The sequence below is a fragment of the Methylobacterium dankookense genome (genome assembly GCF_902141855.1).
Taxonomy (GTDB): Bacteria; Pseudomonadota; Alphaproteobacteria; order Rhizobiales; family Beijerinckiaceae; genus Methylobacterium; species Methylobacterium dankookense.
In genome coordinates this window covers 1-221,773 of sequence record NZ_CABFVH010000004.1, presented here as the reverse complement: position 1 = coordinate 221,773, position 221,773 = coordinate 1, and the positions used below count along the sequence as shown (strand labels likewise).

At 71.4% G+C, this 221,773-nt stretch carries 209 protein-coding genes, 2 tRNA genes and 1 riboswitch (1 of these 212 cut by a window edge); of the genes, 113 read left to right on the top strand and 98 right to left on the bottom strand.

Annotation, left to right across the window (positions count from 1 at the left end):
• Nucleotides 1–1,372, top strand: partial view of a translation elongation factor 4 gene (gene lepA / locus MTDSW087_RS05750; RefSeq protein WP_144761356.1) — the 3' portion only. 434 nt of this gene lie to the left of the window's left edge; only the last 1,372 of its 1,806 coding nucleotides appear in the window; the start codon falls outside the window, past its left edge; the stop codon is at nt 1,370–1,372.
• Nucleotides 1,373–1,867: 495 nt separating this feature from the next.
• On the opposite strand, the gene panD is transcribed toward lepA, so the two are convergent.
• Nucleotides 1,868–2,329 carry an aspartate 1-decarboxylase gene (gene panD, locus MTDSW087_RS05745; protein ID WP_144761353.1) on the bottom strand — a complete coding sequence of 154 codons (462 nt, stop codon included), beginning with the start codon at nt 2,327–2,329 and terminating at the stop codon, nt 1,868–1,870.
• A 180-nt stretch (nt 2,330–2,509) separates the two neighbouring features.
• Here panD and MTDSW087_RS05740 point away from each other — a divergent pair, with 180 nt between their 5' ends.
• The gene (locus tag MTDSW087_RS05740; RefSeq protein WP_144761350.1) at nt 2,510–5,563 is read left to right on the top strand and encodes an N-6 DNA methylase; all 3,054 of its coding nucleotides are present in this window, start codon (nt 2,510–2,512) and stop codon (nt 5,561–5,563) included.
• A gap of 25 nt (nt 5,564–5,588) precedes the next feature.
• Here MTDSW087_RS05740 and MTDSW087_RS05735 read toward each other — a convergent pair whose 3' ends face one another.
• On the bottom strand, nt 5,589–5,822 hold the full coding sequence (locus MTDSW087_RS05735; protein ID WP_144761347.1) for a hypothetical protein: 234 nt from the start codon (nt 5,820–5,822) through the stop codon (nt 5,589–5,591).
• 161 nt (nt 5,823–5,983) lie between these two features.
• On the opposite strand from MTDSW087_RS05735, the gene MTDSW087_RS05730 reads away from it, so the two are divergent.
• Together MTDSW087_RS05730 and MTDSW087_RS05725 are read left to right on the top strand one after the other, a co-directional pair.
• Nucleotides 5,984–6,886, top strand: coding sequence for a methyltransferase domain-containing protein (locus MTDSW087_RS05730; RefSeq protein ID WP_144761344.1), 903 nt, complete (start codon nt 5,984–5,986; stop codon nt 6,884–6,886).
• Nucleotides 6,883–7,239, top strand: coding sequence for a DUF427 domain-containing protein (locus MTDSW087_RS05725; protein ID WP_144761341.1), 357 nt, complete (start codon nt 6,883–6,885; stop codon nt 7,237–7,239). The genes MTDSW087_RS05730 and MTDSW087_RS05725 overlap by 4 nt, the downstream gene beginning before the upstream one ends.
• Before the next feature lie 50 nt (nt 7,240–7,289).
• Here the strand turns inward: MTDSW087_RS05725 and MTDSW087_RS05720 are convergent, their stop codons facing one another.
• The 4 genes from MTDSW087_RS05720 to MTDSW087_RS05705 form a co-directional block, all read right to left on the bottom strand.
• Nucleotides 7,290–7,826 (bottom strand): DUF4142 domain-containing protein, encoded by a 537-nt coding sequence (locus tag MTDSW087_RS05720; RefSeq protein ID WP_144761338.1) that lies wholly within the window; start codon nt 7,824–7,826, stop codon nt 7,290–7,292.
• A 69-nt stretch (nt 7,827–7,895) separates the two neighbouring features.
• Complete coding sequence (locus MTDSW087_RS05715) at nt 7,896–9,452, bottom strand: DUF6880 family protein (RefSeq protein WP_238179231.1); 1,557 nt, start codon at nt 9,450–9,452, stop codon at nt 7,896–7,898.
• Nucleotides 9,453–9,555: 103 nt separating this feature from the next.
• A complete protein-coding gene (locus MTDSW087_RS05710) occupies nt 9,556–9,795 on the bottom strand; it encodes a DUF2188 domain-containing protein (RefSeq protein WP_144761335.1) in 240 nt (79 codons plus the stop codon).
• Nucleotides 9,796–9,867: 72 nt separating this feature from the next.
• Nucleotides 9,868–10,095 carry a hypothetical protein gene (locus MTDSW087_RS05705; RefSeq protein ID WP_144761332.1) on the bottom strand — a complete coding sequence of 76 codons (228 nt, stop codon included), beginning with the start codon at nt 10,093–10,095 and terminating at the stop codon, nt 9,868–9,870.
• A gap of 118 nt (nt 10,096–10,213) precedes the next feature.
• Here MTDSW087_RS05705 and MTDSW087_RS05700 point away from each other — a divergent pair, with 118 nt between their 5' ends.
• Nucleotides 10,214–10,459, top strand: a complete 246-nt coding sequence (locus MTDSW087_RS05700; protein ID WP_144761329.1) for a hypothetical protein — start codon at nt 10,214–10,216, stop codon at nt 10,457–10,459.
• Nucleotides 10,460–10,595: 136 nt separating this feature from the next.
• On the opposite strand, the gene fabI is transcribed toward MTDSW087_RS05700, so the two are convergent.
• The 3 genes from fabI to fabA form a co-directional block, all read right to left on the bottom strand.
• Nucleotides 10,596–11,426 carry an enoyl-ACP reductase FabI gene (gene fabI / locus MTDSW087_RS05695; RefSeq protein WP_144761326.1) on the bottom strand — a complete coding sequence of 277 codons (831 nt, stop codon included), beginning with the start codon at nt 11,424–11,426 and terminating at the stop codon, nt 10,596–10,598.
• 343 nt (nt 11,427–11,769) lie between these two features.
• A complete protein-coding gene (gene fabB, locus MTDSW087_RS05690) occupies nt 11,770–12,996 on the bottom strand; it encodes a beta-ketoacyl-ACP synthase I (RefSeq protein ID WP_144761323.1) in 1,227 nt (408 codons plus the stop codon).
• Nucleotides 12,997–13,131: 135 nt separating this feature from the next.
• The gene (gene fabA, locus MTDSW087_RS05685) at nt 13,132–13,668 is read right to left on the bottom strand and encodes a 3-hydroxyacyl-[acyl-carrier-protein] dehydratase FabA (protein ID WP_144761320.1); all 537 of its coding nucleotides are present in this window, start codon (nt 13,666–13,668) and stop codon (nt 13,132–13,134) included.
• 266 nt (nt 13,669–13,934) lie between these two features.
• Between fabA and irr the strand changes: the two genes are divergently transcribed.
• A complete protein-coding gene (gene irr / locus MTDSW087_RS05680; RefSeq protein ID WP_144761316.1) occupies nt 13,935–14,447 on the top strand; it encodes a Fur family transcriptional regulator Irr in 513 nt (170 codons plus the stop codon).
• A 74-nt stretch (nt 14,448–14,521) separates the two neighbouring features.
• On the opposite strand, the gene MTDSW087_RS05675 is transcribed toward irr, so the two are convergent.
• Nucleotides 14,522–15,088 carry an SH3 domain-containing protein gene (locus MTDSW087_RS05675; protein WP_144761313.1) on the bottom strand — a complete coding sequence of 189 codons (567 nt, stop codon included), beginning with the start codon at nt 15,086–15,088 and terminating at the stop codon, nt 14,522–14,524.
• Nucleotides 15,089–15,383: 295 nt separating this feature from the next.
• Between MTDSW087_RS05675 and MTDSW087_RS05670 the strand changes: the two genes are divergently transcribed.
• Nucleotides 15,384–16,382, top strand: a complete 999-nt coding sequence (locus MTDSW087_RS05670; RefSeq protein WP_144761310.1) for a 2-hydroxyacid dehydrogenase — start codon at nt 15,384–15,386, stop codon at nt 16,380–16,382.
• A gap of 82 nt (nt 16,383–16,464) precedes the next feature.
• Here the strand turns inward: MTDSW087_RS05670 and MTDSW087_RS05665 are convergent, their stop codons facing one another.
• The gene (locus MTDSW087_RS05665) at nt 16,465–18,081 is read right to left on the bottom strand and encodes a TMEM200 family protein (protein WP_144761307.1); all 1,617 of its coding nucleotides are present in this window, start codon (nt 18,079–18,081) and stop codon (nt 16,465–16,467) included.
• 134 nt (nt 18,082–18,215) lie between these two features.
• Complete coding sequence (locus MTDSW087_RS05660) at nt 18,216–19,508, bottom strand: adenylosuccinate synthase (RefSeq protein ID WP_144761305.1); 1,293 nt, start codon at nt 19,506–19,508, stop codon at nt 18,216–18,218.
• Nucleotides 19,509–19,791: 283 nt separating this feature from the next.
• Between MTDSW087_RS05660 and pepN the strand changes: the two genes are divergently transcribed.
• Together pepN and MTDSW087_RS05650 are read left to right on the top strand one after the other, a co-directional pair.
• Complete coding sequence (gene pepN / locus MTDSW087_RS05655; RefSeq protein ID WP_144761301.1) at nt 19,792–22,398, top strand: aminopeptidase N; 2,607 nt, start codon at nt 19,792–19,794, stop codon at nt 22,396–22,398.
• 170 nt (nt 22,399–22,568) lie between these two features.
• Entirely contained in the window at nt 22,569–24,917 is a 2,349-nt protein-coding gene (locus MTDSW087_RS05650; RefSeq protein WP_144761298.1) for a PAS domain-containing sensor histidine kinase, read from the top strand.
• 13 nt (nt 24,918–24,930) lie between these two features.
• On the opposite strand, the gene MTDSW087_RS05645 is transcribed toward MTDSW087_RS05650, so the two are convergent.
• Both MTDSW087_RS05645 and MTDSW087_RS05640 read right to left on the bottom strand, forming a co-directional pair.
• Nucleotides 24,931–26,082: a hypothetical protein gene (locus MTDSW087_RS05645; RefSeq protein ID WP_144761295.1), complete on the bottom strand. Its 1,152-nt coding sequence runs from the start codon at nt 26,080–26,082 to the stop codon at nt 24,931–24,933.
• A gap of 86 nt (nt 26,083–26,168) precedes the next feature.
• Nucleotides 26,169–26,531: a hypothetical protein gene (locus tag MTDSW087_RS05640; RefSeq protein ID WP_144761292.1), complete on the bottom strand. Its 363-nt coding sequence runs from the start codon at nt 26,529–26,531 to the stop codon at nt 26,169–26,171.
• Nucleotides 26,532–26,785: 254 nt separating this feature from the next.
• On the opposite strand from MTDSW087_RS05640, the gene MTDSW087_RS05635 reads away from it, so the two are divergent.
• The 3 genes from MTDSW087_RS05635 to MTDSW087_RS05625 all read left to right on the top strand — a co-directional run bounded on the left by MTDSW087_RS05635 (nt 26,786) and on the right by MTDSW087_RS05625 (nt 29,810).
• On the top strand, nt 26,786–28,705 hold the full coding sequence (locus tag MTDSW087_RS05635) for a sensor histidine kinase (protein ID WP_238178896.1): 1,920 nt from the start codon (nt 26,786–26,788) through the stop codon (nt 28,703–28,705).
• A gap of 11 nt (nt 28,706–28,716) precedes the next feature.
• Nucleotides 28,717–29,376, top strand: a complete 660-nt coding sequence (locus tag MTDSW087_RS05630; protein WP_144761289.1) for a peptidoglycan-binding domain-containing protein — start codon at nt 28,717–28,719, stop codon at nt 29,374–29,376.
• 92 nt (nt 29,377–29,468) lie between these two features.
• The gene (locus MTDSW087_RS05625) at nt 29,469–29,810 is read left to right on the top strand and encodes a DUF1491 family protein (RefSeq protein WP_144761286.1); all 342 of its coding nucleotides are present in this window, start codon (nt 29,469–29,471) and stop codon (nt 29,808–29,810) included.
• 13 nt (nt 29,811–29,823) lie between these two features.
• Here the strand turns inward: MTDSW087_RS05625 and MTDSW087_RS05620 are convergent, their stop codons facing one another.
• From MTDSW087_RS05620 to dgcN, 4 genes are all read right to left on the bottom strand, one after another.
• A complete protein-coding gene (locus MTDSW087_RS05620) occupies nt 29,824–30,129 on the bottom strand; it encodes a type II toxin-antitoxin system RelE/ParE family toxin (RefSeq protein ID WP_144761283.1) in 306 nt (101 codons plus the stop codon).
• Complete coding sequence (locus tag MTDSW087_RS05615) at nt 30,119–30,391, bottom strand: type II toxin-antitoxin system ParD family antitoxin (protein ID WP_144761281.1); 273 nt, start codon at nt 30,389–30,391, stop codon at nt 30,119–30,121. Before MTDSW087_RS05615 ends, MTDSW087_RS05620 begins: the two co-directional genes overlap by 11 nt.
• A gap of 135 nt (nt 30,392–30,526) precedes the next feature.
• Nucleotides 30,527–31,516 (bottom strand): N-acetyl-D-Glu racemase DgcA, encoded by a 990-nt coding sequence (gene dgcA / locus MTDSW087_RS05610; RefSeq protein ID WP_144761278.1) that lies wholly within the window; start codon nt 31,514–31,516, stop codon nt 30,527–30,529.
• Between the two features lie 10 nt (nt 31,517–31,526).
• Entirely contained in the window at nt 31,527–32,537 is a 1,011-nt protein-coding gene (gene dgcN, locus MTDSW087_RS05605) for an N-acetyltransferase DgcN (RefSeq protein WP_144761275.1), read from the bottom strand.
• Nucleotides 32,538–32,741: 204 nt separating this feature from the next.
• Here dgcN and maiA point away from each other — a divergent pair, with 204 nt between their 5' ends.
• The 3 genes from maiA (at nt 32,742) to MTDSW087_RS05590 (ending at nt 35,308) form a co-directional block, all read left to right on the top strand.
• Nucleotides 32,742–33,389: a maleylacetoacetate isomerase gene (maiA, locus tag MTDSW087_RS05600; protein WP_144761272.1), complete on the top strand. Its 648-nt coding sequence runs from the start codon at nt 32,742–32,744 to the stop codon at nt 33,387–33,389.
• A gap of 99 nt (nt 33,390–33,488) precedes the next feature.
• Nucleotides 33,489–34,820 carry an NAD(P)/FAD-dependent oxidoreductase gene (locus MTDSW087_RS05595; RefSeq protein ID WP_144761269.1) on the top strand — a complete coding sequence of 444 codons (1,332 nt, stop codon included), beginning with the start codon at nt 33,489–33,491 and terminating at the stop codon, nt 34,818–34,820.
• A 179-nt stretch (nt 34,821–34,999) separates the two neighbouring features.
• Complete coding sequence (locus MTDSW087_RS05590; RefSeq protein ID WP_144761267.1) at nt 35,000–35,308, top strand: EthD family reductase; 309 nt, start codon at nt 35,000–35,002, stop codon at nt 35,306–35,308.
• 186 nt (nt 35,309–35,494) lie between these two features.
• Here the strand turns inward: MTDSW087_RS05590 and MTDSW087_RS05580 are convergent, their stop codons facing one another.
• Both MTDSW087_RS05580 and MTDSW087_RS05575 read right to left on the bottom strand, forming a co-directional pair.
• Entirely contained in the window at nt 35,495–36,913 is a 1,419-nt protein-coding gene (locus tag MTDSW087_RS05580) for an O-antigen ligase family protein (RefSeq protein ID WP_144761264.1), read from the bottom strand.
• A 188-nt stretch (nt 36,914–37,101) separates the two neighbouring features.
• A complete protein-coding gene (locus MTDSW087_RS05575) occupies nt 37,102–38,532 on the bottom strand; it encodes a UdgX family uracil-DNA binding protein (RefSeq protein WP_144761436.1) in 1,431 nt (476 codons plus the stop codon).
• Between the two features lie 245 nt (nt 38,533–38,777).
• Here MTDSW087_RS05575 and rcdA point away from each other — a divergent pair, with 245 nt between their 5' ends.
• Entirely contained in the window at nt 38,778–39,299 is a 522-nt protein-coding gene (gene rcdA, locus MTDSW087_RS05570) for a protease adaptor protein RcdA (RefSeq protein WP_144761261.1), read from the top strand.
• Nucleotides 39,300–39,335: 36 nt separating this feature from the next.
• Here the strand turns inward: rcdA and MTDSW087_RS05565 are convergent, their stop codons facing one another.
• Both MTDSW087_RS05565 and hisC read right to left on the bottom strand, forming a co-directional pair.
• The gene (locus MTDSW087_RS05565; RefSeq protein WP_144761258.1) at nt 39,336–40,283 is read right to left on the bottom strand and encodes a prephenate/arogenate dehydrogenase family protein; all 948 of its coding nucleotides are present in this window, start codon (nt 40,281–40,283) and stop codon (nt 39,336–39,338) included.
• Nucleotides 40,276–41,403: a histidinol-phosphate transaminase gene (gene hisC / locus MTDSW087_RS05560; protein WP_144761255.1), complete on the bottom strand. Its 1,128-nt coding sequence runs from the start codon at nt 41,401–41,403 to the stop codon at nt 40,276–40,278. Before hisC ends, MTDSW087_RS05565 begins: the two co-directional genes overlap by 8 nt.
• Before the next feature lie 204 nt (nt 41,404–41,607).
• On the opposite strand from hisC, the gene MTDSW087_RS05555 reads away from it, so the two are divergent.
• Entirely contained in the window at nt 41,608–41,796 is a 189-nt protein-coding gene (locus MTDSW087_RS05555; RefSeq protein ID WP_144761252.1) for a hypothetical protein, read from the top strand.
• Nucleotides 41,797–41,818: 22 nt separating this feature from the next.
• On the opposite strand, the gene MTDSW087_RS05550 is transcribed toward MTDSW087_RS05555, so the two are convergent.
• A complete protein-coding gene (locus MTDSW087_RS05550) occupies nt 41,819–42,703 on the bottom strand; it encodes a chorismate mutase (RefSeq protein ID WP_144761249.1) in 885 nt (294 codons plus the stop codon).
• A 231-nt stretch (nt 42,704–42,934) separates the two neighbouring features.
• Here MTDSW087_RS05550 and metX point away from each other — a divergent pair, with 231 nt between their 5' ends.
• From metX to MTDSW087_RS05530, 4 genes are all read left to right on the top strand, one after another.
• The gene (gene metX / locus MTDSW087_RS05545) at nt 42,935–44,149 is read left to right on the top strand and encodes a homoserine O-acetyltransferase MetX (RefSeq protein WP_144761247.1); all 1,215 of its coding nucleotides are present in this window, start codon (nt 42,935–42,937) and stop codon (nt 44,147–44,149) included.
• Complete coding sequence (gene metW / locus MTDSW087_RS05540) at nt 44,146–44,835, top strand: methionine biosynthesis protein MetW (RefSeq protein ID WP_144761244.1); 690 nt, start codon at nt 44,146–44,148, stop codon at nt 44,833–44,835. The genes metX and metW overlap by 4 nt, the downstream gene beginning before the upstream one ends.
• A 110-nt stretch (nt 44,836–44,945) precedes the next feature.
• The gene (locus tag MTDSW087_RS05535; protein ID WP_144761241.1) at nt 44,946–45,398 is read left to right on the top strand and encodes a TY-Chap domain-containing protein; all 453 of its coding nucleotides are present in this window, start codon (nt 44,946–44,948) and stop codon (nt 45,396–45,398) included.
• Between the two features lie 433 nt (nt 45,399–45,831).
• Nucleotides 45,832–49,017, top strand: coding sequence for an autotransporter family protein (locus MTDSW087_RS05530; RefSeq protein WP_144761238.1), 3,186 nt, complete (start codon nt 45,832–45,834; stop codon nt 49,015–49,017).
• A gap of 99 nt (nt 49,018–49,116) precedes the next feature.
• On the opposite strand, the gene MTDSW087_RS05525 is transcribed toward MTDSW087_RS05530, so the two are convergent.
• Nucleotides 49,117–50,139, bottom strand: coding sequence for an alpha/beta fold hydrolase (locus tag MTDSW087_RS05525; RefSeq protein WP_144761235.1), 1,023 nt, complete (start codon nt 50,137–50,139; stop codon nt 49,117–49,119).
• A gap of 145 nt (nt 50,140–50,284) precedes the next feature.
• Between MTDSW087_RS05525 and MTDSW087_RS05520 the strand changes: the two genes are divergently transcribed.
• Both MTDSW087_RS05520 and MTDSW087_RS05515 read left to right on the top strand, forming a co-directional pair.
• Nucleotides 50,285–51,673, top strand: a complete 1,389-nt coding sequence (locus tag MTDSW087_RS05520) for an MFS transporter (protein WP_238178898.1) — start codon at nt 50,285–50,287, stop codon at nt 51,671–51,673.
• Nucleotides 51,674–51,755: 82 nt separating this feature from the next.
• The gene (locus MTDSW087_RS05515) at nt 51,756–52,565 is read left to right on the top strand and encodes an SDR family NAD(P)-dependent oxidoreductase (RefSeq protein ID WP_144761232.1); all 810 of its coding nucleotides are present in this window, start codon (nt 51,756–51,758) and stop codon (nt 52,563–52,565) included.
• Between the two features lie 63 nt (nt 52,566–52,628).
• Here the strand turns inward: MTDSW087_RS05515 and MTDSW087_RS05510 are convergent, their stop codons facing one another.
• Entirely contained in the window at nt 52,629–52,982 is a 354-nt protein-coding gene (locus tag MTDSW087_RS05510; protein WP_144761229.1) for an SWIB/MDM2 domain-containing protein, read from the bottom strand.
• 226 nt (nt 52,983–53,208) lie between these two features.
• Between MTDSW087_RS05510 and MTDSW087_RS31190 the strand changes: the two genes are divergently transcribed.
• Both MTDSW087_RS31190 and MTDSW087_RS05505 read left to right on the top strand, forming a co-directional pair.
• A complete protein-coding gene (locus tag MTDSW087_RS31190; protein WP_280525253.1) occupies nt 53,209–53,331 on the top strand; it encodes a hypothetical protein in 123 nt (40 codons plus the stop codon).
• Between the two features lie 107 nt (nt 53,332–53,438).
• Nucleotides 53,439–53,873, top strand: coding sequence for a PRC-barrel domain-containing protein (locus tag MTDSW087_RS05505; protein WP_144761227.1), 435 nt, complete (start codon nt 53,439–53,441; stop codon nt 53,871–53,873).
• A 2-nt stretch (nt 53,874–53,875) separates the two neighbouring features.
• Here the strand turns inward: MTDSW087_RS05505 and MTDSW087_RS05500 are convergent, their stop codons facing one another.
• Entirely contained in the window at nt 53,876–54,472 is a 597-nt protein-coding gene (locus tag MTDSW087_RS05500) for an MSMEG_1061 family FMN-dependent PPOX-type flavoprotein (RefSeq protein ID WP_144761430.1), read from the bottom strand.
• Between the two features lie 193 nt (nt 54,473–54,665).
• Complete coding sequence (locus MTDSW087_RS05495) at nt 54,666–55,148, bottom strand: hypothetical protein (RefSeq protein ID WP_144761222.1); 483 nt, start codon at nt 55,146–55,148, stop codon at nt 54,666–54,668.
• 117 nt (nt 55,149–55,265) lie between these two features.
• Here MTDSW087_RS05495 and MTDSW087_RS05490 point away from each other — a divergent pair, with 117 nt between their 5' ends.
• From MTDSW087_RS05490 to MTDSW087_RS05480, 3 genes are all read left to right on the top strand, one after another.
• The gene (locus MTDSW087_RS05490; protein ID WP_144761219.1) at nt 55,266–55,976 is read left to right on the top strand and encodes a Sir2 family NAD-dependent protein deacetylase; all 711 of its coding nucleotides are present in this window, start codon (nt 55,266–55,268) and stop codon (nt 55,974–55,976) included.
• A 336-nt stretch (nt 55,977–56,312) separates the two neighbouring features.
• Nucleotides 56,313–56,534, top strand: coding sequence for a hypothetical protein (locus tag MTDSW087_RS05485; RefSeq protein ID WP_144761216.1), 222 nt, complete (start codon nt 56,313–56,315; stop codon nt 56,532–56,534).
• 222 nt (nt 56,535–56,756) lie between these two features.
• Nucleotides 56,757–57,557, top strand: coding sequence for a DUF1194 domain-containing protein (locus MTDSW087_RS05480; RefSeq protein WP_144761213.1), 801 nt, complete (start codon nt 56,757–56,759; stop codon nt 57,555–57,557).
• A gap of 201 nt (nt 57,558–57,758) precedes the next feature.
• Here MTDSW087_RS05480 and MTDSW087_RS05475 read toward each other — a convergent pair whose 3' ends face one another.
• From MTDSW087_RS05475 to MTDSW087_RS05465, 3 genes are all read right to left on the bottom strand, one after another.
• Nucleotides 57,759–58,520 carry an anti-sigma factor family protein gene (locus MTDSW087_RS05475; protein WP_144761210.1) on the bottom strand — a complete coding sequence of 254 codons (762 nt, stop codon included), beginning with the start codon at nt 58,518–58,520 and terminating at the stop codon, nt 57,759–57,761.
• Nucleotides 58,521–58,569: 49 nt separating this feature from the next.
• Nucleotides 58,570–59,199 (bottom strand): sigma-70 family RNA polymerase sigma factor, encoded by a 630-nt coding sequence (locus tag MTDSW087_RS05470; RefSeq protein WP_210248269.1) that lies wholly within the window; start codon nt 59,197–59,199, stop codon nt 58,570–58,572.
• Nucleotides 59,200–59,343: 144 nt separating this feature from the next.
• Nucleotides 59,344–60,474: a patatin-like phospholipase family protein gene (locus tag MTDSW087_RS05465; protein ID WP_144761204.1), complete on the bottom strand. Its 1,131-nt coding sequence runs from the start codon at nt 60,472–60,474 to the stop codon at nt 59,344–59,346.
• Nucleotides 60,475–60,916: 442 nt separating this feature from the next.
• Between MTDSW087_RS05465 and ispG the strand changes: the two genes are divergently transcribed.
• The gene (gene ispG, locus MTDSW087_RS05460) at nt 60,917–62,230 is read left to right on the top strand and encodes a flavodoxin-dependent (E)-4-hydroxy-3-methylbut-2-enyl-diphosphate synthase (RefSeq protein ID WP_144761201.1); all 1,314 of its coding nucleotides are present in this window, start codon (nt 60,917–60,919) and stop codon (nt 62,228–62,230) included.
• 229 nt (nt 62,231–62,459) lie between these two features.
• The gene (locus MTDSW087_RS05455) at nt 62,460–64,424 is read left to right on the top strand and encodes a potassium transporter Kup (RefSeq protein WP_144761198.1); all 1,965 of its coding nucleotides are present in this window, start codon (nt 62,460–62,462) and stop codon (nt 64,422–64,424) included.
• 11 nt (nt 64,425–64,435) lie between these two features.
• Here the strand turns inward: MTDSW087_RS05455 and MTDSW087_RS05450 are convergent, their stop codons facing one another.
• The gene (locus tag MTDSW087_RS05450; protein ID WP_144761195.1) at nt 64,436–64,687 is read right to left on the bottom strand and encodes a hypothetical protein; all 252 of its coding nucleotides are present in this window, start codon (nt 64,685–64,687) and stop codon (nt 64,436–64,438) included.
• Nucleotides 64,688–65,161: 474 nt separating this feature from the next.
• Between MTDSW087_RS05450 and MTDSW087_RS05445 the strand changes: the two genes are divergently transcribed.
• The 7 genes from MTDSW087_RS05445 (at nt 65,162) to deoA (ending at nt 71,883) form a co-directional block, all read left to right on the top strand.
• The gene (locus MTDSW087_RS05445) at nt 65,162–65,638 is read left to right on the top strand and encodes a (2Fe-2S)-binding protein (protein WP_144761192.1); all 477 of its coding nucleotides are present in this window, start codon (nt 65,162–65,164) and stop codon (nt 65,636–65,638) included.
• A complete protein-coding gene (locus tag MTDSW087_RS05440) occupies nt 65,635–67,986 on the top strand; it encodes a xanthine dehydrogenase family protein molybdopterin-binding subunit (protein WP_144761190.1) in 2,352 nt (783 codons plus the stop codon). Before MTDSW087_RS05445 ends, MTDSW087_RS05440 begins: the two co-directional genes overlap by 4 nt.
• Before the next feature lie 144 nt (nt 67,987–68,130).
• Nucleotides 68,131–68,517 (top strand): hypothetical protein, encoded by a 387-nt coding sequence (locus MTDSW087_RS05435; protein WP_144761187.1) that lies wholly within the window; start codon nt 68,131–68,133, stop codon nt 68,515–68,517.
• Nucleotides 68,518–68,577: 60 nt separating this feature from the next.
• Nucleotides 68,578–69,003: a cytidine deaminase gene (locus MTDSW087_RS05430; protein WP_144761427.1), complete on the top strand. Its 426-nt coding sequence runs from the start codon at nt 68,578–68,580 to the stop codon at nt 69,001–69,003.
• Nucleotides 69,000–69,833 (top strand): purine-nucleoside phosphorylase, encoded by an 834-nt coding sequence (locus MTDSW087_RS05425; RefSeq protein WP_144761184.1) that lies wholly within the window; start codon nt 69,000–69,002, stop codon nt 69,831–69,833. The genes MTDSW087_RS05430 and MTDSW087_RS05425 overlap by 4 nt, the downstream gene beginning before the upstream one ends.
• Nucleotides 69,830–70,576: a deoxyribose-phosphate aldolase gene (gene deoC / locus MTDSW087_RS05420; protein WP_144761181.1), complete on the top strand. Its 747-nt coding sequence runs from the start codon at nt 69,830–69,832 to the stop codon at nt 70,574–70,576. The genes MTDSW087_RS05425 and deoC overlap by 4 nt, the downstream gene beginning before the upstream one ends.
• A complete protein-coding gene (gene deoA, locus MTDSW087_RS05415) occupies nt 70,573–71,883 on the top strand; it encodes a thymidine phosphorylase (RefSeq protein WP_144761179.1) in 1,311 nt (436 codons plus the stop codon). The genes deoC and deoA overlap by 4 nt, the downstream gene beginning before the upstream one ends.
• A gap of 12 nt (nt 71,884–71,895) precedes the next feature.
• On the opposite strand, the gene MTDSW087_RS31185 is transcribed toward deoA, so the two are convergent.
• The 8 genes from MTDSW087_RS31185 to chpT all read right to left on the bottom strand — a co-directional run bounded on the left by MTDSW087_RS31185 (nt 71,896) and on the right by chpT (nt 80,654).
• A complete protein-coding gene (locus MTDSW087_RS31185) occupies nt 71,896–72,216 on the bottom strand; it encodes a hypothetical protein (protein ID WP_144761176.1) in 321 nt (106 codons plus the stop codon).
• A gap of 157 nt (nt 72,217–72,373) precedes the next feature.
• Entirely contained in the window at nt 72,374–73,669 is a 1,296-nt protein-coding gene (locus MTDSW087_RS05405; RefSeq protein WP_144761173.1) for a hypothetical protein, read from the bottom strand.
• A gap of 45 nt (nt 73,670–73,714) precedes the next feature.
• On the bottom strand, nt 73,715–74,626 hold the full coding sequence (locus tag MTDSW087_RS05400; protein WP_144761170.1) for a CheR family methyltransferase: 912 nt from the start codon (nt 74,624–74,626) through the stop codon (nt 73,715–73,717).
• On the bottom strand, nt 74,623–75,828 hold the full coding sequence (locus MTDSW087_RS05395) for a protein-glutamate methylesterase/protein-glutamine glutaminase (protein WP_144761168.1): 1,206 nt from the start codon (nt 75,826–75,828) through the stop codon (nt 74,623–74,625). The genes MTDSW087_RS05400 and MTDSW087_RS05395 overlap by 4 nt, the downstream gene beginning before the upstream one ends.
• Before the next feature lie 102 nt (nt 75,829–75,930).
• Entirely contained in the window at nt 75,931–76,311 is a 381-nt protein-coding gene (locus MTDSW087_RS05390) for a response regulator (RefSeq protein WP_144761165.1), read from the bottom strand.
• A 16-nt stretch (nt 76,312–76,327) separates the two neighbouring features.
• The gene (locus MTDSW087_RS05385) at nt 76,328–76,861 is read right to left on the bottom strand and encodes a chemotaxis protein CheW (protein WP_144761163.1); all 534 of its coding nucleotides are present in this window, start codon (nt 76,859–76,861) and stop codon (nt 76,328–76,330) included.
• A 34-nt stretch (nt 76,862–76,895) separates the two neighbouring features.
• Complete coding sequence (locus MTDSW087_RS05380) at nt 76,896–79,631, bottom strand: hybrid sensor histidine kinase/response regulator (protein ID WP_144761160.1); 2,736 nt, start codon at nt 79,629–79,631, stop codon at nt 76,896–76,898.
• Between the two features lie 315 nt (nt 79,632–79,946).
• Entirely contained in the window at nt 79,947–80,654 is a 708-nt protein-coding gene (gene chpT, locus MTDSW087_RS05375) for a histidine phosphotransferase ChpT (protein WP_144761158.1), read from the bottom strand.
• A gap of 175 nt (nt 80,655–80,829) precedes the next feature.
• On the opposite strand from chpT, the gene MTDSW087_RS05370 reads away from it, so the two are divergent.
• Complete coding sequence (locus tag MTDSW087_RS05370; RefSeq protein WP_144761156.1) at nt 80,830–81,678, top strand: 3'(2'),5'-bisphosphate nucleotidase CysQ family protein; 849 nt, start codon at nt 80,830–80,832, stop codon at nt 81,676–81,678.
• Between the two features lie 28 nt (nt 81,679–81,706).
• On the opposite strand, the gene MTDSW087_RS05365 is transcribed toward MTDSW087_RS05370, so the two are convergent.
• On the bottom strand, nt 81,707–82,171 hold the full coding sequence (locus MTDSW087_RS05365; RefSeq protein ID WP_144761153.1) for a YHS domain-containing (seleno)protein: 465 nt from the start codon (nt 82,169–82,171) through the stop codon (nt 81,707–81,709).
• A gap of 150 nt (nt 82,172–82,321) precedes the next feature.
• On the opposite strand from MTDSW087_RS05365, the gene MTDSW087_RS05360 reads away from it, so the two are divergent.
• From MTDSW087_RS05360 to MTDSW087_RS05350, 3 genes are all read left to right on the top strand, one after another.
• Nucleotides 82,322–82,966 (top strand): DUF1134 domain-containing protein, encoded by a 645-nt coding sequence (locus MTDSW087_RS05360; RefSeq protein WP_144761150.1) that lies wholly within the window; start codon nt 82,322–82,324, stop codon nt 82,964–82,966.
• A gap of 235 nt (nt 82,967–83,201) precedes the next feature.
• The gene (locus tag MTDSW087_RS05355) at nt 83,202–83,909 is read left to right on the top strand and encodes a hypothetical protein (RefSeq protein WP_373321941.1); all 708 of its coding nucleotides are present in this window, start codon (nt 83,202–83,204) and stop codon (nt 83,907–83,909) included.
• A 118-nt stretch (nt 83,910–84,027) separates the two neighbouring features.
• Nucleotides 84,028–84,297: a 3',5'-cyclic-nucleotide phosphodiesterase gene (locus tag MTDSW087_RS05350; RefSeq protein ID WP_144761421.1), complete on the top strand. Its 270-nt coding sequence runs from the start codon at nt 84,028–84,030 to the stop codon at nt 84,295–84,297.
• Nucleotides 84,298–84,337: 40 nt separating this feature from the next.
• Here MTDSW087_RS05350 and MTDSW087_RS05345 read toward each other — a convergent pair whose 3' ends face one another.
• Together MTDSW087_RS05345 and MTDSW087_RS05340 are read right to left on the bottom strand one after the other, a co-directional pair.
• The gene (locus tag MTDSW087_RS05345; protein WP_144761147.1) at nt 84,338–85,123 is read right to left on the bottom strand and encodes a hypothetical protein; all 786 of its coding nucleotides are present in this window, start codon (nt 85,121–85,123) and stop codon (nt 84,338–84,340) included.
• Nucleotides 85,117–85,338: a hypothetical protein gene (locus MTDSW087_RS05340; RefSeq protein WP_144761144.1), complete on the bottom strand. Its 222-nt coding sequence runs from the start codon at nt 85,336–85,338 to the stop codon at nt 85,117–85,119. The genes MTDSW087_RS05345 and MTDSW087_RS05340 overlap by 7 nt, the downstream gene beginning before the upstream one ends.
• Before the next feature lie 401 nt (nt 85,339–85,739).
• Between MTDSW087_RS05340 and MTDSW087_RS05335 the strand changes: the two genes are divergently transcribed.
• Nucleotides 85,740–86,069: a hypothetical protein gene (locus tag MTDSW087_RS05335; protein ID WP_238178900.1), complete on the top strand. Its 330-nt coding sequence runs from the start codon at nt 85,740–85,742 to the stop codon at nt 86,067–86,069.
• A 139-nt stretch (nt 86,070–86,208) separates the two neighbouring features.
• Nucleotides 86,209–87,153 carry a glutathione synthase gene (gshB, locus tag MTDSW087_RS05330; protein WP_144761416.1) on the top strand — a complete coding sequence of 315 codons (945 nt, stop codon included), beginning with the start codon at nt 86,209–86,211 and terminating at the stop codon, nt 87,151–87,153.
• Nucleotides 87,154–87,175: 22 nt separating this feature from the next.
• Here the strand turns inward: gshB and MTDSW087_RS05325 are convergent, their stop codons facing one another.
• Complete coding sequence (locus MTDSW087_RS05325; protein WP_144761141.1) at nt 87,176–87,991, bottom strand: Crp/Fnr family transcriptional regulator; 816 nt, start codon at nt 87,989–87,991, stop codon at nt 87,176–87,178.
• Between the two features lie 465 nt (nt 87,992–88,456).
• Here MTDSW087_RS05325 and MTDSW087_RS05320 point away from each other — a divergent pair, with 465 nt between their 5' ends.
• Nucleotides 88,457–89,194, top strand: coding sequence for a Crp/Fnr family transcriptional regulator (locus tag MTDSW087_RS05320; RefSeq protein ID WP_144761138.1), 738 nt, complete (start codon nt 88,457–88,459; stop codon nt 89,192–89,194).
• Here MTDSW087_RS05320 and MTDSW087_RS05315 read toward each other — a convergent pair.
• Nucleotides 89,172–90,713 (bottom strand): cation:proton antiporter, encoded by a 1,542-nt coding sequence (locus tag MTDSW087_RS05315; RefSeq protein ID WP_144761135.1) that lies wholly within the window; start codon nt 90,711–90,713, stop codon nt 89,172–89,174. The genes MTDSW087_RS05320 and MTDSW087_RS05315 overlap by 23 nt on opposite strands.
• A 115-nt stretch (nt 90,714–90,828) precedes the next feature.
• On the opposite strand from MTDSW087_RS05315, the gene MTDSW087_RS05310 reads away from it, so the two are divergent.
• The 3 genes from MTDSW087_RS05310 (at nt 90,829) to MTDSW087_RS05300 (ending at nt 94,866) form a co-directional block, all read left to right on the top strand.
• Complete coding sequence (locus MTDSW087_RS05310) at nt 90,829–92,427, top strand: gamma-glutamyltransferase family protein (RefSeq protein WP_144761132.1); 1,599 nt, start codon at nt 90,829–90,831, stop codon at nt 92,425–92,427.
• A gap of 343 nt (nt 92,428–92,770) precedes the next feature.
• Nucleotides 92,771–94,294, top strand: coding sequence for an aldehyde dehydrogenase (gene adh, locus MTDSW087_RS05305; protein WP_144761129.1), 1,524 nt, complete (start codon nt 92,771–92,773; stop codon nt 94,292–94,294).
• Nucleotides 94,295–94,428: 134 nt separating this feature from the next.
• Nucleotides 94,429–94,866, top strand: coding sequence for a DUF779 domain-containing protein (locus tag MTDSW087_RS05300; RefSeq protein ID WP_144761126.1), 438 nt, complete (start codon nt 94,429–94,431; stop codon nt 94,864–94,866).
• A gap of 123 nt (nt 94,867–94,989) precedes the next feature.
• Here the strand turns inward: MTDSW087_RS05300 and MTDSW087_RS05295 are convergent, their stop codons facing one another.
• The 6 genes from MTDSW087_RS05295 to gap form a co-directional block, all read right to left on the bottom strand.
• Nucleotides 94,990–96,012, bottom strand: coding sequence for a tetratricopeptide repeat protein (locus MTDSW087_RS05295; RefSeq protein ID WP_373321943.1), 1,023 nt, complete (start codon nt 96,010–96,012; stop codon nt 94,990–94,992).
• 2 nt (nt 96,013–96,014) lie between these two features.
• The gene (locus MTDSW087_RS05290; protein ID WP_144761120.1) at nt 96,015–96,659 is read right to left on the bottom strand and encodes a thiamine phosphate synthase; all 645 of its coding nucleotides are present in this window, start codon (nt 96,657–96,659) and stop codon (nt 96,015–96,017) included.
• Nucleotides 96,660–96,664: 5 nt separating this feature from the next.
• Entirely contained in the window at nt 96,665–97,738 is a 1,074-nt protein-coding gene (fba, locus tag MTDSW087_RS05285) for a class II fructose-bisphosphate aldolase (RefSeq protein ID WP_144761117.1), read from the bottom strand.
• 212 nt (nt 97,739–97,950) lie between these two features.
• On the bottom strand, nt 97,951–99,153 hold the full coding sequence (locus MTDSW087_RS05280; protein ID WP_144761114.1) for a phosphoglycerate kinase: 1,203 nt from the start codon (nt 99,151–99,153) through the stop codon (nt 97,951–97,953).
• Between the two features lie 122 nt (nt 99,154–99,275).
• Nucleotides 99,276–99,746, bottom strand: coding sequence for a hypothetical protein (locus MTDSW087_RS05275; RefSeq protein ID WP_144761111.1), 471 nt, complete (start codon nt 99,744–99,746; stop codon nt 99,276–99,278).
• A 98-nt stretch (nt 99,747–99,844) separates the two neighbouring features.
• Nucleotides 99,845–100,852 (bottom strand): type I glyceraldehyde-3-phosphate dehydrogenase, encoded by a 1,008-nt coding sequence (gene gap, locus MTDSW087_RS05270; RefSeq protein ID WP_144761108.1) that lies wholly within the window; start codon nt 100,850–100,852, stop codon nt 99,845–99,847.
• Nucleotides 100,853–101,385: 533 nt separating this feature from the next.
• Between gap and MTDSW087_RS05265 the strand changes: the two genes are divergently transcribed.
• The 3 genes from MTDSW087_RS05265 (at nt 101,386) to MTDSW087_RS05255 (ending at nt 103,451) form a co-directional block, all read left to right on the top strand.
• The gene (locus tag MTDSW087_RS05265; RefSeq protein ID WP_144761105.1) at nt 101,386–101,673 is read left to right on the top strand and encodes a DUF4164 family protein; all 288 of its coding nucleotides are present in this window, start codon (nt 101,386–101,388) and stop codon (nt 101,671–101,673) included.
• An 80-nt stretch (nt 101,674–101,753) separates the two neighbouring features.
• Nucleotides 101,754–102,128 (top strand): cell division protein ZapA, encoded by a 375-nt coding sequence (locus tag MTDSW087_RS05260; RefSeq protein ID WP_144761102.1) that lies wholly within the window; start codon nt 101,754–101,756, stop codon nt 102,126–102,128.
• Between the two features lie 96 nt (nt 102,129–102,224).
• On the top strand, nt 102,225–103,451 hold the full coding sequence (locus MTDSW087_RS05255; protein WP_144761097.1) for an L-dopachrome tautomerase-related protein: 1,227 nt from the start codon (nt 102,225–102,227) through the stop codon (nt 103,449–103,451).
• 81 nt (nt 103,452–103,532) lie between these two features.
• On the opposite strand, the gene MTDSW087_RS05250 is transcribed toward MTDSW087_RS05255, so the two are convergent.
• The 7 genes from MTDSW087_RS05250 to MTDSW087_RS05220 all read right to left on the bottom strand — a co-directional run bounded on the left by MTDSW087_RS05250 (nt 103,533) and on the right by MTDSW087_RS05220 (nt 111,485).
• A complete protein-coding gene (locus tag MTDSW087_RS05250; protein WP_144761094.1) occupies nt 103,533–104,408 on the bottom strand; it encodes an RNA polymerase factor sigma-32 in 876 nt (291 codons plus the stop codon).
• Nucleotides 104,409–104,830: 422 nt separating this feature from the next.
• Nucleotides 104,831–105,421, bottom strand: a complete 591-nt coding sequence (locus MTDSW087_RS05245; RefSeq protein WP_144761091.1) for a CarD family transcriptional regulator — start codon at nt 105,419–105,421, stop codon at nt 104,831–104,833.
• A gap of 486 nt (nt 105,422–105,907) precedes the next feature.
• Entirely contained in the window at nt 105,908–106,246 is a 339-nt protein-coding gene (fdxA, locus tag MTDSW087_RS05240) for a ferredoxin FdxA (RefSeq protein ID WP_144761088.1), read from the bottom strand.
• Between the two features lie 234 nt (nt 106,247–106,480).
• Nucleotides 106,481–106,777, bottom strand: coding sequence for an RNA-binding S4 domain-containing protein (locus tag MTDSW087_RS05235; protein WP_144761085.1), 297 nt, complete (start codon nt 106,775–106,777; stop codon nt 106,481–106,483).
• A 16-nt stretch (nt 106,778–106,793) separates the two neighbouring features.
• On the bottom strand, nt 106,794–110,129 hold the full coding sequence (locus tag MTDSW087_RS05230) for a helicase-related protein (protein ID WP_144761082.1): 3,336 nt from the start codon (nt 110,127–110,129) through the stop codon (nt 106,794–106,796).
• Nucleotides 110,130–110,223: 94 nt separating this feature from the next.
• Entirely contained in the window at nt 110,224–110,547 is a 324-nt protein-coding gene (locus tag MTDSW087_RS05225) for a hypothetical protein (protein WP_144761079.1), read from the bottom strand.
• Nucleotides 110,548–110,549: 2 nt separating this feature from the next.
• The gene (locus MTDSW087_RS05220) at nt 110,550–111,485 is read right to left on the bottom strand and encodes a DUF3108 domain-containing protein (protein ID WP_144761076.1); all 936 of its coding nucleotides are present in this window, start codon (nt 111,483–111,485) and stop codon (nt 110,550–110,552) included.
• A 309-nt stretch (nt 111,486–111,794) separates the two neighbouring features.
• Between MTDSW087_RS05220 and rpmB the strand changes: the two genes are divergently transcribed.
• A complete protein-coding gene (rpmB, locus tag MTDSW087_RS05215) occupies nt 111,795–112,094 on the top strand; it encodes a 50S ribosomal protein L28 (protein WP_142582264.1) in 300 nt (99 codons plus the stop codon).
• 239 nt (nt 112,095–112,333) lie between these two features.
• On the opposite strand, the gene cobT is transcribed toward rpmB, so the two are convergent.
• From cobT to MTDSW087_RS05195, 4 genes are all read right to left on the bottom strand, one after another.
• On the bottom strand, nt 112,334–114,241 hold the full coding sequence (gene cobT / locus MTDSW087_RS05210) for a cobaltochelatase subunit CobT (protein ID WP_144761073.1): 1,908 nt from the start codon (nt 114,239–114,241) through the stop codon (nt 112,334–112,336).
• Between the two features lie 6 nt (nt 114,242–114,247).
• Nucleotides 114,248–114,757 carry a DUF29 domain-containing protein gene (locus MTDSW087_RS05205; RefSeq protein ID WP_144761070.1) on the bottom strand — a complete coding sequence of 170 codons (510 nt, stop codon included), beginning with the start codon at nt 114,755–114,757 and terminating at the stop codon, nt 114,248–114,250.
• A 5-nt stretch (nt 114,758–114,762) separates the two neighbouring features.
• Nucleotides 114,763–115,746: a cobaltochelatase subunit CobS gene (cobS, locus tag MTDSW087_RS05200; RefSeq protein WP_144761067.1), complete on the bottom strand. Its 984-nt coding sequence runs from the start codon at nt 115,744–115,746 to the stop codon at nt 114,763–114,765.
• Nucleotides 115,747–116,003: 257 nt separating this feature from the next.
• Nucleotides 116,004–116,624, bottom strand: a complete 621-nt coding sequence (locus MTDSW087_RS05195; protein ID WP_144761064.1) for a J domain-containing protein — start codon at nt 116,622–116,624, stop codon at nt 116,004–116,006.
• Between the two features lie 130 nt (nt 116,625–116,754).
• Here MTDSW087_RS05195 and MTDSW087_RS05190 point away from each other — a divergent pair, with 130 nt between their 5' ends.
• Both MTDSW087_RS05190 and arfB read left to right on the top strand, forming a co-directional pair.
• Nucleotides 116,755–117,030, top strand: a complete 276-nt coding sequence (locus MTDSW087_RS05190; protein ID WP_144761061.1) for a BolA family protein — start codon at nt 116,755–116,757, stop codon at nt 117,028–117,030.
• 27 nt (nt 117,031–117,057) lie between these two features.
• Nucleotides 117,058–117,489 (top strand): alternative ribosome rescue aminoacyl-tRNA hydrolase ArfB, encoded by a 432-nt coding sequence (gene arfB / locus MTDSW087_RS05185; RefSeq protein ID WP_144761058.1) that lies wholly within the window; start codon nt 117,058–117,060, stop codon nt 117,487–117,489.
• A 7-nt stretch (nt 117,490–117,496) separates the two neighbouring features.
• Here the strand turns inward: arfB and MTDSW087_RS05180 are convergent, their stop codons facing one another.
• On the bottom strand, nt 117,497–118,264 hold the full coding sequence (locus MTDSW087_RS05180; protein WP_144761055.1) for a YoaK family protein: 768 nt from the start codon (nt 118,262–118,264) through the stop codon (nt 117,497–117,499).
• 76 nt (nt 118,265–118,340) lie between these two features.
• Complete coding sequence (locus tag MTDSW087_RS05175; protein WP_144761052.1) at nt 118,341–119,297, bottom strand: class I SAM-dependent DNA methyltransferase; 957 nt, start codon at nt 119,295–119,297, stop codon at nt 118,341–118,343.
• 63 nt (nt 119,298–119,360) lie between these two features.
• On the opposite strand from MTDSW087_RS05175, the gene MTDSW087_RS05170 reads away from it, so the two are divergent.
• The 5 genes from MTDSW087_RS05170 to grpE all read left to right on the top strand — a co-directional run bounded on the left by MTDSW087_RS05170 (nt 119,361) and on the right by grpE (nt 124,126).
• Nucleotides 119,361–120,413, top strand: a complete 1,053-nt coding sequence (locus MTDSW087_RS05170; RefSeq protein WP_144761049.1) for a ligase-associated DNA damage response exonuclease — start codon at nt 119,361–119,363, stop codon at nt 120,411–120,413.
• Nucleotides 120,410–122,128 carry a cisplatin damage response ATP-dependent DNA ligase gene (locus tag MTDSW087_RS05165; RefSeq protein WP_144761046.1) on the top strand — a complete coding sequence of 573 codons (1,719 nt, stop codon included), beginning with the start codon at nt 120,410–120,412 and terminating at the stop codon, nt 122,126–122,128. Before MTDSW087_RS05170 ends, MTDSW087_RS05165 begins: the two co-directional genes overlap by 4 nt.
• Entirely contained in the window at nt 122,125–122,592 is a 468-nt protein-coding gene (locus MTDSW087_RS05160; protein ID WP_144761043.1) for a secondary thiamine-phosphate synthase enzyme YjbQ, read from the top strand. Before MTDSW087_RS05165 ends, MTDSW087_RS05160 begins: the two co-directional genes overlap by 4 nt.
• Nucleotides 122,593–122,675: 83 nt before the next feature.
• The gene (locus tag MTDSW087_RS05155; protein WP_144761040.1) at nt 122,676–123,419 is read left to right on the top strand and encodes an SHOCT domain-containing protein; all 744 of its coding nucleotides are present in this window, start codon (nt 122,676–122,678) and stop codon (nt 123,417–123,419) included.
• A gap of 86 nt (nt 123,420–123,505) precedes the next feature.
• Nucleotides 123,506–124,126 carry a nucleotide exchange factor GrpE gene (grpE, locus tag MTDSW087_RS05150; RefSeq protein ID WP_280525252.1) on the top strand — a complete coding sequence of 207 codons (621 nt, stop codon included), beginning with the start codon at nt 123,506–123,508 and terminating at the stop codon, nt 124,124–124,126.
• A 78-nt stretch (nt 124,127–124,204) separates the two neighbouring features.
• On the opposite strand, the gene MTDSW087_RS05145 is transcribed toward grpE, so the two are convergent.
• The 4 genes from MTDSW087_RS05145 to MTDSW087_RS05135 all read right to left on the bottom strand — a co-directional run bounded on the left by MTDSW087_RS05145 (nt 124,205) and on the right by MTDSW087_RS05135 (nt 126,167).
• Nucleotides 124,205–124,585: a phospholipase A2 family protein gene (locus tag MTDSW087_RS05145; RefSeq protein ID WP_144761038.1), complete on the bottom strand. Its 381-nt coding sequence runs from the start codon at nt 124,583–124,585 to the stop codon at nt 124,205–124,207.
• A gap of 308 nt (nt 124,586–124,893) precedes the next feature.
• Entirely contained in the window at nt 124,894–125,637 is a 744-nt protein-coding gene (locus MTDSW087_RS05140; protein WP_144761035.1) for an outer membrane protein, read from the bottom strand.
• Nucleotides 125,638–125,706: 69 nt separating this feature from the next.
• Entirely contained in the window at nt 125,707–125,844 is a 138-nt protein-coding gene (locus tag MTDSW087_RS29985) for a hypothetical protein (RefSeq protein WP_186383744.1), read from the bottom strand.
• The gene (locus MTDSW087_RS05135; RefSeq protein ID WP_144761032.1) at nt 125,841–126,167 is read right to left on the bottom strand and encodes a hypothetical protein; all 327 of its coding nucleotides are present in this window, start codon (nt 126,165–126,167) and stop codon (nt 125,841–125,843) included. Before MTDSW087_RS05135 ends, MTDSW087_RS29985 begins: the two co-directional genes overlap by 4 nt.
• Nucleotides 126,168–126,318: 151 nt before the next feature.
• Here MTDSW087_RS05135 and MTDSW087_RS05130 point away from each other — a divergent pair, with 151 nt between their 5' ends.
• Nucleotides 126,319–127,158 (top strand): DUF6502 family protein, encoded by an 840-nt coding sequence (locus MTDSW087_RS05130; protein WP_144761029.1) that lies wholly within the window; start codon nt 126,319–126,321, stop codon nt 127,156–127,158.
• A gap of 10 nt (nt 127,159–127,168) precedes the next feature.
• A complete protein-coding gene (locus tag MTDSW087_RS05125; protein WP_244948371.1) occupies nt 127,169–128,464 on the top strand; it encodes a DUF5666 domain-containing protein in 1,296 nt (431 codons plus the stop codon).
• Between the two features lie 9 nt (nt 128,465–128,473).
• Here MTDSW087_RS05125 and MTDSW087_RS05120 read toward each other — a convergent pair whose 3' ends face one another.
• Both MTDSW087_RS05120 and MTDSW087_RS05115 read right to left on the bottom strand, forming a co-directional pair.
• Nucleotides 128,474–129,847: a hybrid sensor histidine kinase/response regulator gene (locus MTDSW087_RS05120; protein WP_144761024.1), complete on the bottom strand. Its 1,374-nt coding sequence runs from the start codon at nt 129,845–129,847 to the stop codon at nt 128,474–128,476.
• Complete coding sequence (locus tag MTDSW087_RS05115; protein WP_186383737.1) at nt 129,844–131,004, bottom strand: FIST N-terminal domain-containing protein; 1,161 nt, start codon at nt 131,002–131,004, stop codon at nt 129,844–129,846. The genes MTDSW087_RS05120 and MTDSW087_RS05115 overlap by 4 nt, the downstream gene beginning before the upstream one ends.
• A gap of 281 nt (nt 131,005–131,285) precedes the next feature.
• On the opposite strand from MTDSW087_RS05115, the gene MTDSW087_RS05110 reads away from it, so the two are divergent.
• From MTDSW087_RS05110 to MTDSW087_RS05100, 3 genes are all read left to right on the top strand, one after another.
• Nucleotides 131,286–131,936, top strand: coding sequence for a response regulator (locus MTDSW087_RS05110; protein ID WP_144761018.1), 651 nt, complete (start codon nt 131,286–131,288; stop codon nt 131,934–131,936).
• Between the two features lie 343 nt (nt 131,937–132,279).
• Entirely contained in the window at nt 132,280–132,945 is a 666-nt protein-coding gene (locus MTDSW087_RS05105; protein ID WP_144761015.1) for a transglutaminase-like cysteine peptidase, read from the top strand.
• Between the two features lie 113 nt (nt 132,946–133,058).
• The gene (locus tag MTDSW087_RS05100; protein WP_144761012.1) at nt 133,059–133,376 is read left to right on the top strand and encodes a hypothetical protein; all 318 of its coding nucleotides are present in this window, start codon (nt 133,059–133,061) and stop codon (nt 133,374–133,376) included.
• A gap of 148 nt (nt 133,377–133,524) precedes the next feature.
• On the opposite strand, the gene MTDSW087_RS05095 is transcribed toward MTDSW087_RS05100, so the two are convergent.
• The 4 genes from MTDSW087_RS05095 to MTDSW087_RS05080 form a co-directional block, all read right to left on the bottom strand.
• The gene (locus MTDSW087_RS05095) at nt 133,525–134,055 is read right to left on the bottom strand and encodes a Ros/MucR family transcriptional regulator (protein WP_144761008.1); all 531 of its coding nucleotides are present in this window, start codon (nt 134,053–134,055) and stop codon (nt 133,525–133,527) included.
• A gap of 397 nt (nt 134,056–134,452) precedes the next feature.
• The gene (locus MTDSW087_RS05090; RefSeq protein ID WP_373321911.1) at nt 134,453–135,601 is read right to left on the bottom strand and encodes an ABC transporter permease; all 1,149 of its coding nucleotides are present in this window, start codon (nt 135,599–135,601) and stop codon (nt 134,453–134,455) included.
• A gap of 112 nt (nt 135,602–135,713) precedes the next feature.
• Nucleotides 135,714–136,187 (bottom strand): DUF4112 domain-containing protein, encoded by a 474-nt coding sequence (locus MTDSW087_RS05085; RefSeq protein WP_144761002.1) that lies wholly within the window; start codon nt 136,185–136,187, stop codon nt 135,714–135,716.
• Between the two features lie 69 nt (nt 136,188–136,256).
• Nucleotides 136,257–137,408 (bottom strand): aminotransferase, encoded by a 1,152-nt coding sequence (locus MTDSW087_RS05080; RefSeq protein ID WP_144760999.1) that lies wholly within the window; start codon nt 137,406–137,408, stop codon nt 136,257–136,259.
• Between the two features lie 372 nt (nt 137,409–137,780).
• Here MTDSW087_RS05080 and MTDSW087_RS29980 point away from each other — a divergent pair, with 372 nt between their 5' ends.
• From MTDSW087_RS29980 to zwf, 6 genes are all read left to right on the top strand, one after another.
• Nucleotides 137,781–137,948: a hypothetical protein gene (locus tag MTDSW087_RS29980; RefSeq protein ID WP_186383743.1), complete on the top strand. Its 168-nt coding sequence runs from the start codon at nt 137,781–137,783 to the stop codon at nt 137,946–137,948.
• A 137-nt stretch (nt 137,949–138,085) separates the two neighbouring features.
• Complete coding sequence (locus MTDSW087_RS05070; protein ID WP_144760993.1) at nt 138,086–139,456, top strand: MdtA/MuxA family multidrug efflux RND transporter periplasmic adaptor subunit; 1,371 nt, start codon at nt 138,086–138,088, stop codon at nt 139,454–139,456.
• Between the two features lie 109 nt (nt 139,457–139,565).
• Nucleotides 139,566–142,691: an MdtB/MuxB family multidrug efflux RND transporter permease subunit gene (locus MTDSW087_RS05065; protein WP_144760990.1), complete on the top strand. Its 3,126-nt coding sequence runs from the start codon at nt 139,566–139,568 to the stop codon at nt 142,689–142,691.
• A gap of 184 nt (nt 142,692–142,875) precedes the next feature.
• Entirely contained in the window at nt 142,876–146,217 is a 3,342-nt protein-coding gene (locus MTDSW087_RS05060) for an efflux RND transporter permease subunit (protein ID WP_144760987.1), read from the top strand.
• A gap of 98 nt (nt 146,218–146,315) precedes the next feature.
• On the top strand, nt 146,316–147,788 hold the full coding sequence (locus tag MTDSW087_RS05055; protein WP_373321909.1) for an efflux transporter outer membrane subunit: 1,473 nt from the start codon (nt 146,316–146,318) through the stop codon (nt 147,786–147,788).
• Nucleotides 147,789–147,891: 103 nt separating this feature from the next.
• Nucleotides 147,892–149,424 (top strand): glucose-6-phosphate dehydrogenase, encoded by a 1,533-nt coding sequence (gene zwf, locus MTDSW087_RS05050; RefSeq protein WP_144760981.1) that lies wholly within the window; start codon nt 147,892–147,894, stop codon nt 149,422–149,424.
• A gap of 122 nt (nt 149,425–149,546) precedes the next feature.
• Here zwf and MTDSW087_RS05045 read toward each other — a convergent pair whose 3' ends face one another.
• From MTDSW087_RS05045 to MTDSW087_RS05035, 3 genes are read right to left on the bottom strand one after another with little or no spacing between them, the layout of a single operon-like run.
• Nucleotides 149,547–150,227, bottom strand: a complete 681-nt coding sequence (locus MTDSW087_RS05045) for a glutathione S-transferase family protein (protein WP_144760978.1) — start codon at nt 150,225–150,227, stop codon at nt 149,547–149,549.
• A 31-nt stretch (nt 150,228–150,258) separates the two neighbouring features.
• Nucleotides 150,259–151,749: a M48 family metalloprotease gene (locus MTDSW087_RS05040; RefSeq protein ID WP_144760975.1), complete on the bottom strand. Its 1,491-nt coding sequence runs from the start codon at nt 151,747–151,749 to the stop codon at nt 150,259–150,261.
• Nucleotides 151,750–151,754: 5 nt separating this feature from the next.
• Nucleotides 151,755–152,549 carry a hypothetical protein gene (locus MTDSW087_RS05035; protein ID WP_186383736.1) on the bottom strand — a complete coding sequence of 265 codons (795 nt, stop codon included), beginning with the start codon at nt 152,547–152,549 and terminating at the stop codon, nt 151,755–151,757.
• A 534-nt stretch (nt 152,550–153,083) separates the two neighbouring features.
• Here MTDSW087_RS05035 and MTDSW087_RS29975 point away from each other — a divergent pair.
• The 3 genes from MTDSW087_RS29975 to MTDSW087_RS05025 all read left to right on the top strand — a co-directional run bounded on the left by MTDSW087_RS29975 (nt 153,084) and on the right by MTDSW087_RS05025 (nt 153,923).
• Nucleotides 153,084–153,221: a DUF6538 domain-containing protein gene (locus MTDSW087_RS29975; protein ID WP_186383735.1), complete on the top strand. Its 138-nt coding sequence runs from the start codon at nt 153,084–153,086 to the stop codon at nt 153,219–153,221.
• 81 nt (nt 153,222–153,302) lie between these two features.
• Complete coding sequence (locus tag MTDSW087_RS05030; protein ID WP_144760973.1) at nt 153,303–153,587, top strand: hypothetical protein; 285 nt, start codon at nt 153,303–153,305, stop codon at nt 153,585–153,587.
• Between the two features lie 78 nt (nt 153,588–153,665).
• Nucleotides 153,666–153,923 (top strand): hypothetical protein, encoded by a 258-nt coding sequence (locus tag MTDSW087_RS05025; RefSeq protein WP_144760970.1) that lies wholly within the window; start codon nt 153,666–153,668, stop codon nt 153,921–153,923.
• 236 nt (nt 153,924–154,159) lie between these two features.
• Here the strand turns inward: MTDSW087_RS05025 and MTDSW087_RS05020 are convergent, their stop codons facing one another.
• The gene (locus tag MTDSW087_RS05020) at nt 154,160–154,510 is read right to left on the bottom strand and encodes a hypothetical protein (protein ID WP_144760967.1); all 351 of its coding nucleotides are present in this window, start codon (nt 154,508–154,510) and stop codon (nt 154,160–154,162) included.
• Between the two features lie 253 nt (nt 154,511–154,763).
• Between MTDSW087_RS05020 and MTDSW087_RS05015 the strand changes: the two genes are divergently transcribed.
• The 11 genes from MTDSW087_RS05015 to MTDSW087_RS04960 all read left to right on the top strand — a co-directional run bounded on the left by MTDSW087_RS05015 (nt 154,764) and on the right by MTDSW087_RS04960 (nt 165,286).
• Complete coding sequence (locus MTDSW087_RS05015; protein WP_144760964.1) at nt 154,764–155,459, top strand: hemerythrin domain-containing protein; 696 nt, start codon at nt 154,764–154,766, stop codon at nt 155,457–155,459.
• A gap of 220 nt (nt 155,460–155,679) precedes the next feature.
• Nucleotides 155,680–156,066 carry a hypothetical protein gene (locus MTDSW087_RS05010; RefSeq protein WP_144760961.1) on the top strand — a complete coding sequence of 129 codons (387 nt, stop codon included), beginning with the start codon at nt 155,680–155,682 and terminating at the stop codon, nt 156,064–156,066.
• A 48-nt stretch (nt 156,067–156,114) separates the two neighbouring features.
• Complete coding sequence (locus tag MTDSW087_RS05005) at nt 156,115–156,783, top strand: hypothetical protein (RefSeq protein WP_238178729.1); 669 nt, start codon at nt 156,115–156,117, stop codon at nt 156,781–156,783.
• Between the two features lie 354 nt (nt 156,784–157,137).
• Nucleotides 157,138–157,344 (top strand): hypothetical protein, encoded by a 207-nt coding sequence (locus MTDSW087_RS05000; RefSeq protein WP_144760957.1) that lies wholly within the window; start codon nt 157,138–157,140, stop codon nt 157,342–157,344.
• Nucleotides 157,345–157,350: 6 nt separating this feature from the next.
• Nucleotides 157,351–157,623 (top strand): DUF6894 family protein, encoded by a 273-nt coding sequence (locus MTDSW087_RS04995; protein WP_144760954.1) that lies wholly within the window; start codon nt 157,351–157,353, stop codon nt 157,621–157,623.
• A 1,796-nt stretch (nt 157,624–159,419) separates the two neighbouring features.
• Complete coding sequence (locus MTDSW087_RS04985; protein WP_144760948.1) at nt 159,420–159,695, top strand: hypothetical protein; 276 nt, start codon at nt 159,420–159,422, stop codon at nt 159,693–159,695.
• A 445-nt stretch (nt 159,696–160,140) separates the two neighbouring features.
• Entirely contained in the window at nt 160,141–160,356 is a 216-nt protein-coding gene (locus MTDSW087_RS04980) for a hypothetical protein (RefSeq protein ID WP_144760945.1), read from the top strand.
• A gap of 587 nt (nt 160,357–160,943) precedes the next feature.
• Nucleotides 160,944–161,354: a helix-turn-helix domain-containing protein gene (locus MTDSW087_RS04975; protein WP_144760942.1), complete on the top strand. Its 411-nt coding sequence runs from the start codon at nt 160,944–160,946 to the stop codon at nt 161,352–161,354.
• A 159-nt stretch (nt 161,355–161,513) separates the two neighbouring features.
• On the top strand, nt 161,514–162,692 hold the full coding sequence (metK, locus tag MTDSW087_RS04970; RefSeq protein WP_144760939.1) for a methionine adenosyltransferase: 1,179 nt from the start codon (nt 161,514–161,516) through the stop codon (nt 162,690–162,692).
• A 7-nt stretch (nt 162,693–162,699) separates the two neighbouring features.
• The gene (gene trmB / locus MTDSW087_RS04965) at nt 162,700–163,446 is read left to right on the top strand and encodes a tRNA (guanine(46)-N(7))-methyltransferase TrmB (protein WP_144760936.1); all 747 of its coding nucleotides are present in this window, start codon (nt 162,700–162,702) and stop codon (nt 163,444–163,446) included.
• A gap of 115 nt (nt 163,447–163,561) precedes the next feature.
• Nucleotides 163,562–165,286 (top strand): sensor histidine kinase, encoded by a 1,725-nt coding sequence (locus MTDSW087_RS04960; RefSeq protein WP_144760933.1) that lies wholly within the window; start codon nt 163,562–163,564, stop codon nt 165,284–165,286.
• A gap of 247 nt (nt 165,287–165,533) precedes the next feature.
• Here MTDSW087_RS04960 and MTDSW087_RS04955 read toward each other — a convergent pair whose 3' ends face one another.
• Nucleotides 165,534–166,466: a hypothetical protein gene (locus MTDSW087_RS04955; RefSeq protein WP_144760930.1), complete on the bottom strand. Its 933-nt coding sequence runs from the start codon at nt 166,464–166,466 to the stop codon at nt 165,534–165,536.
• A gap of 314 nt (nt 166,467–166,780) precedes the next feature.
• On the opposite strand from MTDSW087_RS04955, the gene MTDSW087_RS04950 reads away from it, so the two are divergent.
• The 5 genes from MTDSW087_RS04950 (at nt 166,781) to MTDSW087_RS04930 (ending at nt 171,115) form a co-directional block, all read left to right on the top strand.
• Nucleotides 166,781–167,380, top strand: coding sequence for a superoxide dismutase (locus MTDSW087_RS04950; protein WP_144760927.1), 600 nt, complete (start codon nt 166,781–166,783; stop codon nt 167,378–167,380).
• Between the two features lie 221 nt (nt 167,381–167,601).
• Nucleotides 167,602–168,279 carry a sigma-70 family RNA polymerase sigma factor gene (locus tag MTDSW087_RS04945; RefSeq protein WP_144761410.1) on the top strand — a complete coding sequence of 226 codons (678 nt, stop codon included), beginning with the start codon at nt 167,602–167,604 and terminating at the stop codon, nt 168,277–168,279.
• Nucleotides 168,280–168,403: 124 nt separating this feature from the next.
• Nucleotides 168,404–169,933: a murein biosynthesis integral membrane protein MurJ gene (gene murJ / locus MTDSW087_RS04940; RefSeq protein ID WP_144760924.1), complete on the top strand. Its 1,530-nt coding sequence runs from the start codon at nt 168,404–168,406 to the stop codon at nt 169,931–169,933.
• Nucleotides 169,934–169,996: 63 nt separating this feature from the next.
• Entirely contained in the window at nt 169,997–170,671 is a 675-nt protein-coding gene (locus tag MTDSW087_RS04935) for a haloacid dehalogenase type II (protein ID WP_144760921.1), read from the top strand.
• 93 nt (nt 170,672–170,764) lie between these two features.
• Nucleotides 170,765–171,115: a hypothetical protein gene (locus MTDSW087_RS04930; RefSeq protein WP_144760918.1), complete on the top strand. Its 351-nt coding sequence runs from the start codon at nt 170,765–170,767 to the stop codon at nt 171,113–171,115.
• Nucleotides 171,116–171,163: 48 nt separating this feature from the next.
• Here MTDSW087_RS04930 and MTDSW087_RS04925 read toward each other — a convergent pair whose 3' ends face one another.
• On the bottom strand, nt 171,164–172,921 hold the full coding sequence (locus MTDSW087_RS04925; protein ID WP_144760915.1) for a carbamoyltransferase family protein: 1,758 nt from the start codon (nt 172,919–172,921) through the stop codon (nt 171,164–171,166).
• Nucleotides 172,922–173,099: 178 nt separating this feature from the next.
• Between MTDSW087_RS04925 and MTDSW087_RS04920 the strand changes: the two genes are divergently transcribed.
• Nucleotides 173,100–173,819, top strand: coding sequence for a cytochrome c biogenesis CcdA family protein (locus tag MTDSW087_RS04920; RefSeq protein ID WP_144760912.1), 720 nt, complete (start codon nt 173,100–173,102; stop codon nt 173,817–173,819).
• 109 nt (nt 173,820–173,928) lie between these two features.
• On the opposite strand, the gene MTDSW087_RS04915 is transcribed toward MTDSW087_RS04920, so the two are convergent.
• Complete coding sequence (locus tag MTDSW087_RS04915; RefSeq protein WP_144760910.1) at nt 173,929–174,450, bottom strand: Lrp/AsnC family transcriptional regulator; 522 nt, start codon at nt 174,448–174,450, stop codon at nt 173,929–173,931.
• 124 nt (nt 174,451–174,574) lie between these two features.
• On the opposite strand from MTDSW087_RS04915, the gene MTDSW087_RS04910 reads away from it, so the two are divergent.
• The 3 genes from MTDSW087_RS04910 to MTDSW087_RS04900 all read left to right on the top strand — a co-directional run bounded on the left by MTDSW087_RS04910 (nt 174,575) and on the right by MTDSW087_RS04900 (nt 177,042).
• Nucleotides 174,575–175,351: a hypothetical protein gene (locus MTDSW087_RS04910; protein ID WP_144760907.1), complete on the top strand. Its 777-nt coding sequence runs from the start codon at nt 174,575–174,577 to the stop codon at nt 175,349–175,351.
• Nucleotides 175,348–175,977, top strand: coding sequence for a LysE family translocator (locus tag MTDSW087_RS04905; RefSeq protein WP_144760904.1), 630 nt, complete (start codon nt 175,348–175,350; stop codon nt 175,975–175,977). Before MTDSW087_RS04910 ends, MTDSW087_RS04905 begins: the two co-directional genes overlap by 4 nt.
• Before the next feature lie 447 nt (nt 175,978–176,424).
• Entirely contained in the window at nt 176,425–177,042 is a 618-nt protein-coding gene (locus MTDSW087_RS04900; RefSeq protein ID WP_144760901.1) for a ParB-like protein, read from the top strand.
• Nucleotides 177,043–177,164: 122 nt separating this feature from the next.
• On the opposite strand, the gene MTDSW087_RS04895 is transcribed toward MTDSW087_RS04900, so the two are convergent.
• The gene (locus MTDSW087_RS04895; RefSeq protein WP_144760898.1) at nt 177,165–177,545 is read right to left on the bottom strand and encodes a PRC-barrel domain-containing protein; all 381 of its coding nucleotides are present in this window, start codon (nt 177,543–177,545) and stop codon (nt 177,165–177,167) included.
• Nucleotides 177,546–177,708: 163 nt separating this feature from the next.
• On the opposite strand from MTDSW087_RS04895, the gene mepA reads away from it, so the two are divergent.
• Both mepA and MTDSW087_RS04885 read left to right on the top strand, forming a co-directional pair.
• A complete protein-coding gene (mepA, locus tag MTDSW087_RS04890; protein ID WP_144760896.1) occupies nt 177,709–178,632 on the top strand; it encodes a penicillin-insensitive murein endopeptidase in 924 nt (307 codons plus the stop codon).
• Between the two features lie 70 nt (nt 178,633–178,702).
• The gene (locus tag MTDSW087_RS04885; protein WP_144760893.1) at nt 178,703–179,299 is read left to right on the top strand and encodes a nitroreductase family protein; all 597 of its coding nucleotides are present in this window, start codon (nt 178,703–178,705) and stop codon (nt 179,297–179,299) included.
• A gap of 156 nt (nt 179,300–179,455) precedes the next feature.
• Here the strand turns inward: MTDSW087_RS04885 and lon are convergent, their stop codons facing one another.
• From lon to MTDSW087_RS04860, 5 genes are all read right to left on the bottom strand, one after another.
• Complete coding sequence (gene lon, locus MTDSW087_RS04880; protein WP_144760890.1) at nt 179,456–181,876, bottom strand: endopeptidase La; 2,421 nt, start codon at nt 181,874–181,876, stop codon at nt 179,456–179,458.
• Nucleotides 181,877–182,161: 285 nt separating this feature from the next.
• On the bottom strand, nt 182,162–183,433 hold the full coding sequence (gene clpX, locus MTDSW087_RS04875; RefSeq protein WP_142582194.1) for an ATP-dependent Clp protease ATP-binding subunit ClpX: 1,272 nt from the start codon (nt 183,431–183,433) through the stop codon (nt 182,162–182,164).
• Between the two features lie 213 nt (nt 183,434–183,646).
• Nucleotides 183,647–184,273 (bottom strand): ATP-dependent Clp protease proteolytic subunit, encoded by a 627-nt coding sequence (locus tag MTDSW087_RS04870; RefSeq protein ID WP_142582193.1) that lies wholly within the window; start codon nt 184,271–184,273, stop codon nt 183,647–183,649.
• Between the two features lie 133 nt (nt 184,274–184,406).
• A complete protein-coding gene (tig, locus tag MTDSW087_RS04865; RefSeq protein ID WP_144760887.1) occupies nt 184,407–185,795 on the bottom strand; it encodes a trigger factor in 1,389 nt (462 codons plus the stop codon).
• Between the two features lie 164 nt (nt 185,796–185,959).
• Nucleotides 185,960–186,044: transfer RNA gene (locus MTDSW087_RS04860), tRNA-Leu, on the bottom strand.
• Between the two features lie 169 nt (nt 186,045–186,213).
• Here MTDSW087_RS04860 and MTDSW087_RS04855 point away from each other — a divergent pair.
• Nucleotides 186,214–187,773, top strand: a complete 1,560-nt coding sequence (locus MTDSW087_RS04855; protein ID WP_144760884.1) for a multicopper oxidase family protein — start codon at nt 186,214–186,216, stop codon at nt 187,771–187,773.
• 4 nt (nt 187,774–187,777) lie between these two features.
• Here MTDSW087_RS04855 and MTDSW087_RS04850 read toward each other — a convergent pair whose 3' ends face one another.
• The gene (locus MTDSW087_RS04850; protein ID WP_144760881.1) at nt 187,778–189,301 is read right to left on the bottom strand and encodes an NAD(P)H-hydrate dehydratase; all 1,524 of its coding nucleotides are present in this window, start codon (nt 189,299–189,301) and stop codon (nt 187,778–187,780) included.
• Between the two features lie 211 nt (nt 189,302–189,512).
• Between MTDSW087_RS04850 and MTDSW087_RS04845 the strand changes: the two genes are divergently transcribed.
• The 6 genes from MTDSW087_RS04845 (at nt 189,513) to rnr (ending at nt 195,814) form a co-directional block, all read left to right on the top strand.
• On the top strand, nt 189,513–189,851 hold the full coding sequence (locus MTDSW087_RS04845; protein ID WP_142584851.1) for a P-II family nitrogen regulator: 339 nt from the start codon (nt 189,513–189,515) through the stop codon (nt 189,849–189,851).
• A gap of 305 nt (nt 189,852–190,156) precedes the next feature.
• Nucleotides 190,157–191,569, top strand: a complete 1,413-nt coding sequence (gene glnA, locus MTDSW087_RS04840) for a type I glutamate--ammonia ligase (RefSeq protein ID WP_144760878.1) — start codon at nt 190,157–190,159, stop codon at nt 191,567–191,569.
• A gap of 173 nt (nt 191,570–191,742) precedes the next feature.
• On the top strand, nt 191,743–192,081 hold the full coding sequence (locus tag MTDSW087_RS04835; protein ID WP_144760875.1) for a hypothetical protein: 339 nt from the start codon (nt 191,743–191,745) through the stop codon (nt 192,079–192,081).
• Nucleotides 192,082–192,096: 15 nt separating this feature from the next.
• Entirely contained in the window at nt 192,097–192,735 is a 639-nt protein-coding gene (locus MTDSW087_RS04830) for a VOC family protein (RefSeq protein ID WP_144760871.1), read from the top strand.
• A 50-nt stretch (nt 192,736–192,785) separates the two neighbouring features.
• Nucleotides 192,786–193,364 (top strand): NADPH-dependent FMN reductase, encoded by a 579-nt coding sequence (locus MTDSW087_RS04825; RefSeq protein WP_144760868.1) that lies wholly within the window; start codon nt 192,786–192,788, stop codon nt 193,362–193,364.
• A gap of 134 nt (nt 193,365–193,498) precedes the next feature.
• A complete protein-coding gene (rnr, locus tag MTDSW087_RS04820; protein WP_144760865.1) occupies nt 193,499–195,814 on the top strand; it encodes a ribonuclease R in 2,316 nt (771 codons plus the stop codon).
• 6 nt (nt 195,815–195,820) lie between these two features.
• Here rnr and MTDSW087_RS04815 read toward each other — a convergent pair whose 3' ends face one another.
• Nucleotides 195,821–196,462: an NIPSNAP family protein gene (locus MTDSW087_RS04815; protein ID WP_306421695.1), complete on the bottom strand. Its 642-nt coding sequence runs from the start codon at nt 196,460–196,462 to the stop codon at nt 195,821–195,823.
• 110 nt (nt 196,463–196,572) lie between these two features.
• On the opposite strand from MTDSW087_RS04815, the gene MTDSW087_RS04810 reads away from it, so the two are divergent.
• From MTDSW087_RS04810 to MTDSW087_RS04795, 4 genes are all read left to right on the top strand, one after another.
• Nucleotides 196,573–197,046, top strand: a complete 474-nt coding sequence (locus MTDSW087_RS04810) for a DUF983 domain-containing protein (protein ID WP_144760862.1) — start codon at nt 196,573–196,575, stop codon at nt 197,044–197,046.
• On the top strand, nt 197,003–197,779 hold the full coding sequence (locus tag MTDSW087_RS04805; protein WP_373322011.1) for an NUDIX hydrolase: 777 nt from the start codon (nt 197,003–197,005) through the stop codon (nt 197,777–197,779). The genes MTDSW087_RS04810 and MTDSW087_RS04805 overlap by 44 nt, the downstream gene beginning before the upstream one ends.
• A 93-nt stretch (nt 197,780–197,872) precedes the next feature.
• A complete protein-coding gene (locus MTDSW087_RS04800; RefSeq protein WP_144760856.1) occupies nt 197,873–198,817 on the top strand; it encodes an alpha/beta fold hydrolase in 945 nt (314 codons plus the stop codon).
• Nucleotides 198,818–199,208: 391 nt separating this feature from the next.
• Nucleotides 199,209–199,871, top strand: coding sequence for an O-methyltransferase (locus MTDSW087_RS04795; RefSeq protein WP_144760853.1), 663 nt, complete (start codon nt 199,209–199,211; stop codon nt 199,869–199,871).
• A gap of 241 nt (nt 199,872–200,112) precedes the next feature.
• On the opposite strand, the gene MTDSW087_RS04790 is transcribed toward MTDSW087_RS04795, so the two are convergent.
• From MTDSW087_RS04790 to MTDSW087_RS04780, 3 genes are all read right to left on the bottom strand, one after another.
• The gene (locus tag MTDSW087_RS04790) at nt 200,113–201,663 is read right to left on the bottom strand and encodes an efflux transporter outer membrane subunit (protein WP_144760850.1); all 1,551 of its coding nucleotides are present in this window, start codon (nt 201,661–201,663) and stop codon (nt 200,113–200,115) included.
• 113 nt (nt 201,664–201,776) lie between these two features.
• Nucleotides 201,777–204,923 carry an efflux RND transporter permease subunit gene (locus MTDSW087_RS04785; protein ID WP_144760847.1) on the bottom strand — a complete coding sequence of 1,049 codons (3,147 nt, stop codon included), beginning with the start codon at nt 204,921–204,923 and terminating at the stop codon, nt 201,777–201,779.
• 23 nt (nt 204,924–204,946) lie between these two features.
• Complete coding sequence (locus MTDSW087_RS04780; protein WP_144760844.1) at nt 204,947–206,287, bottom strand: efflux RND transporter periplasmic adaptor subunit; 1,341 nt, start codon at nt 206,285–206,287, stop codon at nt 204,947–204,949.
• A gap of 481 nt (nt 206,288–206,768) precedes the next feature.
• A riboswitch (glycine riboswitch) is annotated at nt 206,769–206,872 on the top strand.
• A 55-nt stretch (nt 206,873–206,927) separates the two neighbouring features.
• On the opposite strand from MTDSW087_RS04780, the gene gcvT reads away from it, so the two are divergent.
• The 3 genes from gcvT to gcvP are packed head-to-tail and all read left to right on the top strand — an operon-like array spanning nt 206,928 to nt 211,355.
• Complete coding sequence (gene gcvT / locus MTDSW087_RS04775; RefSeq protein ID WP_144760841.1) at nt 206,928–208,070, top strand: glycine cleavage system aminomethyltransferase GcvT; 1,143 nt, start codon at nt 206,928–206,930, stop codon at nt 208,068–208,070.
• Nucleotides 208,071–208,099: 29 nt separating this feature from the next.
• Nucleotides 208,100–208,462 (top strand): glycine cleavage system protein GcvH, encoded by a 363-nt coding sequence (gene gcvH, locus MTDSW087_RS04770; RefSeq protein WP_144760838.1) that lies wholly within the window; start codon nt 208,100–208,102, stop codon nt 208,460–208,462.
• A gap of 52 nt (nt 208,463–208,514) precedes the next feature.
• Entirely contained in the window at nt 208,515–211,355 is a 2,841-nt protein-coding gene (gene gcvP, locus MTDSW087_RS04765) for an aminomethyl-transferring glycine dehydrogenase (RefSeq protein WP_144760836.1), read from the top strand.
• Between the two features lie 46 nt (nt 211,356–211,401).
• On the opposite strand, the gene MTDSW087_RS04760 is transcribed toward gcvP, so the two are convergent.
• From MTDSW087_RS04760 to MTDSW087_RS04750, 3 genes are all read right to left on the bottom strand, one after another.
• Nucleotides 211,402–211,911 (bottom strand): OsmC family protein, encoded by a 510-nt coding sequence (locus MTDSW087_RS04760; protein ID WP_144760833.1) that lies wholly within the window; start codon nt 211,909–211,911, stop codon nt 211,402–211,404.
• Nucleotides 211,912–211,997: 86 nt separating this feature from the next.
• The gene (locus tag MTDSW087_RS04755) at nt 211,998–213,098 is read right to left on the bottom strand and encodes a GGDEF domain-containing protein (RefSeq protein WP_144760830.1); all 1,101 of its coding nucleotides are present in this window, start codon (nt 213,096–213,098) and stop codon (nt 211,998–212,000) included.
• Nucleotides 213,099–213,181: 83 nt separating this feature from the next.
• A complete protein-coding gene (locus MTDSW087_RS04750) occupies nt 213,182–213,961 on the bottom strand; it encodes an ABC transporter ATP-binding protein (protein WP_144760827.1) in 780 nt (259 codons plus the stop codon).
• 125 nt (nt 213,962–214,086) lie between these two features.
• Between MTDSW087_RS04750 and MTDSW087_RS04745 the strand changes: the two genes are divergently transcribed.
• Both MTDSW087_RS04745 and MTDSW087_RS29970 read left to right on the top strand, forming a co-directional pair.
• A complete protein-coding gene (locus MTDSW087_RS04745) occupies nt 214,087–214,389 on the top strand; it encodes a hypothetical protein (RefSeq protein ID WP_238179369.1) in 303 nt (100 codons plus the stop codon).
• A gap of 222 nt (nt 214,390–214,611) precedes the next feature.
• Entirely contained in the window at nt 214,612–214,770 is a 159-nt protein-coding gene (locus tag MTDSW087_RS29970; RefSeq protein ID WP_186383734.1) for a hypothetical protein, read from the top strand.
• A 10-nt stretch (nt 214,771–214,780) separates the two neighbouring features.
• Here MTDSW087_RS29970 and MTDSW087_RS04740 read toward each other — a convergent pair whose 3' ends face one another.
• Both MTDSW087_RS04740 and MTDSW087_RS04735 read right to left on the bottom strand, forming a co-directional pair.
• Nucleotides 214,781–215,566: an ABC transporter permease gene (locus MTDSW087_RS04740; protein ID WP_144760824.1), complete on the bottom strand. Its 786-nt coding sequence runs from the start codon at nt 215,564–215,566 to the stop codon at nt 214,781–214,783.
• Nucleotides 215,567–215,571: 5 nt separating this feature from the next.
• Complete coding sequence (locus MTDSW087_RS04735; RefSeq protein ID WP_144760821.1) at nt 215,572–216,555, bottom strand: aliphatic sulfonate ABC transporter substrate-binding protein; 984 nt, start codon at nt 216,553–216,555, stop codon at nt 215,572–215,574.
• A gap of 299 nt (nt 216,556–216,854) precedes the next feature.
• On the opposite strand from MTDSW087_RS04735, the gene MTDSW087_RS04730 reads away from it, so the two are divergent.
• The 3 genes from MTDSW087_RS04730 (at nt 216,855) to MTDSW087_RS04720 (ending at nt 221,285) form a co-directional block, all read left to right on the top strand.
• Nucleotides 216,855–219,650, top strand: a complete 2,796-nt coding sequence (locus tag MTDSW087_RS04730) for a [protein-PII] uridylyltransferase (RefSeq protein WP_144761402.1) — start codon at nt 216,855–216,857, stop codon at nt 219,648–219,650.
• Between the two features lie 85 nt (nt 219,651–219,735).
• Nucleotides 219,736–220,803: a spore photoproduct lyase family protein gene (locus MTDSW087_RS04725; RefSeq protein ID WP_144760818.1), complete on the top strand. Its 1,068-nt coding sequence runs from the start codon at nt 219,736–219,738 to the stop codon at nt 220,801–220,803.
• A gap of 26 nt (nt 220,804–220,829) precedes the next feature.
• Entirely contained in the window at nt 220,830–221,285 is a 456-nt protein-coding gene (locus MTDSW087_RS04720) for a nucleoside deaminase (RefSeq protein ID WP_144760816.1), read from the top strand.
• 7 nt (nt 221,286–221,292) lie between these two features.
• Here the strand turns inward: MTDSW087_RS04720 and MTDSW087_RS04715 are convergent, their stop codons facing one another.
• Both MTDSW087_RS04715 and MTDSW087_RS04710 read right to left on the bottom strand, forming a co-directional pair.
• Entirely contained in the window at nt 221,293–221,604 is a 312-nt protein-coding gene (locus MTDSW087_RS04715) for an ETC complex I subunit (RefSeq protein WP_144760813.1), read from the bottom strand.
• Between the two features lie 32 nt (nt 221,605–221,636).
• Nucleotides 221,637–221,713 (bottom strand) — tRNA-Pro (locus MTDSW087_RS04710).
• Nucleotides 221,714–221,773: the final 60 nt, after the last annotated feature.

The following is a 221,773-nucleotide window of genomic DNA, read 5'->3' as shown; positions in this document are numbered from 1 at the left end:
CAACCGCGTCAAGGAGCAGATCGAGGAGGTGATCGGCCTCGACGCCTCGGACGCCGTGCCGATCTCGGCCAAGACCGGCCTCAACATCGACCTCGTGCTCGAAGCCATCGTGAAGCGCCTGCCGCCGCCGAAGGGCGACCGGGCCGCGCCGCTCAAGGCCCTCCTCGTCGACAGCTGGTACGACGTCTATCTCGGCGTCGTCGTGCTGGTGCGCATCGTGGACGGCGTGCTCAAGAAGGGCATGACCATCCGCATGATGGGCGCGGACGCGGTCTACGGCGTCGACAAGATCGGCGTGTTCCGCCCGAAGATGGCCGATATCGGCGAGCTCGGCCCCGGCGAGGTCGGCTTCCTCACCGCCTCGATCAAGGAGGTGGCCGATACCCGCGTCGGCGACACCATCACCGAGGACAAGCGCCAGACCGCGGAGATGATGACGGGCTTCAAGGAGGTCCAGGCGGTCGTCTTCTGCGGCCTCTTCCCCGTCGACGCGGCCGAGTTCGAGAACCTGCGCTCGGCCATGGGCAAGCTTCGGCTCAACGACGCCTCGTTCTCCTACGAGATGGAGACCTCGGCCGCCCTCGGCTTCGGCTTCCGCTGCGGCTTCCTCGGGCTCCTCCATCTCGAGATCATCCAGGAGCGCCTGGAGCGCGAGTTCAACCTCGACCTGATCTCGACGGCGCCCTCCGTGGTCTACCGCCTCGCCATGCGCGACGGCGAGACCAAGGAGCTGCACAACCCGGCCGACATGCCGGACATCATGAAGATCGAGCAGATCGAGGAGCCCTGGATCCGCGCCACGATCCTGACGCCCGACGAGTATCTCGGCGGCGTGCTGAAGCTGTGCCAGGACCGCCGCGGCGTCCAGATCGACCTGAACTACGTCGGCAAGCGCGCCATGGTCGTCTACGACCTGCCGCTGAACGAGGTGGTGTTCGACTTCTACGACCGCCTGAAGTCGATCTCGAAGGGCTACGCCTCGTTCGACTACCACGTCTCCGACTACCGCGAGGGCGACCTTGTGAAGATGTCGATCCTCGTCAACGCCGAGCCGGTCGACGCCCTCTCGATGCTGGTCCACCGCACCCGGGCCGAGTCCCGCGGCCGGGCCATGTGCGAGAAGCTGAAGGACCTGATCCCGCGCCACCTGTTCCAGATCCCGGTCCAGGCGGCGATCGGCGGCAAGATCATCGCCCGCGAGACGATCCGGGCGCTCTCCAAGGACGTGACCGCCAAGTGCTACGGCGGCGACATCTCGCGCAAGCGCAAGCTCCTCGACAAGCAGAAGGAGGGCAAGAAGAAGATGCGCCAGTTCGGGCGCGTCGAGATCCCGCAGGAGGCATTCATCGCCGCCTTGAAGATGGACGATTGAGGTTCGTCCACGTTTCGTCGAACTGATCCGGGTCGAGAGACGGCCCGGATGGAATCTCGGTCGCCCGTGCGAGACCAAGCGAAGTGATTCCGGCTCTCAAACCAGCAGACCCGCCGCAGCATGAGGCGCGGGTCCCCTCTCCCGTTCGGGAGAGGGACAGGGTGAGGGTCGAGAATTGTCAGGAAAATGCGGAGCCGAAGCCGCTTCGCGTTCTCTTACGATGTTAGAATGATCGGAACAGCTGCTCGCGGCGTCCCCTCCCCCTTGCGGGGAGGGGTCAGGGGTGGGGGTGGTTCAGGATGAGGCGCCGAGCGTTCTTCGGCACCACCCCCACCTCCGGCTCCTCCCCGCAAGGGGGAGGAGAGGCCCGTCGCGGACCGATGCGCCCCCTCCGGAAGCTTCTCGTCCCTCACCCCAGCCCTCTCCCGAACGGGAGAGGAGCCGCGTCGCGGCTCGGTGAGCTTCCGGCAGCGGGGAAAGACGGAGTGGCTCCCCTCACGCCACCCGGATCTGCGTCGCGATCCGCGGCGGCTCCTCGGCGCCGGTATCCGCCTCGATGATGCGCATGTCGAGGCGGCCCTGGTCGTCGCGGAACACATCGTAGATCACGCGGTCCACCACGGCGTTGCCCGCGCCGAAGATCAGCACGCGCGGCTTGTGCACGATCACGTCGTCCACGGCCCCGTAGCTCGCGGAGGCGATGATCACCTCGTCGCCGACCTGGCAGGTGCGGGCGGCGGCCCCGTTCAGGATGCAGCAGCGCGAGCCGGCGGGGCCGTAGAGCACGTAGGTGCTGATCCGCGCGCCCGACATCTTGTTCCAGATCTCGACGAATTCGAGCGGATCGAGCCCCGCCTCGCGGCAGAGGTCGGAATCGATGGTGATCGAGCCGTGATAGTTCAGGTCGGCCCCCGTCACCCGGATGCCGTGCAGCTTGGCCCGGACGAAGCTCTGCATCGCGTGTCCCTCGCCCCCTCGACCGCCCTGTCGCCGAGCGGATTCGCCGCCCTTCTAGAGGCTCGCGCGGCGGAGAGCCATGCCCCGGGCATCGTGTTTACTTCAGGTGTGATTTTTGGCCCCTGCTCGCTTGCATAAAGATCTCAGGTAACGATCTTTATGGGCCACCTGAGGTTGCCTATGCCGATCGACAACGCCGAGCTCGAAGCCGTCGTCACCGAACTCGCCCGCCGGCCGGGCCACGAGAAGGTGCGGGCCCTCCTCCACCGCATCCTCACCGGGGCCCTCGACGCGCGCAGCGAGCAGATCGCCTTCGAGCAGGCCCTGCCGGAGGTGCACGGCCGGGTCGACGCGCTGCTCGGCCGTACCCTCGTCGAGATCAAGGCCGACCTGCGCCGCGAGGGTGCGGCGGCCGAGGCGCAGCTCGCCCGCTACCTGCCCGAGCGCGAGGCGGCGACCGGACAGCGCTATGTCGGCCTCGCCACGGATGGGGCGCGCTTCGCGGCCTACGAGATGCGCGACGGCGACCTCGTCGCCCTCACCGCCCACGAGACGCGCCCCTCCGAGGCCCGGGCGCTGCTCGCTTGGCTCGAGGGCGTCATCGCCGTGCGGGACTGGCTGCCGGCGGACGCGGTCGGCATCACGAACGAGCTCGGCCGCCGCAGCGCCGCCTTCGCCCGCACCCACGGCCTGCTCCGCGACGCCTGGGCCGCGGTCGCCGCCGACCCGGAGGCGGCGCTCAAGCGCCAGCTCTGGGAGCGCCATCTGGGCTTCGTCTACGGCAAAGCGGTGGGCGGCGACGACCTCTGGCTGCAGCACACCTATCTCGTGATCCTGGCCAAGGCGATCGCGGCCGGCGCCATGCGCATCCACGGGCGCTCGCCCCAGGACCTCCTCGACGGACGCGCCTTCCGCGAGGCCGGCGTGCACGGGGCGGTGGAGGAGGATTTCTTCGGCTGGGTGCTGCAGGCCCCGAACGGCCCGGCCATCGTCGCGAGCCTCGCCGACCACGCCGCCCGGTTCGACCTCGGCAGCGTCGACGTGGACCTCCTGAAGGTGCTCTACGAATCCCTCATCGATCCGGAGCAGCGCCACGACCTCGGCGAGTACTACACGCCGGACTGGCTCGCCCGGAAGGTGGTGCGCCACGCCCTCGACAGGCCGGCGCAGCAGACCTGCCTCGACCCCGCCTGCGGCTCGGGCAGCTTCCTGTTCCACGCGGTGCGGCTGAAGCGGGAGGCGCTGTCGGGCGAGGGCGTGGCGGCCGAGGAGGTGGCGGCGCGCTGCTGCGCCGCGATCACGGGATTCGAAGTGCACCCGGTGGCGGTGATCTTCGCCCGCGTCACCCATCTCCTGGCTCTGGGCGAGGCGCTGCTGACCCGCGGCGGCGACATCTCGCTGCCGGTCTATCTCGGCGACGCGCTGCAATGGAACGTGCGGCGCGACGCGGCGGAGCAGGACCTCGTCATCGAGGTGCCGCCGCCGGGCGCCCGCCGGGCCGGCGGCTCGGTGCTGCGCTTCCCCCTCGCCCTCTGCGCCGATCCCGGCCTGTTCGACCGCGTGGTCACGGCCATGCACGACGCGAGCGAGGCGGGCCGCGACGCCGACGCCTTCCTGCGCGGCATCGCGGGCTGCCGGGTGCCGACGGCGCAGCACGGCACGCTGCGGGCCACCTACATCACCTATGACCGCCTGCGGCGCGCCGGCCGCGACCATGTCTGGGGCTTCATCGCGCGCAACCTCAGCCGGCCGGTGGCGCTCTCGGACGGGGCGCGGGTCGACGTGGTGCTCGGCAACCCGCCCTGGCTCTCCTACCGCTACATGTCGGCGGGCATGCAGGCCCGCTTCCGCGAGACCGCGCGGCGGCTCGGCGTCTGGGTCGGCCCCGACGAGGCCCGCCTCGTCACGCAGACGGACCTCGCCGGCCTGTTCTTCGTGCGCTGCGCCGAACTCTACGCCAGGCCGGTGCGCCACGGGCGCGCGGGCGGCGGCCGGCTCGCCATGGTGCTGCCGCTCGCCGCCCTCAGCCGGGGACAGTACCGCGCCTTCCGCACCGGCGCCTGGACCGGGATCAGCGTCGCCTTCACCGAGGCGTGGGTGCTCGACAACAAGGCGGTCGCCCCGCTCTTCCGGGTGCCGACCTGCGCGCTCTTCGCCACGGTCGCCGCCGCCCCGCGCCCGACGCCGGAGCGGGCGACGCTGTTTGCCGGCCGCCTGCCCTTCAAGGACGCCCCGGAGGAGCTGGCCGACCGCAACCTGCGGCTGGCCGAGGGGCCGGCGCCGCGCGCGGTGGGCTTCGCGGCGGAATCGCCCTACCGCAACCGCTTCCGACGGGGGGCGACGCTCGTCCCGCGCATGCTCTGCCTCGTGGAGCGCCGGGATGCCGGGCGCCTCGGCGCCAACCAGGCGGCGCCGGCCGTGCAGAGCCGGCGCTCGAACCTGGAAGATCCGCGCTACCGCGGCCTGCCCTCCCTCGACGGCTCGGTCGAGCGGGACTGCCTGCGCCCGGTCTATCTCGGCGAGTCGATCGCCCCGTTCCGCGTGCTGCGGCCCTTCGAGGGTGTCGTTCCCGTGGATGCGGAGGGCAACGTCCTCGACGCCCGGCAGGCGGGCAACCGCGGCCTCGCGCGCCTCGCGGCATGGATGGCGCGGGCCGAAGCGGTGTGGGACCGGACGAGCGCGCGCAAGATGGGGCTCGCGGCGCGCTGGAACTTCCACAACGGGCTCGAGAACCAGTTCCCGATCGCGGTTCTGCGCGTCGCGTTCGCCGCGTCGGGAACGCGTCCGGCCGCCGTGATCCTACGGGATGACCGCGGGATCGCGGAACATGCCCTCTACTGGTGCGCCGTCGAGAGCGAGGCAGAGGGATATTTCCTGCTCGCGATCCTGAACAGCGAGACCGCGCGCCTGCGCATGATGAACATCCAGGCGCGCGGCGAGCAGGGCGCCCGGCACTTCGACAAGCTGATGTTCACGCTGCCGATCCCGCTCTTCGACGCGCGGATCCGGCTGCACGCCGCGCTCGCCGCCGCCGCCGAGGCGGCTGAGGAGCTGGCGGCCACGGTGCCGGTCGCGGCGGACATGCCGTTCCAGCGGGCGCGCGGCGTCATCCGGACCGCCCTGCAGGACAGCGGCCTCGCGGAGCGGATCGACCTCCTCGTCGCCGAGCTGCTCGGGCCGGACCCATGGGGGAAGGACGAGGCCGCCGCCGTGCTGGAGGCGGCCGAGCCCTGATCCCGCGCGTGAAAGTCCCGTCGCCTCAGTGCGCGGCGGCCGGGGCCGGGGCGGTCTGGCTGTCCTGGCGGGCCTGCTTGTTGGCGCGGTGGCGGCCGATGGCGCAGCCCGCCGCGGCGCCGACCAGGCCGTGATGGCCGGCATAATGCCCGGCGATGCCGCCGACGACGGCGCCCTTCAGGCAGCCCTTGGCCTCGGCGGCGCCGGCCGCGGTCAGGGCGGCCAGCGCGATGACGGTCGCGGCGATGGTGCGGGTCATGGTGGATTCTCCTTCGATTCGGCTCTGGGAACGGAATCGCAGGCACCCCCGTTCCGGCCTCACGCAAGCGTGACGGAAGAGGCCGCGATGCCGGGCGCGGCGTCGAGGCATGAGCGGGCGGTGCTGGCGCCGGGGCTGGGGAGACGCCATCTTCGACCCGCATGGATGCTCCCCTGTTCGACACCGCCCTCGCCCGCCGCCGCCTCGCCCGCGCCCGCGCCGCCGGCTACGCCGACTTCCTGCTCGCCCGCGTCGCCGAGGATCTCGAGGATCGGCTCGGGGCGGTGCTGCGGCGCTTCACCGATGCCGTCGACCTCGGCACGCCGGCCCCGGCGGCGGCCCGCCTGCTGGCGCGGCGCCCGGAGGCCGCCACGACGTTGCGCCTCGCGCCGCTCCCCGAGCCGGCCGAGCCCGGCCTCGCCCTGGCGGTGGCAGATCCCGAGACGCTGCCGCTCGGGCCCGGCAGCGTCGATCTCGCGGTCTCCCTGCTGGCGCTCCAGGGCGTGAACGACCTGCCGGGCACCCTGATCCAGCTCCGCCGGGCCCTGCGCCCGGACGGGCTGTTCCTCGGCTGCCTGTTCGGCGGCGCGACCCTGACGGAGCTGCGCCAGAGCTTCGGCCAGGCCGAGAGCGAGGTGGAGGGCGGGGTGAGCCCCCGCGTCGCGCCCTTCGCGGCGGTGCGCGAGCTCGGCGCCCTGATGCAGCGGGCGGGCTTCGCCCTGCCGGTGGTCGATGCCGAGACCGTCACCGTGCGCTACGCCGACCCGTTCCGCCTATTGCGCGACCTGCGCGCCATGGGCCTCACCAACGCGCTCAGCGAACGCCGCCGGGCACCGCTGCGCCGCGAGACCCTGATGCGCGCGGCCGCGCTCTACCAGGAGCGCTTCGCCGACGTGGACGGACGCGTGCGCGCCACCTTCGAACTGCTCTGGGTCTCCGGCTGGGCGCCGCACGAGAGCCAGCAGAAGCCGCTACGCCCGGGCAGCGCGCAGGCCCGCCTCGCCGATGCCCTGGGCACCACCGAACTCAATGCGGGATCCAGCAAGGACAGGAGCGCGCCATGAAGCTGCCGGGCCCCGACCATCCGATCGCGATCCTGCCGCAGCCGGGCCTCGTCCGGGTGATCGTGGAGGGCACCGTCGCCGCCGAGACGCGCGCGGCGCTCAGCCTTCAGGAGGCGGGCTACCTGCCCGTCCTCTACATCCCGCGCGCGGACGTGCTGGGCGCGGTGCGCCGCTCGGCCCGGCGCAGCCATTGCCCCTACAAGGGCGACGCCAGCTATTTCGACCTCGTGGTCGGCGGGAGCGAGCGGGCGGACGCCGCCTGGAGCTACGAGGACCCGTTCCCGGCGGTCGCCGCCATCCGCGGCCACCTCGCCTTCTATCCGGGGCGGGTGGACGCGATCGAGCAGGGCTGATCGGAGCGCGCTCCCCCGAAGGATCCCGGTTCGGCGGACAATGCCCGCGCCTATTTCTGAAGGTCCTGGGCCATCTTCAGGTGCTCGGCCAGGGCCGGCTCGGTTTTGCGCGCGAAGGCCTTGAGCGCCGCATTGTCGCCGCCGCTGCCGTAGCGCTGGAACAGGTCGACGGCATCCTTGTGCGCCTTCACCTGATCCTCGCGGTACTGCTTGTTGAACTCCGCCCCCTGCAGGCCCTTCAGGGTGTCGAGCTTCTTCTGGTGGGTGCTGTCGAGGGCGGTGGGCAGGGTGGCCTGGACCTTCCCGTCCCGGACCACCTGCTTCATCTCGGCCGAGGTCTTCTCGTGGTCGGCGATCATGCGCTTGGCGAAGGCCTTGGCCGGATCGTCGCCGCGCTCGGCCGCGAGCTGGCTCGATTGCAGCTCGAACATGTCGCTGATCGCGGCCTCGGACACGAAGTCGGCGGTCGAGGGCGCGCGGCCGACCAGGGCATTCAGCCCGCTCTTCTCGCCGATCGATTCCGCGGAAGCCGGCGCGGCGGCGAGAAGGAGGGCGGCGGCGAGGGCGGTACGCGTGAACGGGGTCATGGGAAGGATCTCCGGGCTCTTTCCTGGCGAAGGCGGAAGGGCACCGGCCAAGTTCCCCCGAGCCGTCTCCTACAGGCCCGCGTCGTCGATCAGACCCCAGAAGGCATACTTGCGCCCGTACTTGCGGCGCAGGGCCGCCTTGTAGACGTCCGGCTCCGGCGCGACGGCGCCCGGCTCCAAGTGCTCGGCCAGGGTGTCGAGTTCGAGATAGTAGCGCGCCGCATGCGCGTAGGCGGAGCTCTGGCCCTTGTCGAGGATCGTCTCGAGGAGGCGGCGGAAGAGCAGCGTGGCCGCCTTCGGATGGCCGCTCACCGCCAGCGCATCCGCCGCGGGGGTGAGGACGGCGTAGCGCGTCCCGTCCCAGGCCTCGGGATGGGCGAGGACGAGGCGGGCGGCGCGCTCCAGGTTCGGCCAGCCGACGAGGAAGGCGAGCGCCCGGTGCCGGGTGGGGAAGGCCTCCGCATGGGCGAAGGCCCGTGCCAGCGCCTCGTCGTCCTCGAAATCCGGCAGCTTGGCGAGGTAGTCGCGCAGCATCGCGGCGTCGAGCAGGTCCGCGAAGCGCCCCCAGCGCATCTCCTGCGCCTCCTGCCCGCGGCCGAGGGCTTCAAGGGCCCGGATCTCGACCTCGATCCGGTCCCGGTCCGGATGGGGCTCCTCCACGAAGCCGGTGATCAGCTCGGCGCGGGTGGTGGTGCGGACGGCGGGCGCCGGCCGGCGCAGCCAGTCGAGGGCCTCGGCGGCCCGGCCTCCTTCGACCAGGCGCGAGGCGATGGCCACCCGGTCCGGCGCCTCCGGCATCAGCGCCTCCTCCAGGGCGATGAAGGCGTCCACGTCGCCGCGCCGGTCGGCGATGTCCTGGCGCACGCGCTGCATCAGCATGCGGCGGAACCGGTTCCCCCAGTCCGGCTGGGCCTTCGTACCGTCGTTGCCCAGTGCCCCCAGCGCCCCGGCGAGGCCCCGGTCGAGGTCGCCGAGCGCGCCCGGATCGAGCCGCGCCACGAGGTCCCGCAGCAGGCTGCCGAGGAACCCGTCCGGAGTGGCCACGATGCGAGGCACGAGGCCGAGCGCGAAACGCCCCGCCGCCTCCAGCGGCAGCGCCGCGGCGATCTCCACGGCGGCGTCCGTGGCGCGCTCGTAGAGCCCGCCGATCCGGCCGGTCCCGTCATCGACCCGGTTCAGCACCGAATCCGCGCCGCTCAGGAAGCGCACGATCCGGTCGAGGGCGGCCTCCGGGTCGAGGGGGCGCAGCTCGTTCAGGATCACCGTGACGGTGGCGTCGAGATCGGCCGCGAAGCTGCGGCGCTTCTGCCAGTCGATATAGCCGCGCGCGCCCTCCAGCGCAGCGAGCCGCCGGTCGACCATGGCGGCCACGGCATCCGGCCCCTGCCGGGCGGCGAGCGCTGCGCTGACGAGCTTCTTGAAGGCGGGGTTGCGGGCCGTCTCGTCGAGGATCAGGCCGATCAGGCGCTCGGGCCCGAGTTCGGCAAGCGTCTCCGGCGAGGGCGTGGTGCGGCGCGCGCCCTTCGGCCGATCGGGCTTCGCGCGCTCCGCCGTCGCGGGCCCAGTCTTGGCGGGCTCAATCTTGGGCCGCGCCGCCTTCACCTTCGGAGTCCGCGCGCCCGCCATGCCGACTCAATCTCCCGACCAAGCCCCCGCGTCGCGGGCTCTGGATCCTTACCGCGACGCGCTCTTCGTCGCCGAACCGGCGTCCACTTCGGCGGAGCGCGTCCTAATCCACGACCTTGGCGACGGGACGATCGTTACCCCTGGCCGTCTCGTCGTGCCAGGCTCCCGTCTTGTCCTGATAGCGGATGCCCTCGGTCGATCCGGGGACCTGCTGCTCGGCTGCGGCGGCCTGGGCGGCCTGCAGCGCCTCCTCCCGGCTCGGGAAGGTCTCGGAGAACACGTCGCCGACCTTGTAGGCGAAGCCGCCGTCGTGCTCGACGATGTGATAGATGATCTCGGACATGGACGCTCCTCGACGCTGTTGTGTCGCTGAGCGCGAACCGTCTGGGACGCGGACCGGTTCCGGCAATCCGGCTCAGTGCCGGGTCGGCGGCCGCTCCGAGAGGCGCTCGGCCGCCGCCTCGCAGCCCGCGATCAGGGAGCCGCGCACGTCGTCGGCGGCGTAGCCGACCCCGTCGGGGAAGGCGAGGGTCGCCGACGCGCCGTCCTCGACCCGGCGGATATGGGCGACCCAGGCCCCGTCCCCGCGCTCGAAGCGGACCTCGTAGGTCGCGCCGTCCTTCTCGAACCGATGCGGCTGCATGCGCCTGCCCTATCTCCACCTCAGGTCCGGCTTGCCCGGCACGCCCGGCCGGCGAAATCTGCCGGCGCCCGGCGCACCGCCCTCAACGGCAGGGCGCCCGGCCCACGAGGAGGCTCGCATGCGCCCGATCACGTGCTCGATCCCTGCTGCCGCGGCCGTCGCCGTGCTCTGGCTCGCCTCTCCCGCCGAGGCGCAGGGCGAGCGCGTGCCGCCGAACCCGTTCGCCTCGAACTTCCCGTCCGAGCCGCCCCCGCCCGTCGTGGCCGAGCGGCGCGACCCCCGCATCGTGCGCACCCGGCGCGTCCGCCGCCCCCCGCCGCCGCCCGAGATCGCACCCCTCCCCTCCGGCTTGGTGCCGGACTGAACGACGGAAATCCCGGGCTTCCAAAGGCCTCAGGCCTTTGGCGGGTCCAGGGCAGAGCCCTGGTCATCGAAGATCAGGGCTCTGCCCCGATACCCCGCCGAAGGGATGATCCCTTCGGAATCCCAGGACCGATCCCTCAATCGTCGCCGACGACGCCGGCCGCGTCCTGGGCCTGCAGCACGTCGGGCCGGGGCATCGAGATGATGTTGTAGCCCGAATCCACGAAATGGACCTCGCCGGTGACGCCGCCCGAGAGATCGGAGAGCAGGTAGAGGGCAGAGCCGCCGACATCGTCGAGGCTCACCGTGCGCCGGAGCGGCGCGTGCGCCTTCTGGTGGTTGAACATCAGCCGCGCATCCGCGATGCCGGCGCCGGCGAGCGTCCGCATCGGCCCGGCCGAGAGTGCGTTGACGCGGATGCCGGCCGGCCCGAGATCCGAGGCGAGGTAGCGCACGGAGGCCTCCAGCGCCGCCTTGGCCACGCCCATCACGTTGTAGTTCGGCATGACCCGCGTCGAGCCGCCATAGGTGAGCGTGAGAAGCGAGCCGCCCTCGCTCATGCGCTTGGCCGCGCGCTGGGCGATCTCGGTGAAGGAGAAGCACGAGATCGTCATGGTGCGCACGAAGTTGTCGCGCGTGGTCACCTCCACGTAGCGGCCCTTGAGCTGCGCCTTGTCCGAGAAGCCGATGGCGTGGACCACGAAGTCGATCCGGCCGTCGAAGGCCGCGTCGAGCCGGTCGAAGGCGGCATCCACCGAGGCGAGATCCTCCACGTCGCAGGGGATCACCACGTCGGAATCGAGCTTGGCCGCGAGCGGGCCGACCCGGCGGCCGAGCGCCTCGCCCTGGTAGGTGAAGGCGAGCTGCGCGCCGTGCCGGTGAAGCATCCGGGCGATGCCCCAGGCGATCGAGTGATCGTTGGCAACGCCCATGATCAGGCCGCGCTTGCCCGCCATCAATGCCGTCATTCGATCGTTCGTCCCACTCTCCGCGCGGTCCCGGCCGGGACCAGATCCAGGCTTCGAGCCATAGCCCGCCCGTCGCGAGCCTGTCCAATCCGGGCGCGGGACGGGCCGTGGAAACGCGAAAGCCCCGCCGGGGGCGGGGCTTGGCAGGCTCGCGTGGGGTGGCGGAGCTCAGAAGTATCCGCCGGTCCGGTCGCGGGCATCCTCGAGGAGCATCTGTTTGGCGAACACGGCCGCGCTTCCCGCGATGACCAGTCCGGCCAAGGTTCCGACGATGAACGGGACCACGACGACACTCCCCCCGACCTGCACGACAATGATCCGTGCAGGGTCGAAGTTCCGGTGTTCAGGCGTCGACGTGCTTCAGCACCAGCGTCGCGTTCGTGCCGCCGAAGCCGAAGGAGTTCGAGAGGACGTGGCCGAGCTTCGCCCCGTCCCGCCGCTCGCGCAGGATCGGCATGTCGGCGAAGGCCGGATCGAGCTCGTCGATATGCGCGCTCTCGCAGATGAAGCCGTTGTTCATCATCAGCAGCGCGTAGATCGCCTCCTGCACGCCGGTGGCGCCGAGCGAGTGGCCGGTGAGCGACTTGGTGGCCGCGATCGGCGGGCAGTTCTCGCCGCGGCCGAAGACCTCGCGGATCGCCTCGATCTCCTTGTCGTCGCCGACGGGCGTCGAGGTGGCGTGCGGGTTGATGTAGTCGATCCTGGCGCCCTTCAGGCCCTCGATGGCTTGGCGCATGCAGCGCACCGCGCCCTCGCCGGAGGGGGCCACCATGTCGTGGCCGTCCGAGGTCGCGCCGTAGCCCGCCACCTCGCCGTAGATGCGGGCGCCGCGCGCCTTGGCGTGCTCGTATTCCTCGAGGACCAGCACGCCCGCCCCGCCGGCGATGACGAAGCCGTCACGGCCCGCATCGTAGGCGCGGGAGGCCCGGGCCGGCGTCTCGTTGTACTTGGAGGACATGGCGCCCATGGCGTCGAACAGGACGGAGAGCGTCCAGTCCAGCTCCTCGCAGCCGCCCGCGAAGATGATGTCCTGGCGGCCCGCCTGGATGATCTCGGCGGCGTTGCCGATGCAGTGGTTCGAGGTCGCGCAGGCGGAGGAGATCGAATAGTTCACGCCGCGGATCTTGAACCAGGTCGCCAGCGTGGCCGAGGCCGTCGAGGACATGGCCTTGGGCACGGCGAAGGGCCCGACGCGCTTCGGCCCCTTGTCGGTGGCGATGGCGGCGGATTCCACGATGGTGCGGGTCGAGGGACCGCCCGAGCCCATGATGATGCCGGTGCGGTCGTTCGAGACGTCGCCGGATTCGAGGCCCGCATCGCGGATCGCCTGATCCATGGCGACGTGGTTCCAGGCGGTGCCGCCGCCGTGGAAGCGCATGGCGCGCCGGTCCACGACGCCTTCGGGATCGAGGGTCGGCGCGCCCGAGACCTGGCTGCGGAAGCCGTGGGCGGCCTGCGCCTCGTCGCGGGCGATTCCGGAGCGCGCCTCGCGTAGGGAGGCGAGCACTTCCTGCGTGTTGTTGCCGATGGACGAGACGATGCCCATCCCGGTGATGACGACACGGCGCATGAACGAACTTGTCTCCGCCGCGGCGGCAGGCCCGCTGCGCGCCGCGCTCCCGGTCAGCTAGGACGAAGCCGACACAATCTCAACTGCCGCGGGCACGGCACCGTTGCCCGGCGCCGCCGCGGCACGCGAAAAAAATCAGCTCTGGAACAGGGCGACCCGCAGATCCTGCGCCTCGTAGATGCGCTTGCCGTCGGCCTCCAGCCAGCCGTCGGCGATGCCGAGCACCAGCTTGCCCTGGCGCACGCGCTTGAGGTCGACCCCGTAGACCACCTGCTTGACGGTGGGCAGCACCTGGTCGGTGAACTTGACCTCGCCGACGCCGAGCGCCCGGCCGCGGCCCGGCGAGCCGAGCCAGCCGAGATAGAAGCCGACGAGCTGCCAGAGGGCGTCGAGGCCGAGACAGCCCGGCATCACGGGATCGCCCTTGAAGTGGCAGGGGAAGAACCAGAGGTCGGGGCGGATGTCGAACTCGGCCCGGACATGGCCCTTGCCATGCGCGCCGCCCTCGCTCGTGATCTGCACGATGCGGTCGAACATCAGCATCGGCGGCAGCGGGAGCTGGGCGTTGCCGGCTCCGAACAGCTCGCCGCGACCGCAGGCGAGAAGGTCCTCGTAGGAATAGCTCGACGCGCGGGGCGTGGTCTGCGCGGTGGTGTCGGCGTCTGAGGGCATGTGGGCGGTTCGATTCCCTGGATTCGCTTCGTCGCCGGAGGCTCGGCCGCGGGGCGGTGCCGAGCCGGAGCCGTCGGCGCGGCCGGGGGCAGCGCAGGGCGCGGCGCCAGCCTGTGTCGGCGCCTCGTTAGCACGGGGCCGGGCGCCTTCAAAGCTTTGCGCGGGATGCAGCGTATTGCAGGAGCGGAGTCGGGTTGCGACACTCACGCCTGTTTCGTATACTCCCGCATTAATCCCATGTCCGTACGAGAGCGTTCCGTCCGCCGATGTCCGAGCTGTTGCCCCTGCAGGCCGTCCTGAACGGCCGGACCGCCCCGCTCTCCGCGGAGGCGTCCGCCGCCGGCCGCCGCGGCTGCCCGCTCTCGGACCTGCGCGACCGCCTGCGCCGCGCCGGCCTGCGCCCGACCCGGCAGCGCCTGTCGCTCGGCTGGCTGCTCTTCGGCCGCGGCGACCGCCACCTCACGGCCGAGATGCTCTACGACGAGGCGATGCGCGCCAAGGTGCCGGTGTCGCTGGCCACCGTCTACAACACCCTGCACCAGTTCACCGAAGCCGGCCTGCTGCGCCAGCTCGCGCTCGACGGGTCGAAGGCCTATTTCGACACCAACCCGAGCGAGCACCACCACTTCTACCTCGAGGACGAGGGCCAGGTGATCGACATGCCCGATTGCGGCATCACCGTCGATTCGCTGCCCGACGCGCCCGAGGGCATGGAGATCGCCGGCGTCGAGGTGATCGTGCGCCTGCGCCGCCGGGGCAGCAACCGCCGCCAGAGCTGAGACGCGGCGCGATCGCGAGTCCGAAGAGAAAGGCCCGGGCGCTGCCCGGGCCTTTTCTCATTTCGAAGCTGCGCTCACTGCACCTTCTCGTTGGGATAGACGCCCCAGAGCCGGTCCTGGCGGATATAGCCGTCCACGTCGCCGCGGCGGGAGGGCAAAGCCACCACGAGGCGGCACCACGATCCGGTGCAGCTCTTCACGCTGCCGATCACCCCCGCCTCCAGCCGCGCCTCGTCCGGCGCGCCGTCGTCGGCGCTGGCGCGCAGCGGCACCGCCCCCTTGTCCGGCCCCTTCTGCGCGTTGACGATCGCCGTGCGCCGGCCCGACAGCAGCGAGTGCAGCACCCAGCCCTCCGTGCCCTCGGAATCGCGGATCCGGCGCCAGGTCTCGAACTCGGCGACGATCTCGACGGGCAGGCCGGCGCGCTGGAACACCCAGAGCGTGCGGTGGTCCTTCGACGGGCCCTCGCGCAGGTTCACCCGGTCGGTCTTCAGGCTGGCATAGCGCGGCAGCGGCAGCTTGGTGACCGGGCCGAGCCCGGCCTCGGGCATCGCGGCGGCCGGAGCCGGCGGAGCCGCGCCCGCGACCGTCGGGGACAAGCCCAGGGCGGCAACCGTCAGGGCAATCCGGGCCACGCGCATCCTCGCCATCCTTCCTCGTCTCGATCCTGCCTGGGGCGGATCCGAAAGCCCGGCCGGCGCAGGTGGCCGGCGCGGGGCCGGATTGTGTTCCGCCCTCGCTCTGGTAGAGAGGCCGGAGGCCCGAAACCTGCGTGTCGCCGGCTCCGGACCCGGCCCGATCCTGTCTGGCCGAGTTCGGTTAATGGAGGTTTGAGGCGCCCCCGTGCCGGAACCCGGCACGCGTCGCGCCGAGGCATGCGGCCACCGGGCCCGAGGCTGAAAACCTGCGTGAACGGCGCAGGGCGAGGGAGGAACGATGTCGAAGCGCAAGCCGCTCGTTGTGGTGACGCGGCGCCTGCCGGACGCCGTCGAGACGCGCATGCGCGAGCTCTTCGACGTGCGCCTCAACGCCGAGGACAAGCCGCTGTCGGCCGAGGCGCTCGCCGCGGCCCTGCGCGAGGCCGACGTGCTCGTCCCCACCGTCACCGACGAGATCGATTCCGGGATCCTCGCCCAGGCCGGCCCGAACCTGCGGCTGATCGCCAATTTCGGCAACGGCGTCGACCATATCGACGTGGCGGCCGCCCTGGAGCGCGGCATCACGGTCACCAACACGCCGGGCGTGCTGACCGAGGACACCGCCGACATGACCATGGCGCTGATCCTCGCCGTCGCCCGCCGGGTGGCGGAGGGCGCGCGCATCATCCCGGACGACGAGTGGAACACCGGCTGGTCGCCGACCTGGATGCTCGGGCGCCGCATCACCGGCAAGCGGCTCGGCATCGTCGGCATGGGCCGCATCGGCCAGGCGCTCGCCCGCCGCGCCCGGGCCTTCGGCCTGCAGATCCACTACCACAACCGCCGCCGCGTGCCGGCCGCCACCGAGAGCGCGCTGGACGCGACCTACTGGGAATCCCTCGACCAGATGCTGGCGCGGGTGGACATCGTCTCGGTCAACTGCCCGCACACGCCGGCCACCTACCACCTGCTCTCGGCCCGCCGCCTCAAGCTGCTCAAGCGCGAGGCCATCGTGGTGAACACCGCCCGCGGCGAGGTGATCGACGAGAACGCCCTCGCCCGCCTCATCGAGGCCGGCGACGTCTCGGCCGCCGGCCTCGACGTGTTCGAGCAGGAGCCGGCGGTGAGCCCGCGCCTCGTCAAGCTCGCCCGCACGGGCAAGGTGGTGCTGCTGCCGCATATGGGCTCGGCCACCCACGAGAGCCGCCTCGACATGGGCGAGAAGGTCATCATCAACATCAAGACCTTCATGGACGGCCACCGGCCGCCGGACCGCATCCTGCCGAGCATGCTCTGAGGGCACGCCCCCGGGACTTCCCGTCAGGGCTCTGCCCCGACACCCCGCCGAAGGGATGATCCCTTCGGCATCCCGGATCCTTCTATCGCCACTGCTCGAAGGCGCGCTGCATCACCTGGGCGCCGGCGCCGCCCTTCTCGAAGGTGATGACGGCGCGCTGGCCGCTGGCGTAGCGCAGGCCGAGATCGAACCAGTTGCGGTTGAGCAGCAGGTCGGTGTTGCGCTCCACGTCGCCGCGCAGCGACGAGAGGCCGATCAGGAACAGGTTCTCCCGCACGCGCACCGGCAGGCCCGCCACCGGCGCGCCGCGCCCCGCCTCGTCCTCCTTCGGCTGGAGCAGGCCGATCTCCTGCACCGAGCGCTTGGCGGCGTCGGGGCCGGTCGCGCTGAAGGCGAGGCTGATCGTGTGGGAGGCCGGCAGCGTCGCGTCGAGGTTACGCTGCAGGGTCATCACCAGGGTGAGGCCGGCATCGGGGATCGTCACCGTCGCGACCACGGCGGTCTGCAGGGGCTGGCCCTGCTCGCCGCTCACCGAATCGAGCCGCCAGAGCACGCGGCCCTGGCTCAGGACCGGCTGGGCGTCGCCCCCGCCCTGCGCCTCCTCGGCCAGGGTGGCGCGCTGCGCCACCGCGAGGTCGGGCTGGGCCGGGGCCGCGGCGCGGCTCGATCCGGATCCTTCGGGCGCGGGCTGCGGCGCCGGCGGACGCTCGGCCGGGGCCGGGTCGCCCCCGATCCGGTCTGAGAACTTGGCGTCGGCGTTCTCGGAGGTCTGCCCCTCGGACGCGGAAGGGCCGCCGGCCTGGATCTCGGCCGGCTTGTCGCGCAGCCAGTAGGCCGCCACCGCGATCAGCCCGATCACCACGGCGAGCACGGCGCCGACGAAGGCGTTGCGCAGGAGCCGCGAGCGGCCGCGCGGGGCGACCACGTCGATGCGCGGCCGCTGCCGCACGCCCGGGACCTCCCCGCGCGCCTGGCTCTCGGCCGCGGTGGCAGGCTCCGGCGCGGCGGCCTCGTCCGGCTCCGCGGGAGCGGGCTCGAACGCGGCCGTGCGCGGCGGGGCGATCGGGATCGCCGGCTCGCGCGGCGCCTTGGGCTCCGCCGCGGTGAAGCGCGGCGGCGGGGCCGGCGGCAGGAAGGGCTCGGGCTTCGTCTCGGGCTGCAGCGTCTCGGGCAGCGCGTGGGGCTCGGAGGCGGCCGGCTCGAGGCGCCGGGTCTGGAGGTCCTTCGGCTCGAACGGCCTCGGCTCGGGCGCCTCGGATTCGGCCGGCTCCGCCTCGGGTGGCGGCGGGACGGCGGCCGGCTCCGGCGGCCTCGAGGCCTCCAGCGGCGTCGAGGCCTCCGGCGGCGTCGAGGCCTCCGGCGGCTTGGCGGGGGGCTCCGGCTGCTTGACGGGCTCCGGCGGCTTGACGGCCTCTGGCGGCTTGACGGCCTCCGGCGGCTTGGGAGCAGCGGGGGGCGGCGAACTTGCGGCGTCGTTGGCCGGGGCCGGGACGTCGTAGCTCGTCTCAAGCCGGGCGATGGCCGCGTCGAGCGCCTTGCGCTCCACGTCGATGTCGCTCTCGGAGAGCGGCGGCTCGATCGAGCGGAGCTGCGTCACCAGGGCGTTGCGGGCCCGCTCGTAGACGGCGCGGCGCATGGCCGGCGTGCGATCGGGCAGAGCCTCCAGGGCACGCGCCAGCAGCGGGTAGTAGTCGGCCATCGTGCCCCGGTCCGGTCCCCTTCGAAGCCCCCGCATATGCGCGAGGGCCCCCTAAGTGCTCTTCACACGGCTCCCGATCGCCGGGAGCCCTCCCTCCGGCCGCGGCGGCGCAGCGGGCGTTGTGTGAGAGGCACTCAATCCTCGAAGGGGTTGTGCATCAGGATGGTGTCGTCGCGCTCGGGCGAGGTCGAGAGCAGCGCCACCGGCGCGCCGATCAATTCCTCGATCCGCCGGACGTACTTGATCGCCTGCGCCGGCAGCTCCGCGAAGGAGCGCGCCCCGGCCGTGGTCTCCGTCCAGCCCGGCATGGTCTCGTAGATCGGCTCGACGCGGGCCTGCGCGGCCTGGCTCGCCGGCAGGTGGTCGATGACCTGCCCGTCGAGGCGGTAGCCGGTGCAGATCTCGATCGTCTCGAACCCGTCGAGGATGTCGAGCTTGGTCAGCGCGATGCCGTGGATGCCGGAGGTCCGCACGGTCTGGCGCACCAGCACCGCGTCGAACCAGCCGCAGCGGCGCTTGCGGCCCGTGTTGACGCCGAACTCGCGGCCCTTCCGGCCGATCGTCTCGCCGATCTCGTCGAACAGCTCGGTCGGGAACGGGCCCTCGCCGACGCGGGTCGTGTAGGCCTTGGCGATGCCGAGCACGTAGCCGATGGCGCCCGGGCCGAGGCCGGAGCCCGTCGCCGCCTGCGCCGCCACGATGTTCGAGGAGGTGACGAAGGGATAGGTGCCGTGGTCCACGTCGAGGAGCGCGCCCTGGGCGCCCTCGAACAGGATGCGCTTGCCGTGGCGCCGCTCCTCGTCGAGCAGCGACCAGACCGGGGCGGCGTAGGGCAGGATGGTCGGCGCGATGGCCTTCAGCTCGCCGAGCAGGGCCTGCGCGTCGACCTCCTCGATGCCGAGGCCGCGGCGCAGGGCATTGTGGTGGGCGAGCAGCCGCTCGACCTTGGCCGGCAGCATCGCTTCGTCGGCGAGGTCCACCACGCGGATGGCGCGGCGGCCGACCTTGTCCTCGTAGGCCGGGCCGATGCCGCGCTTCGTCGTGCCGATCTTCAGGCCGACATTGGTGGTCTCGCGGAAATGGTCGAGCTCGCGGTGCAGCGGCAGGATCAGCGTCGCGTTGTCGGCGATGCGCAGGGATTGCGGGGAGACCTCGACGCCCTGCGCCTGGATCCGCGCGATCTCGTCCACGAGGTGCCAGGGATCGACCACGACGCCGTTGCCGATCACCGAGAGCTTGCCGCCGCGCACCACGCCCGAGGGCAGGAGCGCGAGCTTGTAGGTGACGCCGTCGATGACGAGAGTATGGCCCGCATTGTGGCCGCCCTGGAAGCGGACCACGATGTCGGCCTGCTCCGAGAGCCAGTCGACGATCTTGCCCTTGCCCTCGTCGCCCCACTGGGCGCCTACAACGACGACGTTCGCCATGCCTACCCTGATCCGTGCCTTCGATCCGTGAGCCGAGCCAGCGGACGCGTGAGCCGGCCGTGCGCGGGTAACCCGTTGCCGTGAGACCCTTTCCGCGATCCGGCCCGGGAAATCAAGCAAGCGGCCCGATCCGGCAGTGGGCGGCGGCCCCGCGCGACCGCCGGCACGGGGCGGATTGCGCGTTTCGCGGACGAGAGAGACATAGGGAAACGAGCGTCAGGCCGGGGCGCATGGCGTCCATGCAAGCCCCCCGCCCGCCGCTGGAACGGAGATCCTCGCGACGATGCGCACCGAGACGCCCCCGCTCATCCACCTCTCGGATTACCGGCCGAGCGACTTCCTGATCGACCGCGTCGATCTCGACGTGCGGCTCCATCCGAGCCGGACCCGGGTGACCGCGGTGCTGGCGCTGCGCCCGAATCCGGCGGGCGATCCGGACGCGCCGCTGCGCCTCGACGGCGACGAACTGTCCCTGGTCGCCCTCGACCTCGACGGGCGGCCCCTGCCCGAGGATGCCTATGCGGTGGGCCCGTCCGGCCTGGTGCTCGCAGCGCCGCCGCGGCGGCCCTTCACGCTGAGCATCGTCACGGAGCTCGACCCGGGCGCCAACACCAAGCTGATGGGCCTCTACCGCTCGAGCGGCGTCTACTGCACCCAGTGCGAGGCGGACGGGTTCCGCCGCATCACCTACTTCCTCGACCGGCCGGACGTGCTCTCGGTCTACACCACCCGCATCGAGGCGGACCGGGACGAGGCGCCGGTCCTGCTCGGCAACGGCAACCCCGTGGAGGCGGGCGCGCTCGACGGCGGCCGCCACTACGCGGTCTGGCACGATCCGCACCCGAAGCCCGCCTATCTCTTCGCCCTGGTCGGCGGCCGGCTCGGCAACGTCGCCACCCGCTTCACCACGATGGAGGGCCGGGCGGTCGCCGTCGCCGTCCATGTGGAACCCGGCAAGGAGGCACGCGCGGACTACGCCCTCGACGCGGTGGTCCGCTCGATGAAATGGGATGAGGAGGCCTTCGGCCGCCCTTACGACCTCGACGTGTTCAACGTCGTCGCCGTCTCCGACTTCAACATGGGCGCGATGGAGAACAAGGGCCTCAACATCTTCAACGACAAGTACGTTCTCGCCTCGCCTGAGACCGCCACCGACGCCGACTACGCGGCGATCGAGGCGATCATCGCGCACGAGTACTTCCACAACTGGTCGGGCAACCGCGTCACCTGCCGCGACTGGTTCCAGCTCTGCCTCAAGGAGGGACTCACCGTCTTCCGCGACCAGGAATTCTCCTCCGACATGCGCTCGCGGGCGGTCCACCGCATCGCGGAGGTGCGCCAGCTGCGCGCCCGACAGTTCCCGGAGGATGCCGGCCCGCTGCGCCACCCGGTGCGGCCGACGGCCTATGCCGAGATCAACAACTTCTACACGGCGACCGTCTACGAGAAGGGCGCCGAGATCGTGCGGATGCTCAAGACCCTGCTCGGGCCCGACGCCTTCCGCGCCGGCATGGACCGCTACTTCGCCGAGAATGACGGGCGCGCCGCCACCGTCGAGGATTTCCTCGACGCCTTCGCGGCCGTCAGCGGGCGCGACCTCGCGGCCTTCGCGCAATGGTATGCCCGGCCCGGCACCCCGCGCCTCGCCTTCCGGACCGCCTACGACGCGGCGGCGGGGACCTGCGACCTCACCCTCTGGCAGAGCCTCGACGGCGGCTCGGCCCTCGTGATGCCGGTGGCGCTCGGACTCGTCGGCACGGGCGGCGCGCTCGATGCGGATTGCCCGGACCTCGCGGACGGCGTCTACGTCCTGAAGGATGCGGAGGCGACGCTCCGCTTCCGCGGCGTGACGGAGCGGCCGGTGCCCTCGCTGCTGCGCGGCTTCTCGGCCCCGGTGCGCCTCGACGGCGCGCTCACCGAGGAGGACCACCTCGTCCTGCTCGGGCGCGACACCGACCCGTTCAACCGCTGGCAGGCCGGCCAGAGCCTCGCCCTGCGGCTGATCCGCGGGGGCGGCCCCGCCGACGCCTTCGCCGAGGCGCTCGGCCTGCTCCTCGACGCCGAGGCCCCGCGCGACCCGGCCTTCGCCGCCCTGATGCTCAGCCTGCCCGGCGAGGGCGAGGTCGCCAACGAGATCGAGGCGGAGGTCGATCCCGACGCGATCCACGGTGCGCGCAAGGGCCTCCGGGCCGCGCTCGGCCGCGCCCTGCGCGACCGGCTGGAGGGCATCGAGGCGCGGCTCGCCGAGCCCGCGGGCACGCCCTACAGCCCCGACGCCGCCGCGGCCGGGCGGCGGGCGCTCCGCAACGCCGCCCTCGACCTCCTCGCAGCGGGCGACCCCGAGACGGGCGCCGCCCGCGCCGCCGCGCGGCTGGAGGCGGCCACCAACATGACCGACCGGCTCGCGGCGCTCGGCACCCTGGCCCTGATCCCGGGCGACGCCCGCGAGGCGGCGCTCGCCGCCTTCGGCGCGCGCTACGCCGACGAGCCGCTGGTGCTCGACAAGTGGTTCGCCCTCCAGGCCACCATCCCCGAGCCCGGCACGCCGGAGCGGATCGAGGGCCTGAAGCGGCACCCGGCCTACGCGCTGACCAATCCCAACCGCGTCCGCGCCCTCGTCGGCAGCTTCGCCTTCGGCAACCCGACGCAGTTCGCGCGGGCGGACGGGGCCGGCTTCGCCCTCGTCGCCGACACCGTCGCGGCCCTCGACGGGACCAATCCGCAGGCCGCCGCGCGCCTGCTCACGGCCTTCGGATCCTGGCGGAAGTTGAAAAAATCGCGAGCGGCCAAGGCCGAGGAAATGCTCAACCGGATCAAGGCGATCCCGGGCCTGTCCCGCGATGTCGCGGACATCGTCACGCGGACGATTGCGCCGGTTAACCAATTGTAAACGTTCGACAATTGCGAATCGGGGCGATTCCGCAACACGCCGCCAGAGTCAACGCCGAATCCGAAAAACCCGTGGACAAGGGGTGTGGCGAACGCTCATATTGCATACAGATTCGGGGCGGCGCGGGGCGCCTCCCGGCAAGGCAATCTTCCCACGGTTGAGGTTCGCTCATGCCGGAGGCGGCTTCCGCTTCCTTCTCCGCGCGTGCGGGCACGATTCTCGGTGTCCACTGGCCCGCGCGGGCACGGAATGCCCGCCTGATCCGGGCCGAGGCGGCCCTCCGCTACGCGATCCCGGCGCTGCTCTCGACCTTCCTCGCCTGCCTCGTCGGCATCGCGGCGCTGCACATCCGCAGCCAGCGCGACGAGATCGTCGCCGCCGCCGCCACCGAGATCGAGGTCTTCACCCGCGCGGCCGCGGCGACGCGGCCCGGCGACCAGGGCGACCTCCGCAGCCTGACCACCGAGGCCGCCGCCCGCAACGGCCGCCGCCTGATCCTGATCTCCGCCGAGGAGCGCATCCTCGCCGCCCATCCGCCGCTCGACCGGGACACGACGAGCCTCGCCGGGCTGCTCGGGGATAGCGAGGCGCTGACCACCTTCGGCGAGCGCCTCGGCGCGACCGAGCTGGCGCCCACGGACGGCGAGCCGCTCATCGCCGCCATGCACCGTCTGCCGGACGGGCGGCGGATCGCGGTGGTGCAGACCCTGGAGCCGCTGCTCAGGGGCTGGCATACCCGCACCCGCGACCAGGTCGTGCTGATCGGCGCCTCCGCCCTCGTCATCATCGGCGTCGGCCTCGCCTACGGCCTGCAGAGCCGCCGCGCCGAGGGGGCGGACCGGGTCTGCGAGCAGATCCGCCAGCGCCTCGACATCGCGCTCGGCCGCGGCGGCTGCGGCCTGTGGGACTGGGACATCCCGCGCGGGCGGATCTACTGGTCGAACTCGATGTACGCCCTGCTCGGCTACCAGCGCGAGCACGAGTATCTCTCCTTCGGCGAGGTGAACGCCCTCGTCCATCCCGACGACGGCGACCTCTACAGCCTCGCGCGGGGGCTCGCCGCCAACCAGACCGTCGTCGACCACGCCTTCCGCATGCGCGGCGCCGACGGCGCCTATGTCTGGCTGCGCACCCGCGCCGAGGTGGTGCCGGATTCCGCCGATGGCGGCCACCATCTCGTCGGCATCGCCATCGACGTGAGCGAGCAGCACCACCTCGCCGAGAGCAGCGCCACCGCCGACATGCGCCTGCGCGACGCGATCGAGGCGATCTCGGAGGCCTTCGTCCTCTGGGACACCACCAACCGGCTGGTGCTGTGCAATTCGAAGTTCCGGCACCTGCACGCGCTCAACCCGGAAGACGCGCAGCCGGGCCGCCGCTACGGCGAGGTGATGGGCCGGGGCGTGCTGCCGCAGGTCCGCCGCGAGCTGCCCGAGACGGGCGCGGCCACCGCCCGCACCTTCGAGGCGGAACTCGCCGACGGCCGCTGGCTCCAGATCAGCGAGCGCCGCACCAAGGACGGAGGCTACGTCTCGGTCGGCACCGACATCACCAGCCTGAAGCGCCATCAGGAGCAGCTCGTCGCCTCCGAGCGCGAGCTGATCGAGACGGTGAAGGACCTCAAGCGCTCCCGCCGCACCCTGGAATTGCAGACCCAGCAGCTCGCCGACCTCGCCGAGCGCTATCTCGACCAAAAGGCCGCGGCCGAGAGCGCGAGCCAGGCGAAATCCGACTTCCTCGCCAATATGAGCCACGAGCTGCGCACGCCGCTCAACGCCGTCATCGGCTTCGCCGACGTGATGGCGAACGAGGTGTTCGGCCCCCTCGGCTCGCCGCGCTACGCCGAGTATTGCCGCGACATCGGCGAGAGCGGGCACTACCTGCTCTCGGTCATCGACGACATCCTGAACATGTCGCGCATCGAGGCGCACCGGGTCCGGCTGAACCCGCGCGAGATCGACGCCGAGGCGGCGCTCGGCGGCGCGCTCAAGCTCGTCGCCGAGGCGGCCCGCGCCAAGTCCCTGGAGATCAGCGTCGACCTCAGCCCCGGGATGCGGCTTCTCGCCGACGAGCGCGCCCTGCACCAAGTGCTGGTCAACCTGCTGCAGAACGCCGTGAAGTTCACGCCGCCCGAGGGGCGCGTCCTCGTCCGCGGCCGCACGGCCAGCGGCTTCACGCATCTCTTCGTCGAGGATACCGGCATCGGCATCCCGAAATCCGTGCTGCCCCGCCTCGGCCAGCCCTTCGTGCAGGTCGAGACCAACATGACCCGCAGCCACAAGGGCTCGGGTCTCGGGCTCGCCATCGCCCGCTCCATGGCCGAGCTGCATGGCGGCTCCCTCCGGCTCCGCTCGGAGGTCAATGTCGGCACCATCGTGCTGGTGCGCCTGCCCGCCCCGGCGCCGCAGCGCCTGCCCGCGATCGCCGAGAGCGGCGGCCGGCAGCAGGCCGTGTCGGCCCTGCGCGAGGCCTCCGGCGCGACGCCCCGGCTCCGGCGCGAGGCGCAGCCGGTCGCCTGACCCGCCCTGGAACTCAGCGCAGATAGATCACGCTGTAGAGCGTCGCCCGCAGCTCCGGTTCGGTGAGCCAGATCCGGCCGTTGTCGCAGCGCTCGCGGATGCCGGGGCGCAGGCGGGCGCAGTACTCGCCGGTATTGTCCTGCACCCGGTACTGGCAGCGCCCGCCCGCCTTGCGCCGCGCGATCACCGCGCTCGAATGGTCGGCGGCGAGGTCCGGATCCTTCGGGTCGCGCTCCTCCAGGATGTACCAGCTGTAGCCGATGGTCGGCGCCCGGCCGTGGTCGAGGGCGTAGTCGACCATGGCGAGCATGCGGTCGACCTGGGCCCGGGCCGGCGGCGTACCCGCCTCCAAGAGGTCCATGAATTCGAGTTGGGTTGCGGCGACCCGGTAGGAGACGGGCAGGAGCGGCACCGGCGCGGGGCGGCGCCGGCAGCGGCGGGCGACCTCGCGCAGCCACGCATCGTTGACGGCGTCGGCGCGGCGGCTGCGCAGCTTGCCCACGGTGGCACCCGTGCTGCGGAAGCACTGGGGCGCCGCCCGCACCACGGCCCCGTAGCGGGCGCGCAGGAAGAACGTGGTGAAATGCGCGTAGCCCTCGTGCGAGGGCAGGTCGCGCTCGTCGCAGAGGCCGTCGAGGTTGTAGAGGAGCGCGGCGGCATCCTCCTCGCCGCCCTCCAGCTTGTCGAAATAGGGCTCCAGGCCCGGATTGTGCTCCTTCGCGACATCGACCGCGTTGCGGCTCCAGGCGATGTCGGCGAGGTAATGGGGATGCGCCCGCAGATGCGCGGAGATGCGCGCGTCCGTGAGCGCGGAGAGGCGCGCGGGATCGGCGAAGTAGAACTTCGTCGCCACGTCGAGGGGCGAGACCGCGCGGCCGACCCGCTGCGAGATCATGTCGGCGGTGGCGTAGGCGAAGCAGATCGCGCTGTCCCCCTGCCCGACCGGGATATCGGCCGGCCGCGGCGAGATCTGGACGCCGCCGGGCAGCGCATGGGTCGCGGGCGGCATGACGATCCGCGCCGGCGCGCAGTCCCGGTTGCGCGCATAGGCCGGGGCCGCGGGCAGCAGGTGCGGGTCGGCCCCATCCGCGGCGGCGGGGCCGCCCAGCAGGATCGCGAGCAGCAAGAATCGGCCGAGACGGCGCGCGCGGGTCGTCGTTGGCAACGGGGATTGTCCTCGGAGCACGGCGGGATCGGCTCGGGCCCAGCCTATAGCACCGCTCGGGCTGGCGCGGCTGCGGCGCGGCTGCGTCAGCGCGGCGGCGCGTCCGCCCCGCGCCAGGGCGGCGCCCGGTCGGCGGCGAGCAGGGTGTCGCGCGACGAGGGCGGATCCTGCACCTCCGGCACCGTCTGGCCGGCGCGGCGCACGAGGCCCGCCAGGGCCTCGCGGGCGACGCGCGCGCTGGTCTCGGGCGGCAGCGCGGCGACCGACTGCGCCAGCGCCGCGCCCGCGGCCCCGGAGATGGCGCCCGTGACGGCACCGGTGACGGCATGGGACACCGCGCCCGCGGCCGCCTCGGCGGCGGCGCGCGGGTCCGCCCTGCCGCGCTCCAGGGCGAGGTAGGAGAGCGCGCCGATGACGAGGCTCGCGCGCAGCAGGAACGATAGGGCCATGGGAGGCGCTCCGCCTTCTTTCGCGCGCGAGCCTCCTGCGCCGGCCCTGAAGCCTCCGTCAACGCGCCCGGGAAACCTTCCGGAATGGTGAATCCGGAACGGCGCAGTGCCGGCCCGCCCGGTTACCTCGCGGAAAGCATCAGGACCGATCAACCCTGCACCGCAACACTCGTTTAAGCCGGGCTTGCGAGGTTCGACCCGTCTTCCGAAGTCGAGCGGGGGACGCGACGGCCTCTATCGGGCCCAGCGCTGCGGTGCCTGTCTTGCGTATCACCGATGTCCTGCCTTCACTGATCGACGCGCGCCTCGCGAGCCTCGTGCACGATTCGGCCCTGGCCGATCCGCGCATGCGCTTCCGGCACGAGCGCTTCCTGGTCTCGCGGCTCGCCACCGGCGCGGTGATGATGGCGGCCCTGCCGCCCTACCTGCTCTGGCGCGGGGTGCCGTCGGGCATCGAGGCCATGGCGGTGGCGAGCCTGCTGCTGCCGCTGCTCGGCGCGGCGCTCCTCTCGCGCACCGGCATCCTCTGGCTCGCCCACGCCGTCGCCTCGGCGGGACTCACCGGCCTCGTGGTCTGCCTTGCCGGCATGACCGGCGGGGCGGGCTCGGCCGCCGCGGTCTGGCTGGTGGCGATTCCCTTCGAGGCCGCCTTCTCCGGCTCGAGCCGGGCGACCGTGACGGCCGCGATCATCGCCGCCTTCGGCGCGCTCGTCGTCGCCTGCGCCGGGCCCTGGCTCGGCGTCCAGCCGATCGTCGACGTCTCGGCGGCATTGGCGATGCCGGTCTTCGTCATCACCGCGATCGGGCACGTCGCGGCGCAGATTCTCGAACACCTGCGCACCGAGCGGCAGTGGCATGCCCGGATGCGGGACAACGAGGCCCGCGACCGCCTGCTCCTGTCGGCGATCGACGACCTCGTGACCTGGCACGACGCCAACGGCCGCGTGCTGGAGGCGGCGAGCTCCGCCGCCCGCTTCGTCGGCGTCGCGGCGGACCGCCTGCGCGGCCACGGCCTCCTGGAGCGCATCCACGTCGCCGACCGGCCGGCCTTCCTGCAGGCGGTCAGCGACGTCGCCGCCCACGGCCAGCCGGCGACCCTGCAGTTCCGCCTCCACCTCGATCCCGGCGCGGAGCGTGCCGACGGCGCCCGGCTGATCCATGCCGAGATGCGGGCGCACCGGATCGAGAGCGGCCAGTTCGGCTCGGGGCCCGTCAGCGTGGTCGCCGTGACCCGCGACGTGAGCGAGCACCGCCGCTACGCCGAGGAGCTGGAGCGCGCCCGCGCCGAGGCCGAGCGCGCCGACGAGATCAAGAGCCGCTTCCTCGCCAACGTCACGCACGAGCTGCGCACGCCGCTCAACGCCATCATCGGCTTCTCCGAGGTGCTCGGCGGCGAAGGCGCCGTGACGCTCGGGCCGGAGCGGGCGCGCGAATATGCCGGCATCATCGGCGCCTCGGGCCGGCACCTGCTCGACGTGGTCAACTCGCTTCTCGACATGAGTCGGATCCAGAGCGGCAATTTCGACTACGCGCCCGAGGTGATCGACGCCGACGCGCTGGTGCGCACCTGCTGCGACCTGATGAAGCTGCGCGCCGACTCGGCCGGGATCAGCCTGGTGCAGATGCCGGCGCAGGGCGCGACCGAGATCACGGCGGATGCGCGCGCCTGCCGCCAGATCCTGATCAACCTGCTCTCGAACGCGGTGAAGTTCACGCCCCGCAACGGCCGCGTCGAGATCCGCCTGCGCCGGACGCGCACCGGCCTCGACATCACGGTGGCCGATACCGGCAGCGGCATCCGCGAGGCGGACCTGCCCCGTATCGGGACGCCGTTCTTCCAGGGCGGCAGCGGCGACTACAAGCGCATGCACGAGGGCACCGGCCTCGGTCTCTCGGTGGTGCAGGGCCTCGTCGGCCTGCATGGCGGCGCCATCGCCATCGAGAGCGCGCCGGAGGCCGGGACCAGCGTGACCGTGACCCTGCCGCTCGATTGCCGCCGGCCGGACGCGCCGATCGCGCTCGCGCCGGTCACCACGGCGGTGCGGCGGACTGCCCGCCCGGCCGCCGCCGCGCCGCTGCTGCGGCTGCCGCTGGGATTGTTCGAGGCCGGGCCGGTGGCCGGGCATGGCGAGGGCGAGACCGGGATCGCCGTCCCGCTGAAGCGGAGCGCCTGAGGGGATCGAGGATGGCCGATTATCGCGAGATCTCTGTGGCGGGCGACGACCGCCGCGCCCGCAAGGCCGCCCAGCGCCGGAGCGCCGCCCCGCGCCGGGCCGCCGCCGTCCCGGCCGTGGACTGGCGCGGCCTGGGCATCGGCCTCGTCCGCTACGGCCGCGCCCGCCCCGCGACCGTGCTCGGGGCTGTGGCCGCACTCGGCGCGGTGGCGATGGTCTGCCTGAACGCCCTCGGCTCGCAGACCGGCCGCCACCCGGCGCCGATCCTGCCGAAGGTCGCGATCCGCCAGGATGCGCCGCGCGAGGCGAAGGCGCTCCCTCCGGCCATGCCGGTGGAGGAGGCCCGCGCCGCCCCGCGCGCGCCCGAGCCCGCCGCCAAGCCCGCCCGCGACCCGATCGCCGCGCTGATCCGCCAGGAGGAGACCACCGCCTCGGTGACGCCGAAGGCGGACAGGCCCGAGAAGGGCGACAAGGCCGAGAAGGCGGACAAGTCCGTGCTGCAGGCGCAGCGCGCCCTGAACAAGCTCGGCTACGGTCCGCTCAAGGCCGACGGGCTGATCGGCCCGGGCACCCGCGCCGCGATCGAGAAGTTCGAGCGCGACCGCAAGCTGCCCGTGAAGGGTGAGGCCGCGGGCCGGACCCTGAAGGAGCTCGCCGCCCGCGCCGGCTGAGCGCGCGGGCCCGAGCGATCCCCGCGCGCCGAGCCTTGCCTCGGCCCGCGGATGCGCGCATGGGCCCGCGGAAAGCTCCCCCGGAGACACCGATGCCGCGCCTGCGCTCCGATTTCCTCGTCTCGGCCCATCTGCGCCGCCTGAACGACGCGAACATCCCGGCGGTGCTGCGCCGCCGCGGCGCGGCCGAGGCCGGCGCGATCTTCGTGAAGGTGGACCGCCTCGACGGCAGCGCCGACCTCTACGGGCCGGCCCCGCAATCCCTGTTCGAGGCGGAGGATTCCGGCGAGCGCCGCTTCAGCCCCATGTTGCAGGCCGCCACCCCGCTCGACGTGGAGGAGCGCCTCGCCAAGGAGATCCGCTTCGATTCGGACCTCTGGATCATCGAGATCGACGACCGCGCGGGCCGGCATTTCTTGGATCTGGCGGAGTAGCGGGCAGCGGCGGTCAGCCCGGCACGTCCTCGCTGCCGAAATCCCGTCCGGCGTAGAGGACGCGCAGGACGACCACGTCCTCCGCCTCGATCCGGTACGCGACCAGGACCCTCCGCTCCATCGCCGTCGTGCGCAGGCCCGGGGCGATGTCTTCGCGCGGGCTGCCGCGTTCGGGAAAATCCGCCAGCCCTCGGATCGACCGCTCGATGCGGGCGAGGTAGCCGTCGGCCCGCTCGAAGCCGGAATGCGCCGCGATGTAGTCGTAGAGGCCGAACAGGTCGGCGCGGGCGACCGGGTGCAGCCGGACCCTATGCGCCACGCGCAGCGGCCTTCCGCGCGGCGCGATGCCGGCTCAGGTCGTCGAAGACGTCATCCACGGAGAGGAGCGGCCGGGGATCGTCGAGGGCTTCCTGCACCTTCTGCCGGAGCACGAGGTCGAGGGCAGCCTCTTCCCGGTCGAGGGCGCGCAGGCCCGCGCGCACGACCTCGCTGACCGAGGCGTAGGCGCCCGACCGCACCCGGGCATCGACCCGCTCCTGCATCTCGCCGAGCGTCACGCTCACGGGCTTGCTCGTCCGCATCGAAGCCGGCCTCCTCATCCAGATCAGCGCCGCGCGGGCTGGGCTGATCCGATCCCTCCGCCCCGATCACGACGAAATCGCATCGGACCTGTATGACGATGTCATACAGGTCCCGGAGGATCAATCGGCGGCTTCTTAACCCCACAGGGCCGGCTCGGGCGGATGGATCGTGCTGCCCTCGAAATGCAGGGCCGGCTCGCGGTCGCGGGCGAGCAGGAGCGGGCCGTCGAGGTCGATATAGTCGGCGTGGTGGGCGAGCAGCATGGCCGGCGCCATGGCGAGCGAGGTGCCGACCATGCAGCCGATCATCAGCGAGAGGCCGCGCGCCCGCGCCTCGTGGGCGAGCATCACCGCCTCGGTGAGGCCGCCGGTCTTGTCGAGCTTGATGTTGATCGCGTCGTAGCGACCGCTGAGCGCGTCGAGGCCGGCCCGGTCGTGCAGGCTCTCGTCGGCGCAGATCGGGATGCTGCGCTCGATCTCCGCGAGCAGGGCGTCCTCGCCCGCGCGCAGCGGCTGCTCGATCAGGCCGACGCCGGCCGCCGCGCAGGCCGCGAGGTTGGCGGCGAGGGTCTCGGGACTCCAGGCCTCGTTGGCATCGACGATCAGGCGGGATTCGGGCGCGCCGCGGCGCACGGCGGCGATGCGCTCGGGGTCGCCCGCGCCGCCGAGCTTCACCTTGAGGAGCGGGCGGGCGGAGGCCGCGCGGGCGGCGGCCTCCATGCTCTCGGGCGTGCCGAGGCTCAGCGTATAGGCGGTGATGGCAGCCTGCGGCGGCGACAGGCCCAGGATCTCCCAGGCCGGCCGGCCGATCGTCTTGGCCTCCAGGTCGAGAAGCGCGCAGTCGAGGGCGTTGCGGGCCGCGCCCGCGGGCAGGCGGGCGATCAGCTCGGTCCGGGTCAGCCCCGCGGCCACCGCCTCTCCTTGCGCCTCGATGAGGGCGGCCACGCTCTCCACGCTCTCGCCGTAGCGAGCGTAGGGGACGCACTCGCCCTGGCCGGCCGCATGCAGCGTCTCGTCCACGACCCGCGCGACGACCACGGCGGCCTCGGTGCGGCTGCCGCGGGAGATGGTGAAGGCCCCCGCGATCGGGAAGCGCTCGACGGCGACGGTGAGGCGGCGGGTCATGGCGTCCCCCTCAGCCTGGGAACTCGGTGACGATCCGGTCGACCAGCCCCTCGACACCGAAGCGCACCGGATCGGTCGCCGGCAGGCCGTGCTCGGCGGCGAGGTCGTCGAGGAGCTTGCGGGCCTCCGCCTCCCCGAGGGCCTGCGTGTTCACGGCGATGCCGACCGGGCGGATGTCCGGATTCGTGAGGCGGCCGAGCTGCACCGTGAGGTCGATGACCTCCTGAATGGTCGGCAGCTTGTGCCCGACGCCGCGCATCGTCGTGCGGGTCGGCTCGTGGCAGACCACGAAGGCGTCGGCCTGCGCGCCGTGCAGGAGGCCGAGGCTCACGCCCGCGAAGGACGGGTGGTAGAGCGAGCCCTGGCCCTCGATCAGGTCCCAGTGCCTCGGGTCGGCGGCCGGCGCGATCCACTCGACGGCGCCGGAGATGAAGTCGGCCACCACGGCGTCGATGGCCGCGCCCCGGCCGGAGATGAACACCCCGGTCTGGCCGGTGGCGCGGAAATCGGCGTCGAGGCCGCGCGCGCGCATGCCCTTCTCCAACGCCAGCACCGTGTACTTCTTCCCCACCGAGCAGTCGGTGCCGACGGTGAGGAGCCGCAGGCCGGGCCGCTTGGTGCCCTTGCCGGTGGCGAAGGTCTCGTCGGTGTGGCGCACGTCGTGGAGCTGGCGCCCGTTGCGCTCCGCGGCCTCGGCGATCGCCGGAACGGCGCCGAGCCGGGCATGCAGCCCGCTCGCCACGTCGAGCCCGGCATCGAGCGCCGCGACGACCTCGGAGACCCAGTGCTCGGGGAGCACGCCGCCGGCATTGGCGACGCCGATCACCATCGTCTTGCAGCCCTTGGCGACGGCCTCGTCGAGCGTCAGGTCCGGAATGCCGAGATCGGCCTGGCAGCCGGGCAGGCGCAGCTGGCCGACGCACCATTCGGGGCGCCAATCGACGATGCCGTAGGCGGTCTTGGCGGCGAGCCTGTCCGGCACGTCGCCGAGGAACATCAGGTAGGGTGTGGCGATCTGCATGCGCTGCGCTCCCGGAAGCGCGCCGAGCCCCGCGCGCATCTCCCCGCTCCCCCGGTGTCTCGCAGGAACCGGCCCCCGGGGCAACGCAGGAGCGGCGGCGGACGAAGCCCGCAGGATGTGATGCGCCGCGGGCGTGCCGGCCCTTGCGGTCCCGCGCGATGTGCGCTGTCCTCCGGGCCAGGATTTGGGAGACTGGATTCCTCCATGAAGATGTACGGCAACTGGCGCTCGGCCGCCGCCTTCCGGGTGCGGATCGCCCTGAAGCTGAAGGGCATCGCCTACGAGGAGACCTTCATCGACCTCGATGCGGGCGACCAGCACAAGCCGGAGTTCCGGGCGATCAACCCGCAAGGGGCGGTCCCGGCGCTGTTCGACGGCGACGGGCCGCCGCTCACCCAGTCGCTCGCCATCCTCGACTATCTGGAGGAGACCAAGGGCGGCGTGCGGCTGCTGCCGGAGGATCCCCGTGCGCGGGCTCGCGCCCGCTCGCTGGCCCAGGTGGTGGCCTGCGACACCCACCCGCTCTACGTGCCGCGGGTGCGCACCTACCTGATGGAGGCCTACGGCCTGCCGAAGGAGCGCATGATGGAGTTCGTGCGCCACAGCTTCGAGACCGGCCTCAAGACCCTGGAGAAGCGCCTCGCGGACGAGCCCGGCACCGGCCGGTTCTGCCAGGGCGACGCGATCAGCCACGCCGATCTCTGCCTCGTCAGCCTCTGGGTCGGCACCAAGATCTTCGCGGTGCCGACCGAGCCCTACCCGACCGTGGCCCGGATCGCGGACGCGATCCTCGCCTTGCCGGAGGTGCAGTCGGCCCATCCGCTGCGCCAGCCCGGCGCGCCGGCCGCGTGAGGCCGGGCGGATCTGGCAATCGCGCCGGCATTCTGTAAGGAGGCGAGGGGCCGCCCGAGCCGCGGGGACGGACGGATCCCAAGTCCGAGGGGAGCATCGATGGTACCTGCCGAGAGCCAAGCCGGCCAGCATCGCATCGTCGTGGTCGGGGGTGGCGCAGCCGGGCTGCAACTCGCGACGCAGCTCGGGGACGCCCTCGGGCGCAAGGGCCGGGCCCACGTCACCCTCGTCGACCGCGCCCGCACCCATATCTGGAAGCCGCTGCTGCACGAGGTGGCGGCCGGCAGCCTCGATATCGGCCACCACGCGGTCGACTACCTGCACCACGCCCACGAGCATCATTTCCGCTACCGCATCGGCGAGATGATCGGGCTCGACCGGGCGGCGCGCACCGTCCAGCTCGCGGCGAGCCACGATGCCGAGGGGCGCGAGGTCACGCCCGAGCGCTCCGTCCCCTACGACACGCTGGTGATGGCGGTGGGCTCCACCACCAACGATTTCGGCACGCCGGGCGTCGCCGAGCACGCCATCGCCCTCGACACGCAGGCCCAGGCGGTGCGCTTCCACCAGCGCCTCGTCAACGCGATGCTGCGCGCCCACACCCAGACCGGGCCGGTGCGGCCGGGCCAGCTCCACGTCACGGTGATCGGCGCGGGCGCCACCGGCACCGAACTCGCGGCCGAGCTCCACCGGACGCTGCGCCACGTGGTCTCCACCGGCCTCGACCGGATCGACCCGGACAAGGATCTCAAGATCACCCTGGTCGAGGCCGCCGACCGCATCCTGCCGGCGGTGCCGCACCGTCTCTCGGCGGAGGTGATGGCGCTTCTCACCAAGATCGGCGTCGAGGTGCGGGTGCGCGCCCGCGTCACCGAGGTGCGCGCCGACGGCGTGGCGCTCGCCGACGGCGCCTTCATCCCATCGGAGCTGGTGGTCTGGGCGGCGGGCGTGAAGGCGCCGCCCTTCCTCAAGGATATCGGGGGCCTGGAGACCACGCGCACCAACCAGCTGGTGGTGACGCCGACGCTCCAGACGACACGCGACCCCGACATCTTCGCGGTCGGCGACTGCGCCTATCTGGTGGAGGCGGGCTCGGACACGCCGGTGCCGCCCCGCGCCCAGGCCGCGCACCAGCAGGCGAGCTACCTCGTCAAACAGATTCCGGCGAAGATCGACGGGCGGCCGCTGATCCCGTTCAAGTACCGCGACTTCGGCTCGCTCGTGTCGCTGGGCGAATACTCGACGGTGGGCAGCCTGATGGGCTTCATCCAGGGCAAGAACATGTTCATCGCCGGGCTGTTCGCGCGGCTGATGTACCGCTCGCTCTACAAGATGCACCAGCAGGCGCTGCACGGCACGGTCAAGACGGCGCTCGACGCCCTGGCCCGGGCGCTGACCCGCCGCACCGAGCCGCGGATCAAGCTGCACTGACGGTCTCGGCCGCGGGCCGGGATCCCGGGTTTCCAAAGGGATGATCGCTTTGGTGGGGTGTCGGGGCGAAGCCCCGATGTCTCCCGGGACTTCGGCGCGAGTCCCGTTGCGTGCCGGGCCGTTCGGTGCTCCTGTCGCCGCGGCCCGCGCGAAGACGGGCCCGTCAGGAGAGACGTCCCATGGTGCTCGTCAGCGTGATGTACCCGGCCGGCGGCCGGTTCGACATGGACTACTATCTCGGCCACCACATGCCGATGGTGCGCGAGCGCTGGTCGTCCTTCGGCCTGCACGAGGCGAAGGTGGTCAAGGGCGTCTCGACGCCGGACGGCGGCCCGGCCCCCTTCCAGGTGATGGCGCTCCTGACCTGGGACTCGGCCGACGCCTTCGCCAAGGCCGCGGCGGCGCATGGGCCGGAGATCTTCGGCGACATCCCGAAATTCACGGACCGTCAGGCCCAGGTCCAGATCAACGAATTCCCCGAAGGCTGAGCCCGTGATCGATATCGTCAAGGCGGTGCAGGAGAAGGATCCGAGCCTCGGATCCTACGTGATCGTGCTGCGCGGCGATTCCCGGGCGCTCGCGGCGCCCGACCGGCTGAACGCCGAGGCGCAAGGGTGGATCGCGGCGCAGGCGCCGGATGCGCGCCTCGCCCAGGTGACGATCGCGCTCGCGCCCTATCCGGGGGCCGCCCCGGCCGAGCGGACGGTGACGGTGCTCGCCTTCGCCGATTCGCGTGCGCTCGCGGCCTTCGCCACCGCCTGGACGGCCGATCCGGAGCCCGAGGAGGAGACGCCGGCGGCGTAAGGAACCCGCCGCGCGGCCCAGCGCAGCCGCGCGGCTTCCAGCGCCCAGACCATGCCGAGCATCATGTAGACGTGGCGCCACTTCTCGATGTCGATCTGCAGGGCCTGCAGGAAGAACATCAGCAGCGCCGGCCAGACGATCTGGGCATGGGTGCGGAACGGCGAGGGCCGGGCCATCAGGCGGAAGCCGACGAAGCCCGTGGCCAGGACGAGGCCGATGAAGACGGCGCCGCCGAGCCAGCCGCCATTGGCGAAGCTGCCGATATAGGAATTGTGCGGCTCCAGGCCGAAGATCAGGCGCCAGTGCATCGGGCCCATGCCGAGCGGCAGTTCGAGCAGCATGGCGATGCCGCGGATCTGGTTGCCGAAGCGGCCGGTCTCGCCCTCATCGTAGTCCTTGGTGACGGTGGCCCGCTCCAGGAACATCGTCCGCACGCTCTCGATGGAGAGCAGCGCGAGGAGGATGACGATGCCGAGCACCAGCGTGGCCCCGACGAGGACGAGGATGCGCCGGCGCAGCCGCGGCGAATCGCTGGTGAGGTAGACGGCGCCGACCATCACCGCGGTCGCGACCACCGAGCCGGCCCAGGAGCCGCGGGAGAAGGACAGGAAGATGCCCGCGAGCAGGACGAGCAGGCTCAGGAAGGAGAGGATGGGCCTGCGCGTCTCCCCGGTGAGCAGGTTGCGCATCAGGTAGAGCGCGCCGAGGGTGAGGAAGGAGCCGAACACGTTCGGGTCCTGGAAGGTGCCGGATGCGCGGCCGTACTTGTAGAAAAGGTCCTCGACGCCGATCAGGCCGAGATAGCCCATGATGCCGAGCACGGCCGAGAACAGGCAGCTCACGGTATAGGCCTGGAGCGCCAGCTCCATGCGGGACTGGGTCTCGTCGGCGAAGAACATCGCGAAGAAGATGCCCGTGACCGCGAGGTAGACGAGCTGGACCGTCCAGGTCACCGGCACGCTCTCGTCGAGATAGGGGATCAGGGCGATCACGATCGCGACGAGGTAGAGCATCAGGAGGCCGAGCAGCGGCACCACGCCCCGGTGCAGGCGCACGCCGAGGCAGAGCCAGATCAGCATGGTCGGCAGCGCCACGAGGTCGTAGGGCGAGGCGTCCGAGAAGGCGAAGCAGGCGAAGAAGATGAAGGCGACGAACAGCGCCTTGGCGAGCCCCTGCAGGACCCGCAGCACGGGGATGCCGCCGGCGGTCGCCTGGCCTGGATGCGCCCTCTCCCGCCGGGCCGGCGACAGACCCGGCGCGGCGTGTCCGATCGCGAGACTGGAGCTCATGCACGCGTCTCCGCGGGCCCGGATACGCCGGCCCGCCTCTCATCCCGCCTTCATGGACTGGAAAGGTTGAGATTGGCCTGACGGGCTTGGGTCGTGGGGATGGTCGGCGTGCATCGGCACGGCACGACATCGCGGAAACAAGGCGCGCATCCCCTCCCTCCTCTGCGAGAGAGGGAGACGGCGCCCTCTTACCCCGCAAGTTCCCGCCCGAGCGCCTCGGCGCGGCGGAGGTCGTCCACGAAGGCGGCGTAGGCCTCCGCCTTGGCCGCATCGGGCAGGCGCAACAGGTAAGAGGGGTGGACGGTGACGAAGCCCTCGAAGCGGTTGTGGAATCGCTCGAAGCGGAAGGGCCCGCGCGCCCGGGTGATCGGCACCGCCTTGCCGGTGAGCGCCAGCACTGCGGTGGCGCCGAGCGCCACGACGAGGCGCGGGCCGACGAAGTCGAGCTCGCGGTCGAGCCACCAGCGGTAATGGCTGACCTCGCCGGCGGTGGGCTTCTGGTGGATGCGGCGCTTGCCGCGCTCCTCGAACTTGAAATGCTTGACGGCGTTCGTGAGGTAGCTCGCCGACCGGTCGATTCCCGCCTCCTGCATCGCCCGCGACAGGAGCTGACCGGCGGGGCCGACGAAGGGCCGGCCCTGGCGGTCCTCCTGGTCGCCCGGCTGCTCGCCGACGAAGGCGATGGTCGCGCCGATCGGCCCCTCGCCGAGCACCGCCTGCGTCGCGCCCGGCACCAGCGGCTCGCTGCGGGCGATGATCGCGTTGAGCGCGTCGAGGGAGCGCGGCTCCTGGTCGGCCATGGCGGCGACGGCCCGCTCGGGGTTGCGCTTGGCTGGCACGCTCGGGCTCCTCTCGATCATCGCGCGGGTGCCGGCTTCGGCGCTCCGCACGAGGGTTGGAATCAGCTCCGTCTCCGGCATGTTCCGCCAGTACTTCTTCGGCATCTCCGCGCGCATGGCCCTGAGATTGGTGCGGGCCGGGTTGAAGGTGCTGGCATAGTAGTCGCGCCAGCCGGCCTCGAAGCCGTCGCCCTCCGGCAGGTCGGTCCTGCGCCCGGGCGGCCCGAAGCGGAGATCCGCTCCGTCCCAATGGGCCGAGCCCTCGGGTGTCAGGATCGACCAGCGCAGGGCGCGGAAGCGCTCCACGAAGAAGGGCGCCGCCGCCTCCAGGATGTGGTGGTCCGGCTCGAACCAGGCGGTGAAGCGCTCGGCCCCCGCATCCTCGCAGCGGCGGAAGCGCAGGAAGGCGTGCATCTTGTGGAGGTCGCGCGCCACCGCCTTCCGCATCAGGCCGAGCCGGTGAACGAGCGGGTCGCTCGCGACCTCGAGGAGATGGCGCTCGCCCGCCGCGACCCGCCAGACCAGGGCGTAGAGCAGGCCGTAGCGCTCGGGGTCGCGGTGCGGCACCACCATCGGCACGAGGTCGGCGACGGCGCGCGGCAGGCGCAAGGGGGAGCCGCCACCCTCCCCGCCCGAGCGCTGTGCCTCGCCGAAGAGCTGCGCCGCGCCGCCGACACTCCAGGCGGCCCCCTCGGGGGGCACGCCCGCGGCCACGAGGGCGCGCGCGGCGGCACGGAAGCCGGCGAGATCGGCGCCCGGCCCCAGGGTGATCGCACGCAGCGCCAAACGCCCCCTCCCCGCACGGATCGAGACCTCGGAGATGGGAGCAACAGTCCAGTCCGGGGAGTGAGGCGGATCGGCGCCCCGCCGGGTCCGGAGCGGCGCCTCCCGGCGTTAACGGTGTGGAAAGCTTTGTCCGGCGTGCCGCCTCATTCGGCGCTAGGATTGCGGCCATGGCCACGTGATCGGCCGGCGCATCCCGTTTCGGGACGCCTGACCGTCCGAAGCGGGGTGCAGGAGGCAAGATGATCGGCTTCGACGTTACGTTTCGCGACGAGCGGGACTGGGTGGATTTCGGCCGGACCTATGTCGGCTCCGAGGCGTTCCGCGTGCTGTTCCGCGAGGGCATGGCGCTGGTCGAGGAGACCGCGGCCTATCTCGACGGCGACGGGCGCGAGGAATCGCGGCTGATCTCGCGCGACGCGACCCTGAGCTACGCCTCCGAGAGCATGCGCCTGACCACGCTCCTGATGCAGGTCGCCTCCTGGCTGCTGGTGCAGCGCGCCGTCTCCGAGGGCGAGCTGACCGCGGCCCAGGCCCTGCAGGAGAAGAACCGGGTGCGCCTCGCCGCGGCCGAGGCCCCGAAGCCCGACAGCTTCAGCCTGCTGCCGGTGCGGCTGCAGGACCTCGTCCTGCGCACCCGCCGGCTCCACGCCCGCATCCTGCATCTCGACGGCCTGATCTCGGACGACCGGCCGATGCCCAAGCCCCTGGAGAGCCCGGTGGCGGCCCAGCAGGGCCTGCTGCGCTCGGCCTTCCAGCGCTGAGCGACGGCGCCGGCCCGAGGGCTGCGGAGGGCTCTATCAGCCCTCGGCCTTGGGCCGCCGTCCGAAATCCGGCTCCGCCGTCTCCTGGCCCATGGCCACGATGCCGCGGCGGATCGTCCGGGTGCGGGTGAAGAGGGCGTGCAGCGCCTCGCCGTCGCCCCAGCGGATGGCGCGGGCGAGGGCCGCGAGGTCCTCGTTGAAGCGCCCGAGCATCTCCAGCACCGCGTCCTTGTTGGTCAGGAAGATGTCGCGCCACATGGTCGGGTCGGAGGCCGCGATCCGGGTGAAGTCGCGGAAGCCGCCGGCGGAGAACTTGATCACCTCGGACTGGGTGACCTCCTCCAGGTCGGCGGCGGTGCCGACGATGTTGTAGGCGATCAGGTGCGGCACGTGGCTGGTGATGGCGAGCACGAGGTCGTGGTGCTCCGGGCTCATCGTCTCGACGATGGCGCCCAGGCCCTCCCAGAAGCGCGTCACCCGCTGGGTCGCCGCCTCCGCCGTGCCCTCGGGCGGCGTGAGGATGCACCAGCGGTTCTCGAACAGGGTCGAGAAGCCGGCATCCGGCCCGGAATACTCGGTGCCCGCCACCGGATGGCCCGGCACGAAGGCGACGCCCGCGGGCAGGTGCGGCATCACCGCGGCCACCACCGAGCCCTTCACAGAGCCGACATCGGACATGACGGCGCCGGGCTTCAGGTAGGGCGCGATCTCCGCCGCCACCGTGCCGACGGCGCCGACGGGCACGCAGAGGATCACGAGATCCGCCTCCGCGGCGCCCGCGGCGGCATCCCCCGTCACCACCTCGGCGAGGCCGAGCTCGGCCACGCGGGTGCGCACCGCCTCGTCCGCATCGATCGCCACGATCGTGTCGGCGAGGCCGAAGCGGCGGGCGCCGCGGGCGATCGAGGAGCCGATCAGCCCGAGCCCGACGATGGCGAGGCGCCCGACGACGGGCGCCCCACTGTCCCTGCCCGCCTCAGGCATGCCGGCCCCGCACGAAATCGGAGAGCGCGGCGAGGAAGGCCTCGTTCGCCTCGGCGCTGCCGACGGTGACGCGCAGAGCGTCCGGCAGGCCGTAGGCGGCGACCCGGCGCACGATCACCCCGCGGGCGGTGAGGAAGGCATCCGCCTCCGCCGCCGAGGCGCCGGCCTCCGCGGGGAAATGCACGAGCACGAAGTTGCCGACGCTCGGGGTGACGGCGAGGCCCAGCGCCTCCGCCCCCTCGGTGAGCCGGGGCAGCCATGTCTCGTTATGGTCCACCGCCGCGGCGACATGCGCCTCGTCGGCGATGGCCGCGGCGCCCGCCGCGATGGCCGCGCCGGACAGGTTGAACGGCCCCCGGATGCGGTTGACCGCGTCCGCCACATGGGCGGGCGCCACCATCCAGCCGACGCGCAAGGCAGCGAGCCCGTGGATCTTCGAGAAGGTGCGGGTCATCACGACGTTGTCGGCGTTGAGCACGAGGTCGAGCCCGGCCGAGTAGTCGTTGCGGCGGACATATTCCGCATAGGCCCCGTCGAGGACGAGGAGCACGTGCGGCGGCAGCCCGGCATGCAGGCGGCGCACCTCGTCGAAGGGCAGGTAGGTGCCGGTCGGGTTGTTGGGGTTGGCGATGTAGACGATCTTCGTCCGCTCGGTGACGCGGGCGAGCAGGGCGTCGACGTCGGTGGTCAGGTCGCGCTCCGGCGCGGCCACGGGCGTGCCGCCGGCCGCCAGGATCGCGATGCGGTAGACGAGGAAGCCGTGCGCGCTGAACAGGCCCTCGTCACCGGGGCCGACATAGGCATAGGCGAGGAAGGAGAGCAGCTCGTCCGAGCCCGCGCCGCAGACGATGCGGGCCGGGTCGAGCCCGTAGCGCGCGGCGATGGCCGCGCGCAGGGCGGTGGAATTGCCGTCCGGGTAGAGTGCGAGCGTCGCGGCCGCCTCCCGCATGGCGGCGATGGCGGCCGGGCTCGGGCCGAGCGGCGTCTCGTTGGAGGACAGCTTATGGATCTTGGCGACGCCGGGCGCCCCGCTCTTGCCGGGCACATAGGCCTCGATCGCCATCACGCCGGGGCGCGGCACGGGACGGACGGGAGATGCGGAGGACGGGTCGGCGGACATGGAGCGTCGGGGGTCAGGGAAACCGAGCCGCCCGTCTACAGCATTTCCGCCGCCGATGAAGCCCGCCGCGTTCGCGCCGCCCCGGGCGCCCGGGCGGCCCTGCTTCTCCTCGCCGCCCTCGCAGGCCCCGCCCGGGCCGGGCCGGTCGCCGTCGAGGGCCGCCTCGTCCAGCCCTCGGATTCGCACGAGCCGCAGCGGGCCGTCGTGACCCTGCGCGGGGACGGGCCGGGCCGCGCGGGGCCGGTGGCCTTCGCCTGCGCCTTCCTCGACGGCGCGGGCGCGGTGCTCGAACGGGTCGCGGGCGCGGTGCCGGCGGGCCGTGCGGAGGGGAGCGCGACCTATTACGGCTGGCCGCGGGCGAGCCGGGTCGCGTGCAGCGTCGAGCCGCCCTGAGCGTCCCGCCTCACACGCTATCTCACACCCGGAAGCGGGCGGCGTGGCTGCCGGTCTCGTCGAGGGCGGAGACCGCGACGCCGGCCCGGTCGAGGGCCTCGCGGAGCTGGCGCGGGCCGACGCCGCCGGGCACTGCGATGAGCAGGCGCTCCGCCTCGCCCTTCTGCTTCGCCCGGCCCACCACCTCGCCGTAGAGATCCTGCAGGGCGCGCTCCGCCTCCAAGGTCCAGGTCTCGGTGCGGGCGGCATAGAGCACCCAGTCGCGCTGCGCGGCCGTGGGGTCCTCCAGGGGCTTGGCCACCACGAAGACGGGCGTGCCGGCCGGATGGGTCGGGCGCTCGATGAAGGGGAGCCGGGCGATCACCTTGGGCCGGCCCTCGCCGATCAGCCCCTCCCACCACGCCTCGCCCTTGGGCGGGCGCGCCTCGCCGTTGGCCGCCTTCGGCTCGAAGCGGAAGATGCCCAGGTCGCCGCGCGACGTGGCCACCGCCTCGATCACCGCCGCGCAGGTCGGGTGCGGGCGGTAGGGCACGGTGAAGCCGAAATGGAAGCGGGCGGAATCCCGCATCGCCGGGTCGCCGCCCGAGATGTCGGCATGCACCGAGAACGGCGCCTGCACGTAGGTGAAGGTGGCGATGATGACGCGCCAGATCCCCTCCACGGTGTCGAGGGGCAGGAGGCCGCGATGGCGCTCGGCCACGCGCCGCATCATCGCTGCCTCCCGGCCCGGGCGGAAGGCCGAGCCTGAGGCGGTGGTGCCCTTCACGGCGATCAGCCGGTCGATGATCGTGCCGCGCTGGATCAGCAGGGCATGCATCTCGGCGTCGATCCGGTCGATCTCGGCGCGGAGCGTCGCGAGATCCTCGCGCGGGGAAGCTTTGGGTGAAGCCTTGCTGGAAAAGCGCATCGGGGGTCGCGTGTTCGGCCGGGACGGCTGGCCCCGTGTTTACGATCCCGCAGGCCCGAGGGCCAGCGGGCCGAGCAGGTGCGGGCGGACACGAGGGCCGCCTCTGAACGGTGGCCGCCTCCCAGGTTTCGTTGACGCTGCGGGCCCCGCATACTACCTCGGGCGATCACGCACGGCGCGCCTCTCGGAGCCCCGCGCCTCATCCGGCAGCGCGCCCGCACGCGAACGGTCATGGACAACGCCCCCGACACCGCCCTCCGCCCGGCTCCCCCCGTGGAGCCCGGCCGCGGGATGCGCCCGAGCCTCGAGCTCAGCCAGGCGCTGGAGCCGCAGAGCCCGGTCGCCCGCTTCGGCGCCGACCGGCCGCTCGCGATGGATTCGGGCGTCGACCTCAGCCCGTTCCAAGTCGCCTACCAGACCGCGGGCACGCTGAACGCGGACCGCTCGAACGCGGTGCTGATCTGCCACGCGCTGACCGGCGACCAGTACTTCGCCCACCGCCACCCGGTCACCGGCAAGCCCGGCTGGTGGGAGAGCCTCGTCGGCCCCGGCAAGCCCGTCGACACGGACCGCTACTTCGTGATCTGCTCGAACGTGATCGGCTCCTGCATGGGCTCGACCGGTCCGGCCTCCCTCGACCCGGCAACGGGGCGGCCCTACGGGCTCGACTTCCCCCTCGTCACCATCCGCGACATGGTCCGGGCCCAGGCGATGCTGATCGAGCATCTCGGCATCGAGGACCTGTTCCTCTGCATCGGCGGCTCGATGGGCGGCATGCAGGTGCTGCAATGGGCCGCGCTCTTCCCGGAGCGGGTCTTCGCGGCGATGCCGATCGCCACGGGGGCCCGGCACTCCGCGCAGAACATCGCCTTCCACGAGGTCGGCCGGCAGGCGATCATGGCCGACCCGGCCTGGGCGGAGGGGCGCTACCTGGAAGCCGGCACGCGCCCGGCCAAGGGCCTCGGCGTCGCGCGCATGGGCGCGCACATCACCTACCTGTCGGAGCCGGCCCTGCACCGGAAGTTCGGCCGGCGCTTCCAGGGCCGCAGCGCGCCGACCTTCTCGTTCAACGCCGACTTCCAGATCGAGAGCTACCTGCGCCACCAGGGCCTGAGCTTCGTCGAGCGCTTCGACGCGAACGCCTATCTCTACCTCACCCGGGCGATGGACTATTTCGACCTCGCCGCCGACCATGGCGGCGTGCTCGCCAACGCCTTCCGCGACTCGAAGACCCGGTTCTGCGTGATCTCCTTCACCTCGGACTGGCTGTTCCCGACCTCCGATTCGCGGGCGATCGTGCACGCGCTCAACGCGGCCGCCGCGCCCGTCGCCTTCGTCGAGGTGGAGAGCGACAAGGGCCACGACGCCTTCCTGCTCGACGAGCCGGCGATGTTCTCGGCCGCCCGCGGCTTCATCGACGCCGCCGCCCGGGCCCGCGGCTTGTGAGCGGCGCGCAGAAGACCGACATCGCGCCCTGGCAGGCGACCGAGGCGCTGCCGCGCGCCGATGCCGAGGGGGGCACCACCCGCGTCGACCATCTCGTCGTGCTCGGCCTCGTCCCGCCGGGGGCGCGCGTGCTCGACATCGGCTGCGGCGACGGCACCCTGCTGGCGCTCCTGCGCGACCGGCGCGGCGTCGACGGGCGCGGCATCGAGCTGTCCCGCGAGGGCGTGAACGCCTGCCTCGCCCGCGGCCTGCCGGTGATCCAGGGCGACGCCGACACCGACCTCGCCAACTACCCCGACGACGCCTTCGACGTGGTGGTGCTGTCCCAGACCATCCAGGCGACGCGCAACCCGAAGATCGTGCTGGAGCACCTGCTGCGCATCGGCCGGCAGGTGATCATCTCCTTCCCGAATTTCGGGCATTGGCGGGTGCGGGCCGAGCTCGCCTTCCGCGGGCGCATGCCGATGACCGAGATCCTGCCGGAAGCCTGGTACGAGACGCCCAACATCCACCATTGCACGATCCGCGACTTCGTCGGCCTGTGCCGGATCGTCGGCGCCAAGATCGAAACGGCCGCCGCCCTCGACGCCAGCGGCCGCCCCATGCGCTTCTCGATGCCCTGGTGGTTCTGGAACCTGATCGGGGCGCAGGGCGTGTTCCTGCTGCGGCGGGACGGCACGCGGTGACATGCCGGCGAAGGCCGTCCGTCGCGGCGGTCCTCGCTCTTCTCTTCGCTCAGGCCGCCGAGGCGGCCCCGACCACCCGGGACCAGTTTGTCACCGATCATCTCTGCGCCGTGCGCACGCGCCTGACGCGCATCCACCAGCGTGGCCCGCACGACACCTCCAGAAACCGGTTCCTCGTCGTCGCGATCCGCGGCGACCCGCAGAGCTACGTGCAATGCATCTTCACCGACGAAGACCGGACGATGCTCTGCGAAGCCTCGTCGGGAGTCTATCGCGACCGGGACGATGCAGGCATCCGTCGCCACCTGAGACCGGATGCCGTCTCGGCCCTGCATCGGCTCGGCTTCTCGCAGCCCGATCCGAAGAGAAATTTCCAGCGTACCGTCGATCTCGGCATGCCACCCGATCTCGACATCCCGGCGCGGCTTATCCTCACCGCATTGTACGACGCCTACGATGGCGCGGGCGCCCAAGCGCTCGACATGCATGCGCCGATGGCAGGCGGCGAGCCGGCCTGCGGGGTCGCCTCGGCTGATCGATCCGAGACGATGCGCACGATGTGAGTCGTGCCCTCGCTCAGTGCCCGTCCAGGAAATCGAGCCTCTGGGCGTTGAAGCGGTCGGTCGCAGTCATGGGACGACCGGGAGCCAGGACGCTGGCGCAGCCCGATCTGCCTGACCGATAGTCCGTTCCCCGACTTCATCCTGCGGCGCTGCGTCTACGGCCTCACGCATTCTCGAGGTCGATCACGCGCTCGTGACGTCTTGGCACGACACATCCGACATCGAGAACGGTTAGGCGCCGCCACGTGGCCCGGGCGGAAGCAGATCGCCCGGCTCTCTTCGGAACGTTTCCGTATTTAGCTAACTAAAACCAAATCTCGTTGCCCCGAAAGCACAGCCATGAGCTTTGAAGATTATGACTGGATTATGACAGGTCGTCGTCCGTGCGACTTGGCTATTCAGCACCTCGCCGAACAGGGCGAGGGGAATCGAGATGAAGTTCAAGCACGGGGTATCCGTCGCGGCGCTCGCCGCGGCCGCCTGCGCGCCCGGCAGTGCCTGGGCCCAGGCCGTCAACACGACGCCGGCCAACGTCAACGTTCTGAACCTGCTGTCACCCTACCTGGCGCTGAACAGCACGCCGGTGGGCCGGCAGACGCTCCAGCTCAACCTGTCGCAGGCCATCGCGCAGAACCAGGGCGCGACGACCGCGCAGCGGCAGCTCGCGATCAGCGACAAGGCCCTGCCGGGCAGCACGCCCTTCCTCGGCTCGATCACCCTCGTGAACGGCACGGTGGTCAATCTCGGCCCGGGCGACAACCTCGCGGGCGGCCTGCCGCTCCAGGCGATCCAGAGCAATCCCGGCCAGCCGGGCACGCTGAACCCGCTCCAGCCGGTGGGCGGCCTGGGCACCCAGCTCGGCGCGATCTACCAGACCGGCATCCGCAGCAGCACCGCGACGACCGGCCCGCTCGCCGGGACCTTCAGCCTGCTGAACAGCGCCTATTCGGTGATGAGCAGCGATCTCGGCGTCGCGAAGAACTACTTCGCCAACGGCGCCGCGACCAACCCGAGCACGCGGCCCGCGGGCTACGTGGCAGTCCCGGCCGTCGCCCCGGCCGGCTTCACGCTGCCGACCTTCAACGGCCTGCCCAACACCGCCAACAGCGTCTACGACCTCGCCTACGGCGTCACGAACACGCAGGCCGGCCAGAACGTGTACGGCTCGTCGCGCCCGATCCAAGTGGCGCCGACCAGCTACACCATCTTCGACCCGACCGCGCTGAACGGCCTGACCACCAACGCGTCCTTCCCGAGCGGCCACACGCAGTACGCGTTCACGGACAGCATCCTGCTCGCCATGCTGGTGCCGACCCAGTACCAGAGCATGCTGGCCCGCGGCGCCGAGTACGGCAACAGCCGCATCGTGCTGGGCGTGCACTACCCGCTCGACATCATCGCCTCGCGCGCCTTCAGCGCCTACGACCTCGCGCAGGCCTTCACCAACCCGGCCTACATCAACAACGCCGCGACCACCGGCACGGCGCTCAACCTGCCGGGCCTGTTCACGCGGGCGCAGGGCGAGCTGCAGGCCTATCTCTCGGCCCAGTGCGGCAACACCGTCGCGGCCTGCTCGACGGGCGCGGCCAACACCGCGGGCAACCCCTACCTGCCCTCGGACGCGAACCAGGCGCTCTACCAGAGCCGCCTGACCTACGGCCTGCCGACCCTGACCTTCGCCCAGGCCCCGCGCGAGGCGGCGCCCGCCAACGGGCCCGACGCCTCGATCCTGCTCGCCTCGATCTACGGCGGCAGCACGCAGGCCGCGCGCACCCTCGCGCCGAACGGCGGCCTCTACGGCACCCTGCAGACCAGCACGATCAACCAGATCGTCGTGAACACCGAAACCAACGCGCTCGCGGCGTTCTACGGCACCCCGCTGAGCTACTGGAGCCGCATCGACCTCTACGCGGCGGCGGGCTATCTCGGGAACGTCACCGGCACGCTCACCCTCGACCCGCTCGACCAGATCACGGCCCCCGTCGCCGTCGGCGCCACCGGCGTGCTCGCGGGCACCGGCACGGTGGGCGGCCTCGTCGTGAACGGCGGCGGCGCGGTGGCGCCGGGCGCCGGGATGGGCGGCATCGGCACGCTGACCGTCTCGGGCAACGTCGCCTTCGCGCAGGGCTCGGCCTTCCAGGTCGACGCCAACGCGGCCGGCCAGTCCGACCGGATCGCGGCCGGCGGCAGCGCCACGCTCTCCGGCGGCACGGTGCAGGTCACCGCCGCCCAGGGCGCCTACGCCCCGCGCAACCGCTACGCCATCCTCACCGCCGCCGGCGGCGTCACCGGCCAGTTCGCAGGCGTGACCGCGAACTTCGCCTTCCTCGACCCGAGCCTGACCTACACCCCCACCGAGGTCGACCTGAACCTGACGCGCAACGACATCGCGTTCTCCAGCGTCGCCCGGAACCGCAACCAGGCCTCGGTGGCCGACGCGATCCAGGCCGGCGGCCCCGCCACCGCCCAGTTCCAGCGCACCGTCGGCCTCACGGCCGGCGAGGCGCAGGGCGCCTTCCAGGCGCTCTCGGGCGACATGCATGCCAGCACCGTCTCCACCGCCTACGCCACCGCCTTCTTCGTGCGCGAGGCGGTGCTCGACCGGCTGCGCTGGGGCACCACCCCGGGCACGGCCGACGGCCTGAACTACGGCACCCTGCCCGCCACCTACACCGCCGACCTGCCCGGTCGCGCCGCCCCCGTGGTGGCGATGCCGGCCCGAATCCTCGACCCGACGGTGTTCGGCCTGTGGGGCCAGGGCTTCGGCAGCTTCGGCGATGCGCGCTCGGACGGCAACGCGGCCGGCCTCAGCCGCCAGATCTCGGGCTTCGCGCTCGGCGCCGACCTGCGGCTCGAGAGCGGGCTGAAGCTCGGCCTCGTCGGCGGCTACACCTCGGCCAGCCTCGACACGACGGGCCGGCTGCAATCGGCCACGATCGAGAGCGGCTATGGCGGCGTCTATGGCGGCTACGAGATCGGCCCGGTCTCGCTGCGGCTCGGCGCGATCTACGCCGACAACAGCATCCGCACCCGCCGCTCGGTGGTGTTCGCCGGCTTCTCGGACAACGCCACCGCCCGCACCGGCGGCTCGACCATCCAGGGCTTCGGCGAGCTGGGCTACCGGTTCTTCCTCGGCCAGGCGGGTCCGGCCGCGCTCGTCGCGAAGGACGGCGCGCGTCCGGCCCAGGCGGCGGCGACCTATATCGAGCCGTTCGTGGGCGGCTCCTACGTCTCGATCGGGCGCGACCGCTTCGTCGAGGCCGGCGGCATCGCCGCGCTGACGAGCTTCGCCCGCGACTACGACGTGGGCGCGGTCACGGCGGGCCTGCGCGCCCAGACGGGCCTGGAGCTCGGCCTCGGCGCGCCGGTCTCGGCCCACGGCCTCGTCGGCTATCGCCGCGCCTTCGGCGACGTGGTGCCGGCGGCGCTCCTGTCCTTCGGCAACGGCCCGACCTTCCTGACCGCCGGCATCCCGATCGCCCGGGACGCCCTGGTCGCGCAGGCCGGCCTCGATCTGCGCGTGGCTCCGAACGCCACCCTCGGCGTCGCCTATACCGGCCAGATCGGCGACCGGATCGAGGACCATGCCGTGAAGGGCAACTTCACCTGGCGGTTCTGATCGTCGCCTGACTGTCCCATCCTTGAAAAATGGCCCGGCGCGCCTCGCGTGCCGGGCCATCGTCGTTCGGGGGAGCCGTTCAGGGACCTGCCCGGCGGCTCAATGCCCGTCGAGGAAATCGAGCATCCGGGCGTTGAAGCGGTCGGTCGCCTCCATGTGGACGAGATGGCCGACCCCTTCGAAGATCTCGGCCCGCCCGTTCGGCATGCGGGTGGCGAGCGTGCGCGCGTGCTCGGCGTTCCGGCCCATGGTCGCGGCGAGCTCCGGCGGGGCGAAGGGCTTGCCGGGGGCGTTGTGGTCGTTGCCGCCCATCACGAACAGGGTCGGGGCCTGGATCAGCGGGATCTCGTGCACCACCGGCTGGCCCCAGATCGCCTGGTAGGAATTCACGAAGGATTGCAGCCAGCGCGGATATTCCCCCGAGCCCTTCACCCGCTCGCGGATCTCCACGAAGGGCTCGATCGCCGATTCGGGCAGCGAGAGCGCGTAGCTCGTCATCAGCTGCTTGCGGTAGGCCTCCGCGGTGAGCGCGCCCTCGCGCTTCAGCAGTTCGGCATCGGGCACCGGCGGCACGCTGAAGCGGTAATCCTCCAGGCCGATCGGCGCCTCCAGGAGCAGGCTGTTCACCCGGTCCGGCGCGTTGCGGGCGAGCCGCACGGCAAGCATCCCGCCCATCGAATGCGCCACCACGTCGACGCGGCGGAGCGACAGGGCGTCGAGGAGCGCCACGGTGTCGGCGGCCATGCGGTCGAAGGTGAAGGGCCCGACCGGCTTCGAGGACTTGCCGAAGCCGAGCTGGTCCGGGGCCACCACCCGGTAGCCGGCGCCGGAGAGCGCCGCGATCACCGGGGCCCAGTAGCTCGACGGGAAGTTGCGGCCGTGCAGGAGGACCACCGTGCGCCCGTTCGGGCTGCCCTGCGGCGCCACGTCCATATAGGCGAGCCGCTGCGCCTCGCCGTCGCGGGTGAGCGGCAGGTACGAGACGGGATAGGGATAGGCGAAGCCCTCGAGCGCGATGCCGAGGGGCTCGGCCGTCTGGGCGGCGGCCGGCGGCGCCGTGCCCGCGAGGAGGGCGAGGCCGAGGGAAAGGCCGAGGGCGGGGATCGTCAGGACATGGCGCACGGGAGGCTCCGTCTTCGCGGGGGCCGGCGCCGCTTGGACCGGCCGCGCTGCACGCGGCGTGACATAGGGCACATCGCACGCCTCGACGGCGGGCGCGTGCGGTGAGATGGCCCATCGCGTCACCGCGGAAGGAACAGGCACGACCATGGCCGAGGCGGCCGGACCCGAGACGCGCGTGCAGGACGGGCTGCCCGTGCGCGAGCGCATGCTCGCGATGCTCGCGATCGCGCTGGCCATGACCATGGCCGTGCTCGACGGCGCCATCGTCAACGTGGCGCTGCCCGTGATGGCGCGCGACCTCGCCGTGCAGCCGGATGCGGCGATCTTCGTGGTCAACGCCTACCAGATCGCGGTGACCGCGGCGCTGCTGCCGCTGGCCTCGCTGGGCGACATCCTCGGCTACCGCCGGGTCTATCTCGCGGGGCTCGCCGTGTTCGTGGCGGCCTCGCTCGCCTGCGCCCTCGCGCCGAGCCTCCCCGCCCTCGTCGCGGCGCGGATCGCGCAGGGGCTCGGGGCGGCGGGGGTGATGAGCGTGAACATCGCGCTCGTGCGCTTCATCTATCCCCACCGGATGATCGGCCGCGGCGTCGGCAACGTCGCCCTCATGGTGGCCATGGCCTCGGCGGCGGGCCCGACGGTCGCCGCCGCCATCCTCTCCTTCGCCGACTGGCCCTGGCTGTTCCTGGTCAACGTGCCGGTCGGCCTCGCGGCGCTGGCCGTCGCCTCGCGCACCCTGCCGGTCACGCCCCGCAGCGGCGCGCGCTTCGACAGCCTGAGCGCCGTGCTCAACGCGCTCACCTTCGGCCTGATGATCGTGGGCATCGACAAGCTCGGCGAGACGGAGCGGCGCGGCGAGGCGCTCGCCATCCTCGCCTGCGCCCTCATCGTCGGCAGCGTCTTCGTGCGGCGGCAGATGCGGCTCGTCGCGCCCCTCCTGCCCGTCGATCTCCTGCGGATCCCGGCCTTCGCCCTCTCGATGGCCTCCTCGATCCTGGCCTTCTCGGCGCAGCTCATCGCCTACATCGCCCTGCCCTTCTACTTTCAGGACGTGCTGCACCGCTCCGGCACCGAGGCCGGCTTCCTGCTGACCCCCTGGCCGATCGCCATCGCCCTGATGGCGCCGCTCTCCGGGCGCCTCGCCGACCGCTACCCGCCGGGGCTCCTCGGCGGCATCGGGCTCGGGCTGATGGCGGCGGGGCTCGCCGCGGTCGCCCTGCTGCCGCCCGAGCCGCACGCCCTCGACATCGCGTGGCGCCTCGTGCTCTGCGGCCTCGGCTTCGGGCTGTTCCAGTCGCCGAACAACCGGGTCATCATCACCGCCGCCCCGCGCGAGCGCAGCGGCGGCGCGAGCGGCATGCAATCCACCGCCCGCCTCACCGGCCAGTCCCTCGGCGCCGCCCTGGTGGCGGTGATCTTCGGGCTGACGCGCGGGCAGGGCGCGGGCTTCGCCGTCCACATCTCCCTGTGGTGCGCGGTGATGCTGGCGCTGACCGGGATCGTCACCAGCGTCCTGCGCCGCACACCCCTGCGCTGAGCGGGCCAGCGTCCGGCGCATGCCACCGGCCACGCTCCGGCGCGTTGTCCCGGATCCCGACCCTGCACGGATTCGCGAGCCCATGGACCTGAACCTCAGCGGCCGGCGCGCCCTCGTCACCGGCTCCACCGGCGGCATCGGCTACGGCATCGCCCGCGCGCTCACCGAACTCGGCGCCGATGTCGGCGTGAACGGGCGTACCGCCGAGCGGGTCGAATCCGCCCTGGCGCGGCTCCGCAGCGAGATCGCCGGGCGGACGGGCGCGGGCAGCCCCTTCGCGGCGGTGGGCGACGTGGCCACGGCGGCGGGCGTCGGCGCCCTGGTCTCGGCCGTGCCGGTGGTGGACATCCTGATCAACAATACCGGGATCTTCGAGCCGAAGCCGTTCTTCGAGATCCCGGACGCCGACTGGCAGCGCTTCTTCGAGGTGAACGTGATGAGCGGCGTGCGCCTGTCGCGGGCCTACGCGCCGGGCATGACGGAGCGGGGCTGGGGCCGGGTGATCTTCATCGCCAGCGAATCCGCCCTGAACATCCCCAACGAGATGGTCCATTACGGCATGACCAAGACCGCGCAGCTCGCGGTCTCGCGCGGCCTCGCCCAGACGGTGGCCGGCACGGGCGTGACCGTGAACAGCGTGCTGCCCGGCCCGACCCTGTCCGAGGGCGTGTCCGACTTCCTGAAGCAGATGGCGGGGGTCGAGGGCGATGCCGACCTCGACACGCTCGGGCGGCAGTTCATCGCCGAGCACAGGCCGACCTCGCTGATCGGTCGCCTCGCGACCGTCGAGGAAGTGGCCAGCATGGAGGCCTATCTGTGCAGCCCGGCGGCGAGCGCGACGAGCGGCGCGGCTCTGCGCGTCGACGGGGGCGTCCTCACGAGCATCGCCTGACGACGCGCGGAACGGACCCGAACGTCCGTCCCGACGCGGTCTGGCCGATGCTGCCGGAGGGGATCAGGCCTTGAGGTGCGCGGCGAGATGCTTGTTCATCTCGAACATGCTGCACTTGTCCTTGCCGAAGACCTTCTTCAGCTTGTCGTCGGCGACGATCTCGCGCTTGTTCTCGGGGTTCTGGAGGTTGTGCTTCTTGATGTAGTCCCACACCTTGCTCACCACCTCGCCGCGCGGCAGCGGGCTGGTGCCGACGATGGCGCCGAGCTCGGCCGAGGGCTTGAGCGGTTGCTGCAGGGCGTTCGGCTTGGTGGCGCCAGCAGCCTTGGTCGCCTTCGGGGCGGCGGCCGTGGTGGCCGCGGGTGCCTTGGCCTTCGCCGCCTTGGGCGCGGCCTTGTCCGTCGTCTTCGTCGCCATGGAATTCCTCCGGTTCTCGCTGCGGCGCGCGAACGAGCCTACGTCGCAGCGAAGGCAGCATAGCAGCATCAACTAAGCGGTGAGGCACCCGTTCCAAGGGGAATTTCGTCGGATCCCCGTTCTCATCCACAGGGCAGGCGCCTTCGGGCGCCTCTCGGAGCACAACCTGTGGACCGCTTGGCCGTGGAAACCATCCCTTAAGGCGTGCGGGCGGAGCCTCGCGCGCATGCTCGTGTCCGCGCTCGCCCTCGCTCTCCTCCTGGCCGCAGGCCTCGTCCTGGGCCTCGGAATCGGCGTCAGCGCCGAGGCCGCCCCTGCCGCTTCCGGCCAGGGCTCCGGCCTCGTCTGACGGCCATCCGGGCCGCGGCACGGAACCGCCCGCCCCGCCCGCGCGCTAACCCCCGTTATCGGCGCCCCTCGGCCGAGGCCGCGGCGCGCATCTTCGCGGGAGCCCCCATGCCGACCGACCTGCCCACCGAGCGCAGCATCCGCAAGTCCGGATCGATGGAGCTCGATCCCACGGGCGAGGGCGTGGCCATCGACGAGACCCCGCGCCTGATCGCCTCCAACAAGGTCGAGGGCACCGACGTCTACGACCGCAGCGGCCGGCATCTCGGCTCGGTGCACAATTTCATGGTCGACAAGGTCTCGGGCCAGGTCGCCTACGCGGTGCTGGCCTTCGGCGGATTCCTCGGGCTCGGCGAGAACCACCACCCCCTGCCCTGGCGGGCGCTGACCTACAGCACCGAGCTCGGCGGCTACGTGGTCGACATCGATCCGGGCGTGCTCGAGGGCGCGCCGAGCCACGGCCCCGAGGAGGACGCCTTCGCCGATCCCCGCTACGGCGGCCGCGTGGACGATTATTACGGCCGCCTCACGCCGACCGCCTGAGTTCAGTAGAGCCGGTCGCGGTAGCCCTCGGCGACGGAGCGCTCCGTCTCCTCGCGGTCGAGGCCGATCTGGTCGGACAGGATGCGCCCGAGGCTCGGGAAGTCCGGCCGCGGGCCCGCGCCCTGGGCCCAGAGGTCCGAGCGGATCAGCGCCTTGCCGCAGTGGAAATAGACCTCCTCCACGGCGATCCGCAGGGCCGCGCAGGGCAGCTTGCCGTGGGCGGAGAGCGGGGCCAGATCTGCCGCGTCGGTGACGAGGGCGGCGCGCCCGTTGACGCGTAGCGTCTCCTGCAGGCCCGGCACGAAGAACAGCAGCCCGAGGCGGGGATTCTCCGAGAGGTTCATCATCGTGTCGACCCGGCGGTTGCCGGGCCGGTCCGGGATCAGCAGCGTGCCCGCATCCGGCACCGCCACGAAGCCCGGCGCGTCGCCGCGGGGGGTGGCGTCGCAGCGCCCCTCCCCGTCCGCCGAGGCGATCACCAGGAAGGGCGAGCGCGCGATGAAGGCCTGGGCATGGGCGTCGAGCCGGTCGCGCTCCTTGGCCTGCGAGCGCATGGTGGGCTCGCCGTAGAGGGTGCGGATCGCCTCCCGGCTCGGCATCTCGCTCACGGCGTGCTCTCCTTCGCTGGGTCCGGGCGTCGAGAGGGATCATCCCTCTCGCGGGTGCGGGCAGAGCCCGGGAAAGACACCAGGGCTCTGCCCCGGCACCCCGCCAAAGGGATGATCCCTTTGGGATCCCGTTCTCTGGACCGGCCGGTCACGGATAGCAGGGGAGCGGCGCAATGTCCCTCGCTCAGCGCGCCGGGCGCGGCTCTCCGTGGCGCCCCGCCGCCAGCCAGTAGACGAGGCCGGCCGCGGCACCGGCGAGGAAGAGCAGCGCGGTGAGCCGCGCCTCCGCGGCGGGCGCCTGCCCGACACGGGCGGCGCCGCGGCCGAGCCAGGGCAGCAGCGCGGTGAGCAGCCCGCAGCCGCCGCCGTACCAGGCGAGGCTGCGCAGGCCGAGCGTCCCGCCGATCAGCGCCGTGAGCACGGGCGGCACCACGAGCAGCCAGAACAGCGCCCGGGCGAGGCCCGCGACGAGCAGCGCGAGCCCCTCCGGCGGCAGCCCGGCCGAGAGGTCCGACAGGGCGAGGTCGAGCCCGGCCTGCGCCCCGGCGCTGATCCAGGCGCCCGCCACCGGATCGAGGAACACCGCGAGGCCGAGCACGAACCCACCCGCCGGGATCGCCAGGAGCAGGGCGAGCGCCGCGACGAAGAGGCGACCGAGGAAGCGCATCTGCTCTTATCCTGTGGATCCCGCACTCCGTGGCATTCGTGCCACGCCTGCCGGGCCGCGTCCGGAAGCGGGCGGCGCGACCCTCGCCAGCCCTCGGCGACGCTATAGATCCGGCCCATGGCAAGCCAGCCACGCCAGATCTTCATCCTCACCGGAGCCGGCATCTCCGCCGAGAGCGGGCTCGGGACCTTTCGCGATCGCGGCGGCCTGTGGGCGCGCTTCGATCCCATGAAACTCGCCACGCCCGAAGCCTTCGCCGAGGACCCCGACACGGTGCTGGACTTCTACAACCACCGCCGCCGCGGCGTGCGCAAAGCCGCGCCGAACGCCGCCCATGCGGCCCTCGCCCGCGCCGAGGCGGCTCTCGCGGCCCGCGGCGGGCGCCTGTTCCTCTGCACCCAGAACGTCGACGACCTGCACGAGCGGGCGGGCTCGGCGGCCGTCGTGCACATGCACGGCGAGCTGCTCAAGGCGCGCTGCACCGCCTGCGGCACGGTCTCCGAGCGGCGGGCGGACATCCTGCCCGACGATCCCTGCCCGCATTGCGGGGCGGCGGCCCTGCGGCCGGACGTGGTCTGGTTCGGCGAGATGCCGAAGCATCTCGACCGGATCGACGCCGCCCTCGCCGAATCCGACCTCTTCGTCGCCATCGGCACCTCGGGCGCGGTCTACCCGGCGGCCGGCTATGTGCGCGAGGCCCGGGCGCTCGGAATCCGGACCTGCGAACTGAACCTCGAACCCTCGGACAATGCGGGAGCCTTCGACGAGGCCCGCTACGGCCCGGCGAGCACGATCGTGCCGGGCTATCTCACTGAGCTCGGGCTCTAATCTCCGATCAATCAGCCAGAACAGGAGATCCGCCGCGTCGACACGCGCGGCGCAATCGGTCGTGCCGGTATACCGGAACATCACTCCCATGATCCAAGGACGGGCGGCGCGGATCTATTGGGAGTATATTGCTACGCACTTTATTTATATTGGCATTTCCTGCCAGGTACGTGCCTCTTGCTTGTGCACGATACGCTTTTTCAGCCCGAATCAGCCAGCATCCCACTGTCAAGACATGGTGCGATTATGTCTATCCGGTTACAAAGGTTGAGCTTGGGCGAGTCGTCGCGGTCGCGCCCAGGCGTTCGTTGAAGCCACAGGGGGAAGAGACAACCCATGCAGAACTTCACCGTAACAGCCCGCGAGCGCGATACCCTCCTGGCCGCCCTTCGCTACTACCAGTTCTACCGGATGCAGGGGCACCCCTTCGACCCGCGCCAGGACCATCTCATCGACGCCATCGCCAGCCATACCGGCGAAGCGCTGGACCTCACCGAGATCGACGATCTCTGCGCCGGCCTGAACGGCAACGAGCACGCGCTCTCCGTGAGCGCCTGACACCGGACCGGCCCTCACGGCATCACGGACGAGACCGCGCCGCGCCGTCCCGGCAAGGTCCGTCCCGGGGCGAGCTTTCTGCCCGCCCCTCGCCTCCGCGGCCCCGCCGCGATCCCCCGACGGCCCCGGTCGAAAGACCGGATTTCCCTCTCCCCTCACATGCTCTAACCCGCTGAGGATCGTCCGGGCGTGCAGACCCGGCGGAGGGGGAGCGTCGACAGCATGACAGACGGCATCGGCCGGCGCGGGCGCCGTGCGGGCATGGGCGCCGCCCTCGCCCTGGCGCTCGCCGCGGGACAGCCGGCGCATGCCGCCGAGGAGAGCGCGGCGATGGCCCTCGTCGTCGCCGTGGACGTCTCGCAATCGGTCGACGACGCCCGCTTCCGCCTGCAGATGGAGGGCATCGCCGAGGCCCTGGAGGATCCGGGCGTCGTGGGGGCGATCGCCGGCAATCCCGGCGGCATCCTGTTCGCGATGGTGACCTGGGCCGACCAGGCCCGGCTGACCCTCGGCTGGCGGCGCGTGCGCAGCCGGGCCGATGCGGCGGCGACCGCGGCGCAGGTCCGCGCCCTGCCGCGCCAGGGCGGCGAGTTCACCTGCATCGGGCAGATGATGCGCAGCGTCACCGCGAGCGTGCTGCCGGCCCTGCCGGTGCCGGTCGACCGGATGGTGGTCGACGTGTCGGGCGACGGCATCGACAACTGCACCGAGGCCTCCGCCCTCGACGCCGAGCGCGAGGCGCTGCTCGCGGCCGGCGCCACCATCAACGGCCTGCCGATCCTGGTGCCGGGCGAGAACGACGTGGTGGGGGCCGGCGCCTTCCGCGCCCCGGGCTACGGCCTGAAGCCGGTCGGGCCCGGCCAGGGCCAGGAGACCAGCCTCGACCGCTGGTACCGCGCCCACGTCATCGGCGGGCCCGGCGCCTTCCTGCTCGCGGCGCGGGGCTACGGCGACTTCGCCCGCGCCCTGCGGCAGAAATTCGTGATCGAGATCAGCGCCCTGGAGCCGCAGCGCGGGCGGTAGACGCGATCGTATCCTGCCGATCGATTGGGTCGGTGTCTTGGACCGCGCGCCTGTCCCCTCCCCCTTGCGGGGAGGGGTTCGGGGTGGGGGTGGTTCAGGATGGGGCGCCGAGCGTCGTCCGGCACCACCCCCACCTCCGGCTCCTCCCCGCAAGGGGGAGGAGAGGCCCGCTCATGGCGGGCGGATCAAGTGGAGATCAGATCACAAAGTCGAGGCGGCGAGCCTGCCGGCGGCGCGGCGCAGGGTCTCCTCGTCGCGGCTGCCGCTGAGGGCGTAGGCGCAATGCGCGCCGTTCCAGGTCACGGTCGTGCCGTCGCCCGCACCCGCGATCTCGTTGGCCGGGCCGTTGCCGCGCCGGTGCGTCGCGAAGAGCGAGACCTCGCCGAGATCGGCCGCCTGCGCGGTGATCTCGATGCCGGTGCCGTGGCGCGAGGGGAAGACCTGCACGTCGCTCACGGTCCAGGTGTCGGGCAGGACCGGCAGCCGGATGCCGGTGGCCGTCTCGATCGCGGCGCGGTCGTAGGTGATGCCGCCGCGCTGGGAGGCGATGCCGGCCCGCAGCAGCGCCACCTGGCGCGCCTGCTGGGCGTCCTCGATCAGCGTGGGGTCGACGGTCGCCGCGTAGGTGCCGGGGATGCCGAAGCGGCCGACCTCGTCATGGGCGAGCCAGCCGGCGCCGACCAGCACCGCGATCGCCGCGGCCCGCTTCAGCCGGGCGCCGACGCTGCGCCAGCGCAGCGACCGGTCGAGCCGGCGGGCGGCCATGCGGTTGCGCTCCGGGCCGGGACCGGGGGAGCGCGCGAAGGCCTCGCGCAGGGCGTCGCGGTCGTGCATCTCCGCCATCACGCGGGCGGCGGTGTCGGGGTGCTGCGCCAGATGCGCCTCGACCTCGAGGCGGCGCATCACGTCGAGCTGGCCGTCGACGAAGGCGGTGAGGTCGCTGTCTGTGACCGGGTCGATCATCGCGCGAAGTCCTGTCGTCCGAATAGTCCGTTGGCCGGCCGGTGACGTCCTACCACCCGCGCAGCGCCCGCCGCGAGAATGGATCGGGCGTCGCGTCCCGCTGGTCCACCCCGTCGCGGGTGACGAGACGCAGCGGAGTGCGGGCGGACGCCTCGCGTTCCGCGCCCTTCTCGTCCTTGTCGGCCGTCCGCGACCCGTCCTCGAAGGCCCGCAGGGCGGCACGGCCGCGGCCGAGGCGCGACATCAGCGTTCCGATGGGGATGCCGAGCACCGCGGCGGCGTCGGCATAGGCCATCCCCTCGATGGTGACGAGATGCAGTGCGGCGCGCTGCTCCTCGGGCAGGGTGAGGAAGGCCTGCCGGATCTGGGCGAGGCGCACTTGGCCCTCCTGGGCCGGAGGCGCGAACTCCTCGTTCATCTGCACCAGCACGTCGGCGTGGCGGGCCTCCACCTGCTTGCGGCGCTGGTCGTCGATGAAGACGTTGTGCAGCACCGTCATCATCCAGGTGCGCAGGTTGGTGTTGGGCCGCAGCGAGCCCTGCGATTCGAGGGCGCGCACCAGCGTGTCGTGCACGAGATCGTCCGCCCGCAAGGTGTCGCGGGTGAGCGAGCGTGCGTAGCGCCGCAGCGGCACCAGCAGGTCGACGATGTCGAGTCGGCTCATCTTGTCGGGGCCCATGCCCTACCCTTGAGTCTGATCTCCTATAGCCGTGAACGGCGGTCCACCGCCCGGTAATCCCGAGCCCGGCGGCCGATCCGGGCCCGAGGTGCGGCAGCGCACGGCCGCCAGGGCCCGGATCGGCCGCAGCACCCGGGGTCCGGCCTATTGGTAGGCCGATTCGAGGTCGAGGCTGCAATCGCGGCCGATCGCGTCGTAATGCTCGCCGAGCCAGGCCTCGGCCGCCCGGCGGCCCTTGTCGCGCAGGCGCTGGAACACCCGCCAGCGGGCGTCGAGCTTCGAGGCGGCGTTGTAATCCTCGAGCGCGTCGGTGCCGTCGATGCGGTGGACGAGCACGCGCCGGTACTGGCCCTGGCCGAGCACGCCCTCCTCGATCAGCCCGTCGAGGAAATCGATGGCGCGCAATTCCCGCATCAGGTTGGCGTTGAAGGTGATCTCGTTGAGCCGGTCCTGGATCTCGCGCTCGGTGCGAGGCGTCTCGCGCCGCTCCACGGGGTTGATCTGTACGAGCACGATGTCGCGGGTCTCCGCCCCGCGGTGGAGGGGGTAGAGCGGCGGATTGCCGAGATAGCCGCCGTCCCAGTAGGGCACGCCGTCGATCTCCACCGCCTGGAACACGGTCGGCAGGCAGGCCGAGGCCATCAGGTGGTCCACGGTCAGGCGCTCGCGCTCGAACACCGCGAGCTTTCCCGTCCAGACATTGGTGGCCGAGACGTAGATGCCGGCGGTGTCGGCCGCGCGCAGGCGCTCGAAGTCGATCTGCGCGGCCAGCGCCTTGCGCAGCGGGTTGATGTTGAGCGGGTTCGAGACGTAGGGGCTCGGCGTCAGGGCCTTCAGCCAGAACTCGGCGACGGGGTTGCCCTTCCACAGGCCGAGGACCGTGTTGAACAGGCTGCGCGAGGCGGGCCCGAGGTCGCTGTCGAGGCTGACCTCGCGCCAGAACCGCTCCAGCCCCTCGCGGGCGCCGTCCGGACCGCCCTTCAGCCAGCCGTCGAGCATGACCACGCCGTTCATGGCGCCCGCGCTCGCCCCGGTCAGGGCCTCGAAGCCGAGGCGCCCGTCCTCGATCAGGTAGTCGAGGACGCCCCAGGTGAAGGCGCCGTGCGCCCCTCCGCCCTGGAGGGCCAGTGCGACGTTCTTCTCGGCCCGCGGGCCGGCCAGGACGTGGCGCGGCGGATGGGTCGCGGGGTTGTCGCCGACGGGGGGTGCCAGCGCCGTGCTCGGCACCGCGGTGGCGGGATTCTCCGGCTCGGCGCCGTGGGGATGCTCGCTCATCATGTCCTCGAACTGGGATTGCTGCACCGCGGTCGCAACTGTTGCATCGCAGCAATGCGCGTGCCGTGAGGCGGCGCACGCCGCCGCCGCGCATCCGCGCACCTGCGATGCGCGCGCCCCGAGAACGACGGAGACGGCCGCGGGATCCCGCCCTGGCGCCGATGATCCGCTGCGATGCGGTGCGAACTCGACAGGCGCGCCCGGATGGGACTATGAGACGCGCGAGAATCGTCAGTACGCCCCGTACCCTAGACCCGTCTGTGCCCGTGCCCGGCTTGACGTTGCGGCCCGTCAACCGCAGCTAAACGTCTCCGTGCGTACACACGTACGGTTTTATGAGGGTACGATTCGTACCAAAGATCGTAGCGAAGACAGACGCGACGGCCGCGGGCGGCAAGTTCAGAAGCCCGAACGCGCCCGAGGCCTCGAGCGAAGGTCCCCGATGGAAGCCATGGAAGCCGATAGCCGCCCCGCGAACCCGCTCGCCGGCACAGGCCCCGAGATCGCAGGTCCCGCCCCCCGTCACCGCACCGCGGGCGTGAAGGTCGGCACCGGCGAGGGCGCGATCACCGTCGGCGGCGGCGCGCCGATCGTCGTCCAGTCGATGACGAACACCGACACCGCCGACATCGACGCCACGGTGGCGCAGGTCTCGCAGCTCGCCCGCGCCGGCTCGGAGCTCGTCCGCATCACCGTCGACCGCGACGAGGCGGCCGCCGCCGTGCCGAAGATCCGCGAGCGCCTCGACCGGATCGGCGTGCACGTGCCGCTGGTGGGCGACTTCCACTACATCGGCCACAAGCTCCTCTCCGACCACCCGGCCTGCGCCGAGGCGCTGGCCAAGTACCGGATCAACCCGGGCAATGTGGGCTTCAAGGAGAAGAAGGACACCCAGTTCTCCACCATCATCGAGCAGGCGATCCGCTACGGGAAGACCGTGCGCATCGGCGCCAACTGGGGCTCCCTCGACGGCGAGCTGCTCACCCACCTGATGGACGAGAACGCCAAGTCGGCCCGCCCGATCGACGCGCGCGCGGTCATGCGCGAGGCGATGGTGCAGTCGGCCCTCTCCTCCGCGCAGCGCGCCGAGGACCTCGGCCTGCCGAAGGACCGCATCATCCTGTCGGCCAAGGTCTCGGCGGTGCAGGACCTGATCGCCGTCTACCGCGAGGTGGCGCGCCGCTCGGACTACGCGATCCATCTCGGCCTCACCGAGGCGGGCATGGGCTCGAAGGGCATCGTGGCGGCCTCGGCCGCGATCGGCGTGCTCCTGCAGGAGGGCATCGGCGATACGATCCGCTACTCGCTGACCCCCGAGCCCGGCGGCGACCGCACGGTGGAGGTGAAGGTCGCGCAGGAACTCCTGCAGACCATGGGCTTCCGCACCTTCGTGCCGCTGGTGGCGGCCTGCCCCGGCTGCGGGCGCACCACCTCGACCACGTTCCAGGAACTCGCCCGCGACATCCAGAACTGGATCGTCACCTCCATGCCGGAATGGAAGAAGACCTATCCGGGCGTCGAGGGGCTCAACGTCGCGGTGATGGGCTGCATCGTGAACGGGCCGGGCGAATCGAAGCACGCCGATATCGGCATCTCCCTGCCCGGCACCGGCGAGAGCCCGAGCGCGCCCGTCTTCATCGACGGCAAGAAGGCGATGACGCTGCGCGGCGCCAACCTCGCCAAGGACTTCGAGACCATCGTCGTCGACTATATCGAGCGCCGCTTCGGCCAGGGCGCCCGCAACGCGGCCGAGTAGGCCGCCCTCCCGGCCCGACCCGCCTGTTGACCGCGGTCTCGTCCGCGGCCGGGGGTGGGCGGGCGCTGTTTTCCACTGCCCCCAGGCGTGTTAGCTAGCGGGTCGCGGTTTCCCGCGCGGCCGGGGCCGCGCGCGCACCGGCAAGCTTTTCGCGTAACCGTCGCATCCTTCGCGCATTCCCATCGTGCCGAACGACGCGCCGGGCAGGCCTGAGCCTCGATCAGATCCGATGAGCGAATCCGCAAGCCAAAGCGCCGTACCCGGCACCGCCGCCGCGCAAGCCGCTACCGGCCCGTCCGAGGCGCTGACGACGCCCGCCGGCGCCCTCGACGGCGAGAGCCATCCCCATGCCGGCTTCTGGAGCCTCGTGGTCGGCTCGGTCGGCGTCGTCTACGGCGATATCGGCACCAGCCCGCTCTACGCCTTCCGCGAGGCGCTCGCCCCGGCCCGGGCGGACAACATCCTGCTCGTCGAGGAGGTGCTGGGCACCGCCTCGCTGATCCTCTGGGCGCTGTTCCTGATCGTCACCGTCAAGTACGTCGCCATCCTGCTGCGCATGGACAACAACGGCGAGGGCGGCATCCTCTCGCTGATGGCGCTGGCCCGCAAGGCGCTCGGCGGCTCGCGCATCGTGCTGACGCTGGGGCTGCTCGGCGCCGCCCTGTTCTACGGCGACGCGATCATCACCCCGGCCATCTCGGTGCTCTCGGCGGTGGAGGGCCTGAAGCTCGTCACCCCCGCCTTCGAGAACTCGGTGCTGCCGATCACGGTGAGCATCATCGTCGCCTTGTTCCTGGTGCAGAGCCGGGGCACCAGCCGGGTCGCGGCCTTCTTCGGACCGGTGATGGTGGTGTGGTTCCTGGCGCTCGCCGCGGCGGCGCTGCCGCACGTCGTGGCCAATCCGGGCGTCTTCGCCGCGCTGAACCCCTGGTACGCGGTGCATTACCTGCTCGGCCACGGCACCGGCGCGCTGGTGGCCCTCGGGGCGGTGTTCCTGGCCGTGACGGGCGCCGAGGCGCTCTTCGCCGATCTCGGCCATTTCGGGCGGAAACCCATCCAGATCGCCTGGATCGGGCTCGTCTTCCCGGCCCTCGCCCTGAACTATCTCGGCCAGACCGCCCTGGTCCTGGAGAAGCCCGACACCTCGGATCCGTTCTACCAGCTCGTGCCCGAATGGGGCCTGCTGCCGATGGTGATCCTGGCGACGCTGGCCACGGTGACGGCGAGCCAGGCGGTGATCACCGGCGCCTTCTCGCTCTCGCGCCAGGCGATCCAGCTCGGCCTGCTGCCGCGGCTCGAGATCCGCCACACCTCGGAATCGCATTCCGGGCAGATCTACCTGCCGCAGATCAACACCCTGCTCCTGCTCGGCGTGGTGGCTCTGGCGGTCCTGTTCCGCACCTCCTCGGCGCTGGCCTCCGCCTACGGCATCGCCGTCACGGGGACGATGCTGCTCACCGCGAGCATGACCTATCTCGTGATGTGGAAGATGTGGCGCTGGTCGCCGTTGGCCTCGGCCGCGGTGATGCTGCCCTTCATCGTGATCGAGTTCCTGTTCCTGCTCTCGAACCTGCTCAAGGTCTTCGAGGGCGGCTACGTGCCGCTCATCCTGGCGGGCGGCCTGATCATCCTGATGTGGACCTGGGTGCGCGGCGTCACGATCCTGTTCAACAAGACCCGCAAGACCGACGTGCCGATCCTGGAGCTCGTCGGCATGCTGGAGAAGAGCCCGCCGCACCACGTGCGCGGCACCGCCGTGTTCCTGACGAGCGACCCCGAGATCGCCCCGGCCGCGCTGCTGCACAACCTGAAGCACAACAAGGTGCTGCACGAGAAGAACGTCATCCTGACGGTGGAGACGGTCGACACGCCGCGCTCGAACGAGGCCGACAAGATCCGCATCGAGCCGATCGGGCCGCATTTCTACAAGGTCGTGATGAAGTTCGGCTTCATGGAGACGCCGAACATCCCCAAGACCCTGACGCTCCTGCGCCGCCAGGGCTTCAAGTTCGACATCATGGCGACGTCGTTCTTCCTGTCGCGGCGCTCGATCCGGCCCGCCGCCCATTCCGGCATGCCGCTCTGGCAGGACCGGATCTTCATCACGCTGGCCAAGAACGCCAACGACGCCACGGACTTCTTCCAGATCCCCACCGGCCGCGTGGTGGAGGTGGGGACGCAGGTCACGGTCTGAGGCCCAGCGCCTCAGTTCCGGCTCAGGGCGACCGGGCGGCTCACCAGCTTCGCATTGTCGGCCTCGTCCATCACCATCCGGCAGGCGGCCGAGAGCTTCACGCGCTCGCGGCGCAGGCAGCTCTTGATCGCCCCGACATTCGGGATCTCTGAGGCGCAGTGGCGCCAGACGTCCGGCGTGCAGGCGGCGCGCTGGGCGCTGGTCTCGGCATGGGCCGGGGTCGCGATGGCGGCGATCAGGAGGACGGCACCGAGGCGTTTCATGGCTTTCGACCCTTGCTCTCGCGATGACCGTGTTCGCCGCCCCGTCGCGATCGCGAAGCTGTCGATACGGTAAGCCAAGCCGTTCCGGCCGCGGTGCCCGGGCGCACGCGGCCACGCTGCCCCGGGCCGGATCGCCCGATTGCGGCGAATTCGGTACGCGGTGTGCGGGATGGCACATGCCATGCCCGCAACGCCGGACTCGCGCGGCCATTGGGGCCCCGCCCGCGTTGCCTCCCGGCGGGGGCCTGCCCTAGATCGAAGTTATTCTGACTTGAGAGCGCGCATCGGGGGCGGTGCCGCGGTCGGCCTTCGGCCGCGCCGTGGCCTGTCGTCGTCCCGGCACGCCCGGATCCCGGCAGCCCAATCCGAGCCCGACCCGCGCCGGTTGGAAACATCGAGGACCGCCCCGTGGAACCTCTTCATGGGCGGAGCCGTCACCGGGCCCGCGAGGCCGCGGGCGAGAAGGACGAACCGATGATCAAACTCACCGTGAACGGAGCGTCGCGCAGCTTCGACGGCGATCCCGACATGCCGCTGCTCTGGTACCTGCGGGACGAGCTGGGGCTGACCGGCACCAAGTTCGGCTGCGGGCAGGCCCTGTGCGGCGCCTGCACCATCCATCTCGGCGGCACCGCGGCCCGCGCCTGCGTCACCCCGGTCTCGGCGGCCGAGGGGCAGGACGTCGTCACCATCGAGGGCCTGTCGGGCGACGGGAACCACCCGGTCCAGGCGGCCTGGCGCGACCTCAACGTCGCGCAGTGCGGCTACTGCCAGTGCGGCCAGATCATGCAGGCCGCCGCCCTCCTCAAGGACACGCCGAAGCCCTCTGACGACCAGATCGACGAGGCGATGAGCGGCAACATCTGTCGCTGCGGGACCTACCCGCGCATCCGCGCCGCGATCCATCAGGCCGCCGGCCAGACCTCCGCCACCAAGGGAGAGCGCCTGTGATCCACGACGCCAAGACGATGGCCGAGATGGCCGCGCAGACCCCGACCGCGACCCCGATCCTCGCCAATGCCAGCCGCCGCGCGGTGCTCGGCGGCCTGGGCGCCCTCGTGCTCGCCCTGTCGCTGCGTGACACGGCCCGCGCCGACGAGGGCCAGACCGAGGAGCAGAAGCAGCAGAAGTTCGGCGCCGACGGCATGCCGCATGGCTGGCGCGACGATCCGAAGATCTTCATCGCCATCGCCAAGGACGGCACGGTGACGGTGACGAACCACCGCTCCGAGATGGGCCAGGGCGTGCGCACCTCGGTGGCCCTCGTGGTGGCCGACGAGCTCGAGGCCGACTGGTCGAAGGTCCGGGTGACCCAGGCCTATGGCGACGAGGAGCGCTTCGGCAACCAGGACACCGACGGCTCGCGCTCCCTGCGTCACTTCTTCCAGCATTTCCGCCATGCGGGCGCGGCGGCGCGGCTCATGCTGGTCCAGGCCGCGGCCAAGCAATGGGGCGTGCCGGCCTCCGAGGTCAGGTCCGAGAACCACCAGCTCGTCCACGCCAAGTCGGGCCGCAAGCTCGGCTACGGCGACGTGGCGGCGGCGGCGGCCGAGCTGCCGGTCCCCGAGCGCGACAGCGTGAAGCTGAAGGACCCGAAGGCCTTCCGCTATATCGGCACCGGCAAGATCGGGCTGATCGACAACCACGACATCACCACCGGCAAGGCCGTCTACGGCCTCGACGTGAAGCTCGACGGGATGCTCTACGCCGTCGTCGCGCGCCCGCCGGTCTATGGCGGCAAGATCAAGTCCGTCGACGATGCCGAGGCCCTCAAGGTCCCGGGCGTCGTGAAGACCGTGCGGATCGAGGGCGGCGAGATCCCGTCCGAGTTCATGCCGCTCGGCGGCGTCGCGGTGGTCGCCAGGAACACCTGGGCGGCGATGAAGGGCCGCGAGGCCCTCAAGATCACCTGGGACGACGGGCCGAACGCGAGCTACGACACCGATGCCTTCCGCACGGAGCTGGAGAAGGCGGCGCGCCAGCCCGGCAAGGTGGTGCGCAACCAGGGCGACGTGGACGGCGCCTTCGCCAAGGCCAAGAAGAAGTTCGAGGCCGAGTACTTCGTGCCCCATCTCGCGCAGGCCCCGATGGAGCCGCCCGCGGCCGTGGTCTGGGTGAAGACGGACGGCACCTGCGAGGCCTGGGCCTGCACGCAAGGGCCGCAGGCGGCGCATGACCGGCTGGTCAAGCGCCTCAACCTGCCCGCCGACAAGGTGCGCGTGAACGTGACGCTGCTCGGCGGCGGCTTCGGCCGCAAGTCGAAGCCCGACTACGTGGTCGAGGCGGCCCTCTGCTCGCAGGCGGTCGGCGCCCCGGTGAAGCTCGCCTGGACGCGCGAGGACGACATCCACCATGGCTACTACCACACCATCTCGGTGGAGCGGATCGAGGCGGCGGTGGACGAGAAGGGCATGCCCACCGCCTGGCTGCACCGCTCGACCGCGCCGACCATCGGCTCGATCTTCGCGCCGGATCCCAAGCACGAGCTGCCCTTCGAGCTCGGCATGGGGCTCGTCAACAACCCGCTCAACATCAAGAACATGCGGCTGGAGAACCCCGCCGCCCCGGCCCATGTCCGGATCGGCTGGTTCCGCTCGGTCTCGAACATCCCGCACGCCTTCGCGATCCAGTCCTTCGTGGCCGAGCTCGCGCATGCGGCGGGACGCGACCCGAAGGAGTACCTGCTCGAGCTGATCGGGCCGGGCCGCAAGATCGACCCGACCGAGATCGGCGACGTCTGGAACTACGGCGAGGATCCGAAGCGCTATCCCATCGATACCGGGCGCCTGCGCCGGGTGATCGAGACGGTGGCCGACGGCGCCAAATGGGGCCGGAAGCTCGAGAAGGGCCGCGGCCTCGGCGTCGCCGGGCACTACAGCTTCGTCACCTACACGGCCTGCGCGGCCGAGGTGGAGGTCGATGCCAAGGGCCAGGTGAAGGTGAACGCGGTCGACATCGCCGTCGATTGCGGGGCGCAGGTGAACCCGGAGCGCATCCGCTCGCAGATGGAGGGCGCCGTGGTGATGGGGATGGGCCTCGCGCTCACCTCCGAGATCACCTTCAAGAACGGCCGGGCGCAGCAGAACAACTTCGACGGCTACGAGATCATCCGGATCGACGCCGCCCCGAAGGAGATCCGCGTCCATCTGGTGCCGTCCGGCGACTATGCCGGGCCGCTCGGCGGCGTCGGCGAGCCCGGCGTGCCGCCGGTGGCGCCGGCCATCGCCAACGCGGTCTTCGCGGCGACGGGGCGGCGCGTGCGCCAGCTCCCCATCCGCGGGCAGGCGGCGAGCGCCTGAGCGAGGACGACATCCGCCATCCCGAAGGGATCAGCCGGAGGTCGTATGATCCCGCACGGCGACGGGAGCCGCGAGGTGGTGAGGAACGTTGGCGTGTCGCGGGATCCCCCCGCGGCACGCCATTCTCGTTCAGGAACCCCCTCGATGAAGCGCATCGCGTGGCTCGTGGCCGCTCTCGCCGCCACCCCCGCCCTCGTCTCCACCCCCACCCTCGCCTCCCCCTGCTCGCAGCGGATCGACGCCCTCTCCAAGCAGGTGAAGTCGGAATCGACCGCGGCGATCGCGGCCTCGACCAGCGGCAAGGAGACGGCGGCCCGGCGCGAGGGCGAGGGCCTGACCGGCACGGGTGGCGAGAGCGACCGGCGCACCGCCCCGCCCGCGCAGGCCGCCGAGGCGGGCAAGGGCGCGGAGGCGGCCCAGCAGGCCAAGGTCGCCCTCGACGAGGCCCGCACCGCCGATGCCAAGGGCGACGCCAAGGGTTGCGAGGCGGCCGTCACCCGCGCCGAGCAGCAGCTGAAGACGGCCCCGTAAGCGGACCGGTGGACTCCCCGCGCTCTCGACAGGTCACCCCGCCCGGTGCCAAACAGCGGCATGCAGGCGGCGGGGCAGGACACGGTGACGGCGGAACTCGACGCCCTCTTCGCGGCGGCCGCCGCCGTCCGGGCCCATGCGCACGCGCCTTATTCCGGCTTCGCGGTCGGCGCGGCCCTGACGGACGAGCAGGGCCGGATCCATGCCGGCTGCAACGTCGAGAACGCCGCCTATCCGGTCGGCACCTGCGCCGAGGCCGGGGCCATCGCCGCGATGGTCGCCGCGGGCGGCCGGCGCATCCGCACGATCCTGGTTCTCGCCGCGGGCGCCCGGCCCGTGACGCCCTGCGGCGCCTGCCGCCAGCGCATCCGCGAATTCGCCGATCCCGGCACCCCGATCCACGCCGCCGGCCCCGAGGGCGTGCTCGCCCGCTTCACCCTGGAGGAGCTGCTGCCCGCCTCGTTCGGGCCGGAGACCCTCGGTTGAGCGGCTGGCGCGCGCAGGCCGCACGGGCCGCCGAGCATCTCGCGGCGGCGGGATTCGCCGGGCCGCATGATCTGGCCATCGTCACCGGGACCGGGCTCGGCGCCGTGGTGGGCCTGCTCGAGGCAGCGACCGCGCTGCCCTATGCCGACATCCCCGGCTTCCCGACCCCGGGCGTCACCGGGCATGGCGGCCGGCTGCATCGCGGGCGCATCGCCGGCCGCGCCGTGCTGGTGCTGGAGGGCCGCACCCATGCCTACGAGCACGGCGACCCCGCCGCCATGCGCCTGCCGCTCGCCGCGCTCCAGGGACTCGGCGTGCGGCGCCTGCTCCTCACCAATGCCTGCGGCTCGCTCCTGCCGGAGGTCGGGCCGGGCCGGCTCGTCCTGCTCTCGGACCACATCAACCTGTCGGGCCTGAACCCGCTGATCGGCGAGGCGGACGAGGCCCGCTTCGTGCCGATGAACGACGCCTACGATCCGGGGATGCGCGCCGGGCTCGGTGCGGCGGCGCAGGCCGCCGGCATCGCCCTCGCGGAGGGCATCTACGCCTGGTTCTCCGGCCCGAGCTTCGAGACGCCGGCCGAGGTGCGCATGGCCGGGCGCCTCGGCGCCGACCTCGTCGGCATGTCGACCGTGCCGGAGGTGATCCTCGCCCGCTTCCTCGGCCTGCCCGTCGCCGCCGTCTCGGTGGTGACGAACTGGGCCGCCGGCATCGCGGGCGGCGCCCCCCACCATGCCGAGACCAAGGCGGCGGCGCGTGCCGCCGCGGACGATCTCGCCCACCTGATCGGCGCCTTCGCCGCCGGCCTGACCCAGGATTCGCAGCCTTGACGAACCCGACCGATCCCGGCGCCGCCTCGGTGGCGCGGCGCGCCCTGCCGCTCCTCGACCTCACCGATCTCGGCGAGGGCTGCACACCCGACCGGATCGCGGTGCTCTGCCGCGACGCGCGGGACGGCGGCGTCGCCGCGATCTGCGTCTGGCCGGCCTTCGTCAAACAGGGCGCCGCGCTGCTCGCCGGCAGCGGCATCAAGGTCGCGACCGTGGTGAACTTCCCCGATGGCGGCGAGGATGCCGCCGCGGCGGCCGCCGAGACCAAGGCGGCGCGGGCGGCCGGGGCGGACGAGATCGACCTCGTCCTGCCCTATCGCGCCGTGATGCGCGGCGACGCGGCGCGCGCCCGGGCCTTGGTCGCGGCCGTGCGGGCCGCCTGCGGGCCGGCCTGCCTCAAGGTGATCCTGGAGACGGGCAGCCTGGAGACGCCGGAGCGCGTCGCGCAGGCGAGCCTCCTGGCGCTGGAGGAAGGCGCCGACTTCCTCAAGACCTCGACCGGCAAGAGCCCGGTCTCGGCGACGCCCGAGGCCGCCGGCCTGATGCTCGCCGCGATCGCCGCGAGCGGCAAACCGGCCGGGCTCAAGGTCTCGGGCGGCCTGCGCCGGGTCGCGGATGCCGCCGCTTATCTCGCCATCGCCGACGCCTTGATGGGGCCGGGCTGGGCCACGCCGAAGACCTTCCGCCTCGGGGCGAGCAGCCTCTACGGCGCCCTGATGGACGCGCGGGGAGCGGCTGCGTGAGCCGGTTCTTGCCTCAGGAGACGATCCGCCGGAAGCGCGACGGGCTGGTCCTCGATCCGGAGGAGATCCGCACCTTCGTCGCCGGCCTCGCCGGGGACCATGTCGGAGAGGGCCAGGCGGCCTCCTTCGCGATGGCGGTGTTCTTCCGCGGCCTCTCGCTGCCCGAGCGCGTGGCGCTGACCCGCGCCATGACGGAATCGGGCAGCGTGCTCGCCTGGGACCTGCCCGGACCGGTGCTCGACAAGCACTCGACCGGCGGCATCGGCGACACGGTGAGCCTCCCCCTCGCGGCCATGGTCGCGGCCTGCGGCGGCTACGTGCCGATGATCTCGGGGCGCGGGCTCGGCCATACGGGCGGCACCCTCGACAAGCTCGCGAGCATCCCGGGCTACGACGCCACGCCCGGCCTCGACCGCTTCCAGGCGGTGGTGCGCGAGACCGGCTGCGCCATCATCGGCCAGACGGCGGAGCTCGCCCCGGCCGACCGGCGCCTCTACGCGATCCGCGACGTGACCGGGACGGTCGAATCCCTCGACCTGATCACCGCCTCGATCCTCTCGAAGAAGCTCGCGGCCGGGCTCGGCGGCCTCGTGATGGACGTGAAGGTGGGCTCGGGCGCCTTCATGGCCGCCCTGCCCGAGGCGCGCGCGCTCGCCGAGAGCATCGTCGCGGTGGCGGCGGGGGCGGGCCTGCGCACCGCCGCGCTCATCACCTGCATGGACGCGACGCTGGCCTCGGCGGCCGGCAACGCCGTCGAGGTGGCCTATGCCATCGACTACCTGACGGGCCGCGCCCGCGAGCCGCGCTTCCACGCGGTCACCCTGGCGCTCGGGGCCGAGATGCTGGTGGCCGGTGGCCTCGCCCGCGACACCGAGGAGGCCTCGGCGCGGCTCGAATCCGTCCTCGCCTCGGGCGCGGCGGCCGAGACCTTCGCGCGCATGGTCGCCGCGCTGGGCGGGCCGCCGGATCTGGTGGAGGCGCCGGAGCGGCACCTCGCCGCGGCGCCGGTGACCCGCGAGGTCCGGCAGGCCGGCACCGTCGCGTCGGTCGATACGCGGGCGATCGGCCTCGCGGTGATCGGCCTCGGCGGCGGCCGGACGCGGCCGGAGGACGGGATCGACCCGCGCGTCGGCTTCACCGATCTCGCCCGGCCCGGCGATGCGGGCGGCCTGCTCGGCGTGGTCCACGCCGCCGATGCCGAGGCCGCCGACCGCGCCGAGCGGGCGCTCCGCGCGGCCTACCGCATGGGTGAGACGTCCGGCGAGACCTCGGCCGAGCGGCCCGCGGTGATCGAGCGGATCGCCTGAGCCCTTCCGGCCCTACCAGTGGTGATGGTGCCGGTGGCCCCAGCCGTGATGGCGGTGGTGATGGTGGCCCCAGCCGCGGTGATGGCCCCACCCATGGTGATGGTGGTGACGGCGGTGCCCCCACCCGTCGTGGTGGTGATGGCGCCGGTAATGATGGTGGTGGTGGCCCCAGCCGTACTGCACCTGCGTGATGCCGGAGGCGGGCTCGACCGGCGCGACGGCCAGCGGCGCGGCCTGGGCAGCGGGCGCCGCGGCGGCGAGGCCGCAGGCCAGGGCGAGGGCCGCCAGCACGCGGCGGCCGAGGGGACGAGGTGCGGGATGCGTGCGGTGCATGGGCGCTCTCCTGGTCAGCGTCCGGGCCGACGAGCCCGGGTGGAGAGACTTTCAGTCCCGCGCCCTGAACGCGGGCTGATGGGATCGTACAGCCCGCGTTCGGCAGGTCTCACGACATCCGGCCGATCCTTATCGGGATGGCGGATGTCGTCTTCGCTCAGCCGCCGAGCGTGCCGCCGAGCAGGCCGAAGGCCAGGGGCGAGGCGGCGAGGAAGACCAGGAGCCCGCGCCGGATCCGGCCCTCGGGCAGGCCGCCGGCGAGGCAGGCGCAGGCGATCACGGTGATGCCCGCGAGCGGCAGGTAGTAGCGGGGATAGGCGTCGAGCCGCCAGCCGGTGGCGAGATGGTTGAGGTAGCTGAAGCGGATATGGGCGGCGAGCACGAGGCCGATCGCCCCCCAGCCGGCCACCGCCAGCGGATCGAGCGGCTGCGCGCGCCCGGCGCGGAGACGCGCGAGCGCGACGGCCCCGCCCGCGAGGCTGAGCCCCATCAGGGCGAGCGGCAGCACGAGCGAGACGGTCTCGACGGCGTCGGGCTCCGTCAGCACCGGGCGGAACTGGCTGGCGAAGAGCGCGGCGAAGGTCAGGAGATAGGCGGGCAGGCCGAGCCGCGTCCCGTCCCAGCCGGCCTCGCGGGCGCCGTCCCGCATCATCGCGAGATGCCCCGGCACCTCGGGGACCGGGCTGCCGTACTGGGCGACCAGGACCGCGTAGGGCGCGGCGGCGAGAGCGAGGGCGAGCGCGGCGGGAAGGAGCGCCGCGGCCGGCAGCCGGCCACGGGCGACGAGCCAGAGGAGGACCGGCCCGACGCAGCCGCCCACGAGCAGGAGCGCGGTGAACTTCGCGAGCCCCGCCGCGACGAGCCCGGCGAGCGCGCAGGCGAGCCAGGTCCGGCGCCCGCCGCAGAGCAGGCGCTGCAGGCCGAGCAGGGCGAGCGCGCCGCCGAGGATCGCGAGGTTGTCGTTGTTGACCGCGCCGTTCAGGGCGAGCGCGGTCGGGATGGTGACGAGGGGCAGCGCATAGGCCCAGACTTCCAGCCGGCTGCGGGCGAGGCCGGCGGCCAGCAGCAGCAGCGCCGCGAACGCGGCCGTCGCGAGCGCGACGTTGACGAGACGCAAGGTCAGCAGCGCGCCCGGCTCCGCCCCGATCGCCGGCCCGATCCGGGCCAGCGCCGCGTAATAGGGCGGTGGGTGGTTGAGGTAGTTCGGCGCACCCGTCGGCGCGAGGCTCGCCGGGTCGAGCAGGCGCAGGGCGCGCAAATCCGGCCAGGAGACGCCGTCCCGCTGGATCTGCGCCACGTAGGAGACGTGGGCGACCTCGTCGAAGCCCTTGGCGATGTCCTTGCGGAGGGCGTTCACCACTCCGCCGAGGCCGAGGAGCAGCACGAGCAGGATGAGGAGACCGCGCCCCATGACGGGCGCAGCCTCGGGCGCGGTCCGCTCGCGCGGTGCCATGCGGTCGTCCCCTCCCCTGCCGCCGCGCCGAAGCGGCACGGTGCGCTATCGCCCGATCGCGACGCGGAGCTGCGGCAGGACCGGAACCGCCGGCTGGACCGGCGGCAATGTGATCGAGGGTGCCGGAGCGACGGAGGACGCCGACGCCGCGGCATGGCCGTAGAGGCCGCGATGCTCGGCATGCGGGCTGAGCCGCTCGGTCAGGCCGATCACCGTCTCGGCCGCGCCGAGGACCAGGGCGCCGCCCGGGGCGAGGCAGGCCGCGATCCGGTTGAGCACGTCGGCCTTGGTCGGGGCGTCGAAATAGATCAGCACGTTGCGGCAGAACACGATGTCGAACTGCCCCAGCCCCTCGAAGCCCTGCAGCAGGTTGAGCTGCCGGTAGTCGATCATCGTGCGCAGGGAGGGCGAGATCTGCCACTGCTCGCCGATCTGGGTGAAGTGCTTGATCAGCCACTGCACCGGCAGGCCGCGCTGCACCTCGAAATGGCTGTAGAGGCCGAGCTTCGCCCGTTCGATCACCTCCGTGGAGAGGTCGGTCGCCACCACCTCGACCTGCCAGCCCGCGAGCCGCGGGGCCGCCTCCTGCAGCAGCATGGCGATCGAGTAGGGCTCCTGCCCCGTCGAGGCCGCCGCGCACCAGATGCGCAGGCGCCGCCGGGCCTGGTTGCGCGTGATCGCCTGGGGCAGCAGCACGTCGCGGAACAGGTCGAAGGGCACCCGGTCGCGGAAGAAGAAGGTCTCGTTGGTGGTCATCGCCTCGATGACCGCGCGCTCGACGGCGGTGTTGTGGCCCACCTTCAGCAGGCCGACGAGGTCGCGCAGGCTGGTGAGGTTGAACCGGCGGCAGACCGGCGCGAGGCGGCTCTCGACGAGGTAGCGCTTCTCGGCCGTCATCGCGAGGCCGGAGCGGTTCTTGAGGAAGCCGCGCAGGAAGTCGAAATCGAGGTCGGTCATGCCGGCTGCCCCGTGATGAGGCTGCGGAGCGCCGGCCCGATCTCGGGCAGCGGCAGGACGGCCTGGGCGAGGCCGGCCTTGGCCACGCTCCCCGGCATGCCCCAGACCGTGCTGGTGGCCTCGTCCTGGGCGAGGACCGGGCCGCCGGCATCGACGAGCGCCCGGCAGCCATGCGTGCCGTCCGAGCCCATGCCGGTGAGGATCACCGAGACGGTGGCCGAGCCGAAGATCGCGGCGGCATCCTTGAACAGCACGTCCACGGCCGGGCGGCAGAAATTCACAGGGGGCCCGTCGTCGAGCCGGATCACCGGCTCGCGGCCGTGGCCGGCGACGAGGCCCATATGGCGCCCGCCCGGCGCGACGTAGATCCGGCCCGGAAGCAGCGGCTCGTCCGCCTTGCCCTCGCCGGCGGGCAGGCCGACGCGGCTGCCCATATGCTCGGCGAAGACCGCGGTGAAGATCGGCGGCATGTGCTGGACGATCAGCACCGGCAGGCGGCGCAGGGTCGGCGCGCCGATCTTCTCGAGCACCTCGCCGACGGCGCGGGGGCCGCCGGTGGAGGAGCCGATCAGCAGGACCTTGGGCAGGCCGGCGGGCCGCGCCTTGGGGCGCAGGGTGAAGGGGGCGGAGAGCCGCGAGGCCGCCGGGGCGGGGGCGATGGCGGCTTCTGCCGCAGGGGTGGAGGCGGGCGCCGAGAGCGGGGCCGGCCGGCGGCCGCGGGCGCGGACCGCGCCGAACAGGCGCACGCGCTCGATCAGCTCGGCGCGGAAGGCGTCCGAGGTGGTGACGCCGCGGTTGCTCTCGGGCTTGGCGAGATAGTCGACGGCGCCGAGCGCGAGGCATTTCAGCGAGATGTCGGCGTTGCGCGTGGTCAGCGTCGACATCATCACGACCTGGAGCGAGGGGCTCGCCGCCAGCATGCGCGGCAGCGCCTCGGTCCCGTCGAGCTCGGGCATGTCGATGTCGAGGAGCACCACGTCCGGGTCGAGGCGCGCCATCATCTCGAGGGCAATGCGCCCGTTCGAGGCGGTGCCGACGACGTTGAACCCGGCCTCGCCGATCCAGCGGGCGACGAGGCCGCGCACCACGGCGGAATCGTCGGCGATGAGGACGCGGATCTGTCCCGGCGCGGGGCCGGCCGCGGCCGGCGCGAGGGGTTTCGGCACCGGCCGGGGCGGGATCTGCGGGGACGCTGCGAGCATGGGGGGTTCACGCCTCGGTCACGGTCTGCCGGCAACGGGCCGGCGCGGTCAGTTGCGGGGCGCTGGTGGTCCGGAAGCGCGTGTCCGGGACGTCCCAGGCCCTCAGGCGGCGGTCGCGTGGACCATCCCGACCTGCTCCAGCTTGGCCGTCAGGATGTCGCGGTCGAAGGGCTTCATGATGTACTCGTCCGCCCCCGCCCGCAGGGCGCGGGCGATGGCGCCGACATCGTTCTCGGTGGTGCAGAACAGGATCTTCGGCTCGGTGCCGTCCGGCATCTGGCGCAGCGCCTGGAGGAAGGCGTAGCCGTCCACGTTCGGCATGTTCCAGTCGAGCAGGATCACGTCCGGCATCGCCTCGCGGCAACGCTCCAGGCCCTCGGCACCGTCCTCGGCCTCGACGACCGAGAAGCCGAGCACCTCGACGATCCGGCGGGCGACCTTTCGGATCACGGCGGAATCGTCAACGACGAGACAGGTCTTCATGCGTCGCCTCCGTCCCTCAGGCGGCCTTCGTCGAGGCCCGGTCCGACCCGAAGGCCAGGAGACCGTCCACGTCGAGGATGACGAGCAGGCGCCCGTCGAGGCGGTGAACGCCGAGCGCGAGGTCGCGCCAGCGCGCATCGAGGTTGATCGGAACCGCCTCGTGGGTCTCGGCCCCGAGCTTCAGCACCTCGCCGACCCCGTCGACCACGAGGCCGAAGGTCTCGCCGCCCTGCTCCAGGCCGATCGCCATGCCCGTGGCCTGGCCGGTGGCGCCCGCGGCCGCTTGAGCCGCGGCGCCCATGCCGAGGCGGCGGCGCAGGCAGATCGCGGTGACGACGCGGCCGCGCAGGTTGAGCAGGCCCACGATCTCCGGCGGCGCCAGCGGCACCGGCGTGATGCCGGTGGGGATGAAGACGTCGTGGACCCGGTTGATGGCGAGGCCGAACATGGTCTCGCCGACGAACACCGTCACGAATTCCTGGACCGCGCCCGTGTCCTTCGCGCCGTCCTTGGCCGCGCCCGCGGCCCCGTTGCTGTTGGCGTGCTGCATGATCCGCCTCGTATCCGTGTCTCGGGGTCGCGTCTCAGGCGGCCTTGGCAAGGCCGGGGGTCTCGATCTCGGCGAGCGCCGCCACGAGGCCGCTGCGGTCGAACTTCGCGACGAGGTCGCTGATGGCGAGGCGGCGCGCCCGCTCCACCATCTCGGGGCCGACGGTGCCGGCCAGCGCCACCACCGGCAGGCTGGCGAGCGCCCCGCCCGCCCGGCGCATCTCGGCGACGAGGTCGAAGCCGCCCTTGCCGGGCATCTCCAGGTCGGCGACCACCACGTCGATGCGGGTCTCGCCGGAGAGGATGGCCAGCGCCTGCTCGGCGCCCGAGGCCGCCACCACGCTGAAGCCCGCGGCCTTCAGGACCGGGGTGAGCATGTCGCGGAAGAAGGCCGAGTCGTCGACCAGCAGCAGGGTCCGCGCCTTGGCGGCCGCGGTCTTGCGGGGCCCGCGCGCCCAGTCGTCGTAGGCGAGCGGCAGGAAGTGGGCGATGTTGATGATGTCGGTCGCCCGGCCGCGCAGCACCGCCGAGCCAATCAGGTCCGAGCGCTCCGCCGCGATCTCGATGTCGAGGCGCTCGTCCACGATGTCGACGATCTGGTCGACCACGAGGCCCATCGCCCGGTCACCGTCCGAGAACACCACGAGCGCCTGCGTGCCCTCGCTGCGGATCTGGATCGCCTCGTCGGCCACGACGAGCGGCATCAGGCGGCCGCGGTACTGGATCAGCGGGCGCCCGCCGAGCCACTCGACCTTGCTCGCGTCGATCTCCTCCAGGCGCGTGACCAGCGACAGGGGCACGGCCTTGAAGGCGCCGTTGCCGCCCTTGAAGACGAGGAGCGTGGTGCGGGCCTCGCCGATCTCGGCCTCCTCGGCCTCGGCCTCGACCGGGATCTGGCCGGCCTGGGCGCTCTGGCTGACCTGCCGGGCGACGCCGTTCGGGTCGATGATGAGCACCACGGCGCCGTCGCCGAGGATCGTGTTGCCGGCAAACAGCGACAGGTGGCGCAGCTTGGTCGACATCGGCTTCACGACGATCTCCTCCGTATGGAAGACCTCGTCCACGAGGATGCCGAAGCGCTGGCGCCCGACCTGGGCCACCACCACGAAGCCGGACTGGACCTCCGCCTCGCCGCCGTCCTGGCCGAGCAGGCCGGTCAGCGTCACGATCGGCAGAAGGCGCTCACGCAGGCGCAGCACCGGCGCGCCGTTGATGCGCTCGATCTTCTGGGCGGCCGAGCGATCGACCCGCACCAGTTCCAGCACCGCCACCTGCGGCAGGGCGAAGCGGCTCTCGCCGGCCCGCACGATCAGCGCCGCGACGATTGCGAGCGTCAGCGGGATCTTGATGGTGAAGGTGGTGCCGCGGCCGGCCTGGGTGTTGATGTCGATGACGCCGCCGATGGTCTCGATGTTGGTCTTGACCACGTCCATGCCCACGCCCCGGCCCGAGACCGAGGTGACGGCCGCCGCCGTCGAGAAGCCGGCGTCGAAGATGAACTTCGCGACCTGCGCGTCGGTCATCTTCTCGACCTCGGCCTGGCTCACGAGCCCACGCTCCACCGCCTTGCGGCGGATGGCGGCGAGGTCGAGGCCCTTGCCGTCGTCGGCGATCTCGATCGTGATCGTGCCGCCCTCGTGATAGGCGGAGAGGCGGATCGTGCCGCGGGCCGGCTTGCCGGCGGCGACGCGCACCGAGGTCGCCTCCAGGCCGTGATCGGCGGAGTTGCGCACCATGTGGGTGAGCGGGTCCTTGATCACGTCGAGGACCTGGCGGTCGAGTTCGGTCTCGGCGCCGACCATGACGAGCTCGATCTGCTTGCCGAGTTCGGCCGAGAGGTCGCGCACCACGCGCGGCAGCTTCTGCCAGGCGTTGCCGATCGGCTGCATGCGCGTCTTCATGACGCCTTCCTGCAGCTCGGCGGTGACGTGGCTGAGCCGCTGCAGCGGCACCTTGTAGCTCGAATCCTCGTGGCGTCGGGCGATCTCGAGGAGCTGGTTGCGGGTGAGCACCAGCTCCGAGACCATGGTCATCAGGTGCTCGAGGGTGTCGACGTTGACCCGGATGGTCTGGACCTTGGCCGGGCCCTCGCCCTCGGAGGCCTGGCCCGAGGGCTGGGTGGCGGCCTGGGCGGCGGGCGCCTCGGCCTTCTTCGCGACCGGGGCCGGAGCGGGGGCCGGCGGCGGCGCGACGGCGGCGGGCGCGGGAGCAGGCTGGGCGACGTGCGCGGGAGCCGGCAGCGGCGCGGGCTCCGGCTCCTCGTCGGGGCCGGGCGCGGCCAGGAAGGCGGCCTCGAGATCCGCGAGGCTGACCTCGCCGGGCTTCAGCTCGCGCTCGACGATGGCCGGAAGCGGGGGCGGCGGCGGGGGAGCGACGAGCGGCGCCGCGGCGGGCGCCTCGGCCGAGGCCATGTGCTCCAGGGCCTCGATCAGGTCGGAATCGGAGCCGGCGGGCTCGGTGCCGGCGATCTCGAGATCGGCCAGGATCGCCTTCAGGCGGTCGAGGGTAGCGAGGATCAGGCTGACCGAGGCGCCGCTCACCGGCAGGCCGTCCCGGAAGCGGCCCATCAGGGTCTCGGCGGCGTGCGCCAGCGCCTCCAGGCGGGGCAGGCCGAGGAAGCCGCAGGTGCCCTTGATGGTGTGCACCAGGCGGAAGATGTTGCGCAGGATGGTCTCGTTGTTCGGATCCTGCTCGAACCGGACCAGCTCCGTATCGACAGTGTCGAGATGCTCACTGCTCTCGGTCAGAAATTCTCGCAGCAGATCATCCATCGCCGGTACTCGAACTACGGGCCGCACGCGCGCCGCTTCGAGTACTCACGGTAAGCAAGCGAGGTTAGGAAAGCGTTTCGCCAGTTTCGCGATTTGGCGCGGAGCCGAAAGAACCGCGGCGGGGCGGGATCTTCCGCCGGAATGCGCCCTGCCGCCCGCCGGAATGCGAGCCGGCGCAGCACCTTGCGGGCATCGGCACCGCATCGGCCGGGAGCCGCGGATCCCCGCGGCGCCCGTCAGGGTTGCCGAACCCTTAGCGCGGGCCGCGCCCTGCCCGGCGGGCTGCGCGGAAAGCCGTCACGGGTCGGGCCGGGATCAGGCCAGCGCCGTGTCCGGGGATTCGCCGTCCGAGGGCTGGGCCGGCTCGGCGGCGGGCTCGGCCGCGGCCGGCTCGGCGCGGATCGTGACCGTGTCGCCCTCGATCGTGAAGGAGACGCCCATGCCGGCAGCGCGCGCCACGAGGCCGGCATAGAAGGCGAGGATACCGTGCGCGTCGACCGTGCCGGTCTCCGAGGTTCCGGCCATCAGCGCCTCGACATGGGGCGGGATGCGGGCATGCGAGCCCTTGGCCTTCAGCAGCAGGGTCGGCGCGTCGCCGTCGCCGCTCACCGTCACGTCGATCAGGCCGCCGCGCGGAATCGCCTGGGTCGCGATCATCACGAGGTTCAGGAGCAGCTTGACCTTGTTCTTCGGGAACAGGGCCTGCGGCGCGCTCCAGGCGAGCTGGGTCTTGTCGTCGGCGAACATCCCGCGCGAGACCTTCTCGGCATCGGCGAGGTCGATCGAGGCGCCGGCCGAGCCTGCCGCGCCGAAGGCGATGCGGACGAATTGCAGCCGGGCCGAGGCCTGGCGCGCGCTCTTGCGGATCAGGTCGAGGGCGAAGTCGCGCATCGACTCGTCCTGGTCGTCCTCCAGAACCTCCAGCCCGTTCACGATGGCGCCGACCGGACTGATCACGTCGTGGCAGACGCGGGAGCAGAGCAGCGCGGAGAGATCGAGCGCTTCGAGGTTCACGGTGGGCATGGCACGCTCCGGGGGTTTCGGATGATCCGGTTTCGGCTCGCGGGCCGCGGGCCAGAGGGGATAGATCCCATCGCCCGCTTTGGAAAGCGTTACGGGCCCGCAGGGTGCCGCCGCGGCCGGGGCGCGCGGTCGACAGCGGGACGATGCTCGGGCATGACGGGACGATGACGGCAGCATGGGCGTGACGATGACGGCGGAGGGGGAGCGCGGCATTGAGGCCGGCACGGAGCGCGGGCGGATCGCCCGGCGGCTGGCCGAGATCGCCTGCGCGGCCGGCACGGTGCTGATCGGCCACCATGGCGGCCATTGCCCGCACAGCTTCAAGGAGGACGGCTCGCCCGCGAGCGTGGCGGATCTCGAGGCCGAGGCGCTGATCATCGCGCAACTCGCCGAGAGCTTTCCCGGCATCCCGGTCGTGGCCGAGGAGACCTGCCGCGACGTGCCCCCGGCGCCGCGCTTCTTCCTGGTCGACCCCCTCGACGGGACCCGCGAGTTCCTGGCCGGCACGCCGGACTACGCCGTGAACATCGCGCTGATCGAGGGCGCGCGCCCGATCGCGGCGGCGCTCGCGGCGCCCGGCCACGGCCGCGTCTGGTATGCGGGCGAGAGCGCCGAGGAGGCGGCGATCTCCGACGGGCGGCCCGGCCCCGGGCATCCGATCCGGGTGCGGACCGCCCCGGCGGACGGGCTGATCGCGCTCGGCAGCCGGCGCCACGGCGACCCGGAGACCGATGCCTGCCTCGCGCGCCTGCCCCTCGCCGAGCAGCGCAGCATCGGCTCGGCCCTGAAATTCGGCCTCGTGGCGGCGGGCGAGGCGGACGTCTACGTGCGCTGCGGCCCGACCATGGAATGGGACACCGCCGCCGGGGACCACATCGTCGCGGCGGCCGGCGGCCGCGTGGTGACGCCCTCGGGCGAGCCCATGGCCTACGGGCGCCTGGCCAAGGGCTACCGCAACGGCGCCTTCGCCGCCCTCGGCGATCCGGCCCTCTCCGCCCGCGTCGCCCTGCCGGCGCGGCGCTGAGGCCAGACACCGGCCAGCCAACCCCCGCTCAGCCCGGCTCGCCATCCTGCAACCGGTCGAGCTTCGGCCACAGGCTCTCCGCCCGGACGATCAGGCCCGGCTCCTCGGCGAGGCCGGCGATCATCCGGTCGCGCCGGGCCGAATCGCGGAACAGGTAGAGCCGGCCTTCGAACAGCGCGAAGACCAGGGGGTCGGCATCCACGATGCGGCCCTCCAGCACGCCCACGGGATCGTGACCGCCGAGGCGCGGGGCGTAGACCTCCGGATCGCGGGCGAAGGCCGCGCGGTTGGAGGCGCTGGCGAAGCGCCAGCCGCGGCCCCGCCAGGCGATCTCGTGCGCGGGCGAGCCCGCCTGCGGCCCGTACGGCAGGAAGTAGCTCACCGCGTCGAAGCCGCGCAGCGCCAGGCCGCCCGGCGCGCCGGGGGCGCCGGCGGCCGCCCCCGGGAGCGCGGCACCCGCGATGGCGAGGAGGTTACGGCGCGTTAACCACATCGTCGCTCTACTCCGCCGTCCCGCCGGACCGGACGCCGCGGCCGTCCGGGCGGGATGCCGCGACAGGCCATCCCCGGTTTGCCGCAATTTCGGAGCGAGAGTCAGCCACCCGCTCGACCTGAACCGCGGGCCCCGCGCCGGAGGAGACAGATGACGGCACGAGACCATCACGACGCCGCCCGGCGCAAGACCCCGCAGGGGCCGCAGCGCGGATCCCGCCGCGACGCCCTGGCCGGGCTCGCGGCGCTGGCGGCCGGCCTCTGCATCGGCGGCACCGCCCAGGCCCGCCCCGGCGACGACGGCGCCCTGCCGGACAATTTCCGCCCCGGCGAGATCGTCGACAACGGCCACCGCTTCTTCGGCTCGGTCTCCCGCGGTCTCGCCCTGACCGTGGAGGAGGCGACCCGGCGCTGGGGCGAGCCGAACGGCTACATCCTCGGCCAGGAGGCGGGCGGCGCGATCGTCGGCGGCCTGCGCTACGGCGAGGGCACGCTCTACACCCGCAACGCCGGCAGCCGGCGGATCTACTGGCAGGGCCCCTCGCTCGGCTTCGACGTGGGCGGGGACGGGGCGCGCACCATGATGCTCGTCTACAACCTGCCCTCCGTGCGCGGGCTCTACCGCCGCTTCGGCGGCGTCGACGGCTCGGCCTACTTCATCGGCGGCTTCGGCATGACGGCGGTGACGAATGACGGCGTCGTGGTCGTGCCCATCCGCAGCGGCGTCGGCGCGCGGCTCGGCATCAATGTCGGCTATCTGAAGTTCACCGCGCAGCCGACCTGGAACCCGTTCTGAGGAGATCCGCAGCCGGCCGCCGCGCCCGCCTGCCGCGACGTCGTTCGCGTGGCGGGGTGGCCCGGGCGGCCCCGCTTCGGCTACATTGGAGCACGTCGCCGCCTCACAGGGGCGGCGACGTGCTCTATATCCATGGCGACCGCACGATGGTTTCGGAAAGCCGGCTTCGACGTTTCCGCATCGTGCCCTGTCGCCGGGGCAGGCCCCGCCCGGCCCGTTGGGAGCTGTCCCGCGCGTGATCGAGTCCCTGATGATCTTCGCTCTCGGCTTCCTCGCCGCGAGCCTGTGCGGCCTCCTCCTGCTGCCGGCCCTGAACACGCGCGCCGCCCGCCTCGCCCGCCGCCGGGCGGAGGCGCTGGTGCCGCTGGCCCCTGAGGAGATCGCCGCCGAGCGCGACTTCCTGCGCGCGCGCTTCGCCGTGGAGCAGCGCCGCATGGAGCGCAGGGTGGAGGCGGTGACGGCGCGCCGTCAGGCCGACATGGCCGCGATCGGCGCGCGCACCGTGGAGGCGGCCCGCCTCTCGGACGAGCTGGGCCGCCGCAAGGCCGAGATCGCGGAGGGCGAGGCCCTGCGCGCGCGCCTCTCGGACGAGCTCGACACGGCCCGCGCCGACGGGCAGGCGAGCCTCGCCACGCTTCACGCCCTGGAGGAGGCCCATGCCGATCTCCTCGACGGGCTCCTCGCCGCGCGGCGGGAGCGGGCGGCGGCCGGCGAGAGCGGGGCCGCTTCCGAGCAGGCCGACCTGCGCGCCCGGCTCTCGGCCGCGGAGGACGCCCTCGCCCAGGCCCTGTCGGCCCGCCGCGACGCGGTCGAGCAGGAGAATGCCGACCTGCGCACCCGGATCGGCGAGGTCGCCGACGCGCTCACCCGGCGCGAGCGCCTGCCCGCGGCCGGCGCGTTCCCGGCCCAGGCGACCCCTTCCGTGGCCACATTGCGCGGCTGATCCCGCACATCGCGCGCGGGACCCCCGCCAATCCGGTGGGGGGTGCCTTGTTTCGACCACGCAAAGGCATCATCGGAGCGTCACTTTGACGAGAATCGGACAGATGGAACGAGGCACCATGGCCCTCAAGCTCACGACCTTCGCCCTCGCGCTCGGCATCGCCGCCCTCAGCGTGCCTGCCGCCGCGCAGCAGACGAGGCGGGGCAACGAGACGCTGAAGAAGTACTGCACCGGCGACTATCTGAACTATTGCGGCAACCTCGCCCCCGAGGATCCGGCGCTGGACGCCTGCTTCGAGCGGAACTGGAACTCGCTCTCGGAGAATTGCCGCCGCGCCATCGACGCCTACCAGGCCCAGCAGGGCGCGAAGGGCAACAAGCGCGGCTGACGCGAGGCGCCCGCTCCCCAGCATTGGGGAGCGCGTCCCGTCAATAGCGCACGCTGAGCGGCGCCCCCTCGATGGGCGCCGCGGCGACCGGAACGGCGACGAGGCCGCAGCGGGCGGCGGCGTCCGGCGCCACGAGCGGGTCGAGCAGCGGGCGCCGCGCGGTCAGGGCCGCGATGGCGCGCTCCGCCTCGACGCCCCCCGAGCCCGGCAGCGCGGCGAAGAGGTGCTCGAGGGCGTAGCGGTAGCGCTCCACCCGCACGCCCGCCTCCAGGCGCACCCAGGCGATCAGGCAGCGGTTCTCGGCCACCCGCAGGGCCGCCTCGCGCACCGCCCCATCCTCCAGGCTCCGCGCGAAGGGCAGGCTGCGCAGGCGTCGCGCATCGGCGGCGACCACCCGCGCGGCGGCGTCGGCGAAGACCGGCAGCAGGCGGGCATCCGCGCCCGCATCCTCGGACAGGCGGCGGTAGAGCGGGACCTGCGAGCGCGCCGGGGGCGCCATCAGCCCGTCGTAATAGGCCTGGACCGGCTCCGGCGCGAAGCCCGGCGGCAGCACGCGCGCGCGTGCGAGATTGGCGAGCGCGTCCCGGAAGGCGTCGCCCGGGATCGCCGGCATCAGGAAGCGCCAGGCGCGGTCGCGCAGGACCTGCTCGTCGTCGGTCAGCGGCAGCAGCGCGGCCTCGCCCCGGGCCGCGGCGGAGAGGGTGCCCGTGGTCTCGACGAGGGAATTCCAGGCGCTCGGCGCCGGGCGCCCGAAATCGCCCGGCTGCGCGCAGGCTCCGGGCAGGAGGGCGAGAAGCGCCGCGGCCGTGAGGCGGCCCGTCAGCAAGCGCGGCGCTCGTAGCGCACGCCGAGGAACAGGAGGATCTCGCCGCGGCGCTCGTCCGGCGCGGTGCTGCGCCGGGGGCGCGCCTGCGGCAGCGGCACGATGGCGGCGGAGGGGATCGGGCGGCGCCCGGACGCGGCATGGTCGCGGGCGACGCCGCCCTCGTTGGCGGCGCGCGCCGGCAGGGCGGGAGGGCAGAGATAGGTCGAGAGCTGCACGGTTCGGCTCCTGTCGGCGATCCGGACGCGGGGCCCGGGCCCTCCGGGAAGGGCGTCGGCAAGGGCAATGGCGGGAGATCAGCACGACGTGGTTAACGAGAGCTTGACGGCTTCGACCCGGATCTCGCGAAGCGGATGGCGCGTGGCTTGCATCGCACATTCCGCCCATGGCGGGCGTTTCCTCCCTTAAGACTTGGCCCTGCCCCCAACGGGGCAGGGCCTTTTTCTTGCCAGATTCCTTGCCGGAACTCGCGCGGGACGAGGCCGGACGACGGCCCCGCACTCTGGCGCCCGCCCTGGAACCCGAAGGGCGATCCGGCGCTTGCCTACCGGCGCCGCGGACCGATATGGCGGGGCCGCGCGCACGAGACCTGCGGGTGGGCATGCAAGGACACGGCTGGATGCGACTGGATACGGCACCATTCGAGCCCTCGGCCTCGACCCAGCGGACTGGCCGGCCGGCGGCCCACACGCCCATCCTCGCCAGCCTGTCGCTGGCCCTCGCCCTCACGGCGCTGGGCACGGTCCCGGCGCTCGCCCAGCGCGAGGACCAGGGCCTGCAGCTCGGCTGCGCCAACGATTATTTCCGCCTCTGCGTCGGCGTCGATCCGAACAGCCCCGAGGCCGAGCGCTGCATGACGCGCAACCGCAAGCGCCTCTCGCCCGAGTGCCGCGCCGCGATCGGCGACTACGACCGCCGCACCGGCGGCAGGTCGATGCCCGAGGACTAGAACCTCCACCCGCAGGGCGCGCCCGCGTCCGGCGGGGGTTGCAAGTCCCCCGCTCTTCGCGCTCTCTCGCGCCGGGGTGCCCGCCCCATCCGAGGAAACGGGGCGCGTGCGGGCGCCCCACGCGACGAGCGGAAGCGACATGGCCCTGACCGTGGCGGTCCAGATGGACCCGATCCAGGCGATCCGGATCGCCGGGGACACCACCTTCGCCCTCCTTCTGGAGGCGCAGGCGCGGGGCCACCGCCTGCTCTACTACACGCCGGACCGGCTCTCCCTGCAGAACGGGCGCGTCACCGCCCGGGTCGAGCCGCTGCGGGTGCAGGATGTCGAGGGCGCGCATTTCGAGCTCGGCCCGATCGCGCGGGTCGACCTCGCGGAGACGGACGTGGTGCTGATGCGCCAGGATCCGCCCTTCGACATGGCCTACGTCACGGCCACGCACATGCTGGAGCGCATCCACCCGAAGACGCTCGTGGTGAACAACCCCTTCGAGGTGCGCAACGCCCCCGAGAAGCTCTTCGTCCTCGACTTCCCCCAGCTGATGCCGCCGACCCTGATCAGCCGCGACAAGGCGGAGATCGAGGCCTTCCGCCGCGAGCACGGCACGGTGGCGATGAAGCCGCTGCACGGCCATGGCGGCGCGGCGGTGTTCCGCGTCTCGGAGACGGACCCGAATTTCGGCTCGATGTTCGACCTGTTCGCGGCGACCTTCCGCGAGCCCTGGGTGGTGCAGCGCTTCCTGGAGCGGATCACCGAGGGCGACAAGCGCATCATCCTCGTGGACGGCGAGCCGATGGGCGCGATCAACCGGGTGCCCGCCCTGAACGACATCCGCTCCAACATGGTGCGCGGCGGCGCGGCGGCGGCCTCCGATCTGACGGAGCGCGAGCGCGAGATCTGCGCCACGATCGGCCCGGAACTGCGGCGGCGCGGCCTGATCCTCGTCGGGATCGACGTGATCGACGGTCACCTCACAGAGATCAACGTGACCTCGCCGACCGGCATCCGCGCGATCCGGCGGCTCGGCGGCCCCGACCTCGCGGTCTCCGTCTGGGACGCGATCGAGGCGCGCCGCGCCGGCTGAGCCTAGACTAGAGCTACACCCGTCAGGCGCCCGCGTTCGCCGCCCCGTCCCCCGGCGGGCGCGATGGCGGGATCTCGGCCGGCCTGAGATAGGCGCCGTCGAACTCGGCGATCGCGCGCAGGCGCTCGGGATCGCGGATCACGAAGCGGCGCCCCTTCAGCTCGATCAGATCCTCGCGCCGCATGTCCCGCAGGGTGCGGTTGACGTGCACGCTGGTCAGGGCGGTGGTGTCCGAGAGGCCGACCTGGGTGAGGTGCAGGTCGAAGGCGTAGCCGCTCGTCAGGCCGACCCGGGCGAGGCGCGCGTGCAGCTCGCAGAACAGGTGCGCCAGGCGCTCGCGCGCCGAGCGGCGCCCGATGCTCACCAGCCATTCGCGGGCGACCGCCTCGTCCACGAGCCGGGCGAGGTCGAGGGCGCGGGCCACGGCCGGGTGCTGCTCCACCAGGGTGAGGTAGCTCTCGCGCGGGATCCGCGCCACCGTGCAGGACGAGAGCGTGCCGACCGTGTGGTCCATCGCGCGGGGATAGGCGAGGTTCGGGTCGCAGAGGTCGCCCGGCAGGAGATGGGCCAGGATCTGGCAGGCGCCGCTCGAGCGGTGGCGGTAGCGGCCCGCGAAGCCCTGGAGGACGACGATCGCGGAATCGGGCACCTCGCCCTGCCGCAGCAGCTCGGCATGGGGTCCGTAGCGCCGGGACCGGGCGCAGACCTGCTCCAGGGCGGCTCGGTCGGCGGCCGTGAGCGGGCCCATCCACGCGAGCTTCCGGACGAACACAGCCTCGGCCGCGTCGCCGGGGGCCCGCGCCTCCTGTGCCGGAAACGGCTCGACGGACAGGTCCATCAGGCTCTCGCACCTTCGAGCCGCGTCGCGGCAGCCGGGAACGGCATGGAACGCCCGGCGCTCATGGATCTGCGTTCGGATCGGTGGCGGGGTGCAGCGTGTTTCTGACTAAAGAGTGCGGCCGCACGGGAAGCGACGACGATCCGCGGCAGCCTTCGGCCCACCGGAACAATATCGTCGGACTCACACCTGCCCAGCTTCATCCCTCGGCTTGTAGTCAGGCGAAAAACGTGGCGCCAGAGACTCTTGGCCCTCGGTGCGGTATCGAACAAACCTTATTGTGCAAATCTGAGATGCTTAACATGGATCAATCTTTGAGCTTATACTCTGATAGTTCTTCATCGGCCCGATCCGGATATCCTTGGCGCCGAACGGATGCGTTGCAATGTTGAATCGGTTGGGGAGATGATGTCGGAGCACCTGTCCGGCTTTCAGGGAGAGGGCGGCGTCCGGTGGTCGCAGCCGATGCTGCGGAACAGGCTGCTCAGGGTCCTGGCACCGGACGATTTCGCGCTCGTCGCACCCCATCTGCGGCCGGTGGACCTGCAACTGGGCAGCGTGGTCATCGCGCCGGACGAGCCGACGACCAGCTGCTGCTTCGTCGAGGAGGGCGTCGTCTCCGTGGCGACCGTGGAGCGGCCGACGCGCATCGAGCTTGGCCTGGTGGGCAGCGAGGGTCTGGTCGGCGCGATGCCCGTCCTGCTCGGGGACGCCCGTGCGCCCTACGCGCATATCGTTCAGGTGCCGGGGCACGGGCTCGCCATCCCGAGCCAGGCCCTGCGCGCCGCGGTCTCGCGCAGCGCGAGCCTGCAGCACACCCTGCTCGCCTACATCCAGACCCAGGTCCTGCAGCTCGCCGAGTCGATCTACGCGCAGGCGGCGCTGAACCTGGAGGCCCGGCTCGCCCGCTGGCTGCTGATGTGCCAGGACCGGGTGAGCGGGGACGCCATCGCCCTCACGCACGAGTTCCTCTCGATCATGCTCGGCGTGCAGCGGGCGGGCGTGACCCTCGCCCTGCAGGGGCTGGAGGGCGCCGGCATGATCCGGGGGCGCCGCAAGCGCATCGAGATCCTCGACCGGGGCGGCCTGGAAGGACTGACCGAGGGCAGCTACGGCGTCCCCGAGGCCGCCTATGCCCGGCTCATCGAGGGCGGCCGGAAGGGCGCGGCGGCGGAAGGGTTCAGGCCTCCGCCCGCGGCGTGACGTTGAGCTCGGCCCAGTCGAACTCCTCCTCCAGGAGGTAGTAGGCGTCGTCGCCGATGCGGCCCTCGCGGCGTAGGCGCAGGACCGTGTCGCGGGCGGCGCCGATGGCCTGCCGGCGCGCCGCGTCGGAGGGCAAGGATTCCGGGGCGCGGCCCTCGTCGTGGCGCTCGGCCTCCGCAAGCGCCGCCTCGAACTCGGCCCTGAGGGCCGCGACCGAGGAATCCTCCCCGGCCGAGCGCAGGCTCTCCAGGGCGGCGGCATAGGCCTCGGCGCGGGCGCGGCCCGTCTCGCGGCCGACCGGGTCGTCGTCCTCCAGCCGCAGCAGGCGCAGGAGGGGCGCGAGGGTCAGGCCCTGCACGACGAGGGTTCCGATCACCGTGCAGAAGGCGCCGAACACGATGAGGTCGCGCTGCGGGAAGCCCTCGGTGGGCAGCGCCAGGGCGGTGGCGATGGTGACGATGCCCCGCATCCCGGACCAGGAGATGGCGAGCGCCGGGGCGAGGCTCGGCTTGGCGCCGCGCCGCAGCTTCCGCCCGAGGCCGCGCAGCCCGTTGGCCGCGAGCACCCAGCCGATGCGCACCACCACCACCGTGGCGAACACCGCCGCGGCGAGGAGCAGCGCGTCGCTGCGGTCGCTTCCGGTCAGGCGGTCGAGGATCGGGCCGATCTGGATGCCGATCAGCACGAAGGCGAGCACGTTGAGGACGAAGACCGCCGTGTCCCACACCGCGTAGGAGAGGATGCGGGTGCGCGGCGCGGTGAGGCCGGGGCTGTAGCGCGCCACGGTGATCGCGAAGCTCACGACGGTCAGCACGCCCGACAGGTGCAGCCGCTCCGCGACCAGCCAGATCCCGAAGGCGGCCACGAATTGCAGCACGATGGTGCTCGGCGCGTCGGAGAAGCGGTGCGCGAGGGGCAGGTAGAGCCGCGCGAGGCAGGGCCCCGCGACGAGGCTGCCGACGATGCCGAGGAGGAAGGTCGGTGCCACCTCGGAGATGTGGAAGCTGCCCGTCACCGCTGCCGCCACGGCGAGGCGGTAGATCAGCAGCGAGCCGGCATCGTTCAGCAGGCTCTCGCCGCGCAGGATCACCGCGACCCGGTGCGGCAGCTCGACATGGCGGAGTACAGAGAGGGCCGCGACCGCGTCCGGCGGCGCCACCACGGCGCCGAGCACCACGCAGGCCGCGAGCGGCATCTCCGGCACGACGAGATGCGCGACGAGGGCGACGGCGGCGGTGGTCGCCGCCACGGCACCGAGGGCGAGGCCGCCGACCGAGCGCCAATCTGCCTTCAGATCGCGCAGCGAGATGTCGTAGCCGGCATCGAGCAGCACCGGGGCGAGGAACAGGGCGAGCGCCAGTTCCGGATCGAGGGCGAGGTTCGGCACGCCGGGCACGAAGGCCAGGGCGCAGCCGCCGAGAGCCAGGAAGGCCGGATAGTGCGCGCCCACCCGCCGGGCGAGCGCCGCCAGCACCACCGCGCCGAGCAGAACGCCGACGACCCATTCGAAGATCAACATGCCGCGAAAAGAGGCAAGGGCCCGCGAGCGTTCCCGGACGCATCGCCTCGGGCCCGGGCTTTGCAGGCGGAGCGGGCTCCCCTAACGCTGCGCCAGGAAGATTCCAGGATCCGCGATGCCCGACACCCCCGTCTTCGGCCACGGCGCCGTCGCCGCCCCCCACAGCCTCGCCGCCCAGGCCGGGCAGAGCGTGCTCGCGCAGGGGGGCAACGCGATCGAGGCCATGGTGGCGATGGCGGCCTCGATCGCCGTGGTCTACCCGCACATGAACGGGATCGGCGGCGACGGCTTCTGGCTGGTGCGCGAGCGTGGCGGCCGGGTCCGCGGGATCGAGGCCTGCGGGCCGGCGGGCCGGCTCGCCACCATGGCGCGCTACCGCGAGAAGGAGCTCGACGCGATCCCCTCGCGCGGCCCCGACGCCATGGTGACGGTGGCGGGCGCGGTCGGCGGCTGGCAGCTCGCCCTGGAGCTGTCCCGCGCCCTCGGCGGGCGCCTGCCGCTCGCCACGCTGCTCGCCGACGCGATCGCCCAGGCGCGCGGCGGCGTGCCGGTCTCGCCCTCCGAGGCACGCTACGTGCCGCAGGAGCTCGACACGCTCCACGACGCCCCGAACTTCGCCGCGACCTTCCTCAAGGACGGCAAGCCCTGGCCGGCCGGCGAGATCCGCGCGCTGCCGAAGCTCGCCGCGACGCTGGAGCAGCTCGCCCATGCCGGGCTCGCCGATTTCTACCGCGGCGACGTCGGCCGCGAGATCGCCGCCGACCTCGAGCGCCTTGGCGCGCCGGTGACGCGGGCCGACCTCGAAGCCTATGCCGCGGCCGAGCGGGTGCCGCTCTCGATCCGGCGGCGGGACGCCACGCTCTACAACTTCCCGCCCCCGACCCAGGGGCTCGCCGCGCTCCTGATCCTCGGGATCTTCGACCGGCTGAACGTGACGGCACCCGAGACGCCGGCGCATTATCACGGCCTGATCGAGGCCACGAAGCGGGCCTTCGCGATCCGCGACCGGGTGGTGACCGATTTCGGCCGCCTGCGGCACGACCCGGCCGCCTTCCTCACCCCAGAGCGCCTGGCCCGCGAGGCGGCGCAGGTCGACATGGCCCGCGCGGCGCGGGTTCCGCTGCCCGAGCCCGGCCATGGCGACACGGTGTGGATGGGCGCGATCGACAATGACGGCCTCGCCGTGTCCTACATCCAGTCGGTCTACTGGGAATACGGCTCGGGCACGGTGCTGCCGGCCACCGGCATCTGCTGGCAGAACCGGGGCATGTCCTTCTCCCTCGACCCGGAGGCGGTGAACCCGCTGGAGCCGGGACGGCGCCCGTTCCACACCCTGATCCCGGCGCTCGCCGCCTTCGACGATGGGCGGGTGATGAGCTACGGCAGCATGGGCGGCGACGGGCAGCCGCAGTTCCAGGCCCAGATCTTCTCCCGATACGCCGATTACGGCATGAGCCCGGCCGACGCCGTCGACGCGCCGCGGCTCCTCTACGGGCGCACCTGGGGCGCCCCCTCGCTCAGCGTGAAGGTGGAGAACCGCATCGATCCGGGCTGTATCGCGGCCCTGCGCCGGCTCGGCCACGAGATCGAGGAGCTGGGCTTCCCCTATACGGATTCCCTCGGCCATGCCGGCATGCTGGTGCGCCACCCGCGCGACGGCCGCATCGAGGCGACCCATGATCCCCGCTCGGACGGCGGCGCGCTGGGCCTCTGAGACCGCGCGGCGCTTGGGCGAAGGCGACATCCGCCATCCCGAAGGGATCACCCGGATGTCGTATGAGACCGGCCGAGCCCGCGCGGCGCTTCGCGGGCGCTTGCCCGCTGGCCATGGGGGCTGGTCATGGCGACCCGCGGAGCCCTGCCTCGCCAGGGGCCGGGATCCGCGCTAGCATCGTCGCACGCCGCAGCGGAGGCCGCCGGCGGGGCGTCGCCGATGCCCCTGCCCCTAAAGTCCAACTTGATTTGGCAGCCCGGCTGCCGTTGGCTGCAGCGCGAGCCGAACAAGCGCCGGCGAAAACGCCCACGAAGGCGAGTGCGCCGCACGGAGGAAGCCTGAGATGAACAAGCCGGAATTCCTGGCCGACGCCAAGACGAAGTCGCCTTTCTCGGCGCGCTACGACAACTTCATCGGCGGCCAGTGGGTCGCCCCGGTGGCCGGCCGTTACTTCGAGAACACCTCGCCGATCACCGGCAAGGTCGTCTGCGAGGTCGCCCGCTCCGATGCGCAGGACGTCGAGAAGGCGCTCGACGCCGCGCACGCCGCCAAGGACGCCTGGGGCCGCACCGCGCCGGCCGAGCGCGCCCGCGTCCTCCTCAAGATGGCCGACCGGATGGAGGAGAACCTCGACCTGATCGCGCTGGCCGAGACCTGGGACAACGGCAAGCCGATCCGCGAGACCATGGCCGCCGACATCCCGCTCGCCATCGACCATTTCCGCTACTTCGCGAGCTGCGTGCGGGCGCAGGAAGGCTCGATCTCCGAGATCGACCACGACACCGTGGCCTATCACTTCCACGAGCCGCTCGGCGTCGTCGGCCAGATCATCCCGTGGAACTTCCCGATCCTGATGGCGGTGTGGAAGCTCGCCCCGGCCATCGCCGCCGGCAACTGCGTGGTGCTGAAGCCCGCCGAGCAGACCCCGGCCTCGGTGCTGGTGCTGATGGAGATCATCGGCGACCTGCTGCCGCCGGGCGTCGTGAACGTGGTCAACGGCTTCGGCCTGGAGGCCGGCAAGCCGCTCGCCTCGAACCCCCGCATCGCCAAGATCGCCTTCACCGGTGAGACGACCACGGGCCGTCTCATCATGCAGTACGCCTCGCAGAATCTGATCCCGGTGACGCTGGAGCTCGGCGGCAAGTCGCCGAACATCTTCTTCGCCGACGTGGCGAACGAGGACGACGACTTCTTCGACAAGGCGCTCGAAGGCTTCACCATGTTCGCCCTCAACCAGGGCGAGGTCTGCACCTGCCCCAGCCGCGCGCTGGTGCACGAGTCGATCTACGACCGCTTCATCGAGCGGGCGGTGAAGCGCGTCGAGGCGATCACGCAGGGCTCGCCGCTGGACCCGGCGACCATGATCGGCGCCCAGGCCTCGTCCGAGCAGCTCGAGAAGATCCTCAGCTACGTCGACATCGGCAAGCAGGAAGGCGCCGAGTGCCTCACGGGCGGCGAGCGCAACGTGAAGGACGGCGACCTCGCGGGCGGCTACTACATGAAGCCGACCGTGTTCCGCGGCCACAACAAGATGCGCATCTTCCAGGAGGAGATCTTCGGCCCGGTCCTGTCGGTCACCACCTTCAAGGACGACGCCGAGGCGCTCTCCATCGCCAACGACACCCTCTACGGCCTCGGCGCCGGCGTCTGGACCCGCGACGGGACCCGCGCCTACCGCTTCGGCCGGTCGATCCAGGCCGGCCGCGTCTGGACGAACTGCTACCACGCCTATCCGGCCCACGCGGCCTTCGGCGGCTACAAGCAGTCCGGCATCGGCCGTGAGACGCACAAGATGATGCTCGACCACTACCAGCAGACCAAGAACATGCTGGTCAGCTACTCGGCGAAGAAGCTCGGCTTCTTCTGAGAACCCGATCCTCCCGAGAGGAACCTTGCCCCGGCGCCCCCGCCGGGGCTTTTTCGTCTCGGGCATCGACCGACAGCGTGGAAGTCCGGGGCCCGGGACGCGAGATAAGGCCGGGACCATCAGGGAGACGCCCCATGACCGAGCAGGCTCAAGCCGCCGAGACCGTCGACCCCGTCACCGCCGAGCAGGCGGACGCCGCCGGCACGCCGCTGCGCGTCACCGCGACGCCCGCGGCGCTTGCGCTGATCGAGGAGCTGAAGGCCGAGTACGGGCCGGTGATGTTCCACCAGTCCGGCGGCTGCTGCGACGGCTCATCGCCGATGTGCTACCCCGTCGGCGACTTCCTCGTCAGCGACGGCGACGTGCATCTCGGCCAGGTCGGAGGCGCGGATTTCTACATCTCGCGCTCACAGTTCGGCGTCTGGCAGCATACCCATATCATCCTCGACGTGGTGCCGGGCCGCGGCGGCATGTTCTCCCTGGAGAACGGCCGCGAGAAGCGCTTCCACATCCGCTCTCGCCTGTTCACCGAGGCCGAGAACGCCGCGCTCGCCGGCGCCTGCAAGCTCTGAGACCAGGGGATCCCGAAGGGACAATGTCCCTTCGGTGGGGTATCGGGGCAAAGCCCCGATGAGCCATCCCACGGCTCTGCCCTGGACCCGCCAAAGGCCTGAGGCCTTTGGAAACACGGACTTCTACCGCGTCTCCGTCCGCTCGGCGGCGATCCGCTCGGCCCGCGCCTTCTCGTCGCTCGACAGGCCCGACAGGGTCTGGTCGAGCCAGGCATCCGAGAGGCCCTGCTGCGCCGCCATCAGGTTCCAGATCGCGGCCTCCAGCGGGTTCTTCTGCAGGCCGCGGCCGGTGGCGTAGATCTTGGCGACACGGTTCTGGGCGATGGCGTTGCCGCGCTGGGCCGCGTGCAGGAAGTAGCGGGCGGCCCGGACCTCGTCCTTCGGCAGGCCGGTGCCGTTGAACAGCAGGATCGCGAACTCGACCTCGCCGGCGAGGTCGCCGTTGTCGGCAGCGCGGCGGAACCATTCGGCAGCCTTGGCCGGATCCTTCGGCAGGCCGCGGCCCTGGAGGTAGAGCACGCCGAGCGCGTGCTGGGCCGGTCCGATCTCGCCCTCCGCCGCCTTCTGGAACAGGGTGGCGGCGCGGGCCTCGTCCTGGGGCGAGCCGGTGCCGAGCAGGAGCAGGGCGAGGTTGTAGGCGGCGGTGGGGGATCCGGCCTCCGACGCCCGCTCCAGCCAGCGCCGGCCCTCCTTCGCGTCCTTGGCCACGCCGCGGCCGTCGAGGGTCATCAGGCCGAGGGAGGACATGGCTGCGGGGTCGCTCTGGGCAGCGGCAAGCCGGTACCATTCGGCGGCCTTGACCGGATCCTGCCGGATGCCGAGGCCCTGGTTGTAGAGCTCGCCGAGCAGCGTCATCGCCGCCGCATCCTTGCGATCGGTCTCGATGCGCTTGGTCGCCTCGCGGAAGGCGGTGACGTACTGGCCGCGCTGGTAGGCGCCGTAGGCGAAGTCGGGCGGCCGGTTGCCGGCGGGCGGCCGGGCGCCGCCGACATAGTTCGGCGTGTAGGGGCTCGGCAGCTCCCGCATCGCCGGCTTCTTGGCCGGGTCGGCAGGGGCCGCCTTGGTCGGGTCGGCCGCGCTCTGCGCCGCGCGGGCCGGCCCCGGCACGATCAATCCTGCGAGGACGAGCCCCGCCACGATCCGCATCCTCATGCGGCGCCTCCCAGCGCCTCCTGCGCGCGGGCGACGCCCGCCGGATCGGCGAGCCAGAGCGCGCTTTCGAGCCCCACGAACTCGGCGCCCGTGGCGGCGTGGCCCGCGACCTCGTCGAAGGTGCAGGCGACCGCGATGCAGGGCGTCTCGAAGATCTCGGCCCACCACGCGGCGCGTGCCCGCACGCTCTCCGGATCGGGCGCCTCGCCATCCGGGTAGAGGCCGCCGAACATCAGGTAGTCGGCGCCCCCCTCGCCCGCATCCATGGCGGCGTGGCGCGTCTCGAACCCGCCGGTGCCGAGGATGCGGCCGTCGCGCAGGCGCCCGCGCAGATCCGCGAGGTCGCCCGGCCGGTCGACATGGACGCCGTCCGCGCCGCCGCGCATGGCGACGCTGACGAGGTCGCCCACGAAGTCGCGGGCCGCGACGACGAGGGCCGCCTCCCGCTCCTGCACCACGGGCGCCACGCGCTTCACGAGCGCCGTCAGCGCCCGCTCGTCGGCGGGCGCCAGGCGCAGGATCACGGCGGCGACGTCGCCCGCGGCGCAGGCCGTGGCGAGCGCCGGGATCAGGCTGTCGAGATCGCCCGCGCCGACCCCGTGCGGGGTGAGGAGGGCGAGACGGGGAGCGGACTCGGTCATGCGCGTCAGGCGGCGGCCTCGATCTTCGGATCGAGCGAGCCGCTGGCGTAGCGCTTGGCCATCTCGGCCACCGAGATCGGGCGGATCTTCGAGCCCTGGCCCGCGGTGTTGAACTCCTCGAAGCGCTGCTTGCAGAGCTTCGTCATCGCCTCCATCGCCGGCTTCAGGTACTTGCGCGGGTCGAACTCGGACGGGTTCTCGGTGAGCACCTTCCGGATCTGGCCGGTCATCGCCATGCGGTTGTCGGTGTCGATGTTGATCTTGCGCACGCCGTGCTTGATGCCGCGCTGGATCTCCTCCACCGGCACGCCCCAGGTCGGCTTCATCTGGCCGCCGTAGCTGTTGATGATGTCCTGGAGGTCCTGCGGCACCGAGGAGGAGCCGTGCATGACGAGGTGGGTCGTCGGCAGGCGGCGGTGGATCTCCTCGATCACGTTCATCGCGAGCACGGCGCCGTCGGGCTTGCGGGTGAACTTGTAGGCGCCGTGGCTGGTGCCCATGGCGACGGCGAGCGCGTCGACCTTGGTGGCGGCCACGAACTTCACCGCCTCGTCCGGGTCGGTCAGGAGCTGGTCGTGGGAGAGGGTGCCCTCGGCGCCGTGGCCGTCCTCGGCCTCGCCCTGGCCGCTCTCCAGGGAGCCGAGCACGCCGAGCTCGCCCTCCACGGAGACGCCGGCCCAGTGGGCCATCCGGGTGACGTTGCCCGTGATCTCGACGTTGTAGGCGTAGTCGGCCGGGGTCTTGCCGTCGCTTTTGAGCGATCCGTCCATCATCACCGAGGTGAAGCCGTACTGGATCGCGGTGGCGCAGGTGGCTTCGTTGTTGCCGTGGTCGAGATGCATGCAGACGGGGATGTGGGGGTAGATCTCGACGAGGCCGTCGATGAGCTTGGCCAGCACCACGTCGTTGGCGTAGGCGCGCGCGCCGCGGCTCGCCTGCAGGATGACCGGGGAATCGGTGGCATCGGCGGCGGCCATGATGGCCAGCCCCTGCTCCATGTTGTTCAGGTTGAACGCGGGCACGCCATACTCATGCTCGGCGGCATGGTCGAGAAGCTGCCGAAGGGTGATGCGGGCCATGGTTCGATCCTCGTCCGATGCGGCCCGGCGGGGCCTGTCCCTGTGCTGACGTCGACGTGCACCTCACGAAACGCCCGGCCATCCGGAGTTCATCCGCTGGCCGCGACGGCACAGCGGGCGTTTCGTGAGAGCACTATATAGGCGCGGCGGCGGCGTGAGCCGGCGCCGCCGCGCGAAAATCGCGGGCGTCCGCGGAGCGGATCCCGGCGGGCTCAGCCCTTGGCGCGCAGGGCCTCGACGCCCGGCAGCTCCTTGCCCTCCAGCCATTCGAGGAAAGCGCCGCCCGCGGTCGAGACATAGGAGAAGGACTCGCCCGCCCCCGCATGGTTGAGGGCCGCGACCGTGTCGCCGCCGCCGGCCACCGAGACGAGCTTGCCGGCCTTCGTGCGCTCCGCCGCGTGCCGGGCGGCGGCGACGGTCGCCGCGTCGAAGGGGGTCAGCTCGAAGGCGCCGAGGGGGCCGTTCCAGACGAGCGTCGCGGCCTCGTCGATCGCCGCCTCGATGGTCTTCACCGAGGACGGGCCGGCATCGAGGATCATGCCGCTCTCCGGCACGGCATCGACCGGGACCGTCTCGTGCGCCGCATTCGCCTTGAACTCGGAGGCCACCACCGCGTCGTCCGGCAGGATCACCCGGCAGCGGGCCTCGTCCGCCGCCTTGAGGATGCGGGTCGCGGTCTCGGCGAGGTCCTTCTCGCAGAGCGACTTGCCCACCGCCTTGCCCTGCGCGTGCAGGAAGGTGTTGGCCATGCCGCCGCCGATCACCAGCATGTCGACCTTGGCGACGAGGTTCTGCAGCAGGTCGATCTTCGAGGAGACCTTGGCGCCGCCGACGATGGCGATCACCGGCCGGGCCGGCGCCTCCAGGCCCTTGGTGAGGGCGTCGAGCTCGGCCTGCATCAGGCGGCCGGCATAGGCCGGGAGGCGATGGGCGAGGCCTTCCGTCGAGGCATGCGCGCGGTGCGCCGCCGAGAAGGCCTCGTTGACGTAGATGTCGCCGTTCTCGGCCAGCGCGTCGGTGAAGGCCGGGTCGTTCTTCTCCTCGCCCGCGTGGTAGCGGGTGTTCTCGAGGAGCAGGACCTCGCCGTCCTTCAGCGCGGCGACCGCCGCCTTGGCCGCTTCCCCGACGCAATCCTCGGCGAAGGCCACCGGGCGGCCGAGCGCCTCGGACAGGGCCGGAACGACGGGGGCGAGGGAGTCCTTGGGCTCGCGCTTGCCCTTCGGGCGCCCGAAATGGGCGAGCAGCACCACCTTGCCGCCCTGGTCGGCGATCTCGCGGATGGTCGGCACCACGCGCTCGATGCGGGTCGCGTCGGTGACGCGGCTGCCCTCCATCGGCACGTTGAGGTCGACGCGCAGGAGGACGCGCTTGCCCTTCAGCGAGCCGGCGTCGTCGAGGGTGCGGAAGGCGGTCATGCGGGCGCGGGTCTCCGGATCGGGAGCGCTCTCAAGCCGAAGCGGCTGCCGGCTCGGCTTGAGAGCACGTCAAAACAACAACGTGGAGCGGCTTCCCGATCGCGGCGCGATCGGGAACGGCTCTAGCGCGTCGCCGCGGCGGCGTTGGCGCGCGGCGGCAGCAGGGAATCGAGGTTGAGGCGCTGCACCGCGACCATCAGGACCACGGTGAGCACGGCGGTGATGACGGCGGTGAGAACGAGGGCGCCGGTGCCGGGCAGTCGCCGGGTGCGCTCCGTGAGGTTGCGCATCTCGGTGCGGAGCGCCGCGAGGTCCGATTGGCGGGCCGCCTCGTTCATGCGCTCGGCGGCGCCCGCGACCTTGTCCTCGACGCGCGAGAGCAGCGCCTCGGAGCGGGCGTACTTGTCCTCGATGCGCGAGCACTTGTCCTCGATCCGGGCGAGCTGGTCGACGAACGGGTTCGCGGGGGCGTTCGCGGGGGCGGAGGCCGCCGTGCCGGCCGGGACGGGCTTCGGCGGCGGCGCCGCGGGCGGGGCGCTCACGGGGGGAATGAAGCTCCCCTCGGACGGCTTGCTCGGCGCGGCGTCGGTCATCGGGAGCACCTCGGACGTGTGGAACCGGAACCAGGGCCGCCCGCGCGGGCGCGGACGGCGGAAAGAGATGCGGCCGCCGAGGCGGCCGCGATCGGGGTTCAGATGAGCTTGGCCATCGCCACGGCGGTGTCGGCCATGCGGTTCGAGAAGCCCCACTCGTTGTCGTACCAGGACAGGATGCGCACGAAGGTGCCGTCCATGACCTTGGTCTGGTCGAGGTGGAAGGTCGAGGAATGAGGGTCGTGGTTGAAGTCGATCGACACGTTCGGCCGGTCGGTCACGCCGAGCACGCCCTTGAGCGGGCCGGCGGCGGCGGCCTTGATCGCGTCGTTGATCTCCTGGACCGAGGTCTCGCGCTTGGCCGTGAAGACGAGGTCGACCGCCGAGACGTTCGGGGTCGGCACGCGGATCGCGGTGCCGTCGAGCTTGCCCTTCAGCTCCGGCAGGACGAGGCCCACCGCCTTGGCGGCGCCCGTCGAGGTCGGGATCATGGAAAGGGCGGCCGCGCGCGCCCGGTACAGATCCTTGTGCATCTGGTCGAGCGAGGGCTGGTCGTTGGTGTAGGAATGGATGGTCGTCATGAAGCCGCGCTCGATGCCGACCGTCTCGTTCAGCACCTTGGCGACCGGCGCGAGGCAGTTCGTGGTGCAGGAGGCGTTCGAGACGACGAGGTGGTCGGCCGTCAGCTTGTCGTGGTTGACGCCGTAGACGACCGTCAGGTCCGCACCGTCGGCGGGCGCCGAGACGAGGACGCGCCTGGCGCCGGCGTCGAGATGGGCCTTGGCCTTGTCCTTCGACGTGAAGATGCCGGTGCATTCGAGGGCGATGTCGACGCCGAGGTCCCGGTGCGGCAGCTCGGCCGGGTTGCGCACAGCCGTGACCTTGATGCGCTGGCCGTCGACCACGAGGAACTCGCCGTCCACCGCGACCTCGCCGGGATAGCGGCCGTGCACGGAATCGTAGCGGAGCAGGTGGGCGTTGGTCTCGACCGGGCCGAGGTCGTTGATGGCGACCACCTCGATGTCCTTGCGGCCGGCTTCGTGGATCGCGCGCAGCACGTTGCGGCCGATGCGTCCGAACCCGTTGATGGCTACCTTCACGGTCACGGCGTGACTCCTTCCTGCTTAAGGGGCGCCACGCAGCGGGCGTCCGAGGCGGCGAGCGGTGCGGCGGGGGCCCGACGGCGCCTCCGCGATGCGGACTGCTCTGTGGTTGCCGGCGCTGAACCGGCGATGAACCGGAGCCGGACATGACCCATGGCGGACCGGCCGCGCCGTCGCCGCCGGGATCAACCGATCCGCGGACCGCGCGCGCGAGGGCCAAAGGACTGTCACAGGTCGGGGTTCCGGCTGTTCCCGCGCACCCCTGCGGAGCGCGCGGCGGCTGTCTAACATGGGACCTTGACCTGTCAAACGTAAGCCCGTGACAAACCTGTCCGTTCGGTGGACGGCGGTGTGTTCGTCCGTGAAAACACCTGACGGGTCCGGGCGATACGCAGGAGTTTCCGGACGGGACAGCCAGTCCAGGGCTCGGATTCCGGCTGGAAATCACGCGAGGATTTCGGGACAACCGGACAGGCCCAGCACGAGAGGACGGCCAAGAGGTCCGATCCAAGAGGTCCGATCATGAGGTTCGATCCGTGAGCTCCGATCCCGCCGCGCCCACCGTGGACGAGGCCCTCGCCCGGCTCGACGCCGCCCTCTCGCGGCTGGAGGCGGGCGTGGCCCGGCGCGTCGAGGCCGAGGCCGCGCCGGACGACCGCGACACCGAGCTCGCGCTGATGGCCGAGGACAGGGCGCGGCTCGCTGCCGCCCTCGACGCCGCCAGCGCCCGGCTCGCCGCGGTGGAGGGCACGGCGAGCGCGGTCGGCGAGCGCCTGGACCGGGCGATCGAGGCCGTCGAGGGCGTGCTCGCCCGCGAGCCGTGAGCCTCGACCCTTCCTGCGAGGCTTGACCGGCGGCCCGTCCGCGCCCCAGCCTGCCCGATCATCCCCGGATCCCCCACGCGATGCCCCAGATCCAGGTCACCATCGACGGCAAGAGCTACCGCATGGCCTGCGGCGAGGGCGAGGAGGCGCATCTCGCCGCCCTCGCCGAGGGGCTCGGCGCGCGCATCGGCGAGATGCGGCAGTCCTTCGGCGAGATCGGCGACATGCGCCTTCAGGTGATGGCCGCGCTGACCATCGCCGACGAGCTGGGCGAGGCGAAGCGCCGTCTCGCGGCGGCCGAGAGCGAGGCGAGCCGCCTGCGCGCGGAGGCCGGGCGCATGGAGGAGGCGCGCGCCGTGCAGGAGGCGAGCCTCGCGCAGGGCATCCTGGCCGCCGCCGAGCGGATCGAGCGCATGGCCCAGGCGCTCGCCGGCTCGGAGCCTCGAGGAGCCTGAGCGGGGCCCGATCCGGCGCGGAAGCTGGGCGGGGGAGGCGCGCGTTGGCCTCCGGACGATCCCTCCCGAAGGCTTAACCCGCAAGGCTCAGGCGCGATGACGAAACCGACGGCCCATCCCGTGGCGGCGCGCGGCGCCTGCACGGCGCTGCTCCTGGCCACGCTCGCTCCGGCGGCCTGGGCGCAGGAGCCCAAGATGCAAACCCCTCCGACGGCGCAGGCGTCCTCTGTCCTCACCCAGGTCGCGCGCTTCGATCATCAGGTCACCGGCGTCACCGTGGCGCGGGACGGGCGCATCTTCATGAACTTCCCGCGCTGGAGCGAGGACGCGCCGGTCTCGGTGGCCGAGTTGAAGGACGGCAAGCCGGTCCCCTACCCGGACGCGGACTGGAACGCGTGGCGCAACGCCCACGCCGACGAACTCTCGCCGAAGGACCATTTCGTCTGCGTGCAGAGCGTGGTCGCCGATGCGCAGGACCGGCTCTGGGTGGTCGACGCCGCGGCGCCCGCCATGGCCCACGTGATCAAGGACGGGCCGAAGCTCGTCGGGATCGACCTGAAGACCAACCGGGTGATCAAGACGATCCCCTTCAACGAGACGGTGGCCCTCCAGGCCTCCTACCTCAACGACGTGCGCATCGCGCCGGACGGCAAGACCGCCTACCTGACGGATTCCGGTGCGGAGGGGGCGCTGATCGTGGTCGACATCGACAGCGGCAAGGCCCGGCGCGTGCTCTCGAGCCATGCCACCACCATGCCGGACAAGGGCGTGACCGTGAGCGCCGACGGCAAGCCGCTGCGCCGGCCGGACGGCCGCGGGGTCGATTTCGCCGCGGACGGGATCGCGCTCTCGCCGGACGGCAAGACGCTCTACTGGCAGGCCATCAAGGGCAAGACGCTCTACAGCCTGCCGACCGAGGCCCTGAGCGGCTGGGCGACCGCCTCGGTGGTGCCGGAACTGCTCACCGACCGGGCGCTCGCGAGCCGGATCGCCGTCGTCGGCGAGAACGGGCCGGCGGACGGGCTGCTGATCGGCCGGCGCGACGGCCGGATGTACGTCACCGCGGTGCAGGACGGCGCGATCAAGGTGCGCGACCTCGCCAGCCCGAACAGCGGCCTGACGGTGCTGGTCCAGGATGCGCGCCTGCGCTGGCCCGACACCTTCGGCGAGGGGCCCGACGGGACGATCTACGTCACCACCTCGCACATCCAGGATTCGGCCGATTACAAGCCGGACGCGCCGCGCAGCCTGCCGACCGAGCTGTGGGCGCTCAAGCCCTCCGGCTCAGATGCGACGGGCTCCACGGGGTCATCCGGCCGCTGAGCCGATGACGACGAACCCTGCGAAAAAGCCCGGCGCTCAGGCCGGGCTCTTTCGGATCGAAAGGCGATCGATGCGGGAGGATCAGCCGATATAGGGGCTGCCGGTGGCGGCGGGGAAGCGCTCGGCCAGCGCCCGGCGCAGCTTCTCCAGGGCGCGGGTCTCGATCTGGCGGACGCGCTCCTTCGAGATGCCGAGCCGGTGCCCGAGCGCTTCGAGGGTCGCCTGCTCCTCAGCGAGGCGCCGCTCGCGCAGGATGCGCAGCTCGCGCTCGGAGAGCACGCCCAGGGCCTGCTGCAGCCAGCTCAGGCGGCGCTCGCCATCGACGGCGGCGCTCACCGTCTCGTCCGGCAGGGCGGCATCGTCGACGAGGAAGTCCATCCGCTCGGAGGAGACCTCGCTGTCCTCGCCCACGGGGGCGTTGAGCGACATGTCGGGCCCGGAGAGGCGGGCATCCATCAACGCCACGTCCTCGCGCGAGACGCCGATGGCGTTGGCGATGCGGCGGTGGATCTCGTCGCCGACGCGCTCCTCGGTGGATTGCATCAGGCGGGCGCGCAGGCGACGCAGGTTGAAGAACAGCGCCTTCTGGGCCGAGGAGGTGCCGCCGCGGACGATCGACCAGTTGCGCAGGATGTAGTCCTGGATCGAGGCGCGGATCCACCACGTCGCGTAGGTCGAGAAGCGCACGTCCCGCTCGGGCTCGAAGCGGGCGGCGGCCTCCATCAGGCCGACATGGCCTTCCTGGACGAGGTCGGCCATGGGCAGGCCGTAATGCCGGAAGCGGCCGGCCAGCGCGATCACGAGGCGCATATGGGCCGAGATCAGGCGGTGCAGCGCGCGCTCGTCGCGCTGCTCCTTCCAGCGGATCGCGAGGCCGCGCTCCTCCTCACGGGCCAGGAAAGGCGCCTCCATCGCGGTTCGTATGAACTGCCGCCGGATTCCCGCGATTTCCGCCATCCCCGCCTGCCTCTTTCTGTCGAGTGCTGATGCGGCTCAAACCCCGGTTCGGAACGCGCAGGCGCCGCCGAGGCCTTTGCCAGGCAAGGCCACAACGGTGCGTCGCGCACGAAGGTTCCCGGCCTCGGGCAAGATTGCGCGAGTCAATCGGGCGCAAGCGACCGATGCGAACCCGGAGGCGGCGAGCGATGCCTCCGATCCCTTCACGCGGAGGCGGCAGGTTCGCGGGTCGAAGCGGACGGCGCGGGGCCGATGCTAGGGACATGGACCGGATCGCGAACTCCGCCAGTCCCTTGCCCTGCATGGACAAAAGATTTTTCGCGACGATCCACCGCGCGAACGGGAAAGGGCCCGGCGGAAGCGATCCGCCGGGCCCTTTCGATCCTTCACCGCGCGACCGCGTTGCTGCGGCGCGATGCCGCTCAGGCGGCCTCCTCCTGGATGTCGTCGCCCTCGCCCTCGGCGTCGCTCTCCGTCTCGGCCTTGGCCCGGCGCGGCGACTTGGCGAGGCTCTGCTCGATGAGCTTCAGCGCCTCGGTCTCGGTGATCCTGTTCACCGAGGAGATCTCGCGCACGATCCGGTCGAGGGCCGCCTCGTAGAGCTGGCGCTCGCTGTAGGACTGCTCGGGCTGGGCCTCGGAACGGTAGAGGTCGCGCACCACCTCGGTGACCGCGATCAGGTCGCCCGAGTTGATCTTGGCCTCGTATTCCTGGGCGCGGCGCGACCACATGGTGCGCTTGACGCGCGCGCGGCCGGTGAGCACGTCCAGCGCCTTCTTGACGACCTCGGGCTCGGAGAGCTTGCGCATGCCGACGCTGTTGGCCTTCGCGGTGGGCACGCGCAGGACCATCTTGTCCTTCTCGAAGGAGACGACGAACAGCTCCAGTTTGAAGCCGGCGACCTCCTGCTCCTCGATCGCGGTGATGCGACCGACGCCGTGAGCCGGATATACGACGGCTTCGCCGGTCTTGAATCCCTGGCGGCCTGCCGTGGTCTTCTTGGCTGTCGTCATGCGAGAAGGGCCTCCGAACATCAGGCGGGGACTTTTCATGATCCGCGCCGAACCGTTTCACCCGGGGCGGGACACCCGGCTTCAACCACCGGCCGCCGGATCGCCCCGCCCGCGGGACGGAAGCCGGCAGCTCCCAGGTGCAGCCATCGACATGCCACGTGTGAACGACCGCAGAGGCGAGAGCCCTCAACGGTCGGTCGCGTGCAACCTCGTTCCCCTGGAGAGTGCGGGACTGCGTTTGAAGCGCGGAGGGAGCACGTCAGGCACGAGCGACGGCAGGCCGATTGTGTATCACAATCGGCCCGGCAAATCAAAGGCGTGCGGGCTCAAGCGGGGCCGTTCACGCCCACGCTTCGCAGTTGTGCACGGCCGTGCCACCCTGTCCCCAGAGGCCCGCGCAGACCAGCCTCGCGTGCCTCGCATGGATGGCGAAGCGCCCGCGCGGCGGCCGCGCGGGATCGCCCACCGGGACAGGGAGTGGTCCGCTCAGTCGCCGGAGCCGGGATTGGGCGAGAAATGCGCCTCGAGCTTGCCGGCCACCCCGTCCCACTCCTTGGCGTCGCCGGGGGCGTCCTTCTTCTGCGTGATGTTCGGCCAGGTCTTGGCGTAGTCGGCGTTGAGCTTCAGCCAGCTCTCCAGGCTCGGCTCCGTGTCGGGCTTGATCGCCTCGGCCGGGCATTCGGGCTCGCAGACGCCGCAATCGATGCACTCGTCCGGATGGATGACGAGCATATTCTCGCCCTCGTAGAAGCAGTCCACCGGACAGACTTCCACGCAGTCCATGTACTTACACTTGATGCAGTTGTCGGTGACGACGTAGGTCATGGGCGGATGATCGTCCTCATGTCCGCGCGCTTCCGCTCGGGCGATGCCGCGAGTCCCGCGCGGCGTGACGTCTCCGCCAGCCAGTCGCGGGCCGTTCTCGGGCGGCCTCGATACGCGCTCGAATTGGTGTCGGGCCGCAGAGCGGCCCGGGTCGGATGGCTCTAGCGGCTGCCCGGAGGGCTGACAAGCGCACCCCGCGCGGCCCGCGCCGCGAGCCCTGCGCCTGTGGCCCGCTTACAATGATTCCAGGCTGCCGCCCTCGCCGGATCCGAGCAGATCCTCGTAGAGCCGGCGCGCCTCGGGCGCCGGCCCGCGCCGCTCGCCGAGATCGAGCACCCGCACGCTCGCGGTGCCGTGGGGGGCTGCGACCGTCACCACGTCGCCGACGGCGACGCCCCGGGCCGGCGCTTCTGCCCGCTTGCCGTTGAGGCGGACATGGCCGTCGGTGACGAGGCGAGCGGCGAGCGAGCGCGTCCTGGCGAAGCGGGCGAACCACAGCCAGAGATCGAGCCGCCGCCGCCCCTCCTTCATGCCGCGGGCGCCCGCCTCACCGCTTGTTCGTGTCCCCGGCCTCGAGCTGCGCCTTCAGGGCGGCGAGCTTGGCGAAGGGCGAATCCGGGTCCGGCTGGCGCTCGCGGCGCGGCGGGCGCTGGTCGGTGCGCGGACCGGCATGGCGCTGCTCGTCCCGGCGCTCGGGACGGCCGCCCTCGAAACGCTCGCGGCGCGGGCCGCCATGCCGCTGCTCGCGGCCCTCGCCCTCCGGCCGGTCGCGGCGCGGCGGACGTCCGTCCGGACGGCCCTCCTGCCGCCCGTCCTGACCCTGGCCGCGCCCCTGCTCGGGCCGGCGATTGCCATGGGGGCGGGCATCCTGGGCACCCTCGCGGCCGCGGCCGGCGCCGCCGCGCGGGCGCGGACGCTGGTTGGCCGGGCGCTGGTGGCGCTGCAGGTGCCAGACCTCGACGGTGACGGGCTCGGCCGGCGTGGCTTCGGCCTCCTCGGCGGGAGCGGTCTCCTCAGCTGGCATGGCCTCCTCGGTGGGAGCAGCCTCTTCGGCGGCAGCAGCCTCCTCGACCGGGGCCACCGCCTCGACGGGCGCCGTCTCCACGGCTTCCGCGGCAGGCTCTTCAGGGGCCGCCTCGTCCGGCACGGCGCTCTCGGCCTCGACCACCGGCTCCGGCTCGGGCGCGGCGGGCTCCGCGACCTCCACGGCTTCGGCCTCGACGGCGGCCTCGTCGGCCGTCGCTTCGGTCGGAGCAGCCTCGACGGCACCGTCGGCGGGCGCCTCGGCCGGCTCTGCGGCCGAATCCACGGACGCCTCGACCTCAGCGGCACCCGTCTCGGCCGGCGCCTCGGCAGAATCCGCGGGGGTCACGACCTTGGCGGGCTCGGTCGCGGCGGCGGCGAGCAGCGGCACGGTGATGGCGGGGCCCGGCCGGGTCTCGGCGACGTAGCCGAGCGACTTCAGGATCGAGGCGAAATCCTCGCCCGAGCAGCCGACCAGCGAGGTCATGCCCACCGTGGCGACGAAGCCCTCGCCGTCGGCGGCGCCGGGCGGGGGCGTGCCGGGCGTGGTGCCGGGCCGGTAGGTCACGGCCGGGCGGATCAGGTCGGCGAGCCGCTCCAGGATGTCGACGCGCACCGCCCGCTCGCCGCAGACGCGGAAGCCGGCCGCGCGGTAGAGGCCCTTGGCGATCTCGGGATCCACCTTGATCGAGGTGCGGCCCGAGCCCGCCAGATGCGCGATCTCGTCGAGGCCGCGCTGGTCGAGGCCGCCGTTGCGCAGCGCCCAGAGCTGGGCCGCCAGCGTGCGCGGGGCCGGCTTGAGCAGCGCGGGCAGGAAGATGTGATAGGCGCCGAAGCGCACGCCGTGGCGGCGCAGCGCGCCGCGGCCATCCTGATCGAGGCTGCGCATCTCGTGGGCGACCTTCGAGCGCTCCAGCACGCCGAGCGCCTCGACCACCTGGTAGCCGATGCCCTTGGCGAGGCCCGTGAGGTCGGCCGCGGTCTCGATCTCCATGACGGGACCGAGGAGGCGCACGATATGCGCCTTGAGCCACGCATCGAGGCGCGCCTCGACCTTCTCGCGGGCGGGCCCGGCGAGATTATCGTCGGCCAGCAGCCGCAGCTGCGGCGCGAACAGCTTGTCGCCGGGCGCCAGCTTGGCCACCGGCGCGCCGGTCCAGCGGATCACGCCCTCGTGCGAGAGGACGAGGGAGGCGTCGGCCGCCGAGGCGAAGCGCTCGGCCCGCGCCTCGATCTCCGGCCCGAGCGCCTTCTCGGCGGCGCTTCGGAGCGTCTTGGCCTCCTGGCCCTCGGCATTGGCATCCGGCACGAACAGGAAGCCGTGCAGGTGACCGACGTGTTGACCCTCGACGGTAACGTCACCGTCGGCGGTGATCTGGGCTTCCAGCATCGTGTTCTCTCTCAGGCGCCGCATCAGGACGCTGGTGCGCCTGTCCACGAAGCGGCTCGCGAGGCGTTCGTGCAGGGCGTCGGACAGCCTGTCCTCTACCCGACGCGTCTCGCCCTGCCAATGTTCAGGGTCGCGCAGCCAGTCGGGCCTGTTGGCCACGAAGGTCCAGGTCCTGCCCTGCGCGATGCGCCGCGACAAGGTCTCGATGTCCCCGTCGGTGCGGTCGATCATCGCCACGTGCTCGGCGAACCACGCGTCGGGGATGCGCCCCGCCATACCGCGCATCAGGAAGCGGTAGAGCTGGGCGATGAGGTCGGCATGCGGGTGCACCTTGCGGTAGTCCGGCACGCCGCAGACGTCCCAGAGGCGGCGCACCGCGGCCGGCCGGCTGGCGAGGTCGCGGATGTCGTCCTCCTTCATCAGGATCTCGAGTGCCTGCTGGTCCTCGCCCATGGGCGCGCGGGTGAGCCCCGCCTCGTGCGGGTGCTCGTCGAGGCTCGCCTGAAGGGCCGTCAGCGAATCGAACACGAGATCGGGATTGCGCCATTGCAGGATGCGCACCGGATCGAAATCGTGGCTCTCCAGGCGCTCGACCAGCTCCTGCTCGAAGGGCGGGCAGCGGCCCGTGGAGCCGAAGGTGCCGTCGGACAGGTGGCGACCGGCGCGGCCGGCGATCTGGCCCATCTCGGCGGGCGTCAGCTTGCGGAAGCGCGTGCCGTCGTATTTCCAGTTCGCCGCGAAGGCGACGTGGTCGACGTCGAGGTTGAGCCCCATGCCGACCGCGTCGGTGGCGACGAGATAGTCAACGTCGCCCGACTGGTAGAGCTCGACCTGGGCGTTGCGGGTGCGCGGCGAGAGGGCGCCGAGCACCACCGCCGCGCCGCCGCGCTGGCGCCGGATCAGCTCGGCGATGGCGTAGACCTCCTCGGCCGAGAAGGCGACGATGGCCGAGCGGCGCGGCAGGCGCGAGAGCTTCTTCTCGCCGGCGAAGCTCAGCGTCGAGAGGCGCGGGCGCGTGGTGGTGTGGACGCCAGGGATCAGCGCCTGCACCAGCGGCTGCATGGTGCCGGAGCCGATCAGCAGCGTCTCCTCGCGGCCGCGCTGGTAGAGCAGCCGGTCGGTGAAGACGTGGCCGCGATCCATGTCGGCGCCGAGCTGGATCTCGTCGATGGCGACGAAGGCTACGTCGAGGTCGCGCGGCATCGCCTCGATGGTGCAGATCCAGTAGCGCGGCCGGTCGGGCTTGATCTTCTCCTCGCCGGTGACGAGGGCGACCGCGTCGGGCCCGACCTTGGCGAGGACGCGCAGATAGACCTCGCGGGCGAGCAGCCGCAGCGGCAGCCCGATCATGCCGGTCGGGTGCTGCAGCATCCGCTCGATGGCGAGATGCGTCTTGCCGGTATTGGTGGGGCCGAGCACCGCCGTGACGCCGCGCGCGCGGGCCTGCGGGGGAAGGGAGCGGCGGGACATCAGGGGAGGGCTAGGTCCCTTCGGCAGGCGCCGGGTCTTGGAGGGGCGGGCAGACGCGCCGCGGCCCCGCTGCGGACGGTCCCGTCCGGACCGCTCAGTCCGGGAGCGGGACGGGTCGCGCGCCGCGCCGGGACCGACCCTCATATGGGGCGCCAGATCCGTCGGCGCCACTGCCGGATTCCGGTCCGAGGCCGGGAACGCCGTAGATGTCCACGCGCACGGGCGGACGCGGGCCGTCGAGGTCGGCGCAGAGCGTGTCGGGGACGGCGACGAGGGGCTCGCGGCGGGGGGAGCGCCCCTCGACCACCTGGGCGGAGGAATAGGCGTTGCCGCCGCAGGAGGAGCCGGCCTCCAGCGGCCCGGCGGAGGCCGGCGCCGCGGCGAGGACCGCCAGGCCCGCGAGCAGGGCGGCGCGCACGCTCAGCGCGCGTCGAGGCTCGCCACCGAGCCGGTGGCCTCGGCGGCGTTCGGGGCGGCGGCCGAGGCGGTGCTGGCGCCGGAGCGGGTCCAGCGGGTCGCCTCGATGATGTTGGTGCCCACCGTGGTGCGCACCGAGATCCGGATCGGCACCAGGACCCGCGTGCCCTCGACGGGCGCGAGCCAGACCGACATGTCGCGGTTCTCCTCCATGAAGCGCACGCCCGGCCGGTCCGGCCGGTGGCCGGCGATCGCCTGGTAGCGCGCGTTGCAGACGAGGACGGGGCCGGCATAGCCCGGCTTCTCCACCGCGCGGGTCTCCGCGTAGCTCAGCACCACGTTGAAGCGGGTGGCGCCGTCGAAGACCGGCAGGGTGCGGTTGCAGTTCTCGGGATCGGTGAGCTCGCCGCGCGCCTGGGCCGGCATGAGGAGCGCGCTCGCCGGGTCCATGATGCCGCGCTTGTTCGCGGCGGAGACCGGCACGCGGTCCTCCATGTCGATCAGCGGCGGCGTCACCTCGGACTGCACCACGTTGCCCTGGCGCAGCGCCATGCGCACGGCGATGCCGGAACTGGCCGTGCGGGAGGCGATGGCGAAGGTGTTCGGCTGCGGGCCGGTGCCGAGCGTGCCCGAGGACTGAGCCGAGCCCTGGCCGCCGGTGATGGCGCCGACGAGACCGGTCAGCGTCGCCGACACGTCCATGCGGTAGCGCGGGCCGTCGAAGGCGCCGGCAAGCCGCGCGGTGCCGATCGGCAGGCCCGCGAGGTTGATGCCGTAATCGACGGCGATCGCCGCCTCGCCGGGGCGGGCGTGATGGCGCCGGGACCGCGCCTCGGCGGGCAGCGCCAGCGCCGCGACGGCGAGCCCGGCGAGGGCGAGCGCGCCGGCGCGGGCGGCCGGTGCGGTGAGGCTTCTGGCGCTGAGGGCTGTGGCGCGCATGGTCCGGACTCGATTCTCGACGCTCGCGGCGGACACCGGGGAGTGTGCGCCGTGACAGCAGCGATTTATCCCCAAGCCATGGTTAACAGACCGTTCGGCCCATGTTAGCGGCCGCGAGGCCACAGGCACCCGCCTTCGCGCGGGCTTCCGCCTTGACGGAGACGGGCCGCCTCCCCTATAGGCTCGCGCCTTCTACAGGACTCCGCTGGACCTGGAATCACGCTTGGGCGAGGCCCGCGGCGCGTGCCGCGACGGCCATGACGGTCCGAGTTCTGACCGCCCACGGAACGATACGGGATATTTGAGACCATGGCGCGCCGCTGCGAACTCACCGGGAAGGCCGTTCAGGTCGGCCACCTCGTGAGCCACTCGAACCGGAAGACCAAGACCCGGTTCCTGCCGAACCTCTGCAACGTCACCCTTCAGTCGGATGCCCTGAACAAGAGCGTCCGCCTGCGCATCACCGCCCACGCGCTGCGCTCGGTCGAGCACCGCGGCGGCCTCGACGCCTTCCTGATCAAGGCCGGCGAGTCGGACCTGTCGCAGACGGCCAAGCTCCTGAAGCGCGAGATCCACAAGAAGCTCGCCGAGACCCAGGCCGCCGCCTGATCCGGCTTCGGCCGCGTCTGGCGCGCCGAACCTCATAGGCTGACCGAAAGCCGCCGGTGCGGGCGCCCGCACCGGCGGCTTTCGCTTGGGCACTGACGAGACGGGCAGGCGTGCCGCTCCCCCTCTTCCCGTCTGCGGAAGAGAGAAACCCGGCTTCCGAATGCGCGCCGGATCCGGGACAGGCCCCCTCTCCCGTTCGGGAGAGGGGACCCGCGTTTCGTCTTTCTGTGTCGCAGCCGTCAGCGCCGGCCGCCCGCGGCCCGCAGCGGCTGGCGCACAGGGCCCGAACCGGCATCCTCCTCGAACAATTCGGCGAGCTTCTCGGTCATCGCGCCGCCGAGTTCCTCGGCGTCGATGATCGTCACGGCGCGGCGGTAGTAGCGCGTCACGTCGTGGCCGATGCCGATGGCGAGGAGCTCCACGGGCGAGCGCGTCTCGATCTCCTCGATCATCCAGCGCAGGTGCCGCTCCAGGTAGTTGCCGGCATTGACCGACAGGGTCGAATCGTCGACCGGCGCGCCGTCCGAGATCACCATCAGGATCTTGCGCTGCTCGGGCCGGCCGAGCAGGCGCTTGTGCGCCCAGTCGAGCGCCTCGCCGTCGATGTTCTCCTTGAGCAGCCCCTCGCGCATCATCAGCCCGAGATTCTTGCGCGCGCGCCGCCAGGGCGCGTCGGCCGCCTTGTAGACGATGTGGCGCAGGTCGTTCAGGCGGCCGGGATTGGGCGGCTTGCCGGCGGCGAGCCAGGCCTCGCGGCTCTGGCCGCCCTTCCAGGCGCGGGTGGTGAAGCCGAGGATCTCGACCTTCACGCCGCAGCGCTCGAGGGTGCGCGCCAGGATGTCGGCGCAGGTCGCCGCCACCGTGATCGGCCGCCCGCGCATCGAGCCCGAATTGTCGAGGAGCAGCGTGACGACGGTGTCCCGGAAATTGGTGTCCTTCTCCTGCTTGAAGGAGAGGGGCTGGAACGGGTCCATCACCACGCGCACGAGGCGGGCCGGGTCGAGCTGGCCCTCCTCCAGGTCGAACTCCCAGGCGCGGTTCTGCTGGGCGAGCAGGCGCCGCTGCAGCCGGTTGGCGAGGCGCCCGACCACGCCCTGCAGATGCGAGAGCTGCTTGTCGAGATAGCTGCGCAGGCGCGTCAGCTCGTCGGGGTCGCACAGGTCCTCGGCGTGGATGACCTCGTCGAAGCGGGCGTTGAACACCCGGTAATCCGGCCCGCGCGGCGCGTTGTCCGCCCGCTGCGGCGGGCGCCAGGATTCGCCGGCCTCATCGGCCTCCGCCTCCTCGGCCTCGTCCGGCACCTCGCCGGAGGGCGCGTCGGCGGATTCCTGGGCGCCCTCCTCGATCTCGTCGGAGCCCTCCTCCGAGGTCTCGATCTCGGCGCGGTCGCCCTGGCTCTGCTCCTCGGCCTCGCCCTCCTGCGGGCTCTGCTCGTCGTCCTGGGACTCGCCCTCGTCCTCGTTCTCGTCGTCCTCCGGGTCGAAGGGCGTCTCGTCGGCCATGTCGAGGGAGGAGAGGAGGTCGCGCACGGAGCGGGCGAAGCCGCGCTGGTCCTCGATGGCGCCGAGCAGCCCGTCGAGGTTGCGCCCGGCCTTGGCCTCGATGTGGTCGCGCCAGAGGTCGACGATGCGTTGCGCGGCCGGCGGCGGGGTCTGCCCGGTCAGGCGCTCGCGCACCATCAGGGCGACGGCGTCCTCCATCGGCGCGTCGGCCCGGTCGGTGATGTGCTCGTACTTGCCGCCGCGGTGGTAGCGGTCCTCCAGCATCGCCGCGATGTTCGAGGCGACGCCGGCCATGCGGCGCGAGCCGATCGCCTCGACGCGGGCCTGCTCCACGGCGTCGTAGACGGCGCGGGCCGGCGCGTTCTCGGGGGCGAGGCGGCGGTGGACGGCGGCATCGTGGCAGCCGAGGCGCAGGGCCATCGAATCGGCGTTGCCGCGCAGCACCGCGACGTCGGCGGGGGAGAGCTTGCGCGGCGGCTCCGGCAGGCGGGCCTTGTCGCCGGTCAGCGCCGGCCGGTCGGTGGCGTAGGTGACCTCGACCTCGGCGCGCCGCGCGATGGCGCGCAGGCACCCGGCCACCGAGCGCTTGAGGGGCTCGGCCACGGGCTCGCGACGCTCGCCGGGCTTGCGGTTGGAGATGGACATGCGAGGTTACTTCTTGGCGGAATCGAGATCGAAGGGGCGCTCCCGGATCTCGTCCCAGCTATAGGGGCAGGCCGACGGGAATTCCTCCGGCGGCAGATGGGTCTCGTCGGCGGCCCAGTCCCTCGCGTCCGGATAGGCATCCGCCAACGCCTCTTCGAGCCGCGACTTGAGACCCGGGCTTTCCTGCAGGAGACGGTCGTAGCGGCGGCGCTGCTCGCGGATCGAGTAGATCCAGCTCGGCGTGCGGTGCTCCGGCTGCTGGTCCCATTTGAGCATGTGCATCAGCAGCACGCGCAGGCAGCTGTAGAGCTTGGAGAATTCGCGCCTCGACAAATCCTCCAGCTCCTCCGCGACCTGCTCGGCATCGATCTCGTCGAAACGGTGCGCACGCAGCAGGGCGACCTGCTCCTGAGCCCAGGTGTAGAGATCGTCCGCGTAGCGCGTGCGGCCCCGTGCGGAAGGGGCTGTCGCGTCCGTCGCATCGCTCGGGGCCGGGTGCGCCACGGTCTCCTCCATGCCGATCAGCTCAGCGCGACGTTCACCGCGCTCTCGGGCAGCTCCTTGCCGAAGGCGCGCTGGTAGAACTCGGCGACCAGCGTCCGCTCCAGCTCGTCGCACTTGTTCAGGAAGGTCACCCGGAAGGCGAAGCCGATGTCGCGGAAGATGTCGGCGTTCTCGGCCCAGGTGATCACCGTGCGCGGGCTCATCACGGTCGAGAGGTCCCCGTTCATGAAGGCGTTGCGGGTGAGGTCGGCCACGCGCACCATGCGGTTGACGATGTCGCGGCCCTGATCGCCCTTGTAGTGGGTGGCCTTGGACAGCACGATGTCGACCTCGCGGTCGTGCGGCAGGTAGTTCAGCGTGGTGACGATCGACCAGCGGTCCATCTGGCCCTGATTGATCTGCTGGGTGCCGTGGTAGAGGCCCGAGGTGTCGCCGAGGCCCACCGTGTTCGCCGTGGCGAAGAGCCGGAAGCCGGGATGGGGGCGGATGACCCGCTTCTGGTCGAGCAGCGTCAGGCGGCCCGACACCTCCAGCACGCGCTGGATCACGAACATCACGTCCGGGCGGCCGGCATCGTACTCGTCGAAGACGAGGGCGACGTTGTTCTGCAGCGCCCAGGGCAGGATGCCGTCCTGGAAGGCGGTGACCTGCTTGCCGTCCTGCAGCACGATCGCGTCCTTGCCGACGAGGTCGATGCGCGAGACGTGGCTGTCGAGGTTCACCCGCACGCAGGGCCAGTTCAGCCGGGCGGCGACCTGCTCGATATGGGTGGACTTGCCGGTGCCGTGATAGCCGGTGACCATCACGCGGCGGTTCTTGGCGAAGCCGGCGAGGATGGCGAGCGTGGTCTCGCGATCGAAGATGTAGTCCGGATCGAGATCGGGGACGTGCTCGTCCGTCTCGGAGAAGGCCGGCACCTTGAGGTCGAGGTCGATGCCGAAGACCTCGCGGACCGAGACGTGGCGATCGGGCAGCGTGGCGGGCTTGTCGTCAGAGAGCATACGGGACCTCGTGGGGGCGGGCTCGCGCGCCTGGGGTGTTCGAGCCTCGCGGATAGCTCGGGCCTGATGCCCGCGGCGGGACCCGCGGGATGCCGGCCTTCCTTAAACGTCGTCGGGACGGCGCGCCAAGTCGGGGATCGACCTGGGAGACGCCTTCCATATAGGCGCGCATCCGTGGTTTGCCGCCCATCCCTGCGAATCCGCGTGGCGGACGGCATGCCGCGGGTGCATCGATCGTGCCGCGCCCGGCACAGGGCTCAGCACAAACCGGCGGCGCGCAGCACGTCGTGGGCCCGGATGATGTCGCGCAGCCGGTCCTCGAAGGAGCGGTCGCCGCCATTGGCGTCCGGGTGGAAGCGCTTCACCAGCACCTTGTACTGCGCCTTGATCGCGGCGGCGTCGGCATTCTCGTCGAGGCCCATCACGTCGAGGGCCTTGCGCACCGCGCCCGAGCGGCGCGGGCGCTCGGGCTCCTCCCGGCCGGGGGCGCGGCGGCTGCCGCCGACGCCCGCGCCGCGCAGGATGCCGAGCGGGTCGACATAGGCCCAGTCGCGCGGGGGCTCCGTGCTCGGGCGCGCGTCGCCCCCCTTGTTCACGCCCATCGACCAGGTCGGGCGGTGCCCGATGATCGCGTCCTTCTGGTAGGCCTGCACGGCGGCGTCGTTCATGCCGTCGAAATAATTATAGGCCGCGTTGTAGGCGCGCACGTGGTCCATGCAGAAGCGCCAGTACTGCCCCTCCGCCTTGCGCCCCTTGGGCGCGCGATAGAGGCCCGGATGGGTGCAGCCCGGGCTCTCGCAGACGGGACCGCTCTCCTTCGATTCCTCGGAGGCGGGCTTGATCCGGATGCTGTCGAACAGGCGCGAGTTGAGATCCATGACGGGGCGATTATGAGGGGGCGGACCGGAGACACAAGGCCGGCGGGCCTGATGCCGCATGCGGGGGAACGGGCTTGACGGCCCGCCGCGGCCGTCCATCCCTTCCGGCGGGACATTCGAGGTTGCGTGCATGGCGACGCTGCGGGACTGGATTCACGAGACGCTTCAGGCGCAGCTCGCGCCGGAGCAACTCGACGTGGTGGACGAATCCCACCTCCATGCCGGCCATTCCGGCTGGCGCGAGGGCGGCGAGACGCATTTCCGCCTCGACGTCGTCTCGGCGGCCTTCGAGGGCAAGAGCCGGGTCGAGCGCCACCGGCTGGTGAACGGGTTGATGGACGAGGCGTTCAAGCGCGGGCTGCACGCGCTGGCCCTGCGGGCGCGGACGCCGGCAGAGGCGGCCTGACGCCATAAGGCTCGGCCTGACGGAGATATGGCGATCGTGGCCCTCGTCTGCACCCCCCACATCGCCCTCGACGAGTCGGAGCTGGAGGAGAGCTTCGTGCGCGCCTCCGGCCCCGGCGGCCAGAACGTCAACAAGGTCGCGACCGCGGTGCAGCTGCGCTTCGACGCGCGCCGCTCCCCGGCCTTGCCCGACGCGGTCGCCGTGCGCCTGATGCGCCTCGCCGGGCACCGCCTGACCGTGGACGGCGTCATCCTGATCACCGCGCAGCGCTTCCGCACCCAGGAGCGCAACCGGGCCGATGCGCGCGAGCGCCTCGCCGCGCTCGTCGCCGAGGCGGCGGTGCCGCCGACGCCCCGCCGCGCGACGCGCCCGACGCTCGCCTCGAAGAAGCGGCGCCTCGAATCCAAGAGCCGCCGCGGCGCGGTCAAGCGCATGCGCGGCGGCCCGGCAGAGGATTGAGCCGGCCTCAGGCGGAGACGTGGCGGGCCACCGGCTTGGCATGGGGCGCCGCGTCCGGCGCCGGGGAGATGCCGGCCACCAGCGGGCTGCCGGGCTTGGCCAGCGTCAGGACCAGGGCGACGAGGGCGAGGAGCGCGGCGAGCGCGGCCGGGAACAGGAAGGCGGACTCGCCGTAGCGGATCTGCAGGATGCCACCGAGCACCGCGCCGGAGCTGAGCCCCGCCCAGAGCGGCGCCTGGATCCAGAAGGACGAGGCCACCGTGCCGAGCATCAGGTTGGCGAGGCCGGTGCCGAAGCGGACCACGGCGCCGGTGACGTAGGTGAGCGCGAGGCTGCGCCCGCCCTCGTCCTGCAGGATCGCGTTCTGGAGGCCCAGCGCCAGCACGATCGGGTAGGCGTGGAGCGGGTAGGCGTAGCTGCCCCAGGGCATGAGCAGGCCGAGACCGAGCAGCGCCGCCTCGATGATCAGGAGCGCGGCGAGCCGCCAGCGGCCGAACAGGGCGGCGAGCAGGGTGCCGAGGAAGGCGCCGAAGCAGAACACGATGATCGTGCTCGCGACGCGGGCCACGTTCTCCCAGTCCTGGCTCGCCACCGCCACGCCGAAGCGCGTGGTGTTGCCCGACATGAAGGACATGAAGAGCTGCGAGAATTCGAGGAAGCCGATGGAATCGGCGCAGCCCGCCAGCATCGCCAGCGCCACCGCGAAGGGGATCCGCGTCGATGCGCTCGCCGGGAACGACTTGTCCGCCGGTGCCTCTTTTCCTGGTCCCGCCATCGAATTCCTCTCGCCGCCTGTCCGCCAGGGTCGCGTAATAAGCGACGACCGGCGGCGAAGTTTCATGCGAGCGCGTTCACAACTCGATTTTGCGCAATACGAAAATGCGGCCCGGAACATCCCGGCCGCGTTCGCGCCGGATCGCCGCAGGCGCGCGCATCACGACGGACAATCCGGCCGCCTCGCCCCCCTCCGCGACATGGGCGTCGGCATGGGCGTAGCGCCCATCCTCCCCGAGCCGGACGCCCGAACCATCGTGCGACTGGACCGTGAAGGCGGCCCACCCTCCGGGCCGCAGCACCCGCGCGATCCCGGTGAGCACGGGCGCGAGGTCGGCGAGGTAGATGAACACGTCCGCCGCGAGGCAGAGATCGGTCGAGGCCTCGGGCTCCGCCTCCAGGAAGGGCCCGAGATCGCCCTCCGCGAGGCGGTCGTAGCAGCCCTTGGCGCGGGCGAGGCGCAGCATGGCGGGGGAGAGATCGACGCCGGCGAGTTCATCGACCCTGTCGCGCAGGGCGAGACCCATCAGCCCGGTCCCGCAGCCGAGATCGAGCGCGGCGCCGAAGCGCGCCGGCGCCTCGGGCAGCGCGTCGAGGGCGCTCCGCAGGAGCTCGGGGCCGCAATAGCCGAGGCCGTCCACGAGGTGGCGCTCGAAGCGGCCGGCATAGCCGTCGAACAGGGCGCGCACATAGGCCCGCGACAGCGCGGACTCGCCGCCTTCACCGCCCGCGAGCCGGGCACCGTGGAGCCCGGCACCGATGCGGTCCTCCGGATCGAGGCCGCGGGCGGTCTCGAAGGCGGCGCGCGCCGCGCGCAGGGTCTCCTCCGCACCCGTCGCGGCATGCAGGCATTCCCGGGCGCGCCCGAGCAGCAGCCAGGCCGGGGCGTAGCGGGGCGCGCGCTCGATCACCTGCTCGGCCATCTCGGCGGCGCCCGCCGCATCCCCCTCCGCGAGGCAGGCCTCGGCATAGACGTAGCGGCGGTCGGCGAGGAGGTCGCCGGAGGAATGCTGGGAGGCGGCGTGCTGGGACATGGCGTGCGCTGAACGGACCCGATCGGGCGCCCTATATACCGGGACCCGGAAATCCGAAGGCCCATGCCGCTCCGCGCCAGCGACCTCCTCACCCTGACCCGCGAGGGACTCTACTGCCCGCTCGGGGATTTCCACGTCGACCCGACCTGGCCGGTGCCCCGCGCGCTGATCACCCACGGCCATGCCGACCATGCCCGGGCCGGCCATGCCCGCGTGCTGGCGACGCCCGAGACGCTGCGCATCATGGCCGTGCGCTACGGCGCCGATTTCTGCGGGACCCGCCAGGAGGCCGCGCTCGGCGCGCCGATCCGCATCGGCGGCGTCACCGTGCGCTTCGCGCCCGCCGGCCACGTGCTCGGCTCGGCCCAGATCGCCATCGAGGCGGAGGGCGTGCGCGTCGTCGTCTCGGGCGACTACAAGCGGGCGCCGGACCCGACCTGCCTGCCCTTCGAGGTGGTGCCCTGCGACGTGTTCATCACCGAGGCGACCTTCGGCCTGCCGGTCTTCCGCCATCCCGACACGCGGGGCGAGGTGCGCCGCCTCCTCGAATCGGTGCGGCTCTTCCCCGAGCGCGCCCACATCGTCGGCGCCTACGCGCTCGGCAAGGCGCAGCGGGTGATGGCGCTCCTGCGCGAGGAGGGCTGGGACCGGCCGATCCACCTGCACGGCGCCATGGAGAAGCTGACCGAGCTGTACAAGCGCGAGGGCGTGCCGCTCGGCGACACGCCGAAGGTGGCGGCGGCCGAGCGCAAGGACCTCGCCGGCGCCATCGTGCTCTGCCCGCCCTCCGCCATCCAGGACCTGTGGTCGCGGAAATTCCCCGACCCCGTCACCTGCTTCGCCTCGGGCTGGATGCGGGTGCGAGCCCGGGCCCGCCAGAAGGGCGTCGAGCTGCCGCTGGTGATCTCCGACCATTCCGACTGGCCGGACCTCTGCCGCACCATCCGCGAGACCGGGGCCGGCGAGGTCTGGGTCACGCACGGGCAGGAGGACGCGCTGGTGCATTGGTGCGGGACCCAAGGCATCCGCGCCAAGCCCCTGCACCTCCTCGGCTACGGCGACGACGGCGAGGCCGAATCCGAAGCGGGGCCGCAAGCCGAGGAGGCGGCGGCGTGAACGACTTCGCCCATCTCCTCGACCGCCTCGCCTACGAGCCGCGCCGCAACGCGAAGCTGCGCCTGCTGCAGGACTATTTCGCCCGCACCCCCGACCCGGAGCGCGGCTACGCCCTCGGCGCCATGACGGACACCCTGAGCTTCCGCGAGGCCAAGCCCGCCCTGATCCGGGCGCTGGTGGAGGAGCGGGTCGACCCCGTCCTGTACCGGCTCTCGCACAATTATGTCGGCGACCTCGCCGAGACGACGGCCCTGATCTGGCCGGCACCGGCCGAGCCCGCGCCGGCCGCGGAGGCCGGCATCGGCCACAACAACCCGCCGCCCCACGTCCCCACCCTCGCCGAGGTGGTGGAGACGCTGGCCTCCACCCCGAAGAAGGACCTGCCCTTCCATCTCGCCCGCTGGCTCGACGCGCTGGACGAGACCGGGCGCTGGGCGCTGCTCAAGCTCGTCACCGGAAACCTGCGGGTCGGCGTCTCGGCCCGGCTCGCCAAGACCGCGGTCGGGGCGCTCGGCGGCCACGAGGCCGACGCGGTCGAGGAGGTCTGGCACGGGTTGGAGGCGCCCTTCGCGACGCTGTTCGCCTGGGTCGAGGGCCGGGCCGAGCGCCCCGAGACCCTGAACCCGGCCCCGTTCCGGCCGCCGATGCTCTCCCACCCGATCGAGGAGGAGGCCGATCTCGACCGGCTGGAGCCGGAGGCCTTCTCCGCCGAGTGGAAATGGGACGGGATCCGCGTCCAGCTCGTCGGCGGGCTCGACCGCGAGGGCCGGCAGGTCGCGCGCGTCTATTCCCGCACCGGCGAGGACATCACGGGCGCCTTCCCCGACCTCGCCGAGGCGATCGCCTTCGACGGCGCCCTCGACGGCGAGCTGCTGATCCTGCGGGAGGGCCGCGTGCAGAGCTTCAATGTCCTGCAGCAGCGGCTCAACCGCAAGGCTGTGACGCCCAAGCTGCTTCAGGACTTCCCGGCTCATGTGCGCGCCTACGACCTCCTCGCGGCCGAGGGCGAGGACCTGCGGGCCGAGCCGTTCGCCGCGCGCCGCGCCCGCCTCGAAGCCTTCGTCGAGACACTCGACCACGCCCGGATCGACGTGTCGCCCCTCGTCCCCTTCGGCAGCTGGGCGGATCTCGCCGCCGCCCGCGCGGACCCGGCCTCTGTGGGGGCCGGCGCGGACGCGGACGCGATCGAGGGCGTGATGCTGAAGCGGGCGAGCAGCGCCTACCTGCCGGGGCGCCCGAAGGGCCCGTGGTGGAAGTGGAAGCGCGAGCCCCACATCGTCGACGCGGTGATGATGTACGCCCAGCGCGGCCACGGGAAGCGCTCGTCCTTCTACTCGGACTACACGTTCGGGGTCTGGCGCGCGGGCGAGGCCGGCGACGAGCTGGTGCCGGTGGGCAAGTGCTACCACGGCTTCACCGATGCCGAGCTGCAAAGGCTCGACCGCTACGTCCGCAACTATACCACCAAGCGCTTCGGCCCGGTGCGCGAGGTCGCCTACGGCGCCGACACGGGCCTCGTCCTGGAGATCGCCTTCGAGGGGGTGCAGCGCTCGACCCGGCACAAGTCGGGCGTCGCCATGCGCTTCCCCCGGGTCAGCCGGATCCGCTGGGACAAGCCGCCCGCCGAGGCCGACCGCATCGACGTGCTGGAGCGCATCCTCGCCCGCGGCGAGCGCGAGATCGCGCCGGGCCGGACAGCGAAGGAATCCGCATGAGACGGGCCAGGATCGGGGCGCTCGAGGACTTCTCGGCCAGCGAGGTCCGGCGGCAGGCGAGCGCGCGGCTCACGGTCGCGACCGAGGGCCAGGGCTTCACCGACATCACGGCAATGGTCGCCGCGTTCGTGCGCCAGAGCGGGATCCGCGACGGGCTCGCCGTCGTGTTCTGCCGGCACACCTCCGCCTCGCTGACCATCCAGGAGAATGCCGACCCGGACGTGCAGACCGACCTGACGAGCGCGCTGGACGGCTTCGCGCCGCGCGGCGCCGGCTACGTCCACGGCGCGGAGGGGCCGGACGACATGCCCGCCCATATCCGCACGATGATCACCGATTCGGGGCTCGCGATCCCGCTGGCCGGCGGGCGCCTCGCCCTCGGCACCTGGCAGGGCATCTACCTGATCGAGCACCGCGACCGGCCGCACCGGCGCGAGATCGCCCTGAGCGCAATCGGCTCCTGAGGGGTCGCGGCCCGGCGCTTGCCAGGCCCGCGTCATCCGGGGCAGGAACGGCGGCGGAGCCGCGTGCGCACGGGAGCCGAGCCATGATCGACCAGGGACCCGACCACCCCTCCGGCCTCCAGGCCGTGGCCGACCGCTACGGCGTCAGCCTCGACGCCGTGCGCCACGTGATGCGGGCGCTGGAGCGCGGCCAGGGCAACATGGCCCAGTTCGACCATCCCGATCTCGGCGGCATGGGCCAATGGTCGGCCGGCGGCATGATCATGGTCGGCGACATGTTCAACAACGCGCTCAAGGCGCGGGTGGCGGGGCTCTGCACCGAGCTCGCCGCGGCGCTTCCGCCCGGCGGCTGGTCGGCGGGCGGCGCGCCCGAGAGCCTGCGCGGCGGCGGCGAGTGGTGGCCGGCCGATCTCGGCCATCCGGCGAGCGCGGGCGCACAGGACGGCCTGCGCTACGCCTATTTCCCGCAGAGCCGGCGCCTCGCCATCGAATCGGGCCACGGCGTCGCCGTCTACGATACGGGTGAGTACCAGATCTCCGGGGTCTCGCAGTCGAACGGGACGCTGGGCTTCACCGGCCCGCAGGGCACGGTCCATCTCGACCGGCTGCGCCGCATCGGCGCCGAGGCGGAGGCGATGATGCGCCATCCCGAGCCCGAGACGGCGCCGGCCTTCGCGGATCCGCCAGGCGCCTCGTTCGCCTCCTCCTCCGCCCATGGCGGCGACATCATCGCCACCATCGAGCGCCTCGCCGCCCTGCATGCCCGCGGCGTGCTGACCGAGGAGGAATTCGCGCGCAAGAAGGCCGAGCTGCTCGCCCGGCTCTGAGGCCCTCCCAGCCGGACGAGCGGGTTGATTTCGCCGAGCGGCCGCCTGATATCAGCCGCGACTTTCCGCATTCCGACTGAAACATCATGACGAGCAACGACATGCAGCAGGACGACCCGCGCCGGAGCGAGGCGGCGGAGGCCGGCGCTGCCCAGGCCCAGACCGAGGCGAACGCGCAGAACGGCTCCGCAACCGCCGAGGCGCAGCCCGACGCGCTCGCGGCCATGACCGCCGAGCGCGATGCGCTGAAGGACCGGGCGCTGCGCACCCTGGCCGAGATGGAGAACCTGCGCCGCCGCACGGAGCGCGAGGTGGCCGACGCCCGCACCTACGCGGTGACGAACTTCGCCCGCGACATGCTCACCGTCGCCGACAACGTGCGCCGTGCCCTGGACAGCGTGCCCGCCGAGGCCCGCGCCAGTGCCGAGGGCGCCCTCAAGGGTCTCATCGAGGGCATTGAGCTGACCGAGCGCGACCTCGGCAAGACGCTGGAGCGCCACGGCGTGAAGGCGGTCGAGCCGGAGGGGCAGCGCTTCGATCCGAACCGGCACCAGGCCATGTTCGAGGTGCCGAACCCGGACGTGCCCGCCGGCACCGTGGTGCAGGTGATGCAGTCCGGCTACGTGATCGGCGACCGGGTGCTGCGCCCGGCCCTCGTCGGCGTCGCCAAGGGCGGCCCGAAGGCCGGCGCCGCCGACCAGGCCTGAGCCGCGCGCCTCGATCGGAAGGTCCAGGGCTCCGCCCTGGACCCGCGAAAGGAATGATCCCTTTCGAAATCCGGATTCTCAAGGGTCGCAGGGCAGCGCCAGCGCGCCGTCCGCGATGAACTGTGCCGTCTGGCGCACCGAGTCGGGCGTGTAGGGGTCGCGCGCCACGAGGCCCGCCTCGGCATGCAGGCGGTCGTGACAGGCACAGGTCGCCAGCCGGCCCGAGGCGAGGGACGGCGTGCAAGCATCGTGATGGGCGCAGGCGAGGTCGAGGGCGTCGATCGGCGGATGGCCCGGCCCGCGATTGCCCGGCCCGCAGAAATTGCCGTGGATCAGGAAGGCGCCCCGCTGCGGATCGATCCGCGGCAGTTCCTGGGCCCGCAGGGGCAGGATCGCCGCCGCGGCGACGGCGCAGCCGACCGCGAGCGCCGGAAGGCGGGAGAACAGGGTCTCGGTCAAGGCTCTGGTCCTACTCGGTTGCAGTCCCCTCTCGCCGGCCAAGATGGGTCAGGCGACAGGCGCGGCAACCGTGACATTCGGCATGCTGTGCCGCCAAAAGCCTCGGCTACCGCGCCGCGCCCCCTCAGGCGCCGGACGAGACCTGTCTTCGGCGAGCCGAAGACCGATCCCATCCACGGGAATACGGATCGAATAGTTGCCGACCGGCGTCGGTGCCGCCGCGCACACGGCTCCCGCGCCGGTCGGGAGAGGCCGGGGCGAGGGATGGAATGAGGCGCGGCGACGCCTCATCCCACCCGGGCGATCTCTCAGAACCGGTAGTTCAGGCCGGCGCGGACGAGGCCGAAATCGCCGGGATCCCGGCCGCCGCCGTAATAGGCCGGCACGCTCGCATCGTAGACGGTCGCGCCGGTGAAGCCGCGCCGCAGGGAGACGTAGAGGGCCTCGACCTTGGCCGAGAGCTTCTCGGTGAAGGCGTACTCGACGCCGCCGCCGACCGCGTAGCCGGTGCGGAAGCTGTCCGGCAGCGTGTTGGGGTAGGAGGCCGCGTAGCCGCTGCGGCTGCCGCCGCCATAGGCGAAGCCGCCGGTGCCGTAGACCAGCACCCGGTCGAAGGCGTAGCCGATCCGGCCGCGCACCGTGCCGAAATAGTCGAGGCTCGGGCGCACGCTGTAATAGGGGGTGGTGCCGAGATAGGCGGCCTCCGCCTTGGCGAAGGCGGTGCCCTGGATGTCGGTCTCGACGCCGACCACCCAGCCGGAGCCCGGCGTCAGCTGGTAATTGTAGCCGATCTGGCCGCCCCCGGCGAAGCCGCCGCGGCTGCCGCCGCCGGTCACCGCGCCGTAGGTCGGATCGGTGAAGCCGCTGCCGCCGCCGCGGAAGCCGTAACCCGCATTCACGCCCGCGTAGAAGCCGGTCCAGGTGAAGACCGGCAGGCTCGGCAGGGGCGGTGGCACCGCCCGCCGCGGCAGGTCGGCGGCCTGGGCGCCGGCGAGCGTCAGGGCAAGGCCCGTGGCGAGGCCGCCGAGGGCGGCCGGGATGGATCTCGACATGGGAAGGGTCTCGTTGGGATGGGCGCGGGGCCGCGCCGCGCGGGGCGGGCGGGGGCGCCTGGGCGGCCGTCAGAGGGCCAGGAGCAGCAGGCCGACGATTGTGACGGCCAGGATAAGGCAGATCGCGAGGTCGAGGACGTTGGCGCCCCCGCAACCCTCGCGCTCGTTCCGGCGGTCGGCCCTGGCATCGAGCGGAACCGCCATCATGGGCGAGCCTCGCTGCCGAGGCTCAGGGACGCCTCCCGGACCGGGATGGAGGACCGGAGGAGGCCGGCGGCTGCCGCCGCCCCGCGCGAGGGGGTGAGCGGGGCGGCGGCCTGCGGCGCTCCGGGCGCGCCGGCGCGGGGGACCATATCCGCGCAGGCGATTCCGAGAGCGGGCAGAGCGAGCGCGGCGAGACTGACGGCAAGCCGAGTCAGGCGCGCGGTGTCGGGAGCCAGCGTCGCGGCGACGCCGTGGGCGGCCGCGATGCGGGTGGGACGGAGAGGCGGCAGGGCCGGCGCGGCATGGAGCGGTCTCCGGTCGGCCATCGTTATCTCTCCGCCAGTTCCGTGGGAAATTTGACCACGCAGTTCGTTTACGTGTGCAAAAATCCCACGTCAACGGGATTTCGGTGCATCCCGGTGCGCCCGCGCACCTCGTGGGATTGTGTCCCACGCTTGCTTGGGTATGGTCCGCGCCATGTCGGACGCACACGCATCCTCGGAGGACGCAGCCCTTCACGCGCCGGTGGCGCGCCTGCTGCGCCCGCTGGTGCGCCTGTTCGTGGCGCGCGGCATCACCTTCCCGGCGCTGACGAACCTGCTGCGCGAGCTCTACGTGAACGTGGCCGAGTACGACTTCGCGCTCCCCGGGAAGGAGCAGACCGACAGCCGCGTCTCGCTGCTCACCGGGATCCACCGCAAGGAGGTGCGGCGCCTGCGCGGCGCGGGGGCGCCAGTGAGCGCGGTGCCGGCCGTCGTCTCGCGCACCAGCCGGATCATCGCGCGCTGGCTCGCCGACCCGCGCTTCACCGACGGCCAGGGCCGCCCCCTGCCGCTGCCGCGCGTGGCCCCGGGCGAGGCGCCCTCCTTCGAGGCCCTGGTCGCCGGCATCACCCGCGACCTGCGCCCGCGCGCGGTGCTCGACGAGTGGCTCGACCGCGGGCTCGCCACCCTCGACGCGGAGGACCGGATCGTGCTGGCGGAGGGCGCCTACGTGCCGAAGGGCGAGGGCGAGCCGCAGCTCTACTATTTCGGGCGCAACCTGCACGACCACATCGCCGCGAGCGTCGCCAACATCGTCGGCGAGGCGCCGCGCTTCCTCGAGCGCGCGGTCCATTACGACGGGCTCTCCGAGGAACTGGCCAAGCGCCTGGAGGCGCGCGCCCGAGAGATCGCGATGGAGGCCCTGCATCAGGCCAACCGCGAGGCGCATGCCGCCTGCCAGGGTGATCCCGGCGGCGAGCATCGCTGGAACTTCGGGATCTACGTCTACGCCGAGGCGGCCCCCGCCTCGCCCCATGCTCCGGCCGCCCGCTAAGGAGCCGGCCGTGCCCCCGCGCTCCCTAAACCGCCGCCGCGCCCTGCGCCTCCTCGCGGGCCTCGGCGGCCTGCTGCTGCCACGGCTCGCCCCCGCGCAGGAGGCGCCGATCCGCGACCAGGGCATCGGCGGCACCGGCGCCCGGCTGACCGAGGCCCCCGGCGAGGGCGACCGCGGCATCGGCGGCACGGGCGTGATCGGCACGATCCGCCGCTTCGGCTCGATCGTCGTGAACGATCTGCGCATCAGCTATCCCGAGGACGTGGCGGTGCGCATCGACGGGGCGCCGGCCAAGGCCGCCGACCTGCGGATCGGCCAGGTGGTCCGCGTCGTCGCACGCCCCGAGGGGAGCGGCCTCGCGACCCGGCGCATCGACGTGACGAGCGAGGTGGTCGGCACGGTCGAGGCGGTCGGCCGCGACCGGGTCACCGTGCTCGGCCCGCGCGTCGCGGCGGCGGGGCTGGCGGGCGGCCCCTGGAGCGTCGGCCAGCGCGTGGCGGTCAGCGGCCTGCGCCGTCCGGACGGGGTCGTGGTGGCGAGCCTGATCGAGCCGCGCGCGGGCGGCCCCGACCGGGTCGCCGGGCCGGTCCACAGGGCGAAGGACGGCACGTCGATGATCGGCGGGCTCAGGCTCGCGGGCAGTCAGGCGCTCGCGGCCGGGCGCCGCGCCGCCGTGAGCGGGCGGGCGGCGGGCAACACCCTGACGGTGACGGATGCCGCCGAGGCCGGGCTGCCGCCGGGGATCCGGACCGCCTCGATCGAGGCCTATATCGGCCGCCGCAAGGGCGGCATCGCCCTCGGCTCCGGCCTCGACGTGGCGGGCGCCTCGGCGGGCTCGCTGCCGCGCACCGGGGCGGTGCGGGCGGTGCTCACCACGGAGGTCACGGGCGACGGGCGCCTGACGCTGGAGCGCCTGCGCATCGAGAACCGGCTCGCCCCGGCGGAGCCCTTCTCCGACCGCTTCCAGGCGCCCCGGGACGGCTTACGCGACGGGCCGCGGTTCGAGCGCGACCGGCTCGACCTGCGCGGCCTGCCGGGCCAGGGCCCGGCTCGCGGACCCGGCGAGGGCTTGGCGCCGCGCGGCGGCTTCGAGGCGCCCCGCGGCATCGACACGCGGCCGGGCTCCGGCATGATGGGCGCGCCGGATTCCGGGGGGCCCGGCGGATTCGGCGGGCCGGCGCGCGGCTACGGCGCGCCGGGCGGCCTCAACATGCCGGGCGCGGGCGGCGGCCCGGGGGGCTTCGGCGGGGCGGGCGGTTTCGGTGGCGGCGGCCCGGGCGGCGGCTTCGGAGGGGGCCGGCGCTAGAGCCGGCTCTCACGCCAGCATGTAGGTCAGGAGCGAGCGCAGCTGCGCCGGCTTGATCGGCTTGCGCACCAATTCGACGCCGCAGGCCTCCGCCTCGGCCTCGATCTCGGGGCTGTAATCCGCGGTGGTGAGGATGACGGGCAGCGGCGTGCTGCGCAGCGCCCGGAGGTAGTGCGCCACCTCCAGGCCGCAGGCGCCGTCGTCGAGATGGTATTCGAGGATCAGGATGTCGGGGGCGGTCGCGCCGCCCTCGATCGCCGAGCGCACGCCGGCGAGGTCGCGGAAGGCGGCGACCCGGGCGTCCCAGTTCTGCAGCAGGCGCTTGAGGGCGTCCGCCGTGGAGGCGTCGTTCTCCACGATCAGGATGCGGGCGCCCGAGAGCCGGGTCGCCACCGGGGCGGCCCGGATCTCCGGCTCGGGCGGCGCCGCGCTCGGCGGCAGGGTCAGCGAGACGCGGGTGCCGTGCCCCGGCCGCGAGGCGAGCGCCAGGGGGTGTCCCAGGGCTGCGGCCATGCGCCGGACGATCGAGAGCCCGAGCCCGAGGCCCGGCTCGCCCGATTCCCCGCCCTGCACGGCGCGCCGCGTGCCGCCGCGGTAGAACTCGTCGAAGACGAGATCGCGCTCCTCGGCCGCGATGCCGCAGCCGGTATCGATCACGTCGACCCGGATCCGGTCGCCGCGCGTGCGGGCGAGGATCAGCACGCCGCCCGAGGCCGTGTAGCGCACCGCGTTCGAGACGAGGTTCTGCAGGATGCGCTGGAGCAGGACGCCGTCGGTTTCCACGGTCACGTCCGGGCAGCGCACCACGAGGCGCAGGCCCTTGCGCTCGGCGAACGGCTTGAAGCTCGCGGCGAGCCCGGCAAGGAGGTCCGGCAGGCTCAGGGGCCGGAGCTGCGGGCGCACGATGCCGGCATCGAGCTTCGAGATGTCGAGGAGCGTCTTGATCAGGTCCTCGATGGTCTGCAGGCCGCGCTCGACCTGGCCGGCCACCACCGTCGCGTCGTGGCAGAGCGGCAGGTCGGCGAGCGCCGAGAGGGAGAGGCGCGCCGCGTTGAGGGGCTGGAGCAGGTCGTGGCTCGCGGCGGCGAGGAAGCGCGTCTTCGAGCGGTTGGCGTTCTCCGCCTCCTCCTTCGCCGCCACCAGGGCCGCGTTCGAGCGCTCCAGCCGGTGCATCAGCCCGGTCAGCTCCTCGGTGCGGCTGCGGACGCGGCCCTCCAGGGTGATCGCGGTCTGGAACAGGGCGTAGGAGCCGCCCTGCTGGTCGGTGGAGCGCTCCACATGGGCCATGAGCGCGGCATTGATGCGCTCCAGCTTCTCGATGCGCCGCCGCAGCTCCGCCTCGGATTCGGGCGCCGGAGCGGGCGGGGGCGTGCGCACGTTCATTGCGGCAGCTTGCCGATGGCGATGCCGGTGAAGGTCTGGTTCAGGTGCATCGCCCGGTACTGCTCGCCGTAGGTCTCGAAACCGACGACGTTGTAGCGCCGGTAGAGATCGGCGATGCCCTGGCGCACCTGCCGCCCCTCCGCGTCGAGCCGGCGCAGCACGCATTCGAAGCCGATGATCAGGTCGATGCCGCCGATGAGGTCGTCGAGGCGGGAAAGCTCCGCGCGGGTGGTGGCGACGATGTCGCGCGGCTCGGCCAGCGTCAGCACCACGCCCTCGTCGATGGCGCAGAAGAAGCTCAGAGAGCCGTCCGGATTGAGATGCCGGATCGAGCGGCAGAAATACTCGCCGCCGACCTTCACCGCGAGCGGATAGGCGGCAAAGCTCATCGGCGAGAGCCCCTCGGGGTCGAGCCCGACCGCCATCGCGTATTCGCGCGCGGCGGGCTCGGCGTTCAGCTCGTGCACGATGCGGCGCTCGCCGTCGGAGGCGGTCACCACGAACTTGGTCTGGGTCGGCTCGAAATTGTCGCTCTTGAAGATCTGCACCGGATAATCGGTCTCGACCAGCATCAGCACCGCGGCGCGGCGGTGGATGCGGCCGCCATGGAGCACCACCGCGTCGCGGAAGGTGAGGTCGTCGCCCGCCGAGCCGCCGACCAGCGGGATGCCGTCGAGGGCCCAGGCGATGGCCGAGACCACGGTCTCCTCGGCATTGGCGAGCCCGTCGATCAGGGAGAGGGCGAAGCAGCGCTCGGGCCGCCGGGCCGGATCGCCGGCGAGGTCGTATTCGGGGTCGAGGGTCCGGCGCAGGGCCCGCACCGCGGAGGCGGTGCGCTCGACGTCGAGGTTGTCGATCGCGTCGAGCAGCGTCGAGACGATGCGGAAGCCGCGCCGGGGGAAGGCGATCGCCACGAGGCTGCGGTCGATGCCGCCCTCGGGGCAGATCGTGCCGGAGGTGGTGCAGCCGGCGATCTCGGTGCCCGGCACCTGCGCCTCGAGCGCCCGCAGCAGCGTCTCGGGGTCGTAATCGGGCGAGAAGAAGACGACGAGCTGCGCCATCCCTGCGCCCACGGCGCGCGCGATCTCGGCCGCGGCCGCCTCGGGCGAGGCGGCTTCGGTCCAGGCCGTCCTGATGCCGCACAGATGCGCGCGCATCCGCGTTCCTTGTCCCAATTTCCACCCCATGGCCCGTGCGGCGGGCTTGGCACCCGCTCTCGCCTGAAGGGATTATGTCGGGCACAACCGAAACACGCAACGGCAGCGGTTTTCACAAGGAAGTTCCGCAGCTTGGCCGCGGCCTCCCCGGGCGGACCGGGCCCCGTCTCGGACCAATGGGCGAGGCCGCGGCCATTGTTTGCACGCGGCGCTTCATGGACAATGCGCGGTACCGGCCATCGAACGGGACGGTCTCGAACGAGCGCGGCGGGAGCGCGCCCATGCAACTGCTGATCGTCGACGACCACCCTCTGTTCCGGGACGCGCTCGCCAGCGCCATCCGGCTCGCCCATCCGGACGCGGTGCTGCACGAGGCGGACGGGATCGCGCGCGCCTGCGAGATCCTCGCCGAGAACCGCGGCATCGACCTGACGCTGCTCGACCTCTCGATGCAGGGCGTGACCGGGTTCGACGGGCTCGTCACCGTGCGGACCCGCTTCCCCCGGGTGCCGATCCTGGTGGTGTCTGGGCACGAGGACCCGCGCATCATGCACGAGGCGTTGCAGCACGGGGCGGCGGGCTTCGTGCCCAAGGCCGTGGACAAGGCGACCCTCACCCGGGCCATCGCCGACGTGCTGAGCGGAGCGCTCGTCATTCCGGCGGGGCTGGAGGCGCCGCCGCCGAAGCCGCGCAAGACCCCGCTCGCCGAGCGCATCGCCCGGCTGACCCCGCAGCAATTGCGGGTGCTGATGATGATCCGCCAGGGCAAGCTCAACAAGCAGATCGCCCACGAGCTTCAGGTCGGCGATTCTACCGTGAAGGCGCATGTCTCCGAGATCCTGCGCAAGCTGGAAGTGATCAGCCGGACGCAGATCGTGATCGACACCGCGCCGCTCGACTTCGAGCAGCTCCACAACGCCCGCGCCGTCTGAGGGCCTGTTCGAGCGGATCGAGCAGGCCTTTAACGCGAAGCCGATCCCCTCCATCCCCTCCCCCACGTCCGAGAGGGGCCGCATCGCGCGTGCCGTCACGCCCCGATGACGTCGGCCGGCACCCAGGACCGCCGGGCTCCAGCCCGAATGCGCGTGCGGCCTGCGACGCCGGGCCCCGCTCCGCCGCGAGATCGCCCCTGTGCATTCCAGGCCGCAGGCCAGCAGGGAGCGGAGTTTCCCACGTTGCCCACACCGTTAACCTTTTGTTAAGCTGCCGATTGCCGGGCAGGCCCGGGCGTGAGAGCTTTCGTTAACGAGAGCTTAACGGGTTGGGTCGAAGGCCATGCGGTTCCCGGTTTCGAAGCGGCGGGATGGTGTGACGGCCCGCACGGGCGCCCTGCGGGGCGTCGCCGCCGGCCTCCTCCTCGCTCTCGGCATGGCCGTCCCGGTCGGCGCCCAGACCCTTGCGGCGCTGCCCGCGAGCCCGAGCTTCGCCGAGCCGCTGGGCGCGGCCAAGCCGATCGCGGCCTGGGTGGGCTTCTGCCAGTCCTACGCCGCCGAATGCGCGGTCGACACCGCCGAGGCGGCGCGCATCACGCTGAACGCGTCGACCTGGGCGCAGATCGTGGCGGTGAACAAGCGGGTCAACAAGAGCGTGCGGGCGATGACCGACATGGACCATCTCGGCGTGCCCGACCGCTGGGACCTGGCCGAGGACGGCATCGGCGATTGCGAGGACTTCCAGCTGCTCAAGCGCCACCTGCTGGCCGCGGCCGGCCTGCCCAAGCGCGCCATGCGCATGACGGTGGTGATCGACGAGAAGGGCGAGGGCCACGCGGTGCTGACCCTGATCACCGACCGCGGCGACCTCGTGCTCGACAACAAGACCAGCCAGATCCTGCCCTGGCACCGCACCGGCTACGTCTTCGTCAAGCGCGAGAGCCAGGACGCGGTGGCGTGGGTCTCGCTCGGCGGCGTCACCTCGCCCGCCATGACCGCCAACCGCTGAACGGCGCCGGACCACACCCGTCCCGGACCGGGACGGGCCGAGCCCTTTGAAAGTTAGCGCGATCTTAACGGCCGGTGCGCGAGGCTGCCGCATTCGCTAGCGGCGCCTTCACCATGATCCGATCCTTCGCCATCGCCGGATCCTTCGCCCTGACGCTCGCGCTGTGCGGGCACGCAGAGGCCGGCGAAGCCGGGACGCGGCACGCCGCCTGGCAGGGCTGCCTGAACAGCAATTTCGGGATCCAGTCGCGGCTGACCGGCCGGATGCTCGCCGCCGACGCGGCGCTCCGCGCCTGCCGCGAGGCGGAGCAGGCCTATCTCGACGCGCTCGCTTCCTCGCCGCTGGTCGATGCCGAGGAAGCGGTGCAAGCCCGGCCCGCCCTCGTGGCACGCGCCCGGGGCTGGCTGCTCGGACGCCGCGCCTCCCTCTGATGCCGCGTCCGGTTGATCGGACCGGACGCGGTATCAGCCAGCCCGCGCGGCGCTTGAGCGAAGGCGCCATCCGCCATCCCGAAGGCATCACCCGGATGTCGTATGAGGCGCTCCCCCGGATCGAAGGGGAGCGCTCAGGCGGAACCGTTCAGGCGGTCTCGACAGACGACTTGCGGCGGGAGCCGCCCTTGCGGCGGGCGCCGCGGGCCGGCGCCTCGGGCTCGGGGGCCGGCGCGGGCTCCTCCGCCTTCTCGGCGACCGTCGTGCGGCCGGGCTGGCCGAGACCGAGGCTCTTGGCGAGCGCAGAGCGCTGCGCCGAATAGTTCGCCGAGGTGGTCGGGTAATCCGGCGGCAGGCCGTAGCGCTCGCGGTAGCTCTGGGGATCGAGACCGTGCTTGGTCAGGTGCCGCTTGAGCGTCTTGTAGGACTTGCCGTCGATGAAGCTGACCAGACCATCGGGACGGATCGACTTGCGGACCTGCGCGCTGCTCGGCTTCTCGACGGTCTCGGCCGGCTGAAGGGCCGGGCCGGAGGCGATCGTGTTGAGCGCTTCATGGATGCTGGCGATCAGCGCCGGAAGCTCGGCCGTCGGTATCGAGTTGTTCGAGACATAGGCCGCGACGACATCGACCGTTCGTTCGATGTAGTTCGGCTGCGGTTGTGCGACGGTTTCAGACATACTTGCGATCCTCGTACCTTGCCGACGGCGCAGGGTCCCCCTGGCTGCGAGGTAAGATAATGGTCAGAGAAAGCAAGGAAGAAACGTCATTTCTCTGTGATTAGACCCCTTATCCCTTTTGGTCAGCTGCTGCGAGCTCTCTTGCCCTCAGCTCCGTTTGTCCGCGGCGCCGCGGTTCCAGCTCTTTCCGGAATGCGAATGCTGGGCCGCAGCCTCGACCGCGCTCTTTCCCGGGAACGAACCGCTTAACATGCTGGCAACATTCGGACTTGTCGGCCGGATGACGGGACAGGCCGCGCCGCGCCGCGGGAAACAGGCCGAAGCGCAGCGGATGTGCGCCCCGGCCCGGCCCGATTGCTGTCGATCCGGCGCGGCGCCGCGCGCGGGAGCGGTGTTTTCAGGAAAACGTTTTCCGCGGGTCGAAGGCGTCGCGCACCGCCTCGCCGGCGAAGACCAGCAGGCTCAGCATCGCCGCGATGACGAAGAAGGCGGTGAGCCCGAGCCAGAGGGCGTTGAGGTTGTCCTTGCCCTGGGCGAGCAGCTCGCCGAGCGAGGGCGAGCCGGGGGGCAGGCCGAAGCCGAGGAAGTCCAGCGAGGTCAGGGTGGTGATCGAGCCGTTCAGGATGAACGGCAGGAAGGTCAGCGTCGCGACCATGGCGTTGGGCAGCAGGTGCACCGTCATGATCCGCACGTTCGACAGGCCGAGGGCGCGGGCGGCGCGCACATACTCGAAATTGCGCGCGCGCAGGAACTCGGCCCGGACGACGCTGACGAGCGCCACCCAGGAGAACAGCAGCATGATGCCGAGCAGCACGAAGAAGCCCGGCGCGATGAAGGCCGAGATGATGATGATCAGGTAGAGCGTCGGGATGCCGCCCCAGACCTCGATGAAGCGCTGGAAGCTGAGATCGACCCAGCCGCCGAAATAGCCCTGCACGGCGCCGGCGATCACGCCGACGACCGAGGAGACCGCGGCGAGGATCAGTCCGAACAGGACCGAGATGCGGAAGCCGTAGATCACGCGGGCGAGCACGTCCCGGGTGGTGTTGTCGGTGCCGAGCCAGTGCCAGGGGATGTCGCGGCAGCCGGTGCCGCCGACGGCCTCCGCCGCGGCCTTGCACTGCGCGTCGGTGAGCATCCAGGTCGGCGGGGACGGGGACGGCGTCGGCAGGTCGTTGTTGATGGTGTTGTAGGAGAACGGGATCGGCGGCCAGAGCGCCCAGCCGTTCCCGGCGATCTCCTTGGCGATCTCGGGCGAGCGGTAATCCGTCTGCGCCAGGAAGCCGCCGAACTTCTCCTCGGGGTAGTCGACGAGCACCGGCACCAGCCACTCGCCCTTGTAGGAGACGAGGATCGGCCGGTCGTTGGCGATCACCTCCGCGAACAGGCTGACGACGAAGAGGCACGCGAAGATCACGAAGGACCAGTAGCCGAGCCGGTTGCCGCGGAAGTTCTGCAGGCGGCGCCGGTTGAGCGGCGAGAGGAAGCCGCGCCGGGCGGGCGCCGCCGGGGCCGGCTCCAGCGGCTCCTCGCCCCCGGGGCGCAGGACGATCGGCTGCGCCCCGGGCAGGGGCAGGCCGAGCGCCTCGGCCTCCGGGGGGCGTGCTGGATCGGGGCGGGTGTGTTCGTTCAACGGCTCCGCCCCTCCAGATGCGGCCTCAGCCGTCGAGCCGGACGGCCGTACCCTCGATCTCGCTCGGCCGCACCGTCCCGCTGCGTTCCAGCCAGCGGCGCAGCAGGCGCACGTTGCGGCGGTTGGCCTTGAAGGCCGCGTCGAACAGGTCGCCCGCCAGCGGCACGATGCCCACCGCGCCGTCGAAGGCGACGTTCAGCGCCATGCGGGCGAGGAGCCAGCGCGGCGCGCCGAGGCGCTTGGCCTCGTACACGATGTAGGACGAGATGACAGCGCCGGCGATATCGCCGACCACCGGCACGAGGCCGATCACCGCCTCCAGCCCGACCCGGCGGTTGATGCCGGGGATCAGGAAGGCCGTGTCGAGGAGGTGGGCGAGCGTCTCCAGCCGGGCGAGGCTGGCCTCGGGGCTTGTATCCGCCAGCGGATGCGGCCGGGGCGCGCCGGCGCGCGGATCGGGGCCTGCGCCCCGGCGGAAGGCGGCCTGGGAGAAATCCATCGCGGGGATCCGGGTCGAGCTCATGCCCCTCGATGTGGCCCCGGCGTGAGCGCCCCGCAAGCCGGCCGCTCACGCCGCGCTCCGGCGGGCATCGGCCAACCGTTCGAGCGCCGCGTCGATGGTGGCATCGGCCTTGGCGAAGCAGAGGCGCACGAGGTGGCGCATCGCCGCGTCCGGATAGAACGCGCTCACCGGGATCGCCGCGACGCCGTGGCGGACGACCAGCGCCTCGCAGAAGGCGACGTCGTCGCCCCCGAACTCCGCGATGTCGATGTTGAGGAACCACGTCGCCTGCGCCGGCAGCACGCGGTAGCCGAGCCGGTCCAGGCCCTCCGCCAGCCGGTCGCGGGCGCGGGCATAGCCGGCGCGCATCCCCGCGAAATAAGCCTCGTCCTTGGCGAGCCCGTAGGCCACCGCCGCCTGGAGGTTCGGCGGGGTGGTGAAGGTGAGGAACTGGTGCGCCTTGGCGAGCACCCGCATCAGGCCGGCATCGGCCATCACGAAGCCGACCTTCCAGCCGGTGAGCGAGAAGATCTTGCCGGCCGAGCCGATCTTCACCGTGCGCCCGCGCATGCCGGGCAGCGCCATCAGGGGCACGTGCCGCGCGCCGTCGAAGACCACGTGCTCCCAGACCTCGTCGCAGACGGCGACCGCGTCGAAGCGGCGGCAGAACGCGGCGAGCAGGGCGAGGTCGTCCGCGCCGAAAAGGGTGGCGCTCGGATTGAGCGGGTTGTTCAGGAGCACCACGCGGGTGCGCGGCGAGAAGGCCGCCGCGAGGGCCGCCTCCTCCAGGCGGAAGGCGGGCGGGCGCAAGGGCACGATCCGCGGCACGCCGCCCGCGCGCCGCACCAGCGGCAGGTAGGCGTCGTACATGGGCGCGAACAGCACCACCTCGTCGCCGGGCTCGATCAGCGCCATCAGGGCCCCGGCGAGCGCCTCCGTGGCGCCCGAGGTCACCATCACCTCGCTCCCGGCATCGAGGTCGAGGCCCTGGTGCCGGGCGTAGTGCGCGGCGATCGCGGTCCTGAGCTCCGGCAGCCCCATCATCGGCGGGTACTGGTTGTTGCCTGCGATCAAGGCTTTCGCGCCGACCTCGCGGATGTCGGCGGGGCCCGGATCGTCGGGGAAGCCCTGGCCGAGATTGATCGCCCCATGCGCGCGGGCGAGCGCGGACATCCGCTCGAACACCGTGGTGGGCAGGTCGGCGAAGACGGGATTCATGCCGGGCGGACCGATTCGACGGCCGGGCGAGCGGGAGGGACCGGGCGCATGCCGGCCCTGATAACAGGCCGGCCCGACGCGCGGAACAGCCTGGGGAGAACAACCGCAGCGTGCGCCAGCGCACGCGCCCACCGTGTCTGGAGCGGACCTCCGACTGACGATTGTTGACATTCATCAGTCGTGAGATACCTCTCTGAGCACACGGCCGGGACGACGCCGGGCGGTGCGGGACTTCGCCCCCTCGTCCGGCATCACCGAAGGCGTCGTTCCGGTCGTGGACGGATAGGGCCGCCAAGAGATTGGCGGCCCTTTTCGCGTGCGCGGCGCGACGCACTCGCGCTACGGTCCCGGCCCCGTCCCCGGAGGCTGCCGATGCGAACCTGCCTGCTCCTCGCCCTCACGGCCGGCGCCCTCGGGGTGGCCCTGCGGCTCGCCCTGCCCGTGACGCCCGCCGACGATTCCTTTCGCGAGGTGGTGCGTTACTACGGCGCGGACGGGCCGGCCGCCGCCGGCAACATGCGCGAAACGTCGGCGCCGTAGTGAGACCGCATTGGGCCGGCAGGGTCCGTCGACGGCCCAGGCCCATGACGGCTCAGCCCATGACGAAGGCGCGCGTTCGACTCCGGTTCCGAGCCGCCGGCCGGCGCGCGCCACAGGGAAAGATGTTCTGATCAGGCATGAACGAGAGTTCACCGATCCGCACGGACACTGCGCGGGCCTACCAGCCGGATCTGGAGCCCGGGCCGACGCGGCGCCGCGCCCGGCCGCTGCGCTGGATGCTGCTGCTCGTGGCCCTGCTCGGCCTCGGGGCGCTCGCGCACCGCTGGTACGACGCGCGCCAGAAGCCTGAGGGCGAGACCGCGGCCGTCCACGGCAAGGGCGGCCGCCGGGGCGGGGGCGGCCACGACATGCCGCAGGCGGTCGGCGTCGCCGAGGTGGCGACCGGCGACATCCCCGTGGTGCTGCAGGGGCTCGGCACGGTGACGCCGCTCGCCACCGTCACCATGCGCTCGCAGATCAGCGGCTACCTCACCGAGATCGGATTCCGCGAGGGGCAGACGGTGAAGCGCGGCGACTACCTCGCCCAGATCGATCCCCGCCCCTACGAGGCCCTGCTCGCGCAGTACCAGGGCCAGCTCGCCCGCGATCAGGCGCTGCTGCAGAATTCCAAGCTCGACCTCGAGCGCTTCCGGCGCCTGTCGCAGCAGGATTCGATCTCGAAGCAGAACGTCGACACCCAGGGCGCCCTGGTGAAGCAGAACGAGGGCACGGTCGCCGCCGACCAGGCCCTCGTCGACCAGCAGAAGCTCAACATCACCTACACGCGCATCATCTCGCCGGTGGACGGGCGCGTCGGCCTGCGCCAGGTCGACCAGGGCAACTACATCACCGCCGGCAACACCGCGATCGTCGTGGTCACGCAGCTCCACCCGATCTCGGTGGTGTTCACGCTCCCCGAGGACGACGTGGCGCGGGTGATGCGGCGGGTGCGTGCGGGCGCCAAGCTCGCGGTGCGCGCCTACGACCGCGGCGATTCCCACGAGATCGCCACCGGCACCCTCGACACGGTGGACAACCAGATCGACGTGACCACGGGCACGGTGAAGCTGCGCGCCCTGTTCCAGAACGACGACGAGGCTCTGTTCCCGAACCAGTTCGTCAACGCCAAGCTCACGGTCGACACGGTGACGAACGCGGCGCTCGTGCCGAACGCCGCGATCCTCCAGGGGACGCCGGGCACCTACGTCTACCTGATGGACGGGGACGAGAAGGTCACCGTGCGCCCGATCAAGACCGGCGAGACCGACGGCACCCGCACCGTGGTGCTCGACGGGCTCAAGGCCGGCGACCGGGTCGTCACCGACGGCACCGACCGCCTGCGCGACGGCGCCCCCGTGCGGGTGACGAGCGGCGCCGGCGCCCAGAGCCAGCTGCGCCCGGACGGCCCCGGATCCCCGGGCGCCGCCGCCGCTCCGGCCGCCACCGGGACGCCGGAGGGCGGCACGCCGCAGCAGGAGCGCCGGGGCCGCCGCCGCCAGGCGCAGTAGCGATGGGACGGGTGACAGCCAGGATCCCCTCTCCCCGCCTGCGGGGAGACGCGGCCCTATCCCCGCAAGCGGGGAGATGGGGGGCTGACCTGTCGATCGGAGGCGGTTCATGAACCCCTCCCGCCTCTTCATCCTGCGCCCGGTCGCCACCACGCTCCTGATGCTGGCGATCCTGATCGTCGGCGGGGTGTCGTACCTGAACCTGCCGGTCTCGGCCCTGCCCTCCGTCGACTATCCGACGATCCAGGTGCAGACCTTCTATCCGGGGGCGAGCCCCGAGGTGATGACCTCGGCGGTGACGGCCCCGCTGGAGCGGCAGTTCGGCCAGCTCGCCAACCTCAACCAGATGACCTCGCAGAGCTCGGCGGGGGCCTCGGTCATCACGCTGCAGTTCAGCCTGGACCTCTCCCTCGACATCGCCGAGCAGCAGGTCCAGGCGGCGATCAACGCGGCGGGCAACCTGCTGCCCTCGGATCTGCCGGCCCCGCCGATCTACGCCAAGGTGAACCCGGCCGACGCGCCGGTCCTGACCCTCGCGCTGACCTCGAAGACCCTGCCATTGACCCAGGTGCGCGACCTCGCCGAGACGCGGCTCGCGCAGAAGATCAGCCAGGTGGCGGGCGTCGGCCTGGTGAGCATCTCGGGCGGCCAGCGTCCGGCCGTGCGCATCCGCTTCAACGCACGGGCGCTCGCGGCCTACGGGCTCAACATCGACGACCTGCGCACGACGATCACCAACCTCAACGTCAACACGCCCAAGGGCAATATCGACGGGCCGAAGCAGTCCTACGTCATCAACGCCAACGACCAGATCCGCGACCCCGCCGCCTACAAGGACGCGATCATCGCCTACCGCAACGGCTCGCCCGTGCGGCTCTCGGACGTGGCCGACGTGGTCAACGGGCCCGAGAACATCAAGCTCGGCGCCTGGGCCGACGAGACGCCCGCCGTCATCCTGAACATCCAGCGCCAGCCGGGCGCCAACGTCATCGCCACCGTCGACAAGATCAAGGAGCTGCTGCCCCAGCTCCAGGGCTCGATGCCGGCGGCGATCGGGATCGGGCTCCTGACCGACCGCACCACCACGATCCGCGCCTCGGTGCACGACGTGCAGTTCGAGCTCGGCCTCGCCATCGGCCTCGTGGTGATGGTGATCTTCCTGTTCCTGCGCTCGCTCTCGGCGACGCTGATCCCGAGCCTGTCGGTGCCGCTGTCCCTCGTCGGCGCGCTGCCGATCATGGACCTCTACGGCTTCTCCCTCGACAACCTCTCGCTGATGGCGCTGACCATCGCCACGGGCTTCGTCGTGGACGACGCCATCGTGGTGATCGAGAACATCGCCCGCCACGTCGAGGAAGGCGATTCGCCGCTGGAGGCCGCGCTGAAGGGCTCGCGCGAGATCGGCTTCACCATCATCTCGCTCACCGTGTCGCTGATCGCGGTGCTGATCCCGCTCCTGTTCATGGGCGACGTGGTCGGGCGCCTGTTCCACGAATTCGCCATCACGCTCGCCGCCACGATCGTGATCTCGGCCGTGGTCTCGCTGACCCTGGTGCCGATGCTGTGCGCGCGGCTCCTCAAGCACGAGCCGGAGCACCGGGCGCACAAGCGCGAGGGCGCCCTGTCCCGCCTCGGCCGGCGCGCCACGGAAGGGACGATCGCGGCCTATGGCCGGAGCTTACGCGTGGTGCTCGACCACCAGGGCCTGACGCTCCTCGTCACCCTCGGCACGGTGGCGCTGACCGCCTACCTGTTCATGGCGATCCCCAAGGGCTTCTTCCCCGTGCAGGACACGGGCGTGATCCAGGGCGTGACCCAGGCCGACCAGACCGTCTCCTACGGCGCCATGGCCGAGCGCCAGCAGCGGCTGGCCACGACGATCCTGAAGGATCCAGATGTGGCGAGCCTCACCTCCTTCATCGGAGTGGATGGCTCCAACGTCACGCTCAATTCCGGCCGCTTCCTGATCAACCTGAAGCCGCGCGAGGCCCGCACCGCCTCCGCCTCCGACATCATCCGCCGCATCAACCGGGCGACGGCGAACGAGGCCGGCATCCGGCTCTACCTGCAGCCGGTGCAGGACCTCACCATCGACACCGCGGTCTCGGCGACGCAGTACCAGGTCATCCTGGAGAGCCCGGACATCGAGGCCTTCGACACCTGGGTGCCGCGCTTCACCGAGGCGCTGGCCCGCTCGCCCGTCGTCGCGGACGTGGCGAGCGACCACCAGGCCCAGGGGCTCGCCGCCTACATCACCATCGACCGGCCGACGGCGGGCCGCTACGGCATCACACCCGCCACCATCGACAACGCGCTCTACGACGCCTTCGGCCAGCGCATCATCTCGACGATCTTCACCCAGTCGAACCAGTACCGGGTGATCCTGGAGGCCGATCCGGACATGCACCGGACGCTCGAGAGCCTCGAGACGATCTACCTGCCCTCCTCCACCGCCACCAACGGGCAGGTGCCGCTCTCGGCGGTGGCGCGCATCTCGGAGCGGCGGGCGCCGCTGCTGATCTCGCATCTCGGGCAGTTCCCGGCGACCACCGTGTCCTTCAACCTCGCCCCGGGCGCCGCGCTCGGCCAGGCGATCGAGGCGATCGACCGGGCCAAGGCCGAGGTGAACCTGCCCTCCTCCTTCCGGGTGGTGCCGCAGGGCTCGGTCTTCGCCTTCCAGGCGGCGCTCGGCAACGAGCTGTTCCTGGTGATGGCGGCGATCGTCACCGTCTACATCGTGCTCGGCGTGCTCTACGAGAGCTTCATCCACCCGATCACGATCCTCTCGACCCTGCCCTCGGCGGGAATCGGGGCGCTGCTCGGCCTGATGCTGTTCGGGCTCTCGCTCGACATCATCGCGATCATCGGCATCGTGCTCCTGATCGGCATCGTGAAGAAGAACGCGATCATGATGATCGACTTCGCGCTGCAGGCCGAGCGCGAGGACGGGATGGATCCGCGCGAGGCCATCTACCAGGCCTGCCTGCTCCGCTTCCGCCCGATCCTGATGACCACGCTCGCGGCGCTCTTCGCGGCCGTGCCGATGATCTTCGGCGAGGGCGTGGGCTCCGAGCTGCGCCAGCCGCTCGGCATCTGCATCGCGGGCGGCCTGATCGTCAGCCAGGTGCTGACCCTGTTCACCACGCCGGTGATCTACCTCGCCTTCGACCGGCTGGAGCGGCGCGTCACCGGGCGGCGCGGGCCCGACCTCGCCGGCGGCGAGGCGCTGCCGTGAGGGGGGACCGCTCAGCGGCTCTCCCCTCCCCCTTGCGGGGAGGGGCCGGGGGTGGGGGTGGCGCAGACGGCACCGCTGCGATCCATCCTGCGCCACCCCCACCTCCTGCCTCCTCCCCGCAAGGGGGAGGAGAGCGCCCGAGATCGAGGTTTGCGTCCGCTCCGGAAACCGGGAGCCCCCTCCCGTGAACATCTCCGAGCCGTTCATCCGGCGCCCGGTCGCGACGACGCTCCTCACCATCGGCGTGGTGCTCGCCGGCCTCTTCGCCTTCCTGAAGCTGCCGGTGGCGCCGCTGCCGCAGGTCGACTTCCCCGTCATCCTGGTCCAGGCCCAGATGGCGGGCGCGAGCCCCGACACCATGGCGACGACGGTGGCGGCGCCGCTGGAGCGGCGCCTCGGCGCCATCGCCGACGTCAACGAGATGACGTCCACGAGCTCCACCGGCACCGTGCGCATCGTCCTGCTGTTCGGCCTCAACCGCGACATCGACGGCGCGGCGCGCGACGTGCAGGCGGCGATCAACGCCGCGCGCGCCGACCTGCCGGCCTCGCTGCGCACCAACCCGACCTACCGCAAGTTCAACCCGGCCGAGTCGCCGATCATCATCCTCGGGATGACCTCGGACACCCTGACGCCGGGCCAGCTCTACGATTCCGCCGCCACGGTGGTGCAGCAGAAGCTCTCGCAGCTGCCGGGCGTCGGCAACGTCGATATCGGCGGCTCCTCGCTGCCGGCGGTGCGGGTCGAGCTCGATCCGACCGCGCTGTTCAACTACGGGATCGGGCTGGAGGGCATCCGCGCGGCGCTGGCCTCGGCCAACGCCAACTCGCCCAAGGGGGATGTCGAGGTCGGCGGGCGGCGCTACCAGCTCTACGCCAACGACCAGGGCCGCAAGGCGGACGATTACCGCGACATCGTCGTGGCCTACCGCAACGGCGCCGGGGTGCGGCTCACCGATGTGGGCCGGATCACCGACGGCGTCGAGGACCGGCGCAATCTCGGCCTCGTCAACGGCAAACAGGGCGTGATCCTGTTCGTCTACAAGCAGCCGGGCTCGAACGTCGTCGAGACCATCAAGGGCGTGAAGGAGGCGCTGCCGCAGATCTCGGCCGCCCTGCCCGGCGGCATCGAGATCAAGCTCACGGGCGACCGCAGCGCCACGATCCGCGCCACGCTGGCCGCCACCGAGGAGACCCTGCTGATCGCCGTCGCCCTGGTGATCCTCGTGGTCTACGCCTTCCTGCGCTCGGGCCGGGCGACGCTGATCCCGGCGGTCGCCGTGCCGATCTCGATCATCGGCACCTTCTCGGCGATGTACCTGCTCGGGTTCTCGCTCAACATCCTCTCGCTGATGGCGCTGATCATCGGCACCGGCTTCGTGGTGGACGACGCCATCGTGGTGCTGGAGAACATCCAGCGCCACATCGAGATGGGCAAGCCCCGGATCGAGGCGGCGCTGATCGGCGCCCGCGAGGTCGGCTTCACCGTGATCTCGATGAGCCTGTCGCTCGTCGCCGTGTTCCTGCCGATCCTGCTGATGGGCGGCCTCGTCGGGCGCATCTTCCTCGAATTCTCGCTGACCCTGTCGCTGGCGATCCTGATCTCGCTGGTGCTGTCGCTGACCACCACGCCGATGATGTGCGCGCGCCTCCTCAGGCCCGAGGCGCATGGCGCGGCCAAGCGCCCGAACATCCTGCTGCGCGGCCTGGAGAACGGCTTCGAGGCGATGCTCGCCGCCTACGAGCGCACGCTCGCGGTCGCCCTGCGCCACCCGCGCCTCGTCCTGCTCTCGCTGCTCGCGACGGTGGGGCTCAACGTCTACCTCTACGTCATCGTGCCGAAGGGCTTCTTCCCCGAGCAGGACACGGGGCAGATGATGGGCGGCATCCAGGCCGACCAGCGCATCTCCTTCCAGGCCATGGAGAAGAAGCTCCGCGAGGCCGCCGCCATCGTGCAGGCCGACCCGGCGGTGGACAGCGTCGTCGCCTTCACGGGCGGGCGCGGCACCAACTCGGCCAACGCCTTCATCGGGCTGAAGCCGCGCAGCCAGCGCGACCCGATCTCGACGGTGATGAACCGCCTGCGCCCGAAGCTCGCGCGGGTGGCGGGCGCGCGGCTCTACGTCTTCCCGCGCCAGGACCTGCAGATGGGCGGGCGCCAGAGCTTCGCCCAGTACCAGTACAGCCTGCAGGGCGACACGGCGGAGGAGCTCTACGCGGCCGCGCCGAAGCTGCTCGCCGCGCTCCAGAAGGACCCGACCTTCTCCGACGTCACCTCCGACCAGCAGGAGGGCGGCCTGGAGAGCCGCATCGTCATCGACCGGGCCACCGCCTTCCGCTACGGCATCACCCCGGACAAGATCGACAACACCCTCTACGACGCCTTCGGCCAGCGGCAGGTCTCGACGATCTACAACCCGCTGAACCAGTACCACGTCGTGATGGAGATCGACCCGCGCTACCTGGAGACGCCGGAGACGCTCAAGCGCATCTTCGTCTCGACCTCGGGCGGCAAGGCGCGCGGCTCGGCCACCACCAACGCGGTCGCGGGCACCGTCGCGGCGGCCGGCACCGCCAACACCAATGCGAGCAGCACCAGCACGACGACGGGCACCGCGAGCACGGGCGCCACCACGACGGATACCGCCTCGGCCATCGCCTCCGATTCCGCCCGCAACGCCGCGGCCAACGCCATCGCCGCCTCGAAGGGGGGCGCCTCGTCGAGCGCGCCGGTCTCCTCCGCCAAGGAGACGATGATCCCGCTCTCGGCCTTCGCCCGCTTCGAGACCGGCAACGCCCCCGTGCAGGTGAGCCATCAGGGCCTGTTCGTGGCCACCACGATCTCGTTCAACCTCGCGCCGGGCAAGAGCCTCTCGGACGCGACCGACGCCATCGACCGGGCCATGGCGGAGCTGCGGCTGCCCGCCACCATCCACGGCTCGTTCTCCGGCGCGGCCAAGAACTACCAGTCCAACGCCTCGCGCCAGCCGCTGCTGATCCTGGCCGCGATCCTCGCGGTCTACGCGGTGCTCGGCATCCTCTACGAGAGCTTCGTGCACCCGCTGACGATCCTCTCCACCCTCCCCTCCGCGGGCATCGGGGCGGTGCTGGCGCTCCTCGTCACCGGCACCGAGTTCTCGATCGTCGCGCTGATCGCCGTGTTCCTGCTCATCGGCATCGTGAAGAAGAACGCGATCATGATGGTCGACTTCGCCCTCGACGCCGAGCGCACCCGGGGGCTCTCGCCCTCGGAATCGATCACCGAAGCCTGCCTCTTGCGCTTCCGCCCGATCATGATGACAACGCTGGCGGCACTTCTCGGGGCGGCGCCGCTGATCGTCGGCGGCGGCGAGGGTGCGGAGCTGCGCCAGCCCCTCGGCATCGCCATCGTCGGCGGCCTGATCGTGAGCCAGATCCTGACCCTCTACACCACCCCCGTCGTCTACCTCTCCCTCGACCGCCTCCGGCACCGGGTGAACGCCCGCCGCCGTCGCGGCGGACCGGCCGTCCTGCAAGCGGGGGAGTGATGGTGGAGACGGGACGGATGTCGCCCTCGCGCCGCGCGGGCCAGTGGCGCCTGAGCGGGCCAGACCGTTTTCCTCTCCCTCGGAGGGGGCGGCTCTGCGTGGCCGCATTCACCGCCCTCGCGCTGACGGGCTGCGTCGTCGGCCCGGACTATGCGCGCCCCTCCGTCGAGACCCCGCTCGCCTTCAAGGAAGGCGGCGCCCGCGAGGACAGCGTGGCGCAGGTCGCCGCGCGAAAGAACTGGCGCCCGGCCGCGCCGAGCGATTGGGCCGAGCGCGGCGACTGGTGGCGCGTCTTCAACGATCCCGCCCTCGACCGGCTGATCCGCCTCGTCGACGTGGACAACCAGTCCCTCCGGCAATCGGTCGCCGCCTACCGGCAGGCCCGCGCCATCGTCGAGCAGGCCCGCGCCGCGCTCTACCCGACGGTGGTCGGCGCGCCGACCATCACCCGGTCCCGCGCCGTCGGCACCGAGCGCACCAACGTCTCGCTGCTCGGCCAGGCGAGCTGGGAGCTCGACCTGTTCGGCGGCGTCCGCCGCAACGTCGAGAGCCAGACGGCGCTCGCCCAGTCCGACGCCGCGCAGATCGCGCTCACCCGCCTCGCGATCCAGGCGGAGGTGGCGACCAACTACTTCTCGCTGCGCTACGCCGATTCGCTGCAGCGGCTGCTCAACGAGAACGTCGAGAACTTCAAGCGCACGCTTCAGATCACCGAGAACCAGTACAATGCCGGCGTGGCCGCGCGCTCGGACGTGATCACCGCGCAGACGCAGGTGCAGACGACGCAGGCCTCGGCGATCGCGGTCGGCCTGCAGCGGGCGACCTTCGAGCACGCCATCGCGACCCTCGTCGGACGGCCGCCCTCCGAGCTCTCCCTGCCGGTGGTGCCCCTCGCGCTCCGGCCGCCCGCGGTGCCCGTCGGCATCCCCTCGACGCTGCTGGAGCGGCGCCCGGACGTGGCCCAGGCCGAGCGCCTCGTGCAGTCGCAGAGCGAGCAGATCGGCGTGGCGGTGGCCGCCTTCTACCCGACCGTGACGCTCTCGGCCTCCGGCGGCATCTCCGGCGCCACCCGCAACGGCCTCCTCTCGGCGGCCAACCAGGTCTGGTCGGTCTCGGCCGCCGGAACCGAGGTGCTGTTCGACGGCGGCGCCCGCTCGGCGGCGCTCCAGGCCACGCGGGCCGGCTACGACGCCGCGGTCGCGAACTACCGGCAGATCGTGCTCGCGGCCTTCGCCGAGGTCGAGAACGGGCTCGCGGGCGTGCGCGTCCTCGCCCGCCAGCAGGTGGCCCAGGACGAGGCCGTGACCTCGGCCAAGCGCGCGGTCGAGATCACCCTCAACGAGTACCGCGCCGGCACCCAGAACTTCACCACGGTCGTCACCGCGCAGAACCTCGCCCTGACGAACGAGGTCGTCGCGCTCCAGGTCCGCCTCAACCGCTTCACCACCGCGGTCACGCTGATCCGGGCGCTGGGCGGCGGCTGGGACGCGCGCTCCCTGCCGAGCGACGCCGAGCTGAAGGGTGCGCGGCTGCCGATCGACCTCAGCCCGGCGGTGCGGGTGGAGGAGTAGCGGGAGCTTTCCGGCGGAAGGCGCATCGCCCGCCGGAACGTCGGCCGGGGCGGCCTGTTAACGTCGCAGTTTGCTGCGGCGCGACGCCCGCGGGAGCCCGACCATGCCCGAACCCGTCAACACGGCCGCGTTGAAGGACAGCGCCGCCTGCGGCACCGAGCCGGCGCCGCCCTGCACCCTGGTGATCTTCGGGGCGATGGGCGACCTAACGAAGCGCCTGCTGATGCCCTCGCTCTACAATCTCGCGGGCGCGAAGCTCCTCGATCCGGGCTTCACCATCCTCGGCGTCGACCACAACGACAACACCGACGAGGGCCTGCGCACGGCCCTCACCGAGGCGATGGAGAGCTTCGCCAAGGACCCCACCTCCGAGTTCCACGCCGACCGGATCGACCCGGAGAGCTGGGGCTTCGTGAGCGGGCGGATCCACTTCCTGAAGGGGGATTTCGAGGATCCGGCCCTGTTCGCCGCCCTGAAGGAGCGCCTGTCCGGCAACGCGGTGTTCTACCTCGCGGTCGCCGCCCGCTTCTTCGGCACCATCGTGGAGGGCCTCGGCCAGGCGGGCCTCCTGAAGCAGGAGGAGAACGCCTTCCGCCGCGTGGTGATCGAGAAGCCGTTCGGCTCGGACCTCGCCTCGGCCAAGGCGCTCAATGCCCGCATCCTGAAACAGGCCGACGAGAGCCAGTTCTACCGGATCGACCATTTCCTCGGAAAGGAGACGGTCCAGTCGGTGATGGCGATGCGCTTCGCCAACGGCATGTTCGAGCCGATCTGGCGGCGCGAATACGTCGACAGCGTGCAGATCACGGCGGCCGAGACGGTCGGCGTCGAGGAGCGCGGCGGCTTCTACGAGCCGACCGGGGCGCTCCGCGACATGGTGCCGAACCACCTGTTCCAGCTCCTCTGCATGGTCGCGATGGAGCCGCCGAACTCGTTCGACGCGGAGGCCGTGCGCAGCGAGAAGGCCAAGCTCGCCGAGGCCGTGAAGCCGATCGCCCCGAGCGATGCCGTGCGCGGCCAGTACACGGCCGGGCGCATCGGCGACACCGACCACATCGCCTACCGCGACGAGCCGCATGTGGCGAAGGACTCGGTGACCGAGACCTTCATCGCCCTCAAGCTCGGGATCGACAATTGGCGCTGGGCGGGGGTGCCCTTCTACCTGCGCACCGGCAAGCGCATGACGAGCCGGCGCACCGAGATCGCGGTGCTGTTCAAGCCCGCCCCCTTCCGCCTGTTCGAGGGCCAGGGCGTCGACCCGCTCACGCCCAACGTGATGCGCATCACCATCGACCCGGAGCACGGCGCGGCCACCGAGATCAACGTGAAGGTGCCGGGCCCGAAGATGCGGATCGGGCGCGTCGTGACGCGCTTCCGCTACGCCGACTTCTTCGACGCCGCCCCGAATGTCGGCTACGAGACCCTGCTCTACGATTGCATGACCGGCGACGCGACCCTGTTCCAGCGCGCCGACAACATCGAGGCGGGCTGGACCGCGGTGGATCCCCTGCTCGAGGGCTGGCCGCAGGCGGACGTCGCCTTCTACCCGGCCGGCAGCGCGGGCCCGCGCGAGGCCGACGACCTCCTCGCCCGCGACGGCCGCCACTGGCTCGGCCTCGACGGAAAGACGGATTGAGCGGTCCGGGGATCCCGAAGGGACAAGTCCCTTCGGTGGGGTATCGGGGCGAAGCCCTGTTCTTCGATGACCAGGGCTCCCCCCTGGACCCGCCAAAGGGATGATCCCTTTGGGATCCCGGATCAGGCCTCCGGCTTGACCGCGCGGAACATGAAGCGGCGCGCTTCCGGATCCATCTCGGCCTTGAAGGTGTGGCGGCTCTTCAGCGCCTCGGCGCGCTGGGCGGCCGGCCGCGCGCTCACCGCATCGCGGTGGCGCTTCACGTGGGGCAGCTCCGCGAAGGCGCCCTCGCCGAGGATGAAGGGCACCATCCGCGCCCAGCCCCACAGCGCCATGTCGACGATGCCGTAATCCTGGCCGAGCATGTAGGGCCGCTCCGCCAGATGCGCGTCGACGATGCCCCAGTGGCGGCGCGCCTCGAAGGTGTAGCGCTCCACCGCATAGTCCTGGCCGGCGGGCGCGAAATGGCGGAAATGCACGCATTGCCCGGAGAAGGGCCCGATGCCGGTGGCGACGAACATCAGCCAGGACAGCATCTCGCCCCGCGCCCGCTCGCCATCGGGCAGGAAGCGGCCGGCCGCCTCGCAGAGATGGAGCAGGATCGCATTCGAATCGAACACCGTGACGGCGCCGTCCTCGATCGTCGGCACCTTCCCGTTCGGGTTCAGCGCGAGATAGGCGGGCGCGAACTGCTCGCCCTGGCGCACGTCCACCGGCACGGGCTGGTAGGGAAGGCCGAGCTCCTCCAGGCAGAGCGCCACCTTCATCGGGTTCGGCGAGAGGTTGTAGTGAAAGCGGATCATCGGACCTCCGGGTTGGACGGGCCCGCGCCCGTCACTCCGTCACGATCTTGTAGCCCTCACCGACCTTCAGGGTCGCCCCGCGCTCGAGCCCGTTGAGGACGAGGAAGCGCTCCAGCGCCTTGTCCGGCACCGCCATGCGGCGGGCGAGCTCCTCCGGATCGCCGGAGCCGGCCGTCACCACCTGCAGGCGCAGGGGGCGCAGGGCCGCGGTCTCCGCGGGCGTGACGGTGGCGAGGCTCGCGACCCAGCGCCGGAAGGCCGGCTCGGGATCGGTCGCGCCCTTGGCGGCCATGATCATCCGGTAGGTGGCGTCGCCGACGCGGAGCGCCGCGAGGCGGAAGGTCCAGTCCTTGCCGCGCGACAGGGCGGAGGCGGCGGGATGGCCGCCGATCTCGCGGGTATCGACCGAGGCGGGCTCGATGGCGTCGTTCCAGGTCGCGCGCAGCACCGCCTCCAGGCTGCGGCCCGGCTCCGCCTCGACCTGATCGAACAGGAGCCGCCGGCTGCCCTCGCCCGTGGTGCCGAGCACGGCGCTGCGGGTGTTGTCGATGGTGAAGCCGTCCGGAACCTCGAAGGCGATGCCGAGGCTCGGATGGACGAAGCGGCGCCCGCGCACCACCCCGTCGCCGGGATTGTCGCCGTAGGTCAGGCCGTCGATCGCCGCGAGGTAGCGCGCCCGCTCGTCCACGCCGACGCCCGGCGCGCCGGTGCGGCGCGCGGCGCGGGTGACGAGGGTGATGCGCTCGCCCGTGCCCGGATGGGTCGCGAGCATGTCGGGCTCGCCGGGCGCGCCGGTGCCGGTCTTCAGCGCCAGGGTCCGGTTCAGGCTGTTGAGGAAGCGGGCCGCGCCGTAGGGATCGTAGCCCGCCTTCGCCAGCGTGCGGACGCCGGCCCCGTCCGCCTCCAGCTCCTGCTCGCGGGAGAAGCGGGCCAGGGCGAATTTCGACTGGCTCTGGAGTTGCGCGCCCGTGGTCGGGTCGTTCAGCACGTCGGCCACCACCCGGCTGACGAGCTGCGAGCGCAGCTCCAGCTCGGTGCGGGCATTGGCGTGGCTGAGCGTCACGTGGGCGATCTCGTGGGCGAGCACCGCCGCGATCTCCGACGTGTCGGAGGCGAGCGCGAGCAGGCCGCGCGTCACGTAGAGCCGCCCGCTCGGCAGCGCGAAGGCGTTGATCACCGAGGAATCGAGCAGGGTGACCGCGTAGGCCTGGTCCGGCCGGTCGCTCGCCCGCACGAGGCGGTCGGTGACCTCGCTGAGCAGGCGCTGCGCGGCCGGCGCCCGGTACTCGCCGCCGAAGGAGGCGACGAGCTTGACGTGGTCCGAATCCGAGGCGCCGCCGCGCCCCGTGGTGCGCGGCGCCTCGGCGGGCACCCGCACCACCGCCGGCGTGAGCACCGCCCCGGTCTGCTCCGCGGCGCATGCCGAGAGCGCGAGTGCGAGGGCGGCCCAGCCCGCGCCCCGCAACCCCGCCCGAACCGTCGCGCCGATCCTGGTGTCGGCTCCTGTCGCCCCCGTGCCCATGCCCCTCAGCGCCGCAGCGCCCGTCCTCCGTCCGTATTCCCGGCGGGCGCCTGCGCGCCGCCGCCGTCGACCAGCTCGATCAGCTCGAGCGCCGCGATCTCGATCACCGGCCCACGCCGGACCTCGACCACGCCGCGCACCCGCAGCAGCTTACCGGTCAGCCCCTCGGCACTCAAACCATGTTCGCGCATCCTACGCCAAGTGCGTTTCGACACGATGACCGTGAGCCCGTCCTCGCCGCGGCGCACGAAATCGAGATAGGTGCGGGCCGAGCGCTCGCCGACATGGCGCAGCCGGCCCTCGGCCACGACGAATCGCCCGGCCTCGGCGCGCAGGGCCGGCCCGTCCGAGGCCGCGACCGGGCCCCTCCCCCAGAGGCCGCGCCCCGCCGCGCGGGCGGCCGCCTCGGCCTGCAGGAGCGCCGGCCGGCACAGCGCATCGACCTCCCCCGCATCGACAGCGGCGAGGCCTTCCGTCACGAGGCCGCCCGCGAGGTCGAGCGCGCCGTCCTCCAGGCTCGCATCGATCCGCGCGCGGCCCCAGCGGTCGGTCTGGCCCCGCTGCACCACGGCGAGCGGATGCCCGGCCTGCGCCGCCAGCCAGGCCCGCGCCGCGCGCTCGGCGGCCGCCTCCTCCGGCCACCGGATCGAGCCAAGCAGGGCGCGGGCGCCGGAGGCGAGCCGGATCTCGCCGCGCTCGCCCACCGCCGCCACCGCATCCACCCGCATCGGGCCGGGTGCGCATTCGGAGGCGGGTGCCGCGCCGGCCAGGGCGAGGGACGCCCCGGCGATCAGGGCCACGGAACCGAATCGCCAACCCATGAGACCGCCCATTCATGAGGACTGCCCGCCCGGCGCCCGCACCGCCAAGGTTGGCCCGCTCCGGCATCGATGCTATGCTGTCAGCGGAACGTCTCCGTAGCTCAGCTGGACAGAGCACAGGTTTCCTAAACGTCAAATTGGGCGTCGCGCTGGGAAACCGCGCGGCGGATCCGCTCAAAGTCGGGGAAAGCTCCAGGCGCTTGAGGCGCCCTGCCGATCCCGAGCCAAGCCCGGCGGCGCCTGCCGCTCGGGAAGGTGTAGAGACTAGACGGGCGGCGCCTAAGGGCCGGTCCCCTTTGGGGATGCGGGCCTAGGGCGAAGGGATAGTCCAGACCACGAACGCCCGCCTCTCAGGCGGGCGGCGGCGAAAGCCGAAGTGGTATGAAACCTGGGGTCGCAGGTTCGAACCCTGCCGGGGACGCCATCCTTTCCTAAGCCCTTATCGGGGCGGAAATTCTGGCGATATCAATGCCTTAGCGGTCGCCGGTCCTACAATCCGGTGCTGCAATCGCCATGGCTCTGATGTCGTACCTGATCCGCGACCGCAACGGCACCTACGACTTCCGGCGAGTCATCCCGCAGGCCCTGCGCCCCTTCATGCCGGCGCCGTGGACCGGCAAGGGCGCCTGGACCAAATCGCTGCGGACCTAGCCTGCGCTCCGGCTCCTGAGCGCGTGACCTCGCATTAACCTTTGAGTCGCCATAATGCCCTCCAGCCGAAGGAGAGCGCTGATGCTGCTGGTGGTGTTCGCGGCGATAGCCGGCGGTCTCGCGACGGGCGCAGCTCTCCTCGCGCATGGTGGCCTGGTGGTCGCGCTCCTGGCCGCCCCGCTCGGTGGCAGCCTCAGCGCCCTGCTCGCGGGCCTCATCAACCTGCGCCGCACTGAGACCTCCTGGCGGTTCGAAGCGGACCTTGAAGCCCAGACGGACGCGATGGTGGCCGAGCTTCGGAGCCTGGTCGCCCAGGGCATGCATCAGGACGGCGGACAGTCACAGCCGGCGAGGTGGATTGTCTAAGCAATAAACACTGCACCTGCACATCAATTCGGCAGTCATCGTCCGCAACGAACCGACGCCCTGTACGTTAAGCGTCGCATGAGCACTGAATCGAATCCATCTGCGATGCTTGGAGTGGTGCTGCCGGCCGTCGTCATTGGCCCGCTCGCAGCCACGCTCGCATCATCCCAGGGCATCCTTGCCGCTGTGATCTTCGGGCCGCTCGCTGCCAGCGCGGTGACCCTCGGGCTTGCCGCCTGGATCGGCCTCAAGGGCGGTTTGATTGCGCGGCGCAGTGCCAGGATGAAGGCCACCGCGCACTTCGAGCCCGTCTGGCACGGCACAGCTCAGGGCTGAGCCCGGAGCCGACCGCAAGAACCGGCGACGGGGAGCCCCTGAAGCCCTCCGCCGCCGCCTTCGTGTCTGGCCCTATTCCGTCGCCAGCACCCCGCCGAGCCGCACGCCGAACGCCCGGCCGACCTCCGCCAGCTTCTCCGCGCCAGTCGCCTGGTCCGACTTCGGTCCCGCCTTCTTGGCCATAGCGGCGTTGCCCTGAGCATGGCCCGATGGCTCCTGCCGAACGGGCCTGCCGCCTAGTAGCGCTCGCTGCTGCGGCTCATCCCCCGCGCAACATCGTCGCTGAAGAACGAATGCTGCCCGAAGACCAGCCAGCCAAGCCCAAAGCCGATGGCACCCGCGACAAGCAGGCTCGTCATCGTGGCCGTATCCATATCGCCGACTGCTCGGCTCCCCTGTCGATAATAGTGGGAGCCGTAACGCGAGGCGCTGTCCCAGGCTTCCGATGCTCGGCCGGCAGCATCCCGTAGGGTCTGGCTAGTCGAATTGTCCGCATAGCCGCTGCCCGAGGAACCGCCGCCGCCGCGACCAGAGGCCGGGCCGCCATCCGATCTGCCGAGCGGGTCTTGTGAGCGAATGTTGGCCATCGTCGGCGCTCCCTTGAATCTGTCCGCCAAGCCGGTCGAGGCACGCCAGCGTGAGCAGCCCGCAGTCGGCTCGCAGCAAGAGAACTTGCCTTCGCCTGAGACGTATCCGGCTGAGTGGGTTGCGCTGGTGTGGTCTTGCCCGGAGGAGGACCGACAATCACGGGGAGCTGGCCTGGAGCTATCCGGCAGCAGCCCGTGGAACAGCTAGAAGGTGCAGAAAGTTTGGGTGGTGCTACTTACAGGAGTACCGCGTATGGACCTTTGGCAGCTCATCGAGCGCGACCACGAGAACATCGCCCAACTTATCCGTGAGATCCCCTACGCCCTGAACGGTCCCGGTGTGGTTCGGAGCCGTGAGCGCATGTTGGGCGACCTCATGGGCGAGCTTCAGCTGCATGCTGTCGGGCTCGATGCCAGCCTCTACGCGGCCTTAGCCGGAGAGGATCGCACACAGGGGCTTATCGGGGAGCTGCACCGTAGCCACGCCGAGTTCATGCGGCAGCTCAATGGCCTCTCGCGCTACCGCCAGAAGGGCTCGACGGGTTGGCTCGACACGTTCGAGGATGTCACCTTTCTGGTGGACCAGCACCTGCACCGGCACGTGCACGAGCTGATCCCAGCGGCCCGGTCCCTGCTTTCTCCTGAAGAGGTCAACACCGCGACCCGGACGTTCATCCGCGCCAAGACCGCTGCCCTTCAGGGTCGGCAGCGGGTTGCGCTGGGCGGGGTGCTGTCGAGCGAGACCGCCCTCATCGCCACGCTCACTGCGGCAGCGACGGGCATCGGCTTGTTGGCGTGGCATTACGGGGTCTTCGGTCGCGCGAGGTCGGCCCGACGCGGCTCTGCAACGGAGAGTCACGCCGAGCGCCGGGAACGCCAGCTCGATGAGGCGGTCGAGGATACGTTCCCGGCCAGCGATCCGATCTCGCCAGGGCACTTCACCAAGTAGCCAGCCTGACACTTCGGATGCGGGCGTCAGTCTCAATGGGCTTTGGCGGCACCACGGCAGCGCGAACAATCACGGGGAGCGAGCCCAAGGCCGCCAGCGAGAGTAACACTGCGCCGGCACAAAGATGCGTCTAAGGTCAAGCCCAAGCGTGGCTCTTTATTTTCGGAACGCTCCGTAGAGGCATGGGATTTCTTCTGAGAGACAACTCGGGAGAAGCGCGATGCGCCAGACACTCACCACTCTGACACTGCTAACTCTTCTGGGCCTGAGCCCTGCCGTCGCACAAACCACTGTGACCGGCAAACCTGCGCCGGAGGCCACCACCAGTGAGAAGTCCGGCGGTCAGCAGGCGGTCACTCGGCCGAACACCGACAGGCCGGACGCCAACAATCCGGGCACTACGGGCACGGCATCGAGCGCCAAGCTTGAGGAAGGGGCGAACAGCTTCACCGAGGCGCAGATCCGCAAGCGTCTGGAGGATGCGGGCTACAAGGAAGCCAAGGACCTCAAGAAGGACGACAAGGGCATCTGGCGCGGCACCGCGATGATGAACGGTAAGTCCGTCAACGTCGGCGTGGACTTCAAGGGCAACGTCGCCGTCCAATAGGTGGTGGCACCCTGACACCCAACCACGATCATCATCCAGGAGGCCACCATGGCAAAGCAAATGGTCACGGCGATATTCGATCGCTACGAGGACGCCAGCACCGCTGTCGGCAAGCTTGAAGCGGGCGGCATCCCGCACTCCGACATCAGCATCGTCAGCAACAACGAGGGAGACCGCCATGCCGGGCGGGTGACGTCGGGCGACCACCACGAGGCCAAGCAGGGCGCGGAGACCGGAGCCGGTACAGGCGCGACGCTCGGCACAGTGGTCGGCGGCGGAGCCGGTCTGCTCGCTGGTCTCGGCCTCCTTGCGATCCCGGGTGTCGGCCCGGTCGTGGCGGCAGGCTGGCTTGTGAGCGCACTGACCGGTGCGGGCATCGGGGCTGCGGCAGGCGGCTTGGTCGGCGGTCTTGCTGGCGCAGGTATGGGCGAGACGGACGCCCACGCCTACTCGGAGGGCGTGCGCCGAGGTGGCACGCTGGTCACTGTGCGCGCCGACGACGCCCAAGCGCTGATGGTGATGGATATCCTAGAGCAGCATGGCTCCCTCGACATGCACGAGCGGACGCAGCAGTGGCGGCGTGAGGGTTGGACCGCGCCGACCGCAACGACCACCGAGCTTGATCCGACAGCCTCCGGTGCATCGCTCTCGCCGGCCGGCATGGTCGAGGGTCGGACCCGGGTTCGGTCCTATCCCGATCGCGACACGATGCCTTGAGGTCTCACCAAGAGGCATGACCTCATAGAACGTTGGCGGCGGTGAGCCCCTGAAGCCCTCCGCCGCCATCGTATCAGGCGCTGTTCCGTCGCCAGCACTCCGCCGAGCTTCACTCCGAATGCCCGGCCAACCTCCGCCAGCTTCTCCGCGCCGGCCGCCTGGTCCGACTTCTGTCCCGCCTTCTAAGACATGAAGTCCTTGCCCGTTCCAGAAAGCAAAACGTTTCTTTTGGAACAGCTGTGCCTGTCCGCTGGAACGTTCCGCTAGAGCAAGTCCTATTGGAACGCGAAGGCCGCTAGGCCGAACTCTCTGCATCCGCCCGGGTTGGCCCATCAGGAACCGAAAGGCGCCCTGATGGCCGACAAGCCCAAGACCACTCCGCCCAAGACCACTCCGCCCGAGACCACTCCGCCCGAGACCACTCCGCCCGAGACCGGCGAAGATGCCGAGATTGACCGCCCCCGGCTGACACCGCAGGGCCGTGATGCCGATGGCGCGGAGGATGAGACGGACCCGCAGGGCGGCGTTAAGAAGGGCCAGGGCGACAAGGCCGAGGGCTGAGCGCGGATGCCACGCTACTTCTTCCACACGCACATCGGCGACGACGTGGTGGTGGACCCAGATGGCCGCGAGCTGGACGATGCGGATGCCGCCTGGGAGGCCGCCAGGGTGCTGGCCCTACAACTGCTCCAGGGTGCTGACAGTGATCCCGAGTTGCTGAAGGCGGTCCTGTTCGTGGCCGATGAGGCGGCGGAGATCGTGCTGGAGTTCCCGCTGACGGAGGCGCTGGTGGCCGAGCCGGTGGCACAGCCCGAGGAAGACGGCGGCACGCTGCATTGATGGCGCCACCCGGGCGGTCTCGGAGCGGGCCCACCCACCCCCGTCCTCGCGTTTGCTCGGAGGGCCGCCGGCTCACGGCATAGGGGGGAAACCTCGCCGCTCGCGTCCAGGTATGGCCTGTCGTGTGCGTGACCCCTTGGGTACTCCAGGCCGGACCTCAAGCCGAACCTTGAGCATGCCCGCACGTGAGCCCTGCATGGTTCGCTGCCTCGCCTTCGTCGCCGCGCTTGGCCTTGCCGGCCTACTCACTCACGGCAGCCGGCATCATGTGCCTGCGGCAGACTCGGGAGTGCACCTGGTTCGGCACTGAGCAGCAGCCTCAGGACTTCGTTCGGCGCTTCGCCTTGCCCATCCGCATCTTCGAACGCCTCTTTCCCCGCGGGACTTTGGTCATCTCCGCCAAGGCGAGCTGTTGCTGACGGCGGGCCAAGGAGGTCGCGGTGCCGAGCCACCAGCCGGCAGCTTGGTTCGCAGCAGACAGCCAGAAGCTCATCATAGGGTTCTTCATCGGGGACCTTACGGCACGGCGAGCTCGCTTCGAGGTCAACGGCTCCCGCGCCGCAAAGTGGCACCGATGAGAGGTGATCCACGCCCGCCCCTGATCGGAAGACACCGGCACTGTCCCGGAACGCGGCACCTCAGCGTGGGTTGGCTTCGGCGTGCTCAACGCCAACCACCACGGAGGAACGCCATGAAAGCCACAGCGATAGCCCTTGCCAGCATCCTGGCCCTCGGATCGGCCGCCTACGCTGCGGAGGGCGGCTCGGGGACCACCAAGTCAGGCACCATGAACAGCACGGGCGCCAATGATGCCGGCGCCGGGTCGTCTCCTGGTGCGGCAGGCAGTGGCCCCTCGACGGGAGACAAAAGCCGGTCCGGCACGTCGAACAGCACGGGCGCCAACGATGCAGGCGCGGGGTCAACGCCTGGCGCTGCGGGCAAGGGCACCACTGCGCCGACCCGCTAGCCTCCGTAGCAGCAAGCTGAGCGTGCGGGCTGGACCCAGGCAAGGGCCCGGCCTCGCGTTCGCCTGGAGGGCCATCAGGTCAGGCCATAGGGGGGAACCCTGATCCCGCGTGTCACGTATGGCCTCTGAAATGTGTGACCCCTGCGGGCAGTCGGGCCTCTCGTCAGCTCCAGGTCTTTCGACGCATGGAGGCGAGCAGTCTCAGCCTCGCGACTCGGCTTGTCAGACCGGCATCCGAGTCCTACAACTCAAGCTGAGGTTTTCGCTCTTACGCGTTGATCTGAAACAGAAATTCAGGACGGTCGATCCTCCCTGCCGGGGATGCCATCCATGTCCGAGCCCGTGCCGGGCCGACAGTCCACCGATATTCGTGGTCTTGAGCCGCCGGGCGCGACCACGCGCGGGCGTGAGGCACAACCCGGCGCAGGTGCGCCACCGCACCGGACCGTTCAGGTATGAACGAAATGCAGGGGCCGTGTGCGTCGCAAACGATTGTGTTGTGCGCCGCAGGATGGCATACCAGAGAAGTCAGGCGGCGATGGCGTCGCGGTCTGGCAGCCCTTGACTGGGCGTTTCCTCCCTAGACTTCGGGCCGCTCCTTCGGGAGTGGCCTTTTTTATGGCCTGGGGCCAAGCGCGAGGTATCAGCCCTCCGCCCAAGGTGCAAGAAGGATCGTGCCGGACGCCCGCACCGCCTTGCATGGTTCTTCCACATCCACCCGTCCGGATGCCAGCGCCCAAGCCTGACACCGGGACGGCGGTCACAAGCCCTACGCCCGAACCCACGCGCCGCCCGCACGTTCGCCCCGGAACCGCATAGCGAGGTTCCCATGCGTTCTGTCCTGCTGGCTCTTCCCGTGACGCTGTCGCTCACCGCGATGGCCGCCGCCCAGGCTCCCACACCGCCCGGCACGCCGACTCCCGCCGCGCCGGCTCCGGGGGCCGCCGGGGTCGGCACCCCGACCACGGGCGCCACCGGCTCTCCGGGCGCCGCCACCTACTCGCCGAGCGGACGCCCGGCCGACACGATGTCGAACGACTCGTCGGCGGCCGGCAACGCCAACCAGCCCTCCCAGACCGCGCCCCAGGGTGGCGGCGGGCGATGAGCGGCAGCAGTGAAGGCATGGCGGGTTTGGCCCGGCGCTTGCTAAGGCGCCCGCGTTCGTAACCGAGACCACGGACCACCTGCGGCGCGGCCCTCACGGGTCGCGCCGCTTCCTTGTGGCCGACCCTGTCGTGCGGCCGTCATGCCGCCATCGTAGGTTTTTCTCCGTCGGGGTCCGATCCCCCGACCGCACGCGCCCGCCGGAACCTCTCGACCCGATTGTCCGGCGGGCGCGTCCCGGCTCGCGAGCCGCGCCTCCCTGCTTAGAGCGCTCTCCGCCGAAGTGGATACCGGTTCGGCGCAAGAGAGCGCGTCAAAACAAGAGCTTGGACCCGTTCCCGATTGCGACGCGATCGGGAACGGGTCTAGGAGCACCGCAACCTCGGCGGCCCCCGGCCGTTAGACCGTGAGCTTGGGCATGGGCCCGCTTCGTTCCGAGGGAGGCAATGGGCCAGAACCGCACCAGCACCGAGGGTGCGAGCCGCAAGGTGACCTTCCTCGGACGCGGACTCGGCCTCAGGTCGCCCACCAAGCTGACGCTCCTGGTCTGCCCGCTCTGCTCCCAGCGGAACGGGGACCGGATGGCGGAGAAGGGCGTGTGCGAGTGGTGCGCCTACGAGCCGGCCGAACGCGACGAGGAGCCCTTCGGCACGGAGCGCTAGAGCCGTTCCCGATCGCGTTGCAATCGAGATCGGCTCTCAATCCTCGTTTTGACGCGCTTCTCTTGCGCCGAACCGGTGCCCACTTCGGCGGAGAGCGCTCCAGCCGGGGCGTCCGCGACGGGCCGACCGGGAGAGGAGACGAAGCCGCTCCGGCCGACCCGCGGCCCCGTATCCCTGGGTTGAGACCTGGGAGGGGCGCCGATGGATCTGCATGCACCGTGCCATGGCAGCCTACCACTGCAGGAGTGCCGCGCGCCCCCACGATTCGCAGTGACTCCACCCCCGAAACCGCTTGACTTCCGCCAGGTTGCCCACGGTCTTCTCGATCCCGAACCGAGCCCTCGCCGCGCCCGAAATGGCAGGCGCCTCTTACCCGTTGATTCGACGAAAGAATTCCGGACGGCCGGCTCGGCCGTGCGAGAATGCTCGTCCCGCTGCCCGCTGCAGTTGTCCTAGCAATTTGAATGCAATTCGCTTACCCCTGGTAGCGGGCGCCGTGACAAACCCGAACGGCGCGCCTAAGCTCGACCGTAACTCGTTCCGGGTTCGCGGGCAGATGCGGACCAGGGCACACTGCGAGAGCGTTCATGGCAGGCCAGAAGACCGATCAGCGTGACGTCTACGTCGGACAGCGCATCGCCGAACAGCGGCGAAAAGCCTCGCTGACCCAGAGGCGCGTGGCGGAAAGCTTCGGCATGTCGGCCGCCCAGCTGCAGAAATACGAGAAGGGCACCAACCGCATCAGTGCGGTCCATCTCGACATCTTCTCCCGCATGACCGGCGTCCCGCTCGAGTATTTCTTCCAGGGCGCCCCCCGCCTCGACGATGTGCCGCTCAACGGATTCGGGGAATCCGCCCAGCAGAGCTACCGGGCCGAGAGCAACCTGCAGGGCCTCGCCGAAGCCGTCGCCAAGCATGTCAGCGACCATTTCCCGGACCCGGTGAAGCGCGACATCGCCGCCGCCGCGCAGGTCCTGAGCAAGCGCCTCAGCGACTGATCGGGAGACTGATTTTCCGGCCACTTTGTCCGGAATAACGGAAGCGTTCGCTGTTTCGGCTTGACCTTGGCGCGAACCGGGTGCCAGAACGCGTTCTGTCAATCCGGGCTAGGCGCCTCGTTTTCGAAGGCGGGCCTGCACGAATCTCGGGGGCTCGCAATGCCGCGTTCCGACTACCTGTTCACCAGCGAATCCGTATCCGAAGGTCACCCGGACAAGGTCTGCGACCGCATCTCCGACACGGTGGTCGACGCCTATCTCGCGGCGATGCCCGAGGCGCGCCTCGGCGTCGAGACGCTGGCCACCACCAACCGCATCGTCATCGCGGGCGAGGTGCGCGGCCCCGACTCGGTCACCTTCAAGGACCTCGAGGCGCTGACCCGCGAGGCCGTGAAGGACATCGGCTACGAGCAGGACGGCTTCCACTGGAAGAACAACGACGTCGCCATCCACCTGCACGCGCAGTCCGCCGACATCGCGCAGGGCGTCGACGCCGCCGGCAACAAGGATGAAGGCGCGGGCGACCAGGGCATCATGTTCGGCTACGCCGCCGACGAGACCCCGGCGCTGATGCCGGCCCCGATCTTCTACGCCCACAAGATCCTCAAGGACCTCGCCGACGCCCGCAAGGCGCGCCAGGGCGACGCGGCCAAGCTCGGCCCGGACGCCAAGAGCCAGGTCACCGTGCGCTATGCCAACGGCAAGCCGGTCGAGGCCACGCAGATCGTGCTCTCGACCCAGCACATCGACGAGTCCCTCGACTCGGCCGACGTGCGCGCCATCGTCGAGCCCTATATCCGCGCCGCCCTGCCGGAGGCCTGGATCACCGAAGGCACCGTCTGGCACATCAACCCGACCGGCAAGTTCGTCATCGGCGGCCCCGACGGCGATTGCGGCCTGACCGGCCGCAAGATCATCGTCGACACCTATGGCGGCGCGGCGCCCCATGGCGGCGGCGCCTTCTCCGGCAAGGACCCGACCAAGGTCGACCGCTCGGCCGCCTATGCCGCGCGCTACCTCGCCAAGAACGTGGTCGCCGCCGGCCTCGCCAGCCGCGCCACGATCCAGCTCTCCTACGCCATCGGCGTCTCGAAGCCGCTGTCGATCTATGTCGACCTGCACGGCACCGGCAACGTGGACGAGGCCAAGCTCGAGGCGGTCCTGACGGACGCCATCGACCTCTCGCCCCGCGGCATCCGCACGGCGCTCGGCCTCAACAAGCCGATCTACGCGCGGACCTCGGCCTACGGCCATTTCGGCCGCGAGCCGGACGCGGATGGCGGCTTCTCCTGGGAGCGCACCGACCTCGCCGCCAAGCTGAAGTCGGCGCTGGCCTGATCCGCCCATGACCGGGAGGGATCGGATCCCTCCCGGCACGGAGGGCAGGGACCACGCGGAGGAGGCCGAGCGCGCCTTCTTCGGCCGCCGCAAGGGCAAGCGCCTGCGCGAGGCCCAGGAGGAGCGCCTCGCGCGGCTCCTGCCGGCCTTGCGCGTGGCGCTGCCGCCGGGCGGGGCCCGGCTCGATCCGCGGACGCTCTTTCCCGGCCTGGACCCCGACGGGGTCTGGCTGGAGATCGGGTTCGGCGGCGGCGAGCACCTCGCCGCCCAGGCCCGCACCCATCCCAAGGTCGGCATCATCGGGGCCGAGCCCTTCGTGAACGGCGTGGCCAAGCTGCTGCGCACGATCGACGAGGAGGCGCTCGGCAACGTCCGCATCCGCGACGAGGACGTCACCGCCCTCCTCGACCGGCTGCCCGATGCCTGCCTCGACCGGGTCTACCTGCTCTATCCCGATCCCTGGCCGAAGCGGCGCCAGCGCAAGCGGCGCTTCGTCTCCGAGGCCTCGCTCGCCGAGATCGCGCGGGTCCTGAAGGACGGCGGCCTGTTCCGCTTCGCCAGCGACATCGACGACTATGCCGGCTGGACGCTCGCCCGCGCCGCCCGCTGCCCGGACCTGGACTGGACCGCCGGACGCGCGGCGGACTGGCGGCAGCCCTATCCCGGCTGGCCCGGGACCCGCTACGAGGCCAAGGCGATCGCCGCCGGGCGGCCCCCGACCTATCTCGAATTCGCGCGGGTGCCGCGAACTTAGCTGTTGCTTCGATCCGTCGCCCCGCCCCGAACCTTGCTCCAGCCCTCGGCTCTCGCCATCTTGGCCGCGCCGGGCCGCCGCATCGCCGCGGCGGACGGCAGGTTCGAGGTCGGGATTGGGCGAGGGCGTTGACCACGGTCAGGCCGCCGAGGCTGGGGACCTGCATCGCGTTGCCTTCGAGGCGGCGGCGGTCGGTCTCGCCGTCCTCACGGACGACCGCGGCCTGATCCGCGACGCCAACCCCGCCCTCTGCGTCCTCCTCGGCTACGCGCCCGGCGCCCTCGCGGGGCGGCCCGCCGCAGACCTCCTGCCCGATTCCGAGTCGATGGAGGCAGGGATCCGCCGCTGGAAGCGGGCGGATGGCAGCCTCGTGGACGTGCGGGTGCGGGGCTCGGGCGCCACCCTCGTGGTCGAGGGCGTCGATCCCGACGAGGCGGCGCGCTCGGACGAGAACCGCGACGCCCTCGTCGCCGCCGGCCTCGGCGAGTGGCGCTGGGAGCGGGCGAGCGGCCGGATCACCCTGTCGCGCCGCGCCGCGCAGATCCTCGGCCATCCGCCGGGCGAGCCCGTGACCTGGGAGGCCCTGCGCGCGGTCATGCCCGAGGCGGAGGCCGAGCGCCTCACCCAGAGCGTGCGTGCGGCACTGGCCGAGGGCGGCGCCTACAGCTTCGAGGGCACCCTCGGGCGGGTCGGGGACGGGCGCCCGGTGGTCATCGCGACCCGGGGCCAGGCGCTGCGGGGGCCGGACGGCGCCGTCAGCGGGCTGGCGGGCGTGCTGCAGGACATCACCACCCGGGTCCAGGCGCGGGACGAGCTCGTCGCCCGCGACCAGCGCCTGCGGGTCGCGACCTCGATCGCCCGGCTCGGGATCTTCGAGTGGCACATGCTCGAGGACCAAGCGATCTGGGAGAACGAGCGCATGTTCGAGATCTTCGGGCGCACGCCCGAGGACGGAACCATCGGCAAGACCGAGTTCCTCGACGACGTGCTGCATCCGGGCGACCGCGACGCGATGCGGAAGGCGATCTCGCGGGCCCTGCGCGAGGACGAGATCCTGCACGTCACCGGGCGCATCCGGCGCAAGGATGACGGGGCGTGGCGGACCATCGACATGGCCGGACGCTTCGAGCGCGACGCGCCGAACCGGCTGCCGCGCCGGCTGATCGGCGTCGTCGCCGACGTGACCGACCGGCTGCAGGCCGAGGAGCGGCAGGCGCTCCTCATCCGCGAGCTGCACCATCGGGTGAAGAACACCCTGGCCACCGTCCAGGCCATCGTCGGCTCGACGGCGCGCACCGCCTCCAGCATCGAGAATTTCTACGAAGCCTTCGTCGGGCGCATCAAGTCGCTCGCCCACACCCATTCGGTGCTCACCGAGGCGACGTGGCAGACCGCGAGCCTGCGCAACCTCCTCGCCAACGAGCTGCGCCCCTATGCGGAGGCGGAGGAGTATGACGGCGCGGACGGGCGCATCACCCTGGAGGGGCCGGATATCGAGCTGCCCTCCGAGATGGCGGTGCCGGTGGGCATGGCGATCCACGAGCTGACCACCAATGCCGCCAAATACGGGGCGCTCTCGAACCGCCGCGGCAAGGTCGCGGTGCGCTGGTCGCTGGAGCCCGGGGGCAAGGCGGGGATCCTGCACTTCGCCTGGCGCGAGAGCGACGGCCCCGCCGTGCAGACGCCGCGCCGCCAGGGCTTCGGCACCCGCCTGCTGCAGCGGGTGCTGACCACCCAGGTCCAGGCCGAGGTGACGACCGATTACGCGCCGGACGGGTTCGCCCTGACCATGGTGGCGCCGGTCCCGGCGCGCAACGAGGCGCTCAACCCGCTGGTCTGAGCGTCTGTCTTGAGCGGAATCGACCGATCCTCATACGGAGATCTCGGCTCCTCCGACCAAACCACCTCATCCTGAGGCGCCCGCGTGAGCGGGCCTCGAGGAGCCCTCCAGGGATCTCGGAGCCTGCTGGAGGCCTCCTTCGAGGCCGCTGGCGCGGCACCTCAGGATGAGGTCGCGGAGGGGATAAGCAGGGTTAACAGCCGCTCGATCCGCCCGGACAGGCTCCGAGTGCCTACCTTACGCAGGATCAGGCGGCGCCGCGCGCCGTCCCCTCCCCGCCCGCGTCGATGAAGGCCTTCAGCTCGTCGAGGGACGCGAAGCTGAAGCGGCCGCGCGGGGTCTCGGCCTCGATCGAGCCGTCGGCATACATCACGTAGGTGTTGCCGCCCGAAGCGTACTTGCCGACCACCTCTCGCGGCGGCGCGGGCTCCTCCGGCTCGGGCGCGGCGGGCTCAGGGGCGGTAGGCTCAGGGGCAGAGGGCTCGGGGGCAGGGGGCTCGGGGGCAGGGGGCTCGGGAACTGCGTCGAGGCTCGGCCGCAGGGCGGGGGCGCCCGCCTCCTCATGTGCGATCGGCTCATGCGCGACCGGCTCGGGCTCGGGCTGCGTGGGGCCGGCGAAGAGGTCGTCCTCGGGCGCGACGCCGTCGTCGGGCGCCGGCGCGGGCACGGGATCCTCGAGGGGCGGATCCTGGCGCAGCTGACGATGCGGCTCGGGCGCGGCCTCGGGTGCCGGGATCGGAAGCTCCGGCTGGCTCGGATCGGGCGGGGCGGGCGCGAACAGGCTGTCCTCGAAGGTCGGCTCGCTCGGGCGCTTCTCGGCGGCCCCGGCGACGGCCGCGCCGCCGACGGCACCCGCGGCGAGGCCGGTCAGGCCCGGCAGGATCGGGCGGACCGGGCGCGGCGGCTCGGGGAAGACGGCGCCGAGCGTCGAGACCGGCGGCGGAACGGGGACCGGGCCGCCCTCCGCCTCGCGACGCATCTTGAGGCCCTTCTCGACCCGCTTGAGGCCGAGGGCGACCACGCCGAGCCCGAACAGGATCGCGCCGGCGGAGGCCGTGCTCGCCCCCGCGATCACCATGGCGAGCCCGCTCTCCAGCCGGACGAAGGGGAAGCCCTGCACCACGGCGGCGCTCCCGCCGATCACCAGGGCTGCAGCCAGCGCGAACAGCGCAACAATCATGGAACTCTCAGGCTTGAGGGCGATCGGCGAGTCGGCCGGACATCGGCCCGGCCCCCGGGCGGGGGCGCGGCGCACAGTAAGCGTCTGCATTGGTTTTGCAAAACCCTGGCGCGGCGCCGGGGAAAAGGGCGTGCGCCACGTTGCCGCCGCGCGCCCGCCGACTTACCTACCGGGCCGTCGTCGCTCGACGGCCCCTGGAACGGATCTCGGATGAACGGCCTCCGGCCGGGCCGCCGCGCGGGATGCCTCGCCCGGGCCGCCGAGACCGCAGCCGGACACCGACGCCGACGAGCCCCGAGAACGGAGACGGACGCATGACCTTCACCCTGCCGGAACTGCCCTACGCCTACGACGCGCTGGCCCCCTACATGTCGAAGGAGACGCTGGAGTTCCACCACGACAAGCACCACAAGGCCTATGTCGATACCGGCAACAAGCTTCTCGAAGGAACCGATCTCCAGGGCAAGAGTGTCGAGGAGATCGTCAAGGCCTCCTACAACACCAACCAGGCGCTGTTCAACAACGCCGGCCAGCACTACAACCACATCCACTTCTGGAACTGGATGAAGCCCAACGGCGGCGGCACCCCGCCCGGCGCGATCGCCAAGAAGATCGACGAGGACCTCGGCGGCTTCGAGAAGTTCAAGGCCGACTTCATCCAGGCCGGCATCGGCCAGTTCGGCTCGGGCTGGGCCTGGCTCGCGGTCAAGGACGGCAAGCTCGCCATCCTGAAGACCCCGAACGGCGAGAACTCGCTCGTGCACGGCGCCAAGCCCATCCTCGGCGTCGATGTCTGGGAGCACTCCTACTACATCGACTACCGCAACCGCCGGCCCGACTACCTCAAGGCCTTCATCGAGAACCTCGTGAACTGGGAGCACGTGGAGAAGATGTACGCCGAGGCGAACGCCTGAGGCGGGTCACGCCCTCCACATCCTGCCGACGCGTTCCGGAGCCGCCCGCCTGCACCCCAGGTGGGCGGCTTCCGCATTTCTGCAACTTCGCCGTGAAGCCGTCACCGCGTGTTCATAATTCACTTGCCAAAACCTCCTTCGAATTTTTCTTATTCGCCCAAACCAACCGGGGCGGACACAGCTCGCGAGGGAGGATTCGGCGCGTGACCGAACCGAAGGACATGCTGTGCCTGGCGGACCCCGCCGCGCACGCCGCGGCGCTCACGGCGTCGGTGCGCGACCATCTCGGCGCCCAGCTTCGCGAGACCTACGCCCTGCTGATCGAGGAGCGGCCCGCCCATCTCGTCGCGCTGATCGAGCGCCTCACCACGCTGCTCGACGGCCAGGACGCCGCCTCTGAGGCCCGCTTCGGCCAGGACCTGATCGAGGTGCTGCCGGCCCTGCGCGCCTTCGCCCTGTCGCTGGCGGTGAGCCCGGCCCGCGCCGACGACCTCGTCCAGGAGACGCTGCTCAAGGCCTGGGCGAACCGGAACCGGTTCCAGCCCGGCACCAACTTCACCGCCTGGCTGTTCACGATCCTGCGAAACCAGTTCTACAGCGAGATCCGCAAGCACCGCCGCGAGGTGGAGGATGTCGACGGCGCCGCCGCCTCGGCCCTCGTCTGCCTGCCCGATCAGGTCGATCACATCGCCCTGCAGAACGTCTGGGCGACGATGGCGAAGCTGCCGGCGGCGCAGCGCGAGGCGCTGATCCTCGTCGGCGCGCAGGGCCTCACCTACGAGGCCGCCGCCGCGGTGATCGGCTGCCAGACCGGCACCGTGAAGAGCCGCGTCAGCCGCGCCCGCGCCTGGCTCGCCGAGGCGCTCGGCCTCGACCGGATCGAGCAGCCCTCGGTCTGATCCCCACGCGCGATCTTTCGCCGGGTGTGGCCGCGGCACCGGCACGCGGGCGCCCTCCGATCTGCTAGGGCTCGGCCATGACCGCGCCCTCGTCTCCGGCGCGTGAGCCCGGGGCCCGCGCGCGATGATCCGCTCCATCCTCTCCGTCGGCGGCTGGACCCTGGTCTCGCGGGTCACGGGCTTCGCCCGCGACGTGGTGATGGCCGCGGTGATGGGCGCGGGGCCGATGGCCGACGCCTTCGTCGTCGCCTTCCGCCTGCCGAACCATTTCCGGGCGATCTTCGGCGAGGGCGCCTTCAACACCGCCTTCGTGCCGGCCTATGCGGGGCTCAGCGAGGCCGGCGCGCCGGGCGCCGCCAAGGGTTTCGCCGACCGCATCTTCGCCCTGATGCTCGTCGTCCAGCTCGCCCTGCTGGCGCTCGCCCTTCCCCTGATGCCCCTGGTGGTGCGGGGGCTCGCCCCGGGCTTCTCCGAGGATCCGGAGCGCTTCGCGCTCGCGGTCTCGCTCACGCGGATCACCTTCCCCTACCTGCTGTTCATGACGCTGGTGACCTTGGTCTCCGGCATCCTGAACGCGCATCGCCGCTTCGCCGCCGCGGCCGGCGCGCCGGTGCTCCTCAACCTCGCGATGCTGGCGGCGCTGGCGCTGGCTTTCCTGTTCCCGAACGCGGCCTATGCCGCCGCCTGGGGCGTCGCCGTCTCGGGCGTGCTGCAATTCGCCCTGGTCTGGTGGGACGCGCGCCGGGCCGGCATCGCGCCCGGGCTCGCCCGGCCAGCCTTGCGCGATCCGGCCATGACCAAGTTCTTCAAGGTGCTCGGCCCCGCGGTGATCGGCTCGGCCGGGTTCCAGATCGCGGCGTTCGCCGACACCATCATCGCGAGCCTGCTGCCGACCGGCGCGGTCTCGGCGCTCTACTACGCCGACCGGCTCTACCAGCTCCCCTTCGGCGTCATCGCCATCGCCGCCGGCACCGTCCTTCTGCCCGAGATGAGCCGGCGCATCGCGGCCGGGGACGTGGCGGGGGCGCATGCGGCGCAGAACCGGGCGGCCGGGTTCTCGCTCGCCCTGTCGGCGCCCTTCACGGTGGCCTTCCTCACCCTGCCCGGCCTGATCATGGCGGCCCTGTTCCAGCGCGGCGCCTTCTCGGCGGAGGATGCCGCCCGGGCCGCCGAGGTGCTCGCCGCCTACGGCCTTGCCCTCCCGGCGGTCGTGCTGGTGCGCAGCGCCGTGCCGAGCTTCACCGCCCGGCAGGACACGATGACCCCGCTCTGGGCCTCGCTCAGCGCCATCCTCGTCAACGTGGCGCTGAAGCTGGTGCTGACCGGGCCCTACGGCGTCACCGGCCTCGCGCTCGCCACCGCGATCAGCCAATGGGTGAACCTCGCCATCCTCGTCGGCCTCGCCTGGCGCCGGGGCTGGACCGCGCCGGGTCGCACGCTCGGGCTCACCGTGCTCGGCGTGGCGCTGGCCTGCGCGGCGCTCGCCCTCCTCGCCCTCTACGGCCTGCCCCTCGCCGACCGGCTGGTGCCGGCCCTGCCGCACGGGCGCGAGATCGCGGTGCTCGGCCTGCTCGGACTCGCGGGGGCCGCGCTCTACGGCCTCCTGCTCCTCGGCTTCCTGTACGGCGTCGGGGTGCGCCTGCGGCGGCGCTGAGCGGGGCTGGCCGCGGGCCCGGTCCGGCCCCAGATGCGGGTGGCACGGAGCCGGAACCCGCCCATGACCCAAGCCCTGCTCGACGGCACCGATTGCGTCCTGTTCGACGCCTACGGCACCCTGTTCGACGTGCACGCGGCCGTGCAGCGCCACGCCGCGGCGATCGGGCCCGACGCCGCCCATCTCTCGGAGGTCTGGCGCAACAAGCAGCTCGAATACAGCTGGATCCGCGCGCTCAGCGGACGCTACCGCAGCTTCTGGGCGCTGACCGAGGAAGCCCTCGACTACGCGCTCGCGCTCCATCCGACGGTGGACCCTGCCCTGCGCGAGCCCCTGCTCGACGCCTATCGCGACCTCGACGCCTATCCCGAAGTGCCGGGCGTGCTGCGCGGCTTGCGGGCCCGCGGGATCCGCACGGGCGTCTTCTCGAACGGCAACGCCGCGATGCTGGAGCGGGCCGTCGCCTCGGCCGGACTCGGGCCGCATCTCGACGCCCTGCTCTCGGTCGAGGCCGCGCAGACCTTCAAGACGGCCCCCGCCGCCTATGCCGACGCCGTGGCGCGGGCGGGGGCGGCGCGGGAGCGCGTGCTGTTCTGCTCCTCCAACCGCTGGGACATCGCGGGCGCCGCCGCCTTCGGCCTGCGCTGCGCCTGGATCAACCGCCGGGGCCTGCCGGACGAGTATGCGGATCTCGCCCCCGCCGCGGTGCTCGGCAGCCTCGACGGGCTGCTCGCCTGACGCTGCCGCACAAGACGATCGTGCCCATCGCGTTGGCGGATTCTTAAACATCCGGGCGCTGAACTCCTGCGACCCCAGCGGGAGATTTCGAGCGTGCGCACCACCCCTGTCCTCGGGCCGATCCGGCATGGAGCGCGCGCCGCGCTCGTCGGCGCCCTTCTCGTCGCCGCCGTCGCGCCGGGCTCGGCCCGCGACGGCCAGAACGCCGCGATCATCGGCGGCCTCGCCGCGGGCGTGGTCGGCGGCGTCGCGGCGGGCGCCCTCATCAACGGCGCCAACCAGCCGCCGCCCCCGCCGGAATACCGCCAGCGCCGCGTCGTGGTGGAGGAGCCCGAGGAGGTGGTGGTGCGCCGCCCCCGCGGCCCGATCTGCCACTACGAGCGCCGCAAGGTGTGGCTGAACGACGAGGACTTCACCTACAAGCGCGTCGAGGTCTGCGAGTAGGGCCACTCTCTTCCCTCCCCCCGCAGAAGGGGGAGGGCCGGGAGCCTCTCACTTCACCACGATCCAATCCTCCACCACCAGCGCGTCGAGGCCGGTGGTGTAGAACATCAGGATCGCGTCCTCCGCGCTGTGGAGGATCGGCTTGCCCATCACGTTGAAGCTGGTGTTGAGCAGGATCGGCACGCCGGTGATCTCGGCAAAGGCCGCGATCAGCCCCGCATAGGCCGGGTTGCGCGCCTGCGTGACGCTCTGGAGCCGCCCGGTGCCGTCGGCATGCACCACCGCCGGGACGCGCGCCCGCACCGAATCCCGCCAGACCAGGGTCCGCTCCATGTAGGGGCTGTCGGCGTAGTCCTCGAACCAGTCGGGGCCGGCCTCGGCCAGGATCGAGGGCGCGAAGGGGCGGAACCCCTCGCGGTACTTCACCTTGGCGTTGAGCGCGTCCTTGGCGCCCGCGGGGCGCGGATCGGCCAGGATCGAGCGGTTGCCGAGCGCCCGGGGCCCGAACTCGGCCCGCCCCTGCACCCAGCCGACGAGGCCGCCCTCGCTGAGGATCCGCGCCGCCTCGCGGGTGACGCCCTCATGGCCGAGGCGCCGGGCGCGGGGCTCCTGCTCGGCCAGCCGCTCCATCGGCTCGGTGGAGACGCGCGAGCCGAGATAGGGGCTGAGCGGGCGGGCCTCCGGCGCCGGGCCGGTCCAGTCCGGATGATCCTCGGCATAGGCGAGCCAGGCCGCACCGATGGCGTTGCCGTCGTCGCCCGGCGCCGAGGGCACGTGCAGGCGGGAGAACGGGGAGCGCCCGAGGACGCGCCCGTTATAGGAGGAGTTGAGCCCGCAGCCGCCGGCGATGACGAGGTTCTCGTGCGGGCCGAGCGCGTGGGCCTCGGCCACGAGGACGTCCATCAGCTCGCAGAAGATCTCCTGGCCGCTGCGGGCGAGGTCGGCCCAGCCGCTCTCCGGGGCCTCGGCCGGGCGGCGCGCCAGGATCTCGGCGGCGACCGCCTGGACCGTGGCGTCGTCGGCGAAGCGCAGGCGCCCGTTCTCCACCGCGTAGAGACGGCGGAGCAGCCCCATCAGCTCCGGATCGGGCCGGCCATAGGGGGCGAGCCCCATGATCTTCCATTCCTCGCCCTTGATCTGGTCGAAGCCGGCGAGATCGGTGACGAGGCCGTAGAGGAAGCCGACGGAGCCGCGCCCGCGCTGGCGGCGCACCTCCGCGATGCGCCCGTCGCGCAGGGCATAGATCGCCGCCGCGCCGGTCTCGCCCATGCCGTCGACGATGAGCGCCGTGGCCTCGCGGAACGGGCTGCCCCAGAGGGCGTAGGCGGCGTGCGCGAGATGGTGGGGGAAGCGATGCTGCGCCACGATCTCGGCCCGCGCCGGCTGCCCCGTGCCCCGCGTCTCCTGGTTGAGGGCGAGCAGGGTGCCGTAGCCGGCCCGCGCCTGGGCGAGCGCGAGGTCGGCGATGAAGATGCGCTCGGCCCGCTCCGGCACGAAGGAGCGGTTGAGGGTGGTCGGATGGCCGGCGAGCGCCATCAGGTCGAAGGCGCCGCTCCGCTCCTGGCCGCGCAGGAACTCGCTGAACTGCGCGCCCCAGCTCGACGCCACCACGATCTCGGAGCCGCGGGGCACGTATTTCTCGAGCAGGCCCACCATCCGGCCCGCGGGATCGGGCTCGCAGTTCGGGGCGCGCTTGTATTGCAGGACGCGCTCCGCGCCCTCGGCGAAGAGCACGCCGCCATCCGGCCCGATCAGGGCGAGGGCCGGGTCGTGGAAGGTGGTGGCGAGGCCGAGATAATAGCGCATGCCTCCGGGTTAGTCCGCGTGGGCCGCCGCCGCAACGCGGACCCGGAAGCATAGTCGGCAGTTCAGGCGACGACGTCCGGTCTCGCGCGGCTGGCGAAACCCGCAGGCGCATGCGAGCGAACGGGGTTCAGGGCGTCCGGCCGGACCGCCCGGATCCGGACCGGTCGCGGACCTCGTCATGCTCGGCACCATCGGTTTCGCCCTCCTCGCCGGCCTGCTCTCGACGCTCTCGCCCTGCGTGCTGCCGCTGGTGCCGATCGTGCTCGCCACGGCGGCCTCGGAGCACCGGCTCGGGCCGGTGGCGCTCGCCGCCGGGCTCGCCCTGTCCTTCACCGGGATCGGCCTGTTCGTCGCGACGGTCGGCTTCGCGATCGGCCTCGACGGCGACCTGTTCCGCAGCCTCGGCGCGGTGCTCCTCGTCCTGGTCGGCCTCGTCCTCCTGATCCCGGCGCTCCAGGCCCGGGCCACGGCGCTCGCCGGACCGGTCGGCGCCTGGGGCGAGCGCCGCCTCGGCAGCGTCGCGGGCCGGGGGCTCGGGGGCCAGTTCGCGGTGGGGCTCCTGCTCGGCGCGGCCTGGAGCCCCTGCGTCGGGCCGACGCTCGGGGCCGCCTCGCTGCTCGCGGCGCGCGGCGAGCATCTCGGCGCGGTGGCGCTCACCATGCTCGCCTTCGGGATCGGGGCGGCCGCGCCGCTCGCGCTGCTCGGTCTCATCTCCCGCGAGGCGCTGCTCGCCCGGCGGCGGGATCTCGGCCGTGCCGGCCGGGGCGCCAGGGCGGCGATGGGCGCCGTGCTCGTGGCGCTCGGCCTCCTCGTCCTCGGCGGATTCGACAAGCGCGCCGAGGCCTGGGCGGTCGCGGCCTCGCCCGACTGGCTCACCGCGCTCACCACCCGCTACTAGGGCCTGAACTCAATCGGGTTGGCCGTACGAAGGGCTGCTGAGGGTGGGTTTCGGCTGGTCCGCCTCCGAACGTTAAAGGCACCGAAGCGGACGCCGCCGTTCCGCTCGCTCAGACCGGATCGATTGGCAGTTCAGTCGTCGCCTTGTGGACCTGCAATACGATCTCGCTCGTGTAAGAGCGGATGCCCGGCGCGAGCTTGAGCACCCTGCGGGCAAAGTCCTGATAGTGGCCCACATCGCGGCTGCGGATGAGCAGGACGTAGTCGTAGTCCCCGGCCACGGTCATGCACTGCACGACGCGAGGTAGCTCGGCCATGCGTGCCTCGAAGGCATGATTGGCACTCTCATTCGCCAACTCCAGTTTGACCCGCGCAACCGTGATCATCGGGTAGCCCAGCACCTCGGGCGACAGGATCGCAACGGTGCGGGTGATGATCCCCGCCGACCGCAAGGCTCGCACACGCTTCAGGCAGGCAGGAGGCGACAGGCCGACCTGATGCGCCAAATCCTGATTGGAGACCGTGCTGTCGCGTTGCAAACGGTCGAGGATGCGCCGGTCAATGGCATCGAGTGCGATCTCCGGACGGTCCTCGCGCTTTCCATTTCGCATGTCAGACGGCGTTTTTTGCATGGCAAGTTTCTCTGGAGGCCAGCAACTGACATACCGAAGCGCAAAATGAGCTTCAAAACGAAATTTCAAAAATCGGCTTCTGAGCTACCTTTCCGGAGCACAAGGACGAACCATCCCTGCCCCAATGAGCCTCATAGTCTTCAAGGTGGTCCTGCCGCCGCTGCTGATCCTCGCCGCCAGCTTGGCCGGACGACGTTGGGGGGATGCCATCGGGGGCTGGCTGGTCGGCTTGCCGCTCACCTCCGGCCCGGTCGCCGCCTTCCTGGCCATTCAGTACGGCCCGGACTTCGCAGCCACCGCCACCAACGGCTCCCTGGTCGGCACCTCGGCCCAGGCGGCCTTCAGCCTCGGCTACGCGCTCCTGACGCGTCAGGGCTGGCCGCTGGCCCTCGTGGGGGGTGCGGCAGCCTACGCTGGTTCCGGTTTCCTGCTCCAGGCCGCGCCGCTGCCCCACTGGGGCTACTTCGCCGTCGCACTGGTCGCCTTGTCGGCCTCGGCCCACCTCATCCCCCACCGCGAGGCGGTGCGCAGCACCATCGCCGCACCCTGGTGGGATCTGCCCGCCCGCATGGTGGTGGCCACGACCCTGGTGCTCACCCTCACCGCCGCTGCCGCCTTCGTCGGCGCGAAGACCGCGGGCGTGCTCGCCAGCTTCCCGGTGTTCGGCGCAATCCTGGCCGTCTTTGCCCACCGCATGCGTGGGGCTGCCATGGCAACCCAGGTGCTGCGCGGCATGGTGCTGGCGCTCTACGGGTTCGCGACGTTCTTCTTCGTTCTCGGGCTGCTCCTAGTACCTGCGGGCATCCTGCCCGCCTTCCTGGCGGCGCTGGTCGCCACGCTGCTGGTGCAAACCGGCGCGCTCAAGTTGATCCGCCGCGTCCCGGTCACGAGGACCGCATGACCACCCAAACCCTGCTACTGTTCGTTCCGGCCTGCTTTGCCCTGGCGATGGCGTTCGGCCCGAACAACCTTCTGGCGGTGACCACGAGTGCACGGCACGGTATGCGCACCGCCGTCATCGCCGCGACGGGGCGGCTGATCGCCTTCGCGATCATGATCTTCATGACCGCGCTCGGCCTCGGGGTGCTGCTCACCACATCCGAACTGCTGTTCGCGGCACTCAAATGGGTTGGTGCAGCGTACTTGGTCTGGATCGGTGCCCGGCTGCTCCTGACAAAGGAGAGCATCGGCCTGGAAGATCGCGTGGTCGCCTCGGCACAGAACACCCGTGACCTATTCCGGCAGGAGTTCTTCGTCGCGCTTGGCAATCCCAAGGCCATCCTTATCTTCACGGCCTTCTTCCCGCAGTTCATCGCCCCTGAAAATTACTGGGTCAGCTTCGCCACCGTCGGAAGTCTGTACTTGGTCTTTGAAGGGGTCTCGGTCGTGACGTATGCCTTCGCTGGGGCGCGCCTGAGAAGATTTATGCGGAGCGCCAGGGGCCTGCGCTCGGTCAACCGACTGAGCGGAGCCATGATGGTCGTGTTCGGACTGGCTCTTGCCGCAGCACGTCGTCCTGCGGCCTGACCGCGCCCGCGATACCCACGGTAGCTGAAGGTGCCGGACGCCCGACGAATGACCGCTTTCGGGGACCACTGACGCGGGCCTGTACGGCCGGGTTGGGTCGAAAGCAGCCCCTCGCACGGTCAAGCTGATTGGGTTCTGACCTCCGAGCGCTCCTAAGCCGAAGTGGACGTGGAAGCCGGCTCGGCGAACGAGAGCGCGTTGGAACAAGGGCTGAGAGCCTGTCTCGGCGGATCAAGCCGGTCTTCATTCGAGCTGATCCCCTTCGCGACCTGATCCTGAGCGTCGCGTCCCGATCCAACGGGATCGGGCACGGCTCCAAGGGCGATGCCAAGCGCGATGCCAAGGACGATGCCCGGTCCCGGGAACGTGAACGGGGAAGCCTTGGCCGTGCCCGGCCGCCCGTGACAGACCGGGACTCGGCGACGTTTCGATCGGAGTATCCGAGCCATGGCCCCGCGCGAACCCATCCTCACCCTGGTCCCGATCGCGGAGCTGCGCCCGACGCAGATCACCGTCGGCTTCCGCGAGGTCGAGGAGAAGCGCCGCCGCTGGCGCGAGCACGACCCGGACAAGAAGGACAAGTTCCTCGGCTCGCACACGATCCCGACCCTGCTCGGGCCGAAGAAGCGCCACTACGTCATCGACCACCACCACCTCTCCCGCGCCCTGCAGCTGGAGGGCGTCGAATCGATCCAGGTCACCGTGGTGGCCGACCTGCACAAGCTCGACAAGGACGCCTTCTGGACCGTGTGCGACCACAAGGCCTGGTCGCACCCCTACGACGCGGCGGGCACGCGCCAGACCTTCAAGGACATCCCGAAGGGCATCGTCGACCTCGTCGACGATCCCTTCCGCAGCCTCGCGGGCGAGCTGCGCCGGGCCGGCGGCTTCGCCAAGGACACCACGCCCTTCAGCGAGTTCCTCTGGGCCGACTTCCTGCGCCGGCACATGAAGGCCAAGCGCGTCGAGGGCGATTTCTCCGAGGCGCTGGAGGAGGCGCTGCGCCTCGCCAAGTCGCCCGATGCCGGCTACCTGCCGGGCTGGTGCGGGCCGGTGGAGGGCTGAGCGCCCTCAGACCGTTGCATCGATCCCGAGCGATGGTCGGGAGCGATGCGCACGGCGAACGATCGCCGCCGCGCCGTCGCGTGGGCAGACGGTGATCGCGTCGAGACCATCGCCGTCCGGTGTCAGATCCCCCAATAGGGCGCCGCGTTGTAGTAGCGGTGCACCTGCTCCTCCCAGGCTCGGTCGTCCGACGGGTCGGTGCCCTCGGGCGAGCGCGGCGGCGCGGAGCGCAGCTGCTCCTCGGTGATGTCCACCACGTAGGCATCGTGGCCGGGATCGAAGCGCAGCACGCCCCAGGGCAGCGTGTAGAAGTCGCTGCCGAGGCCGAGGAAGCCGCCGAAGCTCATCACCGCGTAGGCGACCCGGCCCGAGACCTTGTCGAGCATCAGCCGCTCGATCACCCCGACCCGCTCGCCGTCGGAGCGGCGTACGTCTGTGCCGATCACCCGGTCGCTGGCGATCAGGCTGCGCGGCTCGCGCGGCATCCGTTCGTCGGCATCCATGGCTCTCTCCCTCGGGCTCCCCTTGACGTCCTCTTGAAGTCCTCTTGGGGCATCCCTCGGGGCACCCCGCCCGAAAAACGCCCCGAGCGGACGCCACGTTCCGGCAAGCTTCAGCCGCTATACCGCCACGCTCCGACACGCCGCCGGGAGAGACGGACCTTCGATGCCGATCACGCCGCGCCTCCTCGCCGCCGCCCTCCTCGTCCTCGCTGCCGGCTCCGCCGCAGCGCAGGATCGCGGCACGCTGACCCCGAAGCCGCTGCCGCCGCTCGCCAATCCCGACGATCCCGCAACGCCGGCCAAGGCCCTGTTCGGCCGGGCCACCGGCCCCGCATCGGGGCCGGTGCGCGCCTACGGCTCCTACGCCAAGGGCTGCTTCGCGGGCGGCGAGGCGCTGCCCGTCGACGGCGCGCGCTGGCAGGTGATGCGGCTCTCGCGCAACCGGATGTGGGGCACGCCCTATCTCGTGGACTTCCTGGAGCGCTTCGCCGCCCAGGCGCCCCGGGTCGGCTGGCCGGGCCTCCTCGTCGGCGACATGTCGCAGCCCCGCGGCGGGCCGATGCTCACCGGCCACGCCTCGCACCAGCTCGGCCTCGACGCCGACGTCTGGCTGACGCCGATGCCGGACCGCCGCCTGACGCGGCAGGAGCGCGAGGAGATGTCTGCCACCAACGTGGTGCGCGCCGACCGGCTCGACATCGACACCGAGGCCTGGACGCCGCAGCACCTGCGCATCATCCGCCTCGCCGCCGAGCAGCCGGAGGTGGCGCGCCTCTTCGTCAACCCGGCGATCAAGAAGGCGCTCTGCCGCGAGAGCACGGGCAGCCGCTCCTGGCTCTCCAAGGTGCGCCCGATGTACGGGCACAACTACCATTTCCATATCCGCCTCGCCTGCCCGGACGGCCAGGGCGCCTGCGAGGACCAGGCGCCCCCGCCCGGCGGCGACGGCTGCGGCGAGGAACTCGCCTACTGGTTCAGCGACGCGGTGCTGAACCCGAAGCCGCCGAAGGTGAAGCCGAAGCCGAGGCCGCCGATGACCATGGCGGCGCTGCCCGCCGCCTGCCGGAGCGTGCTGAAGGCGCCTTGATTTTTCGGCGCGCGGTCCGATCCTCCGGTCACGCTCGCGCCCCGCGCGCGACGCCCACCGGAGACCGCCCGTGACCGAACCGACGCCCCGCCAGCCCGACCACGACATCGATCCGCGCTTCCTGGAGCGGCGCTCGCCGCGCGCCTTCAGCGGCGAGGCCCTGCCGGAAGCCGAGCTGCTGCGGATGATCGAGGCGGCACGCTGGGCGCCCTCCTCCTACAACTCCCAGCCCTGGCGCTTCCTCTACGCGCTGCGCGGGGACGCGCACTGGGACACGTTCTTCGGCCTGCTCGTGCCCGGCAACCAGAAATGGGTGGCCAATACGGGCGCGCTCCTGTTCCTCGTCTCGAACGGGCGGATGAAGGTCGGCGACGAGCTGAAGCCCTCCTACAGCCACTCCCTCGATACGGGCGCGGCCTCCCTCGCCTTCCAGCTCCAAGCGATCCGCCAGGGCTGGCACGCCCACGGCATGACGGGCTTCGACCAGGCCCGCGCCCCCGCGGTGCTGAACCTGCCCGAGCATCACCGCGTCGAGGCGGCCTACGCGGTCGGCCGGGCGATCCCCTGGGACCAGCTGAGCGACGAGCAGCGGGCCCGCGAGCAGCCGAACGGCCGCCGCCCCATCACCGACTTCACCCATGCGGGGCCGTTCCCGGCGCGGGACTGATCAGGCTGAATCGCGCGCCAGCAGCCGGGTCAGCCCCGGCCCGAGGCCGATGCTCTCGGCAGGGCACGTCCGGCTGGATCCGCGCGGCGAGGCCCGGCAGAAGGCCCCCGGAGCATGCTCCGGGGGCCGGTCTCAGGCTAGGCCTGACAGGGGGCTCTAGTGCGCCACGAAGGCGGCGCCGTCCTCGTCCCGGGCGGGCTTGGCCGCGGGCAGCGGCTCGTCCCACTCGATCGGCTCGGGCTGGCGAACCAGGGCCCGCTCCAGCACCTGGTCCATGCGCGCCACGGGCACGATCTCCAGCCCGTTCTTCACGCTGTCCGGCACCTCGGCGATGTCCTTGGCGTTCTCCTCCGGGATCAGCACCGTCTTGATGCCGCCGCGCAGCGCGGCGAGCAGCTTCTCCTTCAGGCCGCCGATCGGCAGCACCCGGCCGCGGAGCGTCACCTCGCCCGTCATCGCCACGTCGCGGCGCACCGGGATGCCGGTGAGCGTCGAGATGATGGCGGTCGCCATGGCGATGCCGGCGGACGGGCCGTCCTTCGGGGTCGCCCCCTCGGGAACGTGGACGTGGATGTCCCGGCGCTCGAAGAGCGGCGGCTCGATGCCGAAATCGAGGGCCCGCGAGCGGACATAGCTCGCCGCCGCCGAGATCGACTCCTTCATCACGTCCTTCAGGTTGCCCGTGACCGTCATCTTGCCCTTGCCGGGCATCATGACGCCCTCGATCGTCAGCAGCTCGCCGCCGACCTCGGTCCAGGCCAGACCCGTGACCACGCCGACCTGATCGTCCGCGTCGATCTCGCCGTAGCGGAACTTCGGCGGGCCGAGGAAGACGGGCAGGGTCTCGACGTTCACCACGACCTGCTTGACCTTGGTGATCAGGATCTCCTTCACCGCCTTGCGGATCAGGTTGGAGATCTCGCGCTCCAGGTTGCGCACGCCCGCCTCCCGCGTGTAGCGGCGGATGAGCATGAGCAGCCCTTCGTCGTCGACCGACCATTCCTTGGTGTCGAGGCCGTGCTTCTTGAGCGCGTTCGGGATCAGGTGCTTGCGCGCGATCTCGAGCTTCTCCTCCTCGGTGTAGCCGGCGATGCGAATCACCTCCATGCGGTCCATCAGGGGCGCAGGGATGTTGAGGGTGTTGGCCGTCGTCACGAACATCACGTTCGACAGGTCGTAATCGACCTCGAGGTAATGGTCGTTGAAGGTGCTGTTCTGCTCCGGATCCAGAACCTCGAGCAGGGCCGCCGACGGGTCGCCGCGGAAGTCCATGCCCATCTTGTCGATCTCGTCGAGCAGGATGAGCGGGTTCGAGGTCTTGGCCTTGCGCATCGACTGCACGATCTTGCCGGGCATCGAGCCGATATAGGTCCGGCGGTGACCGCGGATCTCGGCCTCGTCACGCACGCCGCCGAGCGACATGCGCACGAACTCGCGGCCCGTGGCCTTGGCGATCGACTTGCCGAGCGAGGTCTTGCCGACGCCGGGGGGGCCGACGAGGCAGAGGATCGGGCCGGTGAGCTTGTTCGCCCGCTGCTGCACGGCGAGGTACTCGATGATCCGCTCCTTGACCTTGTCGAGGCCGAAATGGTCCTCGTCGAGCAGCGCCTGGGCGCCGAGCAGGTCCTTCTTGATCTTCGAGCGCTTGCCCCACGGGATGCCGAGCATCCAGTCGAGGTAGTTGCGCACGACGGTGGCCTCGGCCGACATCGGCGACATCTGGCGCAGCTTCTTCAGCTCGGCGGTGGCCTTTTCGCGGGCCTCCTTCGAGAGCTTGGTCTTCTCGATCTTCTCCTCGAGCTCGGCCAGCTCGTCGCGACCGTCCTCGTCGCCGAGCTCCTTCTGGATGGCCTTCATCTGCTCGTTGAGGTAGTACTCGCGCTGGGTCTTCTCCATCTGCCGCTTGACGCGGGTCCGGATGCGCTTCTCCACCTGGAGGACCGAGATCTCGCTTTCCATCAGCGACAGCACGCGCTCCAGGCGCTGCGCCACCGTGGGGGTCTCCAGGATGCCCTGCTTGTCGGAGATCTTGACGAGCAGGTGCGAGCCGATCGTGTCGGCGAGCTTCGAGGGCTCGTCGATCTGGGTGACGGCGGAGACGACCTCGGGCGAGATCTTCTTGTTCAACTTGACGTAGTTCTCGAACTCCGAGAGCACGGAGCGGGCCAGAGCCTCGGCCTCGACCTTGTCGCCGAGCTCGTCGCGCAGGGCCTCGGCCTCGGCCTCGTAATACTCGTCCGAGCGGGTGAAACCGGTGAGCTTGGCGCGGCCGGCGCCCTCGACCAGCACCTTCACGGTGCCGTCGGGCAGCTTCAGGAGCTGCAGGACGGAGGCGAGCGTGCCGATCGTGTAGATGGCGTCGGTGGCCGGGTCGTCGTCGCCCGCGTTGATCTGGGTCGCGAGCAGGATGTGGCGGTCCGTGCGCACCGCCTCCTCAAGGGCGCGGATCGACTTCTCGCGCCCCACGAAGAGCGGCACGATCATGTGGGGGAACACCACGATGTCGCGCAGCGGCAGGACCGCGTAGGCCCCCGTCGAGCCCGGGACGACAGGCTGGCGCGATTTCGATTGAGTCATGACTGACTTCCTCATGATGGACGCCGGGCGGGTGCGCCTCCATCCGGGAGCGAGCACTGTGCGAGGCGCCGACCGGGCCGCGAGGGTCGGATAAAGGGACGTGGACTTTGCGGCTGGTGGCGCGGCACCGTCCCCCGAAGGTGGGCTGACGGCCACCGCGCTAAGCCTCAGGTGATGTGCGGCGGCGCCGGTTTCAAGATGCCGCCGCCTCCGCCACGGAGGCGGCAGGATCCGGATTCGGCCTGCCCCCTCAAGGCGTTATGCATGCGCTACGAGCAGCCCGGCCTAGGCGCTGACGCTCGCCGGCGCTTCCTTGTTGCGGTCGCCGTGGATGTAGAGCGGGCGCGACTTGCCCTCGACCACCTCCGGCCCGATCACGACCTGCTCGACCGAGTCGAGACCCGGCAGATCGTACATCGTGTCGAGGAGGATCGTCTCCAGGATGGAGCGCAGGCCGCGGGCACCGGTCTTGCGCTCGATCGCCTTGCGGGCGACGAGCGAGAGCGCCTCGTCCTGGAAGGTCAGGTCGACGTTCTCCATCTCGAACAGGCGCTGGTACTGCTTGACGAGCGCGTTCTTCGGCTCCTGCAGGATCTTCTTCAGCGCGGCCTCGTCGAGATCCTCCAGCGTCGCCAGCACCGGCAGACGGCCGACGAACTCGGGGATGAGGCCGAACTTCAGGAGGTCCTCCGGCTCCACCGAGCGGAAGATCTCGCCGGTGCGGCGGTCGTCGGGCGCCTGCACGCTCGCGCCGAAGCCGATCGAGGTGCCCTTGCCGCGCTGGGAGATGATCCGCTCCAGCCCCGCGAAGGCGCCGCCGCAGATGAACAGGATGTTGGTGGTGTCGACCTGCAGGAACTCCTGCTGCGGGTGCTTGCGGCCGCCCTGCGGGGGCACGGAGGCGACGGTGCCCTCCATGATCTTCAGGAGCGCCTGCTGCACGCCCTCGCCCGAGACGTCGCGGGTGATCGAGGGGTTGTCCGACTTGCGGGAGATCTTGTCGATCTCGTCGATGTAGACGATGCCGCGCTGCGCCCGCTCGACGTTGTAGTCCGAGGCCTGGAGCAGTTTGAGGATGATGTTCTCGACGTCCTCGCCGACATAGCCGGCCTCGGTCAGCGTCGTCGCATCCGCCATGGTGAAGGGCACGTCGAGGATGCGGGCCAGCGTCTGGGCGAGCAGCGTCTTGCCGGAGCCGGTCGGCCCGATCAGCATGATGTTGGACTTCGCGAGCTCGACGTCGTTGTGCTTCGTCGCGTGGGCCAGCCGCTTGTAGTGGTTGTGCACCGCCACCGAGAGGACCTTCTTGGCGAAGTCCTGGCCGATGACGTAGTCGTCGAGGACGCGCCGGATCTCCTTCGGCGTGGGCACGCCGTCACGGCTCTTGACCAGCGAGGACTTCGATTCCTCGCGGATGATGTCCATACACAGCTCGACGCACTCGTCGCAGATGAACACCGTCGGGCCCGCGATCAGCTTGCGGACCTCGTGCTGGCTCTTGCCGCAAAACGAGCAGTACAGCGTGCTCTTGGAGTCGTTGCCGCCAGTCTTGCTCATATCGGTCTCCGATCGTGTCGTGCGCTGCCAGCCCGGGGCGCACGCGCATCGTTCACAGGTAAGGGAATCCGCTTAAAGAAAAAGTCACCTGCGCGCTTGTGACGGCTCCTCCCGGATCGCCGATGCAAACACGCTGCCGTGGCGGGATCAAGGCCATGGCGGGCGTGCCCTCAGCCGGCAAACGCGGTCGAGGGCACGCGGGGTTCCGTCGCCTCAGGCCGCGGCGGGCTCGGGCCGCTTGTGGATCACCTCGTCCACCAGTCCGAACTCCTTGGCCGCGTCGGCGGTCATGAAGTTGTCGCGCTCCAGCGCCTGATGGATGGTGTCGTAGTCGCGGCCCGTGTGCTTCACGTAGATCTCGTTGAGGCGGCGCTTCAGCGCCTCGATCTCGCGGGCATGGATCAGGATGTCGGTGGCCTGGCCCTGGAAGCCGCCGGAGGGCTGGTGCACCATGATCCGGGCGTTGGGCAGGGCGAAGCGGTGGCCGGGCTCGCCGGCGGCCAGCAGCAGCGAGCCCATCGAGGCGGCCTGGCCGACGCAGAGCGTCGTCACCGGGCAGCGGATGAACTGCATGGTGTCGTAGATCGACAGGCCGGAGGTGACCACGCCGCCCGGCGAGTTGATGTAGAAGGAGATTTCCTTCTTGGGGTTCTCCGCCTCCAGGAAGAGCAGCTGCGCCACGATCAGCGAGGCGCCCTGATCCTCGACCGGTCCGGTCAGGAAGATGATCCGCTCGCGGAGCAGGCGGGAATAGATGTCGAAGGCGCGCTCGCCGCGGCTCGACTGCTCGACCACCATGGGCACGAGCGCGCTGTTGTAGAAGTCGACCGGATCTCTCATCACGTCCTGCCCCAGGGCTCCAAGGGGCCCGGCGCCGCGAATCACGCGGCGGCCGGGCATGTCAGCGAACACCGGCGGTGCTTAAACGCCGCCTAACGATACAGCCCGCTGCCAATCAGGACAGACGCCGGGCTTAGTCGGCCTTCGACTCGGTCGAGGCCTCGGCGCCGTCGGCTTCCGCATCCTCGTCGGCGAACAGCGCCTCCTTCGAGACGGGTTCCTCGACCAGTTTGACCTGCGAGAGAACGTGGTCAACCACCTTCTCCTCGAACAGGGGCGCACGAAGCTCGGCCAGCGCCTGGGCGTTCTTCCGGTAGAAGTCCCAGACCTGCTGCTCCTGGCCCGGGAACTGCCGGACCCGGGCGATGAGGGCCTGGTTTACCTCCTCGTCGGAGACCTTGATATCGGCGCTCTCGCCGACCTGCGCAAGCACCAGACCGAGCCGCACGCGGCGCTCGGCGATCTTGCGGTACTCGGCCTGCGAGGCCTCCTCGGTGGTGCCCTCGTCCTCGAAGCTCTTGCCGCGGGTCTTCAGGTCCTGCTCGACCTGCGCCCAGACGTTGGCGAATTCCTGGGCCACCAGCGAGGGCGGCAGGTCGAAGGCGTACTTGCCGTCCAGCGCGTCGAGGAGCGCCTTCTTGAGCTTGCGCCGCGAGGCCGCCTCGTAATCCGAGCCGATCGCCTGGGAGATCGCCTCCTTCAGCTTGTCGAGGCTCTCCAGGCCGAGGTTCTTGGCGAGCTCGTCGTCGATCTTGGCCTCGCCCGGGGTCTGGATCGCGGTGACGGTGACGTCGAACTCGGCATCCTTGCCGGCGAGGGCCTCGGCGCCGTAGGCCTCCGGGAAGGTCGCCTTGACGACGCGGGCTTCGCCGACCTTGGCGCCGACGAGCTGGTCCTCGAAGCCCGGGATGAAGGTGTTCGAGCCGAGCTCCAGGTCGATGCCCTCGCCCTTGCCGCCCTCGAACGCGATGCCGTCGATGCGGCCGACGAAGTCGATGGTAACGCGGTCGCCGCTCGCGGCCTCCTCACCCTCGGCGCGCGCGCTGAACGGCCGGGTCTGGCCGGCCATGCGGTCGAGCGCCTCCTTGACCTCCTCGTCGGAGGGCTTGGCCACGAACTTGGTCAGGCTCACGTCCGAGAGGTCGGCGAGCTCGAAGGTCGGCAGCACCTCGAGGTTCACCTTGAAGGCGAAGTCGCCCTTGGCCTCGAGCGCCTTCTCGACCTCGGCCTTGTCCTCGGGGAACTCGACCTGGGGCTCGAGGGCGAGCTTGAGGTTGTTGTCGGTGATGATCTTCTGGTTGGCCTCGTTCACCGCGTTCTGGACGACCTCGGCCATCACCGAGCGGCCATAGACCTTGCGCAGGTGCGCCACCGGCACCTTGCCCGGGCGGAAGCCCTTGAGCTGCACCTTGTCCTTGAGGCCCGTGAGCTCGGAATTCAGGCGATCCTCGAGGTCCTTGGCCGGGAGCAGAACCTGAAACTCACGCTTCAGCCCCTCGGAATGTGTCTCGGTCACCTGCATCGTCGTCGCTCTCAAAAACGGTCCGTGTGGTCGGGTCTTAAACGAATCTGCGGCGCCGTTTCGGGCGCGCATCGGGGCGGCGGATGCGGGCGGGGCGTGCGGTACGGGTCGGCGGTCGGCGTCCCTCGCGAGGCTGAAGCCGATACCGGTCCCTGCGGCGGTGCTGGTGCGGGCGGAGGGGCTCGAACCCCCACGTCTTGCGACACTGGAACCTAAATCCAGCGCGTCTACCAGTTCCGCCACGCCCGCGCGCGCCGACGCCCGGCGCGAATCCGGCCGCCGGAGGGCGGCTCTATAGCACGCGCGCCGCGGCAAGCAGCAAAAAACTTGCGGGCTGTGGCGGCGGTGGCGCCGGAGGGGCACGGCGGCTACAAGCGGCGGCCCCGACCGCGCAAGGATTCCGATGCCGCCTCGCCAGATGCCGCCTCGCACCGTGTCACCTTGCCAGACGCCACCTTGCGACGCGCCGCCATCCGTCGAGGGGGGGCCCGCGGGGGTGCCGACGCGCCGCGCCCTGCTCGGCGGGGCGGCCGCGCTCGGCCTGCTGCCGGGCGGCGCGCTGGCGCAGGCGGCTAAGCCCGCCGCGAAGGACGCCCCCAAGCCCGACGCCCCCAAGGCCGACGCCCCGAAGCCGGAGGCGGCGCCCAAGGCGCCGGCCCGCCCCCTCGTCGCCGGGCCGGGCAAGCTCCGCCTGCGCGAGGAGCCGGCCGCCGAGACCGCGTCGTGGTGCTTCGACGGCAAGGCCGCGCCGCCGGTGCTGCGGATCAAGCTCGGCGAGGAGCTGCGCGTGCGGGTCGAGAACCGCACCGACAAGCCGCTCTCGCTGCACTGGCACGGGGTGCGCAACCGCAACGCCATGGACGGCGTCGGCGGCGTCACCCAGGCGCCGATCGCGCCAGGCGCCGACTTCACCTACGCCTTCACGCCCCCCGATGCCGGCACCTTCCTGGTGCGCCCCCTCGTGGTCGGCGGGTCGAGCGAGCCCTCGGGCCGGGGCCTCGCGGGGATGCTCATCGTGGAGGAGAAGGCGCCGCCCGCGGTCGATGCCGACGTGGCGCTCCTCGTGCAGGACTGGCGCCTCGAGGCCGACGCGAGCCTGATGCCGTTCGGGCAGACGCTCTTCGCCGCCTCGAACGGCCGCCTCGGCAACCTCGTCACCGTCAACGGCCGCCCGGTCCCCGACGGCTTCGAGGCGCGCCCGGGCTCGCGCATACGCGTACGCCTTGCCAACGCTTGCAACGCCCGAGGCACCCGCATCCGCTTCGAAGGCCTGAAAGTCTACGTCGCCGCCGTGGACGGGCAGCCGACGGACACGTTCGAACCGCTGCGCGCCACCCTGCCCTTCCCGCCGGGCACGCGCTACGATCTCCTGGTCGACCTGCCCCCAGAGCCAGGCGCCAAGGGGTCGATCAGCGCGCTGATCGGCCAGGGCCTTGCGTTGGCGAGCGTCGTCACCAAGGGCGAGCCCGTCTCCGAGAAGCGCGGCCCGATCGCCCCGATCGGCGAGAACAAGCTGCTCCCGGCCGAGATCAAGCTCCAGAACGCGATGCGACGGGATGTGATCATCACCGGCGGGGCCGTGGCGCCGAAGGATGCGGCCAAGGACACACCGAAGGACAAACCGCCGGCGGAGCCGGTCTTCACGGGCGACCCGGCCAAGGTCTGGTCGGTGAACGGGGCGAGCGGCACGGTGGGCCTCGCGCCGATCTTCTCGGTGAAGCGCGGGCAGGTGGTGGTGCTGGCGTTACGCAACGATACTGCCTTCCCACAGGGCCTGCACCTGCACGGCCATGTCTTCCGCCTGCTCCACCCGCTCGACGACGGCTGGGAGCCTTACTGGCTCGACACCTTCCAGCTCCTCGAGGGCCGCACCGCCCGCATCGCCTTCCTCGCTGACAATCCCGGGCGCTGGCTGATCAGCGCCACGGTGCTGGAGCGCTTCGACACGGGCCTGTGGACCTGCTTCGAGGTCACCTGAGCGATCACCGCCCCAGGCGAGACAGCAGCTCGGCGAGCACCTGCGGCATCAGCTCCGGGATGTCCTCGGCAATGAGTCCCGGCCCGTGGCGCAGGCCGGCATCGCCGTGGAGCCACACGCCGGCGCAGGCAGCCTCGAACGGCGCCATGCCCTGCGCAAGCAGCCCCGCGATCAGGCCGCCGAGCACGTCTCCCGCCCCCGCCGTGCCGAGCCAGGGCGTTGCGTGGTCGTTGATCGCGACGCGCCCGTCGGGATCCGCGACCACGGTATCGGCCCCCTTGAGCACCACCACGGCGCCGCTGAGCGCGGCGGCACGGCGCGCCCGCTCGACCTTGCCGAGCCCCTCCTCAACCGCATCGGTCCCGGCGAAGAGCCGGGCGAACTCGCCCGCATGCGGGGTGACCACAGCCCGCGCCTCCCCATCCCGAATGTAGCCGGCCAGCGTCGCGGCCTGACCCTTGAAGCTCGTCAGCGCGTCCGCGTCGAGGACGAGGGCGCGGCCCGCGGAGGCCGCCACCATCACACGCTCCTGGGTCGGCTCGCCGCTGCCAAGGCCGGGGCCGAGCAGCACCGCATTCAGGCGCTCGTCGGTGAGGAGGTCGTCGAGGTCGTCGGCGCTCTCGCAAGGGCGCAGCATGATCGCGGTGAGCTGCGCGGCGTTCTCGGCCAGCGCGTCGGCGGGCGAGGCCACAGTGACGAGTCCGGCGCCCACCCTCAGCGCCCCGCGGGCAGCGAGCCGGGCTGCGCCGGTGCGCCAAGCCGGCCCCGACAACACTAGGGCGTGGCCGCGCGTGTATTTGTGGCTCTCCCCCGTCAGGTGCGGGAAGCCCGCCCCCCAGAGTTCTGGCCCGTTGCGGAAGAGCGCGGGGCAGCCTGCCAGCCCGGCGGAGAGCGCCGCCGCACCGGTGCCGATATCGGCACAGTGCAGGGCACCGCACAGACTCCGGCCCGGCTGGAGCAGGTGGCCGGGCTTGAGCGCGACGAAGGTCACCGTCTCGGCGGCCTGGATCGCGACGCCGCGCACCGCGCCGGTATCGCCGTCGAGCCCGCTTGGCACGTCGACGGCAAGGACGGGGAGGCGGGAGGCGTTCACCCGCTCGACCAGGGCGCGTGCCTCGCCATCGAGGTCGCGCGAGAGGCCGGCCCCGAACAGGGCGTCGATCACGAGACCGCAGGGCGGCAGCACGTCCGGCGCACCCTCGCGCACCCGCCCGGCCCAGGCTGCGGCGGCACCGGCCGCATCCCCGGAGAGCCCGTCGCGGCGCCCCAGCAGGACCACCTCCACGGCGAAGCCCGCCTTCGCGAGATGGCGCGCGGCCACGAAGCCGTCGCCGCCATTGTTGCCGGGCCCGCACAGGACGAGGACGGAGCCCCCCTCCCGCCCGCCTTCGGTGAGCAGCACGCGGGCGCGCGCGGCCACCGCGGCTCCAGCCCGCTCCATCAGCGTGAGGCCGGGCGTCCCGGCCGCGATTGCCGCCGCATCCACCCGCCGCATTGCCTCGACCGTCAGCAGCCGCGCACCTATCATCGATCCCTCATCGCCACCGAAAGCCTTGCCTGCCTGTCGCCCAGCGCCTGCCGCGAAAACAGGCTGCCGCAGGCAGCCTGCCGAAACCTTGTGCGGGAGGCGCCCGTTCGATAGGCCGTTTTCCCAGCGCCATCCGGAAATCGCCGTGGCGAAGGCGATGGCGCGGTGTTAGAAATCCGTCACGGCACGGTGCAAGTCAGGCCCTTTCCGGATGAAGAAGATCGAAGCGATCATCAAGCCCTTCAAGCTCGACGAGGTGAAGGAGGCGCTGCAGGAAGTTGGCCTGCAGGGCATCACCGTCATCGAGGCGAAAGGATTCGGCCGCCAGAAGGGGCACACGGAACTCTACCGCGGCGCCGAGTACGTGGTCGACTTCCTGCCGAAGGTGAAGCTCGAGATCGTGCTCTCCGACAATCTCGTCGAGGGCGCCGTCGAGGCGATCCGCAAGTCAGCCCAGACCGGCCGCATCGGCGACGGCAAGATTTTCGTCTCCACCATCGAGGAGGCGATTCGCATCCGGACCGGCGAGACCGGCGCGGACGCCATCTGAAGCGTCTCCCGGCGCCCGCGCGCGCCGAATCCGCCCCGATCAATCCCGGCCCGGGCCGCGCCGCGCGATCCGGCTCGACAGGGTTGGGCATTCGTCATCATGCAGCACAGCGGAGCCGACCCCGAGAAGCGAGGCCGGTCAAGGGCTTAATGCCAGCGCAGCATCCGCCCGCTCCCGAAATGCCTCTAGCCTTGCGCCATCCCCGCCTGTAATGCCGCCCGGGCAAGGACCTACGCACTTCGCTCGGCCGCCCGGCCGTGTGGGGCAGACTCGGCGCAGGCCCGGACTGAAGGAGATTCCTAGGGATGGCAAAGACCGCAGCGGATGTCCTGAGGGAGATCAAGGACAACGACGTCAAGTATGTGGACTTCCGGTTCACGGACCCGCGGGGCAAATGGCAGCACGTCACCTTCGACGTCTCGCTCGTCGACGACGAGATCTTCCAGGACGGCACCATGTTCGACGGTTCGTCGATCGCTGGCTGGAAGGCGATCAACGAGTCCGACATGCTGCTGATGCCGGACCCGGTCACCGCCTGTATGGATCCGTTCTTCTCGGCCTCCACTATGTCGATCGTCTGCGACGTGCTGGAGCCCTCGACAGGCCAGCCCTACTCGCGCGACCCGCGCTCGACCGCCAAGCTCGCCGAGGCCTATCTGCGCCAGACCGGCATCGGTGACACGATCTTCGTCGGCCCCGAGGCCGAGTTCTTCGTCTTCGACGACGTGAAGTTCGGCGCCGACCCCTACCATACCGGCTTCCAGCTCGACTCCACCGAGTTGCCGACCAACGGCTTCACCGACTACGAGGGCGGCAACCTCGGCCATCGGGTCCAGACCAAGGGCGGCTACTTCCCGGTACCGCCGCAGGATTCGGCGCAGGACATGCGCGGCGAGATGCTGGCCGCCATGCAGTCGATGGGTGTGAAGGTCGAGAAGCACCACCACGAGGTCGCGTCTGCCCAGCACGAGCTCGGCATGAAGTTCGACACGCTCACCCTCCTCGCCGACCACATGCAGGTCTACAAGTACTGCATCCACAACGTGGCGCAGAGCTACGGCAAGTCGGCGACCTTCATGCCGAAGCCCGTCTACGGCGACAACGGCTCGGGCATGCACGTGCACCAGTCGATCTGGAAGAACGGCAAGCCGCTCTTCGCGGGCGACAAGTACGCCGATCTCAGCCAGGAATGTCTCTGGTACATCGGTGGCATCATCAAGCACGCCAAGGCGCTGAACGCCTTCACCAACCCGTCGACCAACTCCTACAAGCGTCTGGTGCCGGGCTACGAGGCCCCCGTGCTGCTGGCCTACTCGGCCCGCAACCGCTCGGCCTCCTGCCGCATCCCGTGGACGACGAACCCGAAGGCCAAGCGCGTTGAGGTCCGCTTCCCCGATCCGATGGCGAACCCCTACCTCGCCTTCTCGGCCCTGCTGATGGCCGGCCTCGACGGCATCATCAACAAGATCGATCCCGGCCCGGCCATGGACAAGGATCTCTACGACCTGCCCCCGCGCGAGCTGAAGAAGATCCCGACTGTCTGCGGCTCGCTGCGCGAGGCCCTGCAGAACCTCGACAAGGACCGCGCCTTCCTCAAGGCCGGCGGCGTGTTCTCGGACGACCAGATCGACTCGTTCATCGAGCTGAAGATGACCGAGGTGATGCGCTACGAGATGACCCCGCACCCGATCGAGTTCGTGCAGTACTACTCGCTCTGATCGAGCCGGACCGGGCGGCGACGCCCGGCCTGTCGGACGGATCCGCGACGCCGGGGCCTCGGACGAGGCTCCGGCGTTTCGCGTTCTGAACGGCACGTCGTCGCGCGATTGCAGATCGGCCGAAATTCCTATCCAAAGATTCGGACGATGATCGCTGGATCCGACCCTTTACGATGGAACAGAGAACGAAGAAGCGGAACCGGGCGAAGCGACGGCTCGGCCGCCTGCCGCCGACGCCGGAATTCTCGTGTTTCGGTCTGCTTTTCCATCAGGATATCCTTCTCGACCACGCAACGTTCGAGGAGGCGGCATTGCATGTCATCGCGGGCTTCAAGGGCGAGGAGCAGTGGAGGCTGCGCGACTTCATCGGGCGGATTCTGGAGAGCGACTTGTCGCCCGAAGAACTGAGCAAGCTCTGGGACCTGACGGGATCCGATTGGAAATTCTTCGATGCGCAGGGGTTTCGCGAGTTCCTGGCGTTCGTGCACGATCGGCTGCGCAAGGGGCTGTAGCACCGGGAGACCCGCATGCCCGTCCTCGACCACCTCGCCGTCGTGGCCCCCACCCTCGCGGAAGGGCTCGCCCATATCCGCGAGAGACTCGGCCTCGACATCCCCGAGGGCGGGCGCCACCGCGAGATGGGCACGCGCAACCACCTGCTGCGGCTCGGCGACGCGCTCTTCCTCGAAGTGATCGCCGTCGATTCCGAAGCGCCTCCTCCCGCCCGGCCGCGCTGGTTCGGCCTCGACGACGCGGCAGCGATCCGCGCCGACTGGGAGGCCGGGCGGCGCCTCAGGGCCTTCGTCGCCCGCACGGACGACCTCGACGGCCTGCTCGCCCGGCATCCCGGCCTGTTCGGCACGCCCCTGCGCATGAGCCGCGGCAGCCTCGCCTGGCGCTTCGCGCTGCGCGACGACGGCACCCTGCCGCTCGGCGGCCTGCTGCCCTGCCTGATGGATTGGGGCCCGAGCGGCAACCCGGCCCGCGCCATGCCCGATCTCGGCGCGCGGCTCACAGCCTTCCGCCTGGAGCATCCCGAGCCGGAACGGGCCGCGGACCTCCATCGCGCTATCGGCCTCAGCGGCGGGCCAGAGATCCGCGCGGGGGCCGCGCTCCGCCTCGTCGCAGACATCGCGACGCCCGGAGGACCGCGCACCCTGTCCTGAAAGGCGGGCGCAGGTCTATGCTTCGGCCGGCCCGGCCTCAGGAGATGCCCATGTCCCTCGTCGTCCCCGTGATCCTCGGCTCCGTGCGCTCCGACCGGCAGGGGATCCGCGCCGCCCGCTTCCTCGTCGGCGCGCTTGAATCCCGCGGGCACCAGGCACCACTGGTCGATCCAGCCGAGCTGAAGCTCCCGCTCCTCGACCGGATGTACAAGGAATATCCGAAGGGCGGGGCGCCCGAGCCCCTGGAGCGGCTGGCCGGCCTCTACACCCGCGCCGACGCCTTCGTCGTGGTCTCGGGCGAGTACAACCACTCGATCCCGCCGGGCCTGTCGAACACCCTCGACCACTTCCTGGAAGAGTATTTCTGGCGCCCCTCGGCGATCTGCTGTTACTCGGCCGGACAATATGGCGGCGTGCGCGCGGCGATGCAGCTGCGCGCCATGCTGGGCGAGCTCGGCATGCCGAGCATCCCCTCGCTCCTGCCGATCCCGCGCATCGGCAAGGCCCTGAGCGAACAGGGCGAGCCCGCCGAGGAATGGCTGAGGAAGGCGGCCGGCCGCTTCCTCGACGAGCTGACTTGGTACGCCGAGGCCCTGCGCGACAAGCGTCAGGGCGGCACGCCGTACTGAGGCGGCATCATTCCCGCGCGTCACCTGTTGAGGAGCGCGGGCCCCAAGTTGCCGTGGGGGCGCCGTGCCCCCATCTTCCAGGGACATCGATCTCAAACCGGCGCCGCACTCCGCGGCGCAGCGAGCCTCACTCTTTGGCCAAGCGCGCAGCGGCGACCTCCACGCCCCTCCCCACACGCGAGCAGGTCCTCGCCTTCATCGCCGAGTCGAAGGACAAGGTCGGCAAGCGCGAGATCGCCCAGGCCTTCGGGCTGAAGGGCTCCGACAAGATCGGCCTCAAGCGCCTGCTCAAGGAGATCGAGGGCGAGGGGCAGATCGAGCGCTCCCGCGGCGGCCTGTCGAAGGCCGGGCGCCTGCCCCCGGTTGTGGTCGGCGACATCCGCTCGCGCGACCGGCAGGGCGAGTTCCTGGCGAGCCCCGTCGAGTGGAAGGGCGAGGGCAAGCCGCCGACCATCGTGCTGATGCCGGCCCGCGGCGGACGCAAGGACAAGCGGCCGCAGCCGGGCATCGGCGACCGGGTTCTGGTCCGCGTCGAGCCGGACGGCGATTCGGACACGCGCTACACCGGCCGCATCATCAAGGTCATCGGCAAGAACAGGGCCGAGATCGTCGGCGTCTACCGGGCCGGCGCCCAGGGGGGCCGCATCGAGCCGGTGGAGAAGCGGGGGGCGCGAAGCGAGATCCTGATCCCACCGGGCGAGGAGGGCGAGGCCCGCGACGGGGACCTCGTCAGCGTCAGTCTAGAGCGGGAGACACGCTTCGGCCTACCTAAGGGCCGCGTGCGCGAGCGGCTCGGCTCCCTCGGCTCCGAGAAGGCGGTGAGCCTGATCGCGCTCCACCTCCATAACATCCCCCACGTCTTCCACGAGAACACCCTCGCCGAGGCCGACGCGGCGAAGCCTGCGACCCTGCGGGGCCGCGAGGATTGGCGCGACAAGCCGCTCCTCACCATCGACCCGCCGGACGCCAAGGACCACGACGACGCGGTGATGGCGGAAGCCGATCCCGATCCGGACAATCCGGGCGGCTTCGTCGTCACCGTGGCGATCGCGGACGTGGCCGCCTATGTGCGCCCCGGTTCCAGCCTCGACCGCGAGGCGCTGGAGCGCGGCAACTCGGTCTATTTCCCCGACCGGGTCGTGCCGATGCTGCCGGAGCGCATCTCGAACGACCTCTGCTCGCTGCGCGAGGGCGAGAAGCGCCCGGCCATCGCCGTGCGGATGATCTTCTCCGCGGACGGGGTGAAGCGCCGCCACAGCTTCCACCGGGTGATGATGCAATCGCGCGCCAAGCTCTCCTATGCGCAGGCGCAGGGAGCGATCGACGGGCAGCCCGACGCGACCACCGGCCCCCTCCTCGACGTGGCGCTCCGCCCCCTCTGGGCCGCCTACGAGGCCCTGAAGATCGCCCGCGACCGGCGCGGGCCCCTCGCCCTGGATCTCCCCGAGCGCAAGGTCCTGATCGGCCCCGACGGCAAGGTCGACCGGGTGGTGGTGCCGCAGCGCCTCGACGCCCACCGGCTGATCGAGGAATTCATGATCCAGGCGAACGTCGCCGCCGCCGAGACCCTGGAGCATGCACGCCAGCCGCTGATCTACCGGGTCCACGACGAGCCGGCCTTGGAGAAGATGCGGGCGCTCGGCGAGGTGCTGGCCTCGGTCGGCATCAAGCTGCCGAAGGAGGGGGCGCTGCGCCCGGCCCTGTTCAACCGCATCCTGGCCATGGCGGCCGAGACCGAGCACGGCGTCTTCCTCAACGAGGTGATCCTGAGGAGCCAGGCGCAGGCCGTCTACGCGGCGGAGAATCTCGGCCATTTCGGGCTGAACCTGCGCCGCTACGCCCACTTCACCTCGCCGATCCGGCGCTATGCCGACCTCGTCGTGCACCGCGCGCTGATCACCGCGTGCAAGCTCGGAAAGGATGGGCTCGCCGGCGACATCTCGGTGCCCGAACTCGACCGGATCGGCGAACAGATCTCGGCGGCCGAGCGGCGGGCCATGGCGGCCGAGCGCGAGACCATCGACCGGCTCATCGCCAACCACCTCGCCGACCGGGTCGGCGCCACCTTCGAGGGCCAGATCTCGGGGGTGACGCGCTCGGGACTCTTCATCAAGCTCGACGAGACGGGGGCGGACGGATTCGTGCCGGTCTCCACCATCGGCGCCGATTATTTCCGCCACGAGGAGGCCCGCCACGCGCTGGTGGGCGAGCGCACGGGCGAGACCTATCGCCTCGGCGACCGGGTCGAGGTGCGACTCGTCGAGGCGGCGCCGGTGGCCGGCGCGCTGCGCTTCGAGTTGCTGTCCGAGGGGCGCTCGCGCTCCGGCGCCAAGCGGACGGGTGCGAAGAAGCCGCCCAAGGCCGGGGGCCGCCCCTTCAATCCCGCGCCGCCCGGAAGGCCGGCCGGCATCCGCACCAGCTCCAACCGGCATCGCGGCTCGCGGCGCTAGCCGCGCTCAGGCCAGCGGGGAGCCGGGCTCCGGCAGCGCGAGGGACGAGGTGGCCTCGGCGATCTGCTCGGGGCCGCCCTTCGGCGGCCAGTGCCCGGACGCATAGGCCTGCGCACGCAGCCTGCCCCGCTCCTCCAGGCTCTCGAAGCCCCAGATGTGCGTGATCCGCGGGGCGCCGTCGAGGGCGTACATGTTCACCACGAGGTGCTCGGTGAGGTCGCGCGCCGGTGCGATGGCCGGTTCCCAGCCGGCCAGCGTCCGCGTCAGGCCCCCGGGCTTCAGCCGGTAGGTCCGGAACTCGTACAGGCCGCCGCGCCGGCCGGTCCGGATCGGGGGGAGGAAGGGGAAGGGGGCGTAGCTGTCCATCTCGAGTGCCGTGACGACGGAGCCTGCATTGAAGGGGTTAGCGCTGAGAAGCGCGCGGCGACGCTCCGAGGTCAGGTCCTCGGGCGCCTCGAAGCCGCGCAGCACGAGGATGCGGCCGAGCGCGCCAACCTCCGTCCGCCAGCGGCCGAGAAGCTGCCCCTTAGCGTCGCCGTCCTTCACCCAGGCATCGGCCGCCTCGGCGGCCTGGCCGAGGGCGAGGAGCGGGCAGGTCAGCGTGGCGAGTTCACAGAGCATACGGGCCTCCGGCGTGTCGGCGCTCATCTAGAGCGCCGTCCGCGGAAGTGGACGCCGAAGGGCTCCGAGACGGGCGTGCAGACCGGGGGCCCGGCATGGTAGCAAGGGCGCCGTGTGACATCCGAGGCGACGAGGCCATGACCGCCAGCGACCTGCCGACCGCCGCGCCGGCCCGCACCGGACTCATCAAGGCGATGGGCCGCGGCTTCCTCGGGCGCTGCCCGCATTGCGGCGAGGGCCGGATCTTCGGCCGCTTCCTCAAGGTGCGGCCGGCCTGCGAAGCCTGCGGGCTCGAACTGCACCACCACCGGGCCGACGACCTGCCGCCCTACCTCGTGATCTTCATCGTCGCCCACATCGTCGGCTACCTGATCCTGGAACTGGAGATGAGCTACGACGTGCCGCTGTGGTTCCAGCTCAGCTTCTGGCCTCTCTTCACCCTCGGCCTCGCCCTCGCGCTGCTGCAACCGGTGAAGGGCGCGGTGGTCGGCTTGCAATACGCCCTTGGCATGCACGGTTTCGGCGGGCTACCGGGAGTGCGCTCCGCAGCGGGGGAGGATGCACGCCTTGGGAACAGCGGACACGGATCGACCGGGCTCGGACGCGCCTGAGACGGCGGCGGCCCCTGCGGCCAAGGCGGCTTCTGCCAAGGCGGCTCCCACCAGATCCCTGCGTCCCCGCGACGCCGCGACCCTGATCCTGATGGAGCGCCGCCGCGGCGTGATCCGCGTGCTGATGGGCCGGCGCAACCCGCGCCTCGTCTTCATGCCGGGGCGGTTCGTGTTTCCCGGCGGCCGCACGGAGCCCGACGACCGCCGGATGCCGGTGGCCGGGGCGCTGCCCGACTATGCCGAGGCCGCGCTCGCCCGCCAGGTCTCGCGCCCGCCGCGGGACCTCGGCCGCATGCTGGCGCTCGCCGCCATCCGCGAGACCTACGAGGAGACCGGCCTCCTCGTCGGCACCCGCGACTACGGCCCGCCCGAGACGGCCCCGCCCGACTGGGAGGCCTTCTCCCGCCACGGCGTCCTGCCCGATCTGGAGGGCCTGCACCTCGTCGCCCGCGCGATCACGCCGCCCAAGCACGTGCGCCGCTTCGACACGCGCTTCTTCGTGGCCGAGCGCGGCCTCGTCGCCGCGGAGGAGACCGGCCGGGTCGGGCCCGAGGCGGAGTTCGTGGAGCTCGACTGGCTGCGCCTCGACACCGCGCGCAAGCTCGACCTGCCCTTCATCACCCGCGCCGTCCTCGACGAATTGGAGTTGCAGGTCGCCGCCGGCTTCGCGCCCTATCGGGAGATCCCGTTCCATTTCGAGCGCCACGGGCGGCGCGAGCGGGTGGCGCTGTAGGCCGGAGCGCGCTCGCTTCCTGGGCGGCCGGGACGCCCTATCTCCCCGGGTGATTCTTCGGGCAGCCAGTTCGGGCGGCGAGGGAGGCGGCTCATGCCGGCACGAACGGTTCTCGCGGCGGCGCTGGCGCTCGGGCAGGGGATTCCGCAGCCGGTCCCATCGGTCTCGGCGACCACGACCTACCATCGCGTCGAGGTCGACGGCGTCGGCATCTTCTACCGCGAGGCCGGACCGCGGGACGCGCCCACGATCCTGCTGCTGCACGGCTATCCCTCGTCCTCGCGCCAGTGGGACCCGCTGCTGCCGCTCCTCGCCGACCGCTACCACCTGATCGCGCCCGACTATCCCGGCTTCGGCCAGAGCGACGCCCCCTCGCCCACCCGGTTCAGCTACACGTTCGACGCCCTCGCCGCGGCCATGGAGGGGCTGGTCACGCGGCTCGGCATCGCGCGCTACACGCTGTTTCTCCAGGATTACGGCGGCCCGGTCGGCTTCCGCATGGCGCTCGCCCACCCTGAGCGGGTGAGCGCGCTGATCGTCCAGAACGCCAACGCCTATACCGAGGGCCTCGGCGCGAAATGGCAGGGCATCGCCCGGTACCGGGCCGATCCCGCCGCCCATCCCGAGCAGGTCGAGGCCTTCACCGCGCTCGAAGGCGCGAAACAACGCCATCTCGGCACCAGCCCCAACCCCGAACGCTACAATCCGGACGGCTGGATGGACGAGTACGCCGCCCTGTCGCGCCCGGGCCAGCGGGAGATCCAGGCCGCGCTTCTCTACGACTACCGCACCAACGTCGCGTCCTATCCGGCCTGGCAGGCCTGGATGCGGGCCCACCCCGTGCCGACCCTCGTGCTGTGGGGGCGCTACGATCCCTCGTTCATCGTGCCGGGGGCGGAAGCCTATCTGCGCGACCTGCCGAAGGCGGAACTCCACATCCTCGATGCCGGCCACTTCGCGCTGGACGAGGCGACGGACGACGTCGCCCGCCTGACGCGCGATTTCCTCGGCCGCCACATCGCGGCCTCGCCTCGGTAGCGCGCCGATGAATCGGTGACGGCGGTTCGCGCAAGGTCGCCTCGACGGTCGTGATCGCCCGCTCGACCTGATCCGCCGGGGCGCGCGCGAAGATCGTCCGACCGTCGACGACCAGGCCTCAATGCGTCGCGGTCGCCTCGATCTCCTCGTCGAGGTCAACATTCATCCCAGCCGCGAGGCCACCGGGGAAAGCCGCGATGTCCGCGCCATTTGCGATCCTGCATTGTCGAAATTGGCGACTTGCAACCGCAATCATTCATGAAAGAGTTGGCCGGCGCAGCCATCCCTCGTAGGCTGCCAGAGTAGCGCTCGCCGACCAGTGCTCATCCGCTCAAAGAAAGCTCACAGCTCAGAGCGAACGATGCAATCGAATTGAGGAGAGGAAACTATAATGTCGCTCTATCAATATTTTTGGACCAATCAAGGCAAACCCATCCGCAAATGGGCTCACTATTTGCCGTTGTACGAGCGCTATTTTTCTCCGTGGGTCAACAGAAATCTCGTTATGCTCGAAATCGGCACCGGGAATGGCGGATCAGCCCAAATGTGGAAACATTTTTTTGGCCCTACTGCCCAGATTATTACTGCAGACATCAGGCCCGAATGCAAAGATTTTGCAGACGAACAGATCGCTGTGCGCATCGGAGACCAGGGAGATCACGAATTCCTTCAATCAATCATAGACGAATTCGGCGCACCCGACATTGTATTAGACGATGGCAGCCATCAAGCGGCACACATTTGCAGATCCTTTGAATATCTATTCCCAAAAATGCCGAGAGATACCTTGTATCTTGTCGAAGATTTACACGCCTCCTACTGGCCGGATTTTGGTGGCGGCCTCAACCGCTCCGGCACCTTCATCGAACGGCTTAAAGTTCTCATGGATGAGATCCATGCACACTACATTGATAGCCAGCCAATTTCCTCCGAAATTGGAAAGCTGGTGCGGGGCATTCATCTGCACGATAGCGTGGCGGTGATCGAAAAAGGGCCTTTTGTAAACCGCACCGATTTGCTCATACCTGAGCGACCGAACACGACACGCTGGTAAGCCGGATCAAGACGACAAGGACGCGTGTCGCAGGCACGCCTGCGCTCGGCATTTGGTCACGACATCCCATCCAGCAGATCCGGCACGATCGGCTGTCCGGCACCGTCGAACCACTCGGGGGGCCGACGATTCGAGTCGCCGCAAGAGTCCAGGGTTACCCCCTTCATGCCTGCCGATCGATCAGGCCGCCGTCGGGAACAGGGGGCTCTTCGCGCCGGCGGTCCGTTTCGCTCGGGTCGGTTCACAAGAACTTCGCCGGATCCGTCTCGGGCGGGGGCGTCGCCACGTCCATGCGGTTCCACCAGCCGCCGCCGAGCGCCTGGAACAAAGCCGCGGTGTCGGCGTACTGCGTCGCGCGGGCCCCGGCCGAGGTGACGAGCGCCGAGAGGTAGCCCTGCTGGGCGATCAGCACCTGCGTCGAGTTCACGGCGCCGGCCGAGTATTGCTTGCGGATGAGCTCCAGGCTCTCGCCGGTCGCCTTCTCGGCGGCCGAGGCCGCGGCCACCGCCTTGGCGTCGGCCTGGAGGGCGCGCAGCGTGTCGGCGACGTTCTGGAAGGCCGTGATCACGGTGGCGCGGTATTGGGCCTGGGCCTGGGTCAGCGTCTCTTCCGAGGCGCGCTGGCGCCGGTAGAGGGTGCCCGCGTCGAAGATCGGCGCCGTCGCCTGGCCGATGATGGTGAAGAAGGCCGCGCCCGGGTTGGTGAGCTGGGCGATGCGCACGGCGCTGGCGCCGCCGGTGGCCGAGATGCTGAATTGCGGCAGGCGGTTGGCGACCGCCACGCCGACATTGGCGGAGGCCTGCTGCACCAGGGCCTCGGCCGCCTTCACGTCCGGCCGCTGCTGCACGAGGCGCGAGGGCAGGCTGACGGGGAGCCGGGTCGGCAGGCGCAGGGAGGCGAGGGTGAAGGTCTGGCCGACCTCCTCGCTCGGCAGGCGGCCGGCGAGCGCGGTCAGAAGGTTGCGCTGCTGCGCGAGCTGCTTCTCCAGCGGCGGCAGGAGCTGCTGCGAGAGCGAGAGCTGGGCCTGCTGCTGCACCACGTCGGCGCCGGCGATCTGCCCGAGCCTGAGCTGCTTGTTGTAGAGTTCCAGGACCTCGGTCTGGGCCTGGATCACGCGCTTCGTCGCGTCGATCTGGGCGCGGAGCGACGCCTCCTGGATCGCCGCCGCGACGACGTTGGCGGTGAGGCTGAGATAGGCCGCCTCGAGCTGGAAGCGCTGGTTCTCGGTGGTGGCCTCGAGCGCCTCGATCTGGCGGCGGTTGCCGCCGAACACGTCCGGGTTGAAGGCGACCAGCACCTGCGGCGTGTAGAGGCTGTAGAGGAACTGGTTCTGGTTCTGCAGGGGCGATTGCAGGTCGAGCCCGGGCGCCCGGGAGCCCTGCGCCTGCGGGTTCGCCGTCACCGTCGGGAACAGGGTGCCCTTCTGGGCGAGCACGTTCTGCTGGGCGATGCGGAGCGAAGCCTGCGCCGCCTCTAGGTTCGGGTTGTTGGCGAGCGCCTCCTCCACGAGGCGGTTTAGCGCCTTCGAGCGGAACAGGGTCCACCACTGGCCCGGGATGTCGGCGCCGGCCACGAAGCTCTGGTCGGCCGAGCCGCCCTGGCGCGTGGTGATGGCGTCCGCCGCGCTCGGATTGGCCAGCGGCTCCTTGGTGTAGCGCATCACCGGCGGATCGGCCGGGGGCACGAAGTTCGGGCCCACCGCGCAGGCACCGAGCTGGGCGGCGAGCGCCGCGGCCACCAGCGGGGCGGCGCGCCGGAGGCCCGCAGGCCGGGCCCGTCCGTTTCCTGCCATCACGCCGCCGGCCCCCGCCCCATCACGCCCTCCGTAGAGGGACGCCGGGGGGCGCCCTGTCAACGCCGCGCTGCATTGCGGCACGGCCGTGGCGCGCGCCTGTTGCGCCCGCATCACGCCGCGGCCCGGTGGCCGGCGGGCGCCGCGGCGCGCTTCGGCCGGCGCCGCGAGAACAGCGAGACCAGCACCGGCAGCACCACGAGGATGAGGTTCGGCGCGAGCAGGATGCCGCCCACCACGACGAGGGCCAGCGGCTTCTGCACCTGCGAGCCGATGCCGGTGGAGACGGCCGCCGGCAGGAGGCCGACGCAGGCCGCGACGCAGGTCATCATCACCGGCCGCATGCGCACGATCGAGGCGTGCCAGACCGCCTCGGCCCGCTCCCAGCCCTCGTCGATGAGCTGGTTGTAGTAGGAGAGCAGGATCACGCCCTCCATCGTCGAGATGCCGAACAGCGCGATGAAGCCGATCGCCGCCGAGATCGAGAACGGCGTGCCCGTGAGGAACAGGGCCAGGATGCCGCCGATCATCGCCATCGGGATCACCGAGAGCGTGAGCAGCATGTCGGCGACCGAGGAGAAGTTGATGTAGAGGAGCAGCGCGATCAGCACGAGGGTCAGCGGCACGACGAGGCTGAGCCGCGCCACCGCCTCCTTCAGGTTGGTGAACTGCCCGACCCATTCGAGGTGGTAGCCCGCGGGCATCTCCACCCCTTCCGCCACGCGCGCCTGCGCCTCCAGCACCGCGCCGCCGAGATCGCGCCCGCGCACGGAGAACTTCACCGGGATGTAGCGCTCCTGGTCCTCGCGGTAGATGAAGGCCGCGCCCGAGACGAGGTCGACGCTGGCGATCTCGGAGAGCGGGACCTGCACCACGCCGCCATTCGGGTTCTGCGCGCCGATGGTGATGTTGCGGATCGTCTCCAGCGAGGAGCGGTATTCCCGCGCGAGGCGCACCCGCATCGGGAAGTGCCGGTCCGAGCCGTACTCGTAGAGGTCGCCCGCGATCTGGCCGCCGATCGCCGCCGCGACCGTGGTGTTCACGTCGCCGATGGACAGGCCGAAGCGGGCGGCCTTGCGGCGGTCCACGTCGATGCGCACCGTCGGCTGGCCGAGGGAGGTGAAGACCGCGAGGTCGGTGATGCCGGGCACCTTGGCGAGCACCGCCTTCACCGATTCGGCGGTCTTGGTGATCTGGGCGAGGTCGCTGCCGTAGATCTTGACCGAGTTCTCGCCCTTCACGCCCGAGGCCGCCTCCTGGACGTTGTCCTCGATATATTGCGAGAAGTTGAACTCGATGCCGGGGAAGTCCTGCTCCAGGCGCTTCGAGAGGTCGCGGATCAGGGTCTCCTTGTCGAGCCCCTTGCGCCACTGGTCGAGCGGCTTCAGGGGCGCCAGGATCTCGACGTTGAAGAAACCGGTGGCGTCGGTGCCGTCCGCGGGGCGGCCCTGGTGCGAGATGACGGTGACGACCTCGGGCACCTCGGTGAAGATCTTGCGCAGGCGCTCGACATAGGTGTTGCCGGCCTCCAGCGAGATCGAGGCCGGCATGGTGCCGCGCACGTAGAGGTTGCCCTCCTCGAGCTTCGGCAGGAATTCGAGGCCGAGATTGCGCGCGGCGACGCCCGAGACCAGCAGGATCGCGATCGTCACGGCGATGGTGATGATCCGGTTGCGCAGGCCGAAGGTCAGGATGATCTCGTGGCCGAAGCGCAGCACCTTCACGATCAGGGTGTCGCGCTCCTCCACATGCTTCGGCAGGATAATCGCCGAGAGGGCGGGCGAGACCGTGAAGGTGGCGATCAGGCCGCCGACCAGCGCGTAGGCGTAGGTCTTGGCCATGGGCCCGAAGATGTGGCCCTCGACGCCGGTCATGGTGAAGAGCGGCAGGAAGCCGACGATGATGATCGTCGCCGAGAAGAAGATCGCCCGGTTCACCTCGGCGCCGGCGATGGCGATGGTGCCGAGCCGCCCCGTGAGCCCGCCCGGCGCCTTCTGCCCCTCCGAATGCTCGGGCTCGGCGAGGTGCCGGAACACGTTCTCGACCATGATGACCGTTGCGTCGACGATCAGGCCGAAATCGATGGCGCCGAGCGACAGGAGGTTCGCCGAATCGCCCCGCACCACCAGGATCAGGATCGCGAAGCCGAGCGCGAAGGGGATGGTGGCCGCCACGATGATGGCGCTGCGCAAGCTGCCGAGGAACAGCCACTGCACCACGAAGACCAGCACCACGCCGAAGACGAGGTTGTGCATCACCGTGTGGGTGGTGGTGTGGATCAGCCCCGAGCGGTCGTAGATGCGCTGGATCTTCACGTCCGGCGGCAGGATCGTGGAGTTGTTGATCCGGTCGATCTCGGCCTCGACGCGCTTCAGGGTCGGCAGGCTCTGGCCGCCGCGGCTCATCAGCACGATGCCCTCGACCACGTCGCTCTGCCCGTCATGGCCGACGATGCCGAGCCGCGGCGCGTTCGAGACGCGCACCTCGGCCACATCCCGCACCAGCACCGGCACGCCGTTGACCTGGGTCAGCATGGTGTCGCGGATGTCGTCCATGTCGCGGATCAGGCCGACGCCGCGCACCACGGCCGACTGCTCGCCGACATTGAGCGTCTGGCCGCCCACGTTGATCGAGGAGTTGTTGAGCGCGTTGACGAGCTGGACCAGGGTCATGCCCTGCGCCTGGAGCCGGTTCAGGTCGACCGCGATCTCGTATTCCTTGGCCCTGCCGCCGAAGGCGGTGACGTCGACGACGCCGGGGATCGCCTTGAAGCGGCGCTGCAGGACCCAGTCCTGCAGGGTCTTCATGTCGGCGGAGGAATAGCCCGCCGGGCCGACGAGCTTGTAGCGCATGATCTCGCCCACGGGGCTCGTCGGCGAGATCTGCGGCTGGGCGCCGTTCGGCAGGGGCGGCAGCTGCGACAGGCGGTTGAGCACCCGCTGCAGCGCCTGCTCGTAGGTGTAGGCGTAGTTGAACTGCACCTTCACGTCGGAGAGGCCGAACAGCGAGATGGTGCGCACCACCGTGGCGTTCGGGATGCCGGCGAGCGCCACCTCGAGCGGGATCGTGATGTAGCGCTCGATCTCCTCCGCCGACTGGCCGGGATTCTGGGTGATCACGTCCACGAGCGGCGGGACGGGATCGGGATAGGCCTCGATGTTGAGCTGCGTGTAGCTGGCGTAGCCGAGCCCCAGCATCACCATGAACATCAGGAAGACCAGCACGCGCTGGCGCAGGGAGAAGACGATCAGGCTGTTCATGGTGCCCCCGGCCCCGTCCGACCTCAGGAGGCCTTGTCGCCGCTCGCCGCCCGGTCGATGAACAGGGCGCCGCGGGTGACGACCTCCTCGCCGGCGGTGAGCCCATCGACCACCTGCGCGTTGTCGCCGTTGATGAGGCCGAGCTTCACCGCCCGGGCCACGATCGCCCCGTCGGGCCGCGCCACCCAGACATGCGCGTTGGCGCCCTCGTAGACCACCGCCGCGAGCGGCACCGCGGGCGAGGGCTGGGCCTTGCCGGTGATGATCGTGAAGGTCGCGAACATCTCGGGCTTGAGCACCCGCTCCGGGTTGTCGACCTCGCTGCGCACGGCGAGGCGGCGCGTGGCCGGGTCGAGGCTCGCGGCCATGTAGTTGACCCGCGCCTTGAACACGCGCGCGCCGAAGCCCGCCACCCGCGCCTCGACCTCCTGGCCGATGCGGATCCGCGGGATCTCGCTCTCGCGGACATTCGCGATCAGCCAGACGGTGGAGAGGTCGCCGATGATGAAGGCGGGATCGCTCGAGGAGGAGATGAACTGCCCGACGCCGACCTTGCGCTGGACGATGGTGCCGGCGATCGGCGCGCGGATCTGCACCTCGGAGCTGAGCCGGCCGTTCTTCTCGAAGCTGGCGATCTCCTCGTCGGTCTTGCCGAGCAGCCGCAGCTTGTTGCGCGTGGCGTCGAGGGTCGCTTCCGCGGTCTTGAGGTCGCTCTGCGCCGCGATCACGTCGTTCTGGGCGGACTGGTAGTCCTTCAGCGCCACGGCGCGGGCCGCGAACAGCTCCTGCTGGCGGGCGGCGATGGTCTGGTCGAGCTTCAGCAGGGCCTGCTGCTTCTGCACGTTGTTGAGCGCGGTCTGGTAGTCGTTCTGGGCCTGGACCATGTCGGTGGCGTCGAGGGTGAGCAGCACGTCGCCCTGCTTCACCTCGTCGCCCGCGCGCGCCATCACCTTCACTACGCGGCCCGAATAGGGCGAGGCCACCGGCACGTTGTCGTCGTCGTTGAGGGCGATCCGCCCCTCCGCCGAGCCCTCCGGCCGGAAGGTCATGGTGGCGACGGGATGGATCTCGAAGGCCGCGCGCTGCTCCTTGGTCGGCCGGAAGATGCGATCGCCGGAATAGGCGGTGTCCTCCTCGCCCTCGTCCCGCTCCTCCGGCCCCTCGGACTTCAGGAGGTGCTCGACATAGGCGATGACCGGCCCGGCGGCGTCGCGCACCGGCTGCGGGAAGATCGCCACGGCACCGACGAGCGCGATCAGCACGAGCAGGACGGCGGCGACCGTCCAGGGGCCGGAGCGGCGCCGCACGCGGCCGGGCGCGTCGCTCGCGCCGGCATCGTGGTCCAGGGGATTGCGGGCGTCCATCTCAGTCTCGGTTCGAAGGTCCAGACGGCGCGCAGGGCCGGTGATCATGCGATTCGCGAGGGCGTCGGCCGGCAGTGCCACCGACCCGATCGGTGGCGCTTTTCTATGGCGAAGCGCGGCGAAGCAAGACTGTTTCTAGGACTATCAGCAGTATCCGGTCCACCGAAATTCTCGAAGCCGGCAAATATCTTAGCCATTGCGACACGAATGCTACGGTACGCGCTCGCGCAGCCGTGATCGAACCTCGCGGGCCCCCTCCGCGGCCTCCGGCCGAGGCCCGTCCGGCCGGCCCCGCGTGACGCCGCATGGCCGATGTCACGCCGGGGCGATGCCCCATGTTGCGCCGCACGCGCTCTCGTGGTTAGCTCGAAGCCGTCCATTCAAGACGGTACGGGAGAGCTCAGCTCAGGGGCCTTCGGGACCCGGTATGGCGCCGACGGAGCAACCACCCCCGGAAACTCTCAGGCACAATCACCGTATCGTTGGACAATCTGGAGAGAGGCGCCGCAAGGCGTCCACCGAAGGAGAAACCTCGCGTTCGACACGCGGGGGAAGCTCTCAGGTAACCGCGACAGATGGGGGCAGCCGGAAACGCTCGTGAGGGGCTTTTCGGACGCACTCTGTCGTGGAGAAAGCCCAGATGCCGGTCCCGGCCGTCGAGACCACCCCCCTTCGCCGCACGCCGCTCCACGATCTGCATCTCCGCCTCGGCGGACGGATGGTGCCGTTCGCGGGCTATGCCATGCCGGTCCAGTACCCGGCGGGCCTGCTCAAGGAGCACCTGCACGCCCGCGCCAGCGCGGGCCTGTTCGACGTCTCGCATATGGGCCAGATCGTCCTGCGCGCGGCCGACACCGCCGAGGCGGCCCGCGCGCTGGAAGCGCTGGTGCCGGTCGACATCCTCGGGCTGAAGCCCGGGCGCCAGCGTTACGCCCTGTTCACCGATGAAGCCGGCGGCATCCGCGACGACCTGATGGTGGCCCATCTCGGCGACCGGCTCGTCCTCGTCGTCAACGCCGCCAACAAGGAGGCCGACGCGGCGCATCTGCGCGCGCACCTGCCGGGCTCCGTCGCGGTCGAGGCGTTGTCGCGCGCCCTCGTCGCCCTCCAGGGCCCCGGCGCCGAGGCGGCGCTCGCCCGCCTCGCACCCGAGGCCGCGGCGATGCGCTTCATGGATGCGCGGCCTCTGACGATCCTCGGCGCGGACTGCCTCGTGACCCGCTCCGGCTATACGGGCGAGGACGGCTACGAGATCTCGATCCCCGAGGCGGATGCCGAGCGGATCGCCGAGGCGCTGCTCACCGACCCCGCCGTGCTGCCGGTCGGCCTCGGCGCCCGTGACTCCCTCAGGCTCGAAGCGGGCCTGTGCCTGCACGGCTCCGACATCGACGGGACGACGACACCGGTCGAGGCCTCGCTGGCCTGGGCGATCTCGCCGGCCCGCCGACGGACCGGCGCCCGGCCCGGCGGCTTCCCCGGCGCCGAGCGCATCCTGGCGGAGCTCGATGCGGGCCCCGCCCGCCGCCGCGTCGGCCTGCTCCCCGAGGGCCGCGCCCCCGTGCGGGCCGGCGCCCCGCTCTTCGCCGAGGGCGGGGAGAGCGCGATCGGCCAGGTCACCTCGGGCGGCTTCGGGCCGAGCCTCGGGGCGCCGCTCGCCATGGGCTACCTGCCGGCGGAGCTCTCCGAGCCCGGCACCCGCGTCCTCGCGGAGCTGCGCGGCCAGCGCCTGCCCCTCACTGTCACCCCCCTCCCCTTCCGTCCCGCCGGCTTCAAGCGCGGCTGACACCCCTTCTGCCTTCAAGGAGCGACACCATGCTGAGATTCACCGAAGAGCACGAGTGGCTGAAGCTCGACGGCGACGTGGCGACCGTGGGCATCACGGCGCACGCGGCCGAGCAGCTCGGCGACCTCGTCTTCGTCGAGCTGCCGAGGGTCGGCGCGGCCCTCACCAGGGGCGCCTCCGCGGCCGTGGTCGAATCGGTCAAGGCGGCCTCCGACGTCTACGCGCCGCTCGACGGCGAGGTCACCGAGGTCAACGACGCGGTGGTGGACGCCCCCGAGACGGTGGGCGCCGACCCGCAGGGCGCGGGCTGGCTCTACCGCATGCGCCTCAAGGACCCGGCCGACATGGAGGCCCTGATGGACGAGGCGGCTTACGCCGCCTTGCCCAAGTGATCGTGCCCAAGTGATCGTGCCCAAATGATCGTGCCGAAGTGAGGAGGGTCCGATGACCGCCTACGATCCCTATGACTTCGCCAACCGCCGCCATATCGGCCCGACCGTCGCCGAGATCGGCGAGATGCTGAAGGTCTGCGGCGCCGAGAGCCTCGACGCGCTGATGGACGAGACCCTGCCGGCGGATATCCGGCAGGAGACGCCGCTCGCCTTCGGGAAGCCGCTCACCGAGCGCCGGGCGATCGAGACCATGCGCGCGACCGCCGACAAGAACCGGCTCCTCGTCTCGCTGATCGGCCAGGGCTACCACGGCACCACCATGCCGCCGGCGATCCAGCGCAACATCTTCGAGAACCCGGCCTGGTACACCGCCTACTCGCCCTACCAGCCGGAGATCAGCCAGGGCCGGCTCGAGGCGCTCCTCAACTTCCAGACCCTGGTCTGCGACCTGACGGCGCTCGACGTGGCCAACGCCTCGCTCCTCGACGAGGCCACCGCCGCGGCCGAGGCCATGGGCATGGCCCGGCGCGTGGCGACCGCGAAGGCGGACGCCTTCTTCGTGGACAAGGACTGCCTGCCCCAGACCATCGCCGTGCTGAGGACCCGCGCCGCGCCGCTCGGCTGGCGCGTCGTGGTGGGCGACCCCTTCACCGATCTCGACCCCGCGCAGGTCTTCGGCGCGCTGTTCCAGTATCCGGGCGTGAACGGGGCGATCCACGACTTCTCGGAGGTGATCGCGGCGCTCCACGCGGCCGGCGCGATCGCGGCGGTGGCCGCCGACCCGCTGGCCCTGACGCTGCTCAAGGCGCCGGGCGAGATGGGCGCCGACATCGCGGTCGGCTCCATGCAGCGCTACGGCGTGCCGGTGGGCTTCGGCGGCCCGCACGCCGCCTACATGGCGACCCGCGACGCCCACAAGCGGGCGCTGCCGGGCCGCATCGTCGGCGTCTCGGTGGATGCCAGGGGCAACCGCGCCTACCGCCTCGCGCTCCAGACCCGCGAGCAGCATATCCGCCGCGAGAAGGCGACCTCGAACATCTGCACCAGCCAGGTGCTGCTCGCCGTCATCGCCTCGATGTACGCGGTCTATCACGGGCCGGCCGGCCTCAAGGCCATCGCCCAGCGCGTGCACCGGGACGCGGTGCGGCTCGCGGGCGGCCTGCGCAACCTCGGCTTCCGGATCGAGCCGGAGCGCTTCTTCGACACGATCACCGTCGAGGTCGGGCCCTTCCAGGGCGTGATCCTGCGGAGCGCCGTCGAGAACGGGGTGAACCTGCGGAAAGTGGGTGAGGACCGCATCGGCATCACGGTGGACGAGCGCACCCGGCCCGACATCCTCCAGGCCGTCTGGCGCGCCTTCGGCGGGCACGACGTCGCCTACGACGAGGCCTGGCCGGAATCGCGCCTGCCGGAGTCGCTGCTGCGCACCTCGCCCTACCTCACGCACCCGATCTTCCACATGAACCGGGCCGAGAGCGAGATGACGCGCTACATGCGCCGCCTCGCCGACCGCGACCTGGCGCTCGACCGGGCGATGATCCCGCTCGGCTCCTGCACGATGAAGCTCAACGCCACGGCGGAGATGCTGCCGATCTCCTGGCCGGAATTCTCGGAGATCCACCCGCACGTGCCGGACGATCAGGCCGCCGGCTACCGCCAGCTGATCGGCGACCTCTCCGACAAGCTCTGCGCGGTCACCGGCTACGACGCGATCTCGATGCAGCCGAATTCCGGCGCGCAGGGGGAGTATGCGGGGCTTCTCGCCATCCGCCGCTACCACCTCTCGCGCGGCGAGGCGCACCGCACGGTCTGCCTGGTCCCCTCCTCCGCGCACGGCACCAACCCGGCCTCGGCGCAGATGTGCGGGATGAGCGTGGTGGTGGTCGGGGCCGATGCCAACGGCAACGTGGACGTGGAGGATTTCCGCAGGAAGGCCGAGCAGCATTCGGCCGATCTCGCGGCCTGCATGATCACCTATCCCTCGACGCACGGCGTGTTCGAGGCGCGGGTGCGCGAGATCTGCGCGATCACCCACGACCATGGCGGCCAGGTCTATCTCGACGGCGCGAACCTCAACGCGCTGGTCGGCCTCGCCCGGCCCGGCGACATCGGGGCCGACGTCAGCCATCTCAACCTGCACAAGACCTTCTGCATCCCGCATGGCGGCGGCGGCCCGGGCATGGGGCCGATCGGCGTCAAGGCGCACCTGATACCGTTCCTGCCCTCCGATCCGCGCAGCGGCGAGGAGGGCGCGGTCTCAGGCTCCGCCTTCGGCTCGGCCTCGATCCTGCCGATCTCGTGGAGCTACTGCCTGATGATGGGCGGGCGCGGGCTGACCCAGGCGACGCGGGTGGCGATCCTCAACGCCAACTACATCGCGAACCGGCTGAAGGGGGCCTACCCGATCCTCTACGCGGGCGAGAACGGCCGCGTGGCGCACGAGTGCATCGTGGACGTGCGCCCCTTCCAGAAGAGCGCCGGGATCACCGTCGACGACATCGCCAAGCGGCTGATCGATTGCGGCTTCCACCCGCCGACCATGAGCTGGCCGGTGGCCGGCACGCTGATGATCGAGCCGACCGAGTCCGAGACCAAGGGCGAGATCGACCGCTTCTGCGACGCCATGCTGGCGATCCGCGAGGAGATCCGGGCGATCGAGGAGGGGCGCTCCGACACGGCGAACAACCCGCTCAAGAACGCGCCCCACACGGTGCAGGACCTGATCGGCGCCTGGGAGCGGCCCTATTCGCGGGAGGCCGCCTGCTTCCCGGCGGGCACGCTCGGGATCGACAAGTACTGGCCGCCGGTCACCCGCGTCGACAACGCCTACGGCGCCCGCACCCTCGTCTGCTCCTGCCCGCCGACGGAGAGCTACGAGGCGGCGGCCGAGTAGGGCCGTCCCCCGCGGACCCCGGGCGCGCCCGGGTTCCGCCAGCCACTCAGCGCTTCGTGGCGGTGACAGCCAGCTCGGGCCGGTGGTTCAGGGTCTGGAACACCACGCAGTAGCGCTCGGTCAGCTTGAGGAGCTGGTCGAGCTTCTCCTGCGGCGCGTCGGTGTCGAGGGCGAAGGTCAGGCGGATGGCGCGGAAGCCCACCGGCGCCTCCTTGTCGACGCCGAGCGTGCCGCGGAAGTCGAGGTCGCCCTCGGCGCTCACCGTGCCGGCGCGCAGCGGGATCTCGAGCGCCGTGGCGACGGCCTTCAGCGTCACGCCCGCGCAGGCGACCAGGGCCTCGAGCAGCATGTCGCCCGAGCACAGCTCGGCGCCCGAGCCGCCGGTCGCCGGGTGTAGGCCGGCCACCGCCAGCGCGCGGCCCGTCTCGACCTTGCAGGCGATGGCGGTGTCGTCGAGCGAGCCCTTGGCCGTCAGGGTGATGACGGCGGCGTCGGGGCTCTGCCGGTACTGGTCCTTGAGCGGGGCCTGAAGCGCGCGCAGGGCGGTGGCGTCCATCGTGTTTCCTCGGTTCTTGTGTGGTCCCCGCGGTTAGCGGCAAGCGCGCGCGATCTCAACAGGGCTTCGCCCCGTCGGCGGCCGGATCAGGCGGCGCGGTCGCGGCCGGCGGCCTTGGCGGCGTAGAGGGCGGCATCCGCCCGGGCCAGGGCACCGGCGAGGTCGGCGCCCTCCGCCGGGGCGACGCCGAGGCTGACCGTCCAGGCCGGCGCCTCCCCCGCCCGCCGGGCCGCGAGCCGGATCTCGCCCGCGAGCCCGCGGGCGGCGGCGAGCGTCGTGCCGTGCAGAACCACCGCGAACTCGTCGCCGCCGAGGCGGGCCACGATGTCGGCCGGCCCGGGCAGCAGCGCCGCGATGCGCGCGACGAGCGTCACCAGCACCGCATCGCCCGCCGCATGGCCGCGGCGGTCGTTGATCGCCTTGAAGTGGTCGACGTCGATCAGGATCACCGCCGCGCCGGGCGCCGGCAGGCCGCAGCGCGCGGCGAGGCCCGCCCGGTTCCAGGCGCCGGTCAGCGCGTCGCGCAGGGCCGCCTCGCGCAGCGCCCCCTGCGCCCGCTCGCCCGGCATGGCGAGCAGGCCGAGGCTCATGATGCCCAGCAGCACCTGGTCCGACAGCATCGGCAGGAGCGCGGCCATGTTGGGCTCCGACCAGCCCGCGGCCTCGGCCACGATCGCCAGGATGTAGGAGGGCTGGTAGCCGAGGATCGCGAGCCCGGCGATGCGGCGCCCACGCGAGGGCTGGACCTGGGGCCCGAAGGCGAGGGTCGCGCCCGCGAGGGCGGAGCTGGAGGCGAGCAGGGCGGTGCCGCCGATCCGGCTCACCGTGCCCGCGAGCGCCGGATCCGGCACGAGCCAGGCGGGCAGGCCGCAGCCGAGGCCGGTGGCGAGGATCGGCAGCAGCATCCAGGCCCGGAAGGCCGGGCGCCCGTCGAAGGCGCGCACGCCCGCGAGGATCAGGATGTTGGTGCCCGCGAGCAGCGCGTAGAACAGCGCGATCAGCGCCACGTGCTCGACCCGGGCGAAGCCCAGCATCAGCGCGGCGTAGAGGAGCGAGCTTCCCGCCCAGTACAGCCAGAACGGCTCGGCGCGCCGCCCCTGCCAGAAGGCCAGGAAGACGAGGCCGAAGGCCGTGCTGGCGAGCAGGCTGCACAGGCGCAGCGTCTGCAGGTCGGGAAGGACGTCCATGGGGGTCGTATCGGCGCTGGCCAGCCTCGCAGCCTGGCCGGGGCCCGCTCAAGGATCGGTTAATCCCTATCCGAGGCCGCCCCTCACCACCAGTTCGCCCCCTCGGGCGCGGCCTCGCTCCGGGCCGGGGCGGGCTTCAGCGAGCGGTCGAGGGCGGCGAGGATCTGGCGCACCGCCGCCTCGCTCTGGGCCGAGGCCGGGTCGCGCGGGCGCGCCAGCTTCAGGGTCACCGTCTCGTCGAGGCGGCCGGGCTTCGGGCGCATCACCACGGCGCGGTCGGCGAGCGCCACCGCCTCGCCGACATCGTGGGTGACGATCAGGATCGTCGGCCGCGTCTCCGCCCACAGAGCGAGGAGGTGGCCGTGCAGGTCCTTCCGGGTGAAGGCGTCCAGCGCGGAGAACGGCTCGTCGAGGAGCAGGACCCGCGGATGCGCCACGAAGGCGCGGGCGATCGAGACACGCTGCTGCTGGCCGCCCGAGAGGTCCCGCGGCCAGCGCCCGGCATGCTCGGCGAGGCCGACCCGCTCCAGGGCGTGGGCGACCCGCGTGACGCGCTCGGCCCTCGGAAGGTCGGCGAGCCCGAAGCCGACATTGCCGGCGACGTCGAGCCAGGGCAGCAGCCGCGGCTCCTGGAAGACGAGGCCGACCCCGGGATGGGGCCGGCGGATCTCCTCCCCGTCGAGGCGGATCGCGCCCGCGCTCGCCCGGTCGAGCCCGGCGATCAGGCGCAGCAGCGTGGTCTTGCCGCAGCCCGAGCCGCCGATCAGGGCGACGATCTCGCCCGCCGGCACCGCCAGCCCGATCCCGGCGAGCGCCCGGGTTCCGTCGGCATAGGTCTTCGAGAGGTCTTCGATGCTGAGCACGCTACGCCTCGGGAGATGGATCGCGTCGCCGAGCCTAGCAGACGCGGGGGGCCTGTCGCCGGAATGGCACGGGCGGCGACCGCGAAGGATGCTAGGGAGAGGAAAGCGGGTCGCGAGGGGCCCGCGTGAACCATCGACGGACAGCCGTGCTGCGCTTCGGCCTCATCCTTCTCGGCCTCCTGTCCGCGGTGCCCGCCGCCCGGGCCGCGGATCTCCGCGAGCGCCCGGCGCCGCTCCCGGGCCGGTTCCTCGCGACCTGCGAGAATCTCGGCCGGTTCTGCCAGGCGGAAGGCTGCGGCCGGGACCAGATCGATGCCGGCCTCGCCTGCCGCTCCGCCTGCCCGGGCTCCGTCGTGATGACCGTGCAGCCCGCCGCCTGCCCGTTGCCGCACGCGCCCGTGCGGGTCGTGCTGCGCAGCCGCGGCTGAGGCGCGGGGGACCGGGCCGCGATCGCGCGCGGCCCCGGGGTTTCCCGCATCCCCAAGACAGGTTCGAGCGCGTGCCGCGCCGCACCGGGACAGGCCCGGCCGGCCAGGATTCTCGCACGCGGCCGGAAACCAAGTAATCCCGAGCGCATTATCGTCTGCCGACCTACGAGATGTGCCGAGACGGGCACGCGACATCTCCGCTCCCGGCGGAACGCGATGGATATGTTGAAGACCGATCTGCAACCGCCCCGCTCGGGGCCGACCCGGAATCCCGTCCTGTACGGCGTGGCGAGCGGCCTCGCGAAGCTGTTCCCGCCCGTGGAGCAGCCGCGGCCGCAGCGGGAGGACCGGCGGGAGGAGTCCCGCGCCGAGCGCGGCTGAGCCGGCCCGGTCACAGGCTCTCGCGCGCCGTGTCCTGCCAGCGCACCAGCGGGGTCGCGACCGCGACGAGGGCGGCGTCGGCGAGCTTGCCGGCTACCGCGAAGGCGATGATCGCGGCCAGGATCTGGTCCGGCTTGCTGAATTGCTGGCCGTCGACCAGCAGGTAGCCGAGCCCTTCCGAGGCGCCCATCAGCTCCGCCGCCACCACGAACAGGAAGCCGAGGCCGAGCCCCGTGCGCAGGGCCACGAGGGTCGCGGGCAGCACCGCCGGCAGCAGGATGCGCCGGACGAGCGCGAAGCGCGACAGCCGGAAGATCCGCCCGACCTCCACCAGCTTGCGGTCCACCGAGGCGATCGCCCCGGCCACGCCCACATAGACGGGGAAGAACACCCCCACCGCGATCAGGGTGACCTTCGGCGTCTCGAGGATGCCGAACCACAGGATGAAGAGCGGCACCCAGGCGAGGGAAGGCACGGCGCGCAGGGCCTGCAGGCTCGGGTCGAGCAGCCAGCGCAGGAGCGGCAGCGTCGCCACCAGCGCGCCGACGACGATGCCGGCGAGCGCGCCGCAGAGGAATCCGAGCCCGACCCGGGCGAGCGTCGCCTGGACATGCATCCAGAGATCGCCCGAGGCGGCGAGGTCGAGGAGCGTCCTGCCGATCCGGCTCGGCGGCGGCAGGAGCCGCCCCGAGGCGAGGCCCGCATCCACCGCGACCTCCCAGCCGAGCGCCAGGGCGAGCGGCAGGGCGAGACCGAGGAGGGCGCGGCCGCCATGGCGCAGCAGCGGCGGCGCCATCGCGCTCAGCGCCCGGCGGCGGGGTTGAAGCTCGCGTCGAGCAGCCCGTCGACGGCCGCGGGCACGTCGGTGCCGGCCGGAATCACCCCGGCCTGCTGCAGGGCGAGGCCCGCCGCCTTGATCGACTCGGCCTGCGCCGGCCCGATCGCCGGCTGCGACAGGTCGGTGCGCTCGATCTGCCGGGCGATCACCGCGTCCGGCAGCTTGGTCGCGGCGACGAGCGCGGCGCTGAGCGCCTGCGGGTTGGCGATGGCGTAGGCGCGGGCCTGCTCGTAGGCCGCGATCACCGTGCGCACGAGATCCGGATGCTCCATCGCGAAGGCCTCGCGCACGTCGAGCAGGCCCCAGGTATTGGCCGCGGCGTCGCGGTGGAACAGCACGTCGCCGTTCTCGATCTCGGCCGCCGCCATCATCGGGTCGAGGCCCGCCCAGGCGTCCACGTCGCCGCGGTCGAGCGCCGTGCGCCCGTCCGGATGCTGGAGCAGGACGAGCTTGGCGTCCTTCTCGGTGAGGCCGGCGCCCTGGAGCGCGCGGATCAGGAAGATGTGCGGATCGGTGCCGCGGGTCACCGCCACGCGCTTGCCCTTGAGGTCGGCGGGCTTGGCGATGCCGGTATCCTTGCGGGTGACGAGCGCCGTCCATTCGGGGCGCGAGAAGGCGTAGACCGCCTTGATCGGGTTGCCGTTGATGCGCGCGACGAGCGCCGCCGCGCCCGCGGCCGAGCCGAAATCGATCGCGCCGGCGTTGAGGAATTCCAGCGCCTTGTTGGAGCCCAGCGACTGGACCCAGCGCACCTTGATGCCCTTCGCCTTCAGCGCCTCCTCCAGGAAGCCCTTCTCCTTCAGCACGAGGCCGACCGGGTTGTAGGTCGCCCAGTCGAGGCGGATCTCCTTCGGCTCCTCGGCCCGGGCCGGGTTCCCGAGCGGCCCGGCCAGCAGCGCGAGGGCGCAGGCGGCGGCCGCGAGCAGCGTGCGGCGGTGAAGGCGCATGGCGTGGTCTCCCTCGGAGTCGTTCGCGGACTCCGCTATACCGTCGAGCTAGGTCGCCACGTTCGTTATGTCAAACGCAATTTCCGCGGAAAAGGACGAACGCCGACAGGCCTCCCCGCGCCTTATGCCGCGCCCCCTCGGCAAAGCTGGCAGCCCGGTGCGATCGTGCTAGAGCTTGGCTCCGGTCCGGCCGGACCGGGGCGTCGTCCCTGAGGTTTCGTTCCGAGGTTCGTGCTGCGTGACGCGCTCCGCGCCGGAGCGGCCCGGCCGCCGGAACCGGAATGCTTGAACGGGTATCCATGTTCGACGCCGCCGCCGCCCTCGCCAAGGTTCTCGACAATCTCGACCGGGAGGTGCGCGAGCCGACCGCGCTGCGGGCCATCCTGGTGCCCGAGCTGAAGGCGGTGATCGAGCGCGGCCACAAGGCCGCCGAGGCGCAGCTCCTCAAGGACCGCGACGGCTTCGCCTGCGCCCAGGCGATCTCGACGCTCACCGACGGGGTGGTGCGGGCGATCTACGACGCGGTGGTCTGGCGCCTCTACCCGAACGACAACCCGAGCACGGGCGAGCAGTTCACGGTGGTCGCCACCGGCGGCTACGGCCGGGGCACCATGGCGCCGGGCTCGGACATCGATCTGCTGTTCCTGCTGCCCTACAAGCAGACCGCGTGGTCGGAGAGCGTCGTCGAGGCGATGCTCTACGTGCTCTGGGACCTCAAGGTGAAGGTCGGCCATGCCACGCGCTCGGTGGAGGAGTGCCTGCGCGAGTCGCGGAGCGACATCACCATCCGCACGTCGATCCTCGAGGCGCGCTACCTGTTCGGCTCGCGCCAGCTCTTCGAGGAGCTCGTCACCCGCTTCGACAGCGAGCTCGTCCTGGGCACGGCCCACGAATTCGTGGAGGCGAAGCTGCGCGAGCGCGACGCGCGGGTCTCGAAGGCCGGCTCCTCGCGCTACCTCGTCGAGCCGAACGTGAAGGACGGCAAGGGAGGCTTGCGCGACCTCAACACCCTGTTCTGGATCGCCAAATACACCTACCGCGTGCGCGACCAGGCGGAGCTGGTCCATGCCGGCCTGTTCACGCCGGACGAGTACAAGCTGTTCGAGCGCTGCGAGGAGTTCCTGTGGCGGGGGCGCTGCCACATGCACTTCGTCACCAAGCGCGCCGAGGAGCGGCTCTCCTTCGGGCTGCAGCCGCGCATCGCCGAACGCCTCGGCTACGGGCCCCGCGGCGGCCTTTCCGGCGTCGAGCGCTTCATGAAGGCGTATTTCCGCATCGCCAAGGATGTCGGCGACCTCACCGCCATCGTCTGCGCGGAGCTGGAGGCGCGCCACGCCAAGCGCACGCCGGTGCTCGACCGCTGGATCGGCCGCTTCCGCGACCGCTTCCGCGCCACCGCCATCGAGGCGGAGGATTTCTGGATCGACCACGGCCGGGTGAACCTGCGTGCCGAGGACGCCTTCGAGCGCGACCCCGTCAACCTGATCCGCCTGTTCTGGCTCGCCGACCGGCACAACCTCCCGATCCATCCGGACGCCAAGCGCGTCGCCAGCCGGTCACTCCGCCTGATCGGCCCCTCGCTGCGCACGGACGAGGAGGCGAACCGCCTGTTCCTCGACATCCTCACCTCGAAGAACTCGCCGGAACTGGTACTGCGCCAGATGAACGAGGCCGGCGTGCTCGGCCGCTTCATCCCGGATTTCGGGCGCATCGTGGCGATGATGCAGTTCAACATGTACCACCACTTCACGGTGGACGAGCACCTGCTGCGCTCGATCGGGGCGCTCGCCGCGATCGAATCCGGCCGCGTCGAGGAGGCCTATCCGCTGGTCTCGCGCCTGATCCACTCGATCACCAACCGCCGGGCGCTCTACGTCACCATCCTGCTCCACGACATCGCCAAGGGCCGGCCCGAGGACCACTCGATCGCCGGCGCGGCCATCGCCGAGAAGCTCAGCCCGCGCTTCGGCCTGAGCCAGGCCGAGACCGAGATGGTGTCCTGGCTGGTGGAGCACCACCTGCTGATGTCGATGACGGCCCAGAGCCGCGACCTCTCGGATCCGAAGACCATCGAGCGCTTCGCCGCGATCGTGCAGAGCCTGGAGCGCCTGAAGCTCCTCACCATCCTGACCGTGGCCGACATCACCGCGGTCGGGCCCGGCGTCTGGACGGCCTGGAAGGCGACGCTGATCCGCACCCTCTACGACGAGACCGAGGTGCGCCTCTCCGGCGGCCATTCGGAGATCGCCCGCACCGACCGCGTCCGCCTCATCCAGATCGCGCTGCGCGAGAAGCTGCCGGACTGGTCGGCGGAGGCCTTCGACGCCTATGCCGCCCGCCACAACCAGGCCTACTGGCTGAAGGTGGAGGGCGTGCGCCAGTTCAAGGACGCGAACTTCATCCGCGGCGTCGAGGAATCGGGGCGCACCAGCGCCACCGACGTCGAGACCGATCCGGTGCGCGGCGTCACCGAGATCACGGTCTACTCGCCCGACCATCCGCGGCTGCTCGCCATCATCACCGGGGCCTGCGCGGCGGCGGGCGGCAACATCGTCGACGCGCAGATCTTCACCACCTCGGACGGCTTCGCCCTCGATTCGATCTATGTCTCGCGCGCCTTCGACCGGGACGAGGACGAGCTGCGCCGGGGCAAGCGCATCACGGCGGCGATCGAGCGGGCGCTGAAGGGCGAGATCCGCATCGCCGACCTCGTGGCCGACAAGCATCCCGCCGCCGCGAGCCCGCGCGCCAAGACCTTCCTGGTGCCGCCCGACATGGCGATCGACAACGCCCTGTCGAGCCGCGAGACGGTGATCGAGGTCACCGGCCTCGACCGGCCCGGCCTGCTCTACGAGCTGACCACCGCCTTCAGCCGGCTCTCGCTCAACATCACCTCGGCCCATATCGCCACCTTCGGCGAGCGGGCGGTGGACGTGTTCTACGTGACCGACCTGATCGGCACCCGCGTCACCCAGCCCGACCGCCTCGCGGCGATCCGGGCCGCCGTGATGGAGATCTTCGCCGGCGACGTGGCGGCCCTGAAGGCGGAGGGCCTGGAGGCCTTGGTCGCCGCGCCTCCGCCGCGGGAGGCCTGATCCGGGCTCCGCCCGGACCCGCGAGAGGGATGATCCCTCTCGACACCCGGGATTTTTGCGCGGGGTGGCCTAGATCAGGACGCGCATGGCGCTGACCCGGGACCTCCTCGATATCGGCCGGATCTACCACGAGCCGACCGTCGGGGACTTTCCCCACGGCCGGGCGATCCTGGCGCGCTTTCCGGACGCCGCGCGCATCCCGGTGCCCTCGCACTGGAACATCCCGGAATTGCACGGCAATGCCGGCTCGGTCGAGGATTGGGTGCGGATCAAGCGCTCCACCCTGGTGCTCGGGGTGAAGAAGGGGCTGACCCTGCGCCCGAACGGGCGCAGCGCCCATTTCATCGCGCCCTCCACCTCGAACGGCTGCGCCATGGCCTGCGCCTATTGCTACGTGCCGCGGCGCAAGGGCTTCGCGAATCCGATCAGCCTGTTCGTGAATACCGAGGCCGCCTGCGCGGCCATCGCCCGCCACGCGAAGCGGCAGGGGCCCCTGCCCGAGCCCGACCTGATCGACCCGGAGCATTGGGTCTACGATATCGGCGAGAACGGCGACCTCTCGGTCGACGCCGCCCTAACGGACGGGGTGCGCGACCTCGTCGCCCTGTTCCGGGACCTGCCGAACGCCAAGGCCTCCTTCGCCACCAAGGCGGTGAACCGCGACCTCCTCGCCTACGATCCGCGGGGCAAGACCCGCATCCGCTTCTCGCTGATGCCGGAGACGATCGCCCGGGTGGTCGACGTGCGCACCGCGCCGATCCCCGAGCGCATCGCCGCGATCGACGATTTCGTGGAGGCCGGCTACGAGGTCCACGCCAATTTCTCGCCCGTCATCCTCTACGAGGGCTGGGAGGCGGACTGGCGGGAGCTGTTCCGGCAGGTCGAGGCCGGGATCTCGGCGCGGGCCAGGGCCCAGCTCAAATGCGAAGTGATCATGCTGACCCACAATGCGGGGCTGCACGCGGTCAATCTCGGCTGGCACCCGAAGGCGGAGAGCCTGCTCTGGCGCCCGGACATCCAGGAGGCCAAGGTCTCGGAGGGCGGCGGCGTGAACGTCCGCTACCGCGCCGGCTGGAAGGGCCGCTGGCTCGCCCGCTTCAAGGCGCTGCTCGCCGAGACCCTGCCGGACTGCACCGTGCGCTACGCGTTCTGACCCCAGGATTTCCGGAGGGAGAAGCGATGACGACCCACGAAGCCCATCTCGCCGAAGCCGTGGCCATCGCCCGGCGCAATGTCGAGGCGGGCGGGTCGCCCTACGGCGCGGTGATCGTGAAGGACGGCGCCGTCGTCGCGCGGGCGGCCAACACTGTCCATCTGACCAACGACCCGAGCGACCATGCCGAGATGGTGGCGCTGCGCGCGGCGAGCCGGACGCTCGGCCGCGACTTCGCGGGGGCCGTGATGTACGCGAGCGGCCAGCCCTGCCCGATGTGCCACGCGGCCATGCGGCTCGCGGGCTTCCGCGAGGGCTACTTCGCCTATGCGGCGGAGGAGGCCGAGACCTACGGCGCCGGCTCCGCCGCCATCTACGGCGAGCTGTGCCGGCCGCTCGCCGAGCAGCCGATGCGGCTCGCGCAGCTGCGGCCGGAGGGCGCCTCGCCCTACCCGGCCTGGAAGGCGCGGCAGGAGCCCTGAGCCTCTGTCAGTGCGTCCAGGGCGCGGTGCGGCTGAACTTGAAATTGTCCGAGTAGGACAGGCCCTTGCGGGGAATCGGCTTGTGCGGCTCCTCGACCCGGTAGCTGATGCCGGCGCGGGTCGCGTAGGCCACGGCCTCCTCGCGGCTCTCGAACTCGAGCTTGACCTGCTGCAGCATGTCGCCGGAGCTCGTCCAGCCCATCAGCGGGTCGGTCTCGCGCGGGGCCGTCTGGTCGAATTCCAGGATCCAGAACTTGGTGCGGGCGAGGCCCGACTGCGAGGCGTCCTTCGACGGCTGGTAGATGCGGGCGCTCGGCATGGCGACGGGAACGGCTCCGGACAAACTGAAGATGGTCGGGGCGATAGGATTCGAACCTACGACCCCCTGGTCCCAAACCAGGTGCGCTACCAGACTGCGCTACACCCCGACTGCCCGTTACGGCCTCGATCTCCTACCGTTTTGCCCTTTGAGGCGCAAGGATCACGGG

Excerpts from the sequence above, each read along its gene's own strand:
- MTDSW087_RS05065 (WP_144760990.1), top strand. The coding sequence starts at position 139,566 with ATGAACCCCTCCCGCCTCTTCATCCTGCGCCCGGTCGCCACCACGCTC.
- MTDSW087_RS05490 (WP_144761219.1), top strand. The coding sequence starts at position 55,266 with ATGGCAAGCCAGCCACGCCAGATCTTCATCCTCACCGGAGCCGGCATC.
- MTDSW087_RS05660 (WP_144761305.1), bottom strand. The coding sequence starts at position 19,508 with ATGGCGAACGTCGTCGTTGTAGGCGCCCAGTGGGGCGACGAGGGCAAG.
- MTDSW087_RS05485 (WP_144761216.1), top strand. The coding sequence starts at position 56,313 with ATGCAGAACTTCACCGTAACAGCCCGCGAGCGCGATACCCTCCTGGCC.
- MTDSW087_RS05595 (WP_144761269.1), top strand. The coding sequence starts at position 33,489 with ATGGTACCTGCCGAGAGCCAAGCCGGCCAGCATCGCATCGTCGTGGTC.
- MTDSW087_RS04795 (WP_144760853.1), top strand. The coding sequence starts at position 199,209 with ATGTCGCTCTATCAATATTTTTGGACCAATCAAGGCAAACCCATCCGC.
- MTDSW087_RS04810 (WP_144760862.1), top strand. The coding sequence starts at position 196,573 with ATGACCGCCAGCGACCTGCCGACCGCCGCGCCGGCCCGCACCGGACTC.
- MTDSW087_RS04740 (WP_144760824.1), bottom strand. The coding sequence starts at position 215,566 with ATGGCGCCGCCGCTGCTGCGCCATGGCGGCCGCGCCCTCCTCGGTCTC.
- MTDSW087_RS05325 (WP_144761141.1), bottom strand. The coding sequence starts at position 87,991 with ATGGACCTGTCCGTCGAGCCGTTTCCGGCACAGGAGGCGCGGGCCCCC.
- murJ (WP_144760924.1), top strand. The coding sequence starts at position 168,404 with ATGATCCGCTCCATCCTCTCCGTCGGCGGCTGGACCCTGGTCTCGCGG.
- MTDSW087_RS05020 (WP_144760967.1), bottom strand. The coding sequence starts at position 154,510 with ATGGCCAACATTCGCTCACAAGACCCGCTCGGCAGATCGGATGGCGGC.
- MTDSW087_RS04715 (WP_144760813.1), bottom strand. The coding sequence starts at position 221,604 with ATGCCGAGCGCCCGCATCTACCAGCCGTCGAAGGACGCCTCGCAGTCG.
- MTDSW087_RS04760 (WP_144760833.1), bottom strand. The coding sequence starts at position 211,911 with ATGGACGCCACCGCCCTGCGCGCGCTTCAGGCCCCGCTCAAGGACCAG.
- arfB (WP_144761058.1), top strand. The coding sequence starts at position 117,058 with ATGGCGATCGTGGCCCTCGTCTGCACCCCCCACATCGCCCTCGACGAG.
- MTDSW087_RS05730 (WP_144761344.1), top strand. The coding sequence starts at position 5,984 with ATGGATGCTCCCCTGTTCGACACCGCCCTCGCCCGCCGCCGCCTCGCC.
- MTDSW087_RS05105 (WP_144761015.1), top strand. The coding sequence starts at position 132,280 with ATGCGGTTCCCGGTTTCGAAGCGGCGGGATGGTGTGACGGCCCGCACG.
- maiA (WP_144761272.1), top strand. The coding sequence starts at position 32,742 with ATGAAGATGTACGGCAACTGGCGCTCGGCCGCCGCCTTCCGGGTGCGG.
- MTDSW087_RS31185 (WP_144761176.1), bottom strand. The coding sequence starts at position 72,216 with ATGCACCGCACGCATCCCGCACCTCGTCCCCTCGGCCGCCGCGTGCTG.
- MTDSW087_RS05510 (WP_144761229.1), bottom strand. The coding sequence starts at position 52,982 with ATGGCGACGAAGACGACGGACAAGGCCGCGCCCAAGGCGGCGAAGGCC.
- grpE (WP_280525252.1), top strand. The coding sequence starts at position 123,506 with ATGACGAGCAACGACATGCAGCAGGACGACCCGCGCCGGAGCGAGGCG.
- MTDSW087_RS04730 (WP_144761402.1), top strand. The coding sequence starts at position 216,855 with ATGTTCGACGCCGCCGCCGCCCTCGCCAAGGTTCTCGACAATCTCGAC.
- MTDSW087_RS05040 (WP_144760975.1), bottom strand. The coding sequence starts at position 151,749 with ATGGGCACGGGGGCGACAGGAGCCGACACCAGGATCGGCGCGACGGTT.
- MTDSW087_RS05350 (WP_144761421.1), top strand. The coding sequence starts at position 84,028 with ATGGCCCTCAAGCTCACGACCTTCGCCCTCGCGCTCGGCATCGCCGCC.
- MTDSW087_RS05180 (WP_144761055.1), bottom strand. The coding sequence starts at position 118,264 with ATGGCGGGACCAGGAAAAGAGGCACCGGCGGACAAGTCGTTCCCGGCG.
- MTDSW087_RS29980 (WP_186383743.1), top strand. The coding sequence starts at position 137,781 with ATGCGAACCTGCCTGCTCCTCGCCCTCACGGCCGGCGCCCTCGGGGTG.
- MTDSW087_RS05530 (WP_144761238.1), top strand. The coding sequence starts at position 45,832 with ATGAAGTTCAAGCACGGGGTATCCGTCGCGGCGCTCGCCGCGGCCGCC.
- MTDSW087_RS05005 (WP_238178729.1), top strand. The coding sequence starts at position 156,115 with ATGGCAAAGCAAATGGTCACGGCGATATTCGATCGCTACGAGGACGCC.
- MTDSW087_RS29985 (WP_186383744.1), bottom strand. The coding sequence starts at position 125,844 with ATGATGGCGGTTCCGCTCGATGCCAGGGCCGACCGCCGGAACGAGCGC.
- dgcA (WP_144761278.1), bottom strand. The coding sequence starts at position 31,516 with ATGACCCGCCGCCTCACCGTCGCCGTCGAGCGCTTCCCGATCGCGGGG.
- MTDSW087_RS04790 (WP_144760850.1), bottom strand. The coding sequence starts at position 201,663 with ATGGCAGGAAACGGACGGGCCCGGCCTGCGGGCCTCCGGCGCGCCGCC.
- MTDSW087_RS05515 (WP_144761232.1), top strand. The coding sequence starts at position 51,756 with ATGGACCTGAACCTCAGCGGCCGGCGCGCCCTCGTCACCGGCTCCACC.
- MTDSW087_RS05720 (WP_144761338.1), bottom strand. The coding sequence starts at position 7,826 with ATGACCCCGTTCACGCGTACCGCCCTCGCCGCCGCCCTCCTTCTCGCC.
- MTDSW087_RS04945 (WP_144761410.1), top strand. The coding sequence starts at position 167,602 with ATGCTGTGCCTGGCGGACCCCGCCGCGCACGCCGCGGCGCTCACGGCG.
- MTDSW087_RS05630 (WP_144761289.1), top strand. The coding sequence starts at position 28,717 with ATGGCCGATTATCGCGAGATCTCTGTGGCGGGCGACGACCGCCGCGCC.
- metK (WP_144760939.1), top strand. The coding sequence starts at position 161,514 with ATGCCGCGTTCCGACTACCTGTTCACCAGCGAATCCGTATCCGAAGGT.
- MTDSW087_RS05580 (WP_144761264.1), bottom strand. The coding sequence starts at position 36,913 with ATGAGCTCCAGTCTCGCGATCGGACACGCCGCGCCGGGTCTGTCGCCG.
- chpT (WP_144761158.1), bottom strand. The coding sequence starts at position 80,654 with ATGCCCACCGTGAACCTCGAAGCGCTCGATCTCTCCGCGCTGCTCTGC.
- MTDSW087_RS05130 (WP_144761029.1), top strand. The coding sequence starts at position 126,319 with ATGTCGGACGCACACGCATCCTCGGAGGACGCAGCCCTTCACGCGCCG.
- MTDSW087_RS05705 (WP_144761332.1), bottom strand. The coding sequence starts at position 10,095 with ATGCAGCCGCATCGGTTCGAGAAGGACGGCGCGACCTACGAGGTCCGC.
- MTDSW087_RS04950 (WP_144760927.1), top strand. The coding sequence starts at position 166,781 with ATGACCTTCACCCTGCCGGAACTGCCCTACGCCTACGACGCGCTGGCC.
- MTDSW087_RS05335 (WP_238178900.1), top strand. The coding sequence starts at position 85,740 with ATGCGACTGGATACGGCACCATTCGAGCCCTCGGCCTCGACCCAGCGG.
- hisC (WP_144761255.1), bottom strand. The coding sequence starts at position 41,403 with ATGTCCGCCGACCCGTCCTCCGCATCTCCCGTCCGTCCCGTGCCGCGC.
- MTDSW087_RS04825 (WP_144760868.1), top strand. The coding sequence starts at position 192,786 with ATGTCCCTCGTCGTCCCCGTGATCCTCGGCTCCGTGCGCTCCGACCGG.
- MTDSW087_RS05095 (WP_144761008.1), bottom strand. The coding sequence starts at position 134,055 with ATGTCTGAAACCGTCGCACAACCGCAGCCGAACTACATCGAACGAACG.
- gcvT (WP_144760841.1), top strand. The coding sequence starts at position 206,928 with ATGCCGGTCCCGGCCGTCGAGACCACCCCCCTTCGCCGCACGCCGCTC.
- MTDSW087_RS29975 (WP_186383735.1), top strand. The coding sequence starts at position 153,084 with ATGGCTCTGATGTCGTACCTGATCCGCGACCGCAACGGCACCTACGAC.
- MTDSW087_RS05290 (WP_144761120.1), bottom strand. The coding sequence starts at position 96,659 with ATGACCGAGTCCGCTCCCCGTCTCGCCCTCCTCACCCCGCACGGGGTC.
- MTDSW087_RS05360 (WP_144761150.1), top strand. The coding sequence starts at position 82,322 with ATGACGGCACGAGACCATCACGACGCCGCCCGGCGCAAGACCCCGCAG.
- MTDSW087_RS05070 (WP_144760993.1), top strand. The coding sequence starts at position 138,086 with ATGAACGAGAGTTCACCGATCCGCACGGACACTGCGCGGGCCTACCAG.
- MTDSW087_RS05735 (WP_144761347.1), bottom strand. The coding sequence starts at position 5,822 with ATGACCCGCACCATCGCCGCGACCGTCATCGCGCTGGCCGCCCTGACC.
- MTDSW087_RS05135 (WP_144761032.1), bottom strand. The coding sequence starts at position 126,167 with ATGGCCGACCGGAGACCGCTCCATGCCGCGCCGGCCCTGCCGCCTCTC.
- clpX (WP_142582194.1), bottom strand. The coding sequence starts at position 183,433 with ATGAGCAAGACTGGCGGCAACGACTCCAAGAGCACGCTGTACTGCTCG.
- panD (WP_144761353.1), bottom strand. The coding sequence starts at position 2,329 with ATGCAGAGCTTCGTCCGGGCCAAGCTGCACGGCATCCGGGTGACGGGG.
- MTDSW087_RS04850 (WP_144760881.1), bottom strand. The coding sequence starts at position 189,301 with ATGATAGGTGCGCGGCTGCTGACGGTCGAGGCAATGCGGCGGGTGGAT.
- MTDSW087_RS04905 (WP_144760904.1), top strand. The coding sequence starts at position 175,348 with ATGACCACCCAAACCCTGCTACTGTTCGTTCCGGCCTGCTTTGCCCTG.
- pepN (WP_144761301.1), top strand. The coding sequence starts at position 19,792 with ATGCGCACCGAGACGCCCCCGCTCATCCACCTCTCGGATTACCGGCCG.
- MTDSW087_RS04835 (WP_144760875.1), top strand. The coding sequence starts at position 191,743 with ATGGAACAGAGAACGAAGAAGCGGAACCGGGCGAAGCGACGGCTCGGC.
- MTDSW087_RS05550 (WP_144761249.1), bottom strand. The coding sequence starts at position 42,703 with ATGCGCTTTTCCAGCAAGGCTTCACCCAAAGCTTCCCCGCGCGAGGAT.
- fabB (WP_144761323.1), bottom strand. The coding sequence starts at position 12,996 with ATGCGCCGTGTCGTCATCACCGGGATGGGCATCGTCTCGTCCATCGGC.
- MTDSW087_RS05205 (WP_144761070.1), bottom strand. The coding sequence starts at position 114,757 with ATGGAGGAGACCGTGGCGCACCCGGCCCCGAGCGATGCGACGGACGCG.
- MTDSW087_RS04935 (WP_144760921.1), top strand. The coding sequence starts at position 169,997 with ATGACCCAAGCCCTGCTCGACGGCACCGATTGCGTCCTGTTCGACGCC.
- MTDSW087_RS05670 (WP_144761310.1), top strand. The coding sequence starts at position 15,384 with ATGTCGAAGCGCAAGCCGCTCGTTGTGGTGACGCGGCGCCTGCCGGAC.
- MTDSW087_RS04755 (WP_144760830.1), bottom strand. The coding sequence starts at position 213,098 with ATGGACGTCCTTCCCGACCTGCAGACGCTGCGCCTGTGCAGCCTGCTC.
- MTDSW087_RS05000 (WP_144760957.1), top strand. The coding sequence starts at position 157,138 with ATGGCCGACAAGCCCAAGACCACTCCGCCCAAGACCACTCCGCCCGAG.
- MTDSW087_RS04900 (WP_144760901.1), top strand. The coding sequence starts at position 176,425 with ATGGCCCCGCGCGAACCCATCCTCACCCTGGTCCCGATCGCGGAGCTG.
- mepA (WP_144760896.1), top strand. The coding sequence starts at position 177,709 with ATGCCGATCACGCCGCGCCTCCTCGCCGCCGCCCTCCTCGTCCTCGCT.
- MTDSW087_RS05715 (WP_238179231.1), bottom strand. The coding sequence starts at position 9,452 with ATGGCGGGCGCGCGGACTCCGAAGGTGAAGGCGGCGCGGCCCAAGATT.
- MTDSW087_RS04925 (WP_144760915.1), bottom strand. The coding sequence starts at position 172,921 with ATGCGCTATTATCTCGGCCTCGCCACCACCTTCCACGACCCGGCCCTC.
- MTDSW087_RS05100 (WP_144761012.1), top strand. The coding sequence starts at position 133,059 with ATGATCCGATCCTTCGCCATCGCCGGATCCTTCGCCCTGACGCTCGCG.
- fdxA (WP_144761088.1), bottom strand. The coding sequence starts at position 106,246 with ATGACCTACGTCGTCACCGACAACTGCATCAAGTGTAAGTACATGGAC.
- MTDSW087_RS05625 (WP_144761286.1), top strand. The coding sequence starts at position 29,469 with ATGCCGCGCCTGCGCTCCGATTTCCTCGTCTCGGCCCATCTGCGCCGC.
- MTDSW087_RS04735 (WP_144760821.1), bottom strand. The coding sequence starts at position 216,555 with ATGCGCCTTCACCGCCGCACGCTGCTCGCGGCCGCCGCCTGCGCCCTC.
- MTDSW087_RS05220 (WP_144761076.1), bottom strand. The coding sequence starts at position 111,485 with ATGCGCGCCACAGCCCTCAGCGCCAGAAGCCTCACCGCACCGGCCGCC.
- MTDSW087_RS05250 (WP_144761094.1), bottom strand. The coding sequence starts at position 104,408 with ATGGCGGAAATCGCGGGAATCCGGCGGCAGTTCATACGAACCGCGATG.
- MTDSW087_RS04800 (WP_144760856.1), top strand. The coding sequence starts at position 197,873 with ATGCCGGCACGAACGGTTCTCGCGGCGGCGCTGGCGCTCGGGCAGGGG.
- MTDSW087_RS04870 (WP_142582193.1), bottom strand. The coding sequence starts at position 184,273 with ATGAGAGATCCGGTCGACTTCTACAACAGCGCGCTCGTGCCCATGGTG.
- MTDSW087_RS05120 (WP_144761024.1), bottom strand. The coding sequence starts at position 129,847 with ATGAACGTGCGCACGCCCCCGCCCGCTCCGGCGCCCGAATCCGAGGCG.
- MTDSW087_RS05030 (WP_144760973.1), top strand. The coding sequence starts at position 153,303 with ATGCTGCTGGTGGTGTTCGCGGCGATAGCCGGCGGTCTCGCGACGGGC.
- ispG (WP_144761201.1), top strand. The coding sequence starts at position 60,917 with ATGGAAGCCATGGAAGCCGATAGCCGCCCCGCGAACCCGCTCGCCGGC.
- MTDSW087_RS05275 (WP_144761111.1), bottom strand. The coding sequence starts at position 99,746 with ATGACCGACGCCGCGCCGAGCAAGCCGTCCGAGGGGAGCTTCATTCCC.
- MTDSW087_RS05640 (WP_144761292.1), bottom strand. The coding sequence starts at position 26,531 with ATGGCCCTATCGTTCCTGCTGCGCGCGAGCCTCGTCATCGGCGCGCTC.
- MTDSW087_RS04910 (WP_144760907.1), top strand. The coding sequence starts at position 174,575 with ATGAGCCTCATAGTCTTCAAGGTGGTCCTGCCGCCGCTGCTGATCCTC.
- MTDSW087_RS05235 (WP_144761085.1), bottom strand. The coding sequence starts at position 106,777 with ATGAAGGAGGGGCGGCGGCGGCTCGATCTCTGGCTGTGGTTCGCCCGC.
- tig (WP_144760887.1), bottom strand. The coding sequence starts at position 185,795 with ATGCAGGTGACCGAGACACATTCCGAGGGGCTGAAGCGTGAGTTTCAG.
- cobS (WP_144761067.1), bottom strand. The coding sequence starts at position 115,746 with ATGCTCTCTGACGACAAGCCCGCCACGCTGCCCGATCGCCACGTCTCG.
- MTDSW087_RS05385 (WP_144761163.1), bottom strand. The coding sequence starts at position 76,861 with ATGCAGCACGCCAACAGCAACGGGGCCGCGGGCGCGGCCAAGGACGGC.
- MTDSW087_RS05300 (WP_144761126.1), top strand. The coding sequence starts at position 94,429 with ATGACCGAGCAGGCTCAAGCCGCCGAGACCGTCGACCCCGTCACCGCC.
- rcdA (WP_144761261.1), top strand. The coding sequence starts at position 38,778 with ATGATCGGCTTCGACGTTACGTTTCGCGACGAGCGGGACTGGGTGGAT.
- fabA (WP_144761320.1), bottom strand. The coding sequence starts at position 13,668 with ATGCCCTCAGACGCCGACACCACCGCGCAGACCACGCCCCGCGCGTCG.
- MTDSW087_RS05710 (WP_144761335.1), bottom strand. The coding sequence starts at position 9,795 with ATGTCCGAGATCATCTATCACATCGTCGAGCACGACGGCGGCTTCGCC.
- MTDSW087_RS05435 (WP_144761187.1), top strand. The coding sequence starts at position 68,131 with ATGAAGCGCATCGCGTGGCTCGTGGCCGCTCTCGCCGCCACCCCCGCC.
- MTDSW087_RS04725 (WP_144760818.1), top strand. The coding sequence starts at position 219,736 with ATGGCGCTGACCCGGGACCTCCTCGATATCGGCCGGATCTACCACGAG.
- MTDSW087_RS04780 (WP_144760844.1), bottom strand. The coding sequence starts at position 206,287 with ATGGACGCCCGCAATCCCCTGGACCACGATGCCGGCGCGAGCGACGCG.
- MTDSW087_RS05230 (WP_144761082.1), bottom strand. The coding sequence starts at position 110,129 with ATGTCCCGCCGCTCCCTTCCCCCGCAGGCCCGCGCGCGCGGCGTCACG.
- MTDSW087_RS04995 (WP_144760954.1), top strand. The coding sequence starts at position 157,351 with ATGCCACGCTACTTCTTCCACACGCACATCGGCGACGACGTGGTGGTG.
- MTDSW087_RS05455 (WP_144761198.1), top strand. The coding sequence starts at position 62,460 with ATGAGCGAATCCGCAAGCCAAAGCGCCGTACCCGGCACCGCCGCCGCG.
- MTDSW087_RS05390 (WP_144761165.1), bottom strand. The coding sequence starts at position 76,311 with ATGAAGACCTGTCTCGTCGTTGACGATTCCGCCGTGATCCGAAAGGTC.
- rpmB (WP_142582264.1), top strand. The coding sequence starts at position 111,795 with ATGGCGCGCCGCTGCGAACTCACCGGGAAGGCCGTTCAGGTCGGCCAC.
- MTDSW087_RS05665 (WP_144761307.1), bottom strand. The coding sequence starts at position 18,081 with ATGGCCGACTACTACCCGCTGCTGGCGCGTGCCCTGGAGGCTCTGCCC.
- MTDSW087_RS04815 (WP_306421695.1), bottom strand. The coding sequence starts at position 196,462 with ATGAGCGCCGACACGCCGGAGGCCCGTATGCTCTGTGAACTCGCCACG.
- MTDSW087_RS05015 (WP_144760964.1), top strand. The coding sequence starts at position 154,764 with ATGGACCTTTGGCAGCTCATCGAGCGCGACCACGAGAACATCGCCCAA.
- MTDSW087_RS05190 (WP_144761061.1), top strand. The coding sequence starts at position 116,755 with ATGGCGACGCTGCGGGACTGGATTCACGAGACGCTTCAGGCGCAGCTC.
- MTDSW087_RS05395 (WP_144761168.1), bottom strand. The coding sequence starts at position 75,828 with ATGCTCGCAGCGTCCCCGCAGATCCCGCCCCGGCCGGTGCCGAAACCC.
- gcvH (WP_144760838.1), top strand. The coding sequence starts at position 208,100 with ATGCTGAGATTCACCGAAGAGCACGAGTGGCTGAAGCTCGACGGCGAC.
- MTDSW087_RS04895 (WP_144760898.1), bottom strand. The coding sequence starts at position 177,545 with ATGGATGCCGACGAACGGATGCCGCGCGAGCCGCGCAGCCTGATCGCC.
- MTDSW087_RS04855 (WP_144760884.1), top strand. The coding sequence starts at position 186,214 with ATGCCGCCTCGCACCGTGTCACCTTGCCAGACGCCACCTTGCGACGCG.
- lon (WP_144760890.1), bottom strand. The coding sequence starts at position 181,876 with ATGACTCAATCGAAATCGCGCCAGCCTGTCGTCCCGGGCTCGACGGGG.
- MTDSW087_RS05175 (WP_144761052.1), bottom strand. The coding sequence starts at position 119,297 with ATGTCCCAGCACGCCGCCTCCCAGCATTCCTCCGGCGACCTCCTCGCC.
- MTDSW087_RS04845 (WP_142584851.1), top strand. The coding sequence starts at position 189,513 with ATGAAGAAGATCGAAGCGATCATCAAGCCCTTCAAGCTCGACGAGGTG.
- MTDSW087_RS05255 (WP_144761097.1), top strand. The coding sequence starts at position 102,225 with ATGACGAAACCGACGGCCCATCCCGTGGCGGCGCGCGGCGCCTGCACG.
- irr (WP_144761316.1), top strand. The coding sequence starts at position 13,935 with ATGTCCGAGCTGTTGCCCCTGCAGGCCGTCCTGAACGGCCGGACCGCC.
- MTDSW087_RS05170 (WP_144761049.1), top strand. The coding sequence starts at position 119,361 with ATGCCGCTCCGCGCCAGCGACCTCCTCACCCTGACCCGCGAGGGACTC.
- MTDSW087_RS04975 (WP_144760942.1), top strand. The coding sequence starts at position 160,944 with ATGGCAGGCCAGAAGACCGATCAGCGTGACGTCTACGTCGGACAGCGC.
- MTDSW087_RS05505 (WP_144761227.1), top strand. The coding sequence starts at position 53,439 with ATGCCGACCGACCTGCCCACCGAGCGCAGCATCCGCAAGTCCGGATCG.
- MTDSW087_RS05450 (WP_144761195.1), bottom strand. The coding sequence starts at position 64,687 with ATGAAACGCCTCGGTGCCGTCCTCCTGATCGCCGCCATCGCGACCCCG.
- zwf (WP_144760981.1), top strand. The coding sequence starts at position 147,892 with ATGCCCGAACCCGTCAACACGGCCGCGTTGAAGGACAGCGCCGCCTGC.
- trmB (WP_144760936.1), top strand. The coding sequence starts at position 162,700 with ATGACCGGGAGGGATCGGATCCCTCCCGGCACGGAGGGCAGGGACCAC.
- MTDSW087_RS05245 (WP_144761091.1), bottom strand. The coding sequence starts at position 105,421 with ATGACGACAGCCAAGAAGACCACGGCAGGCCGCCAGGGATTCAAGACC.
- MTDSW087_RS05080 (WP_144760999.1), bottom strand. The coding sequence starts at position 137,408 with ATGAATCCCGTCTTCGCCGACCTGCCCACCACGGTGTTCGAGCGGATG.
- MTDSW087_RS05155 (WP_144761040.1), top strand. The coding sequence starts at position 122,676 with ATGATCGACCAGGGACCCGACCACCCCTCCGGCCTCCAGGCCGTGGCC.
- metX (WP_144761247.1), top strand. The coding sequence starts at position 42,935 with ATGGACAACGCCCCCGACACCGCCCTCCGCCCGGCTCCCCCCGTGGAG.
- MTDSW087_RS05025 (WP_144760970.1), top strand. The coding sequence starts at position 153,666 with ATGAGCACTGAATCGAATCCATCTGCGATGCTTGGAGTGGTGCTGCCG.
- MTDSW087_RS31190 (WP_280525253.1), top strand. The coding sequence starts at position 53,209 with ATGCTCGTGTCCGCGCTCGCCCTCGCTCTCCTCCTGGCCGCAGGCCTC.
- MTDSW087_RS05110 (WP_144761018.1), top strand. The coding sequence starts at position 131,286 with ATGCAACTGCTGATCGTCGACGACCACCCTCTGTTCCGGGACGCGCTC.
- gshB (WP_144761416.1), top strand. The coding sequence starts at position 86,209 with ATGGCCCTGACCGTGGCGGTCCAGATGGACCCGATCCAGGCGATCCGG.
- MTDSW087_RS05140 (WP_144761035.1), bottom strand. The coding sequence starts at position 125,637 with ATGTCGAGATCCATCCCGGCCGCCCTCGGCGGCCTCGCCACGGGCCTT.
- MTDSW087_RS05565 (WP_144761258.1), bottom strand. The coding sequence starts at position 40,283 with ATGCCTGAGGCGGGCAGGGACAGTGGGGCGCCCGTCGTCGGGCGCCTC.
- MTDSW087_RS05295 (WP_373321943.1), bottom strand. The coding sequence starts at position 96,012 with ATGCGGATCGTGGCGGGGCTCGTCCTCGCAGGATTGATCGTGCCGGGG.
- fabI (WP_144761326.1), bottom strand. The coding sequence starts at position 11,426 with ATGACGGCATTGATGGCGGGCAAGCGCGGCCTGATCATGGGCGTTGCC.
- MTDSW087_RS05430 (WP_144761427.1), top strand. The coding sequence starts at position 68,578 with ATGCAGGCGGCGGGGCAGGACACGGTGACGGCGGAACTCGACGCCCTC.
- MTDSW087_RS04920 (WP_144760912.1), top strand. The coding sequence starts at position 173,100 with ATGCTCGGCACCATCGGTTTCGCCCTCCTCGCCGGCCTGCTCTCGACG.
- adh (WP_144761129.1), top strand. The coding sequence starts at position 92,771 with ATGAACAAGCCGGAATTCCTGGCCGACGCCAAGACGAAGTCGCCTTTC.
- MTDSW087_RS05445 (WP_144761192.1), top strand. The coding sequence starts at position 65,162 with ATGATCAAACTCACCGTGAACGGAGCGTCGCGCAGCTTCGACGGCGAT.
- MTDSW087_RS05380 (WP_144761160.1), bottom strand. The coding sequence starts at position 79,631 with ATGGATGATCTGCTGCGAGAATTTCTGACCGAGAGCAGTGAGCATCTC.
- MTDSW087_RS05480 (WP_144761213.1), top strand. The coding sequence starts at position 56,757 with ATGACAGACGGCATCGGCCGGCGCGGGCGCCGTGCGGGCATGGGCGCC.
- MTDSW087_RS05085 (WP_144761002.1), bottom strand. The coding sequence starts at position 136,187 with ATGGATTTCTCCCAGGCCGCCTTCCGCCGGGGCGCAGGCCCCGATCCG.
- MTDSW087_RS05400 (WP_144761170.1), bottom strand. The coding sequence starts at position 74,626 with ATGACCGACCTCGATTTCGACTTCCTGCGCGGCTTCCTCAAGAACCGC.
- MTDSW087_RS05675 (WP_144761313.1), bottom strand. The coding sequence starts at position 15,088 with ATGCGCGTGGCCCGGATTGCCCTGACGGTTGCCGCCCTGGGCTTGTCC.
- MTDSW087_RS04915 (WP_144760910.1), bottom strand. The coding sequence starts at position 174,450 with ATGCAAAAAACGCCGTCTGACATGCGAAATGGAAAGCGCGAGGACCGT.
- MTDSW087_RS05495 (WP_144761222.1), bottom strand. The coding sequence starts at position 55,148 with ATGCGCTTCCTCGGTCGCCTCTTCGTCGCGGCGCTCGCCCTGCTCCTG.
- MTDSW087_RS04830 (WP_144760871.1), top strand. The coding sequence starts at position 192,097 with ATGCCCGTCCTCGACCACCTCGCCGTCGTGGCCCCCACCCTCGCGGAA.
- MTDSW087_RS05465 (WP_144761204.1), bottom strand. The coding sequence starts at position 60,474 with ATGAGCGAGCATCCCCACGGCGCCGAGCCGGAGAATCCCGCCACCGCG.
- MTDSW087_RS05365 (WP_144761153.1), bottom strand. The coding sequence starts at position 82,171 with ATGTGGTTAACGCGCCGTAACCTCCTCGCCATCGCGGGTGCCGCGCTC.
- MTDSW087_RS05260 (WP_144761102.1), top strand. The coding sequence starts at position 101,754 with ATGCCCCAGATCCAGGTCACCATCGACGGCAAGAGCTACCGCATGGCC.
- MTDSW087_RS04980 (WP_144760945.1), top strand. The coding sequence starts at position 160,141 with ATGGGCCAGAACCGCACCAGCACCGAGGGTGCGAGCCGCAAGGTGACC.
- MTDSW087_RS05310 (WP_144761132.1), top strand. The coding sequence starts at position 90,829 with ATGCCCGACACCCCCGTCTTCGGCCACGGCGCCGTCGCCGCCCCCCAC.
- MTDSW087_RS04955 (WP_144760930.1), bottom strand. The coding sequence starts at position 166,466 with ATGATTGTTGCGCTGTTCGCGCTGGCTGCAGCCCTGGTGATCGGCGGG.
- MTDSW087_RS29970 (WP_186383734.1), top strand. The coding sequence starts at position 214,612 with ATGTTGAAGACCGATCTGCAACCGCCCCGCTCGGGGCCGACCCGGAAT.
- dgcN (WP_144761275.1), bottom strand. The coding sequence starts at position 32,537 with ATGCAGATCGCCACACCCTACCTGATGTTCCTCGGCGACGTGCCGGAC.
- MTDSW087_RS05370 (WP_144761156.1), top strand. The coding sequence starts at position 80,830 with ATGGGCGTGACGATGACGGCGGAGGGGGAGCGCGGCATTGAGGCCGGC.
- MTDSW087_RS05160 (WP_144761043.1), top strand. The coding sequence starts at position 122,125 with ATGAGACGGGCCAGGATCGGGGCGCTCGAGGACTTCTCGGCCAGCGAG.
- gcvP (WP_144760836.1), top strand. The coding sequence starts at position 208,515 with ATGACCGCCTACGATCCCTATGACTTCGCCAACCGCCGCCATATCGGC.
- MTDSW087_RS05115 (WP_186383737.1), bottom strand. The coding sequence starts at position 131,004 with ATGCGCGCGCATCTGTGCGGCATCAGGACGGCCTGGACCGAAGCCGCC.
- MTDSW087_RS05405 (WP_144761173.1), bottom strand. The coding sequence starts at position 73,669 with ATGGCACCGCGCGAGCGGACCGCGCCCGAGGCTGCGCCCGTCATGGGG.
- MTDSW087_RS05315 (WP_144761135.1), bottom strand. The coding sequence starts at position 90,713 with ATGTTGATCTTCGAATGGGTCGTCGGCGTTCTGCTCGGCGCGGTGGTG.
- MTDSW087_RS05470 (WP_210248269.1), bottom strand. The coding sequence starts at position 59,199 with ATGGGCCCCGACAAGATGAGCCGACTCGACATCGTCGACCTGCTGGTG.
- MTDSW087_RS05700 (WP_144761329.1), top strand. The coding sequence starts at position 10,214 with ATGCGCCCGATCACGTGCTCGATCCCTGCTGCCGCGGCCGTCGCCGTG.
- cobT (WP_144761073.1), bottom strand. The coding sequence starts at position 114,241 with ATGTCCATCTCCAACCGCAAGCCCGGCGAGCGTCGCGAGCCCGTGGCC.
- MTDSW087_RS05725 (WP_144761341.1), top strand. The coding sequence starts at position 6,883 with ATGAAGCTGCCGGGCCCCGACCATCCGATCGCGATCCTGCCGCAGCCG.
- MTDSW087_RS05280 (WP_144761114.1), bottom strand. The coding sequence starts at position 99,153 with ATGACCGCCTTCCGCACCCTCGACGACGCCGGCTCGCTGAAGGGCAAG.
- MTDSW087_RS05520 (WP_238178898.1), top strand. The coding sequence starts at position 50,285 with ATGGCCGAGGCGGCCGGACCCGAGACGCGCGTGCAGGACGGGCTGCCC.
- MTDSW087_RS05195 (WP_144761064.1), bottom strand. The coding sequence starts at position 116,624 with ATGGATCTCAACTCGCGCCTGTTCGACAGCATCCGGATCAAGCCCGCC.
- MTDSW087_RS04720 (WP_144760816.1), top strand. The coding sequence starts at position 220,830 with ATGACGACCCACGAAGCCCATCTCGCCGAAGCCGTGGCCATCGCCCGG.
- MTDSW087_RS05010 (WP_144760961.1), top strand. The coding sequence starts at position 155,680 with ATGCGCCAGACACTCACCACTCTGACACTGCTAACTCTTCTGGGCCTG.
- MTDSW087_RS04985 (WP_144760948.1), top strand. The coding sequence starts at position 159,420 with ATGCGTTCTGTCCTGCTGGCTCTTCCCGTGACGCTGTCGCTCACCGCG.
- MTDSW087_RS05320 (WP_144761138.1), top strand. The coding sequence starts at position 88,457 with ATGCTGCGGAACAGGCTGCTCAGGGTCCTGGCACCGGACGATTTCGCG.
- fba (WP_144761117.1), bottom strand. The coding sequence starts at position 97,738 with ATGGCCCGCATCACCCTTCGGCAGCTTCTCGACCATGCCGCCGAGCAT.
- MTDSW087_RS05500 (WP_144761430.1), bottom strand. The coding sequence starts at position 54,472 with ATGCCGAGCCGGGAGGCGATCCGCACCCTCTACGGCGAGCCCACCATG.
- MTDSW087_RS05740 (WP_144761350.1), top strand. The coding sequence starts at position 2,510 with ATGCCGATCGACAACGCCGAGCTCGAAGCCGTCGTCACCGAACTCGCC.
- MTDSW087_RS05045 (WP_144760978.1), bottom strand. The coding sequence starts at position 150,227 with ATGATCCGCTTTCACTACAACCTCTCGCCGAACCCGATGAAGGTGGCG.
- MTDSW087_RS05590 (WP_144761267.1), top strand. The coding sequence starts at position 35,000 with ATGGTGCTCGTCAGCGTGATGTACCCGGCCGGCGGCCGGTTCGACATG.
- MTDSW087_RS05650 (WP_144761298.1), top strand. The coding sequence starts at position 22,569 with ATGCCGGAGGCGGCTTCCGCTTCCTTCTCCGCGCGTGCGGGCACGATT.
- glnA (WP_144760878.1), top strand. The coding sequence starts at position 190,157 with ATGGCAAAGACCGCAGCGGATGTCCTGAGGGAGATCAAGGACAACGAC.
- MTDSW087_RS05615 (WP_144761281.1), bottom strand. The coding sequence starts at position 30,391 with ATGCGGACGAGCAAGCCCGTGAGCGTGACGCTCGGCGAGATGCAGGAG.
- MTDSW087_RS05475 (WP_144761210.1), bottom strand. The coding sequence starts at position 58,520 with ATGATCGACCCGGTCACAGACAGCGACCTCACCGCCTTCGTCGACGGC.
- MTDSW087_RS04785 (WP_144760847.1), bottom strand. The coding sequence starts at position 204,923 with ATGAACAGCCTGATCGTCTTCTCCCTGCGCCAGCGCGTGCTGGTCTTC.